The organism is Streptomyces sp. NBC_01481 (assembly GCF_026339995.1).
Lineage (GTDB): Bacteria > Actinomycetota > Actinomycetes > Streptomycetales > Streptomycetaceae > Streptomyces.
Window position 1 is genome coordinate 1 of sequence record NZ_JAPEPT010000004.1, and the last position, 228,586, is coordinate 228,586.

A 228,586-nucleotide genomic window follows, 5' to 3' on the forward strand; every position below is an offset into this window, starting at 1 on the left:
GCAGGGGACTCGTACGCCGAAAGCTCCGGCAGAGCCAGCAGGTTGACGTCGTCCACGTCGCGCAGCGCCTGGACACCCGTCTTGCGCGCCTCGCTGCCGATGAGGTCGCGCGGCCCGGGCGGGTCGCCGTCCTTGCCGCCCTGCAGCGGGAAGACCGGCGGGTTGACCGAGGCTTCGAGACCGAGGTCGTTGGCGCACTCGCCGACGAAGCGGACCACATCGTCGGGGTCGACGGACCCGGCGACGACCTGGAGGCGCCGGCCGAAGGCGGTGACCTCGGCTCCGGCGAAGGCGTGCTTGCCGGGGGCGTCGGGCAGCGCGCGCAGCTTGCGCTCCAGGAGCAGGGCGAGCTCGGTGACACTGGCCGGGGGCTCGCCGTCGTGGTCGGGCTCGTAGAGCGTGAACTCGCGCTCCACATCACCGATCTTGACCTTCAACTCGACATTCAGATCGGGCAGTTCGGCCGCGAACGGCTTGGAGACCGTGCCGGAGGGGTCGGGCCGGTCCTCGTCCAGGGCCTTCACCCGGACCAGCGAGGAACCGGCGCCCACGACCGTCTCCACGAAGCGGCCGTGACCGCTGTGCATCGACAGTCCGGTGAAGGACTCGCGGGCGCCGCCGCGTGCGTCGAGGATGTGCAGATTGAAGGTCTTGTCCGGCGTCGGGGTGTCGTGATCGACGGCCACCCGCAGGCCCGAGCCCCATACGCCGGGCTCCTTGGCGTGCACCTCGAGCACCGGGCACTCGCTGTGCCCCTCGGTGGAGTTGAGCGTGACGCAGGCTTCCTCGCCGGTGCCGGCCTTGGCCACACGGACGATCACCGCGACCGTGCCGCCGTTCCCGAAGAACTGGTGCACCGCGTAGCTGACAGCGCTCTGCGAGGTGAGTCCGCCGAAGCGGCGCTCGAAGTCGGCGAAGCTGGTGATCCGCACGGGTTGATTGAGCGGACCCCGGCGGGTGTGCCCCACGAACGCGGTCACCGAGGTGGTGACGGAGGCGATGGTACGGATGCTGCTGGGAAGTTCTTCGATGTATACGCCGGGATAGCCCATGTGCGTCGGCATTCCCCCTCCATTCCCTTCGCGCGCAACAGGAGATGAGGAGGGGAGGTGAAGAAGCCGCACGTATGCGTCGAGCATGCATACGCGCTCTTCACTGCAATCCCCCGTCACACACCCCGTGCGATATCGGTCTCGCAGGGCCATCGGCATGTGCCTGTGCTTGTGGCTCCTGATGCATGAGTGCCAATAGGAAGTCTGGTTTGCACCTGGAGGGCGGGTCAAGGGGCCGATTCAGTCATCGGGCGATCATCGCCGGAGGAGTCGGTGACGGGTGATTTGACGTGGTCGGAGGGATATCGCTGGCCGAATATGAAGAGGAATTCACGATCACTTCACAGGAAAATTGGATCAGGGGTGGGAAACAAGCCGAATGCAGCTGGTCGCGGCGCGCCGCCTTGTGTCCCTTTGCAGGCCAAATGGGGCTTACTGGGTGGGGTACTTGGAGGCGTCGCTGACGGGCACGTCCGGGTTGCGGAACCAGGAGCCCTGCACCGCCCGCTGAATGAGCATCAGGATGGCGCCGATCACCAGGGCGCCGATGCCGATGACGGAGACCCCGCCGGTGTCGCCGATCCAGGGCAGGTCGATGACGGTGGTGCCGTACTCGGGGTCGGCGTAGACGCTGAAGGCCGCGTAGCAGAAGAAGTACAGGAGCATCAGGGCGCCGAGGAGCGGCAGAACACCCTTCAGCCAGAAGTTGGCGGCGCTGCGGGTGAGGACCTTGCGGAAGTACCAGACGCAGGCGAAGCCGGTCAGTCCGTAGTAGAACGCGATGCCCAGGCCGACCGAGGCAATCGAGTCCTCCAGGACATTGCCGCTGATGGCCGTCAGGCCTGCGTAGAAGGCGATCGACGCCAGTCCCATGGCGACCGTCGACCAGGTCGGGGTCAGGAAGCGCGGGTGTACACGCGCGAAGACCGCGGGGAGTGCCTTGTGTGTCGCCATCGAGAAGCTGGTGCGGGCGGTGGGGAGAATCGTCGTCTGCGTGGAGGCCGCGGCCGATGTGAGCACCATCAGGACCAGCAGCTTCGACAGGAACCCGCCGAATCCTTCCGTGCCGAACACATCGTCGCCGAAACTGCCCAGCACGTCCCCGGAGTTGTCGGGGTTGGCCAGGCCGATGCCCTTCTCGCCGATACCGGCGAAGGCCTGGGCCGACGTGGTCACCAGCAGGTAGATGCCGAGCAGCATGACGGTGGAGATGACGGCGGCGCGGCCGGGGGTGCGCTCGCGGTCGGCGGTCTCCTCGTTGACGGAGACGGCGGTGTCCCAGCCCCAGTAGATGAAGACGGCCAGCAGGACGCCTTGCGTCAGGGCGCTGGCGGAGTCGATCTCGAAGGGGTTGAACCAGGAAGCGGACACGTGCAGGGACTCCGCGTGCGGGTTGTCGCCGTACACCTTCACCAGCGCCGTGATGGAGAGGATGGCGAGTAGTACGAGCTCGATGCTGAGCAGCCACTTCTGAAGGAATGCGGAGATCTCGATGCCGACGTAGCAGATGAACGTCATCACGGCGATCCAGATCACACCCGCGAACATTGTCCACCAGCGGCTTTCGGCCACGCCGTCGGCTCCGACCAGCTGGAATCCGTACTGGCCGGCGATCTGCGCCAGATTCGCCATCACGATGATGTCGGCGATGATGATGCCCCAGCCGCCCATCCAGCCCGTGCGCGGTCCGAAGGCCCGGGCGGACCAGCTGAAGGTGGTGCCGCAGTCGGGGTCCACGGCGTTCATCGCCTTGTAGGCGTAGGCGATGAAGAACATCGGGACGAATCCCAGGATCACGATGACCGGTGACTGGAGCCCGACGGCGAGGACGATGAAGCCGAGCGTGGCGGCCAGGCTGTACGCGGGAGCCGTTGAGGCGAGGCCGATGGCCACAGAGGAGACAAGGCCCAGCGCGCCGCGCTTGAGCCCTTTCTCGCCTACCGCGGATGTCTGCGTCGGCACGGAGCCGGGAGGCCCGCCGGGAAGTCTTTGCATGGTGCGGCCTTTCGCCCAACGGCCACGCGGAATGCGCAGAAGCATCGTTACTTTCCGTGATACACCCGTTTGTGGATGATCGAAAGTCGGGACGCCTTTCGGCAATCGAGGGAAAGCGCTCTCAGTCCGCGCTCCCGAAACCCCGGACCCGGCTACCGTCCCGATTTCTGGGGCCGGCCGGCCGTACCGCGGCGATTCTCCCAACTGGCCCGGCCTCGGGGAGATGGAGCGGTCACCTGGGAGCCGCCGAATACCCCGGCGCTCTGACCGGCTTCCTGCTCGGTTCGAACCAGCCGCCGTCGTCCGACCCGGACTCCGGCTGCGTCGCCGCCCGGGGCGCCGGGAGAGCGAGCGGCCGGGTCCGGGCTTCGGGATCGATCCAGGTGACGGGGCGGGGGTCGAGGAACTGTTCCGAGTGGGAGACATGTCCGCGCCGCTGCACCGAGGTTGGCAGCGGGTCACGAATAAGTGATGCCGCGGGCAGGCCGGACTCGTACAGCAGCGCGGCCGTCTCCTGGACGAACATCACGGGACCGCACAGATAGACGGTCTCGCCAGGCCACTCCCGGCGCCCGCTCAGATTGCTCTGCAGCCGTTCGGCGGCCCGCGTCCTGCCCTCGTCGCGCTCCTGGTACCACCAGTAGGCGCTGAGACAGGGGTGGGCGCGCAGCAGTTCGACCAGTGCGTCTGAGTCGTAGAAGTCGGCCTCGCCGCGCGCCACGACGTCGACCCGGATACGGGGCGAGGGTTTGCGGGCGAGTAACTCCTCCAGGACCGACTTGACCGGGGCCCAGCCCGTACCGGCGGCGATCAGTGTGACGGCCGGGGTGCCGGGCGGCGGGGCGAGCGCGGAGCCCGAGGCGCCGCCCAGCCGGAATATCTGGCCCGGCTCGGTGCGGTCGCACAGCACATTGCTCAACAGGCCTTCGTCGACCCGGCCGACATGGAATTCGAGTACACCGTCGCGGTCTGGGTGGCCCGCCAGGGAGTAGGGCCGCCACACGCCCGGCAGGTCGGGGTGCTCGATCGTGGCGTACTGGCCGGGGAGCCACGGGTAGTGGGCCGACGGTGCGGCACGGATGACAGCCGTGTGCCCGGCGTGCAGCCGGTGCGAGACGATGGTGGCCTCCCACGAGGCGGGCTCGCCCGCGGCGAGAGACAGATGGGCGCCGCCGGTCATGGCCTCGGCGGCGCCCGTGTAGACCCGATTCCAGGCAGCTTCGGTCCGGTCGTCCCAGAAATACGTGCTGTGGTACCGGACGGCGGCGACGAGACTCTCGCCCACCGCCGTGTAATCGTCGTCCACTATCCCGAACTTGCGGTGATCCCGGCCGAGCCGCTCGAGATGGGACGGGAGACCGGGGTGGTCGAGATGGTCCACGACATGCACCAAGGCCGTGAACAGACGCTCGTACTGATCGTCCATCACGGCCGGAAACAGCGGGCGCAGCTCCGGATGATGGCTGAAGAGATGCGCGTAGAAGTAGCGGACCACGTGGGAGGCCCGTCGTCTGACCAGCTCCAGGCTCGCTCTGACCACATCGATGTCGTCGTTCATGGGTATCCCCCGCGCCCTTGTGAAGCACCGACCGCCCGCGCGGGGTCAGGGGGCGGCCTCGTTGCGCGCCGTCTGAACGCGCGTCAAAAGTGCTGAGCCAGCGCACCGTATCAACTCATGGGCGATGTCGAGCTGTTGAGGCGTAAATTATGTCTCGACTGGAACATTCCCCTTCCGGCAGGGAGGCGGGGGAGCCGAGGCGGCTGCCTAGATGCCCTGCCAGTCAGGCTTTGCGGCATAGGTGGCGCGAAAGTAGTCGGCGAGCTTGAGGCTGGAGGCCGCGGCCTCGTCCACGACGACCGTGGCGTGCGGGTGGAGCTGCAGCGCCGATGCGGGCACCAGCGCGGACAGCGGGCCTTCGACGGCGAGCGCCACGGCGTCGGCCTTCGACTCGCCGGTGGCCAGCAGGACCAGATGGCGGGCTTCCAGGATGGTGCCGATGCCCTGGGTGATCACATGGTGGGGGACCTCGTCGAGGCCGTTGAAGAACCGGGCGTTGTCCTGCCGGGTCTGCTGGGTCAGCGTCTTGATCCGGGTGCGGGAGGCGAGGGACGAGCAGGGCTCGTTGAAGCCGATGTGTCCGTCGGTGCCGATGCCCAGCAGCTGGAGGTCGACGCCGCCGGCCTCGGCGAGCGCACGGTCATAGGCGAGGCACGCTGCCGCGACGTCCTCGGCGGTGCCGTCGGGGCCCATGAAGGAGGCCTCGGTCAGGCCGAGGGGTTCTATCACCTCGCGCAGGACGACCGAACGGTAGGACTCGGGGTGTCCGGACGGCAGTCCGACGTACTCGTCGAGCTGGCAGATCCTGGCCCGGGAGGCGTCCACCTTCGAGGCGCGTACCTTGGCCGCGAGGGCTTCGTAAATGGGCAGCGGAGTTGATCCCGTGGCGACGCCCAGAAGAGCGTCGGGCTTGCGTCGCAGCAGGTCGGCCATGGCTTCGGCAATGAGCTCGCCGCCGGCGGCGGAGTCCGGAACGATGACAACTTCCACGAAGATCCCTGTCTCTGAAGGCGCAAGTGGTGTAGACCAATCTACCTGGTGAGAGGGGCTTCTGTCGCGCGCGGCAGACGTACCCCGGGTGAAACCTGACGGAAATCCCCGGTGCGAGAGCGCCTCTACGCTCGGATCAGGACGCCATGGGAGGTGAGCGGGTGGTCACCGGCCTCGGACCGCACGCATCGGACCGGAGCAGGCTGCGCTCCGTGAGCGAGGACGACGTGCAGCTGCGCCACCAAGTGGTGCACGGCTACCGCCGCGCGTACCGGATCGCCGGAGAGGGACCGGCGCTCCTCCTCATCCACGGCATAGGGGACTCCTCGGCCACCTGGGTGGACCTCATTCCGGGACTGGCACGCAGATACACCGTCATCGCACCCGATCTCCTCGGCCACGGGGCCTCGGACAAGCCGCGCGCCGACTATTCGGTGGCTGCCTACGCGAACGGCATGCGCGATCTGCTCGGCGTACTGGGCATCGACTCGGCCACCCTCGTCGGCCACTCGTTCGGCGGCGGCGTCGCCATGCAGTTCGCCTACCAGTTTCCCGAGCGCACCGAGCGGCTGGTCCTCGTCGGCGCGGGCGGGGTGGCCCGCGACGTCAACCCCGTCCTGCGGGCCGTCTCCCTCCCGGGCGCCGACCTGCTGCTCTCGACGCTCTCGCTGCCGGGGATGCGCACGGTCACCGGCCTCTTCACCGAGCTGATCAGGCGGCTGGACACCGACCTCGGACAGGACGCCCCCGAGCTGCTCAACCTGGTGGACGCGCTGCCGGACGCCACCTCGCGCAGTGCGTTCATCCGGACGCTGCGGGCGGTCGTCGACTGGCGGGGCCAGGTCGTGACCATGCTCGACCGCTGCTATCTGAGTGAAGGGATGCCGACCATGCTGCTGTGGGGATCACGCGACAGCGTGGTGCCGGTGGAGCATGCGTACGGTGCGCACGCGGCGATGCCCGGAAGCCGACTGGAGATCTTCGAGGGCGCAGGCCACTTTCCCCATCACGTCGACCCGACGCGCTTTCTGGCACTGGTCGAGGAATTCGTCGAGACGACCCGGCCGGCCGACTGGACTACGGACCGCTGGCGCGAACTGTTGCGGGCGGGGCGCGGGGGCGAGAGCGACCTGCGGATGACGAGCGAGCGCAGCGCGACATAGCGGCGCGGTTCAGAACGATTCAGAACAGGGGCAGCTGGCCCGGGAAGTCCGGCACGACGGCGCCGTCGAGATCCGGCTGCAGAGCCGGATCGAACGGCGCCTGACTCCGGGACCCGGGACAGGAGACGAGCTCGGCTGCCGTCCGCGCGCCCGCAGGGTCATGGCGGGCGAACCGCCCGGCGACGACGGCGATTTCACGGCGGCACACGGGGCAGCGGCGACGGGGAGCGGACATGGCTCCAGTCTGCCAGCCCGGACCGACAGGGCAGCGGCGCGGCGGGCGCACGCCGGGAGGGCACTGACGTACCCCTCGCCCGCGTCGGCCGGCTACGGCGGAGTCGGCAGGACTTCAGCGCACCGCGGTCAGCCGGGCGGACGCCACGACGTTCCCGTCGTAGCCGGTCTTCTTCGTGTACCCGCCGCCGCAGGTGATGACCCGCAGCTCCGGCCGAGGCGTGTCCCGGTAGATCCGCTCCGCGGGGAAACCCTTCTTGGCGAAGACCTGGACGGCGTAGACGGCGAACACCGCCGTACGTCCGTCGCCGCGCAGGATCTCGATGCGGCTGCCGCGCTGGAGCGAGCCGAGCGAGTAGAAGACGGCCGGGCCCGCCGGGTTGTCGACATGGCCGACGACGACGGACGTGCCCCGTTCGCCGGGGCTGACCGCGCCCCGGTACCAGCCCGCGAGATTGCTGTTCTCCAGGGGCGGCGCGTCGACCCAGCCGTCGGCGTCGAGGCCGACCTCGGTCAGCGGGGTGTCGACTTGGAGCGACGGGACGGCGATCCGGCGCGGCGGGGAGTGGGGGAGCGGGCCGGGCGCGGCAGGAAGAGGGTCGGCCACGCTCTTGTGCGCAGGGGCGGCGGCGCGGGGCTGGGGTGGGCCGCCGGTCCCCTCGCCTGCTCCGTTGCGTACGAGAAAGAGCCCGAGCAGCAGGACACAGGCGAGCGTGAACCAGGTGCCGCGTCTGCTGGACGTGGGCATGGGCCTTCCCTTGGGTCAGCTGCCGTTCCCGGTCGGGCGGCGCAGCATCAGGACACCGCCACCGGCGAGCGCGCCCGCGATGAGCGCGGAGCCGACGCCGATCTGTGTGGGGCTCAGATCGGCGAAGCTGCCGCCGGTGCCGCCCTTCACGCCTCCGCCGGGCTTGACGGGCCGGAAGGACTTGGCAGGCTTGGCGGGTTCGACGGGCTCCATGGGCCTGGCGGGCTCAGCCTTGCCGGTCGTTTCGGTCGCATCGTTTGCTTCGGCCGTATCTGTTGGTTCCGTGAACTGAGTCGACCCGGTGTGCAGGTCCGACCCGTCGGCGGCGGTGAGGGGCGCGGTGCCCGTCCCGCCGAGGCAGTCCGAGGTGATGTCGTACCCGGCCTCGCACTCGGTGGCGTTGAGGGTCCCTGTGTCGCCCTGCGCGGCGGCCGTGGGCGGGAGAGTGGAGCCGAACGAGGTGATGCTGCTCCCGTCGTCGGCGAGGGCGGCCGGGGCGCCGAGAGCCAGCGCGGCGGTGCCGATCAGGGCGAGGGAGGCGACATTTATCGCACGCATGGTCAGTTCTCCATGTTCCCGAGGAGCCATGGCGGAAGGTTCGGCGAAATGGGATAAATGCCCCTCGTAGAGACTGACGCTAGGAGGGCAGAGGGGGGTGGCGCATGTGGCGCGGGGCGCACGGGAGCGGCGTGTCGCCCCCGTCGGGCACCGCGGCCGTGACGGTCGTGCCAGGTCACGCGGCATGCCCGAGCGCCCCGGCCGAACCGACTCCTGCGCCGCGACGGCCGGGGCCACCGGGGTGACGGCGTCACCCGTACGGAAGGTGTTCCTCGGCGCAGTGCACGTCCCGGGCCCGTCAGCCCTCCGGGCGCCGCAGGCCGCGCTTGTACGCCTTTGCGAGCCGCTGCGGTACGCGGTACTCCGAGCCGTCGATCGTGACGGGCACCAGCTGGGGCGTCGCAATCGGGCTCGCCCCTGCCCCGGCGGCCTGCCGCCCCGGGCTCACACCTTCCGGTAGTCGTACGCCTCCGAGGCAGCTGCCTCCACCGCGTCGAGATCCCCGCCCGCCGACGCGGTCACCACCGCGGCCACCGCGCCCTCCAGGAAGGGCGCGTCCACCAGCCGTGTCCCGCCCGGGAGTTCATCGCCCTCGGCCAGCAGCGCCTTCACCGTCAGTACGGCACTGCCCAGATCGACGAGTACGGCCACCCCCGCGCCCCCGTCCACCGAGGCCGCGGCCGCCGAGATCAGCTCCGAGCTGGTGCCGAGGCCGCCGTCGGGCGTACCGCCCGCCGGGGCGACGGGGGCGGTCGGGCCGCCGCCCGCGAGCCCCTTGGCCAGTTCGGCGACGGCCGCCGCCACCTCCTTGCTGTGCGAGACCAGGACGATCCCGACGGGCTTGCCCTCGCTCATCCCGCGACCTCCGCGGCCTCGGCAAGCGCCGCGATCAGCAGCGCCGATGAGGTCGCCCCTGGGTCCTGGTGCCCGATGCTGCGCTCGCCCAGATAGCTGGCCCTGCCCTTGCGCGCCTGCAGCGGTACGGTCGCGAGCGCACCCGCTTCGGCCGCCTCGCGTGCTGCCGCGAACGAATCGGTACTGTCGCCGAGCGCCTCGACCGCCGGCTCCAGCGCGTCCAGCATCGTCTTGTCCCCGGCCGTGGCCCCGCCGAGCTGTGCGACCGCCGCCACTCCCGTGCGCAGGGCATCGGCCAGCTGCCCGGGCGTCACCTCGGCGTCGTCGCCGAGCGCCTTGCCCGTACGCCGCAGCAGCGTCCCGTACAGCGGACCCGAAGCCCCGCCCACCGTCGAGATCAACTGTCGCCCCGCCAGGGTCAGTACGGCCCCGGGCGTCTGTGGTGCCTCCTTGTCCAGGACCGCGATCACCGCCGTGAACCCGCGCTGCATGTTGGTGCCGTGGTCGGCGTCGCCGATCGCCGAATCCAGCTCGGTGAGCCGGTCCGCCTCACGGTCCACCCGGGCCGCGGCTGCCGTCAGCCAGCGGCGGAAGAAGTCGGCGTCGAGCACATGCACTCCCTGGGGTGAGTCCTACGGGGACAGTTGGTTCAGCTGGTTCAGCGGCCCCAGCGCAGGGCGGCCGTCTCCACCGGTGCGTCCCACAACCGCAGCAGCTCCTCGTCGACCTGACAGAGCGTCACTGAACAGCCGGCCATGTCGAGCGACGTCACATAGTTCCCGACGAGGGTACGGACGACGGGCACCCGGCGCTCGCTCAGCACCCGCTGCACCTCGGCGTTGAAGCCGTACAGCTCCAGCAGCGGGGTGGCGCCCATGCCGTTGACGAGCACGATCACCGGAGAAGTCGGCGGCAGGTCCTCCAGCACCGCGTTCACGGCGAAGTCCGCGATCTCGCGCGAGGTCATCATCGGGCGCCGTTCGCGGCCCGGCTCGCCGTGGATGCCGATGCCCAACTCCAGCTCGCCCGAAGGGAGATCGAAGGTCGGGCTGCCCTTCGCGGGCGTCGTGCTGGCGCTGAGCGCGACGCCGAAGCTGCGGGAATTCTCATTGACCTGCCGCGCGATCGACTCGACCCGCTCCAGCGGCGCGCCCTCCTCGGCGGCCGCACCGGCGATCTTCTCGACGAACAGGGTGGCGCCGGTGCCGCGCCGACCCGCCGTGTAGAGGCTGTCGGTCACTGCCACATCGTCGTTCACCAGCACTTTGGCGAGGCGTACACCCTCGTCCTCGGCGAGCTCGGCGGCCATGTCGAAGTTGAGGACGTCGCCCGTGTAGTTCTTGACGATGAACAGCACCCCCTCGCCGCTGTCGACGGCGGCGGCCGCCCGCACCATCTGATCGGGCACCGGACTGGTGAAGACCTCTCCCGGGCATGCCGCGGCGAGCATCCCGGGCCCGACGAAGCCGCCGTGCAGCGGCTCGTGCCCCGAACCGCCCCCGGAGACCAGCCCGACCTTCCCGGCGACGGGAGCGTCACGCCGCACGATCACCCGGTTCTCCACATCGACGGACAACTCCGGGTGTGCCGCCGCCATACCGCGGAGGGCATCGGCGACGACGGTCTCCGGCACATTGATGAGCATCCTCAACGGTTCCTCCTGGGAAGGTTGGCGGCCAGGCCCCTGAGCAGGGTTCTTCCTGGTCTGCGCTGCTCTGACGAGGGCTTCCAGTATCGAAGAGGCAGGAGCGATCGGGAAGCGACGCGTCGAAGATGGCGCACAGATCCGTTGCCGCCACGGTGCGCCGCGCTCGCCACCGAGCCGCTCCTGTCGAAAGGGCGACCCGGCGAGCGAATTCGCTCACACGTTCGATGTCTGGCAGGATGCAGGAATGGCGATGGAACGTGACGTCTGTTCGGAGGCAGGGGCCCGTGATCCTGGGTCTTGGCCGCGCGAGGCCGGGATCCCCGGCGATCTGTTGGTGGCCAAGGCGCTGGTGTATGACCCGAGTGGGTTCGCGTGCGCATGGCCGGTGCCTGAAGCGGAGAGCGCCGAGTACGGGGCATGCGAGTTCACGCTGGACGGCTTCTCGGTCAGGTTCCGGGTGGCCAAGACGACTCCGACGAAGGTCGGTCAGTTCGTCACGGTGTGGGAGAGGTCCGCGAGCGGGCCGATCCGGCCCTTCGACGCTGAAGATCCGGTTGATCTGTTCGTCATCAGCACTCGCGACGGCGAGCGGTTCGGACAGTTCGTCTTTCCGCGAGACGTGCTCTGTGAACGGGACATCGTGTCAAGGAACGGGTCCGGCGGGAAACGGGCATTCCGTGTCTATCCGCCATGGGTGACGACCACCAACCGCCAAGCCCGCAACACGCAGACGTGGCAGTTGAAGCACTTCCTGCAACTGTCCGGAGAAGGGCCCATCGACACCGAGCGCGCCCGCGTGCTCTATCACGCCTGAGGAAACCCTCGGGATCCGCGGCGAGTTGGCAGCCGTGCCCGTGGCCCGTTGCCCGTGACACAGAGACCACACGCGTCACGTCTCATCCCTTTCCGAGCTGTCCACCCGGACGGGCCCCGGCCTGTCCCTGTGCTCCACGGTCGTCCTGACCGATCGCAGCGCGGCCCGCAGGACGACGCCGACGCCCGGTGAGACGAGCGTCCAGTAGCGGCCGAAGCGGGCCGTGGACTCCGGGTCGGTGCAGGCCGTGCGCGCCTCGTAGACCAGCAGGGAGCGCCGCGTGCCGTACGGATGAACGGTGAAAGCGGCCGCCATCTTCGCCCAGCCGGGCTCGTCGAAGGCGGTGAACGCCTCCGGCTCGATGCGGCGCCATTCGATGGCGGGCTTCCATACCTTGCCGACCGCTCCGAAGACGAGTTCCCGTCGTGGGGTCTCGCCGAGCGCCACCCAAGGCTGGCCCTGTTCATGCTTGTCGGTGGCGTCGAAGAGATCGGCCACCCGCATCGTCGGCGGCGTCGGCACGGGGCGGCTGCGAAGCCGGTCCGGTACCCCGCGCGCCCACATGACCATGTCGAACAGCGGCGAGTTAATGGTGAGCAGGTCCAGCTCCCGCGTGGCCTCGTACACCGCGGAGGGCGGGGCTGTGATCATCACGCATTCCAGGCGGGTGAACCGGAATTCCGGCAGCGCCCCGTCGAGCAGCAGGGGAGCGGTGGCCGTATCCGTCGTCGGGTCGGCGTTCATCAGAACCTCCCAGGTCCGATACGTGCCCGATGCCTCCAGTGTGAGGTGGCACCCCGACCGGCGCAGGGGCCGCATGGTCCCGGTCTCAGCCGGAAACCGGGTCTGACCAAGCGCCTGCGCGCCCGGCCTCGCTCCGGACGCGCAGGTGTGTGCGGCTCCTGGCGGATATGCGCTCAGGCATGCCGCACCGGGATGGTCCGGTGCCCGCCTTCGTCTCCGGCACCGGGACCCTGATGGTCAGCACGCGTGCCGCGCTCGGCACGCAGCGTCGGGACGCCTTCCGTCTTCCAGTGTCACGCCGGACAGGTGGCCCTGGCGAACGCCGAGGACGCGCGTCTGCCCGACGCGGTCGCGCGGCCGTCCACGCGCACGCCCTGCCGCGAGGTGGCTCCGGCGGTGGACGCCGGGCCGTCGTGCGACGCTGTGATCAGTTTCGCGCCGAAGCCGTGGCGGGAGCGGTTCCGCCCGCAGGACGGCGAGCGGCGGCGCGGGGCCGAACGTCCCGGACGTGGGCCGAAGCGCCCCTCCTCGCCGCCCCGCGCACGGTGGGACGGTGACAGCAGCAACGCCTTCGATCAGCCCGAAGAAAGGTGGTGGGGACGATGGAGCTGCCCCTCGTCGTGGGTGTGGACGGCTCGGAATCCAGCCTGAAGGCCGTGGACTGGGCGGTGGAGGAGGCTGCACGGCACGGTCTTGCGCTGCGGCTCGTGTACGCGTCCCTCTGGGAGCGCTACGAAGGGCAGACGCCTTCGTCCAGCCTCGACCGCCCCACCGACGAGGTGCTCGCGGACACCATCGTCGCCACCGCCGCGGAGCGCGCCCACCGGCGCGACCCGGACGTGAAGGTGACCACCGCGGTGCTGCCCCAGGAGGCGGCGACCGCGCTGCTGACCGAGGGGCACAACGCCTTGGCGGTCGTCACCGGATCACGTGGCCGCGGGGAACTCGCCGGTCTGCTGCTCGGCTCGGTGAGTCTGGCGGTGGCGGCAGGTGCAAGCTGCCCGGTGATCGTCGTACGGGGCGACGCGGCGGCCCTGTCGGCCGCCCATGGGCGCATCCTGCTGGGCATCGGCGAGGCGGCTCGCGGATCCAGTGCGGTGGGCTTCGCCTTCCGCGAGGCGGCGGCACGGGGCTGCACCCTCGATGCCGTACGCGCCTGGCGCTGCCCCGCACACGAGACGCCCGACCATTCGCTGCTCATCGGCGACGCGTCCGCGTACCACGAGATGCGGGCTGCCACTGTGGTCGACGAGGCGCTGGGCGGTGCCGTGGACGATCACCCGGATGTCCTCGTGCGCCGGACCACGCTGGAGGGACAGGCCCGCAAGGTACTGCTCGACCGGTCGGCCGCCGCGGACCTGCTGATCGTCGGAGCCCGGCGCAGGGAGGGACACTTCGGCCTCCAGCTCGGCCAGCTGGCCCACGCCGCACTCCATCACGCCGCATGCCCGGTGGCCGTCGTACCGCAGCGGGTGTGAGCCGCGCTGCGGGCCGTGGCAGCGGTGGCGTCCGCGCACGCTCAGCGCAGGGGCGCCGGGTGAGTACCGCCCATGTCCAGCCTGAAGGGCGGGTACGTGTCGGTCATCAGGAGCGCGTACGCGGCGACCCGCAGAACCCACCGGTTGAGACCCATGACGAGGTCGAAGATGTCCCTCGGGTACTTCTCGGTGAAGGCGAGAATGACACCGGCGATGACGGCCAGCACAGCGATGAGCCCCCCGTCCCACCAGCCGGCGTGGAAGCCGCCCGCGAAGAAGCCGATCACGATGTACTGCGGAATGGCGAGCAGCCACCATTTCACCAGGACAAGGCCACGAGACAGCCGCTCCGGATAGGCGATGTCCAGTCGGGCCGGATAGCCGGGCTCCTCGCCGAGGCTGAACGGCGGGTAGCGGTCGGTGGCCAGCGCTCCGTATCCGTAGTACGAGACCCGCCACGTCCAGCGCAGAACTCCGAGGGTGAAGTCGAACAGCGGCCGGGGATAGCGCTCCGTGATCAGAATGGCGAAGAAAGCGACCACGCTGACCAGGAAGACGGCTACCCAGAGGAAGAACAACATGATGTAGTGCGGGATCAGCATCAGCCACTTCACCAGCCAGAGCCAGCGTGACAGCGGTGCCTCGAGCACCGCATCCACTCTCACCGGGTCGTACGCCGCCGGAGTCGTCGTCATGGCTGTCAGCTCCTTCCTCCACGTGCCCTCGTAGATCAAGGGCTGATTCCAGCTTGCGCGCGCCGGGCGCCCCGGTCATGCGGAGGCCGGCCGCGGGTGGGGCCCGTCGGCCCCCGCAAGAGGCTCCACGTCCTTGTGTTCCGGACCGCCGAGGACGACTTTCAGCGCGCCCGTGTCGGCCGCCTTGGAGAAGACGTCGTACGCCTCCTCGATCTGCGCGAGCTCGAAGCGATGGGTCGCGAGAGCGGACGCCGGCAGCCGGCCGGCCGCCAGCATGCCCAGCAGCAGCGGTGTGGAGTACGTGTCCACGAGACCGGTCCTGATGGTCACGTTCTTGATCCAGAGCTCTTCCAGGTGAAGCGTCGCGGGCTTCCCGTGCACGCCCACATTCGCCACGCGGCCTCCTGGCCGGACCACACGGGTGCAGAGTTCGAAGGTCTCGGGGACACCGACGGCCTCGACGGCCACATCCGCCCCGAGTCCCTCGGTCAGGTCCGAGACCAGCGACTGCGGTCCTTCCGCCGCGTTGACGACGGCATCCGCGCCGAGTTCACGGGCGGCGTCCAGCCGGGACTCGGCCAGGTCCACGGCGATGATCCTTCCGGGGGAGAACAGCCGCGCCGTGGCGATGGTGGCGAGTCCGATCGGCCCCGCCCCGACGACCACGACGGTGTCGCCCGGCAGCACACCTCCGTTGAGTACCCCCACCTCGTACGCGGTGGGGAAGATGTCGGACAGCAGTACGGCGTCGCTGCTGTGCACCGCCGCGGGAAGCGGGTGGACGGAGAAGTCGGCGAAGGGGACACGTACGTACTCGGCCTGGGTGCCGTCGATCAGGTGGCCAAGCACCCATCCGCCGTTGCCGCGGCACTGCCCGTACATCTGCTCGCGGCAGTAACGGCAGCGGCCGCAGGGGGAGATGCAGGAGACGAGCACCCGGTCCCCGGGGCGGACCGTGCGGACGTCACTGCCCGCCTCGACGACCTCGCCGACGGCTTCGTGTCCGAGGACCGTGCCCGGGGTCACCTCGGGTACGTCGCCCTTGAGGATGTGCAGATCCGTACCGCAGATCGTCGTGGTGTCGACCCGGACGACGATGTCCGTCGGCTCCTGGATGCCCGGATCCGCCACCTTGTCCCATGAGGCCTGGCCCGGGCCATGGAAAACGAGCGCTTTCATGGTGTTCCTCTCCTCATGTGGTGCGCCTGATCCCGTCCCCACCAGCGTGTTCCGCGTGGTGCGGGGGCGCACAGGGGCCGTCCGGCCCAAGGGCGGGGCATCCGGGCCCCTGCCGGGTTGCCTCGCCGCCCGCGCGAGCTGGGTGCAAGGTTGAAGACGACCACCCCAGGCCCCGTACGCGGCCCCGAGGGACGGAGACGGCAATGACCACGATGTCCACGCTGCTGAACGTCCTGCCACCGGAAGGCCGGGACCGGCTGATGGAACTTGCCGAGGAGAAGGAGTTCCCGGCCGGTGCGCGCATCTTCGAGGAAGGCGGCCGCGCCGACCACTTCTGGATCATCCGCAGCGGGACCGTCGATCTCGACCTGCATGTGCCGGGTCGGCGCGCTGCCGTCGTCGAGCATCTCGGCCCGGGAGATCTGCTGGGCTGGTCCTGGCTCTTCCCGCCGCGCAACTGGCACCTGGGCGCCCGGGCGGCCACACCGGTCCGGGCCATGGAATTCGACGCCGTGAGCGTACGAACCCTGTGCGACGAGGATCCGGAGTTCGACCGGGTCCTCACGCACCGCGTCGCCGAGGTGATCGCGCACCGGCTGCAGTCTGCCCGCGGTCGGCTGCTCGACCTGTACGGGCCCTCGGGCGGCGAGGATGCGCGGCAGGACGACTGAGAGCCGGCGAGTCGGCGTCGTCGGAACCCGGCCGGCGGCGCCCCGTCTCCCGTGGGCCGCCCGCCACGGAGCACGTCGCTCACGATGTGCGGGCCGGGTTTCTTCAGAGGGCCCCTTCGGCGTTGAGCTCCTTGGCGATGTCGCGGGCCCAGGACCTGATCTGCTCCTCGTCGCGGAAGTCCCCGCCACGGCCCTGCCGGAGCAGCATTCTCGCGATCCTTCCCGTCGCGCCTTCGTCGAGCCGGCCGCCGAAGGTGACGTGTCCGCGGGCGTCGAGCCGCTCGGCGACGCGAACGGCACCGCGCACCGCGGGGATGTCGCGTTCGTGCGCGGACGCGTCGAGCGGACCGCTGCTGAACAGCCACACCGGGCGTCCGGTGAGCGCGCGTCGATGGCGCCGGGCGAAGCCGCGCGCCGGCCTGAGCCAGCGGCCCGCGTACAGGGCGCTGCCGAGCACCACGGCGTCGTAATCGCCGACGTCGAGCACTTCGCCGGCGGGACGGGCCACGGCAGGGACGCCCTGTTCGTCGAGGGTTTCGGCAATCGTGCGGGCGATCTCGGCGGTGGACTGGTTCTTCGTGGCGTATGCGACCAGGACGTTCGCTGTCATGGCTGATTCTCCTCTCGGATCCCGGGCTCAGTAGTGCGCAGCCGCTGACCCGGGGGCTGCCTCGGCTCCAGCCTCCGGCAGGGGGACGCCCGGGCCCATGGGCTGCTCGGTCATACGAGGGGGCCAAAGGTCCCCGACAGGGGCCGAACCGCCCCTCCACCGGGGCGGGTCCCCGGTGGGACCGTGCGGACAGGGACCTCACTCGAAGTCAGGCGAAAGCAGATGGAGATCATGGATCAGCCCCTGGTGGCCGGGACGCTTCAGCCCATGAGCCCCGCCGCATGATCGGGCACATAGGTCTGCAGATCCCGCGGCGGCCGCTCATAACCCGAGGAAGGGGGCCGCGGCGGGAGCGTCAGCGCCGGTGGCGGCACATCGCGGTAGGGCACGGTGGACAGCAGGTGGGCGATCATGTTGAGCCGTGCCCGGCGCTTGTCGTCGCTCTCGACGACGAACCATGGCGCCTCCGCGATGTCGGTGTGGACGAGCATGTCGTCCTTCGCCCGGGAGTACGCCTCCCAATGGGTGATCGACTCCAGGTCCATGGGGGAGAGTTTCCAGCGCCGAGTGGGGTCCTCGAGCCGTCGGCGGAACCGCTGCTCCTGTACTTCGTCGCTCACCGAGAACCAGTATTTGCGCAGCAGGATCCCGTCCTCCACCAGCATCCGCTCGAAGATCGGGCACTGGTGGAGGAAGCGCTGGTGCTCTTCCTTGGTACAGAAGCCCATGACGTGCTCGACACCGGCCCGGTTGTACCAACTCCGGTCGAAGAGGACCATTTCCCCGGCGGCGGGAAGATGTGCGGCGTAGCGCTGGAAGTACCACTGGCTGCGCTCGCGCTCGCTGGGCTTGGGGAGCGCGACGATGCGCGCAACGCGCGGATTGAGATGTTCCGTGACCCGCTTGATGGTGCTGCCCTTGCCGGCCGCGTCGCGCCCTTCGAAGACGACAACGAGGCGGGCGCCCTCGGCGCGCACCCACTCCTGGAGTTTCACAAGTTCCGTCTGCAACCGGTACAGCTCGCGTTCGTACAGCTCACGCGGCACTTTCGCGGGCTGCTGCGACCCCTTCTTGACTGCCATGCAACGACCTTATGGAGGAAATGATGATGCGCAAGGTCAAGGTCGAGGACCGCACGGTGCTGGGCGCCGAGGAGCTGAAAGCGCTCGACGCGCACTGGCGGGCCGCCAACTACCTCGCGGTCGGACAGATCTATCTGATGGGCAACCCCCTGCTGACCGAGGAGCTTCGACCCGCGCACATCAAGCCGCGGCTGCTGGGCCATTGGGGTACCTCACCCGGTCTCAATCTTGTCCACACGCATCTCAACCGGGTCATCAAGGCACGTGGTCTGTCCGCCCTGTGCATCTGGGGTCCGGGCCACGGGGGACCCGCAGTCCTCGCGAACGCGTGGCTGGAAGGCAGCTACAGCGCCGTCTATCCGGACGTGAGCCGGGACGCGGCAGGTATGGACCGGCTCTTCCGGCAGTTCTCGTTCCCCGGCGGTGTGCCCAGCCACGTCGCACCCGAGACGCCCGGCTCCATCCACGAGGGAGGAGAGCTCGGCTACTCGCTCGCGCACGCCTACGGCGCAGCGCTCGACAATCCGGAGCTCCTGGTCGCCTGTGTGATCGGCGACGGCGAGGCCGAGACCGGACCGCTTGCCGCCTCCTGGCACTCCAACAAATTCCTCGACCCGGCGGGCGACGGCGCGGTGCTGCCGATCCTCCACCTCAACGGCTACAAGATCGCCAACCCGACGGTCCTGTCCCGGCTGCCCGAGGCGGAACTCGACGATCTGCTGCGTGGATACGGCCATGAGCCGCTTCATGTCACCGGCGACGAACCGGAGCAGGTGCACCGGGCGATGGCCGCGGCGATGGACGAGGCGCTGGACCGCATCGAAGGGATCCAGCAGAAAGCGCGCAGCGGGGGAGAGCGGCAACGGCCGCGCTGGCCGATGATCGTGCTCCGTACGCCGAAGGGCTGGACCGGGCCCCACGAGGTCGACGGCGTCCCCGTCGAAGGAACCTGGCGCTCCCACCAAGTCCCGCTCTCCGGTGTACGGGACAATCCTCAGCACCTCGCCCAGCTGGAGGCATGGCTGCGCTCGTACCGTCCCGAAGAGCTCTTCGACGCCTCGGGCAGGCCGAGCCCGCAGGTGCTGGCCTGCGTCCCCATGGGCGAGCGGCGACTCGGCTCCACGCCGCACGCCAATGGCGGAGTTCTCGTCCGGGATCTGCCCGTACCCCCGCTGGAACACTTCGCCGTCCCCGTCGACAAGCCCGGCGCGACCCTGCACGAACCAACCCGCGTACTGGGCGGCCTGCTCGCACAGCTCATGGCCGACACGGCTGAACGCCGGGACTTCCGTGTCGTCGGACCGGACGAGACCGCATCCAACCGCCTTGACGCCCTCTTCGACGTCACCGGCAAGGCGTGGCAGGCACAGACCAGGGCCACCGACGAACACCTCACCCACGACGGCCGGGTCATGGAGGTGCTCTCCGAGCATCTGTGCCAGGGCTGGCTGGAGGGCTATCTGCTCACCGGCCGGCACGGACTGTTCTCCTGCTACGAGGCGTTCGTCCATATCGTCGACTCGATGGTCAACCAGCACATCAAGTGGCTCAGGACCGCCCGGTCGCTGCCGTGGCGTGCGCCCGTCGCCTCCCTCAACTACCTGCTCACCTCGCACGTCTGGCGGCAGGACCACAACGGCTTCTCCCACCAGGATCCCGGCTTCGTCGACCATGTCCTCAACAAGAGCCCCGAGGTCGTACGGGTCTATCTGCCGCCGGACGCCAACACCCTGCTGTCCGTCGCCGACCATGTCCTGCACAGCCGCGACTACGTCAACGTGATCGTCGCGGGCAAACAGCCCTGCTTCGACTGGCTGTCGATGGACCAGGCCCGCGCCCACTGCGCTCGCGGAGCCGGGATCTGGGACTGGGCGGGTACGAATCACGAACGTGAACCGGACGTCGTCCTCGGCTGCGCGGGCGACGTGCCCACCCAGGAGGTGCTGGCCGCCGCGCAGCTGCTGCGCCGGCACGTACCCGACCTCGCGGTGCGCGTCGTCAACGTCGTCGACATGACGAGGCTGATGCCCACGGAGGATCACCCGCACGGGATGGCGGACTTCGAGTACGACGCGCTGTTCACCCGGGACAAGCCGGTGATCTTCGCGTATCACGGCTACCCCTGGCTGATCCACCGCCTGGCCTACCAACGGGCGGGCCACCCCAACCTCCACGTCCGCGGCTACAAGGAGATGGGCACGACGACGACGCCCTTCGACATGGTCGTACGCAACGACCTCGACCGGTACCGGCTCGTCATGGATGTCATCGACCGGGTCCCCGGGCTCGGTGTACGGGCCGCGGCAGTACGCCAGGAGATGGCGGACATGCGCACCCGCCACCACGCCTGGATCCGCGAGCACGGCACCGACCTCCCGGAGGTCGCCGACTGGACCTGGACCGGATGATCGCGACGGCGACATGGCGCAACTCGGGCCCTGCGGGCGCCGGTTGGGCCGAGGCCGACTCGGGGCCGGGAATCGGATGGGTGGCGGCCTGCGCCACGGCGGGTGCGGCCAGGGCCCCCCGCCCATGATGATCAGCGCGGTCACGTCACGACTGGGGCGGCTCGTCGGACCAGCGCTGCTCGTAGGCATGGGCCCTGACGCGACGCGCGATGCGGCGCTCTCTGCTGAAGGCCGTGACGGTGCCGAAGGCGAGCGCAGCAGCGCCCGCGGTCAAGAAGACAGAGCCGAGGACATCGACGTCGACCCAGCTGAGGTGCCAGTCGACCATGTACCTGAGTATCGCTCCGAGGGCGATGAGGGCGAGTCCGCCGGCTGCGGTCATGAGCGGCCTCCTGGGGATGCGCGCCTGTCCGGTGCTCCCGGTGCCTCGTCCGGGACTCTCACGCCTCAGCCTGCGGGCTCGCACGGTAAATGTCCTGGCGGGGGCGTTGGTGATTGAGCCGATCGAGTGTCCGGCGCGCGGCGTGGACGGTCCTTTCGTACCGTGAACCCGGGCTTTCGATGCGTCGTCCGAGACCGGTAGGAGGCCGGATGGCCGAGCGAGCGGACCATGGTGGCGAACCCCGCGGTGCCCGGACGCGGCCAAGGGGGCGGAGCCGGCCCGCCGGGCTCTTCCACCGGCCGCGGCGTGCGATGCGCGCGGAGCTGAGCCAGCTGCTCTGCGCCGTCGTGGGCTTTGGCCTCGGTCTGGCGGTCCCGGAGGTGACGGCGGGGCCGGAGGTCGACGCCGGCCGTGTGGTGAACCTGCTTTTCACCGTCGGGTTCGGCGTCATCAGCCTGGTGAGCATCATCTACTCGGTGCTTTTCCTGGTCGTGCAGTTCAACGCCACCACCTTCAGCCCCCGGCTCGGCCTGTTCCGGGACGATCCCATCGTGTGGCGGACCTTCGCCTTCGCCATCGGGGTCTTCGTCTTCTCGATGACCGCGGGGCTGGCGATCGGGACAGAGGAGAGGGTGTCGGCGTTTCTGCCGTGGGTGGCTGTGCTGCTCGCGCTGGTGGCACTGCTCCTGATGCGCAACCTTCAGACCAGGGCGTTCCAGTCGCTCCAGCTGGCACCCACGCTGGCGGCCATCACGTCACGGGCGCACCGCGTATTCGATGTGCTGTACACGAAGCCGTACGGGGACGCCGCGCCCGCTGCCGGTGCACCGCCCGGCCCGGGAAAGGCCGTCACCGTACGGTGGACCGGGCGGGCGGCCGTCCTCCAGCAGATCGATGTGCCCGCACTGGTCGCCGTGGCGAAGCAGTACGGCTGCGTGATCACCCTGCGTCAGTCGGTGGGCGCCATGATGGCGCGCGGGATGGCGCTCGCCGAGGTGCGGGGCGGGGAGCTGCCGGAGGAGGCGCTGCGTGGGACGCTGCTGACCGGCGAGGAGCACAGCTTCGCCCAGGACGCCGAATTCCCCTTCCGGCTGCTGGCCGACATCGCGCTCAAGGCGCTCTCGCCCGCGGTCAACGATCCCGCCACCGCCGTACAAGCGCTGGACCACGTCGAGGACCTGCTGATCCGCCTCGCGGACCGCGACCTGGACATCGGCCGGGTCGCCGACGCCGAGGGAACCGTCCGGCTGATCGTCCCGGTGCCCGCATGGGAGCGGTATGTGACCACCTCGGTCGACGACATCACCGTTGCCGCCGCCGATTCACCCATGGTGCTGCTCAGGATCCGCACGATGCTGCGGCGGCTGCTGGAGGCGTGCCCGGCCGAACGGCGCCCCCTGGTGAGCGACCGGCTGCGCTGGGTGGAGGACGCCGGGGCGGAGGATTACCCGCTGCACTGGGAGCCGCACGCCGAGAAAACGCCATAGTGCGGGGCAAATTTCGCAAAGCTATGCTGGCCACGATCCTGGCCGCCAGACCGGAACTTCCGGTCCCTCCTCCGGAGCGAGCGCATGGCAGGACGGCACTGGCCCGCGATTGGTCCGGGCGAGAGGCTGGCCCTGAACCGCATGGGCAGCTTCGACTGGGATCTGCGGAACGGGACCCTCGATCTCGACGAGGCGGCGCAGGCCGTGTTCGACCTGGGCCCGGGGGAGTACGACGGCAGGCCCGAGTCCCTGGAGTCCCGGGTGCCTCCCGAGGAGCAACTGCGCCTCGATGCGGCCTTCGAGCAGGCCATCGAGCGCGGACGGTCCTCGTACGGCGCGTACTTCCAGGTCAGACGCCGCAACGGGATCCGGCAGTGGTCGCATGCGCGGGGGCGCATCCTGCGCGATGCGCACGGCGAGGCCTACCGGGTCGTCGGAATCGTGCGCAACGCGACCACCGAGCTCACCGAATTCACGGTGATCAGCCCGCTGGAGGCGGACCGGCAGCGGATGACCGCCATGGTCCAGGGCACCACGGAAGTGCTGTCGAGAGCGGTGACCGTGGACGATGTCACCGCCGCCCTGACGGGCAGCGGCGGCCTGGAGCGCTTCGGCGCGGACGGGCTGGCCCTGGCACTGGTCGAGGGCTCCACGCTCAAGATCATCGCTATGTCGGGGATGGGGACGGAAGTACTGGCCGATCTCACCCTCAATCGTCTGGACGGATCGCTGCCGCTCGCCGAGGCCGTCCTCACTCAGCAGCCACGGTTCGTGACCTCGCTGGTCGAACTCGTCGACGCCTTTCCGAGGCTGGAGCCCCACATCCGCGGGCGGCACGGAGTCGACGCGGCCGCCTTCCTCCCGCTGGTCGCCCAGGCCCGTCCCATCGGCGGACTGGCACTGTTCTACCGGGGCCGGAACAGGTTCTCCTCCGAGGACCGCACCCTGTGCCTGGGTCTTGCGGGAATCGTCGCCCAGTCACTGCAACGAGCCGTTCTCTTCGACAAGGAGAGGGAGTTCGCGACCGGTCTGCAGGCTTCCATGCTGCCACGCCACATCCCTCAGTTCTCCGGCGCCGAGATCGCCGTGCGCTACCACGCGGCGTGGAGCGGCCGGGAGGTGGGCGGTGACTGGTACGACGTCATCGCGCTGCCACGGGGGCGGGTCGGGATCGTCGTCGGCGACGTCCAGGGGCATGACACCCACGCGGCCGCCATCATGGGCCAACTGCGCATCGCGCTGCGGGCGTTCGCGGGGGAGGGGCACGACCCCTCGACCGTGCTGGCACGCTCGTCGCGCTTTCTCGCCGAACTCGACACCGAACGCTTCGCCACCTGTACGTACGCCCAGGTCGACCTGGTCTCGGGAGGCGTACGGGCCGTCCGCGCGGGCCACTTGGGGCCGATGATCCGGCACACCGACGGACGGGTCGGCCGGCCGAACCTGCGCGGCGGACTTCCGCTCGGCCTGGCCACGGCTTTCAGGGAGGAGGAGTACCCCGAGTCCCGGCTGGACCTGGTACCCGGCGAGACCCTCGTCCTGTGCACCGACGGCCTGGTGGAGGAACCCGGCCTGGACATCGCGGCCGGGATGGACGCGCTCGCCGACGCCGTACGTACGGGTCCCCAGGAGGCGGGGGCCCTCGCCGACCATCTGTCGGACCGGTTGTGGCAGCGCTGGGGAAGCGGCGACGATGTCGCGCTGCTCGTACTGCGCCGGGCACCCGACCCCGGCACCCACCGGGCGCCCCGCATCCACCTGTACATCCACCAGGCCGACCCCGAGGGTCTTGCCGAGGCACGCACCGCGCTGCGTCATGCCCTGGAGGACTGGGGGCTGCCCGGCCTCGCGGACGATGTGGAACTGGCCGCCGGGGAACTGCTGGTGAACGTACTCCTCCACACGGAGGGCGGCGCCGTCCTCACGCTCGAAGTCCTGCCCGAACCGGTACGGCGCGTGCGGCTGTGGGTCAAGGACCGCTCCAGCGTCTGGCCGCGCCGCAGGACGCCGGGTGAAGCGGCGACCTCGGGAAGGGGACTGATGATGATCGACGCGGTTGCCTCACGCTGGGGCGTGGAGCCCAGAGGCGAAGGCAAGGCGGTCTGGTGCGAGTTCGAACCGGTCGGCCAGGACAGCTGACCGCCGCCTCGGCCATCGCCTCGGCCATCGGGGGGAATCGCTCCCGTCATCCCGCGCCCCGGGCCGGTTCGCGGCTCTGGCCGGCGGTCCCGTGTGAATACTCGTACCCGCTCGTCCGTACGGCAGACGGAAGGAAGGCGATCATGCTCACGAACAGCAAGGCGTTCAGCGGTTTCGCGGTCAACGATCTTCAGAAGGCAAAGGAGTTCTACGGCCAGACGCTCGGCCTTCGGGTCACCGAGGAGACCGGCCCCCCTGGCGGCATGCTGACGCTGCATCTCGGGAGCGGCGCGGAGATCTTCGTCTACCCCAAGCCGAACCACGTCGCTGCGAACTTCACCGTGCTCAACTTCCCGGTCCCCGACATCGACGAAGCCGTCGACGAACTGGCCCGGCGCGGTGTGACCTTCGAGCGGTACGCCGGCTTCGACCAGGACGGGAAGGGCGTCATGCGCGCGGAGGGCCCGCCGATCGCCTGGTTCACGGACCCGTCGGGGAACACCCTGTCCGTGCTCCAGATGGACTGAGGCGTCCGCCGCGCGGCACCCGGCACCTCACTCGGTGGTCCCGCACCGGAGCCGGTCTCCGGTGACCGGCGCCCCCTCCACGCTGCTCCGGTCGTGGACCACCTTGACGACCGAGGCGGCCTCCGATCCGACGGCGACGTCGAAGACCGGGCCGTGCCCGGCGACCGGGCGCAGCTCGGCGCCGGGGATCGCGGCCGTGACGGTCACCGCGTACCGCTCCCAGTACGGGTCGTAGGTGATGACGGTCGGACCCTCGGGGCGCGGCTCCCCGGCCTGCCCAGAGCCGTCCTCGATCACGAAGCCGTTGTCCCGCAGCGCACCGGCGACCCCAGGGTCCGTCACCCGCACATGAATCCAGGCCGGCGGAATCTCCACCGGAACATCCTTGCTCGGGCGGATCCCCGCGTCGTCGATGATCGACCGGTCTTCGCTCAGCGCTTCCCACAGAGCCGCGGAGCGCTCCGTGTCCCACAGCAGTGAGGAGCCCCACTCCGGCACGCGGTAGTCGAATTCCGAGATCGGGACGGTCACGAACTCCGTCTGATCCGCCTTGAGCCCGCCCAGCAGTGAGCCCAGATGCGCGAGATCCGCGAGGCTCGTGTCCTCGTCGGCGCGTACGAACCGGTGCAGCGCCAGCGCCGTCTGTGCCGTAGCGGCCGGATTGGCGAACGCCCCTTCCTCCCTCAGCCGGGAGAGCATGTCGATGAGCAGGCGCTGCTGGCGCCGGACCCGGCCGAGATCGCCGGGCGGGGAGAGATGGCGGGCGCGGACGTAGCGAAGGGCGCGGCGCCCGTCCAGCACGCGTGTTCCCGCCGGCAGGTTCAGCCCCGAGCCGAGGTCGACCAGCGGCTTGTCCGTACACACCTTCGCGCCGCCGAAACCGTCGACGGCGTTCACGAAGCCGGTGAAGTCCGTCTCGAGATAATGGTCGATCTTCAGGCCGGTCGCCTTCTCCACGGTCCGGACCGCGAGATCTCCGCCGCCGTGCGCGAAGGCGCCGTTGATTTTTCCGGAGTGCCGCGGATGCGCGTGATCAGCGAACTCCACATAGGAGTCACGGGGAATGGAGACCGCCGTCATCCGGCGACCGTCCTCGGCGATGTGCACCAGCATCAGCACGTCCGTGCAGTCGCATCCCTTGCCGCCGACGTGCAGGCGTTTGATCTCCTCGGCGGACATCCCGGTGCGCCGGTCGATTCCGGCGAGAAGGACATTGGTGCCCTTGGATTCGTCCGCGCGCGAGGACGGGGATGCCAGTTGATCGGCTGTCCACAGGGAGCCGCCCGAGGCCAGCGTGGCGACCAGAACAGCGGAGAGGGTGAAGCTGCGCACAGAGATCTCCTCCGACATCGAATCCCAGCGGATCTCAACCGATAATCGACAAAAGCACGGGAGGGTTCTGCACGATCGGCGGACGCGCGCGCCATTCGAGGGAAAAGGGGGCCGCCCGCCGACAGCGGGCGACCCCCTCGGGTCCGGAGTCCGGGTCAGACGGTGATGATCGCCGGGTCACTCACGCCCGGCCGGCCGTTCTCGACATGCCCTGCGAACCGGCGCAGGAAGGTCGCGTTCCGGTCGGACACCACGCTCAGGTCGTACCAGCGCTTGCTGCGGCACAGATCCACCGTGTGCACGACGCGTCCGCCCGGGCGCACGGTGAACGTCCGCTTCGCACCGCCGTACGCCTGCGTCACTGTGAGACGGCAGGTGGCGCTGCCCGCGTTCGTCATCGTCAGCTCGACGCTGCCGCTGGAAGCGATGTGGCGGGCCGTCACCTCGGGTCCCGCGGCCTTGCCGGGTCCCTTGAAGCTGCGCAGGAATCCGTTCGGGCCGTACACCGTGAGGTCGTACACGTCGTTGGAGTATTCCGTGTTCCACGTGTCGGAGAGCTGCTTCCCCGCGGCGGCGGTGTAGGTCCACGGTCCGTCCGTACGGTTGCCGGACGCCACCAGGAACTGGGCACCCGCCGACGCGCCACCGCTGAAGGTGAGCGTGAAGCGACCGGTCGACGGCGTGGACGCCCCGTTCACCAGCGGCGCGTACCGCAGGGGACGCGCGGGCCTCGAACCCGCCTCCTGCTTGGGCAGCGTGGGCTTGGCAGGCGGCTTCGGGACGTAGTCGGGGTGGCGGACGTTGTCCGGCGGCTGGTACGCGTCGGTGTCGGGGAGCGCGGCGGGCTCAGTGTTCTTGAGGCCGAAGTCGAAGGCCGAGGTCAGGTCGCCGCAGATGGCGCGCCGCCAGGGTGAGATGTTCGGCTCGCTCACGCCGAAGCGGTTCTCCATGAAGCGGACGATCGAGGTGTGGTCGAAGACCTCGGAGCAGACGAATCCGCCGGTGCTCCAGGGGGAGACGACGAGCATGGGCACGCGCTGGCCGAGGCCGTACGGACCCGCGGCGTAGGAGGCGTTGCCGCCGAAGTTGTCGAGCGCGGTGTCCACGGTCGACAGGCCCTGCGCGGCCGAAGCCGGCGCGTAGGGCGGGGGCACGTGGTCGAAGTACCCGTCGTTCTCGTCGTACGTGATGAACAGCGCGGTCTTGCTCCACACCTCGGGGTTGGAGGTGAGCGCGTCAAGGACCTGCGCGATGTACCAGGCGCCGTAGTTCGCGGGCCAGTTGGGGTGCTCGGTGAAGGCCTCGGGGGCGGCGATGTAGGAGACCTGGGGGAGTTTCCCGGCCTGCACATCGGCCTTGAGCAGGTCGAAGTAGCCGTCGCCGCCCTTGACGTTGGTGCCGGTGCGGGCCTTGTCGTACAGCGGGTCACCGGGCTTGGCGTTGCGGTACTGGTTGAAGTACAGCAGTGAGTTGTCGCCGTAGTTGCCGCGGTAGGCGTCCTCGATCCAGCCCCAGGAGCCGGCCGCGTCCAGGCCGTCGCCGATGTCCTGGTAGATCTTCCACGAGATACCGGCCTGCTGCAGCCGCTCCGGGTACGTCGTCCAGTCGTAGCCGGCTTCCTGATTGCCGAGGACCGGACCGCCGCCCTTGCCGTCGTTGCCCGTGTGACCCGTCCACATGTAGTAGCGGTTGGGGTCGGTGGCTCCGATGAACGAACAGTGGTACGCGTCGCAGACGGTGAACGCGTCCGCGAGGGCGTAGTGGAACGGAATGTCGTTGCGCGTCAGATACGCCATCGTGCCCGCGGACTTGGCCGGTATCCACTGGTCGTACTTGCCGTTGTTCCAGGCCTTGTGGCCGCCCGCCCAGTCGTGGTCGAGGCCCGCGATGAACTGCATGCCGAGGTCCTCGGCGTCCGGGTGGTACGGCAGCACCTCCTTGTTGCCGTCCGCCTGGTACCAGACCGACTTGCCGGGGCCGGTGGACACGGGGCGCGGGTCGCCGAAGCCGCGTACGCCCTTCATCGCGCCGAAGTAGTGGTCGAACGAACGGTTCTCCTGCATCAGCACGACGACATGCTCGACGTCCTTGATGGTGCCGGAGCGGCGTGCCGCGGGAATGGCGGCGGCACGGTCGATGCTGCTGGACAAGGCGGCGAAACCGGCGGTGGCGCCGGCGATCTGCAGGAAGCGCCGCCGATTGAGTTCAGGCATGAGTGTGGCCCTCTTGGGGGTGAGGAAACAGGAGCGAGCGGAGTTTCCAAGAGGAACGAGCGAAAGGGAAGAGGCGGTGTCGTACGCGTGAAAGAGCGAGGTACTCATCGCGAACAGCCCGGCGGGGTCCCGGAAATGGCGCGAACTGGAGTTTCGGTGGAGCGTTCCCCGGACAGGACCTAGCCTCAGGAGGCCGGGGCCGCCCGGGACACGGTCCAGTCGAGCAGGTGCTCGGCGCTCCAGGTGTTGATCACTCGCTCCGCGGGCACCTCGCACTCCTCTGCCCGGGCACAGCCGATGATCTGCCAGTCGAGCTGTCCGGGGGCGTGCGCGTCGGAGTCGACGGAGAAGAAGGCCCCGGCGGCCACCGCATGCCGCAGCAGGCTCTTGGGCGGATCGCGGCGCTCGGGCCTGCTGTTGATCTCCACGGCTGTGCCGTGAGCGGCACAGGCGGCGAAGACCTCCTCGGCGTCGAACTGCGACGGAGGCCGTCGCCTTTCGGAGACCAGCCGGCCCGTGCAGTGGCCCAGCACATCGGCCAGCGGGTTCTGGACGGCTTTGACCATGCGCCGCGTCATCGGTGCGGATTCCATCCGCAGTTCGGAGTGGACCGAGACGACAACGAGGTCCAACTGGTCGAGCAGTTCCGGCTCCTGGTCGAGCGAGCCGTCCGACAGGATGTCGCACTCGATGCCGGTCAGTAGCCGGAACGGGGCCCAGCGGGCGTTGAGCTCCGCCACGACCTCCAACTGCTCGCGCAGCCGCTCCGCCGACAGACCACTGGCGACCGTCAGCCGGGGAGAGTGATCGGTGAGTACGGCCCACTCGTGCCCCAGCGCGATCGCCGCCCGCCCCATCGCCTCGATCGGGCTGCCGCCGTCCGACCAGTCCGAGTGCAGATGACAGTCTCCCCGCAGCAGGGCGCGCAGGTGAGTACCGCCGTCGGCCAGCGGCCCGGACGCCTCGTCCTCCAGCCGCCGAAGGTAGGCGGGTACCTCACCGGCCAGGGCCTCGCGTACGACACCCGCGGTCTTCGGGCCGATGCCCTTGACCGCTTCCAGGGAGCCCGAAGCCGCGCGCCGGCGGATCTCGTCGTCGGACATCTTCACCAGTACCGCGGACGCGGCGCGAAAGGCGCGGACCCGATAGGTCTCCGCGCCGCTGCGCTCCAGCAGAAACGCGATCCGTTCCAGCGCCTCCACGGGGTGCATCTCGTCTCCTTCGCACCGTGCCGGTGGATCCACCGGTTCCCGGCCGTTCCTCCCACTGTCGCCCGCCCCGCAATCCGCGGCACCCCGTACGGCCGTATACAGCTTCGGTAGCCGAAATTCGCTCACGGTAGTCACGCGAATGGCGGGTGTGACAACCCCGGGCGAAAATGAACGGCCGGATGACTCCGACGTACGGCAGGCCCGCTGCGGCCGTCCGTGCCCCTGGTGGGGGCCGGAACGGACCGCCCGCTGGTGCTTTTCACTCAAGGAGGGCACTGATGTTGATGCCGGACACCGCTGTGATCACCCGCCTGATGGCGCTCTATCGGGCACACGAACACCACTTTCTGCACGCGCCCCACGACCGTGGCGCGCGGATGCGCTTCGAGGACACGGCGTACACGCTGTGCGTGCTGATGGGTGAGCGCACGGCCAGAGAGGCCGTGCTCAAGGCGGAGCGCTATGTGGCCCGGACCCGGCCCGCGAAGGGGTCCGCCGGGCAGCGCTCGTCACCCACGGTCAGCTGACCGGGGCACCGCTGGAGGACTGCCCGGGTCCGCCCGCTGACGAGCGGGAAGGATCAAGGAGTGCGTGAGGTGACCAAGTCCGTGACGGCGCCGGTGGCCGAACTGGTCCGCCGGCGCCGCGAGCCCGCCGTCGTCCAGACGGTGCGCTCGACGGCGGCCGCGACGATCTCGTACGTCGTCGCCCTGCAGCTGAGCAGCGAACCCGCGCCGCTCACCGCGCCCCTCACCGCGCTCCTCGTTGTCCAGGTGACCCTCTACTCCACCCTCACGACCGGTATCCGCCGGGTGAACTCCGTCGTCGCGGGCGTACTGATCGCCATCGGCTTCAGTGCGCTCGTCGGCCTGACGTGGTGGAGCCTGGGGCTGATCATCCTGGCTTCGCTCGTGGTCGGTCGACTGGTCCGCGTCGACGAGTTCGTGCCCGAGGTCGCGATCAGCGCGATGCTCGTGCTCGGTGTGACCCAGGTCGGCGGCGCGGCCTGGGACCGGGTCCTGGAGACACTGATCGGCGCGGTCGTGGGGCTCTTGTTCAACGTCGTGTTCGTGCCACCGGTATGGGTGGGTCCCGCCGGTGACTCCATCGAGGACCTCGCCCGGCGCATGCGCCGACTGCTCCTGCACATCGGCGAGGAGCTGAGCGGCCCCACTCCCGTCGAGCGCGCGGCCGCCCGTCTTCATGAGGCACGCCGCCTCGACAACAACATCGCGGAAGTCGACGGGGCTCTGCGGCAGGCGGAGGACAGCCTCCGGCTCAATCCGCGGGTCAAAGAGGCGCTGCTGCACCGGGTCGTGCTGCGTACGGGGCTCGACACCCTCGAAATCTGTGCGGTGGTCCTGCGCGTACTGGCCCGCACGATGACCGACCTCGCCAAGAAGCGCGGTGGGCAGGACGTGTTCCCGCCGGAGGTGGGTGTCGCCCTCGAGGAACTGCTGGGCCATGTCGCCGATGCGCTGGTCAGCTTCTCCGTAATGGTGACCACACAGGTGAGCCGCAGCGCCGACGCGGCGGAGTCCCGGCTGGCCGACGAGCTCGCCGCGGCCGCCGCAGCACGGGAGAAGGCCGCGGAGCTGCTTCTCCAGGGCGTGCAACGGCATCCTCGCGACTGGCAGCTGCACGGCGCGCTGCTCACGGAGATCGACCGGATCCTCGACGAGCTGGACATGGACCACCGCTCGCAGCGCCTGATGGAGGAACTGGACCGGGTGACCCGGGAGCAGCACGAACGGTATCCGTGGATCTCCGCCATCAGCCGGTGGGCGCGCGGCAAACGCCAGCGGCGGGCCGCGTCCCGCTGACCGGCCCGCGCGCGGTGCCTGCGGGCCGGGGCGGTACGGGTTACGCGGCCTCCTGCATGACCTGTTCGCGCAGATGCGCGCAGCAGCGGCTGATCAGCCGGGACACATGCATCTGGGAGATGCCCAGGTCCTTCGCGATGCTGCTCTGGGTCATGTCCCGGAAGAAGCGCAGGTAGAGGATGCGCTGCTCGCGCTGCGACAGCCTGCTCAGCTCCGGTTTGACCGCCTCGCGGTCCACGAGCACGTCGATCGCCGGGTCGGGTGTGCCGAGAGTGTCGCGGAGGGAGTATCCGTCCTCGGAACCGGCTGTTTCGGCGTCGAGGGAGAGCGCGGTGAAGCTCTCGAGCGCCGAGAGCCCCTCCCGCACCTCGTCCTCGGTCATTCCGGTGTACTGGGCGATTTCGGCCGCGGAAGGGTCGCGGCCGGGGATGGACTGGGCGAGGTCCCGGCGGGCGACCCGGACACGGTTGCGCAGATCCTGGACTCGGCGCGGCACATGCATGGCCCACATGTGGTCGCGGAAGTGGCGCTTGACCTCGCCGACCACGGTCGGTACGGCGTAGCTCTCGAATGCGTGGCCGCGGGACGGGTCGTAGTGGTCGACGGCCTTGACCAGGCCGAGGGCGGCGACCTGCCGCAGATCCTCGAGGGACTCCCCGCGGTTGCGGAAGCGGCCGGCCAGCCGTTCCGACATGGGCAGCCAGGCGTACACGATCTCCTGGCGCAGGAGCCGCCGTTCGGCTCCGTCGGGCAGTGCGGACATCTTCCGGAACGCGTCCGCGGTGTCGGGTGCGTCGTCGTGCGGATGCTTGCCGTTCGTGTGGGTACGCATGGTGCTCGCAGCTCCCTGAGTGGTCCTCATTCGGGCGGGCGTGGTCGGATCACCGGAGATCCGCCGGGCAGGACCGGTGCACGCCCGGAGCTGATCGCTCTCACGGGACGTGCCTCCTGTCCGGAGCACATGACGCAGGTGCCCGGTCGAACCTCTCGGAAACGTGCGCCGTCGGCCTGTGTCAGAAGGCGCCGATCGGGTACGTGCACAGTCTCCCCACGATCGAGGAGGAGGACATGCAGCGAGGCAGTGATCGCCTCAGCGTCCACAAGGACGAAGAGATGAAGCATGAATTGCAGGGCCTGCTCCGTTCCGGACACCCCACGCGGGTGGAGGAGTGGCACGACCCCGAGCCCGGCGCCGACGACGACCCGGAGATCGCCTTGGGCTTCGTGACCACGATGGGCTCGCTGGGCCCCGACGAGCAGTTGCGGATCGAACTGGCGCGGCACCTGGGCCGTACGGCCTTCCCGGCCACGCGTCGCGAACTGGTACACACTCTGACCGCGCGGCATGCTCCCGACCGGCTGGTCGACATGGTCAACCGGCTGCCCGCCCACCACACGTACCGCACCGCACACGAAATCGTCAGCGCCCTCCCACGCCGGTCCTGACGGCTTCGCCGAAGCAATCACCCCGGGTGTGGAGACCCGGGCAGCGGGTACGTCTCCTGAGTCCCGGGAAGCGGGCGCGGGAACGGGCCCGGTGGCGGAGGCGGTCTCGCCCTGCCAACGTCGAAAGCATCGACATGACCGGATGGACGTCGCGAGGAGCGGGAGAATCCCCATGGTGTCGGGAGTCGCCGGACAGCCGCAGGGGGATGGTGCCGCCCAGAAGGGACGCTTCGACGTCGAAGTGAGGCCGGTGGCCGGTGCCGTCGTCCTCGTACTCTCGGGCGAACTCGATCACGACACGGCCGAGCCGCTGCGTGAGGCCCTGTCGGACGCTGTGCGGGCCGCACCCGAGCGGATCGTGGTCGACTGCGCGGACCTGAACTTCTGCGATTCCACCGGCCTGAACCTGCTGCTGCGGGCGCGGCTCGCGGCGCGCGAGGCGGACGGCCGTCTGGCGCTGTCCGCGCTGCGGCCGCCGGTGGCCCGCATGTTCGACATCACCGGTGCCCAGGCGGTGTTCCCGGTGTACGCCGGCCTCGACGAGGCGCTGGCGGACGAGTGGCCGAAGTAGGCGAGGAACGGATGGGCGTGAGCGTCCGCGGGCAGGGGCAGACCCGTCGACTGGCGCTGTTCGGCACCAAGGGGGTCGTGGGCCGCTGCCGTGACTTCACCGAACAGGCTCTGGCCGACTGGGGGTGGACGCCTGCCCGGACGCGGCAGGACGCGGAGCTTGCCGAGGATGTACTGCTCCTTGTGTCGGAACTGGTCACCAACGCCTGCCTGCACGCGGGCGGGCCCACCGAGCTCGTGCTCAACCACACCGGCGACCGGCTGCGGATCGAGGTCGCCGACGCCAGCCCCGAGCCTCCGAGGCCGCGGGTACCGCAGGTCGTCTCGCAGCCCGGGGGCCACGGCCTGATCGTGATCGAGCGGCTGGCGCGGAGCTGGGGCTGGGCGCCCGTGGGCGACGGCAAGGTCGTCTGGCTGGAGGTCGGCACTCCGGCGCACGCGGCGGGGGAGTGGCCGCCCCCGTAGGTCCCGGGCGGTTCAGGGCCGAGCGGCTCAGGACGAGGCGTCGTCGAGGAGTGCGGCCCGCAGCGTCGCGTAGATGGCGGCCAGCAGCCGTGAGACATGCATCTGCGACAGCCCGAGCCGGGCGCCGATCTCGGACTGCGTCAGTTCCTCGCCGAAGCGCAGCGAGAGGATCAGCCGGTCCCGCTCCCCGAGCGAGGCGATCACGGGCTTGAGGGACGCGACGGCCTCCACGATGTCGAAGGCAGGGTCCTCGTTGCCCAGGCCGCGGGTGAGGGCGCTCAGGGCGTCGTCCTCGTCGACCGGGGCATCCAGGGAGCGGGCCACGTAGCCATTCGCCGCCTGCTCCCCCTCGACCACCTCGGCTTCGGTGACCCCGAGATGGGCGGCCAGCTCGGCGGCGGTCGGGCAGCGGCCCAGGTGCTGTTCCATCTGGTCGCGGGCCCGGGCCAGGTCGATGCGCAGCTCCTGGAGACGGCGTGGCACCTGGACGGCCCAGCTGGTGTCGCGGAAGAAGCGCTTGATCTCGCCGACGATTGTCGGCAGGGCGAAGCTGGTGAATTCGATGCCGCGCTCGGCGTCGAAGCGGTTGATCGCCTTGATGAGGCCGATCGTCCCGACCTGGATGATGTCCTCGGTGGGTTCGGACCGGCTGCGGAACCGCCGGGCGGCGAATTTCACGAGGCTGAGGTTGAGCTCGACCAGGGTGTTGCGGACATACGAGTACTCAGCGGTGCCCTCTTCGAGCGTGGCGAGACGCTTGAACAGCGAGGCCGACAGCGTCCGTGCGTCCACGGTGCTGACGGACAGCGGGTCCGCGATCTCCGGTATGCCGTCCGGCGCCCTACGGCGTGCGACGACTGCCTGCTTGGTATCGGTCGGCTGGGTTCGAGTCCTGGTGGACATGAGGCTTCCTCGACGGGGCGGAGGCCGGCGCTGCCGATGCAGCGTGACCGTCGTATGAGCTCTGCCTTGAAGATGCCCATTTACGGTGCTTTGATGCCGCCCGATGGGGCACCCGCACCCTGTGGACCGGGCACAGAAACAACGGCAGGCGACCGACAGCCGCCGATTTCCGCTGGCGGGCGGGCCGGGCGTGGTGGGCCGGTGCCGCGACCTGACGCGGCAGGTGCTCGACGAGTGGTACAGCCTTTCCGGCCCCTCCGGAAGCGTTCTGAAGGCGGACATACTGCTGCTTGTCTCCGAGGTCGTCACCAATTCGTGCCTGCACGGCGGGACGCCCGTCGAGCTGGGGCTCGACAGGGCTCCCGGGCGGCTGTGGGTCCAGGTCAGCGACACCAGTCCGGTACGGCCCCGACCGCACGGCCCGCACCGGCCGGCCAGTTCCTCGGGGCACGGCCTGTATCTGCTGCAGCAGCTCTCCGACGGCTGGGGCTGGGTGCCGCGCGGAACGGGCAAGGCCGTCTGGTTCGTGGTCACCATTCCCGAGTGATCCTTAGGGCCTGTCGTTCGGATCTTGCCGGGCTCGCGTGCCCTGGCACGCACGCTCGCTGCGTTGTCGTCAGTCGCCGACGCTCCGCGTCGGCTCCTTCCGCCTTGCGATCGCACGCACCAGACCCCGCTCGCTGATCCGGCCTGATCCAAACGACAGACCCTCGGCCCAGGGACCGGGTGAGCTGCGGTTTTCCGGCGCCCGGGGTGTCCGCGCCGGTACTGCGTGTCAGAGTGGGGAGAGCCGCCCCGACCGCCTGTCCGCCCGGTCGGACAGCGGGGGCGCAGTTGAGTCACGACAGCGCGAGGTCAGCGATGGATGTGCCCGCCCACACGCCCGATCCGCACCGGGCCCGGCCCCCCGCTGAGCTGGGTGAGGACGGGCTGAGAAAGCTGCTGGCCGGACTCACGGCCGTGCGGGACGGAGACCTCTCCACCCGGCTGCCCGACGACGCCGGCGGGCTGCTCGGTGAGATCGCGACCATCTACAACGCCATGGTGGAACAGCTGACACAGGTCACCTCCGAGGTCACCCGGGTCGCCCGGGAAGTGGGTGGCCAGGGGCTGCTCGGCGGTCACGCACGGGAACCCCATGTGCGTGGCGTCTGGCGGGAACTCACCACGGGCGTCAACACCATGGCCGACAATCTGACCTCGCAGGTCCGGTCAACCGCCCAGGTCGTGACCGCCGTGGCGCGCGGCGACCTCACGCAGAAGATCAGAGTCGACGCCCGCGGGGAGATCCTGGAGCTCAAGGAGACCATCAACACGATGGTGGACCGGCTCTCCTCGTTCGCCGAGGAGGTCAGCAGGGTCGCCCGCGAGGTGGGCACGGACGGAAAACTCGGCGGGCAGGCCACCGTCCAGGGCGTGTCGGGTACTTGGAAGGACCTGACCGACAACGTCAACTCCATGGCGAACAACCTGACCAACCAGGTACGCAACATCGCCCAGGTGACCACCGCCGTGGCGCGCGGCGACCTGAGGCGCAAGATCGATGTCGACGCGCGCGGGGAGATTCTGGAGCTCAAGACCACCATCAACACCATGGTCGACCAGCTGTCGTCCTTCGCCGCCGAGGTCACGCGCGTGGCCCGCGAGGTGGGCAGCGAGGGCCGGCTCGGCGGCCAGGCAGAGGTGGAGGGCGTTTCCGGTACGTGGAAGCGACTCACCGAGAACGTCAATGAACTGGCCGGCAATCTGACCCGGCAGGTGCGCGCCATCGCGGAGGTGACCAGCGCGGTCGCGGAGGGCGACCTCACCCGGTCCATCACGGTCGAGGCCCCCGGAGAGGTCGGCGACCTCAAGGACAACATCAACGCGATGGTGGAGTCCCTGCGTGCGACGACTCGGGCCAATGAGGAGCAGGACTGGCTCAAGACGCATCTGGCCCGTATCTCCAGCCTGATGCAGGGCACCCGAAGCCTCCCCGCGGTCGCCGAGCTGATCATGACCGAGGTGCCCCCGCTGGTCTCCGCGCAGTACGGCGGCTTCTTCCTGGCCCAGGACGGGGGCGAGGGACTCGAACTGGTCGTGATCGCCGGGTACGGGGTGCCCGACGACCCGGCGGCGGGACCCCGCCGCTTCCGGCTCGGCCAGTCCCTCGTCGGGCAGGCCGCGCAGAGCCGCCACACCATCACGGTCGAGGACCTGCCGCCCGGCTACGCGACCATCGTCTCCGGCACCGGCCGCATGGACCCCGCCCACCTCATCGTGCTGCCGATCGTCGTCGAGGGGCAGGTCCTCGGAGTCATCGAACTCGCGGCGCTGCGCCCCCTGACCGTCATCCACCGTGACTTCCTCGACCAGTTCATCGAGACGGTCGGCGTGAACCTCAGCTCGCTGATCGCGAATGTGCGTACCGACGAACTCCTCGACCAGTCGCAGCGCCTCACGGCGGAACTCAGCGCCCGTTCGGGGGAGTTGCAGGCGCGCCAGGAAGAGCTCCAGCGCTCCAACGCCGAACTGAAGGAGAAGGCCGCGCTGCTGGCCGACCGCAACCGTGACATCGAGCGAAAGAACCTGGAGATCGAGCAGGCGCGCCAGGAACTGGAGGCCCGCGCCCAGCAGCTGTCGCGCACCTCGATGTACAAGTCCGAGTTCCTGGCCAACATGAGCCATGAGCTGCGTACGCCGCTCAACAGCCTTCTCATCCTTGCCCAGTTGCTCGCCCAGAACCTCGAAGGCAACCTGACGCAGAAGCAGGTCGACTATGCCGAGGTGATCCACTCCGCCGGTTCCGATCTGCTCCAGTTGATCAACGACATCCTGGATCTGTCGAAGGTCGAAGCCGGGAAGATGGACATCCATCCCGAGCCGGTTTTCCTGCATCAGCTTCTCGAGTATGTCGAGGCGACCTTCCGGCCGGTGGCGGGCGATCGCGGCCTGGCCTTCCGGGTGGTGGCCGAGCCGGGGATCCCCGACGAACTCACCACCGACGAGGCACGGCTGCGGCAGGTGCTGCGCAACCTCGTGTCCAATGCGCTGAAGTTCACCGAGGAGGGCAGTGTCGAACTCCGCGTCCACACCGTCACCGACGAGCAACTGCCGCCCGCGCTGCGCGATGCCGGGCCGGTGATCGCCTTCCGGGTCACCGACACCGGAATCGGCATCCCGGCCGACCGCCTCCAGAGTGTGTTCGGAGCCTTTCAGCAGGGCGACGGCACCACCTCCCGCCGCTACGGCGGAACCGGACTCGGCCTGTCCATCAGCCGTGAGGTGGCACAACTCCTCGGCGGCGCCATCGTGGTGGAGAGCACGGTGGGCCTTGGCAGCACCTTCACGCTCTATCTGCCGGTCCGGGTCCAGCACCGTGGACGGCAGGACCGCGCCGACCGTCAGGAGCATCCGGCCGGAGCGCCCGGCGAGGAGGAACCGGCCACGGGACACACGGTCCTGGTGGTGGACGACGACATCCGCAACATTTTCGCGATGACCCAGATCCTCGAGCGGGAGGGCATGCGGGTACTCCAGGCGGACAACGGCAGGGCCGGGATCGATCTGCTCAGGGAACACGGCGAGGTGGATCTCATCGTGATGGACGTGATGATGGCCGGTATGGACGGCAATGCCACCATGGCGGCGATCAGGGAACTGCCGCGTTTCACCGAGGTTCCCATCATCGCGGTCACCGCCAAGGCGATGCCCGGCGACCGCGCCAAGGCCCTGACGGCCGGAGCCAACGACTATGTGGCCAAACCCGTGGACGCGGACGATCTGATGGCGCGCATCCGTACCTGGCTGGCGCGCGGACGCTGAGTGAGCGCCGACGTCAGACGACGCGGATCGCGATGAGGCTGGTGTCGTCGTCCGTGTCGCCCGTGGCCTCGCTCAGCAGCCGGTCCGCCTGTTCCTCGACCTCGCAGGCGCTCAGCTCCTGGGCTGCCCGCCGCAGCGTCTCCAGGCCCTGGTCCAGCCCGTCGTGACGGCGTTCGATGAGCCCGTCGGTGTACAGCAGAAGCGTGTCGCCGGGCTTCAACTGCGTGATCGTCTCCCTGTAGACGGACGAGGGGACGGCCCCCAGCAGGATGTCGCGCGGCGGGTCGATCAGCTGCGCCGTGCCGTCCCGCAGCAGCAGCGGTGGCAGATGCCCGGCGCTCGCCCAGCACAGCGTCCGGTCGGCCGGATCGTAGAGTGCGCAGACCGCGGTGGCCGTCGGGTGTCCCTGCGTGTTCAGGGTGACCTCGTTCAGCCACTGCATGAGCCGTCCCGGTGTGTGCCCGGTGAAGGCCAGTCCCCGCAGGGCGTTGCGCAGGGCCACCATTCCCGTGGCGGAGTCGATGCCGTGCCCGGCGATGTCGCCGACCGCGACCAGCACCCTGCCGTTGGGTAGCGGGAGTACGTCGTACCAGTCCCCGCCCACGCGGTACTCCTGGACCGCGGGCCGGTAACGGGCCGTCGCCTGCAGCCCGGGCAGTCGCCGCAGGGCGGGCATCTCGGGGACGATCGCCTGCTGCAGCTGGAGGGCCAGCCGGTGCCGCAGGGCTGCCTGCGCCTGAACGGCGGTGAGCTGGTCGAAGGTGGCGGTGAGGGCCACCTCGGCGTGGAACCCGGCCGAGACGTCCTGATACACGCCGGTGAGCCCGGTGAGGACCCCCTCGTCGAGCAGCGGCTCCGCCGCGATCCGTACATGCCGCAGCCCACCGTCGGCCCGGATGACGCGCACCACCGCGACCGCTCCCTTGCGCCGCTCGGTGAGCGTCGACAGCAGCTCGGTCAGATCGTCGCCGTCCTCCGGATGCACGCGCAGCAGCAGCTTCGAGAGAGGGATCGGCTGCGACTGCGGATCGACGCCGAGAATTCCGTACGCCTGCTCGCTCCAGCTCGATGTGCCGGCGACGAGATCGTCCTCGAACGGCGCGACGCCCTGGAGTTGGCTCACCGCGCGAGTGGCGGCCGTCCGCAGGTCGCTGCCGGTGTGCCAGAGGACGACCGCCTGTTCGTCGCCGGCCGCCAGGACACGCACATCGAGGAGAGGGGCGGGGGAGCCCTCGCGGTGTTCCACGGGGACGCGGGCCGCGCGCTGGAGGGCAGTGGCCTCGTACGCGCGCCGGATGAGCGGCGCGAGGTCGGCATGGTGCCGGGGGAAGGCCACTTCGAGCGGCTGCCCCACTGCCTGGTAGGTCCCGCCGAGTGCTTCGGACGCCGGCTCGTTGAGGTGCTCGACCGACAGCGTCGAGGAGTCCGGACCCCGGCGCACCGTCGCCGCCGGATGGGCCAGGGCGTCGACCAGGTCGTCGAGCAGTGGCGACCGGGACGGTTCGGCCTCCGTGGCATTGAGTACCCTCGCCGCCACGTCGATCAGATCGGTCAGCGCGCGGCGCAGATTCTCGTCGAGCTCCGCGCGGCCGGGCCAGACGGCGAGGGCCAGCCCCACGGTCGCGCCCTGGAGCCGCAGCGGCAGCAGTGCGCGGGCGGCCTCGGGTCCCGGGCCGGGAAGGACGACGTCCATGGGCGGCCCCGTGGCCAGCCACACCGGCGAGCCCTCGGTGAGGACCGACTGGAAGGGAGCCGGGAGGCCGGGCGGGATCCACTGCCATCGCGCGGCTTCGGTGGCGCTCACTCCGGCGTGTCCGGCCAGGCGCAGACAGTCGGACTCCATGCGCCGCCACAGCCACAGACTCCGCACGCCGAGCGGGCGCAGTCCGCCGTCCAGCAAGGTGGCCGCCGCCTCGCTCACCGCCTCGTTCGCCTCGGCCGCGGTGACGACCTGGCGCATCCGGCGGGCCCCGGCGAGAGCGCCCTCGCCCCCCGCGGGAGGTGCGATGGCGATGGTTCCCGCCACGCCGTTGACGATGTCCGCGGCCAGGTCCTGCGTACTCACCCCCGTCGCCTCGGCGAGCCGGGCGAGGTGCTCGGCGGCCTCGGCGGGCGACGCCTGCAGCTGCGCCACCAGGATCCCGGTGGCCAGATCGATCAGATGCCGCCGCGTGAGCTGCGCGCGCAGACCCGCGTTGTCGGCGGCGAGGCCGGCGAGCGCGGCGGACCGTTCGTCGTGCCCGCCGCTCAGGCCCGAAGGCTCCTGCGCAGGCATGATCACGACTACCCCCATCCCGGGCAGACGGCGCGATGCGGGCGATCGCGCCCGATCTGGATTTTACGCGGCGGTGCCCCGGATTGCGGCCGCAGGCGGACCGCCGCAGGGTGGTGGGGAACCATCCGGACGGGACCCCGAAGGAGTTGTCATGCCTCGCGGTTCAAGCGCCAAGCGAGAACGCCAGTACGAACACATCAAGGAGAGCGCTCAGGAGCGCGGCGAGAGCAAGAAGCGCGCCGAGGAGATCGCCGCCCGTACGGTGAACAAGGAGCGAGCCCGCTCGGGGGAGTCCCGCACGGCGAGCAAGAGCTCCATCGAGGACATGTCCTCCTCGCGACGCGGTGGCAAGCGCTCGCACAGCGGATCCGAGGGGCCGACCTACGACCAGCTGTACGCCGAGGCGCAGCGCCGCAACATCCATGGCCGGTCGGCCATGAACAAGGACGAGCTCAAGCGCTCACTGGGCCGCTGACTCCGGCAGCCGCGTCACCGCGCGGGTCCGCCGGCCCCTACGGCTGCGCGGAGGTGACGGTGAACAGGGCGCCGTCGGGATCGCGCAGCGCCGCCTGAAGGCCCTGCGGCGAGGACTGGCGCTCCAGGACGACAGCGCCGTTGTCCAGGGCCGCATCGACAGTTGCCGCTACATCCTCGACGGGGAAGTGGACATGCCACCTGGGCCTGATCATGGGATCGGGCGCCTCTCCAGACGCCCCGGAACTGATGCGCGCCAGAACGTGCCCCTCGCTGCGCAGCACGACCTCCTCCCCCTCGTAGCTGACCTGGCAGCAGCCCGGGCGGTCCGTCGCCCACTCCAGGACTTCTCCGTAGAAGATGGCGGCATCGAAGGCGTTGCGGGTGCGCAGGCGCAGCCAGGCGGGAGCGCTCTTGCGCCACCGGTGCCAGTTGGGGATGAGCATCCCTTCCCAGATGCCGAAGACGGCGCCGTCGCGGTCCGCCGCCAGGGCTCCCCGCCCCATGGCGAACGACAGCGGGCCGACCGCGACCGTGCCGCTGCGCTCCCGGATGCGTGCCGCCGCCTCGTCGGTGTCGGTCACGGCGAAGTACGGAGTCCAGTCGACGGCGACCTGCAGCCGGGGCGCCAGCGCCCCGATGCCCGCGACCGGCGCGCCGTCGGAGAAGGCCACGCTGAACTCCTCGCCCATGCGGCCCTTGCGGAAGCGCCATCCGAGTACCGCACCGTAGAAGTCCTGCGCGGCCTGCAGGTCCCGGGTCATCAGGCTGACCCAGCAGGGCGCACCGAACACGGACGCGCTCGATGGGGCAGTCTGCGATCTGACTGCTCTCGGTTCGTTGTCCATAACCCTCGGTGTCCTGATCGAATGCGCGTGAGCGGCGGGGGTGACGGGAGTCGGCTGACGCAGCCCATCCTCTCGCCGAGGAGGCGTCCTCGCGAGCGGCGCGCCCGCCGAGTCCCCTTCCGCGCCGCCGCCAAACCCGCTGCCCAGGCGTTTTCTGTCCGCAGCCCGCTGTTTTCCGCCTCCCGGCACGGGTACCCGGCTGTGACCGCCCCTGCGCGGAGGTTCGTAGGCAGGGATTCGTACAGGGAAGGTGAGTCACATGGGTCTTGGCGGGTGCATCATCCTGATCGCCGCCGGAGCGATACTGACGTTCGCCACCGACTGGAAGGTGGAGGGCGCCAATCTCGACGTGGTGGGCCTGATCCTGATGGCCGTGGGCCTCATCGGCGTCGCCACGTTCACCAGCATCGCCAGGCGCCGACGCGTCATCGTGCCGCCGTCGACGCCGGTGGTCGACGCAGAGCGCGACCGCCGCAGCTACGAGTGACGGCGCCGGTTCGGCGCCTTGGCTCAGGGGCACCCGCCGGGCTCGTCAGGCCCAGTCCCCCCTCGCGCCGCCGGACACCGCATCACGAACTCGCCCGTGTCCCGGGCCCGGGCCCCATCGCCAAGGAGGAGTGAGATGCGAAACGAACAACTGGCAGAACTGGGGCAGCAGTTGCGTGTGGACTCCGTCCGTGCCGCCGACGCGGCGGGCTCCGGGCACCCCACGTCCTCCATGTCGGCGGCGGACCTGGCCGCCGTGCTGCTGGCCAACCATCTGCGCTACGACTTCGACCGGCCCGGCCATCCCGGCAACGACCGGCTGATCTTCTCGAAGGGACATGCCTCACCGCTGCTGTACGCCCTCTACCGGGCGGCGGGCGTCATCGACGAGAAGGAACTGCTCACCTTCCGCCGCCTCGGCAGCCGTCTCGAAGGACATCCCACCCCCCGTCTGCCGTGGGTGGACGTGGCCACCGGGTCGCTCGGGCAGGGCCTGCCGGTCGGTGTCGGCATGGCGCTCGCGGGCAAGAAGCTCGACCAGATCCCCTACCGGGTGTGGGTGTTGTCGGGCGACAGCGAGATGGCCGAGGGGTCCGTCTGGGAAGCCGTCGAGCATGCAGCGTACGAACACCTCGACAATCTGACACTGATCATCGATGTGAACCGGCTCGGCCAGCGCGGTCCGACGCGCCACGAGTGGGACCTCGATGCGTACGCCCGCAGGCTGCAGGCCTTCGGCTGGCACACCATAGAGATCGACGGCCATGACGTCCGCGCGGTCGACGACGCACTGGCCGAGGCCCGCACCACCTTCCGCCGGCCCACCGCGGTCATCGCCCGCACCCACAAGGGGCGCGGCGTCTCCACCGTCGAGGACCGGGAGGGCATGCACGGCAAACCGCTGCCCCACGCCGAGGAAGCCATCGAGGAACTCGGCGGACCCCGCGCCATCCACGTCGATGTCCAGCCGCCGCCCGCGGCACGCGTACTGCACGGCACCCGCGGCGGGCACGCCGAACCGCCGCGCTTCGCCATCGGAGACTCGGTCGCGACCCGCACCGCGTACGGAAAAGCCCTGGCCGCACTCGGCTCGGAGCGCGCCGACGTCGTCGCGCTCGACGGCGAGGTCGGCGACTCGACCCGTACCGAATACTTCGCCAAGGCGCACCCCAGCCGCTACTTCGAGTGCTACATCGCCGAGCAGCAACTCGTCGCGGCGGCCGTGGGGATGCAGGCGCGGGGCTATGTCCCCTACGCCGCCACCTTCGCGGCGTTCCTGACGCGCGCCCACGACTTCATTCGCATGGCAGCGGTCAGCCGAGCGAGTATCAGGCTCGTCGGCTCGCACGCGGGAGTCGCCATCGGCCAGGACGGACCGTCCCAGATGGGGTTGGAGGATCTGGCGATGTTCCGTGCGGTTCCGGGCAGCACCGTGCTCTGTCCGTGCGACGGCAATCAGACGGCTCGCCTGGTCGAGGCCATGGCCGATCTGGCCGGTGTCAGCTATCTGCGCACCAGCAGGGGCGAAACGCCGGTCCTCTACGGACCCGACGAGGAGTTCCCCGTCGGCGGCTCCAGGGTGCTGCGGTCGAGCGAGCGGGACCGGTTGACCGTGGTCGCCGCGGGAGCGACGGTCCATGAGGCGCTGGCGGCGGCCGAGTTGCTGGAGAGCGAAGGCATCGCCGTGCGGGTCGTCGACCTCTACTCCGTCAAGCCGGTCGATGCGCGGACACTGCAGAAGGCGGCCGACGAGACAAGGTGCCTGGTGACGGTGGAGGACCATCGTCCGCAGGGCGGTCTGGGCGACGCGGTCGCGGAGGTCTTCTCCGACGGGCGCCCGGCGCGCCGGCTGGTGCGGCTCGGAGTCCGGAACATACCCGCATCGGCCACGCCGCAGGAGCAGTTGCGCGTCGCCGGTATCGACGCGGCGTCGATCGCGGTCGCCGCACGGCTGCTCGTGGAAGAAGTGGTGGTGCGCTGAGAAAAGAGAAGTACGGCGGCCCGAAGGCCGCCGTACTTCTTTCACTTCTCGCTACCACAGCTACCACCTGTACCAGCGAGACCGAGTGCCACCCACCGATGTCGACCGCATCAGGAATCCCAGCAGCCATACGACCAGGACAATGATGGCAATCCACCAGAGTGCCTTCACGGCAAAACCGGCACCGAAGAGAATCAGCGCGAGTAGCAGAACGAGCAGGATGGGAACCATAGTCTGTACCTCCAATATGCGAGTGCCCCTTGTTCTTCGGCGTACACATCGAGGACGTGCGACATGACAGAGAAAGCGGAAGACGGCCCGGAGCGCGGTCGTGACGAGACGCCGGAGGAGAGGGCCGACCGGAGATGGACCGATCTGCTACAGGAATTGCGGGTCGCTCAGACCGGGGTTCAAATCCTTTTCGGATTTCTGCTCGCGGTGGCTTTCCAGCCCCGGTTCGCCGAGCTTTCCGACACCGATCGCCACATCTATCTGGTCACCATGCTGCTGGGGGCGGCGACGACCGGTGCTCTCATCGGGCCCGTCTCCTTCCATCGCCTCCTGACCGGCCAGCGGCTCAAGCCGGAGACGGTCGTCTGGGCCTCCCGCCTCACGGTCGTCGGCCTGGTTCTGCTGCTGTGCACGATGGCGTCCGCGCTGCTGCTCATCCTGCGGATCGTCGTCGACGACGAGGTCGCGCTGTGGCTGGTCGCCGGGATGGTCGCCTGGTTCGTCGTCTGCTGGTTCGTCCTGCCCTTCTGGGCCCGCGCCATCAGCCGCCGGACCGACGAATGACCAATGGCTGCGCTTCATTTCGGTCACCTTGTGCCCTCGTGCCGTTCGGGCGAGTGCATCAACGGCGCCGAAGGGGCGACGGATTGGGTGACGCGAGTCAGCCAAAGAAGGCGGTGGGGTGGGTGTAAACCCCTGGGAGCTTGGCGGTACTGTGCGCGCACCGCCAAATGGGTGGCGCGGCAACCGTGGAGGAATGAGTGACAACAAACAACAGATCGTGGCGGCGGGCAGGAGCCTTCGCAACGATCGCGACGGTCAGTGCACTCGGCGTCGGCCTGGCCGCCGGCACCGCGCAGGCGCACACCCCTGTATGGGAGGTGACCTGCACCGAGGTCAGCGTCGACCTCACCGCTTACAGCCCCAAGGAAGACAACACCGTGACCGTCACGGTGGACGGCAAGGACCTGCTGCCCGCCGAGACGTTCAAGGGAGACTTCCACAAGAAGCTCGAACTCCCCCAGCACGACAAGGAGCTCACCGTCCGCCTCGTCGTGAAGGCGGGCGACGACGACAAGTTCTCGCGCGACGAGAGCAAGACGGCGCCGGTGTGCGACGACAAGCCGAGCCCCTCTCCGACCCCGACCCCGTCGGAGACGCCCAGCACGTCCACCCCCACGCCCAGCAGCACCCCGAGCACCGCCACCAGCCCCGCCGAGGTGCCCCCGGCTTCGACCAAGCCGAGCCCCTCGGGTGACCTGGCCGAGACGGGCTCCTCCAGCTCCACCCCGCTGATCGCCGGCGCTGCCGCCGTGGTCATAGTCGCGGGTGGCGGCATCATGTGGGCCGCTCGCAAGCGGCGCAGCGCGCAGCACTGACCCCCGGCGCGTACTTGCTGCGGGGGAAACGAACCGCGGAGCGCCGCCGCGGCGGCGCACACGGGAAGGGCGGGCCCTCGGCCCGCCCTTCCTGCGTTGTTGTCAGGCCGCCGCGGGTGTGTAGTGCGCGGCCTCGTCGCCCTCGACAACCCGGCTGAGGGTGCCGTCGACTCCGACCGGGACATCGCCCGCGACCGTCACCCGGTGCAGCAGGCGCGGCAGATCGCCGTAGTCGTCGGGCGCGTAGTGCTGGGTGATGCGGTTGTCGAACAGGACGAGGTCGCCGGGCGCCCAGGACCAGCGGACGACGTTCTCCGGGCGGGTCACGTACGACTGCAGGATCCGCAGAATGTCGCGGGACTCGGACGGGGACAGGCCCACCAGAGACTGCGCGAAGCCACCGATGAACAGCCCGCGCTCGCCCGACTCGGGGTGGACACGCACCACCGGGTGCTCGGTGCGGTACTTCCTGGAGACGAACTGCCTGCGGTGCTCGGCGGCCTTCTCGCTCTTCGGCTCGGCATAGTCGTAGGCGTTGGTGTGCACCGCCCACAGGCGGTCTGCCAGTTCGCGCAGCGCATCCGGCAGATCCCGGTAGGCGGCAGCCGAGTTGGCGATCAGGGTGTTGCCGCCGTAGGGCGGGACGACGATGCTGCGCAGCGTGGACGCCTTGGGCGGGGTACGCAGGAAGGTGACGTCAGTGTGCCACTGGTTGGCACGGATTCCTTCGTCGCCGTCGACCGCCAGGATGTGCGGCTGCCCCTCGGCGGACGGCACGGTCGGGTGCGCCGTGGTGAGTTCGCCGAAGAGCGAGGCGAAGCGGAGCTGCGCCCCGTCGTCGAGCTCCTGGCCGCGGAAGAAGAGCGCCTTGTGTTCCAGGAGCGCCGTGTTGATCTCGCTGACGACGGCAGGCTCGAGGTCCGTGGAGATGTCGACGCCGAGGATCTCGGCGCCGATGCGGCCGCCGATCCGGCGGATGTCGAAACCGGTGCTGGTCATGCGGGAACTTCCTCTCTGTGTACGGGAAAGTGCGGGGGAGGGGATCAGTGGGTCCGGCCGGGCGGCCGCTCCAGGCCGTAGCGCTCGCGCAGCGTCCGACCGCTGTACTCGGTGCGGAACAGGCCACGGTCCTGGAGCAGCGGAATCACCTGGTCGACGAAGTCGTCGAGTCCGCCCGGCAGATACGGGGGCATGATGTTGAAGCCGTCGGCCGCGCCCTGGGTGAACCACTGCTCCAGCTGGTCCGCGATCTGCTCGGGCGTACCGGCGAAGACGCGGTGTCCGCGCCCGCCGCCGAGCCGCGCGATCAGCTGCCGGATGGTGAGCTGCTCGCGCCGGGCGAGGTCCGCGACCAGCGTGAAGCGTGATTTGTTGCCGTTGATGTCCCGCTCCTCGGGGAGCTCGGGCAGCGGGCCGTCGAGCGGCAGTTCGCTCAGATCCGTGCCGAGCATTCCGGACAGCTGCTGCAGCCCGTACTCCGGTACCTGGAGGCCCGTGAGCTCGTCCTCCAGCGCCCGCGCCTCGGCCTCGGTGGCGCCGATGACGGGGCAGATGCCCGGCAGGATCTTCAACTGGTCCGGTCGGCGGCCGTACTTCGCCAGCCGCGACTTGAGGTCCTTGTAGAAGGTCTGGCCGTCCGCCAGGGTCTGCTGGGCGGTGAACACTGCCTCCGCGTACCGGGCGGCGAACTCCTTGCCGTCCTCCGACGAACCGGCCTGCACCAGCAGCGGATGACCCTGCGGCGAGCGCTGTACGTTGAGCGGCCCGTCCACCCGGAAGTGCGTGCCGCGGTGGTCGATCGGGGCTACCGCCCCCTCCTCGGAGTAGACGCCACGCTCGCGGTCGACGACCGGCGCATCGTCGCGCCAGCTGTCCCACAGCTGCTTGGTCACATCGAGGAACTCGGCGGCCCGCTCGTAGCGCAGCGCGTGCTCCAGGTGTTCCTCGCGGCCGAAGTTCCTGGCCTCTGCGACATTCCCGGAGGTGACGATGTTCCAGCCGGCGCGTCCGCCGCTGATGTGGTCGAGCGAGGCGAACTTGCGCGCCACATGGAAGGGCTCGTTGAACGTGGTGGAGACGGTGGCGATCAGGCCGATGCGCTCGGTGGCCACGGCCAGCGCGGACAGCAGCGTGAGCGGCTCGAACCCGCCGACCGCGTTGTAGCGGGCATTGCCCCACAGGGCGACACCGTCCGCGAGGAACAGCGAGTCGAGCCTGCCGCGTTCGGCGGTGCGGGCCAGCTCCTGGAAGTACGAGATGTCGGTGATGCGCTCCGGCTGGGTGCGCGGATGTCGCCAGGCCGCGTCGTGATGACCGGCGTTCATCAGGAAGGCATTGAGGTGGAACTGGCGTGGAGAGTCGGCGGACATGGGCTGTTCCCTCAGTTTCCGGTCGGGGTGCGCCAGGACGTGAAGCGGCGCTCCAGGGCCACGAGCAGCTGGTTGAAGCCGACGCCGATGGCGGAGATGGTGATGATCCCGGCGTACATGTCGGGGATCGCGAAGTTGAACTGCGAGGCGTTGACGAGATAGCCGAGCCCGGCCTTGGCGCCCACCATCTCTGCGGCGACGAGGACGAGGATCGCGACCGCGCCCGCCAGCCGGATGCCGGTGAAGACCGTCGGCACCGAGGCGGGCAGGATCACCTTCTGGAAGATCCTCGGCGCGGGCAGATCCATCGACCTGGCCAGCCTCAGCAGGGTCGGGTCCACGCTGCGTACGGCACTGATGGTGTTCAGCAGGATCGGCCAGGTGCACGCGTACAGCACGATGGAGATCTTCGAGGTCTCGCCGATGCCGAGCAGCAGGACGAAGACGGGAAGCAGGGCCAGCGCCGCGGTGTTGCGGAAGACTTCCAGCAGCGGCCCGAGGAGGTCCGCGAGCGGCCGGTACCAGCCGATCAGCAAGCCGAGCGGTACGGCCAGCACGACCGCGAGCCCGAATCCGGTGAGCGAGCGGCCGAGGCTGGCCTGTGTGTGCTCGGCGAGCTGTCCGTCGAGCAGCAGCCGCCACCAGGCGACGGCGACTTCGGAGAACGGCGGCAGGAAGGTGCGGTCCACCAGGGCAAGCCGGGGCGCGGTCTCCCACACCGCAAGGAGCAACCCGATCGCCACGGTCCGCGTGAACACGGCCAGCAGCACGCGGCCCGTACGCCGTAGGGGAGTCGGCAGCGTCCGGCGCGGGGCCGCGAGCGCCGGATCGGTGCGCTGCGCGGCGCCGCCGACATCGACGCCTGTCGCGAGCGCCTTCTCGGTGGTGATGCTCATAGCGTTGCGGCCTCCCTCTCCTCTTGCTGGGCCCGGCTGACCTCGTCGCGCAGCAGGCTCCAGATCTGGTGGCGGTGGTGTGCGAACTCGGGGCTGGAGCGCGGATCGGCATCAGCGCCGCGGTCGCCCAGATCGATCGGCACGACCTCCTTGATCCGGCCGGGCCGCGAGGTCAGCACGGCGACCCTCTGCCCGAGGTGGACCGCCTCGTCGATGCCGTGCGTGATGAACACGATCGTCTTGCCGGTGCGCTGCCAGATCCGCAGCAGCTCGTCCTGGAGGGACTCGCGGGTCTGCGCGTCGAGCGCGGCGAACGGCTCGTCCATGAGCAGCACATCGGGGTCGTACGCGAGACTGCGCGCGATGGCGACCCGCTGGCGCATACCGCCGGAGAGCTCGTGCGGATGGCGGTCCTCGAATCCGGTGAGCCCGACGAGCGCCAGATACTCCCTGGCCCGCCCGGCTCTGACCCGGCGCGGCACTCGGGTCGCTTCGAGGCCGAACTCCACATTGCCCAGGGCGGTGCGCCAGGGGAGCAGGGCGTACTGCTGGAAGACGATGCCCCGGTCCAGGCCCGGGCCGGTGACGGGCTCTCCGTCCAGCAGGATCCGGCCGGAGGTGGGCGTCGAGAGACCACCGAGGAGGTCGAGCAGCGTGGACTTGCCGCAGCCGCTCGGGCCGACGATGACCACGAACTCACCGGCGGCGACATCGAGATCGATGCCGTCGAGAGCGGTGACCTGGCCCTGATTCCCGCGTACCGCAAAGGTCTTGCCGACGCCCTGGAAGCTGATTTTCGCGGTCATGGGGTCAACTCCCCGCCTTGGCCCGGTTGGTGTTGAACTCGTTGGTGAACAGGTCGGGGACGCTGACCTGGCCGGATTTGATGTCCCCGCGCTCGGTGAGCCAGTCGGCCCAGACCGTCAGCTCCTGCTCCTCGATCCGGCCGCCGGGCGCGGAGACGCCGTACGAGCGCCAGAACTTGAGCGCGTCGGGGCTCTCGTTGCGCTTGCGCTTGGCGACGATCTCCGTCATCCGGGCCACGACCTCCTCGCGGGGTGTCGTACGGGACCAGTCCAGGGCCCTGCCCACTCCGGTGACGAAGGTCCGTACCGTCTCGGGGTTCTGCTTGATGAAGCGCTCGGTCAGGACGTACGTCCCGGCGCTGAAAGGCCCGCGCAGATCGAAGTCGCTGAAGAGTTTGCGCACGCCCCCGGTCGCAAGAGCCTTGTCGCGCAGGATGCCGCCGAGGACCGCCACGTCGATCTGCCGCTGCCGCAGCGACTGTTCGGTGTTGACGGGCGGGATGACGATCCGTTCGACCTGCTCGGCCTCGGCCCGGCTGAGCCCGCTCTTCTTGAGGTAGATGTCGAGCATCGCCTCGTGGTGGGCGCCGAGGGTGTTCATCCCGACCTTCTTGCCGATGAGGTCGCGGGGCGAGCGGATGGCGCTCTTCTCGGTAACGTAGAAACCGCTGTAGGCGTACTTGTCGGAGCCGTAGTAGCTGACGACAGCCTTGATAGGGGCCTTGCGGGCGGCGAGCTTGACCACCGCGCCGTTGAACGCGCCGCCGAAGTCGGTCTGGCCCGACGCTGCGGACTGGATGTCCTGCGGGCCGCTGATGGTGTTGCCCACCCAGTCGAGCTTCAGATCGTCCAGGAAGCCGAGGGAAGCGGCCAGTTCGGGTGGGGTGACCGCGCCGGCCGAACCCTGGTAGCGGAGCGTCGTGGTGTTGCGGATGCCGCTGCCGCTCGCCGTGCCGCAGCCCGCGGCCGCCAGCGCCGAGAGGCCGGAGAGCACAAGGAAGGTGCGTCTGGAGGTCATCAGTCATTCCGTTTCGGGGTACGCGAAGATGCCTGAATCGCCACGCCGAAAGGCGCAGTTCATTCAGGAAGGAGACAGGTGCAATGCGGCAGGGGAATTCAGCGGAAGGCCTGCCGAGGAATTACCGCGTGACGGGAGCGAATGTGCTCAGCCCGTTGTAAGGGCCCCAGAGAAGGGCCGGAGGCGGAGAGAGATCAGCTGAGCGTGTTTCAGCGGCCGGCGGCACAGAGTGCGCTGGCGTGCCGTCGAAGATCGACGTGCAGGCGCGATACGAGAATGTCAGCTTGACTCACACCCGAGAGAATGGCAGCGACTTCCGGTCACGTCAATGAGCGCCGGAAATCGTCTCGCATGCTGAATTGTTGCGGATTTCTTTCACGAATGTGGCCTGACGGGCAGGGTTGCGGGCGGCCGGATCCGGCGCACCCCGGTGAGCGTGACCGCCGGTCCTCCGATGCGTCGACGTGCCGTCAGCCTCTGTTCTCCCTTGGTTCTCACGGCCCCCTGTTGCGGTTGTCCCGGCCCCGCGATGCTGTGCGGTGACAGCGCTTGCTGTGAGCGCAACTCGCCGTATTCCAGGAGTAGTTGTGGGCCTTGGCAGAGCAAGACGCTCCGTCGTGCTGGTCGCGACGGTGTCCGCCCTGGCGGCGGGGGCGATGTCCCCCGCAGTCGCCGATTCCACCCCCGACCCACGTCCCCGCGATGTGTCCGAAGTGTTGCGCCCGCTCGCTCCGCCGCCCGCGAGCAACGCGGCCACAAGCCCGCGGGCTGTCGCCGACGGCGACGGAATCGAGACCGCGCGCAGCGCCCGGCCGATCGCTCCGGGCATCAGCCTCACCTCGTACGACCGGCTGGAATCGGACAAGTGGTTACGGGTCGACGCTCTTTCCGTCGATCTCGGCGGCAGCAGCGTAAAGGCGGACTATCTCTCCTCGGGCAAGGTCGCCGACCGCCGTGCCGTCTCCGAACTCGCCGCCCAGCACGACCCGGGACCCGGCCGGCGCACCGTCGCAGCCATCAATGCCGACTTCTTCGACATCAACCAGACCGGCGCCCCACAGGGTCCCGGAATCAAGGACGGCAAGGTCACCCAGTCACCGGCCGCGGGTGCCAACAGGGCCGTCGGGATCGGGCCCGGGAACGCGGGACGCGTTCTGCAGCTGTACTTCGACGGCACGCTGAAGCTGCCCTCGGGCACGTACCCGCTGACCGCGTACAACGCCGCCAATGTCCCGGCGGGCGGCATCGGCGCGTACACCGCGGCGTGGGGGACGGCTGACCGGACGCTGACCGTCGATGCCGCAACTCCGGTCGCCGAAGTACTCGTTCGCGACGGCAAGGTGACCGAGGTCGCGAGCAGGCCGGGCAGCGGGCCCATCGCGCCGGACACCACCGTCCTGGTCGGCCGCGAGGCAGGCGCCGGGGTGCTCGCCGCGCTGCGGCCGGGCGACCCCGTCGCCCTGGAGTACCGGCCGCGCACCGACAACGGACCCGTCCCGCGCACCGCGGTCGGCGGCCGCGAACTCCTCGTCGTCGACGGCACACCCCAGAACCACGACGGCGAGGGCAACAACACCGCCGCTCCCCGCACCGCCGTCGGCTTCTCCAAGGACGGCCGCGCGATGCAGGTCATCACCGTCGACGGCCGACAGGCCGACAGCGGCGGCGTCACCCTCACCGAGCTCGGCCTGATGATGAAACAGGCCGGTGCCCACAGCGCCCTGAACCTCGACGGCGGCGGATCGTCGACACTCGTCGCCCGTGAACCCGGCAGTGACGTGCTCCAGGTGGAGAACAGCCCCTCCGACGGCAGCGAACGCACCGTCCCCAACGGGCTCGCGCTCACCGCGCCGGACGGCAGCGGAAGGCTGCGCGGCTTCTGGGTCGAGACCCGCACGCCCGCCGGGAGCGCCCCCACCGCCGACCCGGTCAAGGGCGGCCACCCCGAGCGGGTCTTCCCCGGACTGACCCGCCGGCTCACCGCCGCCGGTTACGACGAGACGTACGGACCGGCCGCCGGGACCCCGCACTGGCGTACCGTCAGGCCCTCGGTGGGCCGGGTCGACGACCAGGGCGTGTTCCGGGCCCGGCACAGCGGCACCACCGATGTACGCGCGGAACGCGCGGGCGCCCACGGCAGCACCCGGCTGACGGTCCTCGACGACCTCGCCCGGATCGAACCGACCACCCGGCGCGTCGGCCTCGCGGAGGCGAACGCCACCGGCACGTTCGGCATCCTGGGCCTCGACGCGCAGGGCAACAGCGCGCCCGTCGAACCGGCCGACGCCGAACTCGCCTACGACCACACCCTCTTCGACATCCGCGACGACGGAAAGGGCTCCTTCACCGTCAGGTCCCTCACGGGCAGCGGCGCCGGACGGATCATGGTGACCGTCGACGGCGTCACCACCGTTCTGGCAGTCAGCGTCGGCCTCGCCGAACAGGCCGTTTCCGGCTTCGACGACGCCGCGGCCTGGACCTTCAGCCAGGCGCGCGCGGGCGGTTCGGTCGCGGCGACGCCCGACGGCCAGAGCGGCACCGGCCTGGAGCTCACCTACGACTTCACGCAGTCGACGGCGACCCGCGCCGCGTACGCCAACCCGCCCAAGCCGGTCCCCGTCCCCGGTCAGCCGCAGTCCTTCACGCTCTGGATCAAGGGCGACGGGAAGGGCGCCTGGCCCACCCTGCACCTCAAGGACGCGGCCGGGTCCGACCAGCTGCTGCGCGGGCCGTACGTGACCTGGACAGGCTGGCGGCACGTGACATTCGCGGTGCCGCCCGGGGCCGCGACGCCGCTGTCCGTCTTCCGCTTCTATCTGGCCGAGACCGCGGCCGCGAAGCAGTACACCGGGAAGATCGTCATCGACGGACTGAGCGCGCAGGTGCCGCCGACCGTCGACCTGCCCGCGCAGCCGCGTACGCCAGATCCGCTGATCGACCCGGCGGCCGAAACCGAGGCCAGGGACTGGCAGTTCGCGGTCATGTCCGACGCGCAGTTCGTCGCCCGCGACCCCGACAGCGCGATCGTCGCCCAGGCACGGCGCACCCTGCGCGAGATCAAGGCCGCCCGGCCCGAGTTCCTCGTCGTCAACGGCGACCTGGTCGACGAGGGCTCGCCGGCGGACCTCGCCTTCGCCCGGCGGGTGCTGACAGAGGAGCTGGGCGACGAGCTGCCCTGGTTCTACGTGCCGGGCAACCACGAGGTGATGGGCGGAAAGATCGACAACTTCATCGCCGAATTCGGGCCCGCGCACCGGGTGTTCGACCATCGTGGTACGCGCTTTCTCACCCTGGACACATCGAGCCTGAGCCTGCGGGGCGGCGGCTTCGCCCAGATCAAGGAGGTGCGGGCGCAGCTGGACGCGGCGGCGAAGGACCCGGGCGTCAGCTCGGTGATGCTCGTCGAGCACGTACCGCTGCGCGACCCGACCGTCCAGAAGGGCAGCCAGCTGAGCGACCGCAAGGAGGCGGCGCTGATCGAGCAGTGGCTCGCGGAGTTCCGCCGTACGACGGGGAAGGGGGCGGGGCTCATCGGCAGCCATGTCGGCGTCTTCCACGCGGACCACGTGGACGGCGTGCCGTATCTGATCAACGGCAACTCGGGCAAGGCGCCGGCGGGGCCGGTGAACGAAGGCGGCTTCACGGGCTGGTCGCTGGTCGGCGTCGACACGGTGTCCCGGTCGGAGCAGCAGACCGGTCGGCTCCGGCCGTGGGAGGGACAGCCCGACTGGGTCTCCGTCCAGACCCGCGCCCATGTCGACGGCCTGACGCTCGACGCGCCCGCGGCACTGCCGCCGGGCCGCAGCGGGTCCGCGGGGGCGACGGTCACGCAGGGCGCGCGCCGGATCCCGGTCGCGTTCCCGCTGAGCGCGGACTGGACGGGCTCGCCGAACCTGTTCATCGGCGCGCCGGAGGACGCCCGCCACCGGCATGTGGCGTCCTTCGACCCGAGGACGGGCCGCGTGACGGCGCTGCGGCCGGGGACGGTGACGCTGGCGGTGACGGTTGCGGGCGTCACGAGCCGCACGGAGATCCGCGTGGCGGGGGAGGGGGTGGGGGCGGCGGCGTAGGCGACGCCTGCGGCGGGCTTGTCCCCTACCCGCCCTCCCCCAGACTCCGTCCGGGGGGACCCCAACCTCCCCGTACGCGCTTCGCGCGTGTCCTCAATCGCCGGACGGGCTGGATGTGCGGCCGAGCCGCACATCTCAGCCTCGTGGGGGTCCCCCCGGACGAAGTCTGGGGGAGTTTGAGGCGCGGGGGTCCGGGGGCAGCGCCCCCGCCACGCGGCGGAGCCGCAAATCGATACAGCGGGAAGGGGCGGGGTGGGGAACAGCCCCGCGCAGCGGAACCGCACCTGGCCGCCCCCCCCAGCCCCGCGCACAACCCCGCTCGGCCCATCTGATGCGAAAGCCGGACGACTAGCATGACCAGTCACGCGAAGCACAGGAGCACCATGACCGCCGCACGCAACCGCCTCCTCTACGTCACCGATCTCGGCTACGAGGCCAAGGGGCGCCGCTACTGCGACGAGGACATCCGGCTCTCCGGCCGCCTGCGTGAGGACTTTGACATCGCTCTGTGCCATCCGCTGGACGCGGCACGCCTCATGGACTCCTTCGACGCCGTCGTCGTACGCAACAGCGGTCCGGTGCTCCACTACCAGCGCGAGTACGACGCGTTCCTGGCCCTCGTCCGACGGTCCGGCGTCCGCCTCTACAACCCGCCGACGGGCCGCGCCGACATGGCGGGCAAGCAGTATCTGGTGGAGCTGAGCGCCGCCGGATTTCCGGTCATCCCGACCGTGGACCGCGGCGAGGACGTCGGACGGCTGCCGCACGCGGCGCAGTACGTCGTCAAGCCCAAGTTCGGCGCGGACTCGATCGGCATGGAGTTGGTCGAGAGGGACCGCCTGGACGGGCTCGTGTACGGCGAGGTTCTGGTGCAGCCGAGGATCCCGTTCCGCTACGAGGTGTCGTTCTACTTCGTCGACCGCGACTTCCAGTACGCCCTGTACGCCCCGCGCCCGGAGCGCCGCTGGGAGCTGGAGCGCTACGAACCGGGCCCGGGCGACCTGGAGTTCGCTCAGCGGTTCATCGACTGGAACACCTTGGACCACGGCATCCAGCGCGTCGACGCCTGCCGGGCCCCGGACGGCGAGCTGCTGCTCGTCGAGCTGGAGGATCTCAATCCGTATCTCTCGCTGGACCTGGTCGAGGACAGCGTGCGCGAGGCCTTCGTCGCCCGGACGAAAGCCTCCCTCCACGCGTTCCTCGGCGGCTGACGTTCAGCCGGCGAGACCGAGTTCGCGCTCACCGAGGGGTGCGAAGAACCGGGCCACGTCCGCCTCCGTCACCTCCGAGAGCTCCGCGGGCGACCAGCGCGGCCTGCGGTCCTTGTCGATGACCTGGGCCCGGACCCCTTCGATCAGATCGGGCGAGGAGAAGGCTGCGGACGAGACGCGGAACTCCTGGTCCAGTACCGGCTCCAGCTCACCCAGCGCCCGGGCCCTGCGCATCGCCGCGAGGGTCACCTTCAACGAGGTGGGGGACCGGGTGAGGATCGTCTCCGCGGCTTCCTTCGCCGCCGGATCGCCGCAGTCGAGCAGCCGCTCGAGGATCTCCTCCACGGTGTCGGCCGCGTAGGAGTGGTCGATCCACTCGCGGTGCAGGGCCAGTTCACCTTCGGGCGCTGCGCCCGCGTACCGCCGGACCGTCTCGGAGACATCCAGCACGGCGAGAGAAGCGGTGAGCTCGGCCAGCCGCCGCGAGGGCACGAAGTGATCGGCGAGCCCGCACAGCAGCGCGTCGGCAGCGCCGACCGCCGAGCCGGTGAGCGCCAGATGCGTGCCGAGCTCGCCGGGCGCCTGCGCGAGCAGGTGCGTACCGCCGACGTCCGGTACGAAGCCGATACCCGTCTCCGGCATGGCGACGGCAGATCGTTCCGTGACGATGCGCACGTCGCCGTGCGCGGACACGCCCACTCCGCCGCCCATGACGATGCCGTCCATCACGGCGACGTAGGGCTTGGAGTAGCGGGCGATAAGGGCATTGAGGCGGTACTCGTCGCGCCAGAAGGCCACCGAGGCGCTGCCGCCCGCGAGCGCGTCCGCGTGGATCGCGCGGATGTCGCCGCCCGCGCAGAGTCCGCGCTCACCGGCTCCCGCGATGACCACGACCTCGACGGCGGGGTCCTGCTCCCAGGCGGCGAGTGCCGCGTCGACGGTGCGGACCATGGGGTGGGTCAGGGCATTGAGAGCCCGCGGGCGGTTGAGCGTGATGTACCCGGCGCGGCCCTCGGTGCGCAGCAGTACCGGCTCGGACTCGTCGAGGGCCATGAGGTGTTCCTTCCGCGGGACGGATCTTCTCGTCCATCCTCGCTCACCCCTGCCCGACGGTCCGTGGGCAGGGGTTCATGGCGACCGGGCGCGGGGCCGCCGGGCGCGGCTTGTTCGGACTCTTTCCGGCAGTCCGACCAGTCGGTACGTTCTCCATGAGCTCGACACCGGCAGGCCGGAATCCACCGGTCAGAGGCGACGGAGGCCCCCATGCCAGAACGTGCACCCCACATCGAAGGCCACTGCGACGATCGTTTCCGGGCGGTGCGTGCCGCCTTCGAGGAGAACTTCGGCGAGCGCGGCGAACTGGGCGCTGCCGTGACCGTGATCCTCGACGGGGAGTCCGTCGTGGACCTGTGGGGCGGGTGGGCCGACGAGGCGCGCACCCGCCCCTGGGAGCGCGAGACGCTGGTCAATGTGTGGTCGACGACCAAGGGCCCCACCGCCCTGTGTGCGCATCTGCTCGCCGACCGCGGACTGCTCGACCTGGACGCACCCGTCGCCACCTACTGGCCGGAATTCGCCGAGGCAGGCAAGGAGAGCCTCCCCGTACGTCATCTGCTCTCGCACCGCGCGGGTCTGTCCGGGCTCCGTGAGCCGCACAGCCTCGGCGAGCTCTACGACTGGGAGCTGACCTGCGCCCGCCTCGCGGCCACCGAGCCCTGGTGGGAGCCGGGCACCCGGTCGGGGTACCACGCCATGACGTACGGCTTCCTGGTCGGTGAGGTGATCCGGCGCGTCACCGGACAGCTCCCGGGAGAGTTTCTGCACCAGGAGGTCACCGGGCCGCTCGGTATCGACTTCACCATCGGTCTGCCGGAGAAGGAGGCGGGGCGCGTCGCCGAGCTGGTGCACCCGCCCGCCGCGTCCAGCAGCGAACAGGCCGCAGTCTTCGCCCAGTTGCAGCCCGCCGCCCTGGCGGCCCTGGTCAACCCCATCGTCGGGGCGGCGGACGCCAACACACCTGCCTGGCGCGCGGCCCAGATCCCCGCCGCCAACGGCCACGGCACCGCCCGCGCCGTCGCCGCCCTCTACGGGATCTTCGCGGGCCGCGGTGAGTTCGCCGGCCGGCGCCTGCTGTCGCCCGAGGCGGCCGAACGCGTCCGCGAGGGCCAGGGCAGCTGCCGGGACCTGGTGCTCGGCGCCGGGTTCGAGCACGAGACGGAGGTCGGGCTCGGCCTCTGGCTGAGCGGCGAGAACGGTTCGTACGGACCCAATCCCCGTGCCTTCGGGCACGACGGCTTCGGCGGCTCCTGCGGTCTGGCCGACCCGGAGGCGGGCATCAGCCTCGGTTACGTCATGAACCGCATGGGCCCCAACATCGCCGACGATCCACGGAAGATGGCCGTCGTGGACGCCCTCTACGAGGCGATCGGAGCGCCGCTCTAGCCCGATCCCGAATCGGCCGACGGCCCTTCCGGATTCTTGCAACACGTTCTACTGTGTGCGCCGCGCATGCGACGGATCGCGAGACTCCTGGAGGGGCCGTGCACCTCGAATACACGCCTGAGCAGCAGCAGTTGCGCGCCGAACTGCGCACGTACTTCGCCGAACTCGTGCCGGACAACGTCTACGCCCGCTACGGCGACCCCGGCGAACAGAAGCGCTTCTACCGCGAGACCATTCGCCGTCTCGGCGGGGACGGATGGCTGGGCGTCGGCTGGCCCGAGGAGTACGGCGGCCGTGGTCTCAGCCCCATGGAGCAGTTCATCTTCTTCGACGAGGCCGCCCAGGCAGGCGTACCGCTGCCGCTCATGGCCCTCAACACCGTCGGCCCGACGATCATGCAGTTCGGCACCGAGGAGCAGAAGTCCCACTTCCTGCCGAAGATCCTCTCCGGCGAGATCGACTTCGCGATCGGTTACAGCGAACCCGACGCGGGCACCGACCTCGCCGCCCTCAAGACCCGCGCCGTACGGGAGGGCGACGAGGACACCGGCGCGTACACCGTCAACGGACAGAAGATCTGGACCACCAACGGCGACACCGCCGACTGGGTCTGGCTCGCCGTGCGCACCGACCCCGAAGCCCCGCCCCACAAGGGCATCACCATGCTGCTGGTGCCGACGTCCGATCCCGGTTACTCCTGCACCGTCATCAACACCCTCGCCTCTCACGACACCACCGCCAGCTACTACGAGAACATCCGGGTGCCCGCATCCCGCCGGGTAGGCCAGGAGAACAAGGGCTGGCGGCTGATCACCAACCAGCTCAACCATGAGCGCGTCACCCTCGCCGCCCACGGCACCATGGCCATCCGCGCCCTCCACAACGTCCAGCGCTGGGCCGCTGACACCAAACTCGCCGACGGACGGCGCGTCATCGACCTCGGCTGGGTACGCAGGCGCCTGGCGCAGACCCACACCAAGCTCGACGCGATGAAACTGCTCAACTGGCAGATGGTGGGCGCCGTCCAGGAGGGCACCCTGACCCCGCAGGACGCCTCCGCCGTCAAGGTCTACGGATCGGAGGCGCGCCGCGACGCGTACGCCTGGCTGATGGAGGTCGTCGGTGCGGCAGGTCCGCTCAAGGAGGGCTCGGCGGGAGCCGTCCTGCACGGCGAACTGGAGCGCGGCTACCGCTCCGCCGTGATCTTCACCTTCGGCGGCGGCAACAACGAGATCCAGCGCGAGATCATCTCCTGGATCGGACTGGGGATGCCGCGGGTGCGGCGCTGAGCGTCTGTGACCACAGGCGTTAGTTGTCACATACCGAGGATAGTTCGCACCATGATCAATTGAGCCCTCCGGTGCGTTCCAGGCCTCGCCGGTCATGTCTCGATGTCCACCTTGATCTGCAAGTGAGTCGCGCCGATCTCGCGCAGCAGTCGGTGGTGGTGCTCCACCAAGTGTTTGGAGACGTCGATGCGGAGCGGGTTCAGTTCCGCGCTCAGGGCTTCGCGGCCGGTCATGATGGCGTCCCGCCGAGGGGTGTAGCCGATCAAAGCATCGGAATCCGCAGGTCGGGGACGGTGGCTCCGCGGCGGACGGGTGCCTCAGCAGGGCGCCTCGTGGACCGCCGCGTCTGCGGAGATCGTCAGCGGCCTCGTACCGGAATCCGCAACGCTGGATCGCCTACACCACGACGCGGGACACGACCCGGTCATCTCTAGCAGACCGCTCGGCTCTGGTTCGAGGCGGCGTTCGTATCTATAAGCAGTAGGCCCGTTACGTGGATCGGGTGCGGAAGGTCTGGTGGAGTGCGGCGACCTGCAGCAGCAGGTCGCGGTGCGTGAGGTGATCGTCATGGAGGGAGTTCAGGGCCCTTACCTCCACGACACGTTCGGCGACCGGTCTGCTGGGATGTAACGGGTCGAGACCCAGGCCGGTCGCCTCAGCGCTCGGGATTCACGCCGGCGTCGAATCGGTCGGTTGCCCGCTGATCTGATTTCCCGTCGGCAGTAGCTCCCAGTGCAGATTCGTTGGCCCGGGAATGGTCCGGATCCTGCTTTGCCCGGGGCGGCCGCCTGGTGGTAGCCAGCGGTCGGGCTCTGCGGGAACTGCTCGTACTTCCGGCCAGGCAGTGGCACCGGCGGCCAACACTGCCCTGCACGCTGTTACTGCAGGGCGACGTCCGCTGGCCGTGGCCGCAGGCGGTGGCCAAGCGCACTGACGGGACGGTCCCACTTGGCACAGGTCATAACGACTGTCCAGGGGCGTCCGGCCGGTCCAGGACGGGAGCTTAATGCCAGGTCAGGGCCTCATGGTCCGGGGGAGCCCGCACAGTCGGTGAGACTCGTGTGAGAGCGCGTGAGAGCGCGTGAGACGAGGAAGCCCCGCCGGAATGCACCGGCGGGGCTTCTGCGTGCGGCGGGCTATGACGGCATTGGTTTCCGGTGTCAGCCCGTATCGCTGTGTGTGCGAACTGTGTGCTGGCTGATCGGTGGTTCCGTACGATGGGGCACGGGCCGTGCAACGTGCGCGGGGATGGCCGGCTAGGGGGCGAGCATGCAGATGCTCGATTTTGAACTGGAGATCAACGCTGGCGCCGGCTGTAGGTACCCGGTTTCTGCTCGCGCGCCCGGCGGGGACGCTGCCACCAGCATGGGTCTACCACTGGAGATTAAGGAACTGGATCATCAGCTTGCCGTGATCAACGAGGCGGTGCTCGCATCCTCTGCGATTGCGCGCCGTGTAGCCACCGGCGACGAGGAACCGGTGCAGTTGCTTGGTCGGCAATTGTTTGACTCCCTGATTTCCGGTGACGTCCGCGCCTTGTATGTGGCTAGCGCCCAGCGGGCTCGCGAAGAAGGGGCGGTTCTGCGGCTGGTGCTGCGCATCCGCCCGCCGGAACTGGCCCGGCTACCGTGGGAGTTCCTCTTCGACTCGGGTCGACAGGACTACCTGGGCCTGAGCCTCCCTCTGGTTCGCTATCCTCAGGTGATGGCCCCACTGCAGCCGCTGCAGGTCGCCGCGCCGTTGCGGGTCCTCGGAATGGTGGCCCGCCCTGGGGACCAGGACGCGCTGGAGGTTGACGACGAGCAGCGGCGGCTGCGCGCCGCACTGGCAGGGTTGGAACGCGACGGCTTGGTCCAGCTCGCATGGGTGGACGGACAAACGTATGGCGACTTGGAAGATGCCCTGGACCACGGTCCCTGGCACGCCTTCCATTTCGTTGGCCATGGCGGCTACGACCCAGACAGCGACGAGGGCACCATCGCTCTTGTCGGCGAGCATGGTCGCACCGACTCCATCGGCGCCGATGACCTGAGTCGGCTACTGGGTGATCACTTCACGCTGCGGCTGGTGGTGCTCAACGCCTGTGACACCGGGCGGGGCAGCGCCCTGGACGTGTTCTCCAGCACCGCTGGCGCGCTGGTCCGCCGGGGTATTCCGGCCGTGGTGGCCATGCAGTTCGCGATTAGCGACCCAGCCGCAATCCGGTTCGCGCAGACTTTTTACCAGTACGTGGCCAAGCGATTGCCGGTAGATGCCAGCGTCATGCGCGCCCGGCGGGCGTTGCGGCGCGCCAAGAAGGACACCCTGGAGTGGGGCACCCCGGTGCTGTACCTGCGCGCACCAGACGGTCGCGTCTTCGACGCTACCCCCGCCCCATCCTGGCGTGCCCCGGCGACATCGTCGTCACCGTCTCACCACCCCCGAGAGCCGACGGGTACACCCGAAGCGGAGTCGCTGTACAACCAGGCGCTGGCGGCGTACTGGACCGAACGGTGGGACCACGCAGTAGAGCTACTGCGTCAAGTCCTCGCCCATCAGCCGGACCACTCTGACGCCACGGGCAAGCTAGAACACGCCCGCCGCCAGCAGCAGTTAGCGAACTGCTACGCAGAAGCCACCGCGGCCGCTGACACTGGCGATTGGGAGCGAGCCGTTGCTGGGTATGGAATCGTTGCTGACGCCGATGCCGGATACCTGGACGCCCGCGTGCGGCTGGAGAACGCGCGCCGCCAGCAGCAGCTCGCCCAATTGCACAGCGAGATACGCAGGCTGTACCAGGCCGGGCAGTGGGAAGCCGTGCTCAGGATCGCTGATCGCACGCGCGCCCTGGACCCGAACGTCGATGACCCCGATGGGCTGGTCACGTCAGCGCGCGTCGAGTTCGCCAAAGCTCACCAGGCCACGCAACCCGCCACCGACTATGACGAGGGGGTCAGATTGTTGCAGGCGGGCACGTGGCAGCAGGCATTGGACAAGCTCGAGCAGGTCATGCGGCTTGATCCCGACTATCGGGACACCGCGATGTTGGTAGCCCGGGCCCGTCAAGAAGTTACCGGCCCCCCGCCCCTGGCCCAGAGCCCGTCTCCTCCAGCCCGCGCACCGCGCGCCCTACTGGTGGTACGTCATGCAAAGACCGTAGGTGCAGTGGCTTTCAGCCCAGATGGCCGCTGGTTAGCAACTGGTGGCCACGACAAGACCGTCTGCCTCTGGGACACCACAAGCGGACAGGAGCTTTTGCGGGTGCCACACAAGGGTCTACTCGGCTGGGTCAACGCGGTTGCATTCAGTCCTGATGGCCGATGGCTAGCCACGTGTTCAGGCACGAACACGGCCTGGATTTGGGATGCGGCAAACGCAGAGGAGCACCTTCGCCTGGTGCATGACGGTGTTTTGAGCGAAGTCGACGCATTGGCTTTCAGCCCCGACGGCCGCCAGCTGGCCACATGTGGTCTGCGCAACACGGCACGCATCTGGGACACCACCAGCGGCCAGCAACTTCTACACATACGCGGGGATCGGCTTCACTTGGTGGAAGTGGTGGTGTTCAGCCCGGACGGCCGCTGGTTGGCCACCGCCGGTAGTTTGGACCACACGGCACGGATCTGGGACACCACCAGCGGCCAAGAACTCATCAAGGTGCCCCACGAGAACAACGTGCAGGGGGTGGCGTTCAGCCCGGACGGCCGCTGGTTGGCCACCGGGAGCGCTGACAACACGGCGCGAATCTGGGACACCACCAGCGGACAGGAACTCACGAAGCTGACCCACGACAAGGAGGTCTGGCGGGTGGCGTTCAGCCCGGACGGCCAATGGTTGGCCACCGGGAGCGCTGACAACACGGCGCGAATCTGGGACACCACCAGCGGACAGGAACTCACCAAGGTGACTCACGACAAGACGGTCAGGGACGTGGCGTTCAGCCCGGACGGCCAATGGTTGGCCACCGGGAGCGCTGACAACACGGCACGGATCTGGGCCCTGTACAAGGACGGGAACGATGAGTAAGCCCGGTCCGCTCCCTGCGCAGATTCTCGTTACCACCGAGGTCACACCCGAACAGGAACAGGCGATCATCGAGGCATTCGGCGTCCTCGGCGTTGTTGCCCGTGCCCGAACGGTTCCGACGCACCGTGGGGCAGGGGAACTGTCGTGGCTGGTACTCGTTGCGCTACCTCTGCATGCCTTCCTCAGCACTCTCGGATCCGCGTTGGCTGAAGAGCCTTCCCGGAGCCTCCAAAGGCTGATTGGCCGAACGCTCAAGGTCCGGCGCGAGGCACCAGCGCCTCCGCCCGTTCTGGTACTGCAGGACGCTGCGACCCGGATTCAGGTTGTGCTGGAGTCCGACCTGCCAATCGATGCGTACAGGGAGTTGGTCTCACTCGACCTGTCAACGTTTCGGACGGGACCGCTGCACTACGACCAGCAGCATCGTCGGTGGCGATCAGAGCTTGATGAATGGCAGCAGCATCAGGATTCACGACGTCATTAACCTCGCGCTTTCGCGAGTGTGCGTGTCCGGGGTGTGATCAAATAAGCGAGGAGTGCCCCTGGGACGATGGGACTTGTCTGGGGTCCTGTTCGTCGTCAGGAAAGCTGCACTCCTCAGGTGAAGAAGAGTATCGGGTCGTACCCGCATGCCCGCGTCGAGGGCGATGCTCGCGGGATGGTCTCGCAGGCCGGTGCCGTCCTGCTGGTGGAAACGGCCCGCAGGACTGGGCGGGATGCGGCGATGTCCCAGGCACTCGCATCCTGGCGCGAGCCCCAGGCGGTGGAAGATCCTGCTGGATGTCGCGCTCGCCGTGGCCATGGGTGGGGACTGCCTGGCTGATGTCGCGATGCTGCGGGCCGAGCATGGCCTGCCCGCACCACGACCCTGAACGGAAATCGGCCACCCACCGAAGCTGACGGCCAATCACGAAAGATCGAGGCCGGCTCCCGCGAGATCGAAAGGGCTGTCGGTGAACTGGCCACCCGCCCGTCACGGGCGGTGCGCGCCATGGTCGCCCTGGCGATCGACGTGAAGAGGAAAGGCTGGACCTGGCTGGAGCGCGCCGAGCGAACTGTCCAGCAGGGCGGCTGTGACGAGGCCGGCGAGGCCGCGGTCCGCGCCGCTCGCCTCAACCTCCTGGCCCGGGAGGGGGACCCCACCGTATGGGCACTTCTCGATGAACTGCCTCGGCACTCCGACGACCTGGAAGTCCTGCGACACAGCGTGCGAGCCCTCTACAACGTCGGCGACCTCGCCATCGAACTTGGGCATGACAAGAAAGCCGTCGAGTTGCTGACGGAGAGCATGGACCTCAGCAGGCGGGCTCGTGCGCCGAAAATCGAAGGCTACGTCCTGATCAACCGGCTGCGGCTCGATGCACTGGCCTGTCACTGGAGTGGCCTGGAGGCACGTATGCGCGAGATCGGAAGGGAGTTCCCCGATCTCGCAATGGCGGACGAGGAGTGGCACATGGCTTCCGGACTGCTGGCCACTGCCAGAGGCCAGTGGGCCCGGGCCCTGGAGCACTTCGGCTTCGTCGCCGCGGCCCGGGACACGGAATTCACGGTAACCGCGTCGCTCAGGGCAGTCGCTGCGATCGTCTCCGTGCTCCTGGCACATAACAATCCGAAGGATGCCTGGTCCACGGCTGAGCCGGCGGTTGAGGATCTGCGCCGGACGCGGGCCTGGGCCCGTGGCACCGGCCTGGTCGCCGCTGCCGTCGCGGCGGCCCTGGCATGCGGCGACCGAGACACCGCGCAACAGCTTGCCGACGACGCCGAACGGGGGCTGCAGGGTTGCGACGCACCTGCTGACTTCGCCGAACTCTGTCTGACCCAGGGCCTGTTGCTTCAGGACACCGACACCGCGGCAGCAGCCGTAGGCGCAGCGGAACCCTTTGCGGCGCGCTTCAGGGAGGCGTCCCGATGCGGTGGGCTCTCAGCGCTCAGTCCCGCAACGGCTGACCGGGAGAGGCCGAGTGCGCGTAGGTGAGAGGACTCTTGGCACATCTGTACAGGCCCTCCAGCCCGTCCGGCCGCTGCACCGAGGAAGATGCCTCTCCCCCCTCCGGCTGCCTGAAGAAGCGCACCCCCAACCACGACGTCGCTCCCGACTTATTCCCAGACCGCCGCTGGATCATTCCCTCGAAAGCGCGTCCGCGGTCGCTCGATTACCGACGAGGCCGCTCGTGTGAGCACGTCGCGGAGCCCTCCGCCCTGCCCCGCTCAGGTCACTGCCATGCAGTGCCTCGTCCCCTCGGTAGACAGCTCCGCATGATGCTGAAACTGATTGGCAAAAGCACAGGTCAATGGGGTGGGCTGGGGACACTTAGCGGCTGTGGTCACAGCGGCTGCGACAAACATGCCCAGCGACGTGCTGGCCGGCCACTATCCCGACAGCTGCGGCAGCATCCTCCTCACCGTCGAGCTCGCCGACGCCCACGACCACCTCAAAAGGCGCCGCGAGGCGCCACAATCGCACGCCCTCAGCACAGTTGAGCCTCGGGGCGTCGTGGCGCAGGCACCCGGGCGCGGGAGGCGGTGGTTACGTGACCGGCCGCCCCCTGTGGCCGTACTGCGTCAGTCTCGCCCGCGCTGCGGGTGGCTGGTCTCAGCAGATCCGCGGGAGCAGTTCGCCCAGCGGCATGTCCACCACTCGGCGGGCGCCGACCAGGGTCCGGATGACCACTCGGCCGGCCTGCCCCTCGCGCGGTACCTGCCCGATGCGTACTGCTCCCGAGCCCTCCGGCTGGGTCCGCATGAGGGCCAGCGCCTCGTCGGCGGCCGCTGGTGCGACGAAGGCGACCAGGCAGCCCTCGTTCGCCACCACCAGGGGGTCCAGGCCGAGCAGATCGCAGGCGGCTGCCACGGGCGTCGGCACGGGGAGGGCGCTCTCCTCGATCTCGACGGCGATCCGTGCATCCCGGGCGATCTCGTTGAGCGCCGCGGCCAGTCCTCCCCTGGTCGGGTCGCGCAATGTGTGGACCTCGCTGCCGAGGCGGGCCATGGCGCGTACGAGCCGGTGAAGGGGTTGCGAGTCGGAGGCGATGTCGGCTTCGAAGCCGAGCCCCTCACGGGTGCTGAGCACCGTGGTGCCGTGCAGCCCGATGGGGCCGGAGAGCAGGATCGCGTCACCGGGTTGGGCGAGGGCGGCGGAGGGGCGCAGGGCCGAGAGGACGCGGCCGACCCCCGTGGTGTTGATGAAGATCTTGTCCGCGGCGCCCCGGCCGACGACCTTGGTGTCCCCGGTGATGACCGGGACCCCCGCTTCGCGGGCCGCCTTGCCCAAGGAGGTGAGTACGGAGCGGAGTTCGGAGAGTTCAAGGCCCTCTTCGACGATCAGCGCGACCGACAGTGCGATGGGCCAGGCGCCGCGCATCGCCAGGTCGTTGACCGTACCGTGCACAGCGAGTGAACCGATGTCACCGCCGGGGAAGAACAGCGGGCTCACTACGAAACTGTCCGTACTCACCACGAGTTCGGGGTGATCAGGGAGCAGTGCTGCGTCTTCCAGCGGCTCCGGCTGCTCCTGCGGTCCTTGGAGGGCGGGCAGGACCAGGTCCTCCAGCAGTTCGGCAGTCAGCCGTCCCCCGGCGCCGTGGCCGAGGAGTACGCGCTCGCTCTCCGCGTACGGGACAGGGCAGTTGAGGCGGTTCATGTCGGGGTTCGTCTCGGAGGTCATGCCGGACTCCTTGCCAGCCTCGTTCGGCCCGCCGCGTGGAAGGCGGCGCAGGTTCCCTCGGCGGAGACCATGGGCGCGCCGAGCGGATGGCGGGGTGTGCAGCGCACGCCGTACGCCGTGCAGTCGGTGGGCAGCTTGGCGCCGGTGAGGATGGCGCCCGCGATGCACTCGGGGTGCTCCTCGGGGCGCAGCCCGCCGACGTCGTAGCGCCGTGCCGCGTCGAATTCTGCGAATTCCTCCGTGAGTTCGAGACCGCTGGCGGGCAGGGTGCCGATGCCGCGCCAGGACCGGTCGGTGACCTGGAAGACCCGGCGCAGGACGTTCTGGGCCTCGGTGTTGCCGGAGCGGCGTACCGCCCGTACGTATTGGTTCTCCACTGTGTGCCTCCCGCGCTCCAGCTGTTGGACGGCCATGAGGATGCCCTCCAGCAGATCGAGAGGCTCGAAGCCGGTGACCACGATCGGGACCCGGTAGCGGTCGGCTATGGGTTCGTACTCCGTCCAGCCCATGACCGCGCACACGTGTCCGGCGGCGAGGAAGGCCTGAACCTCGCAGTCCGGCGACTCCAGTAGAGCCGTCATGGCCGGAGGTACGAGGACATGGCTCACCAGCATGCTGAAGTTGGCAAGGCCCAGGCGGGAGGCATGCAGCACGGCCATGGCGTTGGCCGGTGCGGTGGTTTCGAAGCCGACGGCGAGGAAGACGACCTCGCGGTCGGGGAGTTCGGCGGCCAGGCGTACGGCGTCCATGGGTGTGTAGACGACCCGGACGTCCGCGCCCCTGGCGCGCAGCGAGAGGAGGTCGGTGCTGCTGCCGGGGACGCGCAGCATGTCCCCGAAGCTGGTGAGGATCACTCCGGGGCGGGCGGCGACGGCCATGGCCCGGTCCAGAGTCTCCAGCGGGGTGACGCACACGGGGCAGCCGGGCCCGTGCACCATCCGGATGCCGGCCGGCAGCAGTTCGTCGATGCCCTGGCGGACGAGGGTGTGGGTCTGCCCGCCGCACACCTCCATGATCTGCCAGGGCGCGGTCGCGGCCCGGTGCAGTTCGTCCAGCAGCTGCCGGGCGAGAGCCGGATCGCGGTACTCGTCGAGGTACTTCATGACGAAGCCTGTGCGCCCTCGGCCGCGTCGGGGTGCCGGTGCGGACTTGTCAGGTCGAACTCGACATCCACCACACCCTCGACGGCCTGCACCAGGCGGGCTGCAACGGGTACGAGGGCGGTGTCGCGGATGCGTCCCGTGAGGGTCACCACGCCTTCCTGCACCTTTACCCGGACGGGTTCCGACTGCGTGGGGAACAGGAGAGCCACCACGTCCTTGCGGACCTCTTCGGCGATGTCCTTGTCGTCCCGCAGGAAGACCTTCAGCAGGTCGGCGCGGCTGACGATCCCCTCGAGCATGCCTATGTCGTTGACGACGGGCAGTCGCTTGACCTTGCGCTGCGCCATGACCCGTGCAGCCTGTGGGAGGGTCGCGCCCGGGTGGGTGGTGACGGCGGGGGCGGACATCAGTTCCTCGGCCGTCACTGCTCCGGCCTTGGCGAGATCGGGCAGTCGCCGCAGCTGGGTGTAGCGGTCCGCGTCGCTCTCCCGGAACTCCTCCTTGGGCAGCAGATCGGCCTCGGACACGACGCCGATGACCCGGCCCTCGCCTTCCAGGACCGGAAGGGCGCTGACCTTCCACCGCTCCATGGTCTGCACGATTTCCTTGAACGTCGCCTCGCGGCTGACGGCGACAACAGTGTGGGTCATCACATCGCTCACGATGTGCGGGGTGCCGTGCATGGTGCCCTCCTGGTCCGGTCGGTCAGCTGCGATGGATGGTCAGGTCGAGGAAGTGGGTCGAGCAGGAGATGCAAGGGTCGTGGTTGCGGATGGCCCGCTCGCACAGTGCGGTGAGCTCGGCGTCGGTGCCCCCGCCCCGGTCGGTCTCGTCCTGGACCAGGCGGCGCAGGTCCTCCTCGATCGCGGCCTGGTTCTGGGCGGTGGGCGGGACGAGCCTGGCGTCGGTGACGGTGCCTTCGGCATCCAGGACATAGCGGTGGTAGAGCAGGCCCCGGGGCGCCTCGGTGGCACCATGACCGGTGCCCGCACGGGGGGCCACCTCGATGTGCGGACGGGGCGGGGGCTCGTACGCCTCGATGATCCGCAGTGCCTCCTCGACGGCGTACAGCGTCTCCACGGCCCGTACGAGGATGCTGCGGAAGGGGTTGCGGCATACCGCCCCGGCGAGCGGGTCGCCAAGTCCGGCAGCCCTGGCCGCTTCGACTGCGACGGGGGTGAGGAGTCGGCCGTTGATGGCGTAGCGGGCGAGCGATCCGGTGAGATGGCGCTCTCCGCGTAGAGTGGCTTGCAGGGCAGTCGAGTGGGGCACTTGGTGTTCGACGACCTCGTCCGGGAAGTCCGGGACGGGGAAGGTACGAACCGGCAGTCGCCGCATGCTGTCCGCGGGGAGCCCGTGCGTGCTCGGGGCGGGCATCACCGCCGGGACGCCCGCGTCGATGGCGTAACGGCCGGACTCGGTGAGGGCGAGGAGCACGTTGTCGGAGCCGGCGTCCGGGAAGTCGAAGCCGGCCACCCAGCGGACGGTGTCCCAGGCGTCGTCCATGGCGCGGCGCAACCGCTCGGCGAGCGGCCGCAGTTCGGCTCTCGTAGGCACCCGGTGGAAGCCGCCGAGGCGCACGTTGACGGGATGGATCGCGCGCCCGCCGAGGAGTTCGAGGATGGCGTTGCCGGTCTGCTTCAGGCGCAGTCCGCGCTCGACGTGGGCGCGGTGGGTACGGGCCAGGTCGATGGCGCCGTCGCAGCCGAGGAAGTCCGGGGCATGCAGCAGATAGATGTGCAGGACCTGGCTCTCGATCCACTCGCCGCAGTACAGCAGCCGTCGCAGCTCGGCCAACTGCCCGTCGACCGCGGCCCCGCAGGCGTCCTCGATCGCCCGGCAGGCGCTCATCTGGTAGGCGACCGGGCAGATCCCGCACACCCGGGCGGTGATGTCGGGCGGTTCGGTGTACGCACGGCCGCGCAGGAACGCCTCGAAGAAGCGGGGCGGCTCGTAGATCTGCAGTCGCGTCTCGGTGACCCGCCCCTCCTGCATGCGTACGTGGAGGGCCCCCTCGCCCTCGACGCGGGAGAGCGAGCCGACGTGCAGGACCCTCGATCCACGGTGCGTCACGGCGTGGCCTCCTTCGCTTCCCGGTCGAAGGCGGCGGCATTGAAGGTGCGCAGCAGCCGCTCCACATCGCGATCATCCATGCCGTCGCGGTGCAGCAGTGGGATCAGGGCGGGCAGGTTCACCGATCCGGAGGGGCCGAAGCAGCCGTAGCAGCCGCGCCCGTACGCCGGACAGATCGCCCCGCAGCCCGCGCGGGTGACCGGCCCCAGGCAGGGCGTGCCGTGGGCGACGGTGACGCAGACCGTGCCGCGCCGCTTGCAGGCGAAGCACACGCTGTGGTTGGGGATGTCGGGCTTGCGGCCCGCCAGGTAGGCGGTGATGACTTCGAGCAGCTGACCTCGGTCGATGGGGCAGCCGCGCAGCTCGAAGTCGACGTTCACATGAGCCGAGACGGGAGTGGAGGTGGCCAGCGTGTCGATGTAGTCGGGCCGGGCGTAGACAGTGCGCCGGAACTCCTCGACGTCCGCGAAATTGCGCAGGGCCTGGATGCCGCCGGCCGTGGCGCAGGCTCCGATCGTCACCAGCCGGCGCGACTCGGCACGGATGGCGCGGACACGTTCGGCGTCTGCGGCCGTGGTCACCGAGCCCTCGACGAGGGAGAGGTCGTACGGGCCCGGCCGAACCGCGCTCGATGCCTCGAGGAAGTGGGCGATCTCCACCTGCCCGGCCAGCGTGAGGAGTTCGTCCTCGCAGTCCAGCAGGGTGAGCTGACAGCCGTCGCAGGAGGCCAGTTTCCAGACCGCCAGGGTAGGAGCGGCGAGCATCGCAGTATCCATCTCACAACTCCCTTACGGTGAGCAGGGGTTCGGCACGGTCGTAGCCGAGGACGGGGCCGTCGCGGCACAGCAGGACGGGTCCCAGCTGGCAGTGTCCGCAGTGCCCGGTCGCGCAGCGCATGTTCCGCTCCAGCGAGACCCTGATCCGTTCGGCGGGCAGCCCGCGGTGGAGGAGCTCGCGGGCAGTTGCGCGGATCATGACTTCGGGGCCGCAGACGAACGCCGTCGCCCGGTCGGGCTTGAAGCGGGCGCCGTTCAGCAGCGTGGTCACGACCCCGACTCCGCCGCGCCAGTCCCGGCCCGCCCGGTCGACGGTCACGGCCATGTGCAGACCGCCGCGGTGCGCCCAGTGCCGAACCTGCTCACGGAAGATGACGTCGTCCGGGCTGCGGGCGCCGACCAGCAGGTTCAGCCGCCCGTATGCGCCTGGGTCGGCCAGCGCGGCGACCATCACCGGCCGCAGCGGAGCCAGTCCGATGCCGCCCGCGACGACCAGGACGTCATGCCCGGCCGCCCGCTCCAGCTCCCAGCCGGTGCCGAAGGGGCCGCGCAGCCCCACCCGGTCCCCGGGCAGCAGTGCGTGCAATGCCCCAGAGGTCGCACCGACGGCACGCACGGTGTGTTCGAGGGACGGGCCGTGGATGCCGGACACCGAAACCGGGATCTCGCCGATCCCGAAGGCGTACATCATGGCGAACTGACCGGGTGCGAAGGCGGGCAGCGCGTCGGGACCGACCGGGGACAGCCTGAGCGTGATGGTGTCGGCGGTCTCGGTATGGCGGCGCACCACGAGGTACGGGACGGGGGGCGCGGTCATCGCGGACTGCCGCTGCCGTACGGGGCGTACAGGTCGAGCAGCCGGGTCCTGGCCGCTTGCAGCCGGTGGGCGATCACCTGCCCCACCCACTCGGCGACCGATGCCCTCAGCTCGGTGTCGGTCTGGCACAGCAGGCGCACCGCAGTGGCGTCGAACTCGTAGGCGCGCACCGGGCTCATCGCCTCTGCCCCCAACTGCCAGGTGTGCGGCGGGAACAGCCAGGACCAGCCGACGAGCTCTCCCAGGCCCAGATTTTCGATGACAGCTGCCCGGCGGCCCGGCACATGCATGTCGAGGGTGACCGTGCCGGAGCGGATGATCCAGAAACGGTCCGCCCGCCGTCCTTCCTCGAAGATACGGGTCCCCTGCGGGAAGTCGACCTCGCGCGCGATACGCAGCAGCTGGTTGCGGTGCTCGGCGGGCAGCGCCCGCATCATCGTGGTTGCGTTCATCGGCCTGCCTCTTCCTGGAGTTCCTCGTTGAGCGCCGTGATCTCTTCGGTGAGGTCTATGCCGACGGGGCACCAGACGATGCAGCGGCCGCAGCCCACGCAGCCGGAACTGCCGAACTGGTCGTGCCAGGTGCCGACTTTGTGCGTGAGCCACTGGCGGTAGCGGCTGCGCGCGGAGGAGCGGACCGGCCCGCCGTGCAGATAGGAGAAGTCGAGGTCGAAGCAGGAATCCCAGCGCTGCCACCGCTCGGCGTGGTCGCCGGTCAGATCGGTGACGTCCTCGGTGGTGGTGCAGAAACAGGTCGGGCACACCATGGTGCAGTTTCCGCAGGTCAGGCAGCGCTGTGCGACGTCGTCCCAGCGCTCGGCGTCCAGGCTCGCGCCCATCAGCGCCCGCAGGTCGACCGGCGGCACGGACCTGCCCATCCGGTCTGCGGCTCCGGCGACGGCGGTGCGCGCGGCGGTCTCGGTCTCCGGGTCGGCGGGCTGGTTCGGAATGTCCGCGAGCAGTGCCGCGCCTTCGTCACTCCGGTGCGTACGAGGAAACGATGCCCGGCACCGTCCACGATCTCGGTGAGCGCCAGATCGAAGCCGGCATCGGCTGCGGGCCCGGAGCCCATGGCGGCGCAGAAGCAAGTGGACCCGGGCTCGGTGCACTCGGCGGCGATCAGCAGCGTGCCCGTCCGCCGCCCCGCGTACCCGTCGTCGCGGAACCGGCCGCCGGCCAGTACCCGGTCCTGGATCGCGATGGCTCGCAGATCGCAGGGCCGCACGCCCAGAAATGCATACGAGGCGGGAGACACTTCCTCGGCCTGTACCGTCAGCTCACCGTCGGGTCCACGGTCCGCGCTCCACAGCTTCTCCCGCTGCGGGTGCAGGAACGTCTTCCACGACTGGGGCCCCGCGCTGTGCGCGAAGGCCGCCCCGTCCTCGCGCGGGCGCAGCCGGTAGTGACCGGCCTCCAGCTCGACGCCCCACCCGAAGGGCAGTTCGTCGGCGGAGGCCAGCTCGGCGAGGACGACCGCTCCGTCCCGGACCGTGGGTCCGACGACAGTGCGCCCCTGCGTGACGAGCAGCCTGATGAGCGCGTCGAGTCCGGTCCTGTCGAGTACGGCGACTGCCGGATTGTCATCCATGTCGTCCCCCTGGACGTACCTATGAGGCTGACACCCTCAGCGTCCGGCAGGCGCCGCACCGCGACTACGGGCCGCCCGGCCCTTGGCCTGGGTCCTTCGGCCCTCAAAAGGGAAGCTCGGCACCCTGTGTCGCAACCCGCGCCGCTATGTGATGGAAGGGAGAGAGGTCCACAGCCGAGCGGGACAGGAGGCCCGGATCATGCTTCGACCGGTCGTCGTGGGAATCGACGGATCCCCCGAGAGCCTGGCCGCCGCGCATTGGGCGGCGAGGGAAGCCCTGCTGCGCGGGCGGCCCCTTCGTATTGTGCACGCCTGGGAAGGGATGGCGGGTGACGACGCGACCCTGCCGGAGCTTCAAGTTCCGAGGGACAGGGCGCGCCGAACTCTGCGCCAAGCGATGGACCAGCTGATCGAGTGCCACCCCCACCTCGACATCAGCGCGGACGTGATCGCGCGGCCCGCGCCCGTCGGTCTGCTCGCCGAGGCGGAGGCCGCCGAGATGCTGGTGCTCGGCAGTCGTGGCCTCAGCGGTGTCGGCGGCTTCCTGGTCGGCTCGGTCGCCCAGGCGGTCGTGGCTCACGCGCGGCGGCCGGTGGTGCTCGTACGAACCGGCACGGCCGCCGAGGGCCACTACGTGCCCAGCCCCGACGGAAGGCCCTCCACACTCACGCCACACGGCCCGGTGATCCTGGGCATCGATCCGTCGCATCCCTGCGGTGAGCTCGTCGAGTTCGCCTTCGACGAGGCGGCCCGGCGCCACGCGCCCCTGCAGGCCGTCCACGCCTGGCACTTTCCGCGCGCCTCGGGCTACGCGCCGGGCCCCATGGACGCCACAGCACGGGCGGAGTCCGGAGCGGAGGCGTCGAGGGCCCTCGTATCGGCACTCGGTCCGTGGCGGGAGAAGTTTCCGGCGGTGGAGGTCCATGAGCTGGTGGCGGAGGGCCGGCCTGTGCAACAGCTGCTTGAGGCCGCCCATGGAGCGGGCCTGCTGGTCTTGGGCCGCAAGGTGCGCCCGGGCTCGATGGGCCCGCACATCGGTCGGGTCGTCCACGCGCTCATGCACCATGCCGGATGCCCCGTGGCGATCGTCTCTCATGAGTGAGGCTCTCTGAGCGAGTCCCACGGCCCTGCGCCGACCGGCCATGAAGAGAGGTGGCCCGGGTGACCCACGTCACGGGCCATGTGGCCCTCGCGCCCGGAGCCCTACCCGGACTCACATGGGAAGTACCGGCTCTGGCCTCATGAACGCCGCCGCAACCATCGCCACGGCCTGGCTCGCACTGCCTGCCGGGCGGCAGAGGGAGAGACGGCACGCTCCGCATCCGCGGACGCCGGAAGTTCTGGAGGAGATGAGACGTGATGCGTGTCGCGATCGTGTACGAGAGCCTGTTCGGCAATACGCGCCAGGTCGCCGAGGCGATCGCGGATGGTGTGCGCGAGTCCCGGCCGGACGCCGAGATCGACTGTTTGAAAGTGGAGGAGGCGAACCCGGAGCGAGTCGGGGCGGCCGACCTGCTCGTCGTGGGAGGCCCGACCCATATGCGGGGCATGACGTCCGGTCTCACCCGGAAGATGGGGCTGCAGGCCGAGCAGAAGGAGAGCGAGGGTGACCAGGAGAAATCCCGGCACGAGCCCGAGGAGGGCGCGGAGGGCCCGGGGGTTCGGGATTGGTTCCACGGGCTGTCCAAGACCCGCAACGGTGTCCGCGCCGCAGCCTTCGACACCCGTGCGGACTTCCGTCTGGCCGGCGGCGCCGCACACGCGATAGCGCGCAAGCTGCGCAGTCACGGCTTCCAACTGACCGCCGAGCCTGAAGGCTTCATCATCGAGGACACCGAAGGCCCGCTGCGGGAAGGGGAACTCGACCGGGCCAAGGCCTGGGGCGCGGCACTGGCCTGATTCATCCCACCCGATCCGTGGGGCCGCGCCGAAGCCGGTGCCACATTCCCTTGTCACCGGATGAGTGCGCGCTGCCTTGGACGGCGCGGGCTCTCAGTACACAGAGGTCGGCCATTGGCCGAATACGGCGGCGAGGACCCCCGCGTCCAGCAGCACACCCACCAGGAGCCAGGGGTTGAACCAAACCGCCTTGAGGACCAGGCCGGACACAGCCGCGGCGACGGCGGCATCCGGCCAGCCGCCGCTGTGCGCGGCCACCGCCGCGCCGGCGATGACGTACAGCAGCGCGGTGACGGCGGCGAGGGACACGGCCGAGACGTTGACCGCCGACCGCGGCATACCGGATTCCGCAAGGACCCAAGAGCGCGTCGGCGAGAATGACATGGGGCGCTCGGGTCCGGCCGGTCCGGCCCATACCGCGAGATGGACAAGGCCGTGGGCAATCAGGAAGACGGCGACAAGTGCGGTGATCACGGTTGCGGCTCCGGTTCCTTGCCGCCCGGGCCGAGGCGGAACGGCGGGTGGACATCGGTCATGGTGTGATCTCTTTCGGCTTGTGCGGACATGCTGGCTGTCCCAGCAGGGCCGCGAGTCGCGCGGGGAACAACTCCGAGCCGAGCGGACATGGTTGGCGGCGTCCGCAAGGAGGACACGGACGGCGAGCGGGGGCGTAATCCGGGGCGTCTCACGTCGGCGGCGCCGGCCCGGGCCCTTCGCCGACTTCCTTGGCAATGCCGCGGGCCCAGGCTCGTATCCGCTCCATGTCGCGGAAGTCACCGCCTCGCCCCCGCTTGACGATCATCCGGGCGACGAAGCCCCGGGCTCCCTCCTCGAGCCGGCCGCCGAAAGTGACGTGCTCCCGGGCGTCGAGCCGGGTCGCCGCCCGGGCAGCACCCGACACCGGAGGGATGTCGCGTTCGCCCGCCGAGGCGTCCAGCGGACCGCTGCTGAACAGCCACACCGGGCGTTCGGCCAGGGCTTGCTCGTGGCGGCGGGCGAAGCGAACGGCGTCGCGGTGCCAGCGGCCCGCGTACAGGGCGCCGCCGAGCACCACCGCGTCGTACCCCGAGACATCGCGGACCTCTGCGGCGGGGCGCGCCTCGGAGCGCATCCCCTCCTCCTTCAGGGCGTCGGCGATGACGCCGGCGATCTCGGCGGTCGATCCGTTCTTCGTGCCGTACGCGACGAGTATTCTCGCGTTCATTCCGGACACCTCCTCAGTGCCTGCGCAGCCACTCCTCGCCGACGCCATAGACGGCCGGATCGTCGGGCCGCAGATGCGAGTCGTCCAGGCGGTACGTCAACATGTCGACGACGGCCACGACTCCGTCCACCTGACTGACCATCCGCAGCGCAATCGGTACGTCGCTGCACCGCTCCACCTGGCCGCTGAGCGTGACGACGCCTTCGCTCACGTCGACCGTCACGGTCTCCGGGTCGAGCCAGAGGGCGTTGACGATCACTTCGTCCACCACCGCGCGGCGGATCTCTTCGTCCGGCCGCAGGAAGACCTGGAGCAGATCCCAGCGGGTGACGATGCCAACCAGCCGGTCCTCCTCATCGACCACGGGCAGCCGCTCGATCCGGCGCTGCGCCATGGTCCTGGCGGCGTCCGCGATGGTCGACTCGGCCCGCACGGTGATGGCAGGCGCGGACATCAAGGTTCCCGCAGTACGCGCATGGGCCTTGTCCGCATCATGCCCCTTGGAGATGTGCAGCCAGCTGAGCCAGTGCGGCCGTCCCTGCTCGTCCAGTGCCGGTTCCTCGGCCTGCCGGGCCATCAGGTCGGTCTCCGAGATCACCCCGATGACCTTTTCGTCCTCGTCGACCACCGGCAGTCCGCTGATGCGGTGCTCGCCGAGCAGCCGGGCCACTTCCTTGAACGGAGTGTCGTACGTGACCTTGACGACGTCATCGACCATCACCCCACCGATCTTCATGTGCTTCATGTCCATAGCTCCTCTCAGCGCAGCCGGCGCAGATACGGGTCGCGGGCCTGCCGCGGCACCAGGCGGACGCGGACGTCCAGGGCCGTGATGCCGCCCGGGCGTGCGATCACGGGATTGAGATCGGCCTCGGCGAGCTGCGGAAGGTCACAGGCCATCCGGGACAGCCGCAGCAGCAGCTGCTCCAGTCCTTCGAGGTCGACGGCGCCGCCGCCGCGGAAGCCGAAGAGCAGCGGCGCGCAGCGCGGCGAGGTGATGAGGTCGTGGACGTCGTGGTCGGTCAGCGGGGCGAGCCGGGCCGCGTGATCGGCCAGGAGCTCGGTCGCCGTACCGCCCAGGCCGAACAGGACCAGCGGGCCGAAGACTTCGTCCTGGACCACACCCGTGAACAGCTCGATGCCGCGTTCGGCGAGCGGCTGGACGACCACTCCGGTCATCAGGTCTCCGAAACGGGTGACCAGGTCGCGGTGTGCAGCCCGCACCTGCGAGGCATTCTGAAGATCGAGGTGGACGGCGCGCTGTTCGCTCTTGTGGACCAGGCCCGGCCAGTGGGCCTTCATCACGACCCGCCCATCAGGTCCCGCCAGCCGTGCCGCAGCGGCGACGGCGGCCTCTTCGTCCTCGGCCCACTCCCAGCGGATCTGCGGGATGCCGTAGTGGCCAAGGAGTTCGGCCGTCGCACGGGGGGCGAGCCAGCCCCCCTCGGGGTGTTCGGCGAGGAAAGCGTCGGCCGTTGCTTTCGCCGCCGCGGTGTCCACGTCCGCGAGCTCGGGGATCGTGCCTTCCGGGCGGGCGCGCCAGCGTGCGTAGGTCACGGCGTGCGCCAGGGCGCGGGCCGCGTCCGCCGCATCGGAGTAGGCGGGTACAAATCCGCCGCCCGCGGTCGGCAGCAGCTCCACCCGTGCCGCCTGTGCGGGCAGGACCGCGGCGACCGTTCGGGAGCGACGGCGGTCCGGGCCGGGGGACAGGGCCCGGACGAGATCGTCGCCGGTCGCCGCGGCGACCGCGGTGGGGACCAGCACCACCAGTACGGCGTCGACGGCTCCGTGCGCCGCGAGCCGGTCTACGCACTCCTGCAGTTGCGTCTCGCTGACGGCGGCCGTGGCGTCGACGGGATTGGTGGCTGAGGCCCCCACTGGCAGCCCGGCCAGCAGCCCCGCGACCAGTTCGCTGCCGAGCTCGGGAATCCTCAGCCCGGCCTCTGCGCATGCGTCGGCGGCCAGTACGCCTGCCCCGCCCGCGTTGGTGACGATGGCGACCGAGGAGCCGCAGGGCAGTGGCTGGGAGTGCAACAGCCCTGCACTGTCGAGGAGTTCGCCGATCGTGCGGGTCGCGATGATTCCGGCCTGGGTGAACAGGGCCTGCCGGGTCATGGTGCGGGTGGCTGCCGCCGCGGTGTGGGAGGCGGCGGCCCGGCGACCGGCCTCGGAGCGCCCGGCGTCCACGGTCAGGACCGGCAGCGTGCGGGCCACCCGCCGCGCTGTTCGCGAGAACGCGCGTGGATTGCCGAAGGATTCAAGGTGCAGCACAGCGAGGTCGGTCTGACCGTCGCTCTCCCACCACTGCAGCATGTCGTTGCCGCTGACGTCGTACTTGTCGCCCAGCGAGACGAAGGTGGACACCCCGATGCCGAGCCGGGACAGCCCGTCGAGCAGCGCGATGCCCACCCCTCCGGACTGCACGGCGACTCCGGCCGTACCCGCCAGGGGGCGGTCGGCGGCGAAGGTGGCGTTCAGCCGCAGATCCGGGTCGGTGTTGGCCAGACCGAGGCAGTTGGGGCCGACCAGCCGCATCCCGTACGCACGGCACGTGGCGAGCAGCGCGGCCGCCTGGTGGGCGTCGAGGCCGGAGGAGACCACCAGCAGCGCCCTCGCGCCAAGCTTTCCGCAGTCCTCGGCGGCTTGCGGTACGGCGGCCGCGGGGACGGCGAGCACGGCGAGATCGGGCGGGAAGGACAGCTCGGCCACTGAGCGGTGGCAGCTCACCCACTCGATCGCGTCCGCATGCGGATTGACCGCGTCCAAACGGCCGGCGAAACCACCGGTCCGCAGATTGCGCAGCACGGCCCGGCCGACCGAGCCCGCCTTGCGGCCCGCGCCGACGACGGCGACCGTGCGGGGCCGCAGCAGTGGCTTCAGGCTCGCCACGTCCGCGGTGCTGCCTCGGTTGTCGACTGCCGACAAGTAGTCCTCGTCCACGGCCAGTTGGACCGTCCACCGCACCTCGGGGCCGTCGAAGCGCCGGGTTGTGCGCAGGCCGAGGTCGGCGAATACTTTCAGCATCTCGTGGTTCTCGGACAGTGCGTCGGCCGCGAAGGCGGTGATGCCCGCCTGGCGGGCGGCGTCGACGAGATGCTCGAGCAGCAAGGTGCCGAGTCCCCGGTGGTGCCAGTCGTCCGCGACGGTGAGTGCGATCTCGGCCGTGGTCGATTCCGGTATGGCGTCGTACTCGGCCAGTCCGACGAGCCGCCCGCCGCTTTCCGCGACCAGAGCGCGGTAGCCGGACCGGTCGCGCCGGGTGAGCCGGCCGGCCGCCTGTTCGGCGGACAGGTGGCTCACTGTGAAGAAGCGCCGCCGCAGATTCTCCGCCGACATGCCCTCGTACAGGGCCAGGACGGCGTCGTGATCGTCCGGCTCCGCCTGCCGTATCCGCACTGTCGTGCCGTCCGTCAGCAGCGCGTGCACCTGCTGGGCCTTGCTCGCGGGGCTGTGGATCTGCGTCATGACCGTGCCTTCCTCGTGGGGAATCCACGTCCAGACTCGGGCGGGAGCACGGCAGGCCGCAGGGGTCGGCCGGGCCATTGAGCGGGGCCGACCGGCCCTCAGGGCGCGTCCGGTCGGTCCCGGGGCGCCTGCGGCAGCGGCTCGCCCAGCTCGCCGGTGACGGCGTCCGCCATCGCGCGCAGCACCCCGAGCGTCCGCTCGGCCTCCGCCTCGTCGACGGTCGTGATCGCGAAGCCGACATGGACGATGACGTATGTTCCGGCCTCGGCCTCAGGCGTGTACTCCAGGCACACCTCGCGCCGCACTCCGCCGAAGTCGACTGTCGCCATGCGCAGTCCGCCGGAGTCGTGGACCTCAAGGACCCGGCCTGGAATGCCCAGACACATCGCGCTCACCCCTTCGCCTTCGCCAGCCGGGCGGCGGCCACCGCCGCCTGGCCGTAGCTGATGCCGCCGTCGTTGACCGGGACCGCGCTGCCCACCAGTACGCGCAGACCCTGGGCGCGCAGCAGCGTCCGTACGGCGGTGAGCAGCCGCCGGTTCTGGAAGCAGCCGCCTGACAGGCACACGGTCCGCGGGGCTCCGGCGGCCACGGTGCCCTCGACGAGTGCGGCGGTCGCCTCGGCAATGGTCGTGTGGAAGGCGGCGGCGATACGGGGCACAGGGACGCCCGACGCGAGCTCTTCGAGGAGTGCGGTCAGGGTCGCGACCGGATCGTAGACCCACAAGCCCTCCGCGCGAACCAGCCGCCACGGCAGCGCGTCGGTGTGGATGTCACCGGCCGCGGCTTCCAGTGCGACGGCTGCCTGGCCTTCGTACGACACCTCGTCGCCGAACCCCAGCAGACCGGCGGCCGCGTCGAACAGCCGGCCCGCGCTGGAGGCGCGCGGACAGTTGATCCCGCGTTCGGCCATCGCCCGCACCAGCCGCACCTCGCGGGGATCGAGCCGTTCGGTGAACGGCTTCGTCAGCCAGGGCGCGGGGCGGGGCGTACCGAGCGTCTCCGCGCCGTACAGGTAGCCCAGTGCCATCCGGGACGGGTGGCGCACCGCCGCCTCGGCGCCCGGCAGGGGTGCGGTGGCGAACCGGCCGACGCGCCGGTAGCCGGCCAGGTCCGCGACCAGGATCTCGCCGCCCCACAACGTGCCGTCGTCGCCGAGCCCCAGCCCGTCGTAGGCCACCCCGATGAAGGGCCCGCGCACGCCGTGTTCCGCGGCGCAGGCGGCCACGTGGGCGTGGTGATGCTGAACGGCGATGCGCTGCTCGACCGGCCAGCAGTGGGCCCACTGGGTTGAGAGGTACCCCGGGTGGAGGTCGTGGGCGACGGCGCTCGGGGTGATGCCGGTGAGGCGCCGGAGATCGGTGTACGAGGTCGCGAAGGCGTCCAGGGTCGTCGCGTCGGCAAGATCGCCGCCATGCGGGCCGAGATGCGCGTGCCCGCCCTCGGCGAGGGTGAAGGTGTGCTTGAGCTGTGCACCGGCTGCGACCAGAGGCAGCGCTGCCGGGACGGGGAGCGACAGCGGCGCGGGGGCGAGGCCGCGGGCCCGGCGGAGGGTGAGCACGGTGCGCCCGGCGACGGTGGCCACGGAATCGTCGTAGCGCGCGCGGATCGGCCGGTCGTGGGTGAGGAAGCCGTCGGCGACCGACGCCAGGCTCCGGCGGGCCTCGGCGTCGTCGATGGCGGTGGGCTCCTCTGCCCGGTTGCCGCTGGTGACGACGAGCGGCCGGTCCAGATCGCGCAGCAGCAGATGATGCAGTCCGGTGGTGGGCAGGAACAACCCGATCCTGTCGGTACCGGGGTGAACATCGGGACACAACTGCCCCGCACGGGCGGTGAGCAGCACCACGGGCCGCGACGCAGACGTCAGCACCGCCTGCTCCGAGCGGGTGGTCCGCGCCAGACGCTCGACCGCGGCCCGGTCCCGCACCATCACCGCGAACGGCTTCGCGGGACGCCGCTTGCGGCGGCGGAGTTCGGCGACGGCGGCCGCGTTGCCCGCGTCGCACACCAGCTGGTAGCCGCCGACGCCCTTCATCGCGATGATCCCTCCCGCTGCCACGGCGGCCACGGCGGCGCGCAGCGCGTCCTCCCCGGCCAGGCCGTTCCATGCGAGGACGGGTCCGCAGTCGGGGCACGCCAGGGGCTCTGCATGGAAGCGGCGGTCGGTGGGATCGGCGTACTGGGCCGCGCAGGGCGGGCACAGGGGGAAGCCGCGCATGACGGTGCGCACACGGTCGTACGGGAGATCGTCGATGACCGTGGCACGGGGGCCGCAGTCGGTGCAGTTGATGAACGGATAGCGGTAACGGCGGTCGGCAGGATCGAACAGTTCGCGCAGGCATGCCTCACATGTGGCCGCGTCCGGTGGGACTTCGCGGGGCGCGTCCGGGGAGGAGGCGGAACTGCCGCGGACGGTGAACCCCGTTCCGGGCGCCGGGGGTCTGCCGGACACGTCGGTCACCCGTATCCGGCGTACAGCAGCCAGCGGGGGCGCGTCGCGCCGTATCCGGTGGACGAAGTCGCGCAGTGCGGACGGCGGCCCGGCAACGGTGAGTTCCACATGGCCGTTCGCGTTGCGCACCCAGCCGTCCAGCTCCAGGCCGGTCGCCAGGCGGTGCACGTGCGGGCGGAAACCCACACCCTGGACCGTGCCGAAGACCTCGATGCGCTGGGCGGTGCGCTCGCCGCTCATGGTGGGCCTCCGCTGTGTGTATCGCGGAGGCCGCGCGCGGCCGCGTCCCGGTGGCGGACGATCTCGTCCTCCATCCGCTCGACGAGTGCTTCGACTCTCGCAGCAACCGGCTCCGACAGACCCGTGCCGAGCGAGGTGTCCGCCACTTCGACGGCGTACACCACGAGATGGCCGGGCAGTCGCCCCAGCGCCCGCGACAGCTCGACGGCCTCACCGAGGCCCAGCCCGTGCGAACTCGTCGTGCGCGGCTGCCCCTGCTCGGCTGCGTCGAGCTCCAGCCGGTGCACCCGCCCCGGGTGGCCGGGATGGGCGTGTGCGGCGTCCAGCACCACGGCCAGGTCCGCGTTCTCCCACAGCCCGATCAGTCGGCCCGGATCTCCGTCGCACACCGACAGGACTGTTCCCGGGGGCAGGGGACGGCCCTCAGCCCGCTCCCGCAGCCGGGCGATCACCGCCCAGGCCACCCCGTCGTCGTGGCGGAACTCGTTGCCGACCCCGATGATGGCGATACGGGCGGAATGCGTGGAGCCGGACATGATTCCTCTCCCTCCGCTGCGTTTGCCTCCAGCCTGCGTGCGGACCTGCCGGGGAGCGTTGGGCCGAAGGGCCCCAGGAAGGGTCTGTGTGGCCCCTGCGCACCCGACCGCGCGCACGCCAGGCTCGACGGCAAGGCACGAAGCAGTCCCTGCACAGGAGGTGCGGATCATGCATCGACACGTCGTCGCCGGAATCGACGGATCCTCCGAGAGCCTCGCCGCCGCGCACTGGGCGGCCCGGGAGGCCCTGCGCCGCGGACTGTCGCTGCGGCTGGTGCACGCCTGGCAGTGGCAGCCGCGTCCCCCCATCTACGTGCCCGCCGGCACGACCCAGCGCTACTGGGCGCACCGGACCCTCAGCCAGGCGAGCGACAGCGTGCGTGCCTCACACCCCGCGCTGCACATCGACGACGAGTCGGTGGCCGAATCGACGGTCACGGCCCTGTTCACGGCGGCCGAGCAGGCCGAGATGCTGGTACTCGGCTCCCGAGGGCTCAGCGGCGTCGCGGGGTTCCTTGTCGGCTCGGTGTCCCAGGCGGTCGTCGCGCGGGCGGAGCGCCCTGTGGTCCTCGTACGCGCCGGTGAGGAAGCGGCCGACGAACAGTTCCCGGCCCCGGAGGGAGCCTCCCCGGACGGGTACTCGGTCAAGACCTCGTACCGGAACATTGTCCTCGGCCTCGACACCAGCAGCCCGTGCGACGAACTGATCGAGTTCGCTTTCGACACCGCGCAGCATCGTGGTGCCGCGCTGCGCGTGATCCACACCTTCAGCGCCCCGCCGCCGTATGCCGCCGTCGACCAGCTCGTCCCGACGCCCGGCCCGGAACTGCTCGCAGAGCAGGAACACGCCGTGAGTGCGGCGCTGCACCCGTGGCGGGAGAAGTTCCCCGAGGTCACTGTCACCGGGACGGTCACCGAAGGCCGGGCGGCCTCCGAGCTGACGCGCGCCTCGACCGGGGCGGGCCTGGTCGTCGTCGGGCGCCGGATCCGCACCGGGCACCTCGGCATCCACATCGGCCCCGTCGCTCATGCGGTGCTGCACCACGTCGGCTGCCCCGTGGCCGTCGTCCCGCACGTCTGACCCACCTCAGCAGGAGATCGAGACCCATGAGGCAGTACGTGTACGGATTCGGCGAGGGCAGTCGTGAGATGGCGGACCTGCTCGGGGGCAAGGGTGCCAACCTGGCCGAGATGACCCGGCTGGGGCTGCCCGTGCCCCCGGGGTTCACTGTCACGACGCAGGCCTGCCGTGAGTACCTGGCCGTCGGCGAGGAACCGGTGGAGCTCGGGGTGCAGGTCGCGCGGGCGCTCGCGGATCTGGAGCGGCGAGTCGGCCGGCAGCTGGGCGAGAGCGACAACCCGTTGCTGCTGTCCGTGCGTTCGGGCAGCAGGTTCTCGATGCCCGGCATGATGGAGACGATCCTCGACATCGGCCTGAGCGACGCATCCGTACGCGGGCTCGCCAAGGCCACCGGACAGGAGCGGTTCGCCTGGGACTCGTACCGCCGACTGCTGCAGATGTTCGGCCGCACGGTGCTGGGCGTCGACCCGGAGCTGTTCGAGGACGCCCTGTCCCGGCACAGGGCGGACCGCGGCGTGGCGAGCGACACCGGGCTCGACGCGCATGATCTCGCTCTGCTGGCCGACGAGTTCAAGACGCTGATCCGTGAGGCGACCGGTGGGGAGTTCCCACAGGACCCGGTCGAGCAGCTCTACCAGGCGATCCGTGCCGTCTTCCGTTCGTGGAACGGCGAGCGCGCCCGCCTCTACCGCAGGCGGGAGCACATTCCCGACGACCTGGGCACCGCCGTCAACATCCAAGTGATGGTGTTCGGCAACCTCGGTCCCGATTCCGGCACGGGCGTCGCCTTCACACGCGACCCGGCCACCGGAGCGCGCGGTGTCTACGGCGACTACCTGACCGACGCGCAGGGAGAGGACGTCGTCGCGGGCATCCGCAACGCCGTACCCCTCCAGGAGCTCAAGCGTCTGGATCCGTCCTCCTATCTGCAGCTCGGCGACCACCTGCGGACCCTGGAACGCCACTACCGAGACCTGTGCGACGTCGAGTTCACCATCGAACGCGGCACGCTGTGGATGCTCCAGACCCGGGTCGGCAAGCGCACCGCCGAGGCCGCGTTCCGTATCGCGCACGAACTTGTCGACGAGCGCCTGATCAGCGAGGACGAGGCGCTCGCCCGGGTCGGCGGGCACCAGCTCGCCCGGCTGATGTTCCCCCGCTTCGACGAGGACACGACCGGTCAACCGCTGGCACACGGGGTCCCGGCCTCGCCGGGCGCGGCGGTCGGAGCGGCCGTGTTCGACTGCGCCGAAGCGGTACGCCGTGCCGCGGCCGGGGAGAAGACAGTCCTCGTACGCCGTGAGACCACGCCCGACGACCTGCCGGGAATGGTCGCGGCGGAGGCCGTACTGACCAGCCGGGGCGGCAAGACCAGCCACGCGGCCGTCGTCGCGCGGGGCATGGGCAAGGTCTGCGTGTGCGGGGCCGAGGAACTCGCGGTGGACACCGGGGCACGGCAGTTCACCGCGACCGACGGGACCGTGGTCACCGAAGGCACGGTGATCTCCGTGGACGGCACCGCGGGCACGGTCCACCTCGGCGCCCTGCCGCTGACCGAATCGCCGGTTGCGCGCTTCCTGGAGACCGGCGAGCAGGACGGCGCGCTGACGAGTGCTGTGGCCCGAACCCTCGAACGGGCCGACGCCGTACGGCGACTTGAGGTCCGAGCCAACGCCGACACCCCCGAGGACGCGGCCCGTGCCCGGCGCTTCGGCGCCCAGGGCATCGGGCTCTGCCGCACCGAGCACATGTTCCTGGGCGAGCGCCGAAGCCTCGTCGAGGCGATGATCCTCGCGGAGGACGAGGCCGGGCGGCGCGAGGCGCTGGACACCCTCCTGCCACTCCAGCGCAGCGACTTCACCGGAATCCTCGCCGCCATGGACGGCCTGCCGGTGACGATCCGCCTCATCGACCCGCCCCTGCACGAGTTCCTGCCCGACCGCACCGAACTCGCCGTGCGTGTAGCCACCGCCCCGACCGACCGCGACAGGCGGCTGCTGGCGGCCGTGGAGCGGATGCACGAGAGCAACCCCATGCTCGGGCTGCGCGGCGTGCGCCTCGGGCTCGTCGTCCCGGGCCTGGTCGAGATGCAGGTACGAGCGATCGCCGAGGCCGTCGTGGAGCGGACGCGGGCAGGCGGCGACCCACGGGCCGAGATCATGGTCCCGCTGGTCGGTACGGCCGAGGAGCTGCGGATCGTACGGGCTGCCGCGGAGCGCATCCTCGCAGAGGTGTCGGAGACATCCGGCATCGCCGTGCGGTGCCCGGTCGGCACAATGATCGAACTGCCCCGCGCGGCGCTGACCGCCGGCCGCATCGCCGAGGCCGCCGACTTCTTCTCCTTCGGCACCAACGACCTGACCCAGACCGCCTGGGGCCTGTCCCGCGACGACGTGGAAGCCTCGTTCTTCCCCGCCTACCTCGACCAGGGCATCTTCGCCACCTCGCCCTTCGAGACGCTCGACAGGGACGGAGTCGGCCGGCTCATCCGCATCGCCGTCGAGGAGGGCCGCGCAGCCCACCCGGGCCTCAAGATCGGCGTCTGTGGCGAACACGGCGGGGACCCGGACTCCATCCACTTCTTCCACGACGCCGGACTCGATTACGTCTCCTGCTCCCCGTTCCGAGTCCCGGTCGCCCGACTCGAAGCGGGACGCGCCGCCATCGAGGGCCGGTCGGCCTGAGCAGCCATGCCATCAGGCGTCTCGCCGGGTGGTCACTGAGCCTGGTCGTTCCCCTGGGCGCTGCTCCACTTCCGGTATGCGGCCACGGCGGTCGGCAGCGTGGGGAAGATCCGGTCGGTGCCGACCGATTCGGTCAGCCCGTACGCGTCCAGATCTTCGCGCAGCTCCTGTTTCACGCGGGCGAGTGCGAAGACGATGCCGCGACCGGTCAGTTCGTGGCGCAGCGATTCGACCGCGTCCAGCGCGGTGATGTCCACCTCCACATTGGCCTCGGTGTTGAGGACGAACCACGACACGCGACCTTCCTGCTCGTCAACCGAGGCCAGTGCGCGGTGTCTGAAGTCCTCGGCGTTGGCGAAGAACAGCGGCGAGTCGTATCGGTAGACGAGCAACCCGGGGATGGTGCGGGCCTGCGGATAGTCGTCCACGTCGTGCATCCCGGCCACACCGGGCACCAGGCCCTCGACGGCATCGTGCGGCCGGGCCACCCGCGCCAGCAGCTCGGCCACCGAAAGCCCGACCGCCACCAGTACGCCGTACAGGATGTCCAGGGCCAGCACGCCGGCCAGGCAGCCGAGCGCCAGCAGCAGTTCCCGGCGGCGGAAGGAGGCCAGCCGCCGGAACCCCGCCAGGTCGATCATGCGGACGGCGGCGTAGACGACCAGGGCGCCGAGCACGGTCGCGGGCGTGTCCGCCAGAAGTGGGCTGAGGAAGAGCAGCACCGCCAGCACGGCCGCGCACGCGACGAGCGAGTACGCCTGGCTGCGGCCGCCCGCCGAGTCGGCGAGTGCGGTACGGCTGGCGCTACTGCTCACCGGGAAGCCGTGCAGGACGCCTGCGCCGAGGTTCGCCGCGCCCAGGGCCAGCAGTTCCTGGTTGGCGTCCAACCGATGGGCGCCGTCGCGTGACGCGAAGGCCCGCGCCGTGAGGATCACATCGGTGTAGGCGACGAGGAGGACGCCGAGTGCGGGCAGCAGCAGATGCGGCAGCTCGCCCAGGTCCGGTACATCGGGCCGCGGGAGCCCCGCGGGGATCTCGCCGATCACCGCGATGCCGTGGTCCTCGAGGCCGAAAGTCGCCACGACGGCGGTTCCGAGGACCAGGGCCAGCAGCGGGGCGGGCACGGCACGGGCGTACCGCGACATCGTGAACAGGAAGATCAGCGTGGCCGCGGCGAAGACGGTTGTCGCCGCGTGGATCTGAGGAAGATGCCGTACGAAGGAGGCGAGTTGGGGGAAGAATCCGGACCCTTCGGTTGGTACGCCGGTGAGCTTGGGCAGCTGGTCCACCATCATGATGAGCGCCACGCCGGCCAGATAGCCGACCAGGACCGGCCGCGACAGCAGATCGGCGACGAAACCCAGCCGTACCGCCCACGCCACCAGGCACAGCAGCCCGACCGCGACGGCGAGCGTAGCCGCCAGCACGGCATACCTGCCGGGATCTCCGGCGGCGAGCGGCCCGACCACCGTGGCGGTCATCAGCGCGGTCGTCGACTCGGGGCCGACCGAAAGCAGCCGTGACGAGCCCAGCAGGGCGTACAGCACCAGTGCCGGAAGGATCGCCCACAGCCCGGCGACCGGCGGCAGCCCGGCCACGCCCGCGTACGCCATGACCTGTGGCACGAGATACGCGGCGACCGTCACCCCGGCCAGCAGGTCCCCGCGCAGCCAGGAGCGCTCGTATCCCACGAGTACGGCCATCCCGGGGATCAGGCGCCACCTCGGGCCGTCCGTACCGGTCCGCTGGGACATGGGACTCCTTTCGTCGCGGCCCCTCAGCATCCCGCCGCCCCCGCGCAGTCACGAGGGCCGACCGGCCCCATGATCCGCTTCCGTACCCCAACGAGCCCCGGAACCAGGGCCGTTCAGCCCCGGCAGTACCGCCCTTCGGCCTCCGGCGGCGCGGGGCGCCGGGCGACGACAGTGAGCGATGTCAGGCACCGACCCGGCATCCTCTGAAGGGAACAGCACCATGGCTGTGCACGAGCACCCCCACAAGCGCCCCGTCTTCCACTTTCCCTTTTGGCGCAGGACCAGGACGGCGTCCGCGACGACCGCTGGTACACAAACCCGGCCGGCCTACGCCATCGCGGCCCTGCGCCTCCTGACCGGCTTCGTCTTCCTGTGGGCGTTCCTCGACAAGACCTTCGGCTGGGGCTATGCCACCCCGTCCGGCAAGGGCTGGATCGACGGCGGTTCGCCGACCAGGGGCTTCCTGAGCTCCGTCGCCGCCGGGCCCATGGAGTCCACGTTCCACGACTGGGCAGGTGCCGCCTGGGCGGACTGGCTGTTCATGCTCGGTCTGCTCGGCATCGGTACCGCCCTGCTGACCGGTACCGCGCTGCGCCTGACGGCGGTCGCCGGCACGGCGATGATGGCGCTGATGTGGCTCGCGGAGTGGCCGCCTGCCCAGCACCTGTCCGACGGTTCGCCGAGCATGTCCACCAATCCCGTGGTGGAGTACCACGTCATCTACGCGGCCGCCCTTGTCGCCCTCGCCCTGACGTCCGCGGGCGAGACCTGGGGGCTCGGCCGGATCTGGGCGCGACTGCCGTTCGTATGCCGCAACGGCTGGCTGCGCTGACCCCTGTGCCACTTTCCGAGGAGGGGGCTGCCGGTCTCCGGCCGCCGACCGCCCAGGTATGGGCCGGTCGGCCCCGGCCGGGGACCAGCGGCCCCTCCAAGACGCCCGCCCCGCCCACGACGCTGGAAGCGGGTCGTCCGACAGATCCGCTCGCCACCCAGGAGGTACGCATCATGTCCCGCACCGTCACTGTCGGCCTGGACGGCTCGCAGGAGAGCCTGGCCGCCGCCGAATGGGCCGCCCGCGAAGCGCGGCTGCGCGGTCTGCCGCTACGGCTCGTCAACGTCTGGGAACCGCAGCCCTACATTCAGGCTCCGCTCCTGGGCGGCGAGACGGTGCAGCACTGGGCGGAGCGTATTCCCCGCGATACGGCCGACGAGCTGCGGCTCCGTCACCCGGATGTGGAGATCACCGCGGATCAGGTCGCCGGCCGGCCCGGTACCGTCCTGCCCGACGAGGCCCGGGGCGCCGAGCTGCTGGTCCTGGGTTCCCGTGGCCTGAGCGGCGTCGCCGGATTCATGGTCGGGTCCGTCGGCATGGCAACCGTGGCCAACACGGAGCGGCCCGTCGTCCTCGTACGGGCAGAGGAGAAGGCCAAGGACGAGCGAGCGCCCGGTTCCACTGCGAACCGGCGCGTTGTGCTGGGTCTCGACACCGAGCACCCGGACGACTCCGTGATCGAGTTCGCCTTCGACGCGGCTGCGCGCCGTGCCACCGCCCTGTATGTCTTCCATGGCTGGAACTTGCCGCCGTACTTCGCATACGGGCTTCCCGCCGACCCGAGGATGAAGGCCCAACTGGCTGTTCAGGAGGCGGACTCCCTGGCCGAGACGCTGCGCCCCTGGCGGCAGAAGTTCCCGGCCGTCGAGGTCGTCGAGCGGTCGCGATCGGGCAGGCCCGCCAACCACCTGGTGGGCGCCTCCCGAGACGCGGCTCTGGTCGTTGTCGGTCGCCGTACTCGCCGTTCGCCGCTCGGCGCACACATCGGGCCCGTCACACATGCCGTGCTGCACCACGCCACCTCGCCGGTCGCCGTGGTCCCACACGACTGACGCCACGCCGAGGAAACACCCCCGGGTGAAAACGGACCGTGAAGCGCCAGTCGTCCTGGGAGAAGTCCGAACTCCTAAGGAGAAGGGAAGAAGGTGGGGACAATGGAGTTGCCCCTCGTCGTAGGCGTGGACGGATCCGAGTCCAGCCTGCGGGCCGTTGACTGGGCGGCCGATGAGGCAGCCCTGCACGGTGTGCCGCTGCGCCTGGTGAACGCGTCGATGTGGGAACGGTACGAAGGGGCGGCGCTCGCCGATGATTTGGGACGCCCCTCGGAGCGGGTCATGGCCGAGAACATCGTCGGTACGGCCGCCGAACGCGCCCGCCGTCGCGACCCGGACCTCAAGATCCAGACGGACATCCTGCCCGAGGACACGGTGAGCGCCCTGCTCAGCGAGGGCCGCAACGCCTCCGCCCTCGTCACCGGCTCGCGCGGTCGTAGCGGAATCGCCGAGATGCTGCTCGGCTCGGTGAGCCTGGCAGTCGCCGCCCGCGCCGACTGCCCGGTGTTCGTCATTCGCGGCAGCCACGATCCGCGGGGCGGCACGCACCGGCGGATCGTCCTCGGCGTCGACGAACCCCCGGCGGGCTCGGCCGCTGTGCGTTTCGCGTTCCGCGAGGCGGAGAGGCGCCGGGCTGCCCTGCACGCCATCCGGGCGTGGCGCCGCCCCGCGCACGAGGCGGCCGACCATCCTCTGGTCGCCGCAGACGCCGCCCGATTCCACGAAGGCCGGGCCATGGAGATCCTCGAAGCGGCGCTGCGTGAAGCCGTAGCGGACCACCCCACCGTGGAGCTGCACCGGGCAACGGCCGAGGGTCCCGCCCGCATGGTGCTCATGAACGCCTCGGCCGCGGCAGACCTGCTGGTTGTCGGCGCCCTGCGGCGGCACGGGCACTTTGGACTCCAGCTCGGCCGGGTTGCCCACGCGGTGCTGCACCACTCGGTGTGCCCCGTGGCCGTCGTACCGCAACGGTCGTGACGACATGAGCGCTCGGCCCCGCGCGCTGCGGGGTATGGCGGCCGTGGTCCTCGACACCGACGGAGTGATCACCGACTCCGCGCGGTTGCACGCCGCCGCCTGGAAGACCGCCTTCGACGCTTACCTGCGCGATCACCCGCCCGCCGATTCCGCCCAGCGGCGCCCCTTCGACGTGCGGGAGGACTATCTGCGGTACGTCGACGGCAAGTCACGGATCGACGGTGCCGCGGCCTTCCTGGAGTCCCGGGGGCTGCGGCTGCCCGGCGCGGAGGTGCAGGAAGTCGCCGGGAACAAGGAGCGGTTGTTCACCGCGCGGTTGCGGGAACACGGCGTCGACGCCTATCCGGGCACGGTCCGGCTGCTGCGTGCCCTGCGCTCGGCCCGCGTACCCCTGGCCGCCGCCTCCGCCTCCCGGCACGCCCGCGAACTCCTCGAACACGCGGGAGTGCTGGACCTCTTCGATGCCCTGGTGGACGGCGGTGAGGCGGCGCGCCTTCACTTGCCCGGCAAGCCCGACCCCGCGCTGTTCCTGGAGGCGGCCCGCCGCCTCGGTGTCCCCGCCTCCCGTACCGCTGTCGTCGAGGACGCTCTGGCCGGAGTCGAGGCCGGGCGCCGCGGCGGCTTCGGCCTGGTCGTCGGTGTGGACCGGGCGCGTACGCCACAGACGCGTGCTGAACTGCTCAAGCACGGCGCGGATGTGGTGGTCCGTGACCTCGCGGAACTCCTCACCGACAGCGACTGCCAGAAGGGTTGACGATGCGCGACTGGACCTGGGAGTACGAAGGCTACGACCCGGAAGAGGAGCGCCTGCGCGAGTCGCTGTGCACCCTCGGCAACGGCTACTTCGCGACCCGTGGCGCGGCCCCCGAGTGCACGGCGGACTCCGTCCACTACCCGGGCACGTATGCGGCGGGTTGCTACAACCGGCTGATCTCGGACGTGTCGGGACGGCGCGTCGAGAACGAGGACATGGCCAATCTGCCCAACTGGCTGCCCCTGCGATTCCGTACGGGCTCCGGGAGTTGGCTCTCCCCGGACACCCACAGGCTCCTCGACCATCACCAGGCGCTGGACATGCGTGCGGGCACGCTGGTGCGCACGCTTCGGTACGAGGACGAGGGCGGCCGACGCCTCCGGGTGCGACAGCTGCGCCTGGTCCACATGGCTCACCCCCATCTGGCGTTGCTGCGCACCGAGTTCACCGCGGAGGGATGGTCCGGGGAGATTGAGGTCGAGTCGGCGCTCGACGGCGCCGTTGCCAACACCGGGGTCGCGCGTTATGGACAGCTTTCCGGCCGTCATCTCACCCACGTTCACACGGGGACCTCCGCCTCGGACACCATGTGGCTCCGCTGCCGCACCAGCACCTCTGACATCCGGGTCGGCCTGGTCGCCCGCACCGTGGCCGACGTCCCGGCCGAGCCCACCATCCGCCACGAGCACCTGCGGGTTGCCTGCGTCCTGCGCCTTCCCCTGGCCGCGGGCCGGACCGTCACCGTCGACAAGACGGCCTCCCTGCACACCTCCCGGGACCGGGCGATCAGCGACCCGCTGCACGCCGCCGTCGACCGGGTGAGCCGTGCCCCGGACTTCGACACCCTGCTGGCCTCGCACCGCGCGGCCTGGCGCCAGCTGTGGCGCACGGCCGAAATCGACGTGCCGAACAGCTCGGGCCCGGTCCTGCGGCTCCACCTCTTCCACGTCCTGCAGACGCTCTCCCCGCACACCGCGGACCTCGACGTCGGAGTTCCGGCCCGGGGACTGCACGGCGAGGCGTACCGCGGACATGTCTTCTGGGACGAACTGTTTGTCCTGCCCTATCTGAACCTCCACTTCCCCGAGGTCTCCCGGGCCCTGCTCAGCTATCGCCACCGGCGTCTGGAACGAGCTTGCTTCGCAGCCCGCGACGCCGGACGCGCCGGGGCCATGTACCCCTGGCAGAGCGGCAGCAACGGCCGGGAGGAGACCCAGCAGTTGCACCTCAACCCGCGCTCGGGGCGCTGGCTGCCCGACCACTCCAGGCTTCAGCACCACGTCGGATCGGCGATCGCGTACAACGTGTGGCAGTACTGCGAGGCGAGCGGCGACACGGAGTTCCTGCACACCAAGGGCGCCGAAATGCTGCTGCAGATCGCCCGGTTCTGGGCGTCGTCCGCCGCCTACGACGAGACGCTCGGCCGCTACCGGATCCGCGGAGTCGTCGGCCCCGACGAGTACCACGACGCCTATCCCGAGGCGAAGGAACCTGGCCTTGTCGACAACACGTACACCAATGTCACCGCGGCCTGGGTACTCGCCCGCGCCGTCGACGTGCTGCATTCTCTCCCGGAACCGCGCCGCCGGGACTTGGCCGAGCGCATCGGGCTCGACGGCGGCGAAGCGGCAAGGTGGGAGGAGGTCTCCCGCAAGCTGCACGTCCCCTTCCATGCCGGGGTGATCAGTCAGTTCGAGGGCTATGGCGAGCTCGCTGAACTCGACTGGGACCGCTACCGGGACCGCTACGGCGACATCCGGCGCCTCGACCGGATCCTGGAGGCCGAGGGCGACACAGTCAACCGCTACCAGGCATCGAAACAGGCCGACGTGCTGATGCTCGGCTATCTCTTCTCACCGGCCGAGCTCCAAGGGCTCTTCCGTCGGCTCGGACACGAGGTGGACGGCACCATCTGGCAGCGTACCGTCGACTACTACCTGCGACGCACAAGCCACGGCTCGACGCTCAGCAGCCTCGTGCACGGCTGGGTGCTGGCGAGAGTGCGGCGCGCGGAGGCCTGGACGTTCTGCCAGGAGGCGCTGGCAGGAGACATCGCCGATCTGCAGGGTGGCACCACCGGCGAGGGCGTCCATCTCGGCGCCATGGCCGGCACCCTCGATCTCGTGCAACGCGGACTGACCGGCCTCGAGACCCGGGGCGGCGCGCTGTGGCTCAACCCGGTGCCGCTGCCGGAGCTGTCGGAGTACGGCTTCGCGATCCGCTACCAGGGCCACTGGGGCGTCCGGCTCCGGCTGCGCGCGGGGGAGCTGCAGATCACCGTGCCCGAATCCGACCGCGCACCGATCGACATCGCCCTGCCTGATCGCACGGTCTCGGTGGCGCCCGGGGAATCCTGCACGCTCACCCTGCCCGGGGAGCGATAGGGATGTTCGGCGCCGGCGCCGGCGGCGGGTTCGGGATCGCCCCGCCGAGTCTGATGCCCCTCAGATGGTCGTCGGCGGCGTGACCGAGCGGCCCCGCTCCGTGGACAGACGGTTCGAGGTCCGTGCCGTGCCAGACCTGACCATCACCTTCGACCACAACGTGATCGGAGGTGCTACGCGCCCTCGACGGCACGAGCAGTGAACACCCCACACATCCGGCCGAGTGAGGCCGGGGCCGCGTGCCGCCGGCTCACCGACGGCACCTGAACCGACGTCGGCGGGTCCGCTGCCCCGATCGATGACTTCAATGGCGCTGGGTGTATCCGACGACACTGTCGGGGTTGGTCGCTTCGGCCGCCCCAAACTCGTCGTCGCCGGGTGAGTCGAGAACCCCGTGCACGGTGACGACGCCGTCGACGGCCTGGCACAGCCGCATCGCGATCGGGATGAGGCTGCGCTGCCTGACCCTGCCGGTCAGCGTCACCACACCGTCGACCACACTGACTTGGACCTCTTCGGAAGAGAGGGACAGCGTGTCCCTCAGGACCTCTCGGGTGATCTCCTCGCGGATCGCGCTGTCCTGCCGCAGAAAGACCCGAAGGAGATCGCTTCGGCTGATGATCCCGACGAGGTGTCCGGCCTCGTTGACCACGGGCAGCCGCTTGACCCGCTGGCGAGTCATTTCCCGGGCCGCTTCGACGATGCTCCACTGGGCGCGGGCGGTCACGGCGGGCGAGGTCATCAGCCCTTCGGCGGTCTCTGCCGCGGCGCGGTCGCGGTCGCGGGGGCGCATCCCCAGCGACGCCGCACGGCCCCCCGGATCGGGCCGGGCTGCCTCGTGGCGGAGCAGGTCCGCCTCCGAGACCACTCCTACGGGATTGTCCTGCTCGTTGACCACGGGCACCGCGGTGACGCCGTGCTCGGCGAGCAGCTGCGCGACCTCCTTGAAGGGCGTGTCGGGGCGGACCCGGATCACTTCGCGGGTCATCAGGTCTTCGACGGTTCGGTGCTGCATGGCTTCCTCATCCCTCTGCTGCGCCCCCTCCGCGAGAGGCGCGGTCCAATAGGGGAGCGGGCGTCCGGAGTGCGTGTGCCGGTCCAGGGGCGGGCGTCGCTCGCCGGGTGTCGGCCGGACGATGGCTCTGATGCGGATCACCTTGGCCACCTCTCGACGGACCGGAAGGATCCGACGGTCCGGGTTTTCACCCTCGTTCTGCGCCGGGCTGAGCGGAAGGGGACAAAGGTCCTCCGCAAGGGGCCGGTCGGCCGTGCCGGAGACCTCTGCGGGCTGTGCGGCGGCCCGCGGCTTCGCAGGCCGGGCCACTGTCGCGGGCAGCACGGACACCCGGGTACGGCTCTCCGCCCGGAGAGGGACGTTCGGCCCCCACGTTGGGCCTGAGCGGCCCTCCTGGCCTCTCGGGCACCGTGGCAGCGTGAGCAGATGTCACCCCCGGCGATCGCGACACGGGAGGAGGACATGATGGCCGGCAGCGCTTCGGCGTCCGTTGTGAGGACACCCGGGCGCGTCATGGTCGGCACGGACGGTTTGGCCCATGCGCCAAGGGCTGGCTGTCGTGCCCCACCGGGACGCGACGCCTCGGGCGCACAAGGACTGAACGGCCTTTGTACAGGCGGTGGTTGGGTCTTTACGGCCCGATCGTCAATGGCTCGCCCGCCGTTCGCGGGAACAGGCCCGGAGTGTCACGGTCGTCCCCGGCCACCAGGGGTGTGGAGTCAAGATGAGGATCAACGGGCGTACGAGTACGAGGTTCTGGCGATGGCGGCGCAGCCCGCTCAGGCGCCGCAGCGACGTGGTCGAGGCCTGGATCGTGCTGGCCGTATGGGTGCTGGCGGTGGTCGGCGGAGCAGCCGTCACCCTCGCAGCGGGCTTGGCCGTCGTGCACACCCAAGAGCGGCATCGGGCGGAGCGGTACGCCGTCCAGGCCGTGCTCACCGAGGCCGTGCCGGAGGCGATTCCCACGGCAGACGGTGTGAAGGTGCAAGTCTGGGCACCGGTGCGCTGGAGCGACCGATACGGCGTGGTCCGTACCGCGACGGTGAGTGTCGAAGCGAGCGGCCCTGCCGGATCGAAGGTCGTGTTCTGGGCGGACCGCTGGGGGACTCCGACCACGCCGCCGGTCGCCGGCGCGGAGGTTGCGGCGCAGGCTGTTGCCGCCGGAGCACTGGCTCTCGGCGCCTGGGGTGGCCTGGTGGTAACCGCCGGCTGTGCCGCACGCGGGCGTCTTGACCGCATCCGCATGGACCAGTGGGCGAAGGAGTGGGATGAGGTCGGTCCGGGGTGGCGGCGCAGGATCACCTGACCGGCCGGTACCTGGCGAGGGCCGGTCGGCTCTGGCGTGCGGACCGGGATCGGCCGAGGACGACGGCCCGTGCCGCACATCTCGCACCCGCGCGCCCTGGGTACCAGAGCGCGCGGGCGCTTCTATCCGTGAACATTGCTGCTCACACCGCCCGGCACGGGCCGTTCGCCCCGCTTGCCAGGGACTCTCGGCCCATTCCCAAGCACCGGCCGACGCCGGAGCGTTGGGAGCGTACAACCGCAGTTCCGGACAAAGAGAGGCATCTGCGAGGCCTTGCGTGCTGCCCTACCTCGATCCGGGCGGACCGCCCTAAGGATGGACGCCATGCACCACCACGACGGCTTCCGAGAGCTCGACCGGCAGGTGTGCCTGCGTCTGCTGGGGCAGGTGTCGATCGGCCGTATCGTCTACACCGACCAGGCCCTGCCTGCCGTCCTGCCGGTAAACTTCTCCCTGGACCACGACTTCTCGGTGGTGCTGTGCACGTCGGCGGCCTCCCGTGTGGCCCGCGCAGTGGGCCAGGCAGTGGTGGCGTTCGAGGTGGACCGGTTCGACGAGGCGGCCGGCACCGGTTGGAGTGTCGTCGTCATGGGCCCGGCGATCCTGGTCACTGACCCGGGGGAGCGCGAACGGCTGCTGCGGACCGGACCGCGCTCGTGGGTGCCGGTGCCGGACGGAGTATTCATCCGGATCCGTCCCGAGCTGGTGACCGGACGTGTTGTGGACCGCAATGAATTCCGTTCGGACGGGCGCGTGTCGCACGAGCAGCAGTCCGCCCCGTGATCCCGGTGGAACCTGGGAGTGGGACTCAGGAGATGTGTAGGGGTACGCGCCATACCAGCGAGGTTCCTCCACCGGACGGGCAGGTCAACTCCAGCTCGCCGCCCAGCTGCTGGGCTCGCTCCGAGATGTTGGCCAAGCCGCTGCGGCGCCCGTCGGGAGGGAGCCCCACCCCACTGTCGGAGACGGTCAGCACCACTTCCCGTCCGTCCGTCTCCAGGGCCACGTCGGTCCGGGTGGCGTGCGCATGGCGGCAGACATTGGTCAGCGCCTCCGAGAGAACCGCCACCAGGTGGTCTGCAGTCTCCCGCGGCACGTCGGTGTCCAGCAGCCCCTCCATCCGGAGGCTCGGCGCGAAGCCCAGTGCCGGAGCCGCTTCCCCGACCGTCCGCACAGCGCGTGCCCGCAGGCCCTGCCCGGCCCCCGTCTCGTGTGAGCGCAGCCCGAAGATGGTCGAGCGGATGATCTTGATGGTCTCGTCCAGGTCGTCAACCGCGCGCAGCACACGCTCCGAAGCTGGGGAGTGCTCGATCAGACGCCCCGCGCTCTGGAGTGTCATGCCGGTGGCGAAGAGCCGTTGGATCGCGAGGTCGTGCAGGTCACGGGCGATCCGGTCGCGGTCCTCCAGCAATGCGATCTGCTCCGCGTCGTTGCGTCGCTCCGCCAGCTCCATGGCCACCGCCGCCTGACCGGCGAAACTCCGCAGGGGGTCGATCTCCTCGCCCGCGAAGACCGTCGCGCCCGACTCGCGGGCCAGCAGCAGCACTCCTCGTACCCCGTCCGCGGTGCCAATGGGCACAGCCACCGCGGGCCCCAGCCCGGCGAACCGCGGCGGCCCGGCCGAAACGCGCTCGTCGTGGGCGACATCCGCGCTCGTCACCGGCGCGCCCGCGGCGAACGCGGCGCCGCTCAGGCTTCCCTCGACCGGCAGCACCAGCCCCCGGTGAGCATCCGCGTCCCGCCCGATCGCCAGCTCGACCGCCAGCGTGCCGGTGTCGGGCATCGGCAGCGCCACCACAGCCAGTTCCGCGCCGGCGATCTCCTTGGCCCGTTCGGCGATCAGAGTGAGGACTTCGCTGCGCGGGCTGCCCGACATCAGACTGTGCGTGATGTCCGCGTTCGCCCGCAGCCAGCGCTCGCGCCGCTTGGCCTCCTCGTACAGACGGGCGTTGTCGATCGCCACCCCGGCCGCGACAGCCAAGGTGGACAGGACGGACTCGTCCTCTTCGTCGAACTGGACTCCGCCCCGCTTCTCGGTCAGATAGAGGTTGCCGAAGACGTGGTCACGCACCCGGATCGGGACGCCGAGGAAGGTGTTCATCGGCGGGTGATGCGGTGGGAAGCCGTACGACGAAGGGTGCTCGGAGATCTTCGGCAGCCGCAGCGGCTCTGGGTTCCTGATCAGCTCGCCGAGGATGCCGTGCCCGGACGGGTACGGGCCGATCGCGGCGGTCTGCTCGTCGCTGACCCCGATCGTAAGGAACTGCGAGAGTGACGTCCCGCTCGGCGCGATCACACCCAGCGCAGCGTATTCCGCGTCGACGAGCACGGCCGCAGCCTCGGTGATGCTGTGCAGCACCTGCTCCAGGTTCAGCTCCCGCCCGACCGACAGCACGGCCTCCAGCAGGCTGTGCACCCGGTCCCGGGTGCCACGCGCCGCGTCCAGGCGGGCCTGCAGCTCCTCCAGCAGCTCGTCCAGCCTCAGCTGCGGCAGCCGTACGCGGCCGTCCTCCGAGCTTCCCACCGCTGCTCCCTCCGGGTGTGCCTCGACGGGCCGACGGCTGACTCTGGCGGTCATGGCTACCGTACCGGGCCTGATGGCGCGGCGGCATGGGGAACTGTGGCTCGGTGGCCGGGTGTCCGGGGTCGGGTGTACTCGTCGGGCGGCGGCAGCGGGCACGCGGAATCAGCGGACCAGAACGGCCTCACCTGAGCGGGGCACGACCGTGGTCCAGCCCAGCTCCTGGTCGATACGGTCGCGAAGCGCCCCGGCAGCGCCGGGCTCACCGTGGACCATGTAAGTCGTATTGGGCGCGGGAGCGCCACGAAGCCAGTCGACGATCTGTCCCGCGTCGGCGTGCGCCGAGAAATGCGGCACATTGGCGATCTCGGCCCGCACGGGCACGTACTGGCCGAACATCTTGAGCGTCCGGGCGCCGTCGACCAGGTCCCGGGCCCTGGTGCCCTCGGCAGCGAACCCCACGATCACGACTGCGTTGCGTGGATCGGGAAGCACACGCCGCAAATGGTGCAGGACGCGTCCGCCAGTGGCCATACCCGCCGACGACACGATCACGGCAGGCCCCGGGGCGTCGTTGATGTCGATCGACTCCTGGACCGAACGGGCCGCGAGGAAAGGGTCCGGACTGATCGCGGTCATGCCCTGGGAGATGACGGAAGGGAGCAGCTCGGGAGAGCGGGCGAGGATCGCATCGCGGTAGACGTCAAGGGCGGCCAGTGCCATCGGGCTGTCCACGAAGACAGGAACTGCGGGCGGCAGTACGCCCTCGCGCCGGAGGCCTGCGAGCTCGTGGAGGACCACTTCGGTGCGGTCGAGGGCGAAGGACGGGATGACGACAACGCCTCCTCGGCCGAGCGTCCGGATCAGCACGGAGGCGAAGCGTTCCCTGCCAACCGCGTCATCGTGCCGGCGATCGCCGTACGTCGACTCCATGAGCAGCACGTCGGCCCCGGAGAACGGCTCGGCGGGACGCAACAGGGGGTGCCCGGGCCGCCCCAGGTCGCCGCTGACAGCGAGAGTGTGTCCGTCCTCGAGAGTGAGATGCGCCCAGGCCGAGCCGAGGATGTGGCCGGCATGGTGGAGCGTGAGCCTGGTGCCCGCGATGATCTCGGTCTCGCTGTTCAGCGGTACCGGATCGAACATCTTGACCGTGTTGTCGACATCGGCGTCGTCGTACAAGGGCTTGGCCGGACGGTGCTTGGACCAGCCGTGCTCATTGGCGTGCCGGGCGGACTCGATCTGGAGCCGGGCACTGTCGCGCAGCACGATCTCCGCGAGCCGCGCGGTATGCGCGCTGGTCAGTACGGGCCCGCGGAAACCCTGCCGGACCAGACGGGGAAGGTAACCGCAGTGATCGAGGTGGGCGTGTGTCACGACCACGGCGTGGATGTCGGAGGCATCGCACGGCAGGCGCCGCCAGTTGCGCCGCCGGAGGTCGGCGAGCCCCTGGAACAGGCCGCAGTCGAGCAGGATCCGGGCGTGATCGCTCTCGACGAGGAACTTGCTGCCCGTGACGGTGCCGACACCGCCGAGAAAGGACAACAGTGCGGGCCTCGGCCGGGTCGTCGGCGCCGCCGCCGGGTTCGAGAGTGTCTCTTCTTTCATGGCTGCACACTCCTCGCTTCGCGGAGTCGGCCTCCACTGTCACACTCCGGGCGTCTCGTTCGGATGGGCCGACAGGTCCCGGCGCAGGGTCGTTCGGGCCCATTTCGGCCCAGTGGGCGCACTCACTGGAACGCCGAGTGGATCTCCTGCTCGGTGGCGCTGTGCGAGACAAGAAGCAACTCGTCACCGGGCTGGAGGCGGACGGCCGGTCCGGGCACGGTCGGCCGGCCGTCCCGTATGACGGTGGCGACGACGGTTCCGTCGGGCAGAGGGATGTCCGAGAGGGGTTTGCCGACTGCGCGAGAGTGCGTGGTGATCACGGTTTCGATGATGTCGACGCCCGCCTTGCTGAGGCGCAGCAGGGCCACGGTATCGGTGGCACCGGTTGCCTCCTCGATGAGGGAGATGAGCGGAGTGGCAGCGGGGACGGCGATGTCGACACCCCAGCGCCGGTCGAACAGCCAGGCGTTCTCACTGTCGTTGACGCGGGCCACGACGCGTGGCGCGGCACACTGCCGTTTGGCCAGCAGGCTGATGACGAGGTTGTCCTCGTCCTCTCCCGTGGCGGCGATGACGAGGTCGGCAGTGTGGGCGCCGGCCTGGTCCAGACATGCAGGTTCGCAGGCGTCCCCCAGGATGAGGTGTACGGCGAGCTGTCCCTGAAGCGCATTGATGCGGTCGGCGTCCGCGTCCACCACAGTGACGTCGTTCCCGGCGGCGGCGAGCACCTGCGCGATCTGGGTGCCCAGTCGCCCGGCGCCCGCGATGAGGGCCTTCATGTCCCCAGCTCCTTGTCGATAAAGCCACGCAGACGGCCGAGCGCAGTGGCGGCGACGGCGAAGGTGACGAGATCTCCGGGCTCGGCTGCCGTGCCGTGGGCGGGCACCAGCGAGCGGCCCGCTCTTGTCACTTCCACGACACGGATCTCACCGTCGACGTCGAACGCGGCGAGCCGGCGCCCGGTGAGGTAGGCCGGGAGCTGCGAACGGACCAGGAGCGTTTCGCCGTTGCCGAAGGTGAGTTCCGGTGTGAGATGGCGGTGCAGCAGCATCTGATGGATCTGGTTCACGGTCCAGCGGACACTGGCGATGGTGGGGATGCCCAATTCTCGGTAGATGTCGGCGCGCCGTGGGTCGTAGATGCGGGCGAGGACGATGGGTACTCGGTACGTGTCCTTCGCAGTCCGCGCGGTGACGATGTTGCTGTTGTCCCCGGAGGTGACGGCGACGAGCGCGTCGGCGTGTTCGATCCCCGCTCGCTCCAGTACGGCCCGGCTGAATCCGTTCCCTTCGAGGAACTGGCCGGGGAACCCTGCGGGCAGCCGCCGTCGGCTGCTCTGCGTGCGGTCGATGACCCGCACGTCGTGGCCTTCCGCGGTGAGCTGGGTGGCCAGAGCGGAACCCACCCGTCCGCAGCCCGCGATGACGACTCTCATCGCTCTCCTCCCTTGTCTCGTGCGGCGCGATGGCGGAGCCAGGCCTTGCGGGCTTCCTCTGCGGCCAGCAGCACGACTCCGAGCCCGGCGAGGACGGCCCAGTCGGTGACGGTGAGCGGGGCCGTGTTGAACACCTCCTGGAGTGCGGGCAGATAGCTGATGGCTGCCATCAGACCGATCCCGAAGCATCCGGCTGCCAGCAGCCACAGGTTGCTGAGCAGACCGGCCCGGAAGACGCTCTCGCGTTCAGTGCGCACCGCCAGCGCATTGAAGAACTGGCTGACCACGATCCCGGCCTGCACCAGGGTGATCGCCTCCCGATAGGCGACGCTGTCCTTGGTGAAGTCGGCATAGGGGATACCGGAAGCGTTGATGTGCCAGAAGAACACCGCGCAGACCCCGGCTGCCTGGATCCCGCCCAGGAAGAGGATGCGGCCCATCACCGCGGGAGAGAACAGCCGTTCGTCCCTTGAGCGCGGCGGACGGTCCATGACATCGTCCTCCGGGGGCTCGGCCCCGAGCGCGAGAGCGGGCAGGACGTCCGAGCCCAGGTCGATCGCCAGGATCTGTACGGCACTGATCGGGACCAGAGGAAAACCTGCGAAGGTCGCGGCGAGGATCGGGACAAGTTCCCCGATGTTGTGGCTGAAGAGGTAGACCAGGAACTTCCTGATGTTCTGATAGACGGAACGGCCCAGTCGTACCGCTGTGGCGATGGACGCGAACGAGTCGTCGAGGAGCACCATGACGGCCGCCTCCCGCGCCACGTCCGTCCCGGACACGCCCATCGCCACACCGATGTCGGCGTGCTTCAGGGCTGGGGCGTCATTGGCGCCGTCGCCCGTGACAGCGACCACCTCGTGACGCCGCTGGAACGCGGTGACCACACGCATCTTGTGCTCGGGGCTGACCCGGCACAGCAACAGCTCGCCCTGGCCGGCCAGCAGCCCGTCGAGGGCGTCGTCGTCCAGCTCGTTCAGCCGGGCACCGGTCATGACCGTCGGATCAGCACGCCGCACGATTCCCACGCGCCGGGCCACGGCCTCAGCGGTCAACGGATGGTCCCCGGTCACCATGACGACGCGGATACCGGCCCGGTGGCAGGCGGCGACCGCCTCCCGTACCTCGGGTCTCGGCGGGTCCAGCATGCCGACGAGCCCCAGGAAGGTCAGCCCCGACTCGACAGTGTCCCGGTCGGGATGCGGGCCTGAGAGTTTCCGCCGGGCGGAGGCCAGGACCCGCAGTCCCTTTGTGGCCAGCTCGTCATTGACGGCCATCACCTCCGCACGCAGCGCGTCGGTCAACGCGATCACTTCGCCCTGCCGGTCGATGGCCGTGCACCGTTCGAGCAGCTCCTGGGGAGCGCCCTTCACACAGGCGTGGTAAACGTCGGCCCCGGAGTGCACCGTGCTCATCAACTTGCGTACGGAGTCGAAGGGATGCTCGCCGACGCGCGGAGCGGCCGCTTCTTCGGCGCCCCGGTCGAGCCCGGCCTTGGCGGCGGCTACGAGCAGTGCACCCTCGGTGGTGTCCCCGAGCACATGCCATCGACCGCCGTCGTAGGGCGGCACCAGACGAGCGTTGCTGCACAGCGCCGCGGTCCGCAGGACTGCGCGCACCGGTTCGGGATCCGTGACCTCACCGGTCGGCTCGTAACCCACCCCGGACACGGTGTGCATGACACCTCCGGCCCACACCTGGACGACGGTCATCTCCGCCTGCGTCAGTGTCCCGGTCTTGTCCGTGCACACCACCGTGGTCGAGCCCAGCGCCTCGACGGCGAGCAGTTGCTTCACCAGCGCATGGCGGCGAGCCATGCGCCGGACGCCGATCGCGAGGGACACGGAGAGCGTGGCGGGCAGCCCTTCGGGGACCAGCGCGACCATCACACCGAGCGCGAAGACGAACGCCGACACGAGGTCCTGCCCTGCGGGCAGCCGCACGGCGAACAGAAGCGATCCCACGGCCAGTGCCGTACCCGCCACCCGACGCGCCATCGAGGCGACCTGGTGCTGCAATGGGGTCTTCTGTCGCGGTGCGGCGGCGGTGAGCTGGAAGATCCGCCCGAACTCGGTCGAACGGCCCGTGGCGAAGACCACGGCTTTTGCGGTTCCCGCCACGACGTCGGTGCCCATGAAGACGCAGTTGCGCGCCTCAAGGACCGGGCCCTGCAGCTCAGGCTCGTGGCCACGGCCGACTGCGTCGCTCTCCCCTGTGATCGCGGCGTTGTTCACGGCGATGTCGTGCGCCTCCACCAGGCGGCAGTCCGCAGAGACCGCATCCCCGGCTTCGAGAATCACCACGTCGCCCGCCGCCAGCTCCCGCGCGGGCAGTTCCCGCAGCACGGCGTCGCGCAGCACCCGGCAGGTGCGCGGCACCATCGCCTGCAACGACTCCGCCGTCCGCTCGGCCGAGTACTCCTGGGCGAACCCGATGGACGCGTTCAGCACCACCACGCCCAGGATCGCCACGGCGAGTTGCAGCGTACCGACGTCTTGCGGCTCCTGGAGTGTGTACGCGAGGAACGTGATCGCCGAAGCGATGAGCAGGACGACCGCGAAGAGGTCCGTGAACTGGGCTGCCAGTTGCCGCCACAGGGCCGGGTGCGCCGCTCGCGGGAGTTCATTGGACCCGAACCGCTGGAGCCTGGCGTCGGCTGCCTCGGTCGGCAGGCCACGGGGCGACGTGTCCAGTGCGGAGTACACGTCGGCGGGCGACAGCGTCCGTATGGCGAGGCCGTCGGCATCCGGCGCCGAAGCTTCCCCCCCGGAGCCGCCGGGAGTCAGCACATCCGTCGGGGCGGTCACTACTGGGTCCCTGAAGCGCGACGACCCGAAAGGCGGGCCGGGCACCCGTGCGGGTCACGTGATGTCGAGGACATCGCTCACCGACCGGCGCGGGGACGCTGGACCTTCGGGGCCGTATCCGAGGCGGATCACCATCTGTACGTGACCCATCGCCGACCCCGGGTCGCGTACGGCCCACCGCAGTTCCGGCCATTCGAGTGCCTGCGATGTCAGCGACGTGACCAGCCCGTCCAGGGTGGCCTGGAGCAGAACCCGCTCCATCGCCTGACCCGCGCGCAGCCAGTCCTCCGCCCGGTCGCCGGCCGTACCGAGCAGAGCGAGGCGGGGCTGCTTCTCGAAGGTGGCGGAGCCACGGCCGGGAACGGGATGCCGGCCGGCGAAGTCCCGTATGGGAGCGGTGACATCGTGCTGACGGGGGCCGAAGGCATATGCGGGGATTCCTTCCCGCCGCGAAGTGTCACCCTTGGCGCCGGTGTCGGTCCAGCGTGCCATCTCTTCCCGCACTTCGGGGTGGAGCGCTTCACGGCCCTCGGCGTCGTGCACCAGATTCAGCACGGACTTCACGTGCCACGCGTCGGGCACGTACAGCCGGGCGCCTTCGAGCAGGGCGGCGCCGCGCAGCCCGTCCAGGATGTCGTCCGGGATCTCCTCGTCGGTGAAGGGGTGGCGGCTGGTGTGCCGTTTGCGGACAGCGGGGTGAAGTACGGCGAGATCGTGCTCCGGGCCCGCGGGTTCGGCGAGGTTCACCTCGGCCAGCAGCCACGGATCGGAGGGGTCGGGGAGCAGTGTGGTGACCGGTTCCCGGCCGGCGTGCACGGCGGCCACCCGCAGATTGAACAGCGCGGCGGCACAGCCGAGATGGACGGCACGGTGCGTCGGGTCCGACTTGGGCATCGTGCGCTCCGGATCGGCGCGCAGCTGCATCGTTCCGGTGCCGCTCAGGTACCGGAACTTCCAGGGCTGTGCGTTGTGCATGGACGGGGCTGCCGTGGCGTCCTCGACAAGGGCTGTCACGGTGGTCGGGTCGAGCGGTGGTGAAGGCACTTGATCCTCCTGCCGAGAGGGGGTCAGTGGGCGACGACGGCGACAGGTGCGGCGCTGTGGTGCATCACCGCGTGGGCGACGGGGCCGATGTGCCCACCCAGTGGAGCCCGGCGGAGGCGCCGGCCGACGACCACCAGATCGGCGTCGGCCGCCGAGTACACCAACTGCTGCCCAGGCGAACCGATGAGAGCCCGCTCGACAACCTGCACCGACGGGAACTTCTGCCGCCATGGCAGCAGCATGTCGCTCAGGGCCCGCTCGAATTGCCGGCCCACTTCCAGCTGGATGCCGGGCTCGAGCATCGGTGCGTAGCTGAACACGAGGGGGAGCGTCCAGCCGTGTACGGCGCGGAGAGTGCAGCCACGGCGTGCGGCCTCGTCGAAGGCGAAGGCCAGGATCTTGTCGCAGGACTGGTAGACGTCCAGGCCGACGACCACGTCGCGGTACGGGGACGCGGTGTCCGGCTGCTCGGCGTCGCCGGATCCGGCCCGGGGTCCCTTGTCCTGGTGTTTGGGTGCCCGTACCAGCACGACCGGCTGCTCGGTGGCACTGACCGTGGCCATGCCAACCGAGCCGATGAGGAAGCCCATGATGCTGCCGAGACCCCGGGATCCGAGCACCAGCATCTCCGCGTCACCTGCCTCGACGGGCAGGGCGGCGGCGGGCCTTCCGGAGAGCCGTCGTGCAGTGATCTCCAGTCCGGGATGGCGCTGCCTCAGCTCGTCCGCGGCATCGGCCAGGACCTTGTCGGCCCACTGCTGCTGCACTTCAGGGCCGACCATGGGTATGGCTGCGGTCGTGGGCCACTCCTCCGCGTGAACGAGGTGCAGGGGCACTTCGCGCAGCAATGCCTCCTGGGCAGCCCAAGCGGCGGCGGCAAGGCTCTCGGGCGAGCCGTCCAGGCCGACGGTCACATTGCGAGTCATGGTGCGGACCTCCTCAGGGCCGCGCGCGCGGCCACAGTTCCAGCGTCATGGTCCGGCGGCCGTGACAGGAGGGGCCAAGGGGCCCACGAAGGGGCCAACCGGCCCCGGCGCCCCGCGGGACCTCCCCTGATCACGGCCGGGCGACCGGATCCGCGCCACCCATGTCCAGCCGGAACGGCGGGTACTCGTCCGTCATCAGACCCGCGTACGCGACGACCCGCAGCACCCACCGGTTCAGCCCGATGATCAGGTCGAAGAGGTCGTGCGGATGGCGTTGCTGTTTCAGCTGTCATGGCTCCGGGCTGGGCCCGCCGCGGACTGCGGCGCGAGGGCCGGGCCGGCTGCTCCGGCAGGGCCGGTCGGCCCTGGGGGTGTCGTCCGGGCTCACCAGGGCCACCCGTACTCCGCGCCTTCCGGTGGCGTGAGCCCGGAATCGTTGACACGTGACGACAGGCGGTCCACCACCGACACCACTTCGTCCAACCGCTGCGTGAGCTGCAGTACGACAGGGATCTGACTGTGCCGCTCCAGCTGCCCCTCCAGTGTGACCACCCCGTCGACGACATGGACCTCGATCACGTTCGGGGCCAGCCCGAGTGTGTCCGTGAGCACGTCTTCGACCACGTGGCGGCGGATTTCGGAGTCGGGGCGAAGGAACACCTGGAGAAGATCGCGCCGTGTGACGATGCCGACCAGGCGGTCTTCGGCGTCCACCACCGGAAGCCGTTCGACGCCGCGCCGGAGCATCGTCCGGGCGGCCTTGGCTACCGTGTCTTCGGCATGGACGGTGATCGCGGGTGCGGACATCAGCAGGCGGGCGGTGAGGCCTTCCCGCTTGTCGTCCCGCGTGTCCGCAGCCGAGCCCGCGGTCCGGCCGTGCCGAGGTCCCTGTTGTTCCTCGTCCGCCCCGTCGGCTGACGCCTGACGGACGAGAAGGTCGCTCTCGGAGACCACCCCGAGCACTCTGCCGTCGTCGTCGAGTACGGGCAGCCCGGTGATGTCGTGCTCGGCGAGCAGTTTGGCGACATTCTTGAACGGCGTGGCAGGCGTGACCGAGATGACCTCGCCCACCATCACGCTTGCGACCTTGCTGAGTTTCATGTCCGTATCTCCTCCTCGATACGGCGACGTACCACGGCCGTCATGGCCGCCAGCCGCCTGGATGTGACCGGGCGGAGTGGTTCGGGGCCGTGGATACGCCGTGCCGATGCCGGGAGAGCGGCAACGTCGGCGTCGAACCGCGCGCGGGCGTCCGACAGGCTGTCCGGCCTCCCCGTCCTGCTGCCCCCGCGCATGACCGTGCGGAGCAGAGGTTCCGCCCCGGGCGGTGGGTCCTCGTTCCACACCCCGATCACGTCGGCGCGGCCGGACCGGCGGAAGACCTGCTTCGGCGCAGGGGCCGTCACCTTCGCGGAGGAGAGCTTCATGACCGGCCGCCCGTCGTACTCCACCAGTTTGTACGCCGCGTCGAGGTAGGGCGCGTCCGCGGCCACGCCGACGCGGGTACCCACCGCATACACGTCGATCGGGGCGCCGGCCCGCACGAGCTCGTCCACTGCGTACTCGTCCAGACAACCGCTGGCGATGATGCGGACGTCCGTGAGCCCGGCGGCGTCGAGAATGTCCCGCCCCCTGCGCGCGAGAGCCCCGAGGTCACCGCTGTCGAGGCGAATGGCGCAGCCGGGACCGCGCCCGAGCTCCTTGAGCACCCGCGCCGCGATCGCGACTCCGCCCTCCGTGTCGTACGTGTCGACGAGGAAGGTCACCGGTCCTGGATGGGTACGCGCGAATCCCCGGAACGCCTCCTCCTCGCCCGGGAAGGCCTCGATGTACGAGTGAGCCATGGTGCCCGAAGCGGGGATACCGAGGCTCGTGGCCGCGGCGACATTGCTGGTGCCCGCGAAGCCGACCAGTGCGCCCAGCCGGGCGGCCTGGAATCCGGCCTGCGGCCCGTGCGTACGACGCAGTGAGAAGTCCACCAGGGGCCGCCCCGCGGCGGCAATGACACAGCGGGCCGCCTTGGAGGCGACCGCCGTCTGATGGCACAGCTGAGTGAGCAGGTAGGTCTCGACGAGCTGGGCCTGCGGCAGTGGCGCGGTCACTTCCAGCAGCGGCTCTCCGGCGAACACGAGCCGCCCCTCGGGGACAGCACGCACCTGGCCGTCGAATCCCAGACCGAGCAGCGGCTCAAGGTCCGCGGCCGGCCGGTGAAGGGCGTCGGCGAATTCCTCCACGTCGTGCGGACCGACGCGGAAACGGGACAGGTAGTCGAGCGACGGCTCCAGGCCGGCGGCCACCAGGAACCCGCGGTCGGGCGGCAAGTCCCGCACGAACAGACTGAAAGTGGCCGGAGCACGCATCCCCTCCCGCAGGTAGGACATGGCCATCGTCACTTCGTACAGATCGGTCGTGGTCACCTCAGACATGGCGGTCGCCGCCCTTCACAGCCGCGGAGTCGTCCACGTCGTAGGCGAGCCGGTCGATCACATCCACTACCCCGTCGACGCTCTCGCACAGCCGCAGGGTGATCGGAATGAGGCTCTTGCGCGCCACAGTGCCGCTGAGCGTGACTCTGCCGTCGGTGACCTCGACCGTCAGCGCAGAGGGCGGCAGTCCAAAAGTGTGGGTGACGACGTCCTCGAGGATTTCCTCCTGGATCGCCCGGTCCCGCCGCAGGAACAGCTGCAGGAGGTCGCTGCGGCTGATCACGCCGACCAGACGGCCCGACTCGTCGACGACGGGCAGCCGTTTGATCCTGTTCTTCTCCATGACCCTGGCCGCCCGGACCACGCTCCACCCCGGCTCCGCGACGATTGCCGGACTGGACATCAGTTCCTCGGCCACGCTGGATGTGTCTCTCGATGTCTGTTTGCGTAGCAGGTCGGCCTCGGAGACGACTCCGACGGGCCGCTCGTTGTCGTCGATCACCGGTACGGCGGTGATGCCGTATTCGTCGAGGAGGCGGGCGATCTCTTTGAACGGGGTGCCCCGCTGCACGCTCACGGCCGTGGGGGACATCAGGTCCGCGACACTGCGGTGCCTCATGGCGCGCCAGTCCTTTCCATCACGTGCCGGATCAGGCCGTCCTGAATGCAAGCGTGGAACGAATCCCGCCCGCGTGCACAGGGCCGAGAGGTCCTCGGAGGGGACCGAATGGATCAGCGGCGGCCGGAGAGGGACCTTCGGCCCTGCCACGGACCCCTGTGGCCCTCACCATGCCCATCTCGTGGTGACACCGTGAGGGCGTGATCCCCGATGAAACTCGGCAAGGAGTAGACATGGGCAGCAGCACTGCGGCCGAACCGGAGCTCGGGATGGTCGTCGTGGGCGTGGACGGTTCGGCGAATGCGGCGACGGCTGCCGACTGGGCCGCGGCCGAAGCCGACCGGCGAGGAAGGCCGCTGCGCCTCCTCTATGCCTCCGACACCTACCGGAGAGCTCTGTACGCCTCGGTCGAGACCGTCGAGCGCGTGCGCCAGCGCGGGCGCGACGTGCTCAAGGACACGGCGGACCGGCTGGCGGAGCAGTACCCCGAGCTGCAGATCAACAAGGAACTGAGCCCACGGGAGCCAACCGTCAGCCTGCTCGACGCTGCAGGCAGTGACGGCACGATCGTCGTGGGGAACCGCGGCTACGGAGGCTTCGCCGCGTTGCTGCTCGGCTCCGTCGGGCTCCGCGTGGCGGCGGGTGCGACGGTCCCCGTCGTGGTGGTCAGGGGCGCAGCACAAGGGGCGGGGGCCGGTGTGGTGGTGGCTGCCGTCCGCGACGAGGAAGACCTCGACTGCGTCCGGCACGCGGCGCGCGCCGCGGAACTCCGCAAGGCGTCGCTGCGTCTGCTGAGCGTCTGGCAAGTGCTGCGGTACGTGGGCATGGTGGCCACAATGCTGGACGACGTCGACGAGATCGCCCAGCAGCACCTGCGCCGTGTTTCCACGGTGGCCGACCGGATCCGGGATGAATTCCCCGAGCTCACCGTGACCGCGGACGTGGAAGAGGGCGCCTCCGTCGCCGGGACCCTCGTGGAGGCATCACGTCAGGCCGACCTGCTCGTCATGGGCGGCCGGCGACCGCCCGATGCCTTCGGCCCCACGCTGGGACGGGTGACGCATGCGGTTCTCCACCATGCCGAATGCCCCGTGGAGCTCATTCCGCGCGAGAGCAAGCGACACCGGGAGGAACAGTGACAGCCCTCGCAGAGCGCCGCGAGATGATCGTCGGCGTCGACCCGCAGCACCAGTCCCGCCCCGCACTTGCCTGGGCCGCCGACGAGGCCCACCGCCGACAGCTTGCCCTTAGGCTGCTGCTGGCCGTGCCGCCGTCGCACGACACACGCCACGCCGATTCCACCGCGCACCACATCGAGCTGCGGCGTCGAGGAGCCGAGGCACTCACGTCCGCTGCCTCCTGGATACGGGAGCGGCACGGGAAGCTTGAGGTGATCACGGACCTGCTCGACGGGGTTCCCGCCCCGGCGCTATGCCGCCACTCGGCACAGGCCCGGATGGTGGTCCTCGGCTCTCGTCGGCTCGGCCGGGCGGAGGAGTTCTTCAGCGCGAGTTCGGTGGTGGTGCCTGTCAGCGCACAGGCGAACTGTCCGGTCGTCGTCGTGGGAGAGCCCGAGCATGTGACGCAGCAGCCGCCCTACCTGGTGGTCGGCGTCGACGGCAGCCAGGCTTCGCGCGCTGCCGTCGCCCAGGCCTTCGAGGAAGCAAGCCTGCGGGGGGCCGGCCTGCGTGCCCTCTGGGTGTGGCCGCCCCCGGTGGTCTCGTTCACGGACGAGGCGGAGGCGGTGCAGGAGCGCCGACGGCTGCTCTCGGAAACAACGGCGGGCTGGTCGGAGAAGTACCCGGATGTGGCCCTGACGCACGAGGTGGTCCGCGGGCATCCGGTCGAGGAGCTTGCCCGCGCCTCCGAGCACGCACTGGCCGTCGTGGTCGGCCGCAGGGGCCGAGGCGGACACACCGGCATGCGGCTGGGATCGGTCGTCCACGGCCTGCTGCACCGGGCGCTCAGCCCGGTGATCACGGTTCCCACGCCGTGAACCGCGCCTCGCGATGCCACGACCTGATCCGCTTCATACCAGCCCCGTCGCCGTCGATCGGAGCACCCACGTGACCTCGCACCCCGTCCGCACACCGCAGTCCACCGACGAGCGCCGTCGAGGGCTCACGGAAGAGGATGCGGCACGCCGCCTCGCCGAATACGGCCGCAACGAGGTGGCCACCCGGAGAACCGTGCGCCTGCATACGCGCGTTGTGGCGCAGCTCCGGGATCCGCTGATCATGGTCCTCCTCGGGGCCGTGGCACTGACCGTCGCGATCGGAGACCACGCCGACTCCGTCGTCATCGCCCTCGTGATCGTCGTGAACACCACGGTGGGAGTGATCCAGGAGGTCAGAGCCGACAATGCGGTTGCCGCACTCTCCGCCATGTCAGCCCCGAACGCACGTGTCCTGCGCGGCGGTTGCGAGCGGGAGGTGCCCGCGGCCGAAGTGGTCCCCGGCGATGTGCTGGCACTCGGCGAAGGGGACATCGTTCCCGCCGACGCGCTCCTCACGCAGGCATCGGCGCTGCTCCTCGACGAATCCATGCTGACCGGTGAATCCGTACCCGTGGACAAGGACCTGCGCTCCGGACGGCCGGGGGCCGCGACGCTGAGCGCGGGCACTGTCGTGGTCCGGGGGAGGGGCATCGCCACGGTGACAGCCACCGGGGCCGCCAGCGCCCTGGGCCGTATCGCCGCGTTGCTGGAAGGGCGACTCGAGGCGACACCTCTGCAGCGGCGGCTGGCCGCACTGGGGCGGGTTCTCGCCGTGGCCACCCTGGCACTGTGCCTTTTGGTGTTCGCCCTGGGACTGATTCGTGGCCTGGGACCTGGCACCATGGCGGTGACCGCGATCAGCCTCGCCGTCGCAGCGGTACCCGAGTCGCTCCCGGCCGTCGTCACGCTGGCACTTGCCCTGGGGGCGCGGCGCATGGCCGCACGCCACGCCGTCGTACGACGCCTCCCCGCCGTGGAGACGCTCGGGTCGGTGACCGTACTCGCGACGGACAAGACCGGCACTCTCACCGAAGGCCGCATGGTCGTCGAACGCGTATGGACACCTGAAGGCGCCGTCGATTTCACAGGCGCCGGGTATGAGCCGTTCGGCGACGTTCGCGTCGGCGGCCGGGCAGCGGAGCCTGCCGAACTCGGCCCCGTACAAAAGCTGTTGACCACCGCAGCGCTGTGCAACGACGCCGCGCTGCGCCCACCGGACGAACCGCCCGACGGCACCGGCAGCCGCTGGACTGCCCTCGGCGACCCCACCGAAGCCGCGCTCCTCACGGCCGCGGCCAAAGCGCACTGCGAGGAACCGAGCACGCTTCACCAGACCTACCCGAGGACCGACGAAGCGCCCTTCGACAGCCTACGCAAGCGCATGAGCACCCTCCACGGAACGCCGTCGGGGCAATTGATGGTGTGTCTGAAGGGTGCTCCGGAAGCAGTCCTCGACCCCGCTGTGCTCGACGAGTCCGCGCAGCTCCTCGATCGGGCCCAGGACGAGGCAGCGCTGCTCGCCGCGCAGGGATACCGGGTGCTGGCCGTGGCTTGCGGCGAGCGGACCGAGGCTCCGACGCGGGCAGCGGACGCCGAATCGGGGCTGCGGCTGCTCGGCCTGGCGGCGATCAACGATCCTCCCAAGTCGGCTGCGGCCGCCACGCTGGCCGCGTGCCGGGCTGCGGGCATCACCCCCGTGCTCATCACCGGTGACCATCCCGCCACCGCACGGGCCATCGCCACGCGCGTCGGTCTGCTGTCCCCCGACAGCGAGCCGGGCGAGGTCGTCACAGGTCAGTCGCTGGCGGCGGGAACCGTGGACGACCTCACGGCGGTCAGGGTGTTCGCCCGCACGGACCCGCAGCAGAAGCTGGACATCGTCGAAGCCTGGCGCGACCGCGGGGACGTGACGGCGATGACCGGTGACGGCGTCAACGACGGACCCGCACTACGACAGGCTGACATAGGCGTCGCCATGGGGCGGCGAGGAACCGAGGTGGCGAGACAGTCGGCCGATCTGGTGCTCACCGACGACGAGTTGTCCACCGTGGTCGCGGCGGTCGAGGAGGGGCGCCGCGTGTACGACAACATCCGGCGCTTCCTCGTCTACGGACTCGCCGGGGGCACCGCAGAGATCCTGGTGATGCTGTTCGGCCCGTTGCTCGGATTGTCACTGCCGCTGCGTGCGGGTCAGATCCTGTGGATCAATCTCCTCACCCATGGCCTGACCGGGGTGGCGATGGGGGCGGAGCCAGTGTCGCCGCGCGCCATGCACCGGCCCCCGCGCCCGCCGCAACAGCACGTGCTGGGGCACGGGCTGTGGCAACGAGTGCTCTTCCTCGCAGCCGTGGTCACCATGGCAAGCCTCGCTGCAGGCCTCTCGGCCCGTGCCGTGGACGCAGCCTGGCAGAGTGTGCTGTTCCTGTCCCTGCTGGCCGCACAGCTCGGGGTCGTCATGGGGCTGCGGGACCGCCTTCTCACACGGGAAAACCTCTTCCTGCCGGCGGCGGTGCTTGCCTCGGCCGGTCTCGCGATGGCGGCTCTGTACGTACCGTTCCTGCGATCTGTACTTGAGACCCAGCCACTCGGCGGGACGGAGGTCGCTGTGGCCGCCGCCGTGGGCCTGGCCGGATTCGCCGCCGCCCGCCTCAGCAGGCAGCCGTGGCTACGCCGATTGGTCGTCAAGCAGTAGTCGTCAAGCAGTAAGGGAGGGGTGGGGCCGAGCGGCACCGAAGGTGGGGCTGTTCGGCCCTGGCAGCAGCCCACCCCCCGTGTTTCCATGGAATTGACGGAAAGGGCCCCTGAGGAGGACGTGGAGAAGCGGCTCGTGGCCGTGCACCACGCAATCAGGATCCGCGAGAAGCGGGTGGGCCCTTTTCGCCTTGACGTGCCGTGCCGGGGCCGAGGTGATCGTGCCCACGCCTCAGGGCGCTGGGGGTGCCTGGTTGTTGAGGCTCAGGCGGACGTCCACGACGCCTTCGACCGCGCGGGCGGCCCGGGCAAGCAGGGAGACCAGCGCCCGGTCCCGGAGGTTGCCGTGGAGGGTGACCACGCCGTCGGTGACGGAGACTTCCACGTGTGCCGCGGGTGGCAGGTGCTCGATGACGGTACGACGGATCTCGTCGGCGATGGTCTCGTCCGGCCTGAGGAACACCTTCAGCAGGTCGCTGCGACTGACGACACCTTCGAGCAGGCCGACACCGTCGACCACTGGCAGGCGCTTGACCCGACGGCGCGCCATGATCCGTGCGGCCTCGGAGACCGTGGCGCTCGCGTGAACAGTGACGGCCGGGCTCGACATCAGCTCCTCTGCCGAGACCGCCCTCGCCTTCGCCACGTCGGACAGCGGCCGGTCTGCCTGTGCGGGGTCGTCGAGGCGGTACTCCTCCTTGCGGAGCAGATCGGCCTCCGAGACCACGCCGATCACACGGCCCTCGCCCTCCAGCACCGGCAAGGCACTGACCTTCCACTGCTCCATCAGCTCCACGATCTCCTTATAGGTCGCACGGCGCCCCACCGCGACTGCGGTGTGCGTCATGACATCGCTCACTGTGTGCGGGGAATCGGGCATGGCGGGCCTCTCGGACGTCGGTTACAGAGTCATGCCGCTGCCGTGCGGCGCGTACAGATCGAGCAGCCGGATACGGGCGGCATGCAGCCGATGAGCGAGCACCCTGCCGACCCAGTTTCCGATCGCGGAGCCGAAGGCAGGGTCGGCATCCATCATCATCCGCACCGTTGACGCGTCGAACTCCTGGGCGCGTACGGGTGTCATGGCCTCGGCGCCGAACTGCCACACATGCGGTGGGAACAGCCAGGACCAGCCCACGAGTTCACCGAAGCCCAAGTTCTCGATCACCGCCGGGCGCCGTCCCGGAACTTTGATGTCGAGAGTGACAGTGCCGGACTGGACGATCCAGAACCGGTCGGCGCGGCGGCCTTCTTCGAAGATGCGGGTTCCTTCAGGGAATCTGACGTCCCGGGTGATGCCCAGCAGCCGGGCACGGTGCTCGGGGGAGAGAACGGCGGTCATACGGATGGGGGAGGGGGTGCTCATTGCTGGGCCTCCGTTTCGAGCGCGCGGCTTCTTCGGTGATGACCGGTGAGCCTTCCGGGCCTCACTCGCCGGTTGTCCTGCGGGGCCGCTGTCTGTGCTCAGCGTCAGTCATCCGATCGGCGCCGGGGAAGGGCCGGGCGGCCCTGTCTGCGGCCCCAACAGGGCCAGTTCTGCCCCGCTGCGGTTTCGCGGTCAGGCAGGCGGCGATGCATTCGGCCCACTTGGCGATCCGATTGAAGTCGCGGCAGTCGTCGCCGTCCTCCTCCAGGATCACCCGGGCGATGCGTCCTCGCGCTCCGGCCGCCGGCCGTCCGCCGAACGTGACGTGCTCCAGCGCTCCCAGTCGACGCTCGACCTGGCGGACGCCGCGCACAGCAGGGATGTCCCGTTCCAGTGCCGACGGGTCGAGGGGCCACTGCTGAACAGCCACAGCGGCCGTCCGGCCAGAGCATGCCGGTGGCGCCGGGCGAAGCGCCGAGCATCCCGGTGCCAGCGCCCCATGCGGAGCGCGCCTCCGAGGACGACGGCCTCGTACGGGCGGATGTCACACACCTGGGCCGCAGGCCGGGCGTCGGCCTTCACTCCTTCGTCGCGCAGGATGGAGGCGATGAACTGGGCGATCTCCGCCGTCGAGCCCTTCTTGCTGCCGTAGGCGACGAGCACGGTGCGAGTCATCGTGATCACTTCTCTTTACAGTGTGCGCCTCCGGCCGCTGTTGCCGTAGAACTCTTCCTCGGACAGCCCACGGCGCGAGTCGGTGACGCTGAACGTCAGCTCGTCGACGACCGCGATCACACCGTCGATCTGGCGGGTCATCCGCAGCGCGACGGGTACGTCGCTGCGCCGCGGCAGCTGCCCGGTCAGGGTCACGACGCCGTCATGCACGTCGACTCGGACGGTCTCGGGCGGGAGCCAGAGCGCGCGCACCAGAACCTCGTCGATCACCTCACGGCGGATCTCGGCGTCGGGCCGCAGGAAAACCTGGAGCAGGTCGCGTCGCGTGACGATGCCGACGAGGCGGTCCTCCTCGTCCACGACCGGTAGTCGTTCGATGCGGTGCTCGGCCATGATGCGGGCGGCAGCGGCTATCGACTGGTGGGCGTGGACGGTGACGGCTGGGTGGGTCATCAGCTGCCCGGCGTTGCGAGCCTGTGCCTTGGACTCCCGGACGCGTGCCCCGGAGGTGAGTGAGGGCCAGTTGAGGCGGCCAGGAGTGTCTTCTTTTCCGGACCGGTGGACCATGAGATCGGTCGTGGAGATCACCCCGATGACCTTCTGCTCGTCGTCGACGACTGGAATGCCGCTGATCCGGTGCTGCGACAGCAGCCGGGCGATCTCCTCGAAGGGGGTGTCGTAGGCGGCCTTGACGACTTCGCTCGTCATCGTAGATTCGACGTTGTCGTGCTTCATCGTCCAGTCCTCCTTCAGCGGAGAGGGCGCCGGCTTCAGTGGAGAGGGCGCCGGCGAATTACCTGCGCGGGACGACGCGTCCAGAGTCCGGCGAACGGACGACAGGTCACAGGGCTGCAAGGGGCAAGAAGGGGGGCCGGACGGCCCCCTCCTCGCCGTTGGCCCTGGTCACGGCCTGGACACCCTTACTGCCGTGACCTTGTACTCCGGGCACGACGTCGCCGTGTCCGAGCGGTCGGAGGTGAGGTTGTTGACTCCGCTCGCCGGGAAGTGGAAGGAGCAGAAGACCTGGCCGGGCGCCGTCTCTTCGCCGACCCGGGCGACCAGCAGGGCCCGGCCGTGCCGACTCTCCACCGTGACCTGCTCGCCGTCGCGCAGCCCGTACCGGGCGGCGTCGTCGGGATGGAGGTCCAGGTGGTCGACCGGATCGAGCCTGAGGTTGCCACCGCGCCGCGTCATGCTGCCGGAGTTGTAGTGCGCCCAGCGCCGCCCGGTGACCAGGACCAGCGGATACATCTCGTCGGGCTGCTCACCCGGCGGGAGATAGGGGGCGGCGGCCAGATGGGCCCGGCCGTCCGCGGTGGCGAACCGGCGTCGGTACAGCGTGGCTTCCCCGGGGCGGTCGGGGCCGGGGCAGGGCCACGGGACGGCGTCCTCGCGGTCCAGCCGGTCATGGGACAGACCGGCGAAGAGGGGAGCGAGCCGTGCGCACTCGGCGAGGGCTGCGGCCGGGGTCCGGCAGCCGAGGTCGACGCCCAGGGCGGAGGCGAGGGCGTGTACGACCGCGAAGTCGGTACGGGCTTCTCCCGGCGGGGAAACGGCGGCGCGCACCCGCTGGAAGCGGCGGTCGAAGTTGACGAAGGTGCCGTCCTTTTCCAGCCAGGACGCGACCGGCAGCACGACGTCCGCGTGGCGGGCCGTCTCGGACAGGAACAACTCATTGCAGACGACGAGCGGACAAGCGGCCAGGGCTTGAGTAACCCGCTGCGTGTCGGGGTCGGTGGCGCACACGTCCTCCCCGACGATCCACAGCGCTCGCAGATGCCCGCCCCGCGCGGCCGCGAACATCTCGGGGATACGCATCCCGGGCCGCTGCGGAACGGGCGCGCCCCACAGTTCCTCGCCCCTTGACCGTGCGGCCGGGTCGGTCACCTTCCGGTACCCGGGCAGGACATCGGGCAACGCGCCCATGTCGGAGGCGCCTTGGACGTTGTTCTGGCCGCGCAGCGGATTGACCCCATAGCCGTGATCCGTGCCGACGGCGCCCCGCAGGATCGCCAGGTTGGACAGGGCGCGGACCCCGTCGGTGCCGTGGAGGTGTTCGGTGACGCCCAGGCCGTAGACGATCGCGGGATGCTCGGCACGGCCGTACAGCCGGGCGGCGGCGACCAGGTCCGCGGCGGGCACGCCGGTGATGTCCGCCACCCGGTCGGGTGGGTATTCGGCGAGCAGCTCGGCGAGTTCCGGCAGGCCGGTGGCCCGCTCGCGCAGGAAGTCCCCGTCGGTCAGGCCTTCGGTGAGCAGCACTTGGGCGAGGCCGTGGAACAGGGCGACGTTGGTGCCGGGGCGCGGCCGCAGGTGCACGTCCGCGTGCAGGGCCAGGCCGACGGCCCGCGGGTCGGCGACGACCAACCGGGCCCCGTGCAGCACGCGTTGGAGCAGTCGCGCCCCGACCACCGGGTGGGCCTCGACGGGGTTGGCCCCGACCACCAGCAGGCAGTCGGACCGCTCGACGTCGTCGAGGCTGTCGGTGCCGCCGGGCAGTCCGAAGGAGGCGGCCAGGCCGGCGGCGGACGGGGAGTGGCAGAGCCGGGAGCAGTTGTCGATGTTGTTGGTGCCGATCGCGACCCGCATGAACTTCTGGATCAGGTAGTTCTCCTCGTTGGTCGCCCGCGCGGAGGAGATCGCCGCCACGGCGTCGGGGCCGCCGGCGTCAACCGCTGCGCGCAGTCCGCGGGCGATGTGGTCGAGCGCCTCGTCCCAGCCGACGGGCTCCAGCCGTCCGTCGCGTTGTCGCAGCAGTGGCCGGGTGAGCCGTTCGGGCGAGGCGAGATATCCGTGGGCGAACCGGCCCTTGACGCATGCGTGCCCCTGGTTGACGGGGCCGTCCCGAGCGGGCAGAACCGCGCTGACCTCGCCGTTCCGGGTGGTGACCTCAAGGGAGCAGCCGACACCGCAGTAGCCGCAGGTGGTGCGTGTGAGTCCTGCCTCCGGCCGGTTCGCCGAGGTGAGCCCGCGCCCCGGGCCCGGCTCGGTGATCGCACCGGTGGGGCAGGTGTCGACGCAGCCGCCGCAGGCCACGCAGTCCGACTCGGCCCACGGTCCGCCGGTACCGGGAGCCACGACGGTGTCGGCGCCCCGGCCGGCGAGGGTGAGCGCGAAGGTGCCCTGCACCTCGGAGCACATGCTGACGCACCGGCCGCAGGCAATGCACAGGTCGCGGTCGAGGTGAACGTACGGGTGGGACTCGTCGCTGCCCCGGCCTCCGGCACCCTGTGCCGCGCCCGGGCCGATCCCCAGGGACCGGCAGGCCTGCGCCAATTCGCTGCGGCTGTCGGCGGCCAGGGCACTCGGCGGCAGGGCGGAGGCGATGAGTGCCATCGCGTCCCGGCGCAGCAACTGCAGATCGTCGGTGCCGGTTTCGACGCGTGCGCCTGCGACGGCCGGGGTGACACAGGCCGCCACGATTCGCCCGTCGGCCCGTACCAGGCAGGTACGGCACGATCCTGCGGGGCTGAGCCGGTCGTCGTGGCAGAGCGAGGGGAGCTCGATGCCCTCTGCGCGTACGGCCGAGAGCAGCGAGGTTCCCTCGGGCACCTCGACGCTCGTGCCGTCGATGTCGATCCCGGTCACTGGTCCCATCCCGCCAGCCGGTCGCCGTACGCGCGGGCGAGGCTGCGCACCGCGGGCGGGATCCGGCGGCCGAAGGCGCACAGGCTCGCCTCGGCCAGCACCCGCGACAGCCGTCCGTATTCCTCTCCGGGCGGTGCGCCCGCAGAGGCCATCTCCAGACCGCGGCGTGAGCCCACGCGGCAGGGTGAGCAGGCGCCGCAGCTCTCGGCGGCGGCGAACTGCCAGATGTGCCGCAGCACATCCTGCGGTGCCACGCTCCGGTCGAAGGCGACCAGCCCGGCGTGGCCGAGGGCGGCGCCCCGGGCAGCGAGGTCGGCCTCCGTCAGCGGCACGTCCAGCGCGTCGGCGGCCAGGAAGCCGCCCAGCGGACCGCCGACCTGGAGAGCCACCAGCTCGGCGCCGTCCTTCAGACCGCCGCCCAGCTCGGTGACGATGCGCCGCACCGGAGTGCCGAGTTCGACCTCGTACGCACCAGGCCGCGCGAACCGTTCGGACAGGCAGACCAGCTTCGTCCCGGTCTCGGACGCCGTTCCGCGCCGGGCATATGCCGAGCCACCGCGCCGGACGATCCATGGGACAGCCGCAAGGGTCTCGACGTTGTTGACCACGGTCGGTGCACCCCACAGCCCGCGCTCGGTCGGGTACGGCGGGCGCGGCCGGGCACATCCCCGGCCGCCCTCAAGACCAGCGATCAGCGCGGTCTCCTCACCGGCGACGTACGAGCCGGCGCCTTCGACGACCTGGATGTCCAGGGTGGTGGTCGTTCCGTACAGGGACGGGCCGAGGTGACCTTCCGCGTACGCCTGCCCGACTGCCTCGCGCATCCGGGCCAGGGCCATCGGATACTCGGAGCGCACCAGCACAACGCCCTGGGACGCTCCACAGGCGAAGCAGGCCAGGGCCAGCCCTTCCAGCACCCGCCCCGGGTCGGCCTCCATCAGCAGCCGGTCGGCGTAGGAGCCGGGATCGCCCTCATCCCCGTTGGCCACGACCACGGTGTCAGGACGGCGGCCCGCCGCCGCCCATTTCGCGGCCACCCGGAACCCCGCGCCGCCGCGCCCCCGCAACCCGGATGCGGCCACCTGCCGGTGGACCTCGTCAGGAGTAAGTGCTGTCACCGTTCGGAGCCACACCTGCCACGGGCGCTCTCCGGACGCCTCACCGCCCAGCAGAACCGGGTCGCCGGTGGCGTCGGCCGCCGGGATCCCGGGTGCCCGCGGTGGCTCCCGGCCCGCGAGTTGAGCGGCCAGGGTCGGGCCCGTACAGGGCACATCCCCGTCGAGCGCGGCGGGCCCCGCGTAGCAGTATCCGAGACAGCGCACGGTCTGTACCGACGTCCCTCCGTCGGATGAGGCCGTGCCCGCGGTAACGCCCAGCTGGCGCTCGACAGCGGTGAGATGCAGACCGGCCTGCGCGGCGAAGCACGCTGTCGCGGCGCAGACCCGGATGTGACGGCTACCGTGCGGGGCGGCGAAGTCCGCGTAGTAACTGGCCGGTCCGAGCGCGGCAGCGGCAGGCAGGCCAACGTCGGCGGCGACAGCCGGCGCCCAGGCCTCGGGGCGGGTCGCCGTGCCCGTCCGGGCCACGGCCAGCGACGTCATCAACCGGTCTGCAGGTTTCCCACGCCGTTCGGCGAGGGCCCTGAAGGCGTCGAAACGGTCGGCGGGGCAGACGCGCACCATGCCTTCATCGTGGAGTCCTTCGCGGGGGGCCGCATCCGGGGCCGCCGTCGCCCGACTCGTCTCCTCGCTGCCCCCGGCGCAGTCCCGAGGACACTCACTGATCCGACGGACTGATAGACCGTCCCGTGAGGCGCTCGGGCTGGATCGAGATCCACAGCTCGCGGTTGCCCCCTGCCCACGGCGTGGTGTGCGCGCGATCGGCAAGCCGTCGCACCGCGTCGGGCTCCGTAACAGCCCGCGCAGGGCCGACTGCGAGCACGCTCCAGCCCTGGCTCATCGCCTCGTCCACGTGGTCGACCTCGAATGCCACGTCCGTTCCCATGGCCGCCGCGGGGGCGGAACCAGGTGCGGTGCGGAAGACGATCGCGTCATCGACGACCTCGTAGTTCACGGGGATGACCGCCGGACCGTCGGGCGTCGAAACGGCGATGCGGCCCACGCCATGCGTGGAAAGCAGGGCGCGGCATTCATCGGCTTCGAGGTCTCGCAGCCGAGGGTGCAGGAGCGCCTGACCCCGGCCGGGCGGCAGATCGATGCCGCCGCCGCGCAGGGCGGCTGCGGTAGTCCCCAGCGCGGCGGCCAGCCTGATAAGGCTCGCGAGGCTGGGGTCGGCCGGACGCTCTTCGATGTACGCCAGGTACTGCGGCGCCATTTTGGCGCGCCGCGCTGTTTCTGTCCGGGTAAGTCCTTGCCGCGCGCGTTCGAGTGCCACTCGCCGGCCGATGTCGCTGGGGCCGTGTGCGTCGTGGGACGGCGTTTCGCCCGGCCCGTGCTCGACGTGATGGATGTGCGCGTCCGGCCCGGGGAACACGAGCGTCACTTCGTCCGTGTCCGACCAGCGCACGTCGTACGGGGGCGTTCCGTCCGTGTGGTGGAGCCCGACGATTTCACCGTCGCGCCTGGTGGCGCCGGTGTTTGGGCTTTCGACGACGAGTTGATCGCCAAGGTGAGCTCGCATGATCATCACCGCTCCTGCGAAGCGTCGCTGTACCCCCAACGTGCCACGCGCGGTGTCCTGGCGCATGGGTCGAGAAGCCCGAGTCCGGAGGGCCGTACGGGCCGGTCTCGGCCCGATCGGCCCCAAACGGGGGCCGGACGGCTCCTCCGACGACGCCCGGCCCCTGACAGGCTTGATCTGTGACCGTGACTGGTTGTCACGACGCCGAAGGGAGGGCGGAATGCACCACCGAACAGTCGGAGAGCTCATGACCCGGAAGGTCGTCCGGGTACGGCGTGACGTGCCATTCAAGGAGATCGTCAGGCTGCTTGCCGAGAACGATGTCACCGCCGTACCCGTCGTGGACGAATTGGACCGCCCGATGGGTGTGGTGTCCGAGGCCGACCTGCTGCGCAAGTCGTCCGGCCAGTCCGACCCGTCGGGTCGGGTGCCGATGCCGCATCTGGAGGCGTGGGAGCGGGCCAAGGCCGAGGGAGCCCGCGCCGAAGAACTGATGTCGGCTCCGGCCGTTTGCGCGCGTCCGGATTGGACCGTTGTCGAGGCGGCTCGCCTCATGGCAGTTCAGAACGTCAAGCGGCTGCCCGTGGTGGACGCGGCGGACAGACTGCAAGGCATCCTCAGCCGCAGCGACTTGCTGCGCATCTTCCTGCGTCGCGACGACGCCATCCGCGATGAGATCAACCGGGATGTGCTGCAGTCGACGATGCGCCTCGGCCCTTCGGAGGTGACCGCAGAGGTGCACGAAGGGCAGGTCACGCTCGGTGGGTCCGTCGATGTCAGGAGTCTGATCCCGATCATTGTGCGGCTGTGCCGGAGTGTGGACGGCGTGGTTTCCGTGTCGGAACGCATCGCGTACCGGACCGACGACACCGCGAGTTCCACCAGCGGCACGTAGGCCTTCCGAACGTGGCACCGCACGCCGTGGTCGACCAGATGTTGTTCGCGACCACCGCAGGGAGGATGACGATGTCCACGCTCCGAACCGACGCGTCCGTGCTCCGGACAGGCACCGGCTTCGATGCACCGACGCTCCCGCGAGCAGACGTCTGCGAAACCCATACGGCGGTCGTTTTCTTCGTCGGCGACCATGCCTACAAGATCAAGAAGCCGGTGGACCTGGATGCCCTGGACTACTCCACCGTGGCGGCTCGGCGTGCGGCGTGCGAGCGGGAACTGGCTCTCAACCGTCGCTTCGCCCCCGTCTACCTGGGCCTGGGAGAATTTCGCAGCCCGGGGCGTGGACACCCCGGAACTCCTAGCCAAGGCTTCAGGGATATCCAGGACGTATGTGACGCCTGCTGTCGCCGGGGCGAGTGCTGTCGCCGCGGGCGAGGAGGCTGGTGACCAGCGATCGCCTCGGGCCTGCGAGAAGCGGGCAGTCCCGGGCTCCATGAATGCCGGCAGCGTGCTGCGGCCCCCTCGTCGGTGGCCAGTCCCGATCAGGATCAGTCGCAGTGCGGCCCGGGCCAGGCTCGGTGACTCTGGAGGCAGAGGCATGCTTCGGGAGGAGCGCCCATGCACTGGGAGACGATCCATAAGGACACCGCGCCGGGTATCGCACCGAATCTCGCCGACTACGACCGGGCTCGTTTCGATTTCACCTGGTCGCAGGCACGTACTGCGCTGGCCGGGCTGCCCGGCGGCGGGCTGAACATCGCGCACGAGGCGGTCGACCGGCACGCGGGTTCCGCATCACGGGACAGGGTCGCGCTTCGGTGCATCGCCCGCGACAACGCCGTCTCGACTGTCACCTACACCGAGTTGGCCCGTCGTACGGCCCGCTTCGCGAACGTCTTGCGGTCGCTCGGCGTCGGCCATGGGGACCGGGTGTTCACCCTGCTCGGCCGCTGTTCCGAGCTCTACACGGCGGTGCTGGGCACGCTGAAGAACACCAGCGTGCTGTGCCCGCTCTTCTCTGCGTTCGGACCCGACCCTGTGGAGCAGCGGCTGCGTCTCGGCGACGCCCGGGTCCTGGTCACCACCGCGGCCCTCTACCGGCGCAAGGTGGCCGAGCGCCGGGCTTCGCTGCCCGGGCTCGAGCAGGTGCTCATCGTCGGGCCGGGTGCCGAGGAGCTGCCCGGCACGGTCTCCTTCGACGAGCTCATGTCCTCCGTCTCCGACTCCTTCACCATCCCGCCGACCTCGCCGGAGGACATGGCGCTGCTGCACTTCACGAGCGGAACCACCGGAACTCCCAAGGGTGCGATCCATGTCCACGAAGCGGTCGTCGCCCATCACGCCACGGCTGCCTCCGCGCTCGATCTGCACCCCGAGGACGTGTACTGGTGCACCGCCGACCCCGGCTGGGTCACCGGCATGTCGTACGGAATCATCGCCCCGCTCGCCCACGGTGTGACAGTCGTCGTCGACGAGGGCGACTACGACGCCCGGCGCTGGTACCGGATCCTCGGCGAACAGCGGGTCAGCGTCTGGTACACCGCGCCCACGGCCCTGCGGATGCTCATGCGCGCCACACCCCGCCAGGGCCCTTACGACCTGCCGCGTTCGTACGACCTGTCGGCCCTGCGGTTCATAGCCTCCGTCGGCGAGCCGCTCAACCCCGAGGCAGTGGTGTGGGGCCAGGAGGTGCTGGGCCTGCCGGTCCACGACAACTGGTGGCAGACCGAGACCGGTTGCGTCATGATCGCGAACTTCGCGGCATGCGACATCCGGCCCGGCTCGATGGGGCGGCCGCTGCCCGGTGTCGAGGCGGCCGTGCTCAAGCGCGGCGAGGACGGCCGGGCGCTGATCGCCGACGGACGGGTCACGGAGGTGGAGAACCCGGACGTGGAGGGCGAGTTGGCGCTGCGGCCGGGCTGGCCGTCCATGTTCCGCGGCTATCTGCATGACAAGGAGCGTTACCAGGCCGCGTTCGCCGATGGCTGGTACCTGACCGGTGACTTGGCCAGGCGGGATGCGGAGGGCTGGTTCTGGTTCGTGGGACGTGCCGACGACGTCATCAAGTCGGCAGGCCACCTGATCGGCCCGTTCGAGGTGGAGAGCGCGCTCATGGAACACCCGGCGGTCGCCGAAGCCGGAGTAATCGGACGGCCGGACCCCGTCGCCGGAAACATCGTCAAGGCATTCGTCTCGCTGCGCCCCGGCATCGAGCCGGCCCCGGATCTGGAACGCGAACTGCTGGCCTTCGCCCGCCGCAGGCTGGGCCCCGCCGTCGCACCCCGGGAGATCGCATTCGACCAGAACCTGCCCAAGACCCGCAGCGGCAAGGTCATGCGCCGAGTGCTGCGCGCCCGCGAACTCGGCCTGCCTGCCGGCGACCTGTCCACCCTGGAGGGATCCGCATGAGCCCCGCACGCGGCACCCGCACCCGAAAGACTCCGGCGGCCTCGAAGCCTGCGAAGAAGGCTCCGACGAGCAAGCACAGCACGGCGTCAGAGCTTCCCGCCGACCGGCCTGGCGTCGAGCACAAGGTGAATCTGCTGGAGGCCATGATGCGCATCCGGCGCTTCGAGGAGCGATGCGTCGAGTTGTACAGCGCCGCCAAGATCCGCGGCTTCGTCCACCTCTACATCGGCGAGGAGGCCGTCGCCGTAGGTGTCAACGAGGCGCTGACCTCCGAGGACGCGGTCGTCTCCACCTACCGCGAGCACGGCCACGCGCTGGCCCGCGGTATCCCCGCCGAGGCCGTCATGGCCGAGATGTACGGCAGGACGACCGGCTGCAGCGGAGGCCGCGGCGGGTCCATGCACCTGTTCGACGCAAGCCGCCGCTTCTACGGCGGCAACGCGATCGTCGCCGGAGGTCTCCCGCTGGCCGCCGGCCTCGCTCTCGCCGACCGCATGCGCGCACAGCCCCGCGTCACGTGCTGCTTCTTCGGTGACGGGGCCTTCGCCGAGGGCGAGTTCCACGAGACGGCGAACCTCGCCGCTCTCTGGAATCTGCCGCTGCTGCTCGTCTGCGAGAACAACCTCTACGCCATGGGCACGGCCATCGAGCGGCACGAGGCGCAGACCGACCTGGCCATGCGCGCCGCCTCGTACGGCATGGTCGCCTGGGCCGTGGACGGCATGGACGTCGAAGCCGTCGAGCAAGCAGCCCGCCGGGCCGCCGAAGCCATCAAGGCAGGCTCCGGACCGCACTTCCTGGAGCTGCGCACCTACCGCTTCCGCGCACACTCCATGTACGACCCGGACCGCTACCGGGACAAAGCGGAGATCGAGCGGTGGAAGGGCCGGGACCCGATCACGCGCCTCATGGACCGCATGCGCGAGGACGGCGAGCTGGGCGACAAGGAACTCGCCGCGATCGAGCGCCGGATCACCGACGAGATCGACCACGCCGTCGCAGCCGCCGAACAGGCGCCCGAGGAACCGGTCGAAAACCTGCTCCGCCATGTCACCAGCGCTCCGTTGGAGGTGAGCTGACCATGGGCGCCACCGGACAGCCGCAGGAGCAGAAGACCACCTACCGGGAGGCGATGCGTGAGGCCCTGCGGGATGCCCTGCGCTCCGACGATCGCGTCTTTCTCATGGGCGAGGACGTGGGCCGGTACGGCGGATGCTTCGGCGTCAGCCTCGGCCTGCTGGAGGAGTTCGGGCCGGAACGGGTCCGCGACACCCCGCTGTCGGAATCCGCGTTCGTGGGCGCGGGCATCGGCGCGGCCTTGGCCGGGATGCGGCCCATCGTCGAGATCATGACCGTGAACTTCAGCCTGCTCGCCCTCGACCAGATCCTCAACAACGCCGCCACGCTGCTGCACATGTCGGGCGGCCAGCTGCCCGTGCCGCTGGTGATCCGCATGACGACGGGCGCGGGACGGCAGCTCGCCGCACAGCACTCGCACAGCCTGGAGGGCTGGTACGCGCACATCCCCGGCATCCGCGTCCTCGCACCGGCCACCATCGAGGACGCGCGCCACATGCTGGCCCCGGCGCTGGCCGACCCCGACCCCGTACTGATCTTCGAGCACGGAAGCCTCTACAACGCCTCCGGTGAACTCGCCCCGTCCACCGCCCCGGTGGACTTGGACCACGCTGCGATCCGCAGGCCCGGCACCGACATTTCCCTGATCACGTACGGGGGGTCGCTGCCCAAGGCGCTCGCGGCGGCGGACGAGCTGTCCACCGAAGGCATCAGCGCAGAGGTGATCGACCTCCGCACTCTCCGGCCGCTCGACGACGCGGCCATCACCTCCTCCGTGGCCCGTACGCACCGAGTCGTGGTCATTGACGAGGCTTGGCGCACCGGAAGCCTCGCCGCGGAGGTGTCCGCCCGCATCGCCGAGCGATCGCTCTACGAACTGGACGCTCCCGTGGAGCGGGTGTGCAGCGCGGAAGTCCCCATTCCATATGCCCGGCGGCTTGAGGAGGCGGCCCTGCCGCAGACCGCCGACATCGTCGCGGCAGCGCACCGGGCGGTGGACTGACCATGGCCGAGTTCACCATGCCTTCCCTCGGCGCCGACATGGACGAGGGCACGCTTCAGGAATGGCTGATACAGCCTGGTGACCAGGTCCATAAAGGCGATCCCGTCGCGGTCGTCGAAACCGCGAAGTCCACGATCGAGGTGGAGTGCTTCGAGAGCGGGGTGGTAGGGCAGCTGCTCGTCGAGCCGGGCACGACGGTGCCGGTCGGCACGGCGCTCGCGCTGATCGAGCCGGCCGCAGAAGGACCCAAGCAACGCGAGAAGCGTCGAAAGCCCGCAAAGGCCGAGACGAAACGACCGGTCCGGCCGACGCCGACCCGCGCGACACCCCCCACCCGACCCGAACGCGCCCGGGTTCCGGCGCCGTCCGCTGCCCACGAACGCGGACACACCGAAGCGGGCCCCTTGCTCCGGCACTTCGCGGAGCGCAGCGGCATCGACCTGGATAGCCTCCGCGGATCCGGGCGCGGAGGGCGTGTCACCCGAACCGACGTCGAGCGGGCAGCGGCTGCCGCGACTGCTGCTCAGCCATTGCGCGTACGGGCCACCCCGCTCGCCCGGCGGCTCGCCGCCGAACTGGACGTCGACCTGGCCGCGGTGACGGGGACCGGCAAGGACTCGGCCGTCCGTGCCGCGGACGTGCGCAAGGCAGCCCCGGGCCCGGCGACCGCGGCCCCACCCTCGCGCCACGTCGCCGCCCCTGTACGTCCTTCCGAGGACCGGGCGACGGCCATGCGCCAGGCAATTGCAGGCCTGATGACGCGCGCCAACCGCGACATCCCGCACTACAACCTGTCCACGACCGTCGACCTGGCCGCCGTCATCGACTGGCTGCACGAGCACAACCGGCGCAGCCCGGTCGCCGAGCGACTGCTTCCCGCAGCCCTGCTGCTCAAGGCCGCGGCCCTCGCGGCCCGGGAGGTCCCAGAGCTCAACGGCTTCTGGACCGACGACCGCTTCACGGCGGGCGATGGCGTACATCTCGGCGTGGCCGTGTCCCTGCGCGGCGGCGGGCTCGTCGCCCCCGCCCTGCACGACGCTGACACCCTCGAACTCCCGCAGCTGATGACCGCCTTGAAGGACCTGGTCGCCCGTGCCCGCACGGGCCGGCTGCGCGGATCGGAGGTATCCGACTCGACGATCACGGTCACCAATCTCGGCGATCAGGGCGTGGAATCAGTCTTCGGCGTGATCTACCCGCCACAAGTGTCCCTGGTCGGCTTCGGGCGGGTGGTCGACCGGCCGTGCGCTGTCGACGGCCTGCTGGGTGTACGGCCCGTCGTCACAGCCACCCTGTCGGCGGACCACCGAGCGACGGACGGCGCCGTCGGGGCCCGCTACCTGACGACGGTCGACCGCCTCCTGCAGAACCCGGAGCAGCTGTGAACAGAACCGAAGCACTGAACGTGGTCAAGGATTCGATCGCCCACGTCATCCCCGACGCCGACTTCGCCGCCTTGGGGCCGGACGAAAGGTTCCGCGACGCCCTCGAGATGGACTCGCTGGACTTCCTGAGCTTCGTCGAGACTCTCGGCGCCCGTACCGGCATACGCATCGACGACGAGGACACGCCCCACCTGACCACGCTGTCCGGCAGCGCCGACTTTCTCGTCGCCCGCACGAAGTGAGGCGCCGTGATCGAACGTGCGACCGAGCTGATCGACGCCGCCGCGGACCGTCCGGTCAAGGCCTGAAGCCGGACACAGGGCTGTGCGGCAATCCGCTGTTCAAGGCGCTGAATGTTGCGGCTGTGCGCACTCGCCGCCGGCCGACTGCGGTCCGACCAGGGCAAGATCCGGCACGTCTCCGTTTCTGCAGCATCGCCGCGGGCCAGATCTCGTACAGTGCGGGCGAGCACACTCCCCCTCTCGAATGGGCCCTTCGGCCACATGGGCCGGGCCGTGTGGCCCATAGGTGATCGCACCCTTGTCGTCTTCGCTTGATACATGGGCCGTAACCAGCCGCTTCTCATCGCCACCGGAGTGCGCAAGGTCTACCGAACGGGATCCGTGGCGGTGACCGCGCTGCTCGATCTGGACCTCGTCGTGCACCCGGGCGAGCTGGTCGGCGTCATGGGCCCTTCGGGGTCCGGGAAGACCACCCTGCTGAACTGTCTGTCCGGTCTGGACGACATCGACGGCGGGCGGGTGGAGGTCGACGGGCACGACCTGTTCGCCATGTCGGATGCCGCGCGCACCGAGCATCGGGCCCGCACCATGGGCTTTGTCTTCCAGGCGTTCAACCTGATTCCGGTCTTCTCCGCGGCGGAGAACGTCGAACTCCCCCTGCTGCTCGTCGGCACCCGGCCGCGGGAGGCCCGACGCCGGGCGCTGGCCATGCTCGACCGGGTCGGCCTCGGCCACCGGGTCCATCACCGGCCGAATGAGATGTCGGGCGGCGAACAGCAGCGGGTGACCATCGCCCGCGCACTGGCCGGCCGCCCGGCCATCGTGTGGGCGGACGAACCCACCGGCAACCTCGACAGCGCGATGGCCATCCAGGTCATGGACCTGCTGTGCGAGCTGAACGGCGACGAAGGCCAGACAATCGTCCTGGTCACCCACGACAGCGCCATCGGGGCGCGCGTCCCCCGGCTGATCCGCATGCGTGACGGACGGTTGGTCGACGACGTCCGCCAGCGCGTCCCCGCTCCCGGCCCAATGCCCAACGTCCCCACCGGCTGACCATGTACCCGAACCTGCTGGCCCCGCTGCTCATCACCCTGGCGACCGCACTGGCAGCCCTCCTGCTGGTCGCCGTCCGGCAGCCGGTGTCCCGCCGTCTGGCGTTCCGCCAGCTTGCCCGCCGCAGGACAGAGGCGGCGCTCGTGATCAGCGGATCGGTCCTGGGGACGGCCATCATCGTCGGCGCGCTGGTCGTCGGCGACACCTTGAACTTCTCGGTGCGCCAGGAGGCGTACCGGACCCTCGGCCCCGTGGACGAGCGCATCGTCGCACCCCCCGGTCCGGCCGGACGTGCCGTCGCCGAACGGCTCGGTGAACTCGCCGGAAGTCCTGACATCGACGGAGTGCTGAGCGCCCAGGTCACACTGGCGGCAGCGGTCAGCCGCCCCGGCGGCCGACCGGTCGCCGAACCGCGGACGCTGGCGTGGCAGATGGACTTCGCCGAGGCGTCCCGCTTCGGCCGCGCGGGTGGCGACTCGGGGCTCGGCGGCGCGAACCCGAAACCGGGCCACGTCGTTGTCAACGAGCCGCTGGCCCGGTCACTGCGGGTCGGAGCCGGGCAGCAGGTTACGTTCTACCTGTTCGGGACGCCGCAGACGTTCCGCGTCGACCGCGTTGTGCCGGAGCAGGGCCTGGCGGGTGTGGGACTGGGCGGCAGGCTCAACCGCGACGCATTCCTGCCTCCGGGCACCCTCGACTCCACCGCCCGCGCCGCCGGAACGGAACCGCGCTCGGTCACTTTCGTGTCCAACCGCGGGGGCGTCGAGAGCGGCGACGCGCTGACCGACGAGGTGACCGCGGACATCCGCAGGAACCTGGCTCTGGTCGCCGAGCAGGCCCCGATTGAGACGCCGAAACACACCGTGCTGCGGGAGGCGAAGGTCACCGGGGACACCCTCGGCGCGCTGTTCCTCATGATCGGCAGCTTCAGCATCATCGCGGGAGCCCTGCTGCTGGTGAACATCTTCGTCATGCTGGGCGAAGAGCGGAAATCCCAACTCGGCATGCTGCGCGCGGTGGGCATGAAGCGCTCGCGCCTGGTCGGTTCCTTCACCCTCGAAGGGGCTGCCTACGCGCTGCTGTCCGCTCTGCCGGGCGTCGCCATCGGTGTTGCCGTCGGCTGGGGAGTCGCCGTGGTGGCCGCGGAGATCTTCCGCGGCTGGGCGGTCGGCGGAAGCAGCCTGCAGATCGTCTTCGCCGTCACCCCGACCAGCATCCTCAACGGGGCTGCCATGGGCCTGCTCATCGCCTTCGTGGCAATCTTCGTGACGACGGTGCGGATCAGCCGCTTCAACATCATCGCCGCCATCCGGGATCTCCCGCCGGGAAGCGGACGCAAGCCGCGCCGCAGGCTGCTGGTCATCTCCAGCACGCTGGCGCTCCTGTGCGCACTCGCCGCCATCCCCGCCTTGGCGCGCAGTCAGGCCGAACAGACCTACCTCTTGCCGTCGCTCGCCATCACCTTCGCCACCCCGGCCATGCTGCGTGCCATGCCCGGACGCACCGCCATCACACTGGCGGCGGGCACCGTACTCGCCTGGACGCTGCTGGCGCCCGTCGTCCGCCCCCGTATCTTCGACACACCCTCCATGGCCGTCTACGTCATCCAGGGCAGCTTGGCGGCGTTCTCCGCGGTGGTGCTGGTCAGCGAGAACCAGAAGGTGCTGGTGCGCCCGCTGCGACGGCTGCTGGAACGCCCCTCGGAGTCCGGCCTGGCCGCACGGCTCGCGGTCGCCTACCCCCTGGCCAAGCGGTTCCGCACCGGAGCAACGCTGGTGATGTACACGCTGATCGTTCTCGTTCTCGTGTTGCTGACCGAGATCTCGGGCATCCTCAACGCAAGCGTCAACAATGTCGTGTCCGACGCCACCGCCGGATACTCCCTGCGGCTGGACTTCAACGCCCAGGTCTCGCGTGACCGTCTTCTGACGGATCTGCGCACCGGCCCGTCCGCCGGCCAGATCTCCACCGTCACCCCGCTGCTCAACGCCACGAGTCGCGCCACCGACCCCGGGCATCGCACCACCTCGCCCCTGGACACCGCGGTCGTCGGGGTGCCCGACGGCGCGATCACCGGCATCGCCTTCGGCGAGCGGCTGCGCGGCCTGGGCAACGATGCGGCCGTCTGGCGCGCACTCGCCACCGACCCGCAGTACGTCGTGCTCGACGCCTTCTTCGGCAGCACCGGCGGCCCCAGCGGCGACTACTTCGACCCCGGTGACACACTCGCCCTGACCGACCCTCTCACCGGCCGGACCGAACAGAAGACCATCGCCGGAGTCCTCAAGAACGGCATGGTCTTCTACCCCGGCACCGGCGCCAGCTCGACGGTGTATCCCGTCGTGATCGGCGAGACCGGCATGCGCGAACTCTTCGGTACACAGGCCCAGAACGCCTCCGCCCTCGTCCGCACCCGCCCCGGAGTATCCCCCGACACCCTGGCGACCCAGCTGCAGGGTGAGCAGTTGTCCTCCAGCCTGGTCGCAACGCCGATCGCCTCCGATGTACGCCGCCAGTTCGACTCCAGCACCGCCTTCTTCCGCCTCATGCAAGGCTTCCTCGTGCTGGGACTCCTCGTGGGCATCACCGGCCTCGGGGTGGTCATGGTCCGGGCCGTCCGTGAACGGCGGCGCACCATCGGAATCCTGCGGGCACTCGGCTTCAGGGCCCGGACCGTCCAGCGGTCCTTCCTGTGGGAGAGCGCCTTCATCGCCGTGGAGGGCATCGTTCTCGGCTCGGTGCTCGGGGTGCTCACCACCTGGCTGATGTACCGCAACAGCGCCGCGTTCGCGGGCCTCGAGGGAGGATTTCCCATCGAATGGACCAGCATCAGCGTGCTGGCGGCAGCGACCTTCGCCGCATCCCTTCTGGCCACGCTCGGCCCGGCGCGCCGCGCCGCCGCCATCCGCCCGGCTCTCGCCGTCCGCATCGCCGAATAATGCGGTACCGCGCTGGTCTGCGTGGGACAAGGCTCCTGGACGACGGCATGGACCGACCCCGGCGCAGCCTCGCGGGGGTTCGCCTCACGGACGTGCGGTCGTGCGCGAGGCGCTGGAGGAGAGAGTTGCGAAGGCACGGGCGGTTCAGGAGATTCCAGTTCTGACGTATGAGTTCCTCGCACGAGTTGCCGAGGATCCGGAGCGGGCCGCACCGTAGCCCTGCAGCATCAGGGCCGACCGGCCCAACCGGATGAGCCCGTCCGGATCCCCGCCGGGGCCTGTCTCGCGCCAACGTGGGATCGGGCCCCGTCTGCGCGGTCCTGTACGAAGGAGCTGACGGTCATGACAACGACTCTGTCGATGTACAACCCGGTAAGAGTGGATGCGGTGCTCTACGCGCCGCTGTCGCGCTGGCTGACTCGAGCGTCACTGGAGCCGTTCGCCCGGCCAGGGGCCCTTGGCCTCTCGCATCAGGGCCGACGGCCAGTGACCCTGGAAGCGCATCCATAGGAGCGCCACCCGGGGCCACATCCCGTGGCGACGCTCGGTCTGCGGCTCAGCCCGATCATCGCCGCGGCCGCGATGGCGCTGTCTTCCCTGTCCGTGGTCACCAACTCGGGCCGCCTGCGCCGCTGGCACACCTCCCCGCTGCCGACGGCCGAAGCGGTCCCCGTAGAGCCCCGGGTCGAATCCGCCGCCGACCGGACCGAGCCCGAAGCCGCAAATAGACCTCACCGCGGTGGTGGACCCGGTGTGCGGCATGCGCCTTGACCCGGCAGAGGAACTCGGGCGGGGTGCGCACATCGCACCTGCTCCAGTCCGCCCTGGTCCACGTCAACACGCTGCTGATGCAGCCTGACCGCCCGAGCGGCGACGGTGCCCGGCCGGCGCGCCTCAGGTAGCGACCACGCCGAACAGCGCTCGTAGGAACGCACGGTTCGTGGCCCCGGCCACGGCGGCCGTGGCTTCCGGCGCCTGTCAGTGCTCGCTGGTGGCGATGTAGGTGCCGTGCCAGGTGTGGTCCCACACGGCGCCGGTGGAGGCGTTGACCGACAGCATGCCGTTGATCTTCCCGGAGCGCAGGGTGTGCAGGGTGTAGTAGCCGGGGAACGACTCGGCCTCGCCGGCGGTCAGGTCGCTGCCCCGGTCGCGCAGCCACTGCTGGGCGCGGTCCTGGGCCTGGTCGGGGGAGATCCGGGTCTGGGTCTGGCCGCGGTGGTGCATGCCGTAGTCGGTGTTCCACATCATCGCCGGTCCGTACTCGATCCCGGTGTCACCGTCGGCCGGATCCACGAGGATCTCGGTGGCCAGCTTCCCGCCAGGGGTTTCCAGTTCGGCGTAGAAGTTCTTCGAGAACTGCATGACCTCACCGACACGCAGGTCGAGCCGGTCGGCGAAGGCGTCGGCCCGCTGTCGGGCCTGATCCAGGGTCTTCACCGGGGCGCCGTCGCCGCGCTGCCAGTAGTGCCCGCCCATCATGCCGGGACCCCACGAGCAGTCGTCGCGGCCCATCATTCGCGGGCCCATGCCGGGCCCCCACGAGTCCCAGTCGTCGCCCGATGTGCCCGGCCTCCAGCAATCGCTGCCGGAGGGGCTTGGCGCGGCGGCCGAGCGGAGGGGCATGCCAGCGGTGCTGGCGCCCGCCGCACATCCGGCGGCCAGCGTGCCGGCCAGCGCGAGGGCTGCCAGCGCGGCGGCGGTCCGCCTGCTCGTGCCGGGCATGATCATCACCCTTCCGGGCCGTTCCCTGTCCCGATCGCCCGACCCGGCGGACGCGGGCCTGTCCCCTCCAGCCTCTCTCCGGGCGCAAGGACCGCCCAGGGGCCGTCCGGACCCGTCCGTGCACCGATCGGCCCGTGTATGAGACGACCCACATAGATGACATCGACACGAGTAGCTGTCATCGCGCAGGGCCACCGCCGCCGAGGAGTCCGCCCGATGAGCGCCGCCCCCGCCACCACCCCGGATGCCCCCTGGACGCACCGGACTTGGGCGTTGACCTGCTGACGCTCGTCGGCCACAAGATGGAGGCCCCGAAGGGCATCGCCGCCCTGTACATACGCGAAGGCGTCGCCCTCGAACCGCTGGTCTACGGGGGCGGACAGGAAGGCGGCCTGCGCGCCAGCACCGAGAACGTCGCCCTCGCCGCCGCTCTGGGTGCCGCTGCCCAACTCGCCGCCGAGGACCTGGCTGACGGCGGCCCACAGCGCACCGCCACACTGCGCAACCGCCTTCACCACGGCCTCACCACCCGGCTCCCCGGCCGCATCCACCTCAACGGCCCCGCCGAACCGCGCCTGCCCAACACCCTCAACCTCAGCATCGACGGCATCCGCGGCCACGAGCTCCTCGCCGCCATCCCCGAGATCGCCGCCTCCACCGGCTCCGCCTGCCACAGCGGCCACCACCGTCCCTCCCCGGTCCTCAGCGCCATGGGCCTGCCCAAGACCCGCAGCCTCGCCGTCCTGCGCCTCTCGCTGGGCCGCTGGAGCACCGCGGACGACATCGACCGAACCGTCGAGCTGATCACCGCCGCTTGTGAGCGGCGCGCCGGAATCTAGGCTGAGCGCCGCCCAGAACGGGGCGATGCGGACCTCTGTGACGCGTCACCCAGAGCCTGCCGCGATGACGGCGACTCCCGCCCCCGCAGCGGACATCGCCGTCGACGGCACCGGCCTCCTCTGTGTGACGCTCCTGCTGAAGCTGCGCAATCACATCGCCCGACGCCGAGCCGGGCACGGTCGTGCACGTCATCGCCACCGACCCGGCCGCCTCGCTCGACCTGCCCGCCTGGTGCCACATGACCGGCGCCACACCTACCTCGGCCCGTCCCGGGCCACGACCAACCGGTGTTCGCACTGCGGCTCACGGCCGGCGCCCGCCTCACCCGGGCAGACGAGCCGTGGCACCCGGTCGAGCACGAGGATGCGGCTCACCGAAGGCCGCCGTCTCCCGCTGGGGAACGACAAGGCCAAGGAACTCAAGCCCCCAGTTCTTCCCTGACCAGCTCGTCACCTGGTTCGGCCACACCTTGGCCACTGTAGGCAAAGCCGACCGCATCCTGTTTCCCACATCACCCCCGCCGCCGATCCCGCGCTCCTTGACCAAGGCCGTCAGCTGGCAGAAGGCGACTTCTTCACCGCCGGGACCGAGGACCGCTGCCCCAGCGTCTTCAACCTCACCCTCGCCGGGGCAGACAGAAGGCGCGTCATGCCGAAGTCCTCACCCAGGCCCTCAACAGCCTGCCCCGGCACCAGATCACGCTCGGACGACGTGTAGGCGAACACCGACTTCCTCGCCGAACTCACCGACCACTGACCCGCGACAGGCGACCGGGAGCACCCACGCCACTGGCTCCGCATGCTCCCGGCCACCTCCGCCCGCGAAGCGACACCCCGCCATCCGACAGACCTTTGATGTCGATCAAACGTCGATGGCACCCAGCTGCTGCATGAGGCCGAGGTCGTCGAAGTTCCACCAGCTCTCCGCCAACTTGCCGCCCTGGCAGCGGAAGGTCGCGTGGCCGGTCCCCGAGACGTCTCGGCCGGTGGCCTCCATGCCCTTGTACGCGCCCACGTGCCGGCCCTTGTACGACAGTCGTACGCACACCATGTCACCCTCGGCCGTCAGGCTCTCGATGGTGGCCACGGGTTGGAACGCCTCCATGATCTCCCGGTTCTCGACCTTGGCCTGCGCGAGGCCCATGTCGTACGACGACAGGGACGGGTCGTGCTCTCGGTAGTCGGCGGTACACATCGCGTCCACCGCGTCGACGTTCCCCTTGTTGACCACGTCCTCGAAGAAGCTGCGGACCACGATCTTGTTCAGCTGCTCGTCCCGCATGACGTCGAGGTCCGTGAACGACGGTTCCCCGTCGCACAGGGCCACCATCTCCCGGAAGATCCGGTCGGTCTCCGGCAGGTGCGAATTCTTCATCGCCTCCTCGTACGAGGGGAACTCCACGATCTCCACAACGTGCGTGGCGTCGGCGCGGTCCCGCCCCACGATCGAGTGAGTGGCCGTCCGCTTACCCTGAGTCGCTTCGACCCAGGTGTCCATCAATCTGTTCAACTCATCAGCCCTGCTTGTTTTGCAGTCGATGACCTGCAGAAATGTCATGACGCCTCCCACCGGTTGGAGAGCTTGGAGTACGTTCAGGCTATGCCCGGTTTGGGATGTATGCCCTGTTGACCGACTGCTGGGGGCCGGTAGGTGCTTGCCTCGCTGGATGGGTGCGGTCCACGCTGAAGCAGGACGGTGCCCAGCGCACTCGCCGGGGTCGGCGTCTGGTTGTCCAAATCGAGGGGGCCGCGGCGGCCGTGGTACTGACCGTCGCCGTCACTCTCGTCCACTGCCGCCGGTCCGATCGCGACGCCTGCTGCCCGCCCATGTGCCAGTCCGAGGAATTCGCCGTGTCCAGACCTGCTTCACCTCCCGGCCGAGAGAGGGAGCACTGAACCACTTCTTCGCACGCTTCGAACCCCCGACCGCAGATGAGGACGCCATCGTCTACACCGGCGATACGGACACCCTGTGTACCGCCTTGGACCGCGCCCGCATCTCACCGTTCCGGCTCTGAGCGGGGGCTTGCGTCCTTGGGGACGTACGACCGGCCATCGCCCGGCTCCCGTTGCGCAACCGGTGACGTTCTTCAGGTGCTGCTATTCGGCCTTGCCGAAGTCCCGGATCTCCTGGGCCTCCTGCGGTGAAAGTTCGCGGGGAGCGTCGCCACGGGCGAGTTTCGCGCTTTGGACGTGGTGGCGGATGTCGTCGACGATCTCGGGGTTGGCCAGAGTGGTGACGTCGCCGACGTCGGCGAAGTTGGAGATCCCGGCGATCACCCGGCGCATGATCTTCCCCGAGCGGGTCTTGGGCATGTCGGGGACGATCCACACGTTCTGGGGCCGGGCGATTTTCCCGATCTCCCGCTCGATGGCGGCGGCCACCTTGTGTTCGATCTCCGGGCTGGAGGCGTGGCCGGGGTTGAGGGCGACGTACATCTCCACGGCCCGGCCACGCAGTTCGTCCATCACCGGGACGGCGGCGGCCTCGGCCACCTCCTCGACAGTGAGGGTGGCCGATTCGAGCTCCTTGGTGCCGAGCCGGTGGCCGGCGACGTTGATCACGTCGTCGATCCGGCCGAGGATCCGGAAGTAGCCGTCGGCGGCCTGGACGGCGCCGTCCCCGCACAGGAACGGCCAGTCGCGCCAGTCCGTGCTGTCCGGGTCCTTGCAGTAGCGGCGGTAGTAGATGTCCACGAAGCGGTCGGGCTGGCCCCAGACGGTCTGCAGGACGCCGGGCCACGGGTTGCGGATGCAGATGTTGCCGGCCTTGCCGCTGCCGGCCTCGACGACATTGCCGTCCTCGTCGTAGATCACCGGGTAGATCCCCAGCACCCCCGGGCCGCAGCTGCCCGGCTTCATCGGCTGCAAGGCGGGCAGCGTGCTGCCGAGGAAGCCGCCGGTCTCGGTCATCCACCAGGTGTCGACGACGGCTGCCTCGCCCTTGCCGACCTCGTCGTGATACCAGCGCCACACCTCCGGCTCGATGGGTTCGCCCACCGTGGTCATGTGCTTGAGGTGGTAGTCGTACCTCGAGGGCTCGTGCGGGCCGACCTTGCGCAGCATCCGGATGGTGGTGGGTGCGGTGTGGAAGATGTTCACCCCGAGCCGTTCGGCGATGCGCCAGCAGCGGCCGGCGTCCGGGTAGGTGGGCACGCCCTCGTACAGCACGCTGGTCGTGCCGAGCAGCAGCGGGCCGTAGACGATGTACGAGTGCCCGGTGATCCAGCCGATGTCGGCGGCGCACCAGTAGGTGTCCTCGGGGTGGATGTCCTGGTAGTACTTCGAGGTGCCGGCGACGTAGGCGAGGTAGCCGCCGGTGGAGTGCTGGCAGCCCTTGGGGCGGCCGGTGGTGCCGCTGGTGTACATCAGGAACAGCGGCGCCTCGGCAGGCATCGAGACGGGCTCGATGCTGTGGCCGCGGTAGTCGGCCAGGATCTCGTCGACGAAGAAGTCGCGGCCTTCGGCCATGGGGCTCTTCGACGCGTACTGGCCGGGGTGGCGACGCCAGACCAGCACCTTGTCGACCTCCTGGCCGAGCTTGCGGGCGGCCGCCACCGCCTCGTCCGCCTTGGCCTTGTGGTCGACCAGGGTGCCGCCCCGGTAGTAGCCGTCCATGGTCACCAGGACCCGGCTGCCGGAGTCGGCGATCCGGTCGCCGCAGGCCGTGCCGCTGAACCCGCCGAATACCTCCGAGTGGATGGCGCCCAGCCGGGCGCAGGCCAGCATGGAGACCGGCAGCTCCGGGACCATCGGCAGGTGGAAGGTGACCCGGTCGCCGGTGTCCACGCCGCCGAAGCCGCGCAGCAGGGCGGCGAATTCGTTGACCCGCCGGTACAGCTCCTGGTAGGTGATCGCCCGGGTGTCCTGCTCCTCCGGCTCGGGCACCCAGATGAAGGCGGCCTTGTTCCGGCTGGTGGCCAGGTGCCGGTCGACGCAGTTGTAGCAGCCGTTCAGGCGGCCGCCGACGAACCACTTCCAGAACGGCGGTCGGCTGGTGTCCAGCGTTGTGTGCCAGTACGTGTCCCAGGTGAGCAGGTCGGCGTACTCCCTGAAGCACTCGGGGAAGCGCTCCTCGCCGAACCGCTCGATGATGGCCGGGTCGCCCGCGTTCGCCTGGGCGACGAACTTGGCCGACGGCCGGTAGTAGTCCTCTTCGCGCCAGTGGACGGCGATCTGTGCCTCGGAGAGCTGCGGCTGTGGGTCTGCTGCCATGGGTTCGACCTCCCACTGCAATGGCTGCGGCGGCGGGGCGCCGGCCAGGCCGCTAACCGTCCGCGAGCAGCCCGGCGCAGACGCAGAATTCACGCAGTTCGGCCCCGCAGGCGCACTGGCGGGCGAACGCTGCGACATCGCCCCGGTCCAGGGACTCCCAGCACAGCTCCTCGGTCAGCGCCATCGCGCGAACCAGTACCGGCCCGAGCGCCAAAGGCGGCGTAGCCTCGGCCTCGCGGCGCAGCCGCGCGGCCTCGCGCATGTGCGCCTGATCGGTGGCCGCACCCTGCAACTGGGCAAGGAGTACCGATGTCTCGCCGATGAGGTACTGCTGCGTCATCACGACCGCCACCCCGCGAATCACCCTTCGTGCACCGGCTCCGATGCACCTGAGAGGAGTCTTCAGCGTATCGCCGGGGGCGCTGCTGGGCCATGACAGCAGTGCTGTCAGAACCCTGCCATGTTCCCTGCCCCGTGGTCACGTGTCGCACGACGGCGCACACTGGCCCCGACCGCGAGGGCACAGTCCCGCAGCGCTCGCCCCACGGGAGATACCTGCTCCGAGGCGCCGGGAGGTCTGGCTCTGTCCCCATTGAGGGAGGCCGTGACTGCAGGGGGAGTTTGAGAGTGGACTTCCCCTCCCTCGCGCGCTGTCGCAGACCAGCAGGCGGACGCCTTCAGCCTCGAGCGGCACTCCATGAATTGCAAAATTCTGCAATTCAATACATGCTGTGGTGGCTGTGTCCGTAGGTAGCCGCGGGCACAGCACCAAGCGACACCCCCAATGGGGGTTGAGGAGAGTTCGAGGGTCGTGCCGGTTCCGCTGTATCAGGCCAAGGCAGAGTTCTTCCGGATGCTCGGGCACCCCGTGCGCATACGGGTCTTGGAGCTGCTGCAGGGCGGGCCGATGCCGGTGCGGGATCTGCTCGCATCGATCGAGGTGGAGCCGTCGGCCCTGTCCCAGCAGCTGGCGGTGCTGCGCCGGTCGGGGATCGTGAGCTCAACACGGGAGGGCTCGACCGTGGTCTACGAGCTCGCGGGCGGGGATGTCGCGGATCTGATGCGGGCCGCACGGCGGATCCTCACCGAGATGCTGGCCGGGCAGAACGAGCTGCTGGCGGAGTTGCGGGAAGCCGAGGTCGCGGCGCAGTGAGTGCGGTCTTCACCCGGGCCATGGGCCGGGTGCGTTCCCTGCTGCCCGCCCGCGCCGACTTCCTGCTCATGGCGCGCAACCCGCGCCGCGATCTGCTGGCGGGCCTCACGGTGGCGATCGTGGCGCTGCCGCTCGCGCTGGGCTTCGGGGTGTCCTCCGGGCTCGGCGCGGAGGCGGGGCTGGCCACCGCCGTGGTCGCCGGTGCGCTCGCCGCGCTCTTCGGCGGCTCCAATCTCCAGGTTTCCGGCCCCACCGGGGCCATGACGGTGGTGCTCGTGCCGATCGTCGCCGAGTACGGGCCCGGCGGGGTGCTGACGGTCGGAGTGCTGGCCGGGCTGATCCTGATCGCACTCGCCCTACTGCGCGCCGGGAAGTACATGCAGTACATCCCGGCCCCGGTGGTGGAAGGTTTCACCCTCGGCATCGCCTGCGTGATCGGTCTGCAGCAGATCCCGAACGCGCTCGGGGTGGCCAAGCCCGAAGGCGACCGGGTCCTGGTGGTGACCTGGCGGGCCGTCGAAGCGTTCGTACGCACACCGAACTGGACCGCCGTCGCGCTCACGGCCGGTGTCGCCGTCGTCATGCTCCTCGGTGCGCGCTGGCGGCCGACCGTCCCCTTCTCGATCGTCGCGGTGATCGCCGCGACCCTCGTCGCACAGCTCTTCCATCTGGACGCTGCCGCGCCGATCGGTGATCTGCCGTCCGGGCTGCCCGCTCCGTCGATGGGCTTCCTCGACCTGTCGGCGCTCGGTTCTCTGATGGCCCCGGCGGTCGCCGTGGCCGCGCTCGCGGCGCTGGAGTCGCTGCTGTCAGCCACCGTCGCGGACGGTATGACGGTGGGCCAGAAGCACGACCCGGACAAGGAACTCTTCGGTCAGGGCATCGCGAACCTGGCCGCGCCACTGTTCGGCGGCGTCCCAGCGACGGCGGCCATCGCCCGCACGGCGGTCAACGTCCGCACCGGTGCTGTCTCGCGGCTCGCCGCGCTCACCCACGCCGCCGTCCTCGGCGTGATTGTCTTCGCGGCTGCCCCGCTGGTCTCCAAGATCCCCCTGGCCGCGCTCGCGGGCGTGCTGCTGGCCACCGCGATCCGCATGGTCGAGGTCGGCGCGTTGCGTGCCATGGCCCGCGCGACCCGATCCGATGCCCTCGTGCTCGTACTGACGGCCGTCGCCACGCTCGCCCTGGACCTGGTCTACGCGGTGATCATCGGCCTGGTCGTGGCCGGGGTACTGGCCCTGCGGGCGGTGGCCAAACAGGCCCGGATGGATCAGGTGGACTTCCGGCCCGACCTGCCCGGCGAGCGCAGCGACGAGGAACACGCCCTGCTGGCCGAGCACATCGTGGCCTACCGGATCGATGGGCCGCTGTTCTTCGCCGGCGCGCACCGCTTCCTTCTGGAGCTGAGCGAGGTTGCCGACGTCCGTGTCGTCATCCTGCGCATGTCGCGCATCACGACCATGGACGCCACCGGTGCACTGGTCCTCAAGGACGCCGTGCAGAAGCTCAACCGGCGCGGCATCGCGGTGATGACGTCCGGGATACGGCCCGGGCAGCGGCGAGTCCTCGAGTCCGTCGGCGCGTTGGATCTGTTGCGGCTGGAGGGGCGGGAGTACGCGACCACCCCGGAGGCCATCGCCGGTGCCCGCGCCCATCTGCAGGGTGCCGGGGTCCTGCCCGCCGTTCCCGCGCAGTCGCCCGCCCCCGTCGCCGAGGAGGCTTCCCGATGACCGTCCCCGTCTCCCGTCGCATGGTCGAGGTGTCCGGCACCGAAGCCTTGTGGCTGCTCGAAGGCGCGGTCCAGGGACGGCTCGTGTACGTCCAGCGCGAGAGCGCGGTGATACGCCCGGCGGTGCACATCCTCCAGTACGGCCGCTTGATCGTCCGTACCCCGGCCCAGGCGGCAGCCCTGTCCGGCAGGGCCTCGCTCACCTACCACGCCGACGAGATCCGCGTGGCCGGCGGCACCGGGTGGACGGTGACGGCAAGCGGTCCGGCCGAGGTGATCACCGATCCGGACGAGGCAGCCCACTACCGCCGTACGCTGCCCGGCTGGGCCCACGGACCACACGACACCCTCGTCCGGATCCACCCGCAGACGATGACCGGCTTCCGGCTCGCCCACGAGGGGGCCTGATGGTCGCTCAGCAGGAGGGTCTGCCAAACCGGCATGTACTGACCGTGCCCGCCATGGGGTCCGCCGTACGGCTGACGCGCGAGACCACCGAACAGGTGCTGGCGGGGTGGGGCATCAACCGGAACCATCCAACGGTCGACCCCGCGTTGCTGATCCTGGGCGAACTGGTCACCAACAGCGTCCGGCACGCCGCCGCCCTTTCCCCGAATATCACCGTGATTTACGCGGTCGGCCCGGACACCTTCGCGTTCGCCGTCCACGACCGTCACCCCTACCAGCCCGCCCTGTGTGCCGCGGCCACCGCCGCCGGGGGCGGCGGGCTGGCGACCGTCGTCGAGCTCACCCTCGGGCTCGGCGGCACGGCGGTCGTACGCGCGGACGCCGACGGCCGGGGCAAAACCATCTGGATCACCCTCCCCCTGTGAGAACGAGAGAGCGACGATGACCATCGAGTGGCGTTACACCACCCAGCAGGACTTCTGTGTCCTGTCGCTGTCCGGGTATCTCGGCGCGGATGCCGTGGCCCGCTTCACCGGAGCCGTCGGCTGGGCCCTGGCCCGCGGCACGGGACCGGTCGTCCTCGACCTCACCGAGCTGCGCGGCTGGTCCATCGGTGGCCAGCTCGCCGTCGCCCAGGCAGCACGCCAACTCGCGGATGAGGGACGGCGTCTGGAACTCGCTGCGATCCCCGCGGACGGCTCCCTCGTCCCCGACGGCACCCACCCGCCGATCCCCGTCCACTGCGACCTCGCAGCCGCCCTCGCGGCGTACGACGACCTGAGTGGCCAAACGCGTGAGTGGCACAGCGACGACTGGCCCGGCGCGCGGAATGTGGCGGCACAGGGCCTGATGTAAGAGATACACAGGAACGAAAGCAGAGAAGGAAGCAGTATGAGCGACGTGATCGTGAAGGACAGCAACGGAACCCCGCTGGAGGACGGCGACTCCGTGACGCTGATCAAGGACCTGAAGGTGAAGGGCACCTCCGAGACACTCAAGCGCGGAACGCTGGTGAAGAACATCCGCCTCACTGGCAAAGCCGGCGAGATCGAATGCAACACCAAGAAGGTCAAGGGCCTGGTCCTGAAGACCGAGTTCCTGAAAAAGGCGTGACCTCAAGGCCACCCTGACGTTCGTCCGGCGCTTCTCCCTGCCGTCGCCTCCTGGCCGACGGCAGGGGCAGGGCCGCTGCTGTTCCACGGCGTCACGGTGCAGCGCGTGGTCAGCCGGAGGGCGGTGCCTGGGCGCCGAGGGCGGTGTCCAGGTCCGCGTAGATGGTCATCGAGTCGTGGTGGATGACCCGTGACTGCGTTGCCTCGATGCGATCCAGGCCGCACAGTACGAGGGAACGCTCAGTCTTCCGCAGCGTGGCGGCCGCCTGCTGGACTGCCGCCTCTCCTTCGGTGCTCCAGCCCAGCAGTTCGGTCAGGTCCAGGATGACGGCCCCGGTGCTGCGGGCCGCTACCCAGCCGAACCCCTCCGAGAAGCGCTCGACCGCGCTGCTACCCAGGAATCCGGCGACGCTCATGACCGCCACGCCGCGCTGTTCCTCGAAGCTCCAGCTGATGCTCATGGGCGGCGCCGCTCTCAGTGCTCGCCGTCGGACAGCTTCGGGCTGCCGGCCAGGGGGGCGGGGTGCCCGATCCAGCCGCGCTCGAGGTCCATGCTCAGCAGGCGCTCATGCCCGCAGCGGGGGCATGAGCCGTCAGGTTCGACGGCCGCGGGCAGGCACTTGAGGCGGCACGCAGGGCACTTGAGCAGAGCACTGCCACCACGCAGTCGTGGGATTCGCATCCCGAACCTCCCACTCTCGACCTTCGGAATTGCTAATCTTAGCAATTCCCGAGGTCATCACGTCGGTGTGATGGCGCGAGGATGACCCCATGGTGAAGAGTTTTGGGTGGATGCGATGCACGGTGCAGGCTTGGCAACGATCGTCCGGCCTTACAGCGGCACGCCCGGGCGCGGGGCCGGTTCAGTGAGCGCGCCGCTGTACCAACTGAAGGCGGAGTTCTTCAAGACGCTGGGGCATCCGGTGCGGATCAGGGTCCTGGAGCTGCTGAGCGAGCGCGAGCATGCGGTCTCCGAGATGCTCCCGGAGGTGGGGGTCGAGCCTGCCCACCTCTCGCAGCAGCTGGCCGTGCTGCGCCGGGCCAATCTGGTCATAACCCGCCGGGAGGGTTCGGCCGTCTTCTACTCGCTGACCAGTCCGCAGGTGGCTGAGCTGCTGAGGGTCGCGCGGTCGATCCTGTCCGGGGTGCTGGCGGGTCAGGCCGAACTGCTCGCCGACCTGCAGGCGGCGGCGTCCGAGGGAGAACCGCGGACCTGAGCCGTCCCCAGACCGGCGGCCGCCCTTCGGCGTGCATGGACAGCGCTCTGCGCGGCGAGGGGCGGCCGCCTTCAACCCGCCGACGCGCAGCCGACAAAATCTCAACAAGACAGGCAAAGCGCAAGAAAAAGGGCGTAACTCCGGCTGTGGAGACGTCCGTTAGCCACCTGCGGAAGAGTCCTCACCAGCATCCGGGAGGGGCGTTCATGGGCCTGCTGCGCAAGATCCGCGACACCGGGCGGGTGGCTGAACCTGCTCCGCCCCCGTCGGTGGAACCGCTGCCGATGGCGCGCGGGCTGGGCGGGTCGGTGCAGGTGCGCTGTGTGGATGCCGGCTCGTGCAACGGATGCGAGATCGAGATCGCGGCGGCCTTCGGTCCGGTCTACGACGCGGAGCGGTACGGAGCCCGGCTGGTGGCCTCGCCCCGGCATGCGGATGTGGCGCTGGTGACCGGGCCGGTCACGCGGAACATGGCCGAGCCGCTGCGGCGCACGGTGGCGGCCATGCCCGAGCCGCGGCTGGTGGTCGCGGTCGGGGACTGTGCGGTCAACTGCGGTGAGTTCGCGGGAGGGTACGGAGTCGAGGGCGCGGTCGCCGATGTCGTACCGGTCGATCTTCAGGTGCCGGGGTGCCCGCCGACGCCGGACGACATCGTGGCGGCGCTGCGGCGGGTGACCGGCCGGTGAGCCTGGTCGCGGCCGCCCTTGGTGCTGCCGTCGCCATGGGTGGGGCCGGAGCGGCGGCGGGTGCCGGGCTGCCGGTCCGGTGGCGCATCATCGCCGCCGGAATGTGCACGGCGGGGGTGGGGGTGGCCGGTGGTGCGGCGGGTGTGGCTGTACTGGGCGGAAGGCGATGGTCGGCCGAGCTCCCGGGGCTGCTGCCGCTGGCCGGTGTGCATCTTGAAGTGGATGCGCTGTCGGGGCTGTTCATGGCTGTGGCGGGGGCCGTGGTGGCGGCGGTGGCGGTGTACGGCATCGGGTATGCGTCCGGGCACGGCCCGCACGGGCTGGGTTCACGGGCGGCGCAGACGGTGCTGCCGCTGTTCGCCCTGTCGCTGGTGCTGGTGCCTGCGGCGGGATCGGTGTCCACGTTCCTGGTGCTGTGGGAGCTGATGGCGCTGGCCTCGCTGCTGCTGGTCCTGGCCGAGCACCGCGAGCGGCCGTCGGTGCGGACGGCGGGCGTCTGGTACGCGGTGATGACCCACCTCGGACTCGTTCTGCTGCTGGCCGGGTTCGCGTTGTTCGCCGCGCACGCCGGAGGTCAAGACTTTGCGGCACTGCGGGCAGGCGCGGACGGGATGTCTGCGACGGTGCGCGGTCTGGTGTTTGTGCTGACTGCGGCGGCGTTCACTTCCAAGGCGGGGGCGGTGCCGCTGCACGCGTGGCTGCCGCGCGCCCACCCCGAAGCGCCCAGTCCCGTCTCGGCGTTGATGAGCGCGGCCATGGTCAACCTCGGCGTCTACGGGCTTATCCGGACCGGGTTCGACCTGCTGGGCGGCGGACCGTCGTGGTGGTGGCTGGGGCTGATGGTGCTGGGCGGGCTGTCCGCCGTGTACGGGATTCTGCAGGCCGCGATGGCCTCCGACCTGAAGAGGCTGCTGGCGTACTCGACTTGCGAGAACATGGGGCTGGTCCTGATCGGGGCCGGAGCGGCGGGCCTGTTTGCCGCCTCGGGTGATCGTTCGCTGGCCGCCCTCGCGCTGGCGGCCGCGCTGCTGCACGTGGTCAACCACTCGGCGTTCAAGGCCCTGTTGTTCAGCACGGCCGGTTCCGTCCTGCGCGCCACGGGCGTACGGGATCTCGACCGGCTCGGTGGTCTGAGGGCGCGGATGCCGGTCACGGCCGGACTCTTCGCGCTGGGCGCGCTGGGGGCGGTGGCGCTGCCGCCCGGCAACGGGTTCATCAGTGAGTGGCTGCTGCTGCAGTCGCTGATCCACGGACTTCAGATGCCAGGGGTGGCCGTCGCCGTGATGCTTCCGCTGGCGGTGGCGCTGATCGCGCTTTCGGCGGGGATCGCCGCGGCGGTGTTCGTCAAGGCGCTCGGGGTCGGCTTCTTCGCCCGGCCGCGCAGCCAAGAGGCCACCGGCGCGCGGGAGGCGCCGCCCATGATGCTCGCCGGAATGGGGCTGCTGGCGGCCGGGTGCGTGGGGCTGGCGCTGGTCCCGGGACTGCTGGGCAGTGGCTTGGATCAGGCCGTGCTCGCCGCGGGCCTTCCTGGGGGGCAGGCCCTGTCGGGCGGTGGGCTGAAGGTACGGCTTGCCGACGTGTCGGCGTCGCTGTCGCCGCTGTGGGTGGTGGCCGCCTTGACGGCGGCGCTGGCCCTCGCGGTGTACCTGCCCCGGCTGTATGGCAATCGCCGTCGACGCAGAGACGCCAAGCTGTGGGACTGCGGCGGCGGCGCGCCCACGCCGAGGATGGCCTATACGGCGACCTCGTTCGCCGAACCTTTGCAGCGCGTCTTCGACGACGTACTTGCCCCGGAGCAGGACGTGAATGTCACGCACGCAGGGGAATCCGCGTACCTGGTGGAGCGTGTCCGGTTCCGCAACCGGGTGCCCGACCGGATCGAGCACCGGCTGTACGAACCGGTGCTGGCGTTTCTCGCGAGGTCCGGGCGGGCCGCGCGCCGGCTGGCGGGCGGCAGCGTCCATCTCTATCTCGGCTACGGCTTCTTCGGCCTGGTCGCTTTGCTCCTGGTGCTGGCGGTGGGCTGGTGAGCGCCGCCGGGTATGTGGCGGTGGCGGGGCAGATCGCTGTGGTCGTCGGGGGCACTCCCCTGCTCACCGGGCTGATGCGGCAGGTGCGGGCGCGCATGGAAGGGCGGGCCGGGGCCGGTGTGCTCCAGCCGTGGCGCGATACGCGCAAGCTGCTGCGTAAAGAACCGATCAGCGCGACCGGGACGGGGCCCGCGTTCCGTATCGCTCCGGCGCTGCTGGTGGCGACCACTGTGGTGGTCGCCGCGCTGGTTCCGCTGCTTTCCACGGACACCCCCGTCGCCGGGCGCGCGGACCTGATCCTGGTGGTGGCGCTCCTCGCGCTGGGCACCGTCGCCCTGGCGCTGGCCGGGCTGGATACCGGGACCGCGTTCGGCGGCATGGGGGCCTCGCGGGAGATGACCATCGCGGCCCTGGTGGAGCCGACCCTCCTGATGTCGGTGTTCGCCCTGTCGATACCGGCCGGCTCCACCAACCTGCCCGCCATCGTCTCCGGCGCCGTCCACGAACCGGCACGGCTGGCCTCGCCGGCGGGGCTGCTGGCGACCGCCGCGCTCGCCGTCGCCGTCCTCGCGGAGACCGGGCGGCTCCCGGTGGACAACCCGTCCACGCATCTGGAGCTGACGATGGTGCACGAGGCGATGGTGCTGGAGTACGCGGGGCCCGATCTGGCGCTGGTCGAACTGGGTGCGCACATGCGGCTCACGGTGCTGCTGGGGCTGCTCGCCTCGCTGTTCGCGCCCTGGGGCATCGCGACCACCGCATCAGCGTCGGCGCTCGCCGTCGCGCTGGTCCTGTTCGTGGTCAAGGTTGCGCTGCTGGGGGTGGTGCTGGCCGCGGCAGAGGTGTTCTGGGCGAAGTTGCGGCTGTTTCGCGTGCCTGAGCTGCTCGCCGGGTCCTTCCTGTTGGCGCTGCTCGCGGTGACCTCCTCCTACTTCCTGAGCGGAGAGTGAGCGCGCGGTGAGCGAGAGTCTGTACACGCAGTTGCTGGACCTGGCCTGCGGGGCGTTCCTGCTGGCGGCGGTGGTGATCCTGTGGCGGCGTGAACTCGGAGCGATCGTACGGATCTTCGCCCTCCAGGGCATTGCCCTGGCCGCCGTCGCCGTCCTTCTGGGGCTGCATGAGGAACGCTGGGACCTGATCGCGGTGGCGGCCGGAATCGGTCTCCTGCGGGCCGGAGTGCTTCCGTATCTGATGCGCAGGGCGCTCACCGCCCCGACCGGCGACCACAGAACGTATGACACGGACGGGGCCGAGACCCGGGAGACCCAGCCGCTGGTGAATGTGGCGGCGTCCCTGCTGACTGCGGCGGCACTGACCCTGCTCGCCTATGCCGTGGCCCGGCCGCTGGCCGAGCTCGACCCCACTCCTGCCACCCGGGCCCTGCCGGTGGGCCTTGCGGTCGTTCTGATCGGGTTCTTCGTGCTGGTCACCAGGCGGCGGGCGCTGGCCCAGGTGGTGGGCTTCCTGCTGCTGGACAACGGCATCACCGCGACCGCCTTCCTGGCCACCTCCGGAGTGCCGCTGATCGTCGAACTCGGCGTCTCCTTCGATGTCCTGCTCGCCGTACTGGTGCTGCAGCTGCTCACCACTCGTGTGCAGGCCGCATTCGGCACCACCGACATCGACGACCTGCGGGAGCTGCACGACTGATGCCGCATCTTCTCCAAGAGCCCGCTGCGACCGCCGCGTTGCTGACCGCGCCCGTTGCGGTGCCCCTCGCCGTGGCCTGCGTACATGCGCTGACCGGCCTGCGTGCGTCTGCCGCGGAAGTTCGCGAGCCGAGCAGGGAAGTGTCCCGTCAGCCTGCCCTGGTCGGCGCCGCCACCGGACCGGCGGACGGGACCGCGGCACCACCTCCCCCAGGGTCCGATGCACCTCACCGGGCCGACTGGTACGGGCTCATCTCCCCATCGGCGATCATCACCTGCGGCGCGGTACTGGCAGCCGCCCTCGGTGACGACGATGCCGTGACCGCTTACGGCGGCCTGCTGCGCGCCGATGCCCTGACGGTGTGGATGCTGCTGGTCGTCGGCGCCGTCGCACTGATCGCCTGCGCGAGTGCCCCCTCTTATCTGGCGGGCGAGCGCACCGCCGGACGGGCCGATGCCCGTAACACCGCGCTCTTCCACGTCCTCGTGCAGGCGTTCCTCGCAGCCATGTGCCTGGCCGTGCTCACCGCGAACCTCGGGGTGCTGTGGGTCGCCATCGAAGCCACCACCATCGTCACCGCCTTCCTCGTCGGCCACCGCCGCACCCGCACATCCGTCGAAGCCGCGTGGAAATACGTCGTGATCTGCTCGGCCGGGATCGCCCTCGCCTTCCTGGGCACCGTCCTCATCTACTACGCCGCCCGGCAGGCGGGCATCGCCGAGGCGTACGCGCTTAACTGGCCCACCCTCATGGAACAGGCCGACCGGCTCGATCCGGCCGTTACCCGGCTCGGCATCGGCCTCGTGCTCCTCGGCTTCGGCGCCAAAACCGGCCTCGTGCCCCTGCACGCCTGGCTGCCCGACGCCCACAGCCAGGCACCCGCCCCCGTCTCCGCGCTGATGTCCGGCGTCCTGCTGTCCGTCGCCTTCACCGCGATCCTGCGCTACCAGAGCATCTCCGACGCGGCCCTCGGGACCGGCTACACCCGCGCGCTGCTGACCGGCATCGCGCTGCTCACGCTCGCCCTCGCCGCGGCCCTGCTGCTGGCCCAGCGCGACTACAAACGGATGCTGGCCTATTCGAGCATGGAGCACATGAGCCTGATCGCCCTCGGCGCGGCGATCGGCACCCCTCTCGCCCGTGCCGCCCTGCTCCTGCACATCGCCGGGCACGGGCTCGCCAAAGCGGTCGCCTTCTGCGCCTCCGGCCACATCCTGCATCTCACCCGGACCACCCGCATCGGACGCGTACGCGGCCTGATCGCCCGGGCACCCGGCCTTGCGGGCATCTTCGGGCTCGCGGTCGTCGCGCTGCTCGGGTTCCCGCCCTTCAGTCTGTTCGCCTCCGAACTGGGCATCGTCCGCGCCGGATTCGCCGCCCGCATGGGCTGGGCCGTCTCGGCGGCCCTGCTGCTGGTCCTGATCGCCTTCGCCGCGCTCGCCGCCCGCACCGCCCGGATGCTGCTCGGCCCCGCACCCACGGCCCGGACAGACGAGCCGCCCGCCACGACCCGATGGCCACTCGTCCTGGGCCTGGTGGCCTGCGCGGCCCTGGGTATCTCGACCGGTCCGCTCACCGACCTGCTGCAGGATGCCGCCCAGGCGATCGGAGCCCGCTGAAGCCATGCGCACCGTGCACGAGATCCATGCCGCCGAACTGCCCAAGCGGGCCGACGAACTGCTGCGCGCCGGCCGTCGACTGGCCCTGGTCGCCGCCCACCACGACGAGGACCGGATCCGCGTGGTGTACCTCTTCGTCGCGGGACCGCCCGATGCCCGTACCGAACTGCACGTACACCTCGACGCCGACCGGCCGGAGGTGCCGACGCTGGCTCACATGTCCTTCCCCGCAGGCCGGTTCGAGCGCGAGATGCGGGACCTGTTCGGGATCGTCCCCCGCGATCACCCCATGCCGCGCCGTCTGGTGCGCCACTTCCACTGGCCGCGCGGCTGGTACCCGATGCTCCCCGACGCCGGGCCGCCGCCGCCCTTCGCAGAGCAGGAAGGCCCCTACCCCTTCCTGGAGGTCGAAGGCGACGGCGTCTACGAAATCCCGGTCGGGCCGGTGCACGCCGGGCTGATCGAGCCGGGCCACTTCCGCTTCTCCGTCGTTGGCGAGACCATCCTCAAACTCAAAGCCCGCCTGTGGTTCGTCCACAAAGGCATCGAAAAACTCTTCCAGGGCCGCAGCGTCGCGGCCGGGCTGCCGCTCGCCGAGCGGATCAGCGGCGACACCGCCGTCGGCCACGCCCTCGCCTACTGCCTCGCCGTCGAAGAGGCCACCGGCATGGCGGTCCCGGCCACCGCCCAGCGCGCCAGGGCCCTTCTCCTGGAGCTGGAGCGCCTGCACAACCATGTCGCCGACCTGGGCATGCTCTGCAACGACGTCGGCCACTCCATCCTCAACGCCCACGCCCAGCGGGTGCGGGAACAACTCCTGCGCCTGAACGCCGAGATCACCGGTCACCGGCTGCTGCGCGGCGGCGTCATGCCCGGTGGCGCAGCCCTGCACGCGCTGCCCGACCCGCGGCGGCTGAAGGCGATCGGCGCGGACATCCGCGAGATCGCGGGTCTCGCGCTCGACCAGTCCACCGTCCGTGACCGCTTCACCGACACTGCTGTCCTCACCGCCGAGGCTGCCCGGGACATCGGCTGTCTCGGCTACGTGGCCCGCGCCAGCGGCCTGTCCGGCACCGACGCCCGTATCGGCCACCCCTTCACCGCGTACGACTCCGAGATCGCCGTCCCCGTCCGCGACACCGGCGACGTCCTCGCCCGCTTCCTCGTCCGCGCCGAGGAGATCGACGTCTCCCTTGCCTTGATCGAGCACCTCACCGAGCGCCTCGCCCGGGGCGCCGTCCTCGCGCCGACGCCCGCACCGGGCGTGGGCCCAGGTAGCGGTGTCGGCATCGTCGAGGGCTGGCGCGGCACCATCACCACCCGCATCGAGCTCGCCCCCAACGGCACCCTGGCCCGGGTCAAACCGGTCGACCCGTCGTTCTTCAACTGGCCCGCCCTGCCCGTGGCCCTCGCCGACACGATCGTCCCGGATTTCCCGCTGACCAATAAGAGCTTCAACCTCTCCTACGCCGGCAACGACCTATGACGCGGCCCCGTTACTTCGGCGCGTGCTCGCCGACATAGAACAGAAGCCAGATGAAGCCGGCGAACAGGTGCGTTGCGAAGACGTAGACGAAGACGCGCAGCATGACGCCGCGTTCTTTCCACCTCTCCAGGTCCATCGGCCCCTCGGCTTGCTTCTTGTTCCCGTCATCACTCACGGCCTTGCATCTCCTGGGGTCTCTGGATAAGGAATCCGGAACCGGACGAGTACGACCTTGCCGTCGTGATCCACGGCCGGTTCCGCGCTGACATCGCCGTCGTACATGTCGGCGAGCTCACTCACCGTCCGCAGACCCTCACCCATTGCATCCGCGGCGAGGCAAGGGAGGCGAGGGTCCCCGTCGGTGACCGCAATCACCAGCTGTCCGGCACCGACCGTTATCCCGACATCCGTCACGGGAGTGTGCGCCGCATGCCGGATCACGTTGGCGACCAGCTCGCTGGCCACCAGCAGCACCGCATCGGCGAAGGCGGAGTCCGCGGCGATGCCGACCTTCGGCAGGTGCTCAGCCACCGCCTGCCGAGCCTCCCGCACCGCCTCCGGCGCCACCCGGACAGACACGATGTGCCGCTGAACCGCAGGCAAGGTGTGCTCGACTGCCGCCGCGGGCAAGTGCTTGCGCCACGGCCTGAACCTCTCCATCCCCATCACGGAGCCGCTTCCTTCTCCGCCTCGCGCAGCTCGGCCAGCAGCTCCTGCTGCCCAGCCAGCAGGACAGACAGGATGCGCCGCGCGGCAGCCAGCAGCTCCGCCACATCCCCGCCCGCCAACTCGTACACCACTGTCGAACTCTCGCGGGTGGCCGTGACGATGCCCGAACGGCGCAGCACCGCCAGCTGCTGCGACAGGTTCGACGGCTCGATCTCAATCGCCGCAAGAAGATCACGGACCGGCATCGGCCCGCCCTGCAGCAGTTCCAGCACCCGTATCCGCACCGGATGCCCCAGCATCCGGAAAAACTCCGCCTTCGCCTCATACAGCGGAACCGGCACCTCGCTCACCCTCCTCCGCCCCCACGTCGATCCCGTGGTCGCTCGCGAGCCGAAGCGCATCGTCCAGCTCTTCCCGCGCCACCACCACGCCGTAGGCGTCCTCGGCCTCCAGCGCCGCCTCCAAGGCCGCCCGCGCTTCCCCGACACGCTCCAGCACCGCCTCCACGAACCCGCCCACGGCCACCCTTCCCACCTCGGCGCTCTTGTCTGACTCGGCAACTAGCAAATTGAAGAACTCTTCAATTCTAGGCCCTGGGTGATGCGGGGTACACCACTCCCCGGGGACGGCGCCCACGGTTCGAATCGCTCCAGTGGTTGGGCGGTTGTTCGCCGTCGACGATGTGGACAAGCGCGGTACCTCGTACTCGTACTGCCCGCCGGCGGCAGTTGGAAGGACAAGGCCGGCCGGTCCGGGAGTACCGCGAGAAGGAGCAGCGGCAGCATCAGCGGGTTCAGCACCGACAAAATGCTGCTGGCCGTGATCATGCGGACCAGCGCGGACATGAAGCGCTGCGTGTCGGTGACCACCACGTGCGTGCGGATCACGCCCATCTCCGCCGCCTCCTGCCGGTCAGCGAAGCCATCCACCGCGTACGCGGACGCCTCGACCAGGGCGGCGTCCGCCTCGGTGGTGAGCCTCGGCGTGATCCGCCGCTCGGCGTACGCGGCGACGGCCCCCGCACCGCGGTTGAGAGCAGCAGCGCCGGCCACGACGCGGAGCGCCAGCAGGGCCTCGCGCAGCCGGTCGCCCAGCAGCGCGGCGCCGAGGATCGGCTCCATGGCCCGCGCCGTCGCAGTGAGGAGGACGGCTGCGGCCAGGCCCGTCACCACCTGGCAGGTGATCAGCAGGTGCACCGCCCGGCGGTCGGTGGCCCATGACATCGAGGCGATGCCGCGCAGAACGGAGGGGATCTGGGCGCAGAGCTTCCTGAAGGACACCTTGCCGAGCGGGTTCACCGAGTACTGCCCGCTGTAAGTGATCTCGGCGGGAGGCGGCGCGGGAGGCGGCGCGGTGTCCTGCGTGCTGCGGGCGTCTGCCGAGGTCAACTGATCCCCCTGGACGGTCGATTGGGCAGTGCAATCACGGTCAACGACAGCTGCGGAATATCGAACACACGCGTTTCAGACGCGATGAAATCCGCCTAGTGGTGGGAGATGCGGAGCATCTGTCCTGTCGTTGTGGTCAGCGATCCGGAACACATCACCCAGGACCCGCCGTACCTCGTCGTGGGCGTCGACGGCAGCGTCTCTTCTCTCGCCGCCGTGGCGCAGGTCATGGAGGAGGCGAGCCTGCGCGGTGCCGCAGTGCGTGCGGTCTGGGCGTGGCCACGCCCGGTGTTCGCCCACGGCGACGAGTCGGCAGGCTTCAACGAACGCCGCAGGCTGCTCTCGGAATCCACTGCCGGGTGGGCGGAGAAGTACTCCGACGTCCGGGTGACCCACGAGGTCGTGCGCGGCCACCCTGTGGAAGAGCCGGCCCGTAGCTCCGAACACGCGCTGTCTGTTGTCGTCGGAAGACGAGGCCGCGGCGGCTACACAGGCATGCGCCTGGGGTCGGTGGTGCATGGACTGCTGCACCGCGCGGTCTGCCCGGTGATCACCGTTCCCACGCCACCCGCGAATTGAGGACCGGGTGTGAGGTCGGATCCTGACTGGAACACCGGTACGTCAGCGGACCGGCACCCAGAGGAATCGCCACTGCTCTTACCTCCTCCCGCCGGATTCCGCGCCCACCCGAGCCCTGCCGCATCGGGGTCCACATGCGCCGCTGGAAGATTTGGGGTACTCCTCGAATGAGAAGCGGCCGTGCTCGGCGCATCGGCGCAGATGCTTACACATCGAGTACTCCTCGCGGTCGCCTGCAAGGCCACCAACGAGGGCACGGGGGACGACAGCAGCCCGGTCAGCCGGACTCGCTCACCGTCGTTCCAGCTTGGTACGAGACGGAGGCAGTCGCCATGGAGCCAGTCGTCACCGTGGGCCTCGACGGCTCACCCGAGAGCCTTGCCGCCGCCCATTGGGCCGCCGACGAAGCCGAGCGGCGCAAGCTCACGCTGCGCCTGCTGCACGCGTGGCCTCTGCTGGTGCCGGAACCGACCCGCATCCCCGCCGAGATGGACCAGAACTACTGGGCGAAGCGGATCGTGCACAACGCGCGGGCGGAGCTCCAGGCGCGCCACCCGGGCCTCTCCATTGTCGGCAACCTGGTCGCCGACGACGCCCAGGACGCACTGCTCCAAGCGGCATCGGAGTCCGAGATGATCGTGCTCGGTTCGCGGGGGCTGGAGCCCGTCGAGAGCTACTTCCTGGGCGACATCAGCATGCCCGTTGTGGCACGGGCCGAGCGACCGGTGGTCCTGGTACGTGCCGAAACGCGCGAAGAAGGGCCGCCGCCCACCCCAGGTACGGCGGGCGGCGTAGTGGTGGCTCTGAAACTGCACGGCCCATGCGACGACCTGCTCGAATTCTCCTTCGCCACCGCCGCAGCGCGGGGCATGCCTCTTCGGGCCGTGCATGGCCGAAGCGTGCCGATCCATGCACATGTTCCCTGGGGCGTGGATCACGACGTGACCGAAGAGATCACGCAGGACGCGCAAAATCAGTTGAGCCAGGCTCTCCGTCCCTGGCGCGAGAAGTTTCCGCGCGTGGAGGTGGCTGACAGCGTCGGTCTCGAAAGCCCCGCCAAGGCCGTGGTACGGGCCGCCAAGGGCGCCGGGCTGCTGGTGGTCGGCCGACGCAAGCACCGTCCCGCCCTGGCGCCACGTCTGGGTTCCGTGGCCACCGCCGCCATCCATCACGCGCGCTGCCCTGTCGCCGTCGTCCCCCATGACTGAGCCGAGCCACCGCAGCGAGCCGATGGTGTCGATACATCAGGCCGACGCGTCTGGGCTCCGGTCAGGCATCGGCTTCGACGGGCCGCCGCTCCCGCGAGCAGAGGTGTGCGAGACCCATACGGCGGTCGTGTTCTTCGTCGGCGACCGTGCGTACAAGCTCAAGAAGCCGGTGGACCTGGAGTTCCTGGACTACTCCACCGTGGCGGCCCGGCGTACGGCGTGTGAGCGGGAACTGGCTCTCAACCGTCGCTTCGCCCCCGACGTCTACTTGGGCCTGGGAGAATTTCGCGGCCCGGGCGCGGACATCCCAGAGCTCCTCGTCGTGATGCGCCGCATGCCGGCGGAGCGCCGCCTGGCCCGGCTGATAAGTGAGGGCGTCGTCGTGGACGATGCCCTGCGGTCCGTGGCCCGGCAGCTCGCCACCCGTCACGCGGATGCGCCCCGCAGCCGGGAGGTGGACGAGCAGGGCACTCGGGACGCGCTGTCGTCGCGCTGGGAAGCCAGCTTCGCGCAGGTCCACGCGCTGGCCGACGACGCACACCCGTCCGACGAGGTGGAGGAGGTCGAGCGGCTGGTGCGCCGCTACCTCGCGGGGCGCAAGCAACTGTTCGACACGCGCATCGGGCAGGGGCGGATCGTCGACGGCCACGGCGATCTGCTCGCAGAGGACATTTTCTGCCTCGACGACGGCCCCCGCCTCCTGGACTGCCTGGAGTTCGACGACCACCTGCGCTACGTCGACGGCCTCGACGACGCCGCCTTCCTCGCCATGGACCTGGAGCAGCTGGGAGCCCCGGAGGCCGCGGGCTTCTTCCTTGCCCAGTACAGCGAGTACTCCGGTGACCCGGCGCCGCCGTCCCTGCGGCATCACTATGTCGCCTACCGCGCGTTCGTCCGTGCCAAGGTCTCCCTCATCCAGGCCCGGCAGGGCGCGCCCGGCGCGGAGGCCGCGTCACGACGACTGGTCCTGACAGCGCTGCGTCACCTGCGGACCTCCGCTGTCGGCCTCACGCTCGTCGGCGGGCTGCCGGGCAGCGGGAAGTCCACACTCTCCGGCGCGCTGGCCGATCGCCTCGGCGTCACGCTGCTCAGCAGCGACCGCCTCCGCAAGGAGCTGGCGGGCATCCCGGCGGAACAGTCCGCGGCGACCGGCTACGGCGAGGGCCTGTACACACCCGAGTGGACCGCCAAGACCTACGCGGCCCTGCTCGACCGCGCATCCGCCCTGTTGTCCACGGGAGAGTCCGTCGTCCTGGACGCCACCTGGTCCGATGCGGAACAGCGCGAAGCTGCCCTGCGCATGGCCGAACGCGTCAGCGCCGACCTGGTGGCCCTGCACTGCCAGGTTCCGGGCGAGGTGTCGGCGGCCCGCCTGCGTACGCGCGCCCCCGGAGCATCCGACGCAGGGCTGGATGTGGCCACCGCCATGGCAGGCAAGGAGTCGCCATGGACGGAGGCGGTCACGGTCGACACCAGCGGTCCTTTGGAGGCCGCCGTCGTCCAGGCGCTGGCAGCCGTACGCCCTTACGGCACCGGCCAGGCCCCAGTCTTCCGCCGCCCCTACATGGAACCGGACTGAGCCGAGCCGCGACGACGCAGCGGGCGGCCCCGCCTCGCCAGGGCCGCTTCGCCCGGCGGACCGTGCCGAGACATCCGGGGTGCGATGGTTTCCGCTGGGCCGGATCGCCGGAATACGCGTCGGGCTCCACTGGAGTGTGCTGGTCATCGTCGTCCTCGTCGCGCTGACTCTCGCACGAGGGCGGTTTCCCTCTGCGCACGCGGGCGAATCGGCCTGGGTCTACTGGGGACTCGGGATCGTCACGGCGGTCGTCTTCCTTGTGTCGCTGCTGGCACATGAGCTCGCACATGCCGTTGTCGCGCGTCGCACCGGTGTCGAGGTCGAAGGCATCACGCTGTGGATGCTGGGCGGAGTCGCACGGCTGCGCGGCGAGGCGAAGGACCCGGGTGCGGAACTGCGTATCGCCGGCGTGGGACCACTGGTCAGTGCTGCGGCAGGGGCGCTGTTCACAGGAGTCGCGGTCTGGCTGGAGATCCTGGCCGTGCCCGGGCTCGTCGTCGAGGCCATCGCCTGGCTGGCTGCCATCAATTTCGTGCTGGCAGTGTTCAACGCTGTTCCCGCGGCACCGCTGGACGGCGGTCGAGTGCTGCGCGCGTTCCTGTGGTGGCGCAGCGGCGATCGGGTGCGGGCAGCGCTCAGCGCCGCGAACGCAGGGCGGGCGCTGGGCTGGTTCATGCTGTTCGCGGGCTTTGCGTCGGTCCTGGTCACTGGGGAACTCGGTGGGCTGTGGTCGGCTCTCATCGGCTGGTTCCTGATCGCCGCCGCGACGGCGGAGGGGCGGGAGGCACAGCTGCGGGGCGCGCTGGCCGGGGTGGCGGTGCGCCAGGTGATGACACCCGCCCCGGTCACAGTCGCTGCCACCGACACGGTCGAACAGCTCCTCAGCACGATGCCGTTCGGCCTGACTCGCCATTCGGCGTTCCCAGTGGTGTCGCACGACGGCAAGCCGGTCGGTCTGATGACAGTCGCCAGGGTCAGCAGCGTGCCTGTGGGGGCACGATCCGCCACCCTCGTGGGAGGCGTCATGTGCCCATTGACCGATGTGGCGACGGCGGAGCCCGGTGAGGCCGTCATTGACCTTCTGCCGCGCCTCGAGTCGAGTGCCGAGCGGCGCGCCCTGGTGCTGGACGACGGACATCTCGTCGGCATCGTCGCTCTGTCGGACATCACTCGCGCGGTCTCGTGGCTGGCGACAGCGAAACGTTCGGGGCCAGTCACAACTGATAAGCAAGGGAGGCACGGTGATGGATGACCAAGCCAGAGCCGGCGGCGGTGCGGCTCTGCGTTCCGGGGCGGCAGCACCCCAGGGACGTATCGATGTCACGCACGTGTCCGGCCAGTCGTACGCAGTGTTTGTGCGCGATCACGAACTGACCGTCGACCAGCCGGTCGACGCGGGAGGCTCCGACGAAGGGCCCACCCCCGTGGAGCTGTTCGTCTCCTCGCTCGCTTCGTGTGTCGCTTACTACGCAGGACGTTTTCTGGAGCGCCATCACCTGCCGTACGAGAGCCTGCGGGTGCGGGCGGAGTTCGACATGGCCGACGACCGCCCGGCGCGGGTTTCGGCCGTGCGCATGAGGATCGAACTGCCCGAAGAGATCGGCACGGTGCGGCGCAGGAGCCTGCTTGCTGTTGTCGATCACTGCACGGTGCACAACTCGCTGCGCGTCCCTCCCGAGATCAGCGTTGGTGTCGGATGATGCCGGCCGGACAACTGTCCAGGGTGGGGCGAACGATCCCCCTGGCCTCACCGCCGTACTCGACAGGACAGGACCAGGAACCGGCATGAAGCAATCGACGTACGAGTGCCTGGTCGTGGGCGTGGACGGCTCTGACGCGTCGCTCACCGCGCTGCGCTGGTCGGCCACCCAGGCCAGGTTGTTGCGGACTCACGTGGTTGCCGTGCACGTCTGGCTGCCGACGGGCACATATCGCGCACCTTACGCGTCTCCCGCCGAGCTGCCCTCGCCGGAGCAGGATCGCCGGCGTGCAGCTTAGACGCTCCACGGCACGTGTCCCGCCTTCTCGAACTGGACCCGGACGCACAGGTATGCACCCTGCTGGACCAGGGGTCGCCCGTCCCGGTACTGCTGCGCCACGTTGCCCTTCGAAGTGGCGGCCCTGACGAGTACTACGGGCCGTTCGGTGGCACTGATCGTTGCCATGGTGACGGAACCGATGAGGGAGCCCGGCACACCCGTCAGCCGGCGCGAACCGATCACCAGCATTTCCGCCTTCGGAGCTTCGGCGGGCACAGGGAGGCCGCGGGCCGCCCGGACAGTCGGCTCGTGGTGATCTCCAGGCCTGGATGGCACTTTGGGAGTTCGTCGGAGGTGCGGCTCAGGAGGGTGTCGGCCCATCGGCGCTGTTCATCCGGGCTGACCAGGCGGACCACGGCCGTCGTGGGCCAGTCGTCCGCATGGACGAGGTGCAGGCGGTCTCGGCGCAACGCGGCCTCACATGCCGCCCAATGGGCCGCGGCGATACTTTGCGGCGAGCCGTCCAGGCCCGCGGTGACGGTTCCAGTCATGGTCGGGACCTCCTTCGGCCGGCCCGCACGGACCCGAACAGGCCCGCGTTGCCCACCCGATCGGTCCCTGCCAAGCGGGCTGCGGCCTGCGGGTCATGGCTTGGCGGGTGGACCGGAGGCGTGCAGCGTGGCGAGGCGCCGACGGTACTCCTCCTCGTCGATCTCGCCACGGGCGAACCGCTCGGCAAGCACCTGCTCCGGTGACGGCACGTTCGGGCCGTGGGTGTGCTCGGGAGTCTGGCCCAGGGCGCGGAAGAGCAGAACGGCAACGGTGATGATCAGCACCCAGAACAGGATCATGCCGGCCGACATCGCGAACCAGCCCCAGCCGCTGACGCCGTGGTCGAACCAGAACATCATCGTGATCACCTCCCCGGTCGCCCGGACTGCGGGTGCGGACCCGCTGTCCGGTTTGGCTCATGCGTCACTGCCATCGTCGCCGGACATTGGCCGGTGGGTGCAGAGTCCACTGGTCCCGGGCTGTTGGGCCGGTCAGCCCCTACCGGGGGCGGATAACGCGACGGGGCGACGGCGTGGTGAGGGCCGGTCGTCAACCGAGCGTCGCTCCCAGAACCAGGAAGACCGCGACCGCGGCCAACAGGATGCCCATCAGGGGTGCCATGAACCGCAGGTAGCGGTCATAGCGGACCTTGGCGAGGGCCAGGCCGCCCATCACGACCGCAGAGGTCGGAGTGATCAGATTGACCCAGCCGGAGGCCGATTGGTAGGCGGTGACCACCAAGGCGCGGCTGACGCCGGCGAAGTCGGCGAGCGGGGCGAGGATGGGCATCGCCAGCGCCGCGTGGCCGGACGAGGAGGGCACGAGGAAGGCCAACGGTATGTTCACCAGGAACATCAGCACCGTGAAGATCCCCGAGGACGTTCCCGAGACGGCATTGTTGAGGCTGTCGAGGATGGTGTCGGTGACGCTGGCATTGTTCATGATCACGGTGACACCGCGGGCCAGCATGATGATGAGTGCTGCTCCGATGAAGTCTCCGGCGCCCGCGACGATCGCGTCTGCTGTTCCCTTCTCGCCCAGCCCGGCGATGAGGCCCACCACGACGGCTGCCACGATGAACAGGGCCGCCAGTTCGGGGAAGTACCAGCCAAGGGTCGGCAGGAACGTGACGTTCAGGTCCGCCCAGGGAATTACGGCGAAGATCATGAAAAGGAAGGTCGCCGCAAACACCGTCAGCACGATCCGCTGACGCAGTGTCAGTGGTGTGGTGGAGGAGCCCTGGGACCTGAGTTCGTCGTCCTCGGGCATCGGGGCGACAAGGGAGCGGGAGGGGTCCTTGTGCACGCGGTTGGCATAGCGCACCAGATAGGCCGCGGCCAGTGCTGTCAGGACGGCCCACATCAGCAGCCGCAGCACGATGCCGTCGCCAGTGCCGATGCCGGCGCTGTCGGAGGCCACGCCAGTGGCGAACGGGTTCACGGTGGAGGCGAGCGTGCCCACTCCGGCACCGACCATGATCACACTCGCGCCGGTCATCCTGTCGTAGCCGAGTTTGAGCATGAGCGGGATCATCAGCGCGTAGAAGCCCAGCGTTTCCTCGGCCATGCCGTAGGTGGTGCCGCCGAGCGAGAACAGTGCCAGGAGCACGACGAGCAGGAGTGTCCTGTGCCCCTTGAGGCGTTCGGCGAGGTGTGCCACGCCGGAGGTGAGGGCGCCGGTGCGCAGGGTTACGGTGATGAAGGCGCCGACGGCCAGGACGAACAGGAACACTCCCGCAGCTCCGAAGAAATCGCCGCTGCCTCCCGGCGCGGTGAGTCCGGACTGCGTGTCGGTGACCCCGTAGAGGCCGTTGACGGGGGCGAGGAAAAGGTCCTTGAGCCGACTCCAGAACCCCGTGGCCAGCTCCACGGAGTGGTATGTGCCCGGTATCGGGCTGCCGTCCTTGGTGTCGTAGCGGCCGGCGGGGATGACGAAGGTCAGTGCCCAGACCACGAGGGTGACGGCCACCAGGACGGTGAAGGCCGATGGAAAGCGCAGCTTTCTCCTTCGCGCCTGTGGGGCCGGGGCCGGGGTTGCTGAGGTGGCTGGTGTTGTGGTCATGTCTGGTTCCCTGGTGCGTCGTTGGTGTTCTGGGGGTAGCGGCCGTTGGGCGTGACGACGGTGCCTGCTGAGCCGTCGAGGATGACCTGTGCGTCGTGGAGAGATCCGATGGCTGCCATCCCGCCGGTGAGTTCCACGAAACGGCAGGCCGCCTCGGCCTTTGGCCCCATGGATCCGGCCGCGAACGGTTCCGCGCGCAGCCCCGCCGGCGTGGTGCGACCGATGGGTTCCGCGTCCGGTGTGCCGTAGCGGCGCATGGCCTGAGGGACATCCGTGAGCAGCAACAGCGCGTCGGCATCGAGTGCTTCGGCGAGCAGGGCGGCGGTGAGGTCCTTGTCGACGACCGCTTCCACACCCGTGAGCTGTCCGTGCTCGTCCCGGATCACGGGGACACCGCCGCCGCCTGCGCAGACGGCAACGGCGCCGGAGGTGAGCAAGAGACGGATCAGCCTGGTTTCCACGACGCGCTGCGGATCGGGCGACGGCACGACCCGGCGCCAGTGCGGTCCGTCGGCCTTGACGGTCCAGCCGCGCTCGGCGGCGAGACGCTCGGCTTCTTCGCGTTCGTAGACTGGGCCCACGAACTTGGCGGGGTTGGCGAAGGCGGGGTCCGCGGCAGAGACGAGGGTCTGGTTGAGCAGGACGCAGACCTGGCGTCCGGGCAGAGCGTTCTGCAGGGACTGCAGCAGCCAGTAGCCGATCATTCCCTGTGTCTCGGCGCCCAGAACGTCGAAGGGGTAAGGGCTGGTGAGGGACCTGTCGGCGGCGCTCTGGAGGGCGAGCAGGCCGACCTGTGGGCCGTTCCCGTGAGTGATCACCAGTTCGTGCCGGTGGGCGAGAGGGGCCAGGGCGGCCACGGCCGCTTGGATGTTGGTGTGTTGGACGGCGGCGTCCGGCCGGTCTCCCCTGCGGAGCAGGGCATTGCCGCCGAGTGCGATGACGACGCGCATGACTTCTCCTGTGTGTGCGGTTGCGAAAGGGCGGCCTCGCGTCAGTCGCCGAGGGTGGCGACGAGAAGGGCCTTGATGGTGTGCATCCGGTTCTCGGCCTGGTCGAAGACGATGGAGTGGGCCGACTCGAAGACCTCGTCGGTGACTTCGAGGGCACTCATGCCGGTGCGGGACAGGATGTCCGCGCCCACGGTGGTCCCGCTGTCGTGGAAGGCCGGGAGGCAGTGCATGAACTTCACCCGCGGATTGCCCGTTGCCTTGAGCACGTGCGAGGTGACCTGGTACGGCTTGAGCAGGGCGATGCGCTCGTCCCACATCTCCTTCGGCTCTCCCATGGAGACCCAGACATCGGTGTAGAGGAAGTCCACGCCGGCCACACCTTCGGCGAGGTCCTCGGTGAGGGTGATCCGTGCGCCGGTGGACTCGGCGATCCGCCGGGCCTCCTTGACCACCTCAGGGGCGTTGCGCAGGCTCGCGGGCCCGACCATGCGCACATCCATGCCGAGCATCGCGGCGGTTATCAGCAGCGAGTTGCCCACGTTGTTACGAGCATCGCCGAGGTAGGCGAAGGAGATCTCGTGCAGGGGCTTGTCCGTGTGCTCCCACATGGTCAGAACATCGGCGAGCGACTGGGTGGGGTGCCACTCGTCGGTCAGGCCGTTCCACACCGGGACGCCCGAGTATTCGGCCAGTTCCTCGACGTTGCTCTGGCTGCTGCCCCGGTATTCGATGCCGTCGAAGAGACAGCCAAGGACGCGGGCGGTGTCCTTGATGGACTCCTTGTGGCCGATCTGGGAGCCCGAGGGTTCCAAGTATGTGACGTGGGCGCCCTGTTGGCGAGCGGCCACTTCGAAGGCGCAGCGGGTACGGGTGGACGTCTTCTCGAAGATCAGGGCGATGTTCTTGCCCTGCAGGCGCTGCTGCTCGGTGCCCGCACACCGTGCGGCCTTGAGCTGGGTGGACAGGTCCAGAAGGTAGTGGAACTCGGCCGGAGTGAGATCGAGTTCTTTCAGCAGTGAGCGGTGACGCAGGTTGACGGGCATGGCGGGCTCTCCTTTGAGCACGTGGTGAAGGGGCGGGAGTCCGGATCGGCAGGAGCGCGGGCGGTCGGTCTCAGACGGCGTCGCGTTCTACGGGGCAGCTCATGCAGCGTGGCCCGCCGCGGCCCCGGCCCAGTTCGCTGCCCCGGATGGTGATGACCTCGATGCCGTTGCGGCGCAGGTAGGTGTTGGTGGTGACGTTGCGCTCGTAGGCAAGGACGACGCCGGGTTCGACGGCCAGGACGTTGCAGCCGTCGTCCCACTGCTCGCGCTCGGCGGAGTGCACGTCTTGGGTGGGCGTGAGCACGGTGATGGCATCCAGGTCCAGAGCGTCGGCGATCGCGTGATGCATGTACTCCGGCGCGTGGTCGGTGATCCTCAGGCTCGCGCCGTCGGGACCGGGTTCGATGGTGCAGGACGGCAGCATGCCCAGCCCCGCGTACTTGGTGAAGGTGTCACCGCTGACCATGGTCATCACGGTGTCGAGGTGCATGAAGCTGCGGGACTTGGGCAGGTCGACCGCCACGACGCGGCGGGCCGAACCGGCGGCGAACATCCGCAGGGCGAGTGCTTCGACGGCCTGGGGAGTGGTGCGCTCGCTCATGCCGACCAGGACCGCGCCGTTGCCGATGACCAGGACGTCACCGCCCTCGATGGTGGACGGGTACGCCGACTGCCCGTCGGCCCAACGACGGAACTCCTGGTTCTCGAACAGGGGATGGTGCCGATAGATGGCCTCGAAGTGGACGGTCTCCCGGCGCCGCGCCCGCTTCTTCATTGGGTTCACGCTCACCCCGTCGTAGATCCAGCACGAGGTGTCGCGGGTGAACAGGTGGTTGGGCAGGGGTGCGAGGACGAAGTCGTGGGGCGCCATGGCGTGCAGGCGCACACTGGGGACGGCGCCGAGGCGGGTCAGCAGTTCGCGCTGGGTGATGCCGCCCACGAGGTAGGCGGTCAGCTCGGCCGGTTCGAGGGAGTCGAAGAAGGCTCGTATGCGGTCGGTGGCTAGTGGGCCGTATTCCCGATCGTCGAAGACCCGGTCGTGGATGAGCGTCCGGGCGGCGGGGTGTGCGAGCGTCTCGGTGAGCAGGTCGGAGAAGAGGTGCACGCCCACGCCGCGGTCGCGCAGGGCGTCGGCGAAGGCGTCGTGCTCCTCCCTCGCCCGCTTGACCCACAGCACGTCGTCGAAGAGCAACGCGTCCTTGTTCGTGGGCGTCAGGCGCTTCAGCTCCAGGTCGGGCCGGTGCAGGATCACCTGCTTGAGCCGCCCGGTCTCGGAATCGACGCGAAAGGACATGGGGACTCCTGGGAAGGGGAAACGAAGGACGTGGTCGATCTCCGAAGCCGGGGCGCACGGCCGCTGCGTCCTCACCGGCTGTCCTCGCCGGCGGCTGATGGTGCGTCGGGGAGATCACCTGAACCCTGCCACCCGCCCACCCCAAGACCGGGCTGCGAAGGTCCCCTTCCGCCGGCCGCCCGGTACCTGGAGGCCGTGGCCTGATCGGGGCGTTGGAGGGGCCCGTTCGGCCCTGGCATACGCCTCGCCGCACCGGGCAACGAGCGGTGGCGCGTGCGTCGTCGCCCTCGTCGGCCCACGACGAGGGCTGAACGGCGGCTCACGCGGACAACAAGGCCGCCCTGACGGTCCGTTGCGGATCGATGAGCTCGACGCGCGGGGCCAGTCGGCCCAGGCAGGCCGGGCGGTGCGCGCGGCAGCCTTGGGTCGATCAAGGAGGATCTCTGATGAACCGACACAAGACCAGCCCGGCCGTCGACGTCCAGGTGGCGACCCGCGGCGAGGTGCCCCGGGGGATCGGCCCGCTACGCCCGGGAGAAGACGCTTGCCGCGCTTGAGCATGTGAGCGAACCGATCCTGGGCGTCCGGTGGGGTCGTTCGGCCCATGCCGCCAGCCGGCCGCCCTATTCAGCGGGGGTGCCCGGTCGGCCGTAGTAGGCCGTGCGCATGATCTGTTGCATGTCGTCGAGGACGGGCATGCGGGGGTTGGCAGGGGCGCACTGGTCCTCGTAGGCGTTCAGGGCTTGGTGGGGCAGGGCGTCCAGGAAGGTCTGTTCGTCGACGCCGAGGGTCTGGAAGGACGGCTCGATGCCGACGGCGTCGCGAAGGTGTTCCACGGCGGTGGCGAGGGATTCGACGCCTTCGGCCGGGGAGCCGGCGGGAAGTCCAAGGGTGCGGGCGATGTCCTGGAAGCGTTCCGGGGCGCGGTACTGCTCGTACTTGGGCCAGCCCGTGAGCTTGGCCGGGACGGTGCCGTTGTAGCGGATGACGTGCGGCAGGAGGACGGCATTGGTACGGCCGTGGGCCACGTGGAACGTGGCGCCGAGGGTGTGGGACATGGCGTGCACGATGCCGAGGAAGGCGTTGCCGAAGGCCATGCCGGCGATGGTGCCCGCGTTGTGCATCTTCTCCCGCGCGTCGGGCCGGTCGGCCCGGTCGTTCACGGCCGCTTCGAGGTTGTCGAAGATGAGCCCGATGGCGTGCAGGGCGGGGCCGTCGGTGAAGTCGTTGGCGTAGACCGACACGTACGCCTCGATGGCGTGGGTGAGGGCGTCGAAGCCGCTGTCGGCGGCCAACGCCGGGGGCAGGTCGGCGGTGAGCAGCGGGTCGATGATGGCCACGCTGGGGGTCAGCGCATAGTCGGCCAGCGGATACTTCTTGCCGGTCGCGGGGTCGGAGATGACGGCGAACGGGGTGACTTCGGCGCCGGTGCCGGAGGTGGTGGGGATGCACACCAGGCGGGCACGCTCGCCGAGGACGGGGAAGCGGAAGGCCCGCTTGCGGATGTCGGAGAACTTCTGCCTCATGTCGGCGAAGTCGATGTCCGGCTGCTCGTACAGCAGCCACATCACCTTGGCCGCGTCCATGGGTGAGCCGCCGCCGAGAGCGATGATGGTGTCCGGGCGGAATTCGCGCATTAGGCGGGCGCCGCGCTGTACGGAGTCGATGCTCGGCTCGGGCTCGACGTTGTCGATGACCTGCACGGTCACCGGTTCGCGGCGGCGCTGCAACACACGGCTGACGCGGTCGACGAAGCCGAGGCGGGTCATGGTCGCGTCGGTGACCACGGTGACCCGGTGCACGTCCGGCATGGACGCCAGATAGCGGATGGCCTGCGGCTCGAAGTAGATCTTCGGCGGGACCTTGAACCACTGCAGGTTGTTGTGGCGGGTGCTGACGCGCTTGATGTTCAGCAGGTTCGCGGCGGAGACGTTGTTGGAGACCGAGGTGCTGCCCCAGGAACCGCAGCCGAGGGTCAGCGACGGCAGCAGGCTGTTGTAGATGCCGCCTATGGCGCCTTGGGAGGAAGGGGCGTTGACGATGATCCGTACCGTCTTCATGCGCCGGCCGTACTCCTCGGCGAGCGCGGGGTCCGCGGTGTGGATCACTGCGCTGTGCCCCTGCCCGTGGAAGGAGACCATGTCGGCGGCCAGGTCGAAGCCCTGCTGCTGTGAGCCGGCGCGCAGCACGGTGAGCACCGGGCAGAGCTTCTCGCGGGTCAGCGGCTCCTCCGGGCCGACCCGGTCGGCCTCGACGAGAATGATCGAGGTGTCGACGGGCACGGTGAAGCCCGCCTGCTCGGCGATCCACGCCGGGCTCTGGCCGACGGCCGCGGGGTTGACCTTGGGCTCGCAGCCGCTGCCCGTCGCACCGGTGGGGAAGAGGTACGCCTCCAGCTTCGCCTTATCCTCGGCGCCGGCCAGGTGGGCGTGCAGGGTGCGGAACTCGGCCAGGGCCGCGTCGTAGATCTCGGTGTCCAGGATGACCGCCTGCTCGGAGGCGCAGATCATGCCGTTGTCGAACGACTTGGACAGGACGAGGTCGTTGATGGCCCGGCGCAGCTTGGCGCTTTTGTGGACGTAGGCGGGGACATTGCCCGCACCGACGCCGAGTGCCGGCTTCCCGGCCGAATAGGCGGCCTTGACCATGGCGTTGCCGCCGGTCGCAAGGATCAGAGAGACGCCCGGGTGGTGCATCAGGACGTTGGTCGCATCGATGGACGGAGCCTCGATCCACTGCACACAGTGCTCCGGCGCGCCTGCGGCGATGGCCGCGTCCCGTATGACGCGGGCTGCCTGCGTGCTGCAGCGCTGGGCGGAGGGGTGGAAGGCGAAGACGACCGGGTTGCGGGTCTTCAGCGCCATGAGCGCCTTGAAGATCGTCGTTGAGGTCGGGTTGGTGACCGGGGTGACCGCGCAGAGCACGCCGACCGGTTCGGCCATCTCGATGATGCCGTCGATGTCGTCGCGTGCGACGACGCCGACGGTCTGCATCCGCGCCATGCTGTGGGTGACGTGTTCGCACGCGAACATGTTTTTGGCGGCCTTGTCCTCGAAGACGCCGCGGCCGGTTTCCTCGACCGCGATCCGAGCCAGTTCTGTGTGCCGGTCCAAGGCTGCGACCGATGCCTTCTTGACGATGTGGTCGACTTGCTCCTGGGTGAGGTCCTCGTAGTCGGCGAGCGCCTTGAGCCCGTGTGTGACCAACTGGTCGACAGCGATGGCAATGTCTGACGGCGCACTGCCGGGGGCAGCGGTCGGGATTCGATCGTCCTGTCGGGTCATGGGGATGTGCCTCCGTCGTTGCATGCCACGGCCTGAAGGCCGAAGGCGTCCGGGTGGGAGCGGCACCGCGGGGGATCGGCACCGTTCCCGCCACCACCGTCTCTCGGACTCGGTCCGGCCACCCAGGTACCGATGGTCCCCGGTGAGCGGAGACCGGCCCCGGCGCGGCGCGGACAGCCAGGTCCGGTTGCGGACGGGCCCGGTGGCGCGACGCTTCGACGCTGCGCTCGGTCACATAACTCGCCCTGGAAAACTGGCGCTTGGCCCTTCGTCACCTGCTGTCGCTTGCCGCGGTCTCGGGGAGAGCGGCCCGTCCGGCCTCGAGGGGCGACCGGGACGCGGAACGGTGAGCAAGAGACGTGGTTGAGGAGGTCCTGCGCGGCGGGCAGATCGTGCGGCTCCCAGGTCCAGGCGTGTACCAGGCGCAGCGGCAGCGAGCGGAGCTGCGCGTCGCGGGCGCCCTGTCGGCGGCGGCCAGGCGGCCTTCCGGCCCTGCCCTGCATACGCTCGGCCGACTGCTGAACGCCTGGCATCGCGAGGGGCGTTGGATCGGCGGCGCGCACGGCTTCGGAATGCTGGGCCGAGTGTCCCTGGCCCGGCCCCGTACGGCCCATGCGCAACCCTGTCCCGCTGCCCGCAGTCTGGCAGCGCACACCGGAAGCCGATCGGGAGGACAGCGGACATGAGCGTGCGCGTAGGCATCAACGGTTTCGGCCGCATCGGGCGCAACTACCTGCGTTGCGTGCTGGAGCGCGCGGAGACCGGGACGGGCACGCCGATCGAGGTGGTGGCCGTCAACGACATCACATCGCCGGCGGCGCTGGCCCATCTGCTGGAGTACGACTCGACATACGGTCGGCTGCGCCGCACGGTCGAGCACGACGACACGTCCCTCACCGTGGACGGACAACGCATCGCGGTGACGGCCGAGCGCGATCCCGCTGCCCTGGCCTGGGGTGCACTCGGTGTGGACGTGGTCATCGAGTCGACGGGTCGCTTCCGCACCCGCGAGGACGCCGGACCGCACCTGGGAGCGGGCGCGCAGAAGGTGCTGTTGTCCGTCCCGGGGAAGGGCGTCGACGCCACCGTCGTCATGGGTGTCAACGAGGGTGCCTACGACCCGGAGCAGGACCACGTGGTCTCCAACGCCTCGTGCACGACCAACTGCGTGGCGCCGATGGCGAAAGTGCTGGACGAGCACTTCGGCATCGCCAAGGGTCTGATGACCACCATCCACGGCTACACCAACGACCAGGTGGTGCTGGACGGCCCGCACAAGGACCCGCGCCGGGGGCGCACCGCTGCCGTGAACATCATCCCGACCAGCACCGGAGCGGCCCGGGCGGCCGGCCTCGTACTGCCGGAGCTGGCGGGCAGGCTGGACGGTATCGCCGTACGCGTACCGGTCGAGGACGGCTCGCTGACCGATCTGACCGTGGTCCTTGACCGGCCCGTGACCGCGGACGAGGTCAACACCGCCTTCCGCGAGGCCGCCGACGGGCCGCTGAAGGGAATCCTGCGGGTGTCCGACGCCCCGATCGTGTCCCGCGATGTCGTCGGTGACCCGGCCTCCTGCGTCCTGGACGCCCCGCTGACCCAGGCGCACGGCGACCTGGTGAAGGTCTTCGGCTGGTACGACAACGAATGGGGCTACGCAAACCGGCTCCTCGACCTCACTGAGTACGTGGCAGCCCGGCTCCCGCAGAGGTGAAAGCAGCACCAGTGCGCGGCGAGTGGCAGCCGGCCCGGATATGGAAACGGCCCGGCGGCTACTCGCCGCCGCCGGGCACCAGCCGGCTGCCCGCACCTTGGCAGAGGGCCGTTGAGCCTGGTCCGCAGCGAGCGTCTCTGGTCCGCCCGGACCCGGCCGAGGGACCACCGGCCCCTCACGGCACCGCACCGGAGCGGTCAGGCTCGGAAGACGGGACACCTGTCCCAGCCGGTCCGGGAGGTGGACATCATGGACTCCGCGACTCTTGACGCATCGACCTTGGAAGCCTGTATTTCGGCCGCGGTCGCGGCGCCGTCGATCTACAACACCCAGCCTTGGCGCTACCGCCTGGATCCCGACACGGTCACGCTCCAGATACGCGCCGCTCCGGAACGGGGTCTGCGCCAAGCGGATCCCACGGGCCGCGCCCTGCACCTCTCGGTGGGTGCGTCCGTTTTCAACCTCCGTGTCGCGGTGGCCCACTTCGGCTGGTCACCCGTCACGCGCCTGCTGCCCAGCCCCGGGGACTCCGGGCTGCTGGCCACCGTCCGCCTGACCGGAGCCGCCTCCCGCCGGCCGACAGGACATCGCGCCGACCTGTACGCGGCAATCTGGCGCAGGCACAGCAGCCGGTTCCCCTTCTCCGGGAGGCCGCTCCCTTCGCACGTACGCAACGAACTCGCCGAAGCCGCACGCGTGGAGGGGGGTCTGCTCAGCTTCCCGTCCGCTGACGAAACGGCTCGTGTGCTCGGCCTTGCGCAGGAGGCCGAACACCGCAACAGGAACGACCCCGACCGCGGTGCGGAGAGCCGTCGGTGGGTACAGCGGGACGGGCACGAGCCCGCAGCTCTCGGGCTCCCGCAGACGGCACTCGGCCCGCAGGACGCACACGAGCGGCTCGCCATGCGTGACTTCACCGCACAGCGGCATCCCGAGCGGCTCATTGCCCAGCCCTTCGAGCCCGACCCGGTCATCGCGATGCTGACCACCGAACATGATCGCCGCAGCGACTGGTTGCGGGCAGGGCAGGCCCTGGAACACGTTCTGCTGGTCGCGACGGCCCAGCGCCTGCGCGCGTCTCTGCTGCATCAGCCGATGGAATGGCCCGACCTGCGCCGGTCGCTGAGCCCGATGCCTGGTCACAACGGGCACGCCCAGATGCTGGTCCGCCTGGGATACGGCCCGGCAGGCCCGGCCACCCCGCGACGTGCCGTGGACAAGGTGATCGACGCCGGGCTGCCGAATCGACAGGGCGGCTGAGTGGCGGTCGGCCGCACTCGGCGCCCCTGCCATGACCAGGGCCGAACGTCCCTACGCCAACGGGCCGGACGGCGCGCGGACGGGCTCCCGCCGGCCCTGCCCCGTGCCGTGGGTGGGCGGCCACCATCGTGAGTGGAGCCGCTTGCGGGACGTCCGCGGGCAGCGTCGTGAACGAATGCGGAGGCAGTGATGACTGTGGCAACCCGCGCAGACGTGGAAGCGCCTGCCGCGGCCTGGCACGGCTTTGCCGGACAGCGCTGGCGCGACGAGATCGAAGTACGCGACTTCATCCAGGCCAACTACACGCCCTACGAGGGCGATTCGGGGTTTCTGGCCGGCCCGACCGAGCGCACTCGCTCGGTCTGGGACAAGGTCAGCGCCCTGTTCCCGGAGGAGCGCCGACGCGGGATCCTCGACGTGGACGCCGCCACCCCGTCCACCATCACCTCGCACCGGCCGGGTTTCATCGACCGGGAGCGTGAGCTGATCGTCGGGCTGCAGACCGATGCCCCGCTGAAGCGGGCAATCATGCCGAATGGCGGGCTGCGCATGGTGGAGAACGGGCTGCGCGCGTACGGGTATGAGCCCGACCCGTTCGTGACGAGGGTCTTCGGCTCCTACCGCAAGACCCACAACGACGGCGTCTTCGATGCGTACACGCCTGAGATGCGCGCCGCCCGCAAGGCCGGCATCATTACCGGCCTGCCCGACTCCTACGGCCGCGGCCGGATCATCGGCGACTACCGTCGGGTCGCGCTGTACGGCACCGCCCGCCTGATAGAGGCCAAGCGCGCCGAGCGACGCCTGCTGGATGCCGAGCCCTCCAGCCCGGACGTCATCCGTGACCGTGAGGAGCTGGCGGAACAGCTCCGGGCGCTGGGCGAGTTGACGGACATGGCCGCCTCCTACGGCTGCGACGTCACCCGCCCCGCCGGCACCGCCCGCGAGGCCGTGCAATGGCTGTATCTCGGCTTCCTCGCCGCGGTGAAGGAACAGAACGGCGCCGCGATGTCGCTTGGCCGCACCTCCACGTTCCTGGACGTCTACCTCCAGCGGGACCTGGACGAGGGCGCGATCGACGAGACCCGCGCCCAAGAACTGATCGACGACTTCGTGATCAAACTGCGGATCGTACGGTTCCTGCGCACCCCGGAGTACGACGCGCTGTTCTCCGGCGATCCCACCTGGGTGACCGAGTCCATCGGCGGCATTGGCGAGGACGGCCGCCCGCTGGTCACCCGCACCTCGTTCCGCTTCCTGCAGACCCTGTACAACCTCGGCCCGGCCCCGGAGCCCAACCTCACTGTGCTGTGGTCGCCCCAACTGCCCGAGAATTTCAAGCGGTTCTGCGCCCAGGCCTCCATCGACACGAGCTCGATCCAGTACGAGTCCGATGAGCTGATGCGCCCGTGCACCGGCGACGACACCGCGATCGCCTGCTGCGTCTCGGCGATGGCGGTCGGCAAGCAGATGCAGTTCTTCGGTGCCCGCGTCAATCTCGCCAAGGCCCTGCTGTATGCGATCAACGGCGGCCGGGACGAGATGACCGGCGAGCAGACAGCGCCCGAAACGCCTCCGCTCAGCGGCGAGTATCTCGAGTACGAGGAGCTGGCAGCTGCCTATGACAGGACGCTGGACTGGCTTGCCGCCACCTACGTGAACGCACTCGACGTCATCCACTACATGCACGACAAGTACGCCTACGAACGCATAGAGATGGCGCTGCACGACCACCCGGTCCACCGCTATATGGCCTGCGGCATCGCAGGACTCTCGGTCGCCGCCGACAGCCTGTCCGCGGTCAAGCACGCCCGCGTCAAAGTGATCCGGGACGACACCGGGCTGGCCGTGGATTACGAGGTCGAGGGTGATTACCCGGCCTATGGCAACAACCACGAGCGCGCCGACACTATCGCCGTCGGTCTGGTCCGGAGCTTCATAGAGAAGGTGCGCCGCCACCCCACGTACCGCAATGCGGAGCACACTCAGTCGGTGCTGACCATCACATCCAACGTGGTGTACGGCGAGCACACCGGGAACACTCCCGACGGGCGCCGCGCCGGCCGGCCCTTCGCCCCCGGCGCCAATCCGATGAACGGCCGGGACCTCCACGGCGTCGCCGCGTCCGCGCTCTCCGTCGCCAAGCTCCCCTACGAGCAGGCCCGCGACGGCATCTCGCTGACCACGACGATCACTCCCGAGGGCCTGGGCCACGACCCGGCCGAGCGCGCCGGCAACCTTGTCGGCATCCTCGACGGTTACATGGCGGCGGGCGGCTTCCACATGAACGTCAACGTCCTGGACCGGGCGACGCTGCGGGACGCCATGGAGCACCCGGAGAAATACCCGGACCTGACCATCCGGGTCTCCGGATATGCCGTCAACTTCGTCCGCCTGACCCGCGAGCAGCAGCTCGACGTCCTCAACCGCACCTTCCACGGATCACTGTGAACACCGGCCGTGTCCACTCCTGGGACTTGTCCACCGGCGTGGACGGTCCGGGGACCCGGTTCGTGCTCTTCGTCAGCGGCTGCCCACTGCGCTGTCTGTACTGCGCCAACCCGGACACCTGGCACCTGCGCGACGGGAAGCCGACCACCGTCGACGAGGTGATGGCAGAGATCGACAAGTACCGCGCCTTCGTCACCACCGCCGGGGGAGGGGTGACGATCACCGGCGGCGAGCCGCTCCTCCAGTCGGCCTTCACCGCCGAGATCTTCCACCGCTGCAAGGAAGCCGGTCTGCACACCGCCCTGGACACGTCCGGCTTCCTCGGCGCCCGTGCCGACGACGCGCTGCTCGCCGACGCCGACCTGGTGCTCCTCGACATCAAGTCCTTCGACATCGGCACCTACCGGAAGCTGACAGGCGGCGAACTCGCTCCCACCCTCAGCTTCGCCACCCGCCTTGACCGGCTCGGCGTCCCGGTGTGGATCCGCTATGTCCTGGTCCCGGGCTGGACCGACGACGAGAGCGCCGTCAACGCACTCGGCGCCTTTCTGGCCGGACTGCGCAATGTCGAGCGGGTCGAGGTCCTGCCGTTCCACAAGCTCGGCGCCCACAAGTACGACGCCCTCAGGATCCCCGTCCCGCTGCGCGACACTCCCGTGCCCGACCTTGCACTGACCGAGCGAGTGCGCGAGCAGTTCCGGGAGCACGGTCTGCGTTCGTTCTGACCAATCGTGCACCACCGAGCACAGAGGGGCGCCCCGTCCGGCGCCCCTGTTGTCCCGCCCAAGCCCAACCAGCGAGTGAGGAAAGGCCGTTCGGCCCCATCTCTGTGGCCTCCTGGTCCCAGGACGTGGGCCGACGCACCGCGGGAAATTGGGACCACGTTCCGGATGCCGCCCGGCAGTGGTGCGGCTGCGCCACCCCTACTCCACTCGGAGGAAGTAGCTCATGTCTCGTACTGTCATCGCTGGACTGGACGGTTCCGCCGAGTCGCTGGCCGCCGCCGAGTGGGCCGCCCGCGAGGCGCGGCTGCGCGGGCTGCCGTTGAAACTCCTGCACGCCCTGGAGGACTGGGCGCCCGACTACAGCTCTGCGCCGCTGATCGGGACCATCGCCGCGCCGGTTGCGTACACGCCCAAGTACTGGGCCGAACGCATCCCGCGTGAGATGTCCGAGCGGCTGCGCGAGCGCCACCCCGGCCTGGAGATCAGCACCGAACAGGCAGCCGGACGGCCCGTCGAGGTCCTTCAAGCCGCCGCGAAGGAGGCCGAGGTGCTGGTGCTGGGCTCCCGGGGCCTGAGCACCTTGACCGGCTTCCTCATCGGGTCCGTGTCGATGTCCGTGCTCGCCCATGCCGAGCGGCCGGTCGTCCTCGTACGGGCGGGCGAGCGGGCCGAGGACGAGCACCTGCCCACCCCCGGCGGGAGCGGGCAGCAGCGGCACGCGTATCGCGATGTGGTGCTCGGCCTGGACATCGCCCGGCCGTGCGACGAGGTGATCGAATACGCATTCGACGCCGCTGCCGCGCGAGGAGCCGACCTGCGCATCGTGCACGGCTGGAGCCTGCTGCCCGTCTTCGGCTACGACCCGGCCGCCATCGACCCGGTCCACAACGCCGAACTGGCCACGCGCGAATCGGCTGCGCTCACCAACGTGCTGGGGCCCTGGCGGAGCAAGTTCCCCGGTGTCCGGGTCGAGGAGCAGTGCGTCGTGGGCCGGGCAGCCGATCACCTCGCCGATGCCTCGACCGATGCCTCACTCGTGGTCATCGGGCGTCGCAGGCGCCGTGCCGCGGCCGGCGCCCACCTGGGACCTGTCGCCCATGCCGTGCTGCACCACGCCATCGCACCCGTGGCGGTCGTGTCGCACCAGTGACCCGGCGCGTCCGGTGCTCCACCACCCGCCCCACCTCAACGGGAGATCTCCCGCCCGTTTGACCGCGGACAGTATCGTCTCCGGTGACGGGGTTTGGTGGGGCGGCCTGGAGGACACGCAGATGGGTGGGGACGGGACGGCGGCACGGATGCCGCAACTGCACCTGGACGAGTTGCTGGATGAGCTGCAGGCGCGCATCGAGGCCGTGCGCGGCACCCGCGACCGTGTGCATTCGTTGCTGGAGTCGGTGCTGTCGGTGGGCAGGAGCCTCGACCTCACCCAGGCGCTGCACCAGATCGTGGGAGCAGCCGCGACCCTCGTCGACGCTCAGTATGCGGCGCTGGGGGTGATCGGCCCTGACGGCGAGACGCTCTCGCACTTCCTCACCGTGGGTATCAGCGAGGAGGAGATCGCGGCGATCGGCTCCTATCCGACCGGGAAGGGCGTTCTCGGCGAGCTGATCCACCGCCCCGAGCCGCTGCGGCAGAGTGACCTGTCCGCGCACCCTTCCTCGCACGGCTTTCCCCCGAACCATCCGCCGATGCGCAGTTTTGTCGGGGTGCCCATCCGGGTGCGTGAAGAGGTCTTCGGCAACCTGTATCTGTGCGACAAACGCGGCGGCCTGGACTTCGACGCCGAGGACGAGACCGTCCTGTCCACCCTCGCCGTGGCCGCGGGGGTGGCGATCGACAACGCCCGCCTGTACGACGAGGCGCAACGCCAGCACAAATGGCTGCGGGCCAGCGCAGAGATCACCAGGAGCCTGCTGTCGGGCTCGCCGAGGGAACAGGCTCTGACGCTCATCGCCGAGCGGGCGAAGGAGATCGCCGGGGCGTCGCTGGCCGACGTGTCCGTACCGTCGTCCGAAGGTCGGCTCATCGTCGAGGTCGCGCTCGGCGAGGACGCGCCCGCCCGGCTCGGTCTGGTTGTTCCGGTCCAGGGCACGCTGTCGGGCGCGGCCTTCACCGAGGGTTCGCCGGTGGCGTGCGCGGATCTGGCCGATGACGCCCGTTTTGACACCGGTCCGCGCAGGTTCGACGGGCTGGGTCCGGCGGTTGCGGTGCCGCTCGGCGACGCCTCCGGCAGCAGTCGCGGCGTGCTGCTGCTCGCCCGTTCCGCCGGCGGTCAGGCATTTACGGACCAGGAGATCGGGCCGCTGCTCGGCTTCGCAGACCAGGCTGCCCTGGCTCTGGAACTGGCCGTACGCCGCACTGACGCAGAGCAGTTGGCGCTGCTGGAGGACCGCGACCGGATCGCCCGGGATCTGCACGACCTGGCCATCCAGCGGATTTTCGCCACCGGCATGACCTTGCAGAGTGCCGCCCGCATGATCCAGCAAGAGGCCCCCGCGGAGAGGGTCGTCCGTGCGGTGGACGACCTCGACGAAACCATCAGGATCATCCGGTCGACCATCTTCGGCCTACGGGTCCGCGAGGAGACCGGGCCCAGCTTGCGTGCCCGGGTGTCCGAGGCTGTCGGCCAGGCACACGGGACACTTGGCTTCGCACCCCGCTTGATCATGGAGGGCCTGCTCGACACCGACGTGCCGCACGGTCTCGCCGAAGATGTCGTTGCGGTCCTCGGCGAGGCGCTGAGCAACGCCGCCCGGCACGCCCGGGCCACCCGGGTGGAGGTGTCTTTGCGAGCCACCGGCAGTGAGGTCGTCGTTGAGGTGAACGACAACGGCGTCGGCATCCCCGAGGGCGGGCGGCGCAGTGGCCTGGTCAACCTCGCAGCACGGGCCGAAAAGGCAGGCGGCACGTTCACCGTGACCGCCCCGCACGGCGGTGGCACCCTCCTGGGCTGGACGGCACCATTGACCGGGGGCCCGACCGCCCAGAGCTGAGCGATGAGACAGACCGCCCGCCAGGTCGTGTCTTCAAAGTCCCGTCCGCCCGGCCCGCCCTTCGACCGGACGACGCATTTTGACGACACTCCCTTAGCCCGACCTGGGGGACGCTCCGATACTTCGGCCGGTCACCAGTTCAGGATGGAGCCGGATGACTGTCCGCCCGGCGGGCTCGACGTCTGAGGGTGCGGCCGGGCTTCTCGCGGGCATCAGCCCTTCCACGCGGGTGATCACTTTCGCGTGGCCCAGGACCGTGACGCTCCAGCCTTTGCCGTCGAGTTGGTCGATCTCGCCGGTCTCGAAAGCGATCACCCCGCTCTCGGCGGCGCGCAGCAGATCGGCCGGCGCGTGAGCGTCCAGAAGGAGGCTTCCGTCCTCGGCGAGACTGCAGCGCACAGGCAGCACCGCAGGCAACGCATGGGCGGTGTAGACCACCCGGCCGGTGGCCATGCCCGCGAGCAGGTGCAGGGCCTGCTGCCTGCTCAGGAGGTCGCAGTTCGCGTTCATGGTCCGTATCCTCGCCCGCGGTCGGCCACGGCGTCAGGGGCCGATGGGCCCTGCGGCAGGTCCGTTGTTCCTCCGCAAGGGGGACTCCGGTCGGGGCAGTGTCACGGCCGGGTGCGGCCCGCGGCGTCAGTGCTGCCCGTCAGCGCCTGCCCGCCCAGCACCTGGGCGGCGATGACCGCCGCCTGGACCCTGCGCGCCACGCCCAGCTTGCTGAGCATCCGCGAGATGTGGTTCTTCACCGTCTTCTCGGCGAGATAGAGCCGCTGCCCGATCTCCCGGTTCGTGAGTCCCTCACCGATCAGAGCCAGGATCTCGCGCTCTCGGTCGGTCAGCTGTGACAACTCGTCAGGCCGTTGCTCCTCCGCGGCACCATGGCGCAGCCGGGCCATCAGGCGACCGGTGGTCTCGGGGTCGAGCAGCGATTGCCCGGTGGCCACGGTGCGGACGGCCTTGACCAGGTCGGTGCCGCTGATTTGCTTGAGGACGTAGCCGGCCGCACCGGCCATGATCGCGTCCAGCAGGGCTTCTTCGTCGTCGAACGAGGTCAGCATGAGGCACACCAGGCCGGGGACGCGCGAGCGCAGCTCGCGGCAGACGGTGACACCGTCCCCGTCGGGCAGCCGCACATCCAGCACGGCCACGTCCGGGCGGAGTGCGGGGACCCGAGCCAGGGCCTGCTCAGCAGTGCTTGCCTCGCCGACCACCTCCAGGCCGGGCTCGACATCGAGCAGGTCCTGCACTCCCCGCCGCACCACCTCGTGGTCGTCGAGGAGGAAAATCCGGACCGGAGGCTGGGCATCGGCCTCGGCAGGGCTGTGCGGCATTACCACTCCGTACCTATGGGAAGCGCAAACGCCTGCATCTTCTCCGGCCCTCCCGCTCCGGGCTAGGGCCGAACGGCCCCATCGCGGCTGCACAGGCAGCCCACGGCCGACGGGGAGGGTTCCCTCGTGGGTCCGTCAAGGACGATTCAGTCGGCCCCATGTACGAGCGCCGGAGAGCCTGGCGCGGCCGGTGTCTTCCGGGTGTATCACGGCCAACGCCTGCTGTACGGCGGTCTCCAGCGACCCGCTGGTGTCCACTGTGACGGCGTCCGGCCACGGGTCGGCTGTCGGAGCCATGGCTTCGGCGATGGCAGGGCCGGCGTCGGAGGGACCGGGCGGGCGGACGCTCAGCCGGTGATCCGCGACCTCGTGCAGCACCTCGCAGCGCCAAGGGCACCAGGTCGGCACCGCAGCGTCGTGCGGCCTCGGCAGCGGCATCCCGTCGCACACCAGCCGTCAACGAGGCATCGATCACCACGGACTCCGCGAGGGACATCAACATCGAAGCGAATTCGATCAGTTCGCCGTGACGACACCCAGATCGTGTTCGTCACGGCTCCCGGTCAGGACGTCGCCGAACTCGCCTGGCAGGCCCTGAAGATCGGATACGAGCGGCTGGCAGGCCACTTGGAAATGAGCTCCTTGGAGGCCGAGGGCGGGCCCGGCAGGTGATCGAACTGCTCACCGCCGACCGCATCCTAGGCCGCCCCGTCCTCGACATCCGGCAGCACAGTGCGGGCTACGCGTCCGACGCTTTCCGGGTCTGGCGCCGGACAGTGGTGGCGGTGAACGCCGCGGTGGCGCCGGCGGTGGCCGCCAGCAGCACGTATCCCCATGTGTAGTCGTCTGCGGCTCCGTAGATGGTGCCCATGACCAGAGGCGGGAAGAAGCCGCCCAATCCTCCGGCAGCGCCCACGACACCGGTGACCGAGCCGACCCGCTCAGTGGGCACAAGGCGGGCGACAAGAGCGAACACAGCACCCGATGCCGCACCCAGGGCAGCCGCCATGCCCAGAAAGGCGAGCGTTCCGAACGGGATCAGCGGCAGCTCGAAGGAAGCGAGAAGGGCGAGAGCGCCCACGGCAGTGTAGGCGGCGATGAGCACGGGCACGGGGTGCGCCCGGTCGGACAGCCATCCGCCGACCGGGCGCATGGCGACGGCGAGGACGACGAAGCCCGCCGTACGCAGCGCGGCGTCGGACCGCCCGAGACCGTAGGCGCTGTTCAGGTATGTGGGCAGGTAGACGCTGAAGGCGACGAACCCGCCGAAGGCTACGGCGTAGAGGAGGGCCAACTGCACGGTGGCGGGCATCCGCAGGGTCGCCGTGGTGCGCGCGAGCAGGGACCCGGCCGGTACGGCACGTCCGGGCTTGTCGCGAAGGAGGAGGCGGGCCGCCAGGGCATAGCCGGCCAGCAGGCCGGCGACCAGATCGAAGGGGAAGCTTCGCGCGACGGCCTCGGCCAGCTGGACGGTGGTGAAGGAGGAGAGGGCGGTGCCGCCGGTGCCGATGCCGAAGATTCCGAGAGCCAGTCCGCGTCGCCCGGGCGGGTACCAGGCATTGACGAACGGCACGCCGATGGCGAACGTCGTGCCGCCCAGGCCGAGGAAGAAGCCACCGGCGAGCACCTCGGCCAGGGAGTCGGCCAGATGGCCCAGGTAGAGCACGGGAAGGATCGTCAGAGCGGCGACGATGGGGAACATCCGGCGCGCTCCGATGCGGTCGGTGAGGGCACCGACGGGGATCCGGCCGAGCGAGCCGACGATCACCGGCACCGCGACGACGAGCGACTGTTGGAACGAGGTGAGGTCCAGCTCGTCCCGTAGCGTCGGGCCGAGCGGGGCCAGTAGAGCCCAGGCCCAGAAGCAGAGCATGAACCCGGCGGTGGCCAGAGCGAGCATCCGTGCCGGCTGCGGAGTGGCCGCTGCATTGGCTGGTTGTCTTTCGGGGCTCCGGCTCATCGCGCTTCCTCTCCGGATGTCTGTCTCCCGGGCTTGCCTCGCTTACGTCACTTCACATCCGAACTCGATGCCTGAGGTTGAAGAACCCCGCCTCCCATCGGGTGATGCTCCGCGGAGAAGCCCGCCGGCGGGAGGGCACGCTTGACCCGGACGGTGGGACCTTCGGCCCCTGTCGGCGCATCGGTCCGACGGCATATGAACCATGCATCGGATGCCTGCCGGGGTAGTTTGCCGGATTGGTTCTCGTTTGGACTGAGTAGAGAGGCTGTCGCACGGCTCCGGCCCGGTGAAGGTCAAGAGCGATTCGTTGTTCGGTTCCGAGGATTAGGGAAGCGTCGGAATCTTGGCTGGTGGGGCGGAACTTCTTGTCGTGCGACCGTGAATGTGATCTTGAGATGCCGCGGGATGTCCGGGAGTGGCTGCCGCCCGAGCACCTGTGCTGGAAGGTTCTCGACGTCGTCGAGCTACTTGACCTATCGGCGTTCGAGAACAGCTACCGTGACGACGGGCGGGGCGGGGTGGCCTACCCTCCCGCGAGCCTGATTGCGTTGCTCCTGTACTGCTACAGCAAGGGAGTGCGTTCCTCCCGTCGCATCGAGCAGGCTTGCTGGGACGACGTGGGCTGCCGAATCATCACCGCGAACCGCCGAGTGGACCACTCCACCGTCGCGCGGTTCGTACGACGCCACCGTGCCGCCTTGAACTCGCTGTTCGTGCAGGTGTTGTCGCTGTGCGGCCGACGTGGCCTGGTCGATCTTTCGGCAGTGGCCGTGGACGGCTCACCGATGGAGGCGAACGCCTCACGCGACGCCAACCAGCGGCTCCAGCGCCTGGAGGAGACCATCTCCCAGTGCGAGAAAGAGATCCACGCGCTGATGGAGGATGTAGTCGACCACGCGCTGAGCGTCGAGGCCGATGGCTCGGCAGCACAGGGCGATGGCGAGGACGCGTGCGACAACTGGCCTCGCCTGTCCCGGCTGTGCGACCGGCTCACCCGGGCCCACTTGGCCAGGGACAGACTGCATGAACGGGCTATGCCTTCACCCACCGAGATCCGGATCAAGGTCGAAGCCGCCGAGCGGATGGTGGCCCGCGCGGAGAAGCGCCTGGCTGCCGAAACCGAGGCTCACCAGGAGAAGCTGAAGAAGTACGAGCTCCGCGTCCGAGAGGACCGGGCGGCAGGACGTCGTGGAGCGAACGGACGGCCGCCGGTCCCGATGGAGCAAAAGACCGTCCTCGTTCGCCAGCGAACGCGACTGGTGAAGATGCGGGCCTGGCTGGAGCGGGCCCGCACACCCCGACCGGCCCCCTCCCCGGAGTCCCGTGCCTGCCTGAGCGATCCCGACTCCCGGCTGATTCCCGGCAAACGCGGCGGCTACCTACAGGGATACAACATCCAGATCGTGTGCGCCCGCCGTCAATTCTTGCTGGCTATCGAAGCGCACGACAATCCCTCGGACAGGACGGCCCTCGTTTTGATGGTGAAGAAGACCCAGCACAATCACCAGGCCGCACGGCTCCCCGGCGACATCCAACTCTGGCTCGCCGACAGTGGGTACGCTTCCGCCGCGTCCTTCGAGGCCCTCGCCGACCTCCCGCTACTGGTCTCGGTCACCAGCGATGCCGACCAGGCAGGCTTTCCCGCGAAACGTCAGCAGGCCCCTGCCGGCCAGCAGGACATGGCGGCCCGCCTCGCCACCCCAACAGGACGGGCCCAGTACCGTCAACGCAGTGCCCTGGTCGAGCCGGGATTCGCCCAGATCTTCCAACGCTTCGGACGACACCTCAACTACCGCGGCCGCCAGGCGGTGGACGCCGAGATCAAGCTCCTCGGCACGGTACACAACCTCAACAAGCTCATCAATCACACGCCCAAGAAGCACTCTTGACCTTCACCGGGCCGGAGCCGTGCGACAGCCTCTAGACGAGGTGACGGTCGTGACGGATGCCGGGATGCCCAGGTCCTCTGCTCCACCCGCCGGGCGGGGTGGAGCAGGCGCCGCAGCGGATGCGCTGTTGCAGGCCGGTCACTTCTTCACCCGGCGCGATGTCTCGCCCGATCTGCGGGCGGTTTTTCGCAAGGGAGGGCGGGAGGGCGACGTCTTCTACCGGGACCGGTGGAGCCACGACAAGCTCGTGCGCTCGACGCACGGCGTGAACTGCACCGGCTCGTGCTCGTGGAAGGTCTACGTCAAGGACGGGATCATCACCTGGGAGAGCCAGCAGACCGACTATCCGTCCGTCGGCCCGGACTCCCCGGAGTACGAGCCGCGCGGCTGCCCACGGGGGGCGGCTTTCTCCTGGTACACCTACTCGCCCACCCGGGTGCGCTTCCCGTACGCCCGCGGAGTCCTGGTCGAGATGTACCGGGAGGCCAAGACACGACTGGGCGACCCGGTGCTCGCGTGGGCCGACGTGGTGGGTGACCCGGACCGGCGCCGCCGCTATCAGAAGGCCCGTGGCAAGGGCGGCCATGTGCGGGTGACGTGGGACGAGGCGGTCGAGATCGTGGCCGCCGCCCATGTGCACACGATCAAGAGGTGGGGCCCGGACCGTATCGCCGGCTTCTCGCCGATCCCGGCACTGCTGACACGCTCGCCCTGTCCGCACGGCTCGGATGGATGCCCTCCTACCCGCAGTTCGACCGCAACCCGCTCGACCTGGCCGACGACGCGGCGGCTGGCGGTGAGGAGGCATCGGCGTACATCACCCGCAAGCTGTCCGCGGGCGAGTTGGGCTGGGCCTGCGAGGACCCCGACGCTGCGGAGAACTGGCCGCGCTGCCTGTTGTGGCGTGCGAATCTGCTCGGCTCCTCGGGCAAGGGCAACGAGTACTTCCTCAAGCACCTGCTCGGCACGCACACCAGCCTGCGCGCGCAGGAGACCCCGCCCGACCTCCGGCCCCGCGATGTGGCGTGGCGGAACGAGGCACCCGAGGGGAAGCTCGACCTGCTGCTGGCGCTGGACTTCCGGATGACCAGCTCCACGCTGCTCGCCGATGTCGTGCTGCCCGCCGCGACGTGGTACGAGAAGCACGATCTGTCCTCGACCGACATGCACCCCTTCGTCCACGCGTTCAACCCGGCGATCGACCCGCCCTGGGAGACCAGGTCCGACTTCGCCGCCTTCACGGCGATCGCGCGCAGGTGCAGCGAGCTGGCACGGGAACACCTCGGAGTGCGGCGTGATCTCGTCGCCACAGCGCTGCAGCACGACACGCCGGGCGAGACGGCACAGCCGCTCGGCACCGTCGACGACTGGCGCACCGGCGACATCGCCCCGCAGCCCGGCCGCACGATGCCGGTATTCACCGTGGTCGAGCGCGACTACGGCGCGGTCGCCGACAAGCTCACCGCACTCGGACCGCTCACCGAGCAGCTCGGGCTGACCACCAAGGGCGTCACCTACCGCCCCGACGAGGAGGTCGCACGGCTCGCCGCAACAGGCGGAGTGATGCTCGGGGGAGCGGGCGACGGACGACCGGCCCTGGACACCGACGCCAAGATGGCCGATGCCATCCTGGCCCTGTCCGGCTCCACCAACGGCCGGCTCGCCGTACAGGGCTTCCGCACCGCGGAGCAGCGGGTCGGGCAGCCGCTCGCTCACCTCGCCGAAGGCAGCGAGGAGCGGCGCATCACCTTCGCTGACACCCAGGCCCAGCCCGTCCCCGTGATCACCAGCCCCGAGTGGTCCGGCAGCGAGACCGGCGGCCGACGCTACGCCGCGTTCACCACCAACGTCGAGGAACTCAAGCCCTGGCACACCCTCACCGGCCGGATGCACTTCCTCCTCGATCACGACTGGATACACGAATTCGGCGAGACGCTGCCGATCTACCGCCCGCCTCTGGACATGCACCGGCTCTTCGGAGAGCCCGAGATCGGCCCGGACGGCGCGCGGCAGGTCACGGTCCGGTACCTGACACCGCACTCGAAGTGGTCGATCCACTCGGAGTACCAGGACAACCTGGTGCTGCGCGCGATCGTCTCGCACCGGATGCCCACCGGCACCGTCTACGTTCACCACGCGCAGGAACGGGTCGTCGACGTCCCCATCGCCGAGGCCAGCGGGCGGCGCGGCGGCATCCACAATTCGCTGACCCGCATCCTGATCAAGCCCACCCATCTGATCGGCGGCTACGGGCAGTTGTCGTTCGCCTTCAACTACCTGGGCCCAACGGGCAACCAGCGCGACGAGGTGACGGTGATCCGTCGCCGCTCCCAGGAGGTGACGTACTGATGAAGGTGATGGCCCAGCTGGCCATGGTGATGAACCTCGACAAGTGCATCGGCTGCCACACCTGCTCGGTCACCTGCAAACAGGCATGGACCAATCGCAGCGGCGTCGAGTACGTCTGGTTCAACAACGTCGAGACCCGGCCCGGCCAGGGCTACCCGCGGCGCTACGAGGACCAGGAGAGGTGGCAGGGCGGCTGGGTCCGCACCCGCAGCGGGCGTCTCAGGCTCAAGGCGGGCGGGCGCCTGCGCAAGCTGTTCACCATATTCGCCAACCCAGTGCTGCCCAACATCCGTGACTACTACGAACCCTGGACCTACGACTACGAGAAGCTCACCACCGCGCCGCTGGGCGACGACTTCCCGGTCGCGCAGCCCAAGTCGCTCATCTCCGGCGAGCCGATGCGCATCGAGTGGAGCGCGAACTGGGACGACAGTCTCGGCGGCGGGGCAGAGGTATGCGACGGCGACCCCATCGTCGAACGCATCCGCCGCGAGGCAGAGGAGAAGGTGCGCTTCCAGTACGAGCAGGCGTACATGTTCTATCTGCCGCGCATCTGCGAGCACTGCCTGAATCCTTCGTGTGTCGCATCCTGCCCTTCGGGCGCGCTCTACAAGCGCTCCGAGGACGGCATCGTCCTCGTCGACCAGGACCGCTGCCGGGGCTGGCGGATGTGCGTGACCGGCTGCCCGTACAAGAAGGTCTACTTCAACCACCGCACCGGCAAAGCCGAGAAGTGCACGTTCTGCTATCCCTGTGTGGAAGTCGGCCTCCCTACAGTGTGCTCAGAAACCTGCGTGGGGCGCCTGCGCTACATCGGCCTCGTCCTCTACGACGCCGACCGGGTCGGCGCCGCCGCATCGGTCACCGACGAGAAGGACCTCTACCAGGCGCAATTGGATCTTTTCCTCGATCCGTCCGATCCGCAGGTGATCGCGGCTGCACGCCGGGACGGCATCCCCGACGACTGGCTGGAGTCCGCGCTCCGCTCCCCCGTCTACGCCCTGGCCAAGGAATACCGGGTGGCGCTTCCGCTCCATCCGGAGTTCCGCACCATTCCGATGGTCTGGTACGTGCCGCCGCTGTCGCCGATCGTCGATGCGCTGACCGACACCGGTCACGACGGCGAGGACGCGGACAACCTCTTCGGCGCCATCGACACTCTGCGGATCCCGATCGAGTATCTCGCCGAACTGTTCACCGCCGGGGACACGGAGCCCGTGCGCCAGGCGCTGCAGCGGCTCTCGGCCATGCGGTCGTACATGCGGGCCGTCAACCTCGGAGACCCACCTGATGAACGGGCTGCAGAGGCAGCCGGTATGACCGGTCGGGAGGTCACTTCGCTCTATCGGCTGCTCGCCATCGCCAAGTACCACGACCGCTACGTGATCCCCACGGCGTACGAGGCAGAAGGACGGCAGCTCGAAGAGACCGGCTGCAGCCTCGATTTCGAAGGCGGCCCCGGGATGTACGACAGTGGGCCGTTCGGCGAAGCCTCGGGCCGGCCCGTACCCGTCTCGGTGGAGACCTTCCACGCTCTCAAGGAACGGCAGACCACCGGCGGTATCGCCGACCCACAGCGTCAGGGCGCTCGGATCAACTTGCTGAACTGGGACGGCAAGGGGCGGCCCGAGGGCATGTTCCCGCCCGAGCGCCCGCAGCCGGAGGAGAAACCGTGATCGCCGAACGCCACGCCGCAGTGGTCTGCCAAGCAGCGTCGGTCCTGCTGCGGTATCCCGACGGGGACGTCCGGGACCGTGTCCCCCTGGTCACCGGAACCGTGACCGCGCTGCCCTCCGGCGCGGCGCGATCCGCGCTGACCCGCATCCTCGAACATCTCGCGGACACGTCACCCCGCGACCTCGCCGAGCACTATGTGGCCACCTTCGACCGACGCCGCCGCTGCTGCCTCTACCTGACGTGGTGGACCGACGGCGAGACCCGCCGCCGTGGCCAGGCCCTGGCCACTCTCAAGGATCGCTACCGCAGCAGCTGTCTGGAACTCGGCGGCAACGAACTGCCGGACTACCTTCCGGTCGTGCTCGAGTACGCGGCAACCGGCGACCTGGCCGACGGGCTTGCCCTGCTGCAGGAACACCGTGCCGGCATCGAACTGCTCAGACTGGCACTGCGGGACGCGGGCTCGCCGTACACCGCCGTGGTCGAGGCGGTATGCGCACTGCTGCCCGGCCCCTCACCCCAGGACCGCGCTGCCGCTCAGCGCCTGGCCCGGAGCGGACCGCCTCAGGAGACCGTCGGCTTGGAGCTGGAGCCTTACGATCCGGCACCATCGGGAGGTGCCCGGCGGTGAGCGCTCTCGATGTCCTCCTGTGGGGCGTTCTGCCGTACGTCACCATCGTGATCCTCGTCGGCGGCACCGTGTGGCGGTACCGGTACGACCAGTTCGGCTGGACCACCCGCTCCTCCGAGCTGTACGAGTCGCGGCTGCTGCGCATCGGCAGTCCGCTCTTCCACTTCGGCATCCTCGTGGTCGTCATCGGCCATGTGATCGGACTGGTCATCCCGCAGGGCTGGACTTCGGCCGCGGGCCTCTCCGAGGGGGCGTACCACGTGCAGGCGCTGGTGCTCGGTGGCGTCGCCGGCTTTGCCACCCTCATCGGAGTGGTGATCCTGATCTATCGCCGACGCACCACGGGGCCGGTGTTCATGGCGACGACGCGGAACGACAAGGGCATGTACGTCGTCCTCGTCGCGGCCATCGTCGCGGGACTGGCGACCACTCTGCTGGGCGCGGGTGTCATCGGCGAAGAGCACAACTACCGCGCGACCGTCTCGCCCTGGTTCCGTTCCGTCTTCACGCTGCAGCCCGATATCGACTCCATGGCCGCCGCGCCGCAGTCCTTCCAACTGCACACGCTCATCGGCATGCTGCTCTTCGCCGTCTGGCCGTTCACCCGGCTCGTACACGCCTTCACTGCGCCGATCGGCTATCTGTTCCGGCCGTACATCGTCTACCGGTCCCGCTCAGTCGGCGCCCGATCGCGACCGCGTCGACACGGCTGGGAAGGCCCGAGCTCGTAGCGCGTCGGGCCCGTCACGGCTGCCTGCCTGCGGACCGACGTCAGGGCCTGCCGTCCTCAGGTGTGGACCGTGTGGCCCTGATCCCGCCGCTGCTGGGGGCACCAGGATGGTGGCGAAGGGGCTAACCCGAACTCACGACTTTCGCCGATGCCTGGGATTTCCTGGTCGCCCGAACGGTTTAACGCGCTAGCGGGTGACGGTCAGCCGCACGTTCTTGACGATCACCGCCAATCCGCGCACTGGCACAACAGAGAGCAGAAGCCATGAACGTTCTGGTGGGATACGCCACCGCACACGGCTCCACACGGGAGATCGCGGAGCGCATCGGAACACGCCTCGGCGAGGCGGGCCTGAAGGCCGATGTGCGGTCCATGAGCGAGGTCGAGGACGCGGACGAGTACGAGGCGTTCGTGCTCGGCAGCGCGGTCCATGGGCAGGCCTGGCTGGACGCGGCGAAGGACTTTGTGCACCGCAACAGCGATCTGTTCCAGGTCCGCCCCGTGTGGATTTTCAGCGTGGGGATGCCTGGCGCGATGCGCGGCCCGTGGAGGCGCTTGGCCGGCAAGGAGGAAACGGTCATCATCGACGACATCCCCGATCACATCCCTTACCGGACCCATCGGCTTCTGTCGGGTGTCATCAAGCCCGGCCAGCTGCCCATCACCGGGCGAGTGATCTTCCGGCTGATGGGCCTCAGGTACGGCGACTACCGCGACTGGTCGGCCATTGACACCTGGGCGGATGGCATCGCCAGGGAGCTTTGCACCCCCTGACGGGGAGGGGCCCTTCCGGGTGCGGCGAGCCTCACCGCGGACGCCAGGTTGTGGGGAGCATCCTCGCGTGGCGGGCTTCGCCGGGGGCGGGCAGCGTGGACTACGGGGCACAGCGAGAGAGGCGACAGGGCATGGAAAGCAAAGCATCGGCGGGCCGGGTTGTGGTGGGTGTCGATGGATCACCGTCGTCGCAGTCGGCTCTGCGGTGGGCGATGAGGCACGCCGGTCTCATCGGGGGCGTCGTGGAGGCGGTGTGTGCGTGGGAGCTTCCGGGGATGCGCGGCTGGTCGGCTCCGGCGGTGGACGCCGACCTCGACGAGGAGGTCGCACATTCCGGGTTCGTCGAAGAGCTGCGACGTGTGGTTGGGGACGCGCCGTCCGTGGAGGTGCGGGAGCGTTTCGTGCGGGGTAATCCGACGGAGGTGTTGCTGGCCGCGGCGGAAGGGGCTGAGGTTCTGGTGGTGGGAAGCCGGGGCCGGGGTGGATTCGTCCGTGCTCTCCTGGGCTCTGTGAGCCAGCAATGTGCTCTGCACGCGACGTGTCCGGTGGTCATCGTCCGGCCCAACAGCAAGGCGGGAGTGGACCCGACCGAGGCTGCCTGAGCCACGTTTCCTGCGTCCTGCTCGGCAGGGGGACGGCGAACGGCGCCTTCGCCGACAAGAGGGAGGCGGTACGGTGCAGCGCGCGACACCGGCGATCGAAGTCAATGCCCTGACGAAACGGTACGGGAAGACCATCGGCGTCGAGCGGCTGGACATCACCGTGAACAGGGGCGAGGTGTTCGGATTTCTCGGCCCCAATGGGGCGGGCAAGACGACGACCATCCGCTGCCTGGTCGGGCTCCTGCGGCCGACGTCCGGGCGGGTCCGTGTGCTGGGCCTGGATCCCGTTGCCGACCACCTCCGGCTGACGCCGGCACTTGGTTATCTGCCCGGTGAGCTGCGGCTGTACCCGGAGTTGACAGGCCGGCAGACGCTAGAACTGCTGGCTGACCTGCAGGGGGCGGCAGTGCCGCGCTGCGCGGAACTGTGCGAGCGGCTCGCGTTGTCCGACGCGGTCCTCGGGCGCAGAGTTCTGGAGTACTCGCGTGGGATGAAGCAGAAGCTGGGACTCGTCCAGGCGTTGCAGCACGACCCCGAGCTGGTGGTGCTCGACGAGCCGACCGAAGGCCTGGACCCGTTGGTCCAGGAGACGTTCTTCGAACTGCTGGCGGAGGCCGTGGCAGCGGGACGCACCGTCCTGCTCTCCAGCCATGTGCTGCCCGAGGTGCAGCGCACCTGCGAGCGGGTGGCGATTGTCCGGGACGGGCGTCTGGTGACTGTACGCAGAGTGGCGGCCCTGCGCGAGGCCCGCGCCAGAAAGGTCCGGCTCACCTTCACCGACGGCCAGGGACGGCGCCCGCTCGGTGCGGCCGAACAGTGGGTGCCGAAGTGGGAGGGCGAACAGGTCGAGCTGCTCGTACCGCCCGATCAGTTGGTGGATGCTCTTCGCGACCTGCTCACACTGCCGGTCGGAGACCTGACGGTCGAGGAGGCGGGCCTGGACGAAGCCTTCCTCGACTTCTACCGGCATCCTGATGCCGAGGACCAGCCGTGAGGAGCCGCTTTGCGTTGTTGTGGCTGGCGCTGCACCGGCGCCGTCGGATGCTGGCGGCGCTGGCCTTCGGGATGGTGGTCTTCGAAACCCTCATCGTGGTGATCGCCAATACAATTCCGCCCACCCAGCTTTTCGGCGGGCAGGGACGAACGCCGCCGGGCGCGTTCAAGGCCTTCAGCGGTTCCACCGGCGATGTGTCGATCGCCAGTTATCCCGGACTGCTGGGCGCCGGACTGGTCCACCCTTTCTGGATTGCCATGCAGCTCACGGTGATCGGATCGCTCGCAGCCGCCGCGGTGGCTGCCGACGTGGAGTCCGGGACGATCGAACTTCTGATGGTCCGGCCCGTCTCCCGGGCACGCCTGCTGGCCGAGCGGACGGCCGCCCTCGCCATCGCCTCCGTGCTGCTCAACGCGGCGGCCACGGGCACCATGGCCGTCGGAGTTCTGCTCTCACCGCGCTTGCACCGCGAGGTGCCGATCACCGGTGTTTTCTCCGCAGGGCTGCTCGGCTGCGGCTTTGCCCTCTGCCTGACCGGTTTTGCGCTCGCCGTCTCGGCCGTGGGTCGAAGGAGAGGTCAGGTGGTCGGGGCGACGATAGCCGTCGGATCCGTGGGATTCGCCGTGAACTTCGTCGCGCTGGCCTGGTCCAGGGCGGCGCCCTTGCGCTTCGTCAGCCCGTTCCACTACTACACACCGGGTGATGCGCTGGCCGACGGCACGGTCCCGTGGGTCGCGTTCGGTGTCCTGGCAGGTGCCGGTCTGGCCGGTCTGGCCGCGGCGTTCGTACTGCTCGCGCGTCGGGACCTCGCACCGTAGCGCCGGGCTTGAGGGCGCCCGGGCGCCCCGCGGTTGCGGCCACACACCGTCAGCGATGGGCGACGACGGCGACGGGTGCGTCGGCGTGGTGCATCACCGCATGGGCTACGTGGCCGATGTTCGCACCGACGGGACTGTGCCGAATACTGCGGCCGACGACCACCAGGTCCGCGGAGGCGGCCGCATACAGCATTTGCTGAGCGACAGGTCCGACGACGGCCTTCTCGACGACGTTCACCGACGGGTACTTCTCTCGCCAGGGAAGCAGCCGGTCGCTGAGTGTCCGGGCCACCCGCCGTTGCAGGTCCGATTGGATCTCTCGGATCGATGGCCGGCGCGTAGCTGAAGCCGAGAGGCAGGCTCCAGGCGTGGACGACCTGCAGTGTGCACGCGCGCTGTGCGGCCTCGTCGAAGGCGAAGGCAAGGAGCCCGTCGCAGGACTGATCGATGTCCACGCCGACCACCACGTCCGGGTACGGGCCCGTGCCCTCGACCGGTTCGTCGCCGGTGCGCGGACCGGTCTCCCCCTTGCCCTTCGAAGGGGCGGCCCTGACGAGTACCACGGGCCGTTCCGTGGCAGTGATCGTTGCCATGGCGACGGAACCGATGAGAGAGCCCGGCACACCCGTCAGCCGGCGCGAGCCGATCACCAGCATCTCCGCCTTCGAAGCCTCGGCGGGCAGGGAGGCCGCGGGCCGCCCGGACAGCCGGCTTGTGGTGATCTCCAGGCCCGGATGGCGCTTTCGCAGTTCGTCGGAGGTGCGGCTCAGGAGGGTGTCGGCCTATCGGCGCTGTTCATCCGGGCTGACCAGGCGGACCACGGCCGTCGTGGGCCAATCGTCCGCATGGACGAGGTGCAGGCTGTCTCGGCGCAACGCGGCCTCACATGCCGCCCAATGGGCCGCGGCGATGCTTTGCGGCGAGCCGTCCAGGCGCGCAGTGACGGTTCCAGTCATGGTAGGGACCTCCTTCGGCCCGCTCGCGCCGATCCGAACAGGTCCGCTCAGGGCACCGGCATATCCACATCGATATCTGCCACCACGTTCACGACGCCCGGCACTGCCCGCGCGGCCCGGGCGAGCACGTCCGGAAGTGAGGTATCGGAGACCGTGCCGGACAGAGTGACGAGCCCGTCCTCGACATGCACGTGTACCGTTCCTGAGCCGACCGGGACCAGCTGCGCGACCAGCTCGCTTCGTACCTCCTCCGCGATGTCGGCGTCGGGACGGAGATAGATCTTCAGCAGATCGCCACGGCTGACGACACCCACGAGATGACCCGCGCCGTCGACGACGGGGAGCCGCTTGAGATGCCCGCGCGCCATCAGCCGAGCGGCTCCGGCAACCGTCGCGTCGGCTGACACCGTCATTGCCGGAGCGGTCATCAGCTGACGTGCCGTCACCGCCCCTGACCTGTCGTCCCCCTGTGCCTTTACCAGCAGATCGGCCTCGGAGACCACGCCCGCGACGCGACCGTCGCCCATGAGAACAGGCAGGGCGCTGATCCGCCACTGCCGCATGCTCTCGACCATTTCCTTGATCGGCGCATCGGGGCCAACCGCGATCACCGCGTGGGTCATCACGTCACCGACAGTTCGCAGATGCTTCATGACCGACCTTTCGCAGCGGTCCGCGATTCTTTGTCATGAGCGTCCGTCACGAGCCGTACGACGGGTAGGGCCGACCGGGAACGACTGGAGGGCCGTTCGGACCTCGGTCCGCCCGATCGGCCTCTGCCAAGCGGGCTGCGGCCTGAGGGTCAAGGCTTGGTGGGTGGACCGGAGGCGTGCAGCGTGGCGAGGCGTCGGCGGTACTCCTCGTCGTCGATCTCGCCACGTGCGAACCGTTTGGCAAGCACCTGCTCCGGTGACGGCACGCTCGGACTGTGGGTGTGCTCGGGAGTCTGGCCCAGGGCGCGGAAGAGAAGAACGACAGCGATGATGATCAGCACCCAGAACAGGATCATGCTGGCCGCCATGGCGAACCAGCCCCAGCCGCTGACGTCGTGGTCGAACCAGAACATCATCACGATCACGTCCCCAGTCACTCGGACGGCAGGTGCGGACCCGTGCTGTCCGGCATGGCTCATGCGTCACTGGCATCGTCGCTGGATGTTGGCCGTTGGTCCATAGTCCACTGGTCCCGGGTCGTTGGGCCGGTCAGCCTTGTGATTTCGGCTGCGGGATGGCGCGGCAGACCAGTTCTTGGCTGTCGACCACCCTCAGGTCGCCCACGCGGTCGATCCACTCGGCCGCGGGACCGGGCGCGAATCGACCCCCAGGTCGGGCCAGCTCTTTCTGATGAACTCCGGCGTGAACAATCCACGCCCATGACAGAGGTACTGTCACGAGGCGCACGCCGCCTCAATGCGAGCAGGTGCGCGCCCCCCGGACTCGACGTGCCGCGTAGTCTCCGGGTCCGGCAGCTGACCAACCGGATGGAACGTGCGGTCGGGGTTCACCAAGCAGGGTGAACCGTATCCGTTGCGAGACCTTCAGCCGCTGTCGCGCTCGGCCCAGGCCGAAAGCCCCGCGCTCGTCCGCTGTCGAGCATGCTCGAAACAGCAGTCCGTCCACGACCTCACAGGCTCGCGAGGAGGCAGTCGAGCGGTGGCGGTGTCCGGTCCGGTACGAGGGCCTCGACAAGAAGACGGCCATAGCGGATCTTGCGGCCCTTCTTTGTACCCAGGAAGCGCCGCACCTGCTGATGCCGGGGCCGGCCTTGCTGTGCGGGCTGGCGCTGGAAGGTCTGCCAGGCGCGGAAGTCGCCCTCGGCGCGGAGGATCTCCTCGACTCGTGCCATGCCGAGCGCCCGGATGAGTTCATCCTCCAGATCCGCGGTGCATACGTAGATGTCCTGGAGCGGGGCCTGCGCCCGCGTCAGGCCGCGCTCGTAGAAGTCCTGTTCGCCCTCGTCGCACAGTCCAGTCAGGCGCAGACCGAGGCCGGGTGGTCCGAGGAGACCGGCATAGCGGCCGACGCTCATCGCCCCACCCATCGGCACGACGCACACTCCCTCGGCGGCCAGGTCCCGGCCACGCCGGGCGGCCAGCGCCTCGACGGCCGCGAGATCGCTCAGCCCTTCCAGGAGCACAGTGGTCCGCACCCCAAGGCTTTCCGCCAGATCGCGCGCAGGCCCGTCGGGACCGCCCGTCGCCCAGCTGGTGACCGCATCCCGGAACGCCCTCATGTCCGCCATGGGGCGAGTCTGCCCGTCCACCGGTGGTACGGCACGGGATTTTTCGACGGCCTCAGGAGCTGACCGCGATCGATCGGCGACGCCACGAGCCGCGCCGCAGTCTGTGAATTGGGTCAGCGGGTGAGGCGGTTGCCGAGCTACCAGGTGGGGGCGGTCCCGGCAGGTCGCCCATGAGCGCTAGCTGCCCTCTGAGCGGTGAGGTCACCGCTCAGAGGGCTCAGAAGACCTGGGTGAAGTCGGGCGCGCGGCCGGACGGTCCCCTTCGGCAAGGCGATGCTGCTCAGTCGGTGCAGGTGGTGCCAGGAGGGGGCAGCACGCGGGTGGTCAGGTAGCGGTTGGTGGCCTCCTGGACGCACTTGGAGACCAGGAACATGCTGTAGTCGTCGCCTTCGTGGCCGAGTACGACGCTGCCGGGCAGTTGGGCGGCCATGGCCGCGCCCGCGCGGTACGGGGCGAGGGCCTGGTGGGTGGACTGGAGGATCAGTGCGGGCGGTGCGCCGTGGACGCGGGCGCCCGCCTTGACGGGCTTGGCAGGGATGGGCCAGCCGAGGCAGCCCGCGACGGCCTGGTAGGAGCGCACGGCGCCGCCGAGGTGCGGGGACACGCGGGCGAGTTCCTTTTGCAGCTGGGTGAGCTGGGCGAGGGTGTGCACCGGGCGGGCGTTGTCGAGGCAGGCGGGCACCTGTACCTGGACCGGGTCGAGGGTGTTGTCCGGGTTGGGGGTGAAGTCCGTCGCGTCGCCGACCTTGGCCTTGACGATGGCCTTCGCCAGCTCCGGCCAGGTCAGACCGGAGAGGGTCAGGTAGTCCTGGGTGGCCTCGCGGATGTCCTCACCGGTCAGCGGCTGGTGGGCCGTGCCGCCGGTCGGGATCGGATCGCGGTCGGCACGGGCGACGAGGGCGTCGTACTCGGCCGCGACGTCCTTGCTGTGCAGGGCGCAGTCCTTCGACGTGGCGCACCAGGCGGTGAAGCGGTTGAAGGCCGACTCGGCGGTGGCCGCCTCCTGGGTGACCCGCGACAGAGGCGAGCCGGTGTCGTCCAGGGCGGTGTCGAGGACCATGGTGCGCAGTCTGCCGGGGTAGAGCTTGGCGTAGGTGCGACCGAGAAGCGTGCTGTAGTGGATGCCGTACCAGTTCAGCTGCCGTTCGCCCAGCCCGATCCGGACCGCCTCGAAGTCCCGCGCGGTGCTGGCCTGGTCGACGTGGGCGGTGAGCCGACCGTTGCGGCGCAGGCAGTCTTCGGCGAAGGCCCGGTTGTGGGACACGAGCGCGTTGAACGCGGCCCGGCCCTGCGGGAAGTGGCTGACTCCGGCGGGCTTGAGCGGTGCGCCGCAAAGGATCGGCGTGCTGTGCCCCACTCCGCGCGGGTCAACCGCGACCAGGTCGAAGTTCTGGGTCATGGCGCCGGCGAAGTTCGGCATGCCGATGTGCATCGCCAGTCGCAGCTGCTCGATGGAGGAGCCGCCGGCTCCGTCGTTGAGGAGCAGGGTGCCCTGGCGGTGGGCCCGGTCATCCGCCGGGCGGCGGACCAGGGCGAGGGTGGTGCTGCCGGCGTGGGGCTGGGACCAGTCCACGGGTACCTGGATCGATCCGCACTGCATGTGCTTGAAGTCGGTGTCGGCGCAGGCGTGCCAGTCGATGCCCTTGGCGGGGGTTCGGCGGTCGGCGTCCTCGGTCTGCGCGAGCGCCGGTACGGCGATGATGGTGACTGCGAGCGCGGAGACGGCGGCCATCCAACGGGCGCTTTTCCGGATTCCTGTCATGTCGACTTCCTTGGTCGTGTGCCTCGGCCTGTGGGGGTTCGAGGCGTTGTTCGGGGTGCTCCGGGAGGAGGCGGGGCCAGGGGAAACGGCGACGCTCACGGAGCTGTGGGTGGTGCCGAGCCGTGAGCGTCTCGCGGGCCGGCAGCTGCCTTGGTAGGGGCGTTTCGGCGGCGTGCGGTTGTCCGATGTGCGCCTCGCGAGTCGGCGGCGTCGGAGCACACGAGCGGCTTCAGCGGGTCGGCAGCTCCCGTTCGGGCTCCGGGGGAGTCAGCCCTGCGTAAAAACGCCGCCGGTGGAGCTGAGGTGCGTCTTCGCTGTGGTTCAGCCCTGGGTGGCCTCTAGGGCGGTGTCGGGGATCCAGGAGCCGTGGATGCCGCCGGTGACCCGGCGCGGGAGGTGGACGGTGGCGATCCGGTCGAGGCCGGAGGCGTCGAGGACGAGGAGCTGGGAGGCGTCCTGCTTGAGGTCCGAGGTCACGGTGAGGAGGTAGCCGTCGTCCTCGCGGGTGGCGCCGGCGGCGGGGACGAACACTGCTTCGCCGGGCATACGGGCGTCGCCGACCTGGTGGATGCGGCGGGCGCCGGTGGTGCGGTCGTACTTGACGATGCCGTAGCCGCCGAAGCCCTTCTCGTCGGGGAAGGAGATGGCGTACTGGTAGCGGTTCTCAGAGCCCAGATAGTCCTCGTTGAGGGTCGGGAACTCCACCGTGAGGTCGTCGATGATCTGCTCGTCGACGGTGCCGGCCGCCATGTCGACCACCCAGCGGCGGGTGTAGGAGCGGGCGACGGGCTCGGAGCCGCGCCCGGGGGCGCCGACCCACCAATTCCAGGAGAGGTGGAAGCCCTCCCGGTCCACGGTCGGGCCTTCCAGGACGATCCGGCCCTGGCCGTCCTCGTAGGCGTTGGCGACGTGCAGCAGGTTGCCGGGCTCGATGGAGAACCAGCGGACCTGCGGGGCGCCTTCGGTGCCGCGGGCCATGATGCCTATGCGGGCAGGCTGGGCGTCGCTCCAGCCGTAAGGGATGCCGGAGTGCTCGGCCGGGTCGAAGGTGACATTGCCCTCGATGAAGACCACATGGCGGCGGGTGATGGCGAAGTCGTGCTTGAGAGAGGCGGTCGCTCCCGGGACCTCGGCGCTGTGGACGATCGCGCCCTTGGCGTCGGCGACGTAGTACGTCAGGAACGGCGGGAAGGGCGAGGAGCCGAAGAAGTGCAACTCCCCGGTGACCGGGTCCTCCTTGGGGTGCGCGGTCATCGCGCTGCGCAGCCTACCGTCGAAGTCGTACGCGCCGACGGTCTGAAGGTCCGGGGTGAGTTCGAAGGGGAGGTTCGCCTCGCACAGGGCGAGCAGCCGTCCGGCGTGCTCGATGACGTGGGTGCCGGCGACGCTGGCGGTCAGGTCGGGGCCGCGCTCGGTCATGTAGGGCGCGCCGTCGAGGGCAGGCGTGTGCACCCAGCGGTTGCGGTACCACTCGGCGCGGCCCTCACGGAGGCGGATGCCGTGGACCATCCCGCTGCCCTTGAACCAGTGGGTCGGCGTGACACCGGGCTTGGGGTTGTGGCCGTTGCGGATCAGCCGGCCGTCCAGCTCCTGGGGCAGTGTGCCTTCCACGGTGAGTCCGGTGGCGGTGATCTCGTCGGCGACGGGGGTGTAGTGGCCGGTCAGGTAGGGCTTCGCAGCAGTCATGGCAGGAATCTCCTTCAGTGGATGTGATGCCCTTTGTCAGGCAACTTGTTCGGCACGGGACTTGAGGTGGGAAAGCCAGTTCTCCAGGGAGTCGTGGAGGGCCTTGCCGAGGTGGTCGGCCGCAGCTTCGACCGGGGCGCCGCTCCAGGACTCCTCGGTGCGGACGGTGACGTGGTCGCCGTTCTGCTCGAACGTCCACACGTGAATGCCGGTGATGCCGTCGGCGGGGCCGCCCCACACGATCCGCTCGCCGGGGACCAGTTCGTACACGGTGGAGGTGATCTCCAGGCCGTGGGTCCGCCAGCTGAAGGAGTTGCCGGGCATCAGGGGGCCGTTGAGCTCAGCCTCGTCGATGTCCGTGTTCCAGGTGGGCCAGGACGCGATGTCGGTGTGCAGCTCCCACACCGTCGCGAGCGGGGCGTCGATCTCGGTGCTCAGGCGGACGACGACGGGGGCGGTCTCGTCGATGGTGACCATGGCTGTGGGTTCCTCTCTCTGGATGACATGTTTCGGTGGCGCGGCTGATCCGTCGGTTCAGCCGGATTCAGGAGATTCGGGCGGGTTGCGGTCGGAAACCGGGCCGGTGGAGGTGGTTGCGGTCCGCTGGCTGGTGCAGCGGGTGAGGAGCAGCGCGAGGAGGGCCGTTGCGACCAGGACCGCGGCGGCGACGGTGAAGACGGTGCGGTAGCCGGCGGTGAGGGCTTCCAGATGGGGCTGATGGGTGGACGCGTGGGCGGTGACGGAGCCGGCCAGGGTGGCCAGGGCGGCGAGGCCGACAGCGCCGCCGACCTGGCGGGTGGTGTTCACCAGGCCGCCGGCCAGGCCCGCGTCCTCCCGTGGGACGCCGTCCACGGCGAGCGCCGTGAGCTGGACGAAGGCGATGCTGAGGCCCAGGCCGATCAGGATGCTCGGGCCGAGGAGGTCGGCGAGGTAGCTGCCGTGGGCGCTGATCCGTGACAGCCACATCAGGCCCGCGGCCTCGGTGAGCAGGGCCGCGGTCACGGTCGCGCGGGCCCCGATGTGCCGGGAGATGCGCGACGCGAGGGCGGCGCCGAGCATATTGGCGCCGGCGAGCGGGAGTTGTCCCGCTCCGGTGGCCAAGGGGCTGGATCCCAGGACCTGCTGCTGGTAGAGCGGCAGGAAGAAGAACAGGGCGATCCACACCGAACCCAGCAGCGCCATCAGCAGGTTGCCCGCGGCGACCTGGCCCGTAGTGAACAGACGCGGCGGTATCAGTGCGTTCGGACGGGGGCGCTCGATCACGGCGAAGACCGTGAGCAGCGTGGCGGCGGCCCCGAGGGCGCCCAGCACCCGGCCGTCGGTCCAGCCGGCGCCGCGTGCGGTGGTCAGGCTCCAGACCAGGCAGGTCAGGGCGAGAGTGACGGTGGCCGTGCCCAGCAGGTCAAACCGCCCGGACTTCTGTCCGGGCGCCCGTGGCACGAGCGCAGCCACGGCGGCCAGGACCACCGCCGCCCCGAGCGCGACCGAGTGGAAGATCCAGGGCCAGCCCCACGCCTGCGTGAGCACACCCCCCAGCAGGACGCCGCCCGCGCCTCCCGCGCCGGAGACGGCCCCCCACACCCCCAGTGCCTTGCCACGCCCCGGGCCGGAGGGGAACTGGTCCATCGTCAGGGCGAGCGCGGCCGGGGCGATTGCCGCGGCGGCAAGGCCCTGAACGGCGCGAGCGTTGATCAGCACGCCCGGAGCAGTTGCCAGTCCCGCCGACAGCGAAGCCGCGGCGAACAACGCCAGCCCGGCGATCAGCACCCGACGGCGGCCGAGGAGGTCGGCCGCCCTCCCGCCCGCCAGGAGCAGTGCCCCGAACGCCAGGCCGTAGGCGTTGACCACCCAGGTGGTCCCGCCGTCCGACAGCCCGACTCCGGCGCGGATCTGCGGAAGCGCCACATTGACGATCGAGGTGGCGAGCATGACGGTGAACTGCGCCGCGGCGAGTGCCGCGAGCACGGCTCCCGGCCGGCGTGCTTGGAGTGCTGCCTGGTTCGTCTGCGTGCCTGCAACGTTCATGGCGCACAGGCTCGTGCCGGCCGGTGTCCACTTTCCAGGCCCGACAGGGGCGGGGACTGTCCACTGCTGTCCGCAGCCGTCCACTCGCCTCTGCCGAAGCGTGCGGCTTCGGTTGCTATCGGGGGCCGTGCAGCTCCTGCTGCCACAGGGCTTCGCAGAGCAGGTCCAGGCCCTGGCGCAGGTGGCGACGGTAGGTGCCGTACGGAAGGCTCAGGCGGCGGGCCGCGGCCTCCTGGGTGGGTGCACCGGAGAAGTAGCCTGCCGTCAGGGCCCCGCAGGCGCGCACTCCGCGCGGGTCTTGGGCGAGGTCGTCGACGGCCTGGCGCAGCAGCGTACGCAACTCCTCGACGGGATCACCGAAGTCGGCTGCGAGACGCGTACGCATCAGGGCACAGGCGGCGAAGGCGCCCGGATCGCGCCAGTGCGCCAACGCTTCGCGCACGGCCTGGTCGAACGCGGTACGCGATACGGCCGACGGTCCGGACGGGACCGGTGCGTCGGGGGCTGATATGAAGCGGAGAAGCCATGTCTCCACGGGGACCTGACGCCAGTCGACGCTGAACAGCCCGTAGGTGTGCTCGCCGACTCGCGGGCGCGCCCCCGTGTCGCCGAGGGTGCCTTCGACGCGCTCGGCCCAGGTCTCGGCGTCCCGGTAGACGGCGAAGCCGTAGGCGCGGCCGCGTGCACGGGCTGCCTCCGCCTGGGCCCGTGAACTGCTCAAGTCGATAACGCGCGAGGGCACCTGGTACCGCTCGGGGTAGATCGAGAAGCGGCTGATGCCGATGTGTTCGCCGGAGTTCACCGGGGCGGTGGCATCGGTGTACCGCCACGCGGCGGCGACGACAGGATCGGTGGCAAGGTCCACGGGGTCGGGAGGGGCAGGCAGAGCGAGTCGGGCCGTGAAGGCCACGATCCGGCCCGTGCTCACGAGACGGTAGACGCTGAAAGCATGCGGCTGGCGCTGTGCCCAGTAGCGGACCAGTTCCGCGGAGGCGGCCCCCTCGGTCTCCTCGGCCATCCGCAGCACGACATCGATGTCCTCCGGGTGCAGCGGACGGTCGTGCACTTCGTCCTCGCGGGACCAGGTGCGCAGCCGGGCCAGGGTCTCCCCCTCCCGGAACAGGTAGAAGAGCTCGTCGGTGACGGTCCACACCCGCTCCTCGGGCGCCTCGCGCAGCATGCGCAGGTACTCGTCCGCCAGGCGCCGGCGCATCGTCTCGAACGCGTTGGGAGCACGCCAGCGCAGGTCGGCGGCCAGCGTCTCGCGTGCGGCGTCGTGCGGGTGCAGCCCCCGATGCGTGGACTCCATGAAGGGCAGGTCCCTCAGCCAGGAGAAGAGCGGATGGGCATCCTCCCCGGGCAGTACGGCGGCGAGCAGTTCCTCGGACGTCGAGTGGGCCTGTGCCGCCACCTCCAGGGCGCGGCGGTGGGCAGCCGTGGGGACCTCACCGATCAGCCCCGCCAACAGTGTGCGCAGGACGTCCGCCGACGGGGCCCAGATCTCCTCCCTGGAGCAGCCCTCAGATCCTGCCGCGGCCGCGAGGGACAGGGCCAAGGGGTTGCCGCCGGCGAAGCGGAGCACCGGGTCGCGCAGTTCGGGCCGGATTTGCGCCGCGACCAGCAGGTTTCGGGCCTGTTCCGCGGAGAACGGCTCCAGTTCGGTCACGTGCAGGAGCCGGGACCAGGCGGGGTCGGCGGTCCACTGCGGTTGCGGAGCGCGCCGTCCGGCCAGGACGACCAGGGTGCCGTCCGCAGCGCGGGGCAGAAAGTGGTGCCACAACCAGCTCTCCAGCCACTGGCAGTGCTCGAAGGAGTCCACGAACAGGACCGTGCCCGGAACATCGAGGAAAGGACCGGCGGCGTGCTCGAAATCGGCCGGGTCCCGGCTGACGAACCGGCCGTCGAGTTCGACGAGCAGCCGGCCTGCCGCACGAGCACGGTCCCCCAGACGCCTCAGCAGCGTCGACTTCCCGATGCCGCCCGGCCCGCACACGTAGAACGCGAACGGTGCCTGCGGATCGCCGGCCAAAGCCTCCCCGAAGCGCCCGAGTTGCTCGTCCCGGCCGATGAAGGCCTGCATGCGCGCTCTGCTCAGTCTCTCTCCCACGGACCCCATGGCGGCTCCCATCCCCTTTGCTCCTCCGGCACTCGACAGCCATGCCCGGAGACACCCCATCGGCTGGTCGAGGGCTGTGCCGCGCACGGGTGTGCAGAGGTGTCGCATCCGCCGCTTCGGAGGCCGATTCCCCCTCCAGGGCCGCTACTCCGGGGAGATCCTAACGGAGGCCCTGTCCATGTCACTTGATGAGCCCGAGGTTCCCGTCGTCGGGGTGGCCGGTGATCAGGAGGGTGGTTTCTTCGACGCGATGGAAGCGGCCGTCGGGGGCCAGCTGGGCGAAGAGGTAGACCTCGGTGCGGGAGATGCGGCCGTTGTGCCGGCTGAGGGTGACGGTGTGGCGGTCGGCGTAGCGCAGTCCGTCCCGGAGTTCGTCGTGGACTTCTATGTGTCCGCTGCGGATCAGGGAGCGGAGGCGTGTGATGTGCTGTGCGAAGGAGGTCCGGTCACTCCACACGCCGTCGGTGCGCTGGCGGTAGTCAGGGGTGAAGTGCCGGTCGAGGGCTTCGGCGAGGTCGAGGCCCGGCGTGAACAGCAAGTCGTTGATGGCTCGGGTGATGTCGGTCGATGTCATCGCTGTATTCGCCTGAAGAGAGTAGGGGCATGGAGTTGGTCCTGGCTGCTGGAGCCGTGGAGGACAGGACGCCGGGCCGGCCCGGGAGAGGCCGGGGTCAGGGACGGCCGTCGGTCGTGGCCGGTGCCGCCTTCGTGGACGGAGTGAAGTCCAGCGACAGTGAGACAGGGCCTCGGGTGTACAGGCCGGTCTCCTGGTAGCGGAAGCCGGGGCTGTAGCAGACCTCGTCGAGCAGGGGCAGGAGCATTGCGGCGACGGTCTCGATCTCGGCGCGTGCGAAGGCCGCGCCGACGCACTGGTGGAGTCCGGTACCGAAGGCCAAGTGCTGGGCGGCCGCGGTGAAGGAGCGAGCTGTGCCCAGGTCCCGGCGGTGGATGTCGAAGGTGTCCGGGGCGGTGAAGGCATCGGGGTCGCGGTTGGCCGCGCCGATCATGCAGAAGACGGTGGCACCTGCCGGGACGGTGGTGCCCGCGAACACGGCGTTCTCCTCCGCCTGGCGGGGGATGAGCTGGACCGGCGGGGTGAATCGCAGAGTCTCGGCGATCGCGGCGGCCAGCAGGTTCGGGTCGTGGCGGACCTGCGCCAGCTGCTCGGGGTGGTCGATCAGGTGCTTGAAGAGCAGGGCGAGGGTCTTGTCCGCGGGCTCGGTGGCGGCAGCCAACACGTTGATGATCAGCGCGGTGACGTCGCGATTGCTCATGGCGACGCCGTCGAACTCGGCGGTGCACAGCGTCGATATCAGGGTCCTCGCCGGGGTGGCGGCGCCGCTGTTCGATGACGGGTACGAGATAGGCCTCCAGCTGCTCCGCGCAGTCCATGCAGTGCCGGCGGCGCTCGGGTGTGAGAGTCATGCTGGTGATGAACTCGACGACCCCGCTGTGCCAGGCGGCCACCTGCCGCCAGTCCTCTCTGTCCAAACCGAGGACATCGAGGGTCACGTGGACGGCGAAGGGTTCGCCGAAATCGTTGACGAGGTCCATCCGGCCTCGGGAAAGGAAGGGGGCCATGAGTTCAGCGGCGTTGGCGTGGATGGCGCGTATCTGCTTCTCAAGGGCCTGGCCGGTGAAACCCCGGACGACGATCTTTCGCTTGGCGGTGTGCTCGGCCCCGGTCATCTGGGCGAGGACGGGCCCGCGCATCACCGGCTCGGCGCGCACCTGCAGCGTCTGGGTAGTGAACGCCTCATGGTCGGTAAGTACCCGCTTGACGTCCTGGTAGCGGGAGAGGAAGTAGCTGTCGATCGCCGGCTCGTAGTGCACCGGAGCCTGCTCCCGCAGCTGTGCGGAGTAGCGGTAGGGGTCTGCGGCGAAGTCCTCGGACAGGATGCTGAAACGGGGATTGACCACGGGCATGGTGAAGACCTCTCAAAGCGCGCAGATGCGTCCGCGAGAGGGTAAGCAAAGCAAGCCCACCCGGGGTACAGGATGGTCCAACGGCGGCACCGGTTCCGGTCGTGGGGAGGGCTTCTCACTCAGCCCACAGGACCAACAATCACTCTCGCTCGACCTGGACCACCAGTCGCTGAAGCCAGTTGGCATCAGTGCAGGTCACGAACATTCCCTGATGCCAACTGGCAATCCTCGTCACAGCGTGTGTGAATGCGCCGGCGCCGCCCGCCCGCCGGGAGGCCGGATGACAATGTCCGCCGGGATCAGACCACCGGGACCGGGTAGGTCGGGTACTCCACCCCGGACACGTGCTGGACGACGCGGATGACCTGGCAGGAGTAGCCGAACTCGTTGTCGTACCAGAGGTAGAGGATCGCGTTGTCGCCGTCGACCTTGGTGGCGCCGGCGTCGACGATCGAGGCGTGGCGCGAGCCGATGAAGTCGCTGGAGACCGCGTCGGGGGCGGTGGTGAAGTCGATCTGGCGCTTGAGCGGCGAGGTCAGCGAGACGTTGCGGAGGTAGTCGAGGACATCCTCGCGGGTGGTCTCGCGCCCGAGCCGCAGGCTGAGGATCGCGATCGAGACGTCCGGCACCGGGACACGGATCGAGCTGCCGGTGATCGGCGCCTTGAGGTCGGGCAGCGCCTTGGCGACGGCGGAGGCGGCACCGGTCTCGGTGATGACCATGTTGAGCGGCGCCGAGCGGCCGCGCCGGTCGGAGCTGTGGTAGTTGTCCAGCAGGTTCTGGTCGTTGGTGAACGAGTGGACGGTCTCCACGTGGCCGCGCAGGACGCCGTACTCGTCCGCCATCGCCTTCAGCGGGGGGACGATCGCGTTGGTGGTGCACGACGCGCAGGACAGGATCTGCTCGTCCGGCTTGATCATGTCGTGGTTGACGCCGTGGACGATGTTGGGGACGTCGCCCTTGCCCGGCGCGGTGAGGACGACCTTGTCCACGCCCGGGCGCAGGTGCTTCGACAGGCCTTCGCGGTCGCGCCACTTGCCGGTGTTGTCGATGAGGATGGCGTCCTTGATGCCGTACGCCGTGTAGTCGATCTCCGACGGGTCGTTGGCGTAGATCACCTTGATCTCGTTGCCGTTGGCGATGATCGTGCTGTTCGCCTCGTCGACGGTGATCGTGCCCTGGAACTGGCCGTGGATGGAGTCGCGCCGCAGCAGTGAGGCGCGCTTGACGATGTCCTGGTCGCCGCCCTGGCGGACGACGATGGCGCGCAGGCGCAGGCCGTTGCCGGAGCCGGACTTCTCGATGAGCAGGCGGGCGACGAGACGGCCGATGCGCCCGAAACCGTAGAGGACGACGTCGCGCGCCTCGCAGCGCTCGATCTTGTTGGCGCCCGTCGCGCCGACGACGGCCTCGGCGGTGAAGTCTTCCGCCGAGAGACCGCGGTCGTCGGCCTTGTACATCGCGGCGAGCATGCCGATGTCGATCTGGGAAGGTCCGAGATCGAGCGTGGTGAGAGCCTGCAGGAACGGCAGCGTCTCGGTGACCGAGAGCTCCTCACCGTCGATCTGCCGGGCGAATCGGTGGGTCTTGAGGATGCTGACCACCGACTTGTTCACCAAGGAGCGGCTGTGAAGCAGGACCGTGACGTCCCGCTCCCGGTGCAGCTTCCCGATGATGGGGATCATCGACTCCGCGATCTCCTCGCGGTTTTTCCAGTTGGTGAACGAGTCGTCATTGACAGTCACAGATTTATCTTTCGAGCTAGGCGGCGCTCATATGCTAACCCGCCGCCACTTTGATCGTTCAAACGGTGCCGCCTGGCGGGAAAGGTGTTCAGATTTGAGAGGATTTGTCCCAGCCTGTCAGCCAAGGGCGCGGTCGAGGTTGAACGCGGCGCTGATCAGCGAGAGATGGGTGAATGCCTGCGGGAAGTTGCCGAGCTGTTCGCCGGTCAGCCCGATTTCCTCGGCGTACAGGCCGACGTGGTTGGCGTAGGTGAGCATCTTCTCGAAGGCCAGCCGGGCCTCCTCCAGCCGTCCGGCCCGGGCGAGCGCCTCGACGTACCAGAAGGAGCAGATCGAGAAGGTGCCCTCGGCCCCGCGCAGACCGTCCGGGCTGGCTTCGGGGTCGTAACGGTAGACCAAGGAGTCCGACACCAGGTCCGCGGTGAGCGCGTCCAGGGTCGCGAGCCATTTCGGGTCGGTGGGCGAGATGAACTTGGCCATCGGCATCATCAGCACCGAGGCGTCGAGTACATGATCGTCGAGGTGCTGAACGAAGGCCCCTCGATCAGGGGACCAGCCGCGCTGCATGATCTCCCGGTAGATCGCATCACGGCTCTGCCGCCACCGGGGGAGGTCCGCGGGCAGGCCGCGCCGGTTCGCCATCCGGATGGCTCGCTCTATCGCCACCCAGCACATCAGCCGCGAGTACACAAAGTTCCTGCGTCCCCCGCGCGTTTCCCACACCCCGTCATCGGGTTGGTCCCAGTGGTCGCAGAGCCAGTCCACCAGTACACCGAGCTCGTCCCACCGGTCGCTGCTGATGGGCTGTCCCCACTTGTCGTAAAGGTACACGGAGTCGATGAGCGCTCCGTATATGTCCAGCTGGAGCTGGCCGGTGGCGGCATTTCCCACCCGCACCGGGGCGGAGCCCAGGTAGCCCTCCAGGTGGGGCAGTTCACGCTCGGGCAGCTCATTGCGCCCGTCGATCCCGTACATGATCTGCAGCGGCCCCTCGGAACCGCCGCCCCGCATGATGCCCCGCTCCGACAGGAAGCCCATGAACGCCTCGGCTTCTTCCGTGAAGCCCAGCCTGAGCATGGCGTAGACACAGAAGGCGGCGTCGCGGACCCACACGAACCGGTAGTCCCAGTTGCGCTCGCCGCCGATCTGCTCGGGCAGGCTCGTCGTCGGGGCGGCCACGATGGCGCCGGTCGGCGCGTAGGTGAGCAGCTTCAGCACGAGCGCGGAGCGGTGCACCATCTCCCGCCACCGTCCGTGGTAGCGCGAGGCGGCCAGCCAGTTGCGCCAGAACCTGACGGTGGTCTCGAACTGATCCTCCGCCTCGGCCTGGGGGCAGGCTCGCGGGATGACGTCATCGCTGATCGGGTCCAGGGCGAACACCGCGGACTCGCCTTCGAGGAGCTTGAAGCGCGAGCGCGCGTCCAGGCCGTCGCACTCCAGCGGCGCGGTGGCGGTCAGCGCCAACGACAGGCTCTCGGACCGGAACAGTGCGGTGTTGCCCTGCAACTGCGCGGAATGCGGTTCGGCCCCGTAGCCGAAGCGGGGAGCCACCCGCGCTGTGAACGGAAGCGATCCCCGGACGCAGATCACCCGTCGGATCAGCCGGTGCGGAGCCGCCGCGCCAGGGTCGTCGGTGATCGGCATGAAGTCCTGGATCTCGGCCACCCCGTCGGAGGCGAAGAACCGCGTGATGAGAACGTTTGTATCGGGAAAGTAGAACTGCCGGGTTCGCGTCGGCACGTCGGCGGCCAGCTCGAAAGATCCGCCCCGGTTCGCGTCCAGAATGGAGGCGAACACGCTGGGTGAGTCGAAGCGCGGGCAGCAGTACCAGTCGATGGTTCCGTTGGTGCCCACGAGCGCCGCACTGTGAAGATCGCCGATGAGGCCGTGCTCGGCTATGGGCAGATAGGGCGAGACGCCCTCTTGTCCGAATCCGGTACTCGTCATACCGGCCTCCGTGTGGCCGCAGTCCGCATAGCGCGTATACGTAATGGTAAAAAGCCTGGTCATATTGCCGCAAGGGGGGCACTCCCGGCAGAAAGGGGGCCGCGGCGCCCCCGGAGAGCTGGGCGCAGGCGCTCGCGGCTCCGGTCGCCCAGGCGCAGGAGCCGGGCCAGGTGACGGCGACGGCGGACGCGAAGACGCTCGCCCGGTTCATACTGAACGCCTGGGAGGGGCAACATGAGCGATGGCGACGCGGACCCCGGGCTCTTCGGACCCGACTCGGTGACCTGGCAGATGCACGGTGACCCAATGATGTGGGTCGCCGGAGTACGCGCCCTCTACCTGCAGGCGCTGCACCCCCGCGCCGTACGAGGCGTCATGCAGAACTCGGACTTCCGCCACGACGCCTGGGGACGCCTCATGCGCACGGCGAACTTCGTCGGCACCATCACTTACGGCGCCGCCCCGGCCGCCGAGCGGGCCGGTGCCCGGGTCCGCCGTATCCACACCCGCCTGGGAGCCACCGACCCCGCCACCGGAGAGCGCTACGGCGTCGACGAGCCCGAGCTCCTGCTGTGGGTGCACTGCGCCGAGGTCGGCTCGTATCTCGCCGTCGGACGCCGCTCGGGCTTCCCCCTCAGCGACGCCCAGGCCGACCGCTATCTCGACGAACAACGAGAGGCGGCCCGCCTCGTCGGACTCGACCCGGCCGGCGTGCCGTCGTCCGTCGCAGAGCTCGACGCCTATTTCGACCGGGTACGCCCCGAGCTCACCGCCGGACCCGAGGCGCACGACGTGGACGACTTTCTCCAACGGCCGCCGATCAACACCCTGCTCGTCCCGGCGCGTGAACTGCTGTGGAGGCGCGTCGCCACACTCGCCTACAACGCGCTGCCCTCTTACGCCCATGAGCTCTATGGCAGACCCGCCCCCGCCCCCGAACGCGTCACGCATCAGCTCATCGCCACCGGCAACCTGCTGCGCTGCGTTCCCTCCCGTCTACGCTGGCAACTCCCGCCAGGTCACATCTTGAAAGCGATGGCGCGACTCGGCCCCGGCAGCCGCCCGGCCCCGTACAAACTGCGCAGACAGGAGGCCATACTGGACGGGCCGAGGAGGGCGCAGCTCAGCGACGGGGGCGACAGCACGCGATGGCGGAAACCAGGCTGATCCAAGGCCGGTACCGACTGCTCGATCTCATCGGGCGCGGAGGCATGGGCGAGGTGTGGCGGGCCCGTGACGAGGCGCTCGGTCGCAATGTCGCGGTCAAGTGCCTCAAGCCACTGGGACCTCAGCGCGACGACAAGTCCTTCACGCGGGTCCTGCGGGAGCGCTTCCGGCGCGAGGCGCGGGTCGCCGCCGCGCTCCAGCACCGCGGGGTGACCGTCGTCCATGACTTCGGCGAGTACGAAGGCGTCCTCTACCTGGTCATGGAGCTGCTTCAGGGCCGCAACCTCAGCCAGCTGCTCGAAGACAACAAACAGCATCCGCTGCCCGTGGCCGACGTCGTCGACATCGCCGAACAGGTCGCGGACGCTCTCGCGTACACCCATGAACAGGGCATCGTCCACCGCGACTTGAAGCCCGCCAACATCATGCGGCTCACCGACGGCGCCGTGAAGATCTGCGACTTCGGCATCGCCCGACTCGGCGCGGACATCGGCTTCACCTCCAAGCTCACCGGCACCGGCATCGCCATGGGCACGCCGCACTACATGTCGCCCGAGCAGATCAGCGGCGACCATGTCGACCATCGCAGCGATCTGTACTCCCTGGGCTGTGTGCTCTACGAGATAGCCACCGGCGTCCCGCCCTTCGACCACGAGGACGCCTGGGCGGTCCTCGTCGGGCACCGTGACACCTCGCCGCAGCCGCTGCGCGCCCATCGCGCCGAGATTCCCGAGTACTTCCAGCGGATCGTCCTCGATCTGCTGGCCAAGACCCCCGAGGGACGGCCCGACGACGCGAATGACCTGCGACGGCGGATCGGCTCGGCCGCGGGCCAGAGGCAGCCGCACGGGGTCGCGCCGGGGCCGCGCCCCGAGCTGCCGCCGTCAAGCGAGCCGAGGCTCCCGTCCTGGACCCGCGGTATGACGACCGGCCACAAGGCGACCGGGACCTCGGCCCTGCGGCCCGCGCTGCCCGACCACACCGCGGGGCTGACCGGCGAGTGGACGACGTCCACCGATCCGCGTGGCGGCCCGCTGCTGCCGCCGCGCCCCGGGGCCGAGCGGCCCACGCCGCCGCCCGAACTGCTCGCCGTCCTCGCCGGCCGCCACAACGCAGGCCTCAGCCTCGGCCGGCTCGGCCGCTGGGAGGAGGCGGGCGAGGTGCATCGCGCGGTCGCCGCGGAGCGCGAACACTCCCTGGGACCCGACCACCCGGACACCCTGGCCAGCCGCTACGAGGTCGGCTTCACCCTGAGCCGCACCGGGCGCGCCGCCGACGCGCTGCGGGAGTTCGTCCGGGTCGCGGAAGGGCGCGAGCGGACCTTGGGCGCCGACCATGCCGAGACGCTTGCCGCACGCCAGGAGACGGCGTACGTCCTCGGCCAGCTCGGGAGACACTTCGAGGCCCACGAGGTGTACGCGGCGGTGCTTGAATCCCGTGAGCGCACCATGGGGCCAGAACACCCCGACACCCTGCGCTGCCGCCACAACCTTGCCTTCAACCTCAGCAGACTGGGGCGTCTGGAGGACTCCTACCGGATGGCGTACGAGGTCGCCGCGGCGCGGGGCCGGGTACTCGGCGCCGAACATCCCGACACGCTTGTCACACGGTACGAAGTCGCGTACGCACTTGGTCAGTTGGGGCGCTGGGCCGAAGCCCTGCAGACGTATCGCGAGGTGGTGGTCTCCCGGGCGAGGGCGCTGGGCGGCGACCACCCGGACACCCTTGCCGCGCGCTACGAGGCCGGCATAAGCCTCGGCCGGCTCGGCCGCAGCGCGGAGGCCCTGGAGCTGTATCGCGAGCTTGTCGACGACCGCACCAGACTGCACGGGCCCGCCGACCCCGAGACCCTGCGCGCCCGCCACGGCCTCGGCGTGAACCTCGGGCGTCTCGCCCGCTGGGAAGAGGCCCTCGCCGAGGCCCGCGACGTGTGCGCCCTGCGCGAGCGGGTCCTCGGCGCGGACCACCCCGACACCCTCGTCAGCCGCCGCGAGGTGGCCGTGGGCCTGGGCTGGCTGGGCCGCTGGGCGGACGCGCTGGCCGTCTACGGCCAGGTCGCCGCGGCGCGGGAGCGGGTCCTGGGCATGGACCATCCCGACGCGCTGGCCAGCCGGAACGACGAGGCGCACTGCCTGGAGCAGCTCGGCAGACACACGGAGGCGGTCGAGTTGTACCGCCGCGTGGCGGCCATACGACAGCAGCGAGGCACACAGGGCCGATAGCCCCTGTCCGGCCGATCTTGCCGGGCCCGCGTGCCCTGGCACGGCACCTCTCCCCGTAGCCCTTCGGGCACGGGAGGTGCCCCCATCGCCAGACCCGCTCACTGATCCGGCCTGATCGACCGAACAGGACCTGGAGGTTAGGGTCCGGCCATGCCCGCACACACTTCGTACGACGTCGTGATCGTCGGCGGCGGCCACAACGGCCTGGTCGCCGCCGCCTACCTTGCCCGTGCCGGACGCTCCGTCCTCGTCCTGGAGCGCCGCGGAAACACCGGGGGAGCCGCCGTCTCCACCCGCCCCTTCGACGGGGTCGATGCCCGGCTCTCCCGCTACTCGTATCTCGTGTCGCTGCTCCCCGACAAGATCGTGCGCGACCTGGGACTGAGCTTCGCCGTCCGCAAACGCACCGTCTCCTCCTACACCCCCAAGGGCACCGGCGGCCTCCTCGTCGGCGGCGACGGCACCCGGGATTCCTTCGCCCGTCTCACCGGCGGGGACCGGGAGTACGAGTCCTGGCAGGACTTCTACGCGATGACGGGGCGCGTCGCCGAGCGCGTCTTCCCCACGCTGACCGAGCCGCTGCCGACCCGCGAGGCCCTGCGGGCGCGCATCGACGACGAGACGGCGTGGCGGATCCTCTTCGAGGAGCCCATCGGCGTGGCGATCGAGAAGCGGTTCGCCGACGATCTCGTACGGGGAGTGGTGCTGACCGACGCCCTGATCGGCACCTTCGCCGACGCCCATGACACCTCGCTGCTCCAGAACCGCTGCTTCCTCTACCACGTGATCGGCGGCGGGACCGGGGACTGGGATGTGCCGGTGGGCGGCATGGGCGCGCTGACCGACGCGCTCGCGGACGCGGCCCGGGCGGCGGGAGCCGAGATTGCCGTACTGCACGAGGTGACCGGGATCGAGACCGACGGCGAGCGGGCCGAGGTGGCCTTCCGCGCCGACGGGGCCGAGGGCACGGTCGCGGCCGGCCATGTCCTGGTGAACGCCTCGCCGCAGGCCCTCGCCGCGCTGCTCGGCGACGAGCCTCCCGCGCCCGCCGAAGGCGCCCAGCTCAAGGTCAACATGCTGCTGCGCCGGCTGCCCCGGCTGCGCGACCGCTCGGTCGACCCGCGCGACGCGTTCTCCGGCACCTTCCATGTGTCGGAGGGGTACGGGCAGTTGGCGACCGCGTACCGGGAGGCAGCCGAGGGGCGGCTGCCGAGCGCGCCGCCGTCCGAGATCTACTGCCACTCCCTGACCGACCCGTCGATCCTCGGTCCCGAACTCGCGGCGCAGGGGTATCAGACCCTGACGCTGTTCGGGCTGCACACCCCGGCGCGCCTGTTCGCCGCCGACAATGACGCGGCGCGCGGCGAACTGCTCGCGGCCACTCTCGCCGAGCTGGACTCGTATCTGGACGAGCCGATCGCCGACTGTCTCGCGCTCGACGAGCACGGCGAGCCCTGCATCGAGGCGAAGACCCCGCTCGACCTCGAACAGGATCTACGGCTGCCCGGCGGTCATATCTTCCACCGCGATCTCGCTTTCCCCTACGCGGCCGAGTCGACGGGGCGCTGGGGCGTCGAGACGGCTCACGCCAATGTGCTGCTGTGCGGTGCGGGTGCCGTGCGCGGCGGCGGGGTCAGCGGCGTGCCGGGGCACAACGCCGCGATGGCGGTGCTCGGCCGGTAGGTCAGTTCCGGGGGTGTCCGCCGGACACCCCCAGGGCTCAGTCCCGCGACGCCGTCCAGCCGTTGGCCTCGATCCGGGCGGCGTCCGCGGGCCGCGCCTCGTCGAAGACCGGGCGGCCGTCGTCCTCGACGCGCAGGGCGTCCACATACACGCCGCGGCCGACATAGAGCTGATCGGTTGCATACCGCCAGCGCAGCCGTACCGTGCCGCCGCGCCACGCCGAGAGATCCGCGGTGAGCCGGTGCCAGACACGCCCGGACCAGCCGGTCGCCGACCCTGTGGGGTGCGGCTGCGGTTCGGCCCCATTGCGTACGGTCGTGAACGGCACCGCCCGCCAGGTCACCCCGTCGTCCGCCGACCCCTCCAGGAACAGCGCGTCCGACCCGGGCTCGGTGTCCCACCACAGCGAGCAGCACAGCCGGGCCCGCTGCGAGGTGAGGGCGATCGCGGGGAGACCGAGAACGGCGTTCGTGGCACCGGCCATGCCGGAGAACCAGGCAGTGCGGCCGCGCTTGGGGCGTACGGCGACCGCGCGGGCCATGTTGTTGGCGGCGGCGACCCGCGGTGCGCTGCCGGAACGCCAACTGCGCACCGGATGCACGGAGTTGCCGAGCACGATCAGAAACGAGTCGGTGCTCGGGTCGAGCACCAGGCTGGTGCCGGTGAAGCCGGTGTGACCCGCTGTGCGGGGTGTGGCCATGGCGCCCATGTACCAGTGCTGGTAGAGCTCGAAGCCGAGGCCGTGCTCGTCGCCGGGGAAGGCGGTGTTGAAGTCGGTGAACATCAGCTCCACGGACGCCCGGCGCAGAATGCGGGACCGTCCGTAGACACCGCCGTTGAGGAGGGTGCGGGCGAGGATCGCGAGGTCCCAGGCGCAGGAGAAGACTCCGGCGTGACCGGCGACGCCGCCGAAGCCGAATGCGTTCTCGTCGTGGACCTCGCCCCAGACGAGACCACGGTCGAGACCCGACCAGGGCAGCCGGGCGTCCTCGGTGGCGGCGATCTTCGGCTTCCAGGAGGCGGGCGGGTTGAAGCGAGTGCGGTGCATCCCGAGTGGAGCAGTGATCTCGTTGTGGAGCAGCACATCCACAGTGAGACCGGTGATCTTCTCCAGGATCAGCTGCAGCGAGATCAGATTGAGGTCGGAGTAGAGGTACTTGGTGCCGGGAGGACTGGCAGGGACCTCGTTCCAGAGCAGCCGGAGCTTGCCCTCCCTCGTCGGCTCCTTGTATAGCGGAATCCAGGCGCGGAACCCCGAGGTATGGGTGAGCAGTTGACGCACGGTGATGTCCTGCTTGCCCGCGCCCCCGAAGTCCGGGAGATACGAGGCGACTTCGGCCTCCAGCGCCAGGGTGCCGCGTTCGATCTGCTGCACCGCCAGAATCGAGGTGAACAGCTTCGAGACGGACGCCAGATCGAAGACGGTGTCCTCGGCCATGGCGATCTGCCGCTCCGCCGGGAACTCCACACCCGCGTCAGTCTTCTCGTCGTATGCCGCATAGCGCACGGCCTTGCCGATCGGCTTGTGCAGTGCCACCGTGCCGCCGCGTCCCGCGAGCAGAACCGCTCCCGCGTACCAGGGGTGCTTGGGGGACGGGCCGAGGAACTTCTCGGCGTCGGTGACGAGTCGGTCCAGATGGGCGGGGATCAGCCCGGCCTGCTCGGCGGAGCCGCGCCGCAGCATGGGCTGCCCCGCACCGGACAGGACGCCCGAGTCGCCTCCCGGCCCGGTGTCCGCGCCACCTTCCAGCCCGCCGGCCGAGCCCGCTCTCGGTCCGCCTCCCGAGGCCGAAGCCGCCTCGGCGAAGGGAATCGGTGCCAGCGCGAGCGCTCCGCCCAGGGCCAGTACCCCGCTGCCGAGCCTGCGCCGGCTGATCCCTCTGCCCGCTGCGTCCTCAGTCATCCAGCACCCTCCTGAAAGTATCTTTCGGAAACTGCCACGGCAGTGAAACTTTCTTGCCAAGGCGGGGTGGTGTCAACCACCGCAAAGAATCTGACACAGCATCAGAAAATCTCTTCCCTCGTCCGGCGGGCTGCGGCATCCTGCGGCCCATGGAGACGGAGCTGAGCAAGAGACTGGGAATCGAGCACGCCATCTTCGGCTTCACGCCGTTCCCCGCGGTGGCCGCCGCCATCAGCCGGGCCGGTGGATTCGGGGTCCTGGGCGCGGTCCGCTACACGGCGCCCGACGACCTCAAACGCGATCTCGACTGGATGCAGGAGCACACCGGAACAAAGCCCTACGGCCTCGATGTCGTCATGCCCGCCAAGAAGGTCGAGGGCGTGAGCGAGGCCGATGTCGAGGCGATGATCCCCGAGGGCCACCGGCAGTTCGTCAGGGAAACCCTCGCCAAGCACGGCGTCCCCGAGCTCCCCGAGGGCGAGGCCTCAGGCTGGCGGATCACCGGATGGATGGAGCAGGTCGCCCGCCGCCAGCTCGACGTCGCCCTCGACTATCCGATCAAGCTGCTCGCCAACGCCCTCGGCTCGCCGTCCGCCGACGTCGTCCAGCGCGCTCACGACCAGGGCGTCCTCGTCGCGGCCCTCGCCGGAAGCGCCCGGCACGCACGCCACCACGCCGACGTCGGCATCGACATCGTCGTCGCCCAGGGCTACGAAGCGGGCGGCCACACCGGCGAGATCGCCTCCATGGTGCTCACGCCCGAGGTCGTCGACGCCGTGAACCCCCTTCCCGTACTCGCCGCCGGAGGCATCGGAAGCGGCGAGCAGATCGCCGCCGCTCTCGCCCTCGGCGCGCAGGGCGCCTGGCTCGGCTCCCTGTGGCTCACCACCACCGAGGCCGACCTCCACTCCCGGGCGCTCACCGAGAAACTCCTCGCCGCGGGCTCCGGCGACACCGTCCGCTCCCGCGCCCTGACCGGCAAACCCGCCCGCCAGCTGCGGACCGAATGGACCGAGGCCTGGGACGACCCGAACGGCCCCGGCACCCTGCCCATGCCGCTCCAGGGCCTCCTCGTCGCCGATGCCGTATCGCGGATCCAGAAGTACGAAGTGGGCCCGCTGCTCGGCACCCCCGTCGGCCAGATCGTCGGCCGGATGAACTCCGAACGCAGTGTGCAGCAGGTCTTCGACGAGCTGACTCGTGGCTTCGAACGGGCCGTCGACCGCGTCAACCGCATCGCCGGAAGGAGCCAGTCGTGAGCGAGCCATGGGGGTCCCCCCGGACGAAGTCTGGGGGAGGCTTCTGGGCCCAGGCCGCCGCCGACCCCGGCCGTACGATCCTGATCGCACCGGACGGCGAGGAATGGAGCGCCGGGCGACTGGACGCGGCCGTGAACAGGCTCGTCCACGGCCTGCGCGCGGCCGGTCTCGAGCAGGGCGACTCCTTCGCCGTCGTCCTGCCCAACGGCGTCGAGTTCCTCACCGCCTACCTGGCGGCATCCCAGGCGGGGCTGTATCTCGTCCCCGTCAACCACCATCTCGTGGGCCCCGAGATCGCCTGGATCGTCGCCGACTCGGGCGCCAAGGTGCTCATCGCGCACCAGCGCTTCGCGGACGCCGCGACCGCCGCCGCGGACGAGGCGAAGCTCCCGGCGAGCCACCGCTACGCCGCGAGCGCGGTCGAAGGCTTCCGCCCGTACGCCGAACTCCTCGACGGGCAGCCGGAGTCGGCGCCCGAGGACCGGACGCTCGGCTGGGTCATGAACTACACCTCGGGCACCACCGGACGCCCGCGCGGCATCCGCCGCCCGCTGTCCGGCAAGCTCCCCGAGGAGACCTACCTCGGCGGCTTCCTCGGCATCTTCGGCATCAGGCCCTTCGACGACAACGTCCATCTGGTCTGCTCGCCGCTCTACCACACCGCCGTACTCCAATTCGCAGGCGCCGCGCTGCACATCGGGCATCCGCTGGTCCTGATGGACAAGTGGACGCCCGAGGAGATGCTGCGCCTGATCGACGCGTACGACTGCACCCACACGCATATGGTGCCGACGCAGTTCCACCGGCTGCTCGCACTGCCCCACGCGGTCAAGGAGCGCTACGACGTCTCGTCGATGCGGCATGCCTTCCACGGCGCGGCCCCCTGCCCCGATCATGTGAAGCGGGCGATGATCGACTGGTGGGGCACCTGTGTCGAGGAGTACTACGCGGCGAGCGAGGGCGGCGGAGCCTTCGCGACCGCCGAGGACTGGCTGAAGAAGCCGGGCACGGTCGGCAAGGCCTGGCCCATCAGCGAACTCGCCGTCTTCGACGACGAGGGCAACCGGCTCCCGCCCGGTGAACTGGGCACCGTCTATATGAAGATGAGCACCGGCGGTTTCAGCTACCACAAGGACGAGGCCAAGACGAGGAAGAACCGCATCGGCGACTTCTTCACCGTCGGCGACCTCGGCATCCTCGACGAGGACGGCTATCTGTTCCTCCGCGACCGTAAGATCGACATGATCATCTCGGGCGGCGTCAACATCTACCCTGCCGAGATCGAGTCGGCGCTGCTCACCCATCCCGCCGTCGCGGACGCGGCAGCGTTCGGAATCCCGCACGCCGACTGGGGCGAAGAGGTCAAGGCAGTCGTCGAACCGGCCGAGGGCCATGAGCCCGGCGCCGCGCTGGCAGCCGACATCCTGGCCCACTGCGAACGCCAACTGGCGGGCTACAAACGCCCCAAGACAGTGGACTTCATCGAGGTCATGCCGCGCGACCCGAACGGCAAGCTCTACAAGCGCAGGCTGCGCGCGCCGTACTGGGAGGGCCACGAGCGCGCGATGTGAGCCCGGACAGCGCGCCTGCTGTCCGGGCCCCCTTGGGGCGTGTTTGAGAAGTATCGCCTGCCCCGCGACGCCTGGCACGCACACTCGCGGTGTTGTCGGAGTCGCCGAAGTACGTCCAGTACGAGGGCGATCCTCCGCCTTGCGATTGCACGCACCAGACGCCGCGGGGCCCGCCCTTCGGGCGGACGGCGCTACTTCTCAAACACGCCCCTAGCCGCGTCAGCCCCTGACCCACACCACCTTCAGCGCGGGCGAGCGCAGGATGTCCCGCTCGCAGAACCGGGACGTCACCCAGCGCTCGCCCGAGAACAGCTCGGTCTGGTCGCTGTAGTGCGGGGAGTTCGGGTTCGACGACTGGGAGTACGTGAGCAGGGTGCGGGCCACCGGACAGCGGCCGCCGTCCCAGCCGACCGCCTGGATATGGCTGGAGCCCGCCGCCACCTCTGTATATCCCGTCGCCGGACTCCACAGCGGCTCGATCTTGTTCCAGACGCCGAGGCTCTCCGTGCCGCCGTGGATGGGGATGCGCTTGCCGTTGCGTACGACGAACTGGTGCTCACCCAGCGGCGAATCGAGCGCGATCCGGGCCGAGCGCAGCTCGGCGACGGCCGCGGTCAGGGCCTGCGCGAAGCCGGGCGAGGCGGTGTTGAGCGTGTGGGGCGTACGGACCGGATCCGCCGCCGAGAACGGCACCTGCCACAGCTGTGCCGCCGGCACCCTGACCGTGAGCCCCCGCCAGAACCGGTCGAAGAGCAGCGCGCCGCGGCTGTCGGTGTTCATCGTCCGGTCCCAGCGCTCGATCACCGAGCACGCTTCGGTGTCGCCCGGCAGCACGGCCGTGCACGCCTTCGCCGCGTCCGCGGCCGCCATGTCCCCTGCGGGCGCGCGATTCGCGAACTGCTGCCTCTGCAGGTCGGAGACCGTCAGCCCGCCCTTCCCGGCCATCGCCGCCACATCCTCGATCGCGCCCCGGGTACGCAGCGACCTGGGTGTGCCGAAGGAGCCGAAGACTCGCTCGTAGCCGCTCAGCGGCCGGTCGGGATTGGCCAGCCAGGCGCTGTCGTTGGAGTTCTCCGCGTACGGAGCGTCCGTCAGCGTCGGCATCTTCGACGGGCCGAAGATGCCCGGCTGCACCGCGTCCGGGTCCGAGCCGAGCGCACAGTCGCCGCGTGAGCCGTCCAGGACGGCGACACCCGCGGCGGGGTAGGTCACCTTGCCCAGTGGCGCCGAGCAGCGCTGCGCCAGCTCGTCGGTGATCCGCGGCAGGACTTGCGACTGGGAGAAGAGCGTATGGCCCGTGGAGTCGGCGGCGATGGTGTTCACCCACGGCAGCCCCTGCGTACGCCGCAGCGCCCGCAGCATGTCCTTCGTGGAACGGGCCTTGCCGAAGGCGAGGGCGGTGTCGGAACCACGCAGATTGCTCGCGTTGGGGTCGTTCAGCGCGTACGCGGTCGTCGTGGACCAGGGCAGGGGCAGCGTCGGGCCGAGCGAGGTGACGACCGGGCCGTAACGCGTCCACCACTGCGTGCGCGTCACGGGCGCGCCGTCCCTGACCGGGACGCTGACGGTCCGCTTCGTCATACGCTCCGGCTTCCCGTCCACCAGATACGTGGTCGGGTCGGCCGGATCCAGTGTCAGCTGATGCAGATTGAGCGTCACGCCGGTCGCGACGGTGTGGCTCCACGCCACCTTGTCGTTGAAGCCGATGTTGACGACGGCGGTGCCGAGCAGTGAGGCGCCCGAGACGTTCAGTTCACCGGGGATGGTCTGCTGCGACTGCCAGAAACGGCGTCCGCCCTGCCAGGGGTAGTGCGGATTGCCGAGCAGCAGGCTACGTCCGTTCGCGGTCGTACTGCCGCTGAACGCGACGGCGTTGGAGCCCATGTCGGCGCTCTCGGCGGCGAACAGCTCCCGGGCCGCTTTCGCCGTCGCGGCCGCGTCGGGCGCGCCGGCGGCAGCCTGACCCGGCGGCTGCGCGGCCGTGATGCCGTCGACGGCGCGTCCCTGGCCACCGAGCACCGACACGGCGAAGCCGCGCCTGGCCACGTCCAGCGTGGTCACCGGGCCCACCCAGTCGGCGTCCTTGCATGCCGGATCGGTGATGCGATGCTGCTTCAGCCAGGCGTTGTAGCCCGCCGCCCAGCCCCGCATCAGCTCCTTGACCTGCCGTCCCGGGCCTGCGGGCGCGGGCGTCGCGAGCAGCTTCTCCACCGTGCCCGCATCCCGTACACCACGGAAGTAGACATCGCTGGAGAGGTTCTTGGCCGCCGAGGAGAGCGAGCCGTCGGGAGTCGCGTCGGGGCCGAAATGGCGCGAGCGTTCACCGCGCACGGTGAGAAAACCGTCGGCCAGGACGCATACCTGGTCGGCTGCCTGCGCCCACCCGGTGCCGAAGCCGAGGCTCGCGTAGTTCTTGGCGACGATATGCGCAATGCCATGCTCGGTATAGCGGATGACGGCGGACAGACCGCCGCCGGAAGGATGCCGGCCGTGCCGGTCACCGGAATCGGCGGCCGCGGCCTGCGGCAGTACGGCGGCTGCGGTCACCAGGGCGATGCAAGCGAGCCCGAGCCGTCTCAGGCGGGTGCGGAAGAGCAGCGTGCCTCCCAACAGGACTGCGGTGAAAGCGGGTTGGTCCATGCAGTCAGCCGGGGCGTGCGCTGTCAACATTCCGTTCGGTATCCGAGGTCTTGACCCTCAGGTCGGCGCCGCCGAGGATCGCGCCATGACAGCTGTACGCAGCAACACAGTCGACTCCGTCGTACGGAGCACCGCGAAACGCACCCCCGACCGCACCGCCCTGCGCTACGCGGACCGGACCTGGAGCTACGCGGAACTCGACGCCGCCGTCACCACGGCGGCGGCCGTCCTCACCGGCCACGGCCTGCGCACGGGGGACCGGGTCGCCTCCTTTGGCCACAACTCCGACGCGTATCTCATCGGCTTCCTCGGCTGCGCACGCGCGGGACTCGTCCATGTCCCGGTCAACCAGAACCTCACCGGCGACGATCTCGCCTACATCGTCGAGCAGTCGGGCAGCGCCCTTGTGCTCGCCGACCCGGATCTCGCGCCCCGGCTGCCGGGCGGACTGCCCGTCAGGCCCCTGCGCGACGCGGACGACTCGCTGCTGGCCGAGCTGCGTACACCCCGCGACTTCACCCCGGAGCGGCAGCCGGGGACCGAGGACCTGGTCCAGCTGCTCTACACCTCGGGCACCACCGCCCAGCCCAAGGGCGCGATGATGACCCACCGGGCGTTCGTCCACGAGTACGTCAGCGCCATCACCGCCCTCGATCTGAGCGAGAGCGACCGGCCGCTTCACTCGCTGCCGCTCTACCACTCCGCCCAGATGCATGTATTCCTGCTGCCGTATCTCGCGGTCGGCGCCGAGAACACCATCCTGGACGGCCCGGACGCGGAGAAGATCTTCGACCTCGTCGAAGCGGGCCGCGCCGACAGCCTCTTCGCGCCGCCCACCGTGTGGATCGGCCTCTCCAACCACCCGGACTTTGCGACGCGCGACCTCGGCGGACTGCGCAAGGCCTACTACGGCGCTTCGATCATGCCGGTACCCGTGCTCGAAAAGCTCCGTGAGCGCCTGCCGGAGCTGGGCTTCTACAACTGCTTCGGACAGAGCGAGATCGGCCCGCTCGCCACTGTGCTGCGCCCGGACGAACATGAGGGCCGGATGGACTCCTGCGGCCGTCCGGTCCTGTTCGTCGAGGCGAAGGTCGTCGACGAGGACGGCAAGGAAGTCGCCGACGGCACGGCGGGTGAGGTCGTCTACCGCTCCCCGCAGCTGTGCGAAGGGTACTGGGACAAGCCCGAGGAGAGCGAAGAGGCGTTCCGCGACGGCTGGTTCCGCTCCGGCGACCTGGCGGTGCGGGATGCCCAGGGGTACTTCACCGTCGTCGACCGGGTGAAGGACGTCATCAACTCCGGGGGAGTGCTGGTGGCTTCACGCCAGGTCGAGGACGCCCTCTACACCCACCCCGCCGTCGCCGAGACCGCCGTCATCGGCCTGCCCGACGAGCGCTGGATCGAGGCCGTCACCGCCGTCGTGGTGGCGCACGGCGAGGTCACCGAGGCCGAACTCATCGACCACGCACGCGAGAAGCTCGCCCACTTCAAGGCCCCCAAGAAGATCCTGTTCGTGGACGAGCTGCCGCGCAACGCCAGCGGGAAGATCCTCAAGCGGGAGCTGCGGGACCGCTTCGCTTCCGCCTGACCGACTGCCGCCGGACTCACTTCTGCCTGAGGTCCACGATCCGCTTGATCTTGCCCACCGACCGCTCCAGGGTCTCGGGGTCCACCACCTCGACCGCGACCGACACCCCGACCCCGTCCTTGACGGCCGCGGCGATCGCCCGCCCGGCGGCCTCCCGCTGCTCGGGCGTGGCCTCGGCGCGCGCCTCCGCACGTACCGTGAGCGCGTCGAGGCGGCCCTCGCGGGTCAGCCGCAGCTGGAAGTGCGGCGCGACATGCGGCGTACGCAGCACGATCTCCTCGATCTGGGTCGGGAAGAGATTCACCCCGCGCAGGATCACCATGTCGTCGCTGCGCCCGGTCACCTTCTCCATCCGCCGGAAGACCCGGGCCGTGCCGGGCAGCAGCCGCGTCAGGTCCCGGGTCCGGTAGCGGATCACGGGCATGGCTTCCTTGGTGAGCGAGGTGAAGACCAGCTCGCCGTGCTCCCCGTCCGGCAGCACCTCACCGGTGAGCGGATCGACCACCTCCGGATAGAAGTGGTCCTCCCAGACGTGCAGCCCGTCCTTGGTCTCCACGCACTCCTGCGCCACGCCGGGGCCGATGACCTCGGACAGTCCGTATATGTCGACGGCGTCGATCGCGAACCGCTCCTCGATCTCGCGCCGCATCTCCTCGGTCCACGGCTCGGCGCCGAAGATGCCGACCTTGAGCGATGTCGTACGAGGATCGATGCCCTGCCGCTCGAACTCGTCCAGGATCGTCAGCATGTACGACGGCGTCACCATGATGATCTCGGGGCGGAAGTCCGTGATGAGCTGGACCTGGCGGGCGGTCATGCCTCCGGAGGCCGGAATCACCGTGCAGCCCAGCCGCTCCGCGCCGTAGTGCGCGCCGAGACCGCCCGTGAAGAGCCCGTATCCGTACGCCACATGGACCTTGTGGCCCGGGCGGCCGCCGGCCGCGCGGATCGAGCGGGCCACCACGTCCGCCCACGTGTCCAGATCGCGCTCGGTGTAGCCGACGACGGTCGGACGGCCCGTCGTCCCGCTGGAGGCGTGGATGCGGCGCACCTGGGACTGGTCCACCGCGAACATCCCGAAGGGGTAGTTGTCCCGCAGATCGGTCTTGGCGGTGAAGGGGAAGCGGCCGAGATCGGCGAGCGTACGGCAGTCCTCGGGGCGCAGGCCGGCCTTGTCGAAGGACTGCCGGTAGAAGCCGACGTTCTCGTACGCATGGCGCAAGGTGGCCCGCAGCCGCTCCAGCTGCAGCGCCTCGAGCTCCTCGCGACTCAGCCGCTCCGCCGAGTCCAGCAGGTCCGCTTCCGCCATACGGATTACTCCCGTCCCAAACCGGACGACCGATCATTCGGTCGTGCTGCTCCTGGATCAGTAATCCACCTCTCCCGGTCTCCTGGCAAGGGGGTGATCCCCGCAATCGCGTCCGTGACGACCGGTTCCGGGTGCCCCCTCCGGCGCGCTGAGTGGCGCTTGACGGGGGAAGATGCTGGATAGAAGTTGAAACCTGCAAACAACCTCCGAGAAGGAGTCCGTGATGCCCCAGCCCGAGGGTGCCGAGCTCGACGCCGTCCTTGCCCGACAGGAAGAGCTGCGGCAGCTATATCTGCGCCCCATAGAGGAACGGCCCCCGACCACGGCCCGCGGCATCCATCATGTGGCCTTCATCTGCCGCGACGTCGAGGAGACCATCCGCTTCTACCAGGAGTTCCTGGGCTTCCCGCTGGTCGAGATCGTGGAGAACCGCGACTACCGCGGCTCCACCCACTTCTTCTTCGACATCGGCCACGGCAATCTGCTCGGCTTCTTCGACTTCCCCGGCCATGAGCACCCGCCGATCAAGGAGACGATCGGCGGCGTACAGCATCTGGCCCTTTCGGTGGGCGCTGCGGAGTTCGATGCGGCCCGCAAGGCGCTGGACGAGTCGAAGACCGAGTATCTCGGGCCCGACCGAGGGGTTGAGGACAGCCTCTACATCCGCGACCCGAACGGCGTGCCGCTGGAGCTCTACCGGGAGCGGCTCGGCGTCTTCAACGGCGAGCGCATCCTCGCGACGGCGGGCGCCGACTAGCCTGGCCCGCGGCTGCGTGCCCGGGTTGCGCTCAGCCGCCGACCGCCTCCGCCGCGACCGTGCGCGCCCAGCGGTAGTCCGCCTTGCCGCTCGGTGAGCGCTGGATCTCCGGCGCGATCACCAGCTGCCGCGGGATCTTGTAGCCGGCCAGCCGGGTGCGGCAATGCGACTGGATGTCGTCCAGGGTCGGCGTGAGCGCGCCGCTGCGCAGCTGCACCACGGCCGCGACATGGTTGCCCCACCTGCTGTCGGGCACACCCGCGACCAGCGCGTCGTACACATCCGGATGGGACTTGAGCGCCTGCTCGACCTCTTCCGGATAGACCTTCTCGCCACCGGTGTTGATGCACTGAGAGCCCCGGCCGAGGACGGTGACGATGCCCTCCTCGTCGACCGTGGCCATGTCGCCGAGCAGGACCCATCGCTCCTCGCCCCGCTGGAAGAAGGTCTCGGCGGTCTTCTTCGGGTCGTTGTAGTAGCCGAGCGGGACGTGCCCGCGCTGGGCGATGCGGCCCGGCTCGCCCGGCTTCACCGGCTCGTACGTCACCGGGTCGACCACCGCCGTACGGGCGTTGACGCGCAGCCTGAAGCCCTTCTCGGGGCCGGAGTCCTCGGTGGCGGTGCCGTTGAAGCCGGACTCGGACGAGCCGAAGTTGTTCAGCAGCATCACATTCGGCGCGAGCGCCGCGAACTGGGCGCGCACCGTCTCGGACATGATCGCGCCTGACGACGACACGCTGAACACCGAGGAGAGGTCGGTGCCCTTCATCGAGCCGTTCAGCGCGTCGATCAGCGGCCGCAGCATCGCGTCGCCGACCAGCGACACGCTGGTGACCCTCTCCTTCGCGATCGTACGCAGCACCTCCACCGGCACGAACTTGCGGTGGATGACGATCCGCTGGCCGAAGTTGAAACCGATGAACGTGGTCAGCGTCGACGTGCCGTGCATCAGCGGGGGAGTCGGGAAGAAGGTGATGCCCTCGCCGCCCGCGGCCACCCGCTCGGCGAGCTCCTCGGGCGAGGACACGGGCTCCCCGGTCGGCGCGCCGCCGCCCAGGCCGGAGAAGAACAGGTCCTCCTGACGCCACATCACGCCCTTGGGCATTCCCGTGGTGCCGCCGGTGTAGATGATGAACAGGTCGTCGGCGGAGCGCGGTGCGAAG

The 228,586-nt window shown here is 69.8% G+C and carries 192 protein-coding genes and 10 pseudogenes (1 of these 202 cut by a window edge); 95 read left to right on the top strand and 107 right to left on the bottom strand.

Annotation, left to right across the window (positions count from 1 at the left end; genetic code table 11):
* The 4 genes and pseudogenes from OOK40_RS21800 to nagB all read right to left on the bottom strand — a co-directional run.
* Positions 1-1,064: pseudogene (locus tag OOK40_RS21800) on the bottom strand (phage tail protein); the annotation flags it as partial.
* Between the two features lie 420 nt (positions 1,065-1,484).
* On the bottom strand, positions 1,485-3,014 hold the full coding sequence (locus OOK40_RS21805; protein ID WP_266484552.1) for an APC family permease: 1,530 nt from the start codon (positions 3,012-3,014) through the stop codon (positions 1,485-1,487).
* 265 nt (positions 3,015-3,279) lie between these two features.
* Complete coding sequence (locus tag OOK40_RS21810; protein WP_266484554.1) at positions 3,280-4,605, bottom strand: globin domain-containing protein; 1,326 nt, start codon at positions 4,603-4,605, stop codon at positions 3,280-3,282.
* Positions 4,606-4,812: 207 nt separating this feature from the next.
* Positions 4,813-5,595 carry a glucosamine-6-phosphate deaminase gene (gene nagB, locus OOK40_RS21815; RefSeq protein ID WP_266484556.1) on the bottom strand — a complete coding sequence of 261 codons (783 nt, stop codon included), beginning with the start codon at positions 5,593-5,595 and terminating at the stop codon, positions 4,813-4,815.
* Positions 5,596-5,741: 146 nt separating this feature from the next.
* Between nagB and OOK40_RS21820 the strand changes: the two genes are divergently transcribed.
* On the top strand, positions 5,742-6,758 hold the full coding sequence (locus OOK40_RS21820; RefSeq protein WP_266484558.1) for an alpha/beta fold hydrolase: 1,017 nt from the start codon (positions 5,742-5,744) through the stop codon (positions 6,756-6,758).
* A gap of 19 nt (positions 6,759-6,777) precedes the next feature.
* On the opposite strand, the gene OOK40_RS21825 is transcribed toward OOK40_RS21820, so the two are convergent.
* The 7 genes and pseudogenes from OOK40_RS21825 to dhaK form a co-directional block, all read right to left on the bottom strand.
* Positions 6,778-6,993, bottom strand: a complete 216-nt coding sequence (locus OOK40_RS21825; RefSeq protein WP_266484560.1) for a hypothetical protein — start codon at positions 6,991-6,993, stop codon at positions 6,778-6,780.
* Between the two features lie 114 nt (positions 6,994-7,107).
* Entirely contained in the window at positions 7,108-7,740 is a 633-nt protein-coding gene (locus OOK40_RS21830; RefSeq protein ID WP_266484562.1) for a class F sortase, read from the bottom strand.
* A 15-nt stretch (positions 7,741-7,755) separates the two neighbouring features.
* Positions 7,756-8,298 (bottom strand): hypothetical protein, encoded by a 543-nt coding sequence (locus OOK40_RS21835; protein ID WP_266484564.1) that lies wholly within the window; start codon positions 8,296-8,298, stop codon positions 7,756-7,758.
* Positions 8,299-8,596: 298 nt separating this feature from the next.
* Positions 8,597-8,698 (bottom strand): annotated as a pseudogene (locus OOK40_RS21840) (50S ribosomal protein L32); the annotation flags it as partial.
* Between the two features lie 44 nt (positions 8,699-8,742).
* Complete coding sequence (locus tag OOK40_RS21845; protein ID WP_266484567.1) at positions 8,743-9,153, bottom strand: PTS-dependent dihydroxyacetone kinase phosphotransferase subunit DhaM; 411 nt, start codon at positions 9,151-9,153, stop codon at positions 8,743-8,745.
* A complete protein-coding gene (gene dhaL, locus OOK40_RS21850; protein ID WP_266484570.1) occupies positions 9,150-9,764 on the bottom strand; it encodes a dihydroxyacetone kinase subunit DhaL in 615 nt (204 codons plus the stop codon). Before dhaL ends, OOK40_RS21845 begins: the two co-directional genes overlap by 4 nt.
* A 47-nt stretch (positions 9,765-9,811) precedes the next feature.
* Complete coding sequence (dhaK, locus tag OOK40_RS21855; protein WP_266484572.1) at positions 9,812-10,804, bottom strand: dihydroxyacetone kinase subunit DhaK; 993 nt, start codon at positions 10,802-10,804, stop codon at positions 9,812-9,814.
* A 247-nt stretch (positions 10,805-11,051) separates the two neighbouring features.
* Here dhaK and OOK40_RS21860 point away from each other — a divergent pair, with 247 nt between their 5' ends.
* Positions 11,052-11,615: a MepB family protein gene (locus tag OOK40_RS21860; RefSeq protein ID WP_266486480.1), complete on the top strand. Its 564-nt coding sequence runs from the start codon at positions 11,052-11,054 to the stop codon at positions 11,613-11,615.
* Between the two features lie 75 nt (positions 11,616-11,690).
* Here OOK40_RS21860 and OOK40_RS21865 read toward each other — a convergent pair whose 3' ends face one another.
* Positions 11,691-12,359 (bottom strand): hypothetical protein, encoded by a 669-nt coding sequence (locus OOK40_RS21865; RefSeq protein WP_266484574.1) that lies wholly within the window; start codon positions 12,357-12,359, stop codon positions 11,691-11,693.
* 602 nt (positions 12,360-12,961) lie between these two features.
* On the opposite strand from OOK40_RS21865, the gene OOK40_RS21870 reads away from it, so the two are divergent.
* The gene (locus OOK40_RS21870) at positions 12,962-13,837 is read left to right on the top strand and encodes a universal stress protein (protein WP_266484577.1); all 876 of its coding nucleotides are present in this window, start codon (positions 12,962-12,964) and stop codon (positions 13,835-13,837) included.
* 41 nt (positions 13,838-13,878) lie between these two features.
* Here OOK40_RS21870 and OOK40_RS21875 read toward each other — a convergent pair whose 3' ends face one another.
* Together OOK40_RS21875 and OOK40_RS21880 are read right to left on the bottom strand one after the other, a co-directional pair.
* Positions 13,879-14,532 carry a DUF4389 domain-containing protein gene (locus tag OOK40_RS21875; RefSeq protein ID WP_266484579.1) on the bottom strand — a complete coding sequence of 218 codons (654 nt, stop codon included), beginning with the start codon at positions 14,530-14,532 and terminating at the stop codon, positions 13,879-13,881.
* A 75-nt stretch (positions 14,533-14,607) separates the two neighbouring features.
* The gene (locus OOK40_RS21880; protein ID WP_266484582.1) at positions 14,608-15,711 is read right to left on the bottom strand and encodes a zinc-dependent alcohol dehydrogenase family protein; all 1,104 of its coding nucleotides are present in this window, start codon (positions 15,709-15,711) and stop codon (positions 14,608-14,610) included.
* Between the two features lie 203 nt (positions 15,712-15,914).
* Here OOK40_RS21880 and OOK40_RS21885 point away from each other — a divergent pair, with 203 nt between their 5' ends.
* A complete protein-coding gene (locus tag OOK40_RS21885; RefSeq protein WP_266484584.1) occupies positions 15,915-16,382 on the top strand; it encodes a cyclic nucleotide-binding domain-containing protein in 468 nt (155 codons plus the stop codon).
* A gap of 103 nt (positions 16,383-16,485) precedes the next feature.
* On the opposite strand, the gene OOK40_RS21890 is transcribed toward OOK40_RS21885, so the two are convergent.
* Positions 16,486-16,992, bottom strand: coding sequence for a flavodoxin domain-containing protein (locus OOK40_RS21890; RefSeq protein WP_266484586.1), 507 nt, complete (start codon positions 16,990-16,992; stop codon positions 16,486-16,488).
* 260 nt (positions 16,993-17,252) lie between these two features.
* Complete coding sequence (ppk2, locus tag OOK40_RS21895) at positions 17,253-18,074, bottom strand: polyphosphate kinase 2 (protein ID WP_266484588.1); 822 nt, start codon at positions 18,072-18,074, stop codon at positions 17,253-17,255.
* A 26-nt stretch (positions 18,075-18,100) separates the two neighbouring features.
* Between ppk2 and OOK40_RS21900 the strand changes: the two genes are divergently transcribed.
* On the top strand, positions 18,101-20,482 hold the full coding sequence (locus OOK40_RS21900) for a phosphoketolase (RefSeq protein ID WP_266486482.1): 2,382 nt from the start codon (positions 18,101-18,103) through the stop codon (positions 20,480-20,482).
* Positions 20,483-20,627: 145 nt separating this feature from the next.
* Here the strand turns inward: OOK40_RS21900 and OOK40_RS21905 are convergent, their stop codons facing one another.
* A complete protein-coding gene (locus OOK40_RS21905) occupies positions 20,628-20,864 on the bottom strand; it encodes a hypothetical protein (protein ID WP_266484590.1) in 237 nt (78 codons plus the stop codon).
* Between the two features lie 209 nt (positions 20,865-21,073).
* On the opposite strand from OOK40_RS21905, the gene OOK40_RS21910 reads away from it, so the two are divergent.
* From OOK40_RS21910 to OOK40_RS21920, 3 genes are all read left to right on the top strand, one after another.
* A complete protein-coding gene (locus tag OOK40_RS21910; protein WP_266484593.1) occupies positions 21,074-22,351 on the top strand; it encodes a DUF2254 family protein in 1,278 nt (425 codons plus the stop codon).
* Positions 22,352-22,435: 84 nt separating this feature from the next.
* Positions 22,436-24,490: a SpoIIE family protein phosphatase gene (locus OOK40_RS21915; protein WP_266484595.1), complete on the top strand. Its 2,055-nt coding sequence runs from the start codon at positions 22,436-22,438 to the stop codon at positions 24,488-24,490.
* 143 nt (positions 24,491-24,633) lie between these two features.
* Complete coding sequence (locus OOK40_RS21920; RefSeq protein WP_266484597.1) at positions 24,634-25,017, top strand: VOC family protein; 384 nt, start codon at positions 24,634-24,636, stop codon at positions 25,015-25,017.
* A 27-nt stretch (positions 25,018-25,044) separates the two neighbouring features.
* On the opposite strand, the gene OOK40_RS21925 is transcribed toward OOK40_RS21920, so the two are convergent.
* The 3 genes from OOK40_RS21925 to OOK40_RS21935 all read right to left on the bottom strand — a co-directional run bounded on the left by OOK40_RS21925 (position 25,045) and on the right by OOK40_RS21935 (position 29,773).
* Complete coding sequence (locus OOK40_RS21925) at positions 25,045-26,349, bottom strand: LCP family protein (RefSeq protein ID WP_266484602.1); 1,305 nt, start codon at positions 26,347-26,349, stop codon at positions 25,045-25,047.
* A gap of 155 nt (positions 26,350-26,504) precedes the next feature.
* Positions 26,505-28,562, bottom strand: coding sequence for a phosphocholine-specific phospholipase C (locus OOK40_RS21930; protein WP_266484605.1), 2,058 nt, complete (start codon positions 28,560-28,562; stop codon positions 26,505-26,507).
* A 185-nt stretch (positions 28,563-28,747) separates the two neighbouring features.
* Positions 28,748-29,773: a PHP domain-containing protein gene (locus OOK40_RS21935; RefSeq protein ID WP_266484608.1), complete on the bottom strand. Its 1,026-nt coding sequence runs from the start codon at positions 29,771-29,773 to the stop codon at positions 28,748-28,750.
* A gap of 278 nt (positions 29,774-30,051) precedes the next feature.
* Here OOK40_RS21935 and OOK40_RS21940 point away from each other — a divergent pair, with 278 nt between their 5' ends.
* Both OOK40_RS21940 and OOK40_RS21945 read left to right on the top strand, forming a co-directional pair.
* Complete coding sequence (locus tag OOK40_RS21940; protein ID WP_266484613.1) at positions 30,052-30,300, top strand: DUF5133 domain-containing protein; 249 nt, start codon at positions 30,052-30,054, stop codon at positions 30,298-30,300.
* A 69-nt stretch (positions 30,301-30,369) separates the two neighbouring features.
* Complete coding sequence (locus tag OOK40_RS21945; RefSeq protein WP_266484615.1) at positions 30,370-31,596, top strand: aromatic acid exporter family protein; 1,227 nt, start codon at positions 30,370-30,372, stop codon at positions 31,594-31,596.
* 40 nt (positions 31,597-31,636) lie between these two features.
* Here OOK40_RS21945 and OOK40_RS21950 read toward each other — a convergent pair whose 3' ends face one another.
* A complete protein-coding gene (locus OOK40_RS21950) occupies positions 31,637-32,428 on the bottom strand; it encodes a SigB/SigF/SigG family RNA polymerase sigma factor (protein ID WP_266484618.1) in 792 nt (263 codons plus the stop codon).
* A gap of 236 nt (positions 32,429-32,664) precedes the next feature.
* On the opposite strand from OOK40_RS21950, the gene OOK40_RS21955 reads away from it, so the two are divergent.
* The 3 genes from OOK40_RS21955 to OOK40_RS21965 all read left to right on the top strand — a co-directional run bounded on the left by OOK40_RS21955 (position 32,665) and on the right by OOK40_RS21965 (position 34,077).
* Positions 32,665-33,042, top strand: coding sequence for a DUF2795 domain-containing protein (locus OOK40_RS21955; protein WP_266486485.1), 378 nt, complete (start codon positions 32,665-32,667; stop codon positions 33,040-33,042).
* Positions 33,043-33,214: 172 nt separating this feature from the next.
* Positions 33,215-33,613, top strand: a complete 399-nt coding sequence (locus tag OOK40_RS21960) for an STAS domain-containing protein (RefSeq protein ID WP_266484621.1) — start codon at positions 33,215-33,217, stop codon at positions 33,611-33,613.
* An 11-nt stretch (positions 33,614-33,624) separates the two neighbouring features.
* On the top strand, positions 33,625-34,077 hold the full coding sequence (locus OOK40_RS21965; RefSeq protein WP_266484623.1) for an ATP-binding protein: 453 nt from the start codon (positions 33,625-33,627) through the stop codon (positions 34,075-34,077).
* A gap of 27 nt (positions 34,078-34,104) precedes the next feature.
* On the opposite strand, the gene OOK40_RS21970 is transcribed toward OOK40_RS21965, so the two are convergent.
* Positions 34,105-34,980 (bottom strand): SigB/SigF/SigG family RNA polymerase sigma factor, encoded by an 876-nt coding sequence (locus OOK40_RS21970; protein ID WP_266484625.1) that lies wholly within the window; start codon positions 34,978-34,980, stop codon positions 34,105-34,107.
* A 121-nt stretch (positions 34,981-35,101) separates the two neighbouring features.
* Here OOK40_RS21970 and OOK40_RS21975 point away from each other — a divergent pair, with 121 nt between their 5' ends.
* Both OOK40_RS21975 and OOK40_RS21980 read left to right on the top strand, forming a co-directional pair.
* Entirely contained in the window at positions 35,102-35,527 is a 426-nt protein-coding gene (locus tag OOK40_RS21975; RefSeq protein WP_266484627.1) for an ATP-binding protein, read from the top strand.
* A gap of 314 nt (positions 35,528-35,841) precedes the next feature.
* Positions 35,842-38,784: a HAMP domain-containing protein gene (locus tag OOK40_RS21980; RefSeq protein WP_266484629.1), complete on the top strand. Its 2,943-nt coding sequence runs from the start codon at positions 35,842-35,844 to the stop codon at positions 38,782-38,784.
* 13 nt (positions 38,785-38,797) lie between these two features.
* Here OOK40_RS21980 and OOK40_RS21985 read toward each other — a convergent pair whose 3' ends face one another.
* Positions 38,798-41,059, bottom strand: a complete 2,262-nt coding sequence (locus tag OOK40_RS21985; RefSeq protein WP_266484631.1) for a SpoIIE family protein phosphatase — start codon at positions 41,057-41,059, stop codon at positions 38,798-38,800.
* A gap of 151 nt (positions 41,060-41,210) precedes the next feature.
* Between OOK40_RS21985 and OOK40_RS21990 the strand changes: the two genes are divergently transcribed.
* Positions 41,211-41,534 carry a plasmid stabilization protein gene (locus tag OOK40_RS21990; protein WP_266484633.1) on the top strand — a complete coding sequence of 108 codons (324 nt, stop codon included), beginning with the start codon at positions 41,211-41,213 and terminating at the stop codon, positions 41,532-41,534.
* A gap of 37 nt (positions 41,535-41,571) precedes the next feature.
* Here the strand turns inward: OOK40_RS21990 and OOK40_RS21995 are convergent, their stop codons facing one another.
* Positions 41,572-42,381, bottom strand: a complete 810-nt coding sequence (locus tag OOK40_RS21995; protein WP_266484635.1) for a VOC family protein — start codon at positions 42,379-42,381, stop codon at positions 41,572-41,574.
* A 259-nt stretch (positions 42,382-42,640) separates the two neighbouring features.
* Here OOK40_RS21995 and OOK40_RS22000 point away from each other — a divergent pair, with 259 nt between their 5' ends.
* Positions 42,641-42,868 carry a DUF6458 family protein gene (locus OOK40_RS22000; RefSeq protein ID WP_266484637.1) on the top strand — a complete coding sequence of 76 codons (228 nt, stop codon included), beginning with the start codon at positions 42,641-42,643 and terminating at the stop codon, positions 42,866-42,868.
* Between the two features lie 135 nt (positions 42,869-43,003).
* Complete coding sequence (locus OOK40_RS22005) at positions 43,004-44,848, top strand: transketolase (RefSeq protein WP_266484639.1); 1,845 nt, start codon at positions 43,004-43,006, stop codon at positions 44,846-44,848.
* A 60-nt stretch (positions 44,849-44,908) separates the two neighbouring features.
* Here the strand turns inward: OOK40_RS22005 and OOK40_RS22010 are convergent, their stop codons facing one another.
* Positions 44,909-45,079: a hydrophobic protein gene (locus OOK40_RS22010; RefSeq protein WP_266484641.1), complete on the bottom strand. Its 171-nt coding sequence runs from the start codon at positions 45,077-45,079 to the stop codon at positions 44,909-44,911.
* A gap of 63 nt (positions 45,080-45,142) precedes the next feature.
* On the opposite strand from OOK40_RS22010, the gene OOK40_RS22015 reads away from it, so the two are divergent.
* Positions 45,143-45,643, top strand: a complete 501-nt coding sequence (locus tag OOK40_RS22015; RefSeq protein ID WP_266484644.1) for a DUF6328 family protein — start codon at positions 45,143-45,145, stop codon at positions 45,641-45,643.
* 197 nt (positions 45,644-45,840) lie between these two features.
* Positions 45,841-46,458, top strand: a complete 618-nt coding sequence (locus OOK40_RS22020) for an LAETG motif-containing sortase-dependent surface protein (RefSeq protein ID WP_266484646.1) — start codon at positions 45,841-45,843, stop codon at positions 46,456-46,458.
* Between the two features lie 102 nt (positions 46,459-46,560).
* Here the strand turns inward: OOK40_RS22020 and OOK40_RS22025 are convergent, their stop codons facing one another.
* The 6 genes from OOK40_RS22025 to OOK40_RS35450 all read right to left on the bottom strand — a co-directional run bounded on the left by OOK40_RS22025 (position 46,561) and on the right by OOK40_RS35450 (position 51,840).
* A complete protein-coding gene (locus OOK40_RS22025) occupies positions 46,561-47,457 on the bottom strand; it encodes a TauD/TfdA family dioxygenase (RefSeq protein ID WP_266484649.1) in 897 nt (298 codons plus the stop codon).
* 44 nt (positions 47,458-47,501) lie between these two features.
* Positions 47,502-48,827, bottom strand: coding sequence for an LLM class flavin-dependent oxidoreductase (locus OOK40_RS22030; protein ID WP_266484651.1), 1,326 nt, complete (start codon positions 48,825-48,827; stop codon positions 47,502-47,504).
* An 11-nt stretch (positions 48,828-48,838) separates the two neighbouring features.
* Positions 48,839-49,723 (bottom strand): ABC transporter permease, encoded by an 885-nt coding sequence (locus tag OOK40_RS22035; RefSeq protein ID WP_266484654.1) that lies wholly within the window; start codon positions 49,721-49,723, stop codon positions 48,839-48,841.
* Entirely contained in the window at positions 49,720-50,529 is an 810-nt protein-coding gene (locus tag OOK40_RS22040) for an ABC transporter ATP-binding protein (RefSeq protein WP_266484658.1), read from the bottom strand. The genes OOK40_RS22035 and OOK40_RS22040 overlap by 4 nt, the downstream gene beginning before the upstream one ends.
* A 4-nt stretch (positions 50,530-50,533) precedes the next feature.
* Positions 50,534-51,547, bottom strand: a complete 1,014-nt coding sequence (locus OOK40_RS22045; protein ID WP_266484661.1) for an ABC transporter substrate-binding protein — start codon at positions 51,545-51,547, stop codon at positions 50,534-50,536.
* A 209-nt stretch (positions 51,548-51,756) separates the two neighbouring features.
* Complete coding sequence (locus OOK40_RS35450; protein WP_351446407.1) at positions 51,757-51,840, bottom strand: putative leader peptide; 84 nt, start codon at positions 51,838-51,840, stop codon at positions 51,757-51,759.
* A gap of 363 nt (positions 51,841-52,203) precedes the next feature.
* Between OOK40_RS35450 and OOK40_RS22050 the strand changes: the two genes are divergently transcribed.
* Together OOK40_RS22050 and OOK40_RS22055 are read left to right on the top strand one after the other, a co-directional pair.
* Positions 52,204-55,617 carry a phosphodiester glycosidase family protein gene (locus OOK40_RS22050; RefSeq protein ID WP_266486488.1) on the top strand — a complete coding sequence of 1,138 codons (3,414 nt, stop codon included), beginning with the start codon at positions 52,204-52,206 and terminating at the stop codon, positions 55,615-55,617.
* A gap of 383 nt (positions 55,618-56,000) precedes the next feature.
* The gene (locus OOK40_RS22055; RefSeq protein WP_266484663.1) at positions 56,001-56,828 is read left to right on the top strand and encodes a hypothetical protein; all 828 of its coding nucleotides are present in this window, start codon (positions 56,001-56,003) and stop codon (positions 56,826-56,828) included.
* 3 nt (positions 56,829-56,831) lie between these two features.
* Here OOK40_RS22055 and OOK40_RS22060 read toward each other — a convergent pair whose 3' ends face one another.
* Positions 56,832-57,881, bottom strand: coding sequence for an enoyl-CoA hydratase/isomerase family protein (locus OOK40_RS22060; RefSeq protein WP_266484666.1), 1,050 nt, complete (start codon positions 57,879-57,881; stop codon positions 56,832-56,834).
* 210 nt (positions 57,882-58,091) lie between these two features.
* On the opposite strand from OOK40_RS22060, the gene OOK40_RS22065 reads away from it, so the two are divergent.
* Entirely contained in the window at positions 58,092-59,270 is a 1,179-nt protein-coding gene (locus tag OOK40_RS22065; protein WP_266484669.1) for a serine hydrolase domain-containing protein, read from the top strand.
* A gap of 98 nt (positions 59,271-59,368) precedes the next feature.
* Positions 59,369-60,559 carry an acyl-CoA dehydrogenase family protein gene (locus tag OOK40_RS22070; RefSeq protein ID WP_266484672.1) on the top strand — a complete coding sequence of 397 codons (1,191 nt, stop codon included), beginning with the start codon at positions 59,369-59,371 and terminating at the stop codon, positions 60,557-60,559.
* A gap of 92 nt (positions 60,560-60,651) precedes the next feature.
* On the opposite strand, the gene OOK40_RS22075 is transcribed toward OOK40_RS22070, so the two are convergent.
* Entirely contained in the window at positions 60,652-60,792 is a 141-nt protein-coding gene (locus OOK40_RS22075; protein ID WP_266484675.1) for a hypothetical protein, read from the bottom strand.
* A gap of 1,036 nt (positions 60,793-61,828) precedes the next feature.
* Between OOK40_RS22075 and OOK40_RS22080 the strand changes: the two genes are divergently transcribed.
* From OOK40_RS22080 to OOK40_RS22090, 3 genes and pseudogenes are all read left to right on the top strand, one after another.
* On the top strand, positions 61,829-64,564 hold the full coding sequence (locus tag OOK40_RS22080) for a CHAT domain-containing protein (protein WP_266484685.1): 2,736 nt from the start codon (positions 61,829-61,831) through the stop codon (positions 64,562-64,564).
* Between the two features lie 658 nt (positions 64,565-65,222).
* Positions 65,223-65,406, top strand: a pseudogene (locus tag OOK40_RS22085) (IS1380 family transposase); the annotation flags it as partial.
* A gap of 149 nt (positions 65,407-65,555) precedes the next feature.
* A complete protein-coding gene (locus tag OOK40_RS22090) occupies positions 65,556-66,539 on the top strand; it encodes a hypothetical protein (protein ID WP_266484688.1) in 984 nt (327 codons plus the stop codon).
* A 618-nt stretch (positions 66,540-67,157) separates the two neighbouring features.
* On the opposite strand, the gene hypE is transcribed toward OOK40_RS22090, so the two are convergent.
* From hypE to OOK40_RS22130, 8 genes and pseudogenes are all read right to left on the bottom strand, one after another.
* A complete protein-coding gene (gene hypE / locus OOK40_RS22095) occupies positions 67,158-68,228 on the bottom strand; it encodes a hydrogenase expression/formation protein HypE (RefSeq protein WP_323136090.1) in 1,071 nt (356 codons plus the stop codon).
* Positions 68,225-69,331 carry a hydrogenase formation protein HypD gene (hypD, locus tag OOK40_RS22100; protein ID WP_266484690.1) on the bottom strand — a complete coding sequence of 369 codons (1,107 nt, stop codon included), beginning with the start codon at positions 69,329-69,331 and terminating at the stop codon, positions 68,225-68,227. The genes hypE and hypD overlap by 4 nt, the downstream gene beginning before the upstream one ends.
* Positions 69,328-70,014: a CBS domain-containing protein gene (locus OOK40_RS22105; RefSeq protein WP_266484692.1), complete on the bottom strand. Its 687-nt coding sequence runs from the start codon at positions 70,012-70,014 to the stop codon at positions 69,328-69,330. Before OOK40_RS22105 ends, hypD begins: the two co-directional genes overlap by 4 nt.
* Positions 70,015-70,036: 22 nt before the next feature.
* Entirely contained in the window at positions 70,037-71,404 is a 1,368-nt protein-coding gene (locus OOK40_RS22110) for a Ni/Fe hydrogenase subunit alpha (RefSeq protein ID WP_266484696.1), read from the bottom strand.
* Positions 71,401-72,180 carry an oxidoreductase gene (locus OOK40_RS22115; RefSeq protein WP_266484698.1) on the bottom strand — a complete coding sequence of 260 codons (780 nt, stop codon included), beginning with the start codon at positions 72,178-72,180 and terminating at the stop codon, positions 71,401-71,403. The genes OOK40_RS22110 and OOK40_RS22115 overlap by 4 nt, the downstream gene beginning before the upstream one ends.
* Position 72,181: 1 nt before the next feature.
* A complete protein-coding gene (locus tag OOK40_RS22120; protein WP_266484700.1) occupies positions 72,182-72,997 on the bottom strand; it encodes an FAD/NAD(P)-binding protein in 816 nt (271 codons plus the stop codon).
* A complete protein-coding gene (locus OOK40_RS22125; RefSeq protein WP_266484702.1) occupies positions 72,994-73,449 on the bottom strand; it encodes a Crp/Fnr family transcriptional regulator in 456 nt (151 codons plus the stop codon). The genes OOK40_RS22120 and OOK40_RS22125 overlap by 4 nt, the downstream gene beginning before the upstream one ends.
* Positions 73,446-74,584: pseudogene (locus OOK40_RS22130) on the bottom strand (4Fe-4S dicluster domain-containing protein). Before OOK40_RS22130 ends, OOK40_RS22125 begins: the two are co-directional and overlap by 4 nt.
* Before the next feature lie 199 nt (positions 74,585-74,783).
* Between OOK40_RS22130 and OOK40_RS22135 the strand changes: the two are divergent.
* Together OOK40_RS22135 and OOK40_RS22140 are read left to right on the top strand one after the other, a co-directional pair.
* Positions 74,784-75,686 carry a universal stress protein gene (locus tag OOK40_RS22135; RefSeq protein WP_266484704.1) on the top strand — a complete coding sequence of 301 codons (903 nt, stop codon included), beginning with the start codon at positions 74,784-74,786 and terminating at the stop codon, positions 75,684-75,686.
* Between the two features lie 257 nt (positions 75,687-75,943).
* Positions 75,944-76,483 (top strand): flavodoxin domain-containing protein, encoded by a 540-nt coding sequence (locus tag OOK40_RS22140; RefSeq protein WP_266484706.1) that lies wholly within the window; start codon positions 75,944-75,946, stop codon positions 76,481-76,483.
* Between the two features lie 93 nt (positions 76,484-76,576).
* Here the strand turns inward: OOK40_RS22140 and OOK40_RS22145 are convergent, their stop codons facing one another.
* The 7 genes from OOK40_RS22145 to OOK40_RS22175 all read right to left on the bottom strand — a co-directional run bounded on the left by OOK40_RS22145 (position 76,577) and on the right by OOK40_RS22175 (position 84,380).
* A complete protein-coding gene (locus OOK40_RS22145) occupies positions 76,577-76,957 on the bottom strand; it encodes a hypothetical protein (protein ID WP_266484710.1) in 381 nt (126 codons plus the stop codon).
* A gap of 211 nt (positions 76,958-77,168) precedes the next feature.
* A complete protein-coding gene (locus OOK40_RS22150; RefSeq protein WP_266484712.1) occupies positions 77,169-77,687 on the bottom strand; it encodes a flavodoxin domain-containing protein in 519 nt (172 codons plus the stop codon).
* A gap of 13 nt (positions 77,688-77,700) precedes the next feature.
* Positions 77,701-78,432, bottom strand: a complete 732-nt coding sequence (locus OOK40_RS22155) for a CBS domain-containing protein (protein WP_266484715.1) — start codon at positions 78,430-78,432, stop codon at positions 77,701-77,703.
* Between the two features lie 14 nt (positions 78,433-78,446).
* Entirely contained in the window at positions 78,447-81,152 is a 2,706-nt protein-coding gene (locus tag OOK40_RS22160; protein ID WP_266484718.1) for a bifunctional GNAT family N-acetyltransferase/acetate--CoA ligase family protein, read from the bottom strand.
* A 98-nt stretch (positions 81,153-81,250) separates the two neighbouring features.
* Positions 81,251-81,538 (bottom strand): HypC/HybG/HupF family hydrogenase formation chaperone, encoded by a 288-nt coding sequence (locus OOK40_RS22165; RefSeq protein ID WP_266486493.1) that lies wholly within the window; start codon positions 81,536-81,538, stop codon positions 81,251-81,253.
* Between the two features lie 5 nt (positions 81,539-81,543).
* Complete coding sequence (gene hypF, locus OOK40_RS22170) at positions 81,544-83,844, bottom strand: carbamoyltransferase HypF (RefSeq protein WP_266484721.1); 2,301 nt, start codon at positions 83,842-83,844, stop codon at positions 81,544-81,546.
* On the bottom strand, positions 83,841-84,380 hold the full coding sequence (locus OOK40_RS22175) for a hydrogenase maturation protease (protein ID WP_266484723.1): 540 nt from the start codon (positions 84,378-84,380) through the stop codon (positions 83,841-83,843). The genes hypF and OOK40_RS22175 overlap by 4 nt, the downstream gene beginning before the upstream one ends.
* A 169-nt stretch (positions 84,381-84,549) precedes the next feature.
* On the opposite strand from OOK40_RS22175, the gene OOK40_RS22180 reads away from it, so the two are divergent.
* On the top strand, positions 84,550-85,461 hold the full coding sequence (locus tag OOK40_RS22180) for a universal stress protein (RefSeq protein WP_266484733.1): 912 nt from the start codon (positions 84,550-84,552) through the stop codon (positions 85,459-85,461).
* A 26-nt stretch (positions 85,462-85,487) separates the two neighbouring features.
* The gene (gene ppdK, locus OOK40_RS22185) at positions 85,488-88,145 is read left to right on the top strand and encodes a pyruvate, phosphate dikinase (protein ID WP_266484736.1); all 2,658 of its coding nucleotides are present in this window, start codon (positions 85,488-85,490) and stop codon (positions 88,143-88,145) included.
* Between the two features lie 32 nt (positions 88,146-88,177).
* On the opposite strand, the gene OOK40_RS22190 is transcribed toward ppdK, so the two are convergent.
* The gene (locus tag OOK40_RS22190; RefSeq protein ID WP_266484739.1) at positions 88,178-89,899 is read right to left on the bottom strand and encodes a SulP family inorganic anion transporter; all 1,722 of its coding nucleotides are present in this window, start codon (positions 89,897-89,899) and stop codon (positions 88,178-88,180) included.
* Between the two features lie 220 nt (positions 89,900-90,119).
* Here OOK40_RS22190 and OOK40_RS22195 point away from each other — a divergent pair, with 220 nt between their 5' ends.
* From OOK40_RS22195 to OOK40_RS22215, 5 genes are all read left to right on the top strand, one after another.
* Entirely contained in the window at positions 90,120-90,731 is a 612-nt protein-coding gene (locus OOK40_RS22195) for a hypothetical protein (protein WP_266484741.1), read from the top strand.
* A 173-nt stretch (positions 90,732-90,904) separates the two neighbouring features.
* A complete protein-coding gene (locus OOK40_RS22200; RefSeq protein WP_266484745.1) occupies positions 90,905-91,783 on the top strand; it encodes a universal stress protein in 879 nt (292 codons plus the stop codon).
* A gap of 102 nt (positions 91,784-91,885) precedes the next feature.
* The gene (locus tag OOK40_RS22205) at positions 91,886-92,761 is read left to right on the top strand and encodes a universal stress protein (protein ID WP_266484748.1); all 876 of its coding nucleotides are present in this window, start codon (positions 91,886-91,888) and stop codon (positions 92,759-92,761) included.
* A 4-nt stretch (positions 92,762-92,765) separates the two neighbouring features.
* Positions 92,766-93,515, top strand: coding sequence for an HAD family phosphatase (locus OOK40_RS22210; RefSeq protein ID WP_266484752.1), 750 nt, complete (start codon positions 92,766-92,768; stop codon positions 93,513-93,515).
* A gap of 2 nt (positions 93,516-93,517) precedes the next feature.
* On the top strand, positions 93,518-95,899 hold the full coding sequence (locus tag OOK40_RS22215) for a glycoside hydrolase family 65 protein (RefSeq protein ID WP_266484754.1): 2,382 nt from the start codon (positions 93,518-93,520) through the stop codon (positions 95,897-95,899).
* Between the two features lie 304 nt (positions 95,900-96,203).
* Here OOK40_RS22215 and OOK40_RS22220 read toward each other — a convergent pair whose 3' ends face one another.
* On the bottom strand, positions 96,204-96,914 hold the full coding sequence (locus OOK40_RS22220; protein ID WP_266484757.1) for a CBS domain-containing protein: 711 nt from the start codon (positions 96,912-96,914) through the stop codon (positions 96,204-96,206).
* Positions 96,915-97,638: 724 nt separating this feature from the next.
* On the opposite strand from OOK40_RS22220, the gene OOK40_RS22225 reads away from it, so the two are divergent.
* Positions 97,639-98,220: a hypothetical protein gene (locus OOK40_RS22225; protein WP_266484760.1), complete on the top strand. Its 582-nt coding sequence runs from the start codon at positions 97,639-97,641 to the stop codon at positions 98,218-98,220.
* A gap of 324 nt (positions 98,221-98,544) precedes the next feature.
* Entirely contained in the window at positions 98,545-99,003 is a 459-nt protein-coding gene (locus OOK40_RS22230) for a pyridoxamine 5'-phosphate oxidase family protein (protein ID WP_266484762.1), read from the top strand.
* A 25-nt stretch (positions 99,004-99,028) separates the two neighbouring features.
* Here the strand turns inward: OOK40_RS22230 and OOK40_RS22235 are convergent, their stop codons facing one another.
* The 11 genes and pseudogenes from OOK40_RS22235 to OOK40_RS22285 form a co-directional block, all read right to left on the bottom strand.
* Positions 99,029-100,744: a GAF domain-containing protein gene (locus tag OOK40_RS22235; protein ID WP_266486495.1), complete on the bottom strand. Its 1,716-nt coding sequence runs from the start codon at positions 100,742-100,744 to the stop codon at positions 99,029-99,031.
* 162 nt (positions 100,745-100,906) lie between these two features.
* Positions 100,907-102,346, bottom strand: coding sequence for an MBL fold metallo-hydrolase RNA specificity domain-containing protein (locus OOK40_RS22240; protein ID WP_266484765.1), 1,440 nt, complete (start codon positions 102,344-102,346; stop codon positions 100,907-100,909).
* Between the two features lie 122 nt (positions 102,347-102,468).
* Complete coding sequence (locus tag OOK40_RS22245) at positions 102,469-103,125, bottom strand: TrkA family potassium uptake protein (protein WP_266484768.1); 657 nt, start codon at positions 103,123-103,125, stop codon at positions 102,469-102,471.
* Positions 103,122-103,781, bottom strand: coding sequence for a TrkA family potassium uptake protein (locus OOK40_RS22250; protein WP_266484771.1), 660 nt, complete (start codon positions 103,779-103,781; stop codon positions 103,122-103,124). Before OOK40_RS22250 ends, OOK40_RS22245 begins: the two co-directional genes overlap by 4 nt.
* Positions 103,778-106,588: a cation-transporting P-type ATPase gene (locus OOK40_RS22255; protein WP_266484773.1), complete on the bottom strand. Its 2,811-nt coding sequence runs from the start codon at positions 106,586-106,588 to the stop codon at positions 103,778-103,780. The genes OOK40_RS22250 and OOK40_RS22255 overlap by 4 nt, the downstream gene beginning before the upstream one ends.
* Before the next feature lie 54 nt (positions 106,589-106,642).
* Positions 106,643-107,632, bottom strand: a complete 990-nt coding sequence (locus tag OOK40_RS22260; RefSeq protein ID WP_266484777.1) for a nitroreductase family protein — start codon at positions 107,630-107,632, stop codon at positions 106,643-106,645.
* A 23-nt stretch (positions 107,633-107,655) separates the two neighbouring features.
* A complete protein-coding gene (locus tag OOK40_RS22265) occupies positions 107,656-108,558 on the bottom strand; it encodes a universal stress protein (protein WP_266484779.1) in 903 nt (300 codons plus the stop codon).
* Between the two features lie 130 nt (positions 108,559-108,688).
* Positions 108,689-108,832 (bottom strand): annotated as a pseudogene (locus OOK40_RS22270) (DUF4389 domain-containing protein); the annotation flags it as partial.
* A gap of 110 nt (positions 108,833-108,942) precedes the next feature.
* The gene (locus tag OOK40_RS22275; RefSeq protein WP_266484782.1) at positions 108,943-109,659 is read right to left on the bottom strand and encodes a CBS domain-containing protein; all 717 of its coding nucleotides are present in this window, start codon (positions 109,657-109,659) and stop codon (positions 108,943-108,945) included.
* On the bottom strand, positions 109,656-110,984 hold the full coding sequence (locus tag OOK40_RS22280) for a nicotinate phosphoribosyltransferase (protein ID WP_266484793.1): 1,329 nt from the start codon (positions 110,982-110,984) through the stop codon (positions 109,656-109,658). The genes OOK40_RS22275 and OOK40_RS22280 overlap by 4 nt, the downstream gene beginning before the upstream one ends.
* Positions 110,977-111,603, bottom strand: a complete 627-nt coding sequence (locus OOK40_RS22285) for a CBS domain-containing protein (protein WP_266484812.1) — start codon at positions 111,601-111,603, stop codon at positions 110,977-110,979. The genes OOK40_RS22280 and OOK40_RS22285 overlap by 8 nt, the downstream gene beginning before the upstream one ends.
* Before the next feature lie 233 nt (positions 111,604-111,836).
* Here OOK40_RS22285 and OOK40_RS22290 point away from each other — a divergent pair, with 233 nt between their 5' ends.
* From OOK40_RS22290 to OOK40_RS22300, 3 genes are all read left to right on the top strand, one after another.
* Positions 111,837-112,742 carry a universal stress protein gene (locus tag OOK40_RS22290; RefSeq protein ID WP_266484816.1) on the top strand — a complete coding sequence of 302 codons (906 nt, stop codon included), beginning with the start codon at positions 111,837-111,839 and terminating at the stop codon, positions 112,740-112,742.
* The gene (locus tag OOK40_RS22295) at positions 112,739-113,599 is read left to right on the top strand and encodes a universal stress protein (RefSeq protein ID WP_266484820.1); all 861 of its coding nucleotides are present in this window, start codon (positions 112,739-112,741) and stop codon (positions 113,597-113,599) included. Before OOK40_RS22290 ends, OOK40_RS22295 begins: the two co-directional genes overlap by 4 nt.
* A gap of 70 nt (positions 113,600-113,669) precedes the next feature.
* On the top strand, positions 113,670-116,291 hold the full coding sequence (locus OOK40_RS22300) for a cation-transporting P-type ATPase (protein WP_266484823.1): 2,622 nt from the start codon (positions 113,670-113,672) through the stop codon (positions 116,289-116,291).
* 231 nt (positions 116,292-116,522) lie between these two features.
* Here the strand turns inward: OOK40_RS22300 and OOK40_RS22305 are convergent, their stop codons facing one another.
* From OOK40_RS22305 to OOK40_RS22335, 7 genes are all read right to left on the bottom strand, one after another.
* A complete protein-coding gene (locus OOK40_RS22305) occupies positions 116,523-117,170 on the bottom strand; it encodes a CBS domain-containing protein (protein ID WP_266484827.1) in 648 nt (215 codons plus the stop codon).
* A 21-nt stretch (positions 117,171-117,191) separates the two neighbouring features.
* Positions 117,192-117,656 carry a cyclic nucleotide-binding domain-containing protein gene (locus OOK40_RS22310; RefSeq protein WP_266484830.1) on the bottom strand — a complete coding sequence of 155 codons (465 nt, stop codon included), beginning with the start codon at positions 117,654-117,656 and terminating at the stop codon, positions 117,192-117,194.
* 270 nt (positions 117,657-117,926) lie between these two features.
* The gene (locus OOK40_RS22315; protein ID WP_323136091.1) at positions 117,927-118,331 is read right to left on the bottom strand and encodes a flavodoxin domain-containing protein; all 405 of its coding nucleotides are present in this window, start codon (positions 118,329-118,331) and stop codon (positions 117,927-117,929) included.
* 15 nt (positions 118,332-118,346) lie between these two features.
* Positions 118,347-119,066, bottom strand: coding sequence for a CBS domain-containing protein (locus tag OOK40_RS22320; protein WP_266484831.1), 720 nt, complete (start codon positions 119,064-119,066; stop codon positions 118,347-118,349).
* A 168-nt stretch (positions 119,067-119,234) separates the two neighbouring features.
* Positions 119,235-121,928 carry a formate dehydrogenase subunit alpha gene (gene fdhF, locus OOK40_RS22325; protein ID WP_266484832.1) on the bottom strand — a complete coding sequence of 898 codons (2,694 nt, stop codon included), beginning with the start codon at positions 121,926-121,928 and terminating at the stop codon, positions 119,235-119,237.
* Positions 121,916-123,601, bottom strand: a complete 1,686-nt coding sequence (locus tag OOK40_RS22330) for an NAD(P)H-dependent oxidoreductase subunit E (protein ID WP_266484833.1) — start codon at positions 123,599-123,601, stop codon at positions 121,916-121,918. Before OOK40_RS22330 ends, fdhF begins: the two co-directional genes overlap by 13 nt.
* A gap of 94 nt (positions 123,602-123,695) precedes the next feature.
* Positions 123,696-124,559, bottom strand: coding sequence for a pyridoxamine 5'-phosphate oxidase family protein (locus tag OOK40_RS22335; RefSeq protein ID WP_266486498.1), 864 nt, complete (start codon positions 124,557-124,559; stop codon positions 123,696-123,698).
* A 220-nt stretch (positions 124,560-124,779) separates the two neighbouring features.
* Here OOK40_RS22335 and OOK40_RS22340 point away from each other — a divergent pair, with 220 nt between their 5' ends.
* The 9 genes and pseudogenes from OOK40_RS22340 to OOK40_RS22380 all read left to right on the top strand — a co-directional run bounded on the left by OOK40_RS22340 (position 124,780) and on the right by OOK40_RS22380 (position 135,567).
* The gene (locus OOK40_RS22340) at positions 124,780-125,454 is read left to right on the top strand and encodes a CBS domain-containing protein (RefSeq protein WP_266484835.1); all 675 of its coding nucleotides are present in this window, start codon (positions 124,780-124,782) and stop codon (positions 125,452-125,454) included.
* Between the two features lie 65 nt (positions 125,455-125,519).
* Positions 125,520-125,792, top strand: a pseudogene (locus tag OOK40_RS22345) (gluconate kinase); the annotation flags it as partial.
* A gap of 282 nt (positions 125,793-126,074) precedes the next feature.
* Positions 126,075-127,865 (top strand): acetate--CoA ligase, encoded by a 1,791-nt coding sequence (acsA, locus tag OOK40_RS22350; protein WP_266484839.1) that lies wholly within the window; start codon positions 126,075-126,077, stop codon positions 127,863-127,865.
* Positions 127,862-128,944, top strand: a complete 1,083-nt coding sequence (gene pdhA, locus OOK40_RS22355) for a pyruvate dehydrogenase (acetyl-transferring) E1 component subunit alpha (RefSeq protein WP_266484842.1) — start codon at positions 127,862-127,864, stop codon at positions 128,942-128,944. Before acsA ends, pdhA begins: the two co-directional genes overlap by 4 nt.
* A gap of 2 nt (positions 128,945-128,946) precedes the next feature.
* Positions 128,947-129,945 (top strand): alpha-ketoacid dehydrogenase subunit beta, encoded by a 999-nt coding sequence (locus OOK40_RS22360; RefSeq protein WP_266484846.1) that lies wholly within the window; start codon positions 128,947-128,949, stop codon positions 129,943-129,945.
* A 2-nt stretch (positions 129,946-129,947) separates the two neighbouring features.
* Complete coding sequence (locus OOK40_RS22365; RefSeq protein ID WP_266484849.1) at positions 129,948-131,330, top strand: 2-oxo acid dehydrogenase subunit E2; 1,383 nt, start codon at positions 129,948-129,950, stop codon at positions 131,328-131,330.
* On the top strand, positions 131,327-131,572 hold the full coding sequence (locus OOK40_RS22370) for an acyl carrier protein (RefSeq protein WP_266484852.1): 246 nt from the start codon (positions 131,327-131,329) through the stop codon (positions 131,570-131,572). Before OOK40_RS22365 ends, OOK40_RS22370 begins: the two co-directional genes overlap by 4 nt.
* Before the next feature lie 318 nt (positions 131,573-131,890).
* Positions 131,891-132,628 carry an ABC transporter ATP-binding protein gene (locus tag OOK40_RS22375; RefSeq protein WP_266484855.1) on the top strand — a complete coding sequence of 246 codons (738 nt, stop codon included), beginning with the start codon at positions 131,891-131,893 and terminating at the stop codon, positions 132,626-132,628.
* A 2-nt stretch (positions 132,629-132,630) separates the two neighbouring features.
* A complete protein-coding gene (locus tag OOK40_RS22380) occupies positions 132,631-135,567 on the top strand; it encodes an ABC transporter permease (protein WP_266484860.1) in 2,937 nt (978 codons plus the stop codon).
* Between the two features lie 978 nt (positions 135,568-136,545).
* On the opposite strand, the gene OOK40_RS22385 is transcribed toward OOK40_RS22380, so the two are convergent.
* Complete coding sequence (locus OOK40_RS22385; RefSeq protein WP_266484869.1) at positions 136,546-137,289, bottom strand: hypothetical protein; 744 nt, start codon at positions 137,287-137,289, stop codon at positions 136,546-136,548.
* A 134-nt stretch (positions 137,290-137,423) separates the two neighbouring features.
* On the opposite strand from OOK40_RS22385, the gene OOK40_RS22390 reads away from it, so the two are divergent.
* A complete protein-coding gene (locus OOK40_RS22390) occupies positions 137,424-138,128 on the top strand; it encodes an aminotransferase class V-fold PLP-dependent enzyme (RefSeq protein WP_266484873.1) in 705 nt (234 codons plus the stop codon).
* An 862-nt stretch (positions 138,129-138,990) separates the two neighbouring features.
* On the opposite strand, the gene OOK40_RS22395 is transcribed toward OOK40_RS22390, so the two are convergent.
* From OOK40_RS22395 to OOK40_RS22405, 3 genes are all read right to left on the bottom strand, one after another.
* A complete protein-coding gene (locus OOK40_RS22395) occupies positions 138,991-139,686 on the bottom strand; it encodes an ester cyclase (RefSeq protein WP_266484876.1) in 696 nt (231 codons plus the stop codon).
* A gap of 542 nt (positions 139,687-140,228) precedes the next feature.
* Positions 140,229-142,343: an acetate--CoA ligase gene (gene acs, locus OOK40_RS22400; RefSeq protein ID WP_266484879.1), complete on the bottom strand. Its 2,115-nt coding sequence runs from the start codon at positions 142,341-142,343 to the stop codon at positions 140,229-140,231.
* 52 nt (positions 142,344-142,395) lie between these two features.
* Positions 142,396-142,683 carry a hypothetical protein gene (locus tag OOK40_RS22405; protein WP_266484881.1) on the bottom strand — a complete coding sequence of 96 codons (288 nt, stop codon included), beginning with the start codon at positions 142,681-142,683 and terminating at the stop codon, positions 142,396-142,398.
* A 471-nt stretch (positions 142,684-143,154) separates the two neighbouring features.
* On the opposite strand from OOK40_RS22405, the gene OOK40_RS22410 reads away from it, so the two are divergent.
* The 6 genes from OOK40_RS22410 to OOK40_RS22435 are packed head-to-tail and all read left to right on the top strand — an operon-like array spanning position 143,155 to position 146,746.
* Positions 143,155-143,496 carry a metalloregulator ArsR/SmtB family transcription factor gene (locus OOK40_RS22410; protein ID WP_266484884.1) on the top strand — a complete coding sequence of 114 codons (342 nt, stop codon included), beginning with the start codon at positions 143,155-143,157 and terminating at the stop codon, positions 143,494-143,496.
* Positions 143,497-143,516: 20 nt separating this feature from the next.
* Positions 143,517-145,226, top strand: a complete 1,710-nt coding sequence (locus OOK40_RS22415; protein ID WP_266486500.1) for a SulP family inorganic anion transporter — start codon at positions 143,517-143,519, stop codon at positions 145,224-145,226.
* The gene (locus OOK40_RS22420) at positions 145,223-145,633 is read left to right on the top strand and encodes a pyridoxamine 5'-phosphate oxidase family protein (protein ID WP_266484888.1); all 411 of its coding nucleotides are present in this window, start codon (positions 145,223-145,225) and stop codon (positions 145,631-145,633) included. The genes OOK40_RS22415 and OOK40_RS22420 overlap by 4 nt, the downstream gene beginning before the upstream one ends.
* Positions 145,633-146,058, top strand: coding sequence for an ATP-binding protein (locus tag OOK40_RS22425; protein ID WP_266484891.1), 426 nt, complete (start codon positions 145,633-145,635; stop codon positions 146,056-146,058). The genes OOK40_RS22420 and OOK40_RS22425 overlap by 1 nt, the downstream gene beginning before the upstream one ends.
* Positions 146,059-146,074: 16 nt before the next feature.
* Positions 146,075-146,488 carry an STAS domain-containing protein gene (locus tag OOK40_RS22430; RefSeq protein WP_266484893.1) on the top strand — a complete coding sequence of 138 codons (414 nt, stop codon included), beginning with the start codon at positions 146,075-146,077 and terminating at the stop codon, positions 146,486-146,488.
* A 36-nt stretch (positions 146,489-146,524) separates the two neighbouring features.
* Entirely contained in the window at positions 146,525-146,746 is a 222-nt protein-coding gene (locus tag OOK40_RS22435; protein WP_266484894.1) for an alkylphosphonate utilization protein, read from the top strand.
* Between the two features lie 109 nt (positions 146,747-146,855).
* On the opposite strand, the gene OOK40_RS22440 is transcribed toward OOK40_RS22435, so the two are convergent.
* Positions 146,856-147,206 (bottom strand): STAS domain-containing protein, encoded by a 351-nt coding sequence (locus OOK40_RS22440; protein ID WP_266484896.1) that lies wholly within the window; start codon positions 147,204-147,206, stop codon positions 146,856-146,858.
* 405 nt (positions 147,207-147,611) lie between these two features.
* On the opposite strand from OOK40_RS22440, the gene OOK40_RS22445 reads away from it, so the two are divergent.
* From OOK40_RS22445 to OOK40_RS22475, 7 genes are all read left to right on the top strand, one after another.
* Positions 147,612-147,962, top strand: coding sequence for a helix-turn-helix transcriptional regulator (locus OOK40_RS22445; protein WP_266486502.1), 351 nt, complete (start codon positions 147,612-147,614; stop codon positions 147,960-147,962).
* Between the two features lie 206 nt (positions 147,963-148,168).
* Positions 148,169-148,648: an NADH-quinone oxidoreductase subunit B family protein gene (locus tag OOK40_RS22450; protein ID WP_266484899.1), complete on the top strand. Its 480-nt coding sequence runs from the start codon at positions 148,169-148,171 to the stop codon at positions 148,646-148,648.
* On the top strand, positions 148,645-150,678 hold the full coding sequence (locus OOK40_RS22455; protein WP_266484901.1) for a proton-conducting transporter membrane subunit: 2,034 nt from the start codon (positions 148,645-148,647) through the stop codon (positions 150,676-150,678). Before OOK40_RS22450 ends, OOK40_RS22455 begins: the two co-directional genes overlap by 4 nt.
* On the top strand, positions 150,675-151,628 hold the full coding sequence (locus OOK40_RS22460; protein ID WP_266484903.1) for a respiratory chain complex I subunit 1 family protein: 954 nt from the start codon (positions 150,675-150,677) through the stop codon (positions 151,626-151,628). Before OOK40_RS22455 ends, OOK40_RS22460 begins: the two co-directional genes overlap by 4 nt.
* Before the next feature lie 7 nt (positions 151,629-151,635).
* Complete coding sequence (locus OOK40_RS22465; RefSeq protein ID WP_266484907.1) at positions 151,636-152,328, top strand: hypothetical protein; 693 nt, start codon at positions 151,636-151,638, stop codon at positions 152,326-152,328.
* Positions 152,328-153,947: a proton-conducting transporter membrane subunit gene (locus OOK40_RS22470; RefSeq protein WP_266484909.1), complete on the top strand. Its 1,620-nt coding sequence runs from the start codon at positions 152,328-152,330 to the stop codon at positions 153,945-153,947. The genes OOK40_RS22465 and OOK40_RS22470 overlap by 1 nt, the downstream gene beginning before the upstream one ends.
* A 4-nt stretch (positions 153,948-153,951) precedes the next feature.
* Positions 153,952-155,433 carry an NADH-quinone oxidoreductase subunit C gene (locus OOK40_RS22475; RefSeq protein ID WP_266484911.1) on the top strand — a complete coding sequence of 494 codons (1,482 nt, stop codon included), beginning with the start codon at positions 153,952-153,954 and terminating at the stop codon, positions 155,431-155,433.
* Between the two features lie 10 nt (positions 155,434-155,443).
* Here OOK40_RS22475 and OOK40_RS22480 read toward each other — a convergent pair whose 3' ends face one another.
* The 5 genes and pseudogenes from OOK40_RS22480 to OOK40_RS22500 form a co-directional block, all read right to left on the bottom strand.
* The gene (locus OOK40_RS22480; protein ID WP_266486505.1) at positions 155,444-155,569 is read right to left on the bottom strand and encodes a DUF6126 family protein; all 126 of its coding nucleotides are present in this window, start codon (positions 155,567-155,569) and stop codon (positions 155,444-155,446) included.
* 35 nt (positions 155,570-155,604) lie between these two features.
* Positions 155,605-156,012: an ATP-binding protein gene (locus OOK40_RS22485; protein WP_266486507.1), complete on the bottom strand. Its 408-nt coding sequence runs from the start codon at positions 156,010-156,012 to the stop codon at positions 155,605-155,607.
* Between the two features lie 86 nt (positions 156,013-156,098).
* Entirely contained in the window at positions 156,099-156,443 is a 345-nt protein-coding gene (locus OOK40_RS22490; RefSeq protein WP_266486510.1) for a helix-turn-helix transcriptional regulator, read from the bottom strand.
* A complete protein-coding gene (locus OOK40_RS22495) occupies positions 156,424-156,627 on the bottom strand; it encodes a hypothetical protein (RefSeq protein WP_323136092.1) in 204 nt (67 codons plus the stop codon). Before OOK40_RS22495 ends, OOK40_RS22490 begins: the two co-directional genes overlap by 20 nt.
* 227 nt (positions 156,628-156,854) lie before the next feature.
* Positions 156,855-157,490 (bottom strand): annotated as a pseudogene (locus OOK40_RS22500) (ABC transporter ATP-binding protein); the annotation flags it as partial.
* A gap of 132 nt (positions 157,491-157,622) precedes the next feature.
* Between OOK40_RS22500 and OOK40_RS22505 the strand changes: the two are divergent.
* From OOK40_RS22505 to OOK40_RS22530, 6 genes are all read left to right on the top strand, one after another.
* On the top strand, positions 157,623-158,069 hold the full coding sequence (locus OOK40_RS22505) for a universal stress protein (RefSeq protein ID WP_266484914.1): 447 nt from the start codon (positions 157,623-157,625) through the stop codon (positions 158,067-158,069).
* Positions 158,070-158,401: 332 nt separating this feature from the next.
* The gene (locus OOK40_RS22510; RefSeq protein WP_266484916.1) at positions 158,402-159,277 is read left to right on the top strand and encodes a universal stress protein; all 876 of its coding nucleotides are present in this window, start codon (positions 158,402-158,404) and stop codon (positions 159,275-159,277) included.
* Between the two features lie 103 nt (positions 159,278-159,380).
* Positions 159,381-160,856, top strand: coding sequence for a bifunctional aminoglycoside phosphotransferase/ATP-binding protein (locus OOK40_RS22515; protein ID WP_266486515.1), 1,476 nt, complete (start codon positions 159,381-159,383; stop codon positions 160,854-160,856).
* Between the two features lie 79 nt (positions 160,857-160,935).
* Positions 160,936-162,108: a site-2 protease family protein gene (locus OOK40_RS22520; protein ID WP_266484918.1), complete on the top strand. Its 1,173-nt coding sequence runs from the start codon at positions 160,936-160,938 to the stop codon at positions 162,106-162,108.
* Positions 162,101-162,556 carry an OsmC family protein gene (locus OOK40_RS22525; RefSeq protein WP_266484920.1) on the top strand — a complete coding sequence of 152 codons (456 nt, stop codon included), beginning with the start codon at positions 162,101-162,103 and terminating at the stop codon, positions 162,554-162,556. The genes OOK40_RS22520 and OOK40_RS22525 overlap by 8 nt, the downstream gene beginning before the upstream one ends.
* An 85-nt stretch (positions 162,557-162,641) precedes the next feature.
* Positions 162,642-162,854 (top strand): universal stress protein, encoded by a 213-nt coding sequence (locus OOK40_RS22530; protein WP_266484924.1) that lies wholly within the window; start codon positions 162,642-162,644, stop codon positions 162,852-162,854.
* On the opposite strand, the pseudogene OOK40_RS35455 reads toward OOK40_RS22530, so the two are convergent.
* From OOK40_RS35455 to adhE, 7 genes and pseudogenes are all read right to left on the bottom strand, one after another.
* Positions 162,851-163,386, bottom strand: a pseudogene (locus tag OOK40_RS35455) (universal stress protein). The gene OOK40_RS22530 and the pseudogene OOK40_RS35455 sit on opposite strands and share 4 nt — an antisense overlap.
* A 93-nt stretch (positions 163,387-163,479) precedes the next feature.
* Positions 163,480-163,746, bottom strand: a complete 267-nt coding sequence (locus OOK40_RS22545) for an SHOCT domain-containing protein (RefSeq protein WP_266484932.1) — start codon at positions 163,744-163,746, stop codon at positions 163,480-163,482.
* 190 nt (positions 163,747-163,936) lie between these two features.
* The gene (locus OOK40_RS22550) at positions 163,937-165,448 is read right to left on the bottom strand and encodes a YfcC family protein (protein ID WP_266484935.1); all 1,512 of its coding nucleotides are present in this window, start codon (positions 165,446-165,448) and stop codon (positions 163,937-163,939) included.
* The gene (gene arcC / locus OOK40_RS22555; protein WP_266484937.1) at positions 165,445-166,398 is read right to left on the bottom strand and encodes a carbamate kinase; all 954 of its coding nucleotides are present in this window, start codon (positions 166,396-166,398) and stop codon (positions 165,445-165,447) included. The genes OOK40_RS22550 and arcC overlap by 4 nt, the downstream gene beginning before the upstream one ends.
* Before the next feature lie 41 nt (positions 166,399-166,439).
* Entirely contained in the window at positions 166,440-167,441 is a 1,002-nt protein-coding gene (gene argF, locus OOK40_RS22560) for an ornithine carbamoyltransferase (RefSeq protein ID WP_266484939.1), read from the bottom strand.
* Positions 167,442-167,511: 70 nt separating this feature from the next.
* A complete protein-coding gene (locus OOK40_RS22565; protein WP_266484943.1) occupies positions 167,512-168,735 on the bottom strand; it encodes an arginine deiminase in 1,224 nt (407 codons plus the stop codon).
* 623 nt (positions 168,736-169,358) lie between these two features.
* Entirely contained in the window at positions 169,359-172,019 is a 2,661-nt protein-coding gene (gene adhE / locus OOK40_RS22570) for a bifunctional acetaldehyde-CoA/alcohol dehydrogenase (protein WP_266484947.1), read from the bottom strand.
* 682 nt (positions 172,020-172,701) lie between these two features.
* Between adhE and gap the strand changes: the two genes are divergently transcribed.
* The 6 genes from gap to OOK40_RS22600 all read left to right on the top strand — a co-directional run bounded on the left by gap (position 172,702) and on the right by OOK40_RS22600 (position 181,162).
* Complete coding sequence (gene gap / locus OOK40_RS22575) at positions 172,702-173,730, top strand: type I glyceraldehyde-3-phosphate dehydrogenase (protein ID WP_266484950.1); 1,029 nt, start codon at positions 172,702-172,704, stop codon at positions 173,728-173,730.
* A gap of 249 nt (positions 173,731-173,979) precedes the next feature.
* On the top strand, positions 173,980-174,990 hold the full coding sequence (locus tag OOK40_RS22580; RefSeq protein WP_266484954.1) for a hypothetical protein: 1,011 nt from the start codon (positions 173,980-173,982) through the stop codon (positions 174,988-174,990).
* Positions 174,991-175,179: 189 nt separating this feature from the next.
* Positions 175,180-177,441, top strand: a complete 2,262-nt coding sequence (gene pflB / locus OOK40_RS22585; RefSeq protein WP_266484957.1) for a formate C-acetyltransferase — start codon at positions 175,180-175,182, stop codon at positions 177,439-177,441.
* Positions 177,438-178,166, top strand: coding sequence for a pyruvate formate-lyase-activating protein (gene pflA / locus OOK40_RS22590; protein WP_266484960.1), 729 nt, complete (start codon positions 177,438-177,440; stop codon positions 178,164-178,166). The genes pflB and pflA overlap by 4 nt, the downstream gene beginning before the upstream one ends.
* Positions 178,167-178,389: 223 nt before the next feature.
* On the top strand, positions 178,390-179,316 hold the full coding sequence (locus OOK40_RS22595) for a universal stress protein (RefSeq protein ID WP_266484963.1): 927 nt from the start codon (positions 178,390-178,392) through the stop codon (positions 179,314-179,316).
* 121 nt (positions 179,317-179,437) lie between these two features.
* Positions 179,438-181,162, top strand: coding sequence for a GAF domain-containing sensor histidine kinase (locus tag OOK40_RS22600; RefSeq protein WP_266486516.1), 1,725 nt, complete (start codon positions 179,438-179,440; stop codon positions 181,160-181,162).
* Between the two features lie 93 nt (positions 181,163-181,255).
* On the opposite strand, the gene OOK40_RS22605 is transcribed toward OOK40_RS22600, so the two are convergent.
* Together OOK40_RS22605 and OOK40_RS22610 are read right to left on the bottom strand one after the other, a co-directional pair.
* Positions 181,256-181,672 carry a pyridoxamine 5'-phosphate oxidase family protein gene (locus OOK40_RS22605; RefSeq protein WP_266484966.1) on the bottom strand — a complete coding sequence of 139 codons (417 nt, stop codon included), beginning with the start codon at positions 181,670-181,672 and terminating at the stop codon, positions 181,256-181,258.
* Between the two features lie 101 nt (positions 181,673-181,773).
* The gene (locus OOK40_RS22610; protein WP_266484969.1) at positions 181,774-182,496 is read right to left on the bottom strand and encodes a response regulator transcription factor; all 723 of its coding nucleotides are present in this window, start codon (positions 182,494-182,496) and stop codon (positions 181,774-181,776) included.
* 543 nt (positions 182,497-183,039) lie between these two features.
* On the opposite strand from OOK40_RS22610, the gene OOK40_RS22615 reads away from it, so the two are divergent.
* Complete coding sequence (locus OOK40_RS22615) at positions 183,040-183,168, top strand: hypothetical protein (protein ID WP_266484972.1); 129 nt, start codon at positions 183,040-183,042, stop codon at positions 183,166-183,168.
* 67 nt (positions 183,169-183,235) lie between these two features.
* On the opposite strand, the gene OOK40_RS22620 is transcribed toward OOK40_RS22615, so the two are convergent.
* Positions 183,236-184,456 carry a nitrate/nitrite transporter gene (locus OOK40_RS22620; protein ID WP_266484974.1) on the bottom strand — a complete coding sequence of 407 codons (1,221 nt, stop codon included), beginning with the start codon at positions 184,454-184,456 and terminating at the stop codon, positions 183,236-183,238.
* A gap of 395 nt (positions 184,457-184,851) precedes the next feature.
* Between OOK40_RS22620 and OOK40_RS22625 the strand changes: the two genes are divergently transcribed.
* From OOK40_RS22625 to OOK40_RS22665, 9 genes and pseudogenes are all read left to right on the top strand, one after another.
* Positions 184,852-186,345 (top strand): transposase, encoded by a 1,494-nt coding sequence (locus OOK40_RS22625; protein WP_266484976.1) that lies wholly within the window; start codon positions 184,852-184,854, stop codon positions 186,343-186,345.
* A gap of 64 nt (positions 186,346-186,409) precedes the next feature.
* Positions 186,410-188,694, top strand: a pseudogene (locus tag OOK40_RS22630) (molybdopterin-dependent oxidoreductase).
* The gene (gene narH / locus OOK40_RS22635) at positions 188,694-190,370 is read left to right on the top strand and encodes a nitrate reductase subunit beta (protein ID WP_266484978.1); all 1,677 of its coding nucleotides are present in this window, start codon (positions 188,694-188,696) and stop codon (positions 190,368-190,370) included. The pseudogene OOK40_RS22630 and the gene narH overlap by 1 nt, the downstream one beginning before the upstream one ends.
* Positions 190,367-191,002 carry a nitrate reductase molybdenum cofactor assembly chaperone gene (gene narJ, locus OOK40_RS22640; RefSeq protein WP_266484981.1) on the top strand — a complete coding sequence of 212 codons (636 nt, stop codon included), beginning with the start codon at positions 190,367-190,369 and terminating at the stop codon, positions 191,000-191,002. The genes narH and narJ overlap by 4 nt, the downstream gene beginning before the upstream one ends.
* Complete coding sequence (gene narI / locus OOK40_RS22645; protein ID WP_266484984.1) at positions 190,999-191,733, top strand: respiratory nitrate reductase subunit gamma; 735 nt, start codon at positions 190,999-191,001, stop codon at positions 191,731-191,733. The genes narJ and narI overlap by 4 nt, the downstream gene beginning before the upstream one ends.
* A gap of 263 nt (positions 191,734-191,996) precedes the next feature.
* Positions 191,997-192,506 (top strand): flavodoxin domain-containing protein, encoded by a 510-nt coding sequence (locus OOK40_RS22650; RefSeq protein WP_266484986.1) that lies wholly within the window; start codon positions 191,997-191,999, stop codon positions 192,504-192,506.
* A gap of 131 nt (positions 192,507-192,637) precedes the next feature.
* Entirely contained in the window at positions 192,638-193,108 is a 471-nt protein-coding gene (locus OOK40_RS22655; RefSeq protein WP_266486518.1) for a universal stress protein, read from the top strand.
* Positions 193,109-193,181: 73 nt separating this feature from the next.
* Positions 193,182-194,102, top strand: a complete 921-nt coding sequence (locus OOK40_RS22660) for an ABC transporter ATP-binding protein (RefSeq protein ID WP_266484990.1) — start codon at positions 193,182-193,184, stop codon at positions 194,100-194,102.
* Positions 194,099-194,920, top strand: a complete 822-nt coding sequence (locus OOK40_RS22665) for an ABC transporter permease subunit (RefSeq protein ID WP_266484992.1) — start codon at positions 194,099-194,101, stop codon at positions 194,918-194,920. Before OOK40_RS22660 ends, OOK40_RS22665 begins: the two co-directional genes overlap by 4 nt.
* Before the next feature lie 49 nt (positions 194,921-194,969).
* Here the strand turns inward: OOK40_RS22665 and OOK40_RS22670 are convergent, their stop codons facing one another.
* The 7 genes and pseudogenes from OOK40_RS22670 to OOK40_RS22700 form a co-directional block, all read right to left on the bottom strand.
* On the bottom strand, positions 194,970-195,212 hold the full coding sequence (locus tag OOK40_RS22670) for a universal stress protein (protein ID WP_266484995.1): 243 nt from the start codon (positions 195,210-195,212) through the stop codon (positions 194,970-194,972).
* Positions 195,213-195,528: 316 nt separating this feature from the next.
* Positions 195,529-195,690 (bottom strand): annotated as a pseudogene (locus OOK40_RS35305) (universal stress protein); the annotation flags it as partial.
* A gap of 12 nt (positions 195,691-195,702) precedes the next feature.
* Positions 195,703-195,876 carry a universal stress protein gene (locus OOK40_RS22680; protein ID WP_266484997.1) on the bottom strand — a complete coding sequence of 58 codons (174 nt, stop codon included), beginning with the start codon at positions 195,874-195,876 and terminating at the stop codon, positions 195,703-195,705.
* Positions 195,877-195,923: 47 nt separating this feature from the next.
* Positions 195,924-196,529 (bottom strand): CBS domain-containing protein, encoded by a 606-nt coding sequence (locus OOK40_RS22685; protein ID WP_266484999.1) that lies wholly within the window; start codon positions 196,527-196,529, stop codon positions 195,924-195,926.
* A 149-nt stretch (positions 196,530-196,678) separates the two neighbouring features.
* Positions 196,679-196,945, bottom strand: a complete 267-nt coding sequence (locus OOK40_RS22690; RefSeq protein ID WP_266486520.1) for an SHOCT domain-containing protein — start codon at positions 196,943-196,945, stop codon at positions 196,679-196,681.
* 554 nt (positions 196,946-197,499) lie between these two features.
* The gene (locus OOK40_RS22695) at positions 197,500-198,117 is read right to left on the bottom strand and encodes a TOPRIM nucleotidyl transferase/hydrolase domain-containing protein (RefSeq protein ID WP_266485002.1); all 618 of its coding nucleotides are present in this window, start codon (positions 198,115-198,117) and stop codon (positions 197,500-197,502) included.
* A gap of 280 nt (positions 198,118-198,397) precedes the next feature.
* On the bottom strand, positions 198,398-199,879 hold the full coding sequence (locus tag OOK40_RS22700; RefSeq protein ID WP_266485004.1) for an alpha/beta fold hydrolase: 1,482 nt from the start codon (positions 199,877-199,879) through the stop codon (positions 198,398-198,400).
* Between OOK40_RS22700 and OOK40_RS22705 the strand changes: the two genes are divergently transcribed.
* The gene (locus OOK40_RS22705) at positions 199,878-200,036 is read left to right on the top strand and encodes a hypothetical protein (protein WP_266485008.1); all 159 of its coding nucleotides are present in this window, start codon (positions 199,878-199,880) and stop codon (positions 200,034-200,036) included. The two genes, OOK40_RS22700 and OOK40_RS22705, sit on opposite strands and share 2 nt — an antisense overlap.
* Positions 200,037-200,200: 164 nt before the next feature.
* Here the strand turns inward: OOK40_RS22705 and OOK40_RS22710 are convergent, their stop codons facing one another.
* The 6 genes from OOK40_RS22710 to OOK40_RS35310 all read right to left on the bottom strand — a co-directional run bounded on the left by OOK40_RS22710 (position 200,201) and on the right by OOK40_RS35310 (position 206,980).
* The gene (locus tag OOK40_RS22710) at positions 200,201-201,565 is read right to left on the bottom strand and encodes a carotenoid oxygenase family protein (RefSeq protein WP_266485010.1); all 1,365 of its coding nucleotides are present in this window, start codon (positions 201,563-201,565) and stop codon (positions 200,201-200,203) included.
* Positions 201,566-201,601: 36 nt separating this feature from the next.
* Positions 201,602-202,042, bottom strand: coding sequence for an SRPBCC family protein (locus tag OOK40_RS22715; protein ID WP_266485012.1), 441 nt, complete (start codon positions 202,040-202,042; stop codon positions 201,602-201,604).
* A gap of 57 nt (positions 202,043-202,099) precedes the next feature.
* Positions 202,100-203,590, bottom strand: a complete 1,491-nt coding sequence (locus OOK40_RS22720) for an MFS transporter (protein WP_266485014.1) — start codon at positions 203,588-203,590, stop codon at positions 202,100-202,102.
* Between the two features lie 115 nt (positions 203,591-203,705).
* A complete protein-coding gene (locus tag OOK40_RS22725; protein WP_266485017.1) occupies positions 203,706-205,670 on the bottom strand; it encodes an ATP-binding protein in 1,965 nt (654 codons plus the stop codon).
* Positions 205,671-205,887: 217 nt separating this feature from the next.
* Positions 205,888-206,280 (bottom strand): nuclear transport factor 2 family protein, encoded by a 393-nt coding sequence (locus tag OOK40_RS22730; protein ID WP_266485020.1) that lies wholly within the window; start codon positions 206,278-206,280, stop codon positions 205,888-205,890.
* A gap of 97 nt (positions 206,281-206,377) precedes the next feature.
* Positions 206,378-206,980, bottom strand: a complete 603-nt coding sequence (locus OOK40_RS35310; protein ID WP_323136093.1) for a cytochrome P450 — start codon at positions 206,978-206,980, stop codon at positions 206,378-206,380.
* Between OOK40_RS35310 and OOK40_RS35315 the strand changes: the two genes are divergently transcribed.
* Positions 206,979-207,677, top strand: a complete 699-nt coding sequence (locus tag OOK40_RS35315) for a hypothetical protein (protein ID WP_323136094.1) — start codon at positions 206,979-206,981, stop codon at positions 207,675-207,677. The genes OOK40_RS35310 and OOK40_RS35315 overlap by 2 nt on opposite strands.
* A 254-nt stretch (positions 207,678-207,931) precedes the next feature.
* Here the strand turns inward: OOK40_RS35315 and OOK40_RS22740 are convergent, their stop codons facing one another.
* Positions 207,932-209,377, bottom strand: a complete 1,446-nt coding sequence (locus OOK40_RS22740) for a glyceraldehyde-3-phosphate dehydrogenase (protein ID WP_266485022.1) — start codon at positions 209,375-209,377, stop codon at positions 207,932-207,934.
* 117 nt (positions 209,378-209,494) lie between these two features.
* Positions 209,495-211,324: a glycoside hydrolase family 15 protein gene (locus tag OOK40_RS22745; RefSeq protein WP_266485024.1), complete on the bottom strand. Its 1,830-nt coding sequence runs from the start codon at positions 211,322-211,324 to the stop codon at positions 209,495-209,497.
* A gap of 234 nt (positions 211,325-211,558) precedes the next feature.
* On the opposite strand from OOK40_RS22745, the gene OOK40_RS22750 reads away from it, so the two are divergent.
* From OOK40_RS22750 to OOK40_RS22760, 3 genes are all read left to right on the top strand, one after another.
* The gene (locus OOK40_RS22750; RefSeq protein ID WP_266485026.1) at positions 211,559-212,491 is read left to right on the top strand and encodes an oxygenase MpaB family protein; all 933 of its coding nucleotides are present in this window, start codon (positions 211,559-211,561) and stop codon (positions 212,489-212,491) included.
* A complete protein-coding gene (locus OOK40_RS22755) occupies positions 212,473-214,713 on the top strand; it encodes a tetratricopeptide repeat protein (RefSeq protein ID WP_266485028.1) in 2,241 nt (746 codons plus the stop codon). The genes OOK40_RS22750 and OOK40_RS22755 overlap by 19 nt, the downstream gene beginning before the upstream one ends.
* Positions 214,714-214,863: 150 nt before the next feature.
* Positions 214,864-216,396 (top strand): NAD(P)/FAD-dependent oxidoreductase, encoded by a 1,533-nt coding sequence (locus OOK40_RS22760; protein WP_266485030.1) that lies wholly within the window; start codon positions 214,864-214,866, stop codon positions 216,394-216,396.
* A 37-nt stretch (positions 216,397-216,433) separates the two neighbouring features.
* Here the strand turns inward: OOK40_RS22760 and OOK40_RS22765 are convergent, their stop codons facing one another.
* Positions 216,434-218,299 carry a serine hydrolase gene (locus tag OOK40_RS22765; protein WP_266485032.1) on the bottom strand — a complete coding sequence of 622 codons (1,866 nt, stop codon included), beginning with the start codon at positions 218,297-218,299 and terminating at the stop codon, positions 216,434-216,436.
* Positions 218,300-218,448: 149 nt separating this feature from the next.
* On the opposite strand from OOK40_RS22765, the gene OOK40_RS22770 reads away from it, so the two are divergent.
* Positions 218,449-219,558, top strand: a complete 1,110-nt coding sequence (locus tag OOK40_RS22770; RefSeq protein ID WP_266485034.1) for a nitronate monooxygenase family protein — start codon at positions 218,449-218,451, stop codon at positions 219,556-219,558.
* Positions 219,555-221,129: an acyl-CoA synthetase gene (locus tag OOK40_RS22775; protein WP_266485036.1), complete on the top strand. Its 1,575-nt coding sequence runs from the start codon at positions 219,555-219,557 to the stop codon at positions 221,127-221,129. Before OOK40_RS22770 ends, OOK40_RS22775 begins: the two co-directional genes overlap by 4 nt.
* A gap of 219 nt (positions 221,130-221,348) precedes the next feature.
* Here the strand turns inward: OOK40_RS22775 and OOK40_RS22780 are convergent, their stop codons facing one another.
* Positions 221,349-223,769, bottom strand: coding sequence for a penicillin acylase family protein (locus OOK40_RS22780; protein WP_266485038.1), 2,421 nt, complete (start codon positions 223,767-223,769; stop codon positions 221,349-221,351).
* A gap of 85 nt (positions 223,770-223,854) precedes the next feature.
* Here OOK40_RS22780 and OOK40_RS22785 point away from each other — a divergent pair, with 85 nt between their 5' ends.
* Positions 223,855-225,357, top strand: a complete 1,503-nt coding sequence (locus tag OOK40_RS22785; protein ID WP_266485039.1) for an acyl-CoA synthetase — start codon at positions 223,855-223,857, stop codon at positions 225,355-225,357.
* A 16-nt stretch (positions 225,358-225,373) separates the two neighbouring features.
* Here OOK40_RS22785 and paaK read toward each other — a convergent pair whose 3' ends face one another.
* Entirely contained in the window at positions 225,374-226,666 is a 1,293-nt protein-coding gene (paaK, locus tag OOK40_RS22790) for a phenylacetate--CoA ligase PaaK (RefSeq protein WP_266485041.1), read from the bottom strand.
* A gap of 223 nt (positions 226,667-226,889) precedes the next feature.
* Between paaK and OOK40_RS22795 the strand changes: the two genes are divergently transcribed.
* Entirely contained in the window at positions 226,890-227,423 is a 534-nt protein-coding gene (locus OOK40_RS22795) for a VOC family protein (protein WP_266485043.1), read from the top strand.
* A gap of 31 nt (positions 227,424-227,454) precedes the next feature.
* Here OOK40_RS22795 and OOK40_RS22800 read toward each other — a convergent pair whose 3' ends face one another.
* Positions 227,455-228,586: the 3' portion of an acyl-CoA synthetase gene (locus tag OOK40_RS22800; protein ID WP_266485045.1), read on the bottom strand. The gene runs 491 nt beyond the window's last position; 1,132 of the gene's 1,623 nt are visible here — the last part of the coding sequence; the start codon falls outside the window, past its right edge; the stop codon is at positions 227,455-227,457.

What these genes read in the sequence shown, in the direction of transcription:
- OOK40_RS21810 (WP_266484554.1), bottom strand. Translation starts at nt 4,605, where the DNA reads ATGAACGACGACATCGATGTGGTCAGAGCGAGCCTGGAGCTGGTCAGA.
- OOK40_RS21820 (WP_266484558.1), top strand. Translation starts at nt 5,742, where the DNA reads ATGGGAGGTGAGCGGGTGGTCACCGGCCTCGGACCGCACGCATCGGAC.
- OOK40_RS21825 (WP_266484560.1), bottom strand. Translation starts at nt 6,993, where the DNA reads ATGTCCGCTCCCCGTCGCCGCTGCCCCGTGTGCCGCCGTGAAATCGCC.
- OOK40_RS21830 (WP_266484562.1), bottom strand. Translation starts at nt 7,740, where the DNA reads ATGCCCACGTCCAGCAGACGCGGCACCTGGTTCACGCTCGCCTGTGTC.
- OOK40_RS21835 (WP_266484564.1), bottom strand. Translation starts at nt 8,298, where the DNA reads ATGCGTGCGATAAATGTCGCCTCCCTCGCCCTGATCGGCACCGCCGCG.
- OOK40_RS21845 (WP_266484567.1), bottom strand. Translation starts at nt 9,153, where the DNA reads ATGAGCGAGGGCAAGCCCGTCGGGATCGTCCTGGTCTCGCACAGCAAG.
- OOK40_RS21860 (WP_266486480.1), top strand. Translation starts at nt 11,052, where the DNA reads ATGGAACGTGACGTCTGTTCGGAGGCAGGGGCCCGTGATCCTGGGTCT.
- OOK40_RS21865 (WP_266484574.1), bottom strand. Translation starts at nt 12,359, where the DNA reads ATGAACGCCGACCCGACGACGGATACGGCCACCGCTCCCCTGCTGCTC.
- OOK40_RS21870 (WP_266484577.1), top strand. Translation starts at nt 12,962, where the DNA reads ATGGAGCTGCCCCTCGTCGTGGGTGTGGACGGCTCGGAATCCAGCCTG.
- OOK40_RS21875 (WP_266484579.1), bottom strand. Translation starts at nt 14,532, where the DNA reads ATGACGACGACTCCGGCGGCGTACGACCCGGTGAGAGTGGATGCGGTG.
- OOK40_RS21880 (WP_266484582.1), bottom strand. Translation starts at nt 15,711, where the DNA reads ATGAAAGCGCTCGTTTTCCATGGCCCGGGCCAGGCCTCATGGGACAAG.
- OOK40_RS21885 (WP_266484584.1), top strand. Translation starts at nt 15,915, where the DNA reads ATGACCACGATGTCCACGCTGCTGAACGTCCTGCCACCGGAAGGCCGG.
- OOK40_RS21890 (WP_266484586.1), bottom strand. Translation starts at nt 16,992, where the DNA reads ATGACAGCGAACGTCCTGGTCGCATACGCCACGAAGAACCAGTCCACC.
- ppk2 (WP_266484588.1), bottom strand. Translation starts at nt 18,074, where the DNA reads ATGGCAGTCAAGAAGGGGTCGCAGCAGCCCGCGAAAGTGCCGCGTGAG.
- OOK40_RS21900 (WP_266486482.1), top strand. Translation starts at nt 18,101, where the DNA reads ATGCGCAAGGTCAAGGTCGAGGACCGCACGGTGCTGGGCGCCGAGGAG.
- OOK40_RS21905 (WP_266484590.1), bottom strand. Translation starts at nt 20,864, where the DNA reads ATGACCGCAGCCGGCGGACTCGCCCTCATCGCCCTCGGAGCGATACTC.
- OOK40_RS21910 (WP_266484593.1), top strand. Translation starts at nt 21,074, where the DNA reads ATGGCCGAGCGAGCGGACCATGGTGGCGAACCCCGCGGTGCCCGGACG.
- OOK40_RS21915 (WP_266484595.1), top strand. Translation starts at nt 22,436, where the DNA reads ATGGCAGGACGGCACTGGCCCGCGATTGGTCCGGGCGAGAGGCTGGCC.
- OOK40_RS21920 (WP_266484597.1), top strand. Translation starts at nt 24,634, where the DNA reads ATGCTCACGAACAGCAAGGCGTTCAGCGGTTTCGCGGTCAACGATCTT.
- OOK40_RS21930 (WP_266484605.1), bottom strand. Translation starts at nt 28,562, where the DNA reads ATGCCTGAACTCAATCGGCGGCGCTTCCTGCAGATCGCCGGCGCCACC.
- OOK40_RS21935 (WP_266484608.1), bottom strand. Translation starts at nt 29,773, where the DNA reads ATGCACCCCGTGGAGGCGCTGGAACGGATCGCGTTTCTGCTGGAGCGC.
- OOK40_RS21940 (WP_266484613.1), top strand. Translation starts at nt 30,052, where the DNA reads ATGTTGATGCCGGACACCGCTGTGATCACCCGCCTGATGGCGCTCTAT.
- OOK40_RS21950 (WP_266484618.1), bottom strand. Translation starts at nt 32,428, where the DNA reads ATGCGTACCCACACGAACGGCAAGCATCCGCACGACGACGCACCCGAC.
- OOK40_RS21955 (WP_266486485.1), top strand. Translation starts at nt 32,665, where the DNA reads ATGCAGCGAGGCAGTGATCGCCTCAGCGTCCACAAGGACGAAGAGATG.
- OOK40_RS21960 (WP_266484621.1), top strand. Translation starts at nt 33,215, where the DNA reads ATGGTGTCGGGAGTCGCCGGACAGCCGCAGGGGGATGGTGCCGCCCAG.
- OOK40_RS21965 (WP_266484623.1), top strand. Translation starts at nt 33,625, where the DNA reads ATGGGCGTGAGCGTCCGCGGGCAGGGGCAGACCCGTCGACTGGCGCTG.
- OOK40_RS21970 (WP_266484625.1), bottom strand. Translation starts at nt 34,980, where the DNA reads ATGTCCACCAGGACTCGAACCCAGCCGACCGATACCAAGCAGGCAGTC.
- OOK40_RS21980 (WP_266484629.1), top strand. Translation starts at nt 35,842, where the DNA reads ATGGATGTGCCCGCCCACACGCCCGATCCGCACCGGGCCCGGCCCCCC.
- OOK40_RS21985 (WP_266484631.1), bottom strand. Translation starts at nt 41,059, where the DNA reads ATGCCTGCGCAGGAGCCTTCGGGCCTGAGCGGCGGGCACGACGAACGG.
- OOK40_RS21990 (WP_266484633.1), top strand. Translation starts at nt 41,211, where the DNA reads ATGCCTCGCGGTTCAAGCGCCAAGCGAGAACGCCAGTACGAACACATC.
- OOK40_RS21995 (WP_266484635.1), bottom strand. Translation starts at nt 42,381, where the DNA reads ATGGACAACGAACCGAGAGCAGTCAGATCGCAGACTGCCCCATCGAGC.
- OOK40_RS22000 (WP_266484637.1), top strand. Translation starts at nt 42,641, where the DNA reads ATGGGTCTTGGCGGGTGCATCATCCTGATCGCCGCCGGAGCGATACTG.
- OOK40_RS22005 (WP_266484639.1), top strand. Translation starts at nt 43,004, where the DNA reads ATGCGAAACGAACAACTGGCAGAACTGGGGCAGCAGTTGCGTGTGGAC.
- OOK40_RS22010 (WP_266484641.1), bottom strand. Translation starts at nt 45,079, where the DNA reads ATGGTTCCCATCCTGCTCGTTCTGCTACTCGCGCTGATTCTCTTCGGT.
- OOK40_RS22015 (WP_266484644.1), top strand. Translation starts at nt 45,143, where the DNA reads ATGACAGAGAAAGCGGAAGACGGCCCGGAGCGCGGTCGTGACGAGACG.
- OOK40_RS22025 (WP_266484649.1), bottom strand. Translation starts at nt 47,457, where the DNA reads ATGACCAGCACCGGTTTCGACATCCGCCGGATCGGCGGCCGCATCGGC.
- OOK40_RS22030 (WP_266484651.1), bottom strand. Translation starts at nt 48,827, where the DNA reads ATGTCCGCCGACTCTCCACGCCAGTTCCACCTCAATGCCTTCCTGATG.
- OOK40_RS22035 (WP_266484654.1), bottom strand. Translation starts at nt 49,723, where the DNA reads ATGAGCATCACCACCGAGAAGGCGCTCGCGACAGGCGTCGATGTCGGC.
- OOK40_RS22040 (WP_266484658.1), bottom strand. Translation starts at nt 50,529, where the DNA reads ATGACCGCGAAAATCAGCTTCCAGGGCGTCGGCAAGACCTTTGCGGTA.
- OOK40_RS22045 (WP_266484661.1), bottom strand. Translation starts at nt 51,547, where the DNA reads ATGACCTCCAGACGCACCTTCCTTGTGCTCTCCGGCCTCTCGGCGCTG.
- OOK40_RS22050 (WP_266486488.1), top strand. Translation starts at nt 52,204, where the DNA reads ATGTCCCCCGCAGTCGCCGATTCCACCCCCGACCCACGTCCCCGCGAT.
- OOK40_RS22055 (WP_266484663.1), top strand. Translation starts at nt 56,001, where the DNA reads ATGACCGCCGCACGCAACCGCCTCCTCTACGTCACCGATCTCGGCTAC.
- OOK40_RS22060 (WP_266484666.1), bottom strand. Translation starts at nt 57,881, where the DNA reads ATGGCCCTCGACGAGTCCGAGCCGGTACTGCTGCGCACCGAGGGCCGC.
- OOK40_RS22065 (WP_266484669.1), top strand. Translation starts at nt 58,092, where the DNA reads ATGCCAGAACGTGCACCCCACATCGAAGGCCACTGCGACGATCGTTTC.
- OOK40_RS22075 (WP_266484675.1), bottom strand. Translation starts at nt 60,792, where the DNA reads ATGACCGGCCGCGAAGCCCTGAGCGCGGAACTGAACCCGCTCCGCATC.
- OOK40_RS22080 (WP_266484685.1), top strand. Translation starts at nt 61,829, where the DNA reads ATGCAGATGCTCGATTTTGAACTGGAGATCAACGCTGGCGCCGGCTGT.
- OOK40_RS22090 (WP_266484688.1), top strand. Translation starts at nt 65,556, where the DNA reads ATGGTCGCCCTGGCGATCGACGTGAAGAGGAAAGGCTGGACCTGGCTG.
- hypE (WP_323136090.1), bottom strand. Translation starts at nt 68,228, where the DNA reads ATGACCTCCGAGACGAACCCCGACATGAACCGCCTCAACTGCCCTGTC.
- hypD (WP_266484690.1), bottom strand. Translation starts at nt 69,331, where the DNA reads ATGAAGTACCTCGACGAGTACCGCGATCCGGCTCTCGCCCGGCAGCTG.
- OOK40_RS22105 (WP_266484692.1), bottom strand. Translation starts at nt 70,014, where the DNA reads ATGCACGGCACCCCGCACATCGTGAGCGATGTGATGACCCACACTGTT.
- OOK40_RS22115 (WP_266484698.1), bottom strand. Translation starts at nt 72,180, where the DNA reads ATGGATACTGCGATGCTCGCCGCTCCTACCCTGGCGGTCTGGAAACTG.
- OOK40_RS22120 (WP_266484700.1), bottom strand. Translation starts at nt 72,997, where the DNA reads ATGACCGCGCCCCCCGTCCCGTACCTCGTGGTGCGCCGCCATACCGAG.
- OOK40_RS22125 (WP_266484702.1), bottom strand. Translation starts at nt 73,449, where the DNA reads ATGAACGCAACCACGATGATGCGGGCGCTGCCCGCCGAGCACCGCAAC.
- OOK40_RS22135 (WP_266484704.1), top strand. Translation starts at nt 74,784, where the DNA reads ATGCTTCGACCGGTCGTCGTGGGAATCGACGGATCCCCCGAGAGCCTG.
- OOK40_RS22140 (WP_266484706.1), top strand. Translation starts at nt 75,944, where the DNA reads ATGCGTGTCGCGATCGTGTACGAGAGCCTGTTCGGCAATACGCGCCAG.
- OOK40_RS22150 (WP_266484712.1), bottom strand. Translation starts at nt 77,687, where the DNA reads ATGAACGCGAGAATACTCGTCGCGTACGGCACGAAGAACGGATCGACC.
- OOK40_RS22155 (WP_266484715.1), bottom strand. Translation starts at nt 78,432, where the DNA reads ATGAAGCACATGAAGATCGGTGGGGTGATGGTCGATGACGTCGTCAAG.
- OOK40_RS22160 (WP_266484718.1), bottom strand. Translation starts at nt 81,152, where the DNA reads ATGACGCAGATCCACAGCCCCGCGAGCAAGGCCCAGCAGGTGCACGCG.
- OOK40_RS22165 (WP_266486493.1), bottom strand. Translation starts at nt 81,538, where the DNA reads ATGTGTCTGGGCATTCCAGGCCGGGTCCTTGAGGTCCACGACTCCGGC.
- hypF (WP_266484721.1), bottom strand. Translation starts at nt 83,844, where the DNA reads ATGAGCGGCGAGCGCACCGCCCAGCGCATCGAGGTCTTCGGCACGGTC.
- OOK40_RS22175 (WP_266484723.1), bottom strand. Translation starts at nt 84,380, where the DNA reads ATGTCCGGCTCCACGCATTCCGCCCGTATCGCCATCATCGGGGTCGGC.
- OOK40_RS22180 (WP_266484733.1), top strand. Translation starts at nt 84,550, where the DNA reads ATGCATCGACACGTCGTCGCCGGAATCGACGGATCCTCCGAGAGCCTC.
- ppdK (WP_266484736.1), top strand. Translation starts at nt 85,488, where the DNA reads ATGAGGCAGTACGTGTACGGATTCGGCGAGGGCAGTCGTGAGATGGCG.
- OOK40_RS22190 (WP_266484739.1), bottom strand. Translation starts at nt 89,899, where the DNA reads ATGTCCCAGCGGACCGGTACGGACGGCCCGAGGTGGCGCCTGATCCCC.
- OOK40_RS22195 (WP_266484741.1), top strand. Translation starts at nt 90,120, where the DNA reads ATGGCTGTGCACGAGCACCCCCACAAGCGCCCCGTCTTCCACTTTCCC.
- OOK40_RS22200 (WP_266484745.1), top strand. Translation starts at nt 90,905, where the DNA reads ATGTCCCGCACCGTCACTGTCGGCCTGGACGGCTCGCAGGAGAGCCTG.
- OOK40_RS22205 (WP_266484748.1), top strand. Translation starts at nt 91,886, where the DNA reads ATGGAGTTGCCCCTCGTCGTAGGCGTGGACGGATCCGAGTCCAGCCTG.
- OOK40_RS22210 (WP_266484752.1), top strand. Translation starts at nt 92,766, where the DNA reads ATGAGCGCTCGGCCCCGCGCGCTGCGGGGTATGGCGGCCGTGGTCCTC.
- OOK40_RS22215 (WP_266484754.1), top strand. Translation starts at nt 93,518, where the DNA reads ATGCGCGACTGGACCTGGGAGTACGAAGGCTACGACCCGGAAGAGGAG.
- OOK40_RS22220 (WP_266484757.1), bottom strand. Translation starts at nt 96,914, where the DNA reads ATGCAGCACCGAACCGTCGAAGACCTGATGACCCGCGAAGTGATCCGG.
- OOK40_RS22225 (WP_266484760.1), top strand. Translation starts at nt 97,639, where the DNA reads ATGAGGATCAACGGGCGTACGAGTACGAGGTTCTGGCGATGGCGGCGC.
- OOK40_RS22230 (WP_266484762.1), top strand. Translation starts at nt 98,545, where the DNA reads ATGCACCACCACGACGGCTTCCGAGAGCTCGACCGGCAGGTGTGCCTG.
- OOK40_RS22240 (WP_266484765.1), bottom strand. Translation starts at nt 102,346, where the DNA reads ATGAAAGAAGAGACACTCTCGAACCCGGCGGCGGCGCCGACGACCCGG.
- OOK40_RS22245 (WP_266484768.1), bottom strand. Translation starts at nt 103,125, where the DNA reads ATGAAGGCCCTCATCGCGGGCGCCGGGCGACTGGGCACCCAGATCGCG.
- OOK40_RS22250 (WP_266484771.1), bottom strand. Translation starts at nt 103,781, where the DNA reads ATGAGAGTCGTCATCGCGGGCTGCGGACGGGTGGGTTCCGCTCTGGCC.
- OOK40_RS22265 (WP_266484779.1), bottom strand. Translation starts at nt 108,558, where the DNA reads ATGACTCGCAATGTGACCGTCGGCCTGGACGGCTCGCCCGAGAGCCTT.
- OOK40_RS22275 (WP_266484782.1), bottom strand. Translation starts at nt 109,659, where the DNA reads ATGAAACTCAGCAAGGTCGCAAGCGTGATGGTGGGCGAGGTCATCTCG.
- OOK40_RS22280 (WP_266484793.1), bottom strand. Translation starts at nt 110,984, where the DNA reads ATGTCTGAGGTGACCACGACCGATCTGTACGAAGTGACGATGGCCATG.
- OOK40_RS22285 (WP_266484812.1), bottom strand. Translation starts at nt 111,603, where the DNA reads ATGAGGCACCGCAGTGTCGCGGACCTGATGTCCCCCACGGCCGTGAGC.
- OOK40_RS22290 (WP_266484816.1), top strand. Translation starts at nt 111,837, where the DNA reads ATGGGCAGCAGCACTGCGGCCGAACCGGAGCTCGGGATGGTCGTCGTG.
- OOK40_RS22305 (WP_266484827.1), bottom strand. Translation starts at nt 117,170, where the DNA reads ATGCCCGATTCCCCGCACACAGTGAGCGATGTCATGACGCACACCGCA.
- OOK40_RS22310 (WP_266484830.1), bottom strand. Translation starts at nt 117,656, where the DNA reads ATGAGCACCCCCTCCCCCATCCGTATGACCGCCGTTCTCTCCCCCGAG.
- OOK40_RS22315 (WP_323136091.1), bottom strand. Translation starts at nt 118,331, where the DNA reads ATGACTCGCACCGTGCTCGTCGCCTACGGCAGCAAGAAGGGCTCGACG.
- OOK40_RS22320 (WP_266484831.1), bottom strand. Translation starts at nt 119,066, where the DNA reads ATGAAGCACGACAACGTCGAATCTACGATGACGAGCGAAGTCGTCAAG.
- fdhF (WP_266484832.1), bottom strand. Translation starts at nt 121,928, where the DNA reads ATGGGACCAGTGACCGGGATCGACATCGACGGCACGAGCGTCGAGGTG.
- OOK40_RS22330 (WP_266484833.1), bottom strand. Translation starts at nt 123,601, where the DNA reads ATGGTGCGCGTCTGCCCCGCCGACCGTTTCGACGCCTTCAGGGCCCTC.
- OOK40_RS22335 (WP_266486498.1), bottom strand. Translation starts at nt 124,559, where the DNA reads ATGCGAGCTCACCTTGGCGATCAACTCGTCGTCGAAAGCCCAAACACC.
- OOK40_RS22340 (WP_266484835.1), top strand. Translation starts at nt 124,780, where the DNA reads ATGCACCACCGAACAGTCGGAGAGCTCATGACCCGGAAGGTCGTCCGG.
- acsA (WP_266484839.1), top strand. Translation starts at nt 126,075, where the DNA reads ATGCACTGGGAGACGATCCATAAGGACACCGCGCCGGGTATCGCACCG.
- pdhA (WP_266484842.1), top strand. Translation starts at nt 127,862, where the DNA reads ATGAGCCCCGCACGCGGCACCCGCACCCGAAAGACTCCGGCGGCCTCG.
- OOK40_RS22360 (WP_266484846.1), top strand. Translation starts at nt 128,947, where the DNA reads ATGGGCGCCACCGGACAGCCGCAGGAGCAGAAGACCACCTACCGGGAG.
- OOK40_RS22365 (WP_266484849.1), top strand. Translation starts at nt 129,948, where the DNA reads ATGGCCGAGTTCACCATGCCTTCCCTCGGCGCCGACATGGACGAGGGC.
- OOK40_RS22375 (WP_266484855.1), top strand. Translation starts at nt 131,891, where the DNA reads ATGGGCCGTAACCAGCCGCTTCTCATCGCCACCGGAGTGCGCAAGGTC.
- OOK40_RS22380 (WP_266484860.1), top strand. Translation starts at nt 132,631, where the DNA reads ATGTACCCGAACCTGCTGGCCCCGCTGCTCATCACCCTGGCGACCGCA.
- OOK40_RS22385 (WP_266484869.1), bottom strand. Translation starts at nt 137,289, where the DNA reads ATGCCCGGCACGAGCAGGCGGACCGCCGCCGCGCTGGCAGCCCTCGCG.
- OOK40_RS22395 (WP_266484876.1), bottom strand. Translation starts at nt 139,686, where the DNA reads ATGACATTTCTGCAGGTCATCGACTGCAAAACAAGCAGGGCTGATGAG.
- acs (WP_266484879.1), bottom strand. Translation starts at nt 142,343, where the DNA reads ATGGCAGCAGACCCACAGCCGCAGCTCTCCGAGGCACAGATCGCCGTC.
- OOK40_RS22405 (WP_266484881.1), bottom strand. Translation starts at nt 142,683, where the DNA reads ATGACGCAGCAGTACCTCATCGGCGAGACATCGGTACTCCTTGCCCAG.
- OOK40_RS22415 (WP_266486500.1), top strand. Translation starts at nt 143,517, where the DNA reads ATGGGCCGGGTGCGTTCCCTGCTGCCCGCCCGCGCCGACTTCCTGCTC.
- OOK40_RS22420 (WP_266484888.1), top strand. Translation starts at nt 145,223, where the DNA reads ATGACCGTCCCCGTCTCCCGTCGCATGGTCGAGGTGTCCGGCACCGAA.
- OOK40_RS22425 (WP_266484891.1), top strand. Translation starts at nt 145,633, where the DNA reads ATGGTCGCTCAGCAGGAGGGTCTGCCAAACCGGCATGTACTGACCGTG.
- OOK40_RS22430 (WP_266484893.1), top strand. Translation starts at nt 146,075, where the DNA reads ATGACCATCGAGTGGCGTTACACCACCCAGCAGGACTTCTGTGTCCTG.
- OOK40_RS22435 (WP_266484894.1), top strand. Translation starts at nt 146,525, where the DNA reads ATGAGCGACGTGATCGTGAAGGACAGCAACGGAACCCCGCTGGAGGAC.
- OOK40_RS22440 (WP_266484896.1), bottom strand. Translation starts at nt 147,206, where the DNA reads ATGAGCATCAGCTGGAGCTTCGAGGAACAGCGCGGCGTGGCGGTCATG.
- OOK40_RS22450 (WP_266484899.1), top strand. Translation starts at nt 148,169, where the DNA reads ATGGGCCTGCTGCGCAAGATCCGCGACACCGGGCGGGTGGCTGAACCT.
- OOK40_RS22470 (WP_266484909.1), top strand. Translation starts at nt 152,328, where the DNA reads ATGCCGCATCTTCTCCAAGAGCCCGCTGCGACCGCCGCGTTGCTGACC.
- OOK40_RS22475 (WP_266484911.1), top strand. Translation starts at nt 153,952, where the DNA reads ATGCGCACCGTGCACGAGATCCATGCCGCCGAACTGCCCAAGCGGGCC.
- OOK40_RS22480 (WP_266486505.1), bottom strand. Translation starts at nt 155,569, where the DNA reads ATGGACCTGGAGAGGTGGAAAGAACGCGGCGTCATGCTGCGCGTCTTC.
- OOK40_RS22510 (WP_266484916.1), top strand. Translation starts at nt 158,402, where the DNA reads ATGGAGCCAGTCGTCACCGTGGGCCTCGACGGCTCACCCGAGAGCCTT.
- OOK40_RS22525 (WP_266484920.1), top strand. Translation starts at nt 162,101, where the DNA reads ATGGATGACCAAGCCAGAGCCGGCGGCGGTGCGGCTCTGCGTTCCGGG.
- OOK40_RS22530 (WP_266484924.1), top strand. Translation starts at nt 162,642, where the DNA reads ATGAAGCAATCGACGTACGAGTGCCTGGTCGTGGGCGTGGACGGCTCT.
- OOK40_RS22545 (WP_266484932.1), bottom strand. Translation starts at nt 163,746, where the DNA reads ATGATGTTCTGGTTCGACCACGGCGTCAGCGGCTGGGGCTGGTTCGCG.
- OOK40_RS22550 (WP_266484935.1), bottom strand. Translation starts at nt 165,448, where the DNA reads ATGACCACAACACCAGCCACCTCAGCAACCCCGGCCCCGGCCCCACAG.
- arcC (WP_266484937.1), bottom strand. Translation starts at nt 166,398, where the DNA reads ATGCGCGTCGTCATCGCACTCGGCGGCAATGCCCTGCTCCGCAGGGGA.
- argF (WP_266484939.1), bottom strand. Translation starts at nt 167,441, where the DNA reads ATGCCCGTCAACCTGCGTCACCGCTCACTGCTGAAAGAACTCGATCTC.
- OOK40_RS22565 (WP_266484943.1), bottom strand. Translation starts at nt 168,735, where the DNA reads ATGTCCTTTCGCGTCGATTCCGAGACCGGGCGGCTCAAGCAGGTGATC.
- adhE (WP_266484947.1), bottom strand. Translation starts at nt 172,019, where the DNA reads ATGACCCGACAGGACGATCGAATCCCGACCGCTGCCCCCGGCAGTGCG.
- gap (WP_266484950.1), top strand. Translation starts at nt 172,702, where the DNA reads ATGAGCGTGCGCGTAGGCATCAACGGTTTCGGCCGCATCGGGCGCAAC.
- OOK40_RS22580 (WP_266484954.1), top strand. Translation starts at nt 173,980, where the DNA reads ATGGACTCCGCGACTCTTGACGCATCGACCTTGGAAGCCTGTATTTCG.
- pflB (WP_266484957.1), top strand. Translation starts at nt 175,180, where the DNA reads ATGACTGTGGCAACCCGCGCAGACGTGGAAGCGCCTGCCGCGGCCTGG.
- OOK40_RS22595 (WP_266484963.1), top strand. Translation starts at nt 178,390, where the DNA reads ATGTCTCGTACTGTCATCGCTGGACTGGACGGTTCCGCCGAGTCGCTG.
- OOK40_RS22600 (WP_266486516.1), top strand. Translation starts at nt 179,438, where the DNA reads ATGGGTGGGGACGGGACGGCGGCACGGATGCCGCAACTGCACCTGGAC.
- OOK40_RS22605 (WP_266484966.1), bottom strand. Translation starts at nt 181,672, where the DNA reads ATGAACGCGAACTGCGACCTCCTGAGCAGGCAGCAGGCCCTGCACCTG.
- OOK40_RS22610 (WP_266484969.1), bottom strand. Translation starts at nt 182,496, where the DNA reads ATGCCGCACAGCCCTGCCGAGGCCGATGCCCAGCCTCCGGTCCGGATT.
- OOK40_RS22620 (WP_266484974.1), bottom strand. Translation starts at nt 184,456, where the DNA reads ATGAGCCGGAGCCCCGAAAGACAACCAGCCAATGCAGCGGCCACTCCG.
- OOK40_RS22625 (WP_266484976.1), top strand. Translation starts at nt 184,852, where the DNA reads ATGCCGCGGGATGTCCGGGAGTGGCTGCCGCCCGAGCACCTGTGCTGG.
- narH (WP_266484978.1), top strand. Translation starts at nt 188,694, where the DNA reads ATGAAGGTGATGGCCCAGCTGGCCATGGTGATGAACCTCGACAAGTGC.
- OOK40_RS22650 (WP_266484986.1), top strand. Translation starts at nt 191,997, where the DNA reads ATGAACGTTCTGGTGGGATACGCCACCGCACACGGCTCCACACGGGAG.
- OOK40_RS22655 (WP_266486518.1), top strand. Translation starts at nt 192,638, where the DNA reads ATGGAAAGCAAAGCATCGGCGGGCCGGGTTGTGGTGGGTGTCGATGGA.
- OOK40_RS22680 (WP_266484997.1), bottom strand. Translation starts at nt 195,876, where the DNA reads ATGACTGGAACCGTCACTGCGCGCCTGGACGGCTCGCCGCAAAGCATC.
- OOK40_RS22685 (WP_266484999.1), bottom strand. Translation starts at nt 196,529, where the DNA reads ATGAAGCATCTGCGAACTGTCGGTGACGTGATGACCCACGCGGTGATC.
- OOK40_RS22690 (WP_266486520.1), bottom strand. Translation starts at nt 196,945, where the DNA reads ATGATGTTCTGGTTCGACCACGACGTCAGCGGCTGGGGCTGGTTCGCC.
- OOK40_RS22695 (WP_266485002.1), bottom strand. Translation starts at nt 198,117, where the DNA reads ATGGCGGACATGAGGGCGTTCCGGGATGCGGTCACCAGCTGGGCGACG.
- OOK40_RS22705 (WP_266485008.1), top strand. Translation starts at nt 199,878, where the DNA reads ATGTCGACTTCCTTGGTCGTGTGCCTCGGCCTGTGGGGGTTCGAGGCG.
- OOK40_RS22700 (WP_266485004.1), bottom strand. Translation starts at nt 199,879, where the DNA reads ATGACAGGAATCCGGAAAAGCGCCCGTTGGATGGCCGCCGTCTCCGCG.
- OOK40_RS22710 (WP_266485010.1), bottom strand. Translation starts at nt 201,565, where the DNA reads ATGACTGCTGCGAAGCCCTACCTGACCGGCCACTACACCCCCGTCGCC.
- OOK40_RS22715 (WP_266485012.1), bottom strand. Translation starts at nt 202,042, where the DNA reads ATGGTCACCATCGACGAGACCGCCCCCGTCGTCGTCCGCCTGAGCACC.
- OOK40_RS22720 (WP_266485014.1), bottom strand. Translation starts at nt 203,590, where the DNA reads ATGAACGTTGCAGGCACGCAGACGAACCAGGCAGCACTCCAAGCACGC.
- OOK40_RS22725 (WP_266485017.1), bottom strand. Translation starts at nt 205,670, where the DNA reads ATGCAGGCCTTCATCGGCCGGGACGAGCAACTCGGGCGCTTCGGGGAG.
- OOK40_RS22730 (WP_266485020.1), bottom strand. Translation starts at nt 206,280, where the DNA reads ATGACATCGACCGACATCACCCGAGCCATCAACGACTTGCTGTTCACG.
- OOK40_RS35315 (WP_323136094.1), top strand. Translation starts at nt 206,979, where the DNA reads ATGGCGACGCCGTCGAACTCGGCGGTGCACAGCGTCGATATCAGGGTC.
- OOK40_RS35310 (WP_323136093.1), bottom strand. Translation starts at nt 206,980, where the DNA reads ATGAGCAATCGCGACGTCACCGCGCTGATCATCAACGTGTTGGCTGCC.
- OOK40_RS22745 (WP_266485024.1), bottom strand. Translation starts at nt 211,324, where the DNA reads ATGACGAGTACCGGATTCGGACAAGAGGGCGTCTCGCCCTATCTGCCC.
- OOK40_RS22750 (WP_266485026.1), top strand. Translation starts at nt 211,559, where the DNA reads ATGAGCGATGGCGACGCGGACCCCGGGCTCTTCGGACCCGACTCGGTG.
- OOK40_RS22755 (WP_266485028.1), top strand. Translation starts at nt 212,473, where the DNA reads ATGGCGGAAACCAGGCTGATCCAAGGCCGGTACCGACTGCTCGATCTC.
- OOK40_RS22760 (WP_266485030.1), top strand. Translation starts at nt 214,864, where the DNA reads ATGCCCGCACACACTTCGTACGACGTCGTGATCGTCGGCGGCGGCCAC.
- OOK40_RS22765 (WP_266485032.1), bottom strand. Translation starts at nt 218,299, where the DNA reads ATGACTGAGGACGCAGCGGGCAGAGGGATCAGCCGGCGCAGGCTCGGC.
- OOK40_RS22770 (WP_266485034.1), top strand. Translation starts at nt 218,449, where the DNA reads ATGGAGACGGAGCTGAGCAAGAGACTGGGAATCGAGCACGCCATCTTC.
- OOK40_RS22780 (WP_266485038.1), bottom strand. Translation starts at nt 223,769, where the DNA reads ATGGACCAACCCGCTTTCACCGCAGTCCTGTTGGGAGGCACGCTGCTC.
- OOK40_RS22785 (WP_266485039.1), top strand. Translation starts at nt 223,855, where the DNA reads ATGACAGCTGTACGCAGCAACACAGTCGACTCCGTCGTACGGAGCACC.
- paaK (WP_266485041.1), bottom strand. Translation starts at nt 226,666, where the DNA reads ATGGCGGAAGCGGACCTGCTGGACTCGGCGGAGCGGCTGAGTCGCGAG.
- OOK40_RS22795 (WP_266485043.1), top strand. Translation starts at nt 226,890, where the DNA reads ATGCCCCAGCCCGAGGGTGCCGAGCTCGACGCCGTCCTTGCCCGACAG.